This is a genomic window from Pseudohongiella sp. O18, from assembly GCF_021729085.1.
GTDB lineage: Bacteria > Pseudomonadota > Gammaproteobacteria > Pseudomonadales > Pseudohongiellaceae > Pseudohongiella.
This window is the reverse complement of record NZ_JAJSAR010000002.1, coordinates 1,174,787-1,405,472: the sequence shown is the minus strand read 5'-3', so window position 1 is coordinate 1,405,472 and position 230,686 is coordinate 1,174,787. Positions and strand designations below refer to the sequence as shown.

Genomic DNA, 230,686 nt, shown 5'->3' with positions numbered 1-230,686 from the left:
GTATCTGATGATACGTTTCAGGTCAGGGTGCTTGCGGAGGGCTGGATAAGAGGCAGCAGCCATCAAATGCAGTTGCTGGGCAGTCACAGGCCGGGGCATTGGCTCTGGAGCCGGCACGTCGAGTTATGCCTCTATGGTAAAGCCTGGGTTGCCGCGCATTCATTGATTCCCTATAACAGCATGCGCGGTCATCTGCGACAGCTGTCACGTCTTCGGGACAAGCCATTGGGTGGATTTCTTTTCGAACAGCCTGACCTGTCGCGACAGCCACCAGAAATTACGCGATCCAGTGAATGTTGGGGACGTCGATCCCTGTTTTCTCTGCAGCAGCGCCCGTTACTGGTCGCTGAATTCTTTCTGCCAGAAATGCGCTATCATCTTGTCAACATGGAGATTCAGTAAATGGGCACCCTGGATGGCATCAAGATAATCGACCTGACACGTGTTCTGGGTGGGCCTTATTGCACACAGGTATTGGCCGATCACGGCGCCGAGGTTATCAAGATTGAACCTCCGCAGGGCGATGAAGTGCGTGACTGGGGGCCTCCCTTCCATGGTGAGGACGCTGCCTACTTTATAGGTGTCAATCGCAACAAGCGCGCCATGGCGCTGGATCTGTCCAGCGAGCGCGGCCAGCAGCTCTTGCTCGAACTGCTGGCCGACGCAGATGTCCTGATAGAAAACTATAAACCGGGATCGATGGAGCGCTGGGGCCTTGGATACCATGAGACCCTGAGTAAACGCTTTCCCCGTCTTGTTCATTGCCGTATAAGCGGCTTTGGTGCGGATGGTCCATTAGGTGGATATCCGGGGTACGACGCCATAGTGCAGGCGATGGCTGGCTGGTTCAGTGTCAATGGTATCAAAGGCGGTGACCCGACAAGACTGGGCGTAGCCATGGTTGATATGGGAACCGGCTTGTACGCCGCGGTTGCCATACTGATGGCTGTCATAGAGCGTCAGCGATCCGGGCACGGCCAGTATATTGATATGACGCTATATGATTGTGCGGTGTCGCTGATGCACCCTCATGTCGTCAATTACGCCATGTCGGGCAAAGTGCCTGAGCCTACCGGTAATGCACACCCCAACATCAGTCCCTATGAAACCTTCCGCACGCGCACTGTCGATATTTTTATCGGCGCAGGCAACAACCGCGCCTTCGATAAACTTTGCTCCGCCCTGGACGCGCGCGAATTGCTGGATGATGGCAGATTTACCAGTAATGCCAGTCGCTGTGAGCACCGCGAAGCACTCAAGGTCGAGCTGGAGTCGCGACTGATGCGAATCGATGGTGCAGCTTTGGCTGAAAAGCTTCTGAGCCTGGGCTTGCCGGCAGGACCGATATACAACACTGCGCAGGTGGTTGAGCATGCGCACACGCGCCATCGCCAGATGTTTATCGATAATGACTGGTATAAAATGACAGGAATACCGATCAAGTTTTCGCGGACCCCAGGTTCTGTTCGGGAATTGCCTCCTGTCTTCAGTCAGCACAGTCGTCAGCTGCTGGCCGCAATTGGCTATTCGGATTCAGAGATTGATGAGCTTCAGTCAAGCGGTGTTGTGCCGGCGCAACGAAAGCGCTGAAAGCAGAAGACCTCGGCCAGACCCAAGGCCGGGTTCCGTATCTGATCAATCCTGATTCAGGCTGATCAGGGTCAGTCGAACATTTTGCCGTCGCTGAGCTTCGCCATCAATCAGGACTGGTCTGAACTGCAGGCTTCGTAAAGCATCCCTTCCCTGAATACGGGCACCAGTCGTGTCCGGTGTTGCGTCGATAATGTCGATGTTCTCTGCCTGTCCATTGATACCGATACGAAACTCCAACAGGGTTTTGACGCCGTCCGTGGTCATTTCACGCTGGGTCTGTGGCAACTCTTCGTAGGCAAATGCAGGCAATGCGCCCTCTGTCATGACGACGTTGTTAATCGTCATCAATGCATCTTCATCAGTGATCTCACAGTGGCTGCTCCCGGTTGTCAATTCAAGTGACAGCGTTTGCAGGGGCAGCAGAGCGGGGCAGGCAAAGTAGGCATTTAGCTCTGAGTCGCTGTACCCGGCCTCTTTGAACAGTTCCCAGGCGTCTCGATAATAGGTTGCGGCGTTACCTATGTTGTTGCTGCCCCGTGCATCGCTGATCAGTGTGCCGGTGCGTAACTCGTATTGCTGGCGCAGTAACACCGAGTCGCCAAGATACAATTTCAGCATCGCCTGAACTTCGGGTTCCTCTGACTGTCGCTCACCAATTTCTTCGATCAACTGATAGTGACGTGTCATGGCGGATCGATGAGCGCGCTCAATGACGGTTGTCGTCCGCGAGCCGTACATTGTTTCCAGGTCACTGACAGATGTTATGCGTTGAAGTGGCCGCAATGGCGTCGTCGACGGAATGCCGTGTTCTTCATTAATCAGCGCCTGGCTGGTGTCTGTGGTTGTGACCATTGCCAGTCCAATGTACAGCTCGGCAAGCGCCAGGTCGTATTGCAATGCGTCTATCTGTTCTGTGTTGCCTGCATCCAGGGCCAGTTCGAGGGCCTGTTCACGCTGTTCCCGAAGCTGAAGCAGGTAACGGGCTTCGCGCTCGCGCGGGCCGTGCAGTAATGCAAAGCGCAGGCGTTCATCTGTCTGCTGCAGAACAGTGAGCTTTGTTTCCAGCGGCATCTCTGGGGCGCGCGGCAGCATCCAGTGGATATAATCCAGGCGATCAGAAACTTCCTCCCATTGCCGCTGGCCAGCGAGCACATCCACTATCTGCAGCAGGACCGGAATCTGTGCGTCTGAATAGAGTCCGTCGTGTACCTTGATAATCTGCAATTGTTGATCCAGAGCTTCAAGCGCCTCACCTTCTGCCCTCGCCAGCAGCAGGGTCTCTGTCAGAGATTGCAGTAGAGCCAGCATATCATCGCTGTTCTGGCCAAATGTGCCCTGTTCCTGTTGCATGGTCGCAAGTGCGTCTCGCTGCTCATTAAGCTGAGCAATAAGAGCCTCTGTGTCAGCAGGGTCGACTGTTTGGGCGGCAATGGGTATGAGTGTGCTTAACGCGATAGCTGATGCTATCGAGGCGAAAGAGTGCGTGGCCCTTTTGGTTCGGGTCAAGCGCGATTGTCGACGGGCTGGTAATCGTGTCATCACAAAGGCCACCTGGCAGGTTTGCGACACAGGTTGTCAGGTTTAATGTACTATTTTCCTTAACACAGGGCTACAGGCGTATGTACACAGTCCACTGGTTTTAAATAGAATTTATTGACAAGTTCGCTTCAGATCAAATACAGTCCCGCGCCTGGACTTACCTAAATCAGACGTTTAAATGACCTCTTTCAGCTGTTTCATGCCCGTCTCTGCAACTGTTGCCCTGGCAGCAGCGGCACGTCGTGCGCGTGCGGCAGCGCGTGCGCGTATGCCAGTGGCACCGGGGTTGAGGATTGCAGCATAGTCGATTTAAGTAGTTAAAACCAAAGACTGACTAAGCACCAAAAACCTCCGGGGCCATAGGCCCCGGAGGTTTTTTTTTTGCCTGTCCAGAGGTGACTTCGTCAGGACTCAAACCTGTAGACGAGGAGAAAAAGCATGAATGTTCAAGAAGTTGAGGATTATTACGGGCTGTCTGTGTGCCGAAGACAAGCTCTGGTTGTGGAGCGCGGGCTGGGGGTCTGGGTGTGGGATCAGGATGGCCGTCAAATACTGGATTTTACCTCCGGATGGGGTGTCACCTGCCTCGGTCACAGTCATCCTGTGATGGTAAACACCATCGCCGAACAGAGTGCCAAAGTAATGCAGAATCCCAATTCAGGGTTCACCTATTCGCCAGCGCGCGCAGCCCTTATGCAGGAACTGGCCAAAGTCCTGCCGGAGGGACTGTCCAAAATGTGGTTTGCCAACAGTGGTGCGGAAGCCAATGATGCCGCACTAAAACTGGCCCGAAAGGTGACGGGGCGTCAGGCGATTGTGTCAATCGGTGGTGCTTTTCACGGGCGGACTCTGGCCACTTTGTCAGCATCAGGAGGCAGCGACAATGCGGCCCGATATCTGCCAAGACTGCCCGATCATCGATTCGCCGAGCTCAACAACATCGAAGAGCTCGAGCAATTGATAGATGGCTCCGTTGCCGCAGTAATAGTGGAGCTGGTTCAGGGGGAGGGTGGTGTCCGCCCACTTACCTCGGACTATATCAACGCCCTGCAAGAAAAATGCAAACAGCACGGCTGTCTGCTGATAGTTGATGAAGTGCAGACCGGCTTTTGCCGGACTGGCCATTTCTTCGCTTGCGACCGCTTTGCGCTGACCCCGGACATGATGACCCTGGGTAAAGGCATTGCGGGCGGTCTGCCATTTGCTGCACTGGTGATGCGTCCCGAGATTGCTGCCCGTGTGCAACTGGGCGACCACGGCGGCACGTACTGCGGTAACCCACTGGTGTCTGCTGTCGCAGCGGCTGTCGTGAAGTACTTGCGAGAAGAGCAGGTGTCCAGGCGTGTCGCCAGGCTGTCGGAACGGGCTCTGGCAGATCTGAAACGACTCAAGCAGCAATATCCGGATCTGATCCAGGAGGTCCGTGGCGAAGGTCTGCTGTTGGCACTGGAGCTGACTGCTTCGGTGGATGTCTGGACATTCTCAGAGCAATGCCTGGATCAGGGTCTGCTGGTAACGCCGACGCGAAATGGTGTTGTTCGATTGATACCTTCGCTGCTGATCACGAATGACGAGTGGCAGCAGGGTGTCGGGCTGCTGGAGCTCGCGCTGGGAAACTTGTGGGCTCAGGGTCAGTGGGCTAGTATGCGGTCAGCCTGAAAATCACGATTCATTGGGAGCAGTTATGAAAAATCAGAAAATGTTAATGGCCAAGCGCCCCTTGGGCGAGCCAGCAGACGAGTGTTTTCGACTGGTTGAGGAAGACGTTGCGCCGCTCGCCACGGGGCAGATTTTGATCAAGGTTATCTGGCTGTCCCTGGATCCTTACATGCGCGGTCGCATGAATGACGTGAAGTCATACGCAAAACCGCTGGAAGTTGGCGACGTCATGACAGGTGAGTCGGCAGGTATCGTGCTTGAATCAAAGTCTGAGCGATTTAAGGCAGGTGACTATGTTACTGCTCATATGGGATGGCAGTCCCTGATTGTTGCTGATGATGATGAGCCGCGCCTGATGAAGGTCGATCTGAAAAACGGCACCCTTTCCGCGCATCTTGGGGTGGTCGGAATGCCCGGCAGGACGGCGTATTTTGGTTTAATGGAAGTAGGCAAGCCACGGGCAGGAGAAACACTTGTTGTGGCTGCAGCGTCAGGCGCAGTAGGCTCGGTAGTGGGTCAGATTGCCAAACTCAAGGGGCTGCGTGTCATAGGCATCGCAGGCGGTGCTGAAAAGTGTCAGTACGTCAGGGAAGAACTCGGCTTTGACGAATGCATTGATTACAAAAACGAGGATCTGTCTGCGCGGTTAAAGGAATGCTGCCCTGACGGTATCGATATCTACTTTGAGAATGTGGGGGGGGATGTTACCCGGGCGGTCGCGCCATTGTTGAATGAAGGTTCACGTGTGCCGATCTGCGGCTACATTTCCAACTACAACGACCAGGATATCACCAAAGCAGAAACACCGTTCCAGATTCTCAAGTCTGCCAGGCACGTTCCTGAGCATCGGTTTTTTGTGGTTACCGAGTGGCAGGACCAATGGCAGCAGGCGACGGAGCAGCTTGGCGCATGGGTCAACGCTGGCAAAATCAAGTATCGAGAGTCTGTTGGTGAAGGCCTGGAGAATGCTCCCGAGTTGTTCAGGGGGCTGCTCAAAGGGCGCAATTTTGGCAAGCAACTCGTGAAAATCGCAGATGAATGACATGAACAGCCAGGATTTGAGTGTAGCATCGCTGTTTTCGGTAAAAGGCAAAACAGCGCTGGTGACCGGTGGCAGCAGTGGGCTTGGTCTCATTATGGCTGAAGCTCTTTTGCGCGGCGGAGCCAGGGTCATGATTGCCTCGCGCAAACAACAGCGTTGTGATGAGGCGCTGGCCATGCTGGCGCCGCTTGGCGACTGTCAGGCAGTAGTGGCCGATGTGACTGCGGCAGATCATCGGCAGCGCCTGGTGCAGGAACTCGATTCATGGTGCGGTGAGCAGGGCCTGAATATTCTGGTCAACAATGCAGGCGCCAACTGGGGGGCGCGCATCGAGGACTACCCCGATGAGGCCTTTGCCAAGGTCATGAGCACTAATGTCAATGCGGTATTTTCTCTGACGCGTGATCTGCTGCCGACACTGCAGCGCGCGGCGCACGAGAAGGATCCTGCCCGCGTTGTCAATATTGGCTCAATGGATGGGCTGCATGTCCCGATTGTTCAGCGTGTGCCGACATTCGCCTATTCGGCAAGTAAAGCTGCGCTGCATCATTTGACGCGTGCTTTGGCTGTCGACCTTGGGGCGCGTCATATTACGGTGAACGCCGTTGCACCCGGCTTTTTTCAGTCCCGCATGACAGACTACGTTCTGTCTGAATATGGTGATGATATCGCCGCAGACAGCCCGCTTGGCCGGGCAGGGCAGGCTGAAGAAATTGCCGGTGTGCTGCTTTATCTGGTCACACGAGCTGGCGCTTATACGACAGGTGCAGTTGTTCCTGTGGACGGCGGAACGCATATAAGCAAAGGCAGCAGACCATGGATGCATGAAGATGTCTGATCTGTCATGCGGGTTGTCTAGCTTCCTTGTAGAAAAATGTGCCTTTGAATCCGCGTGAGGTCTGACTTATAATCCAGGGTGGTTATATTCACTTTGTTTATAATGTTGTTGGCGCTCAGATACTTGTCACAACGGGCAAGCAATAAAACTAAAATCATGTTGGAGGAGGTGGCAAAATGGAGTTGTTCGATCTGACCGGAAAGGTCGCCTTGATTACTGGCTCAACCAAGGGCATCGGCAAGGCAATCGCGGAGCGAATGGCTGACGCGGGCGCCAAAGTTGTTATTTCCAGTCGAAATCAGGATGCCTGTGACGAAGTGGCAGCCGAGATCAAGGCTAGCGGTGGCGAAGCACTGCCAATAGCCTGCAACATTAATTACAAGGAGCAGCTGCAGGCGCTGGTAGACAAGACTCTGGCGCACTATGGCAGTATCGATATTCTGGTCATCAATGCAGCCCTGAATCCTTTTTATGGAAAATCTCAGGATATTCCCGACGAAGCCTTCGACAAAATCATGAGCTCGAATGTTGGCAGCGCCCATCGCCTTTGCCAGATGGTGCTGCCAGGCATGGCCGCCAATGGCGGCGGGGCGGCGATCATCGTGTCTTCGATCGCCGGACTCAAGGGCAGCGATGTGTTGGGAGCGTATGGCATTTCCAAAGCTGCCGACATGCAGATAGCACGCAACCTTGCCGTCGAGTGGGGTCCGAGCAACATACGGGTGAACTGTATAGCACCCGGCCTGATTCGAACTGATTTTGCGCGCGCCTTGTGGGAAAACCCTGAGACCTACGAAAGAACGGTATCCAAATATCCGCTACGGCGAATTGGTGAGCCTGATGAAATCGCCGGAGCAGCAATCTTCCTGGCCTCATCGGCCGGCAGTTTTACGACTGGCCAGACAATCGTCATAGACGGCGGTGGCACCATTACCGGTTAACCACCCGAACAAACAAATAACACGACTATCCAATCAAGTACTGAGGAATTGACCATGAATCTGGGCCTGTCCGAAGAAATGCAGGAAGTGCGGGAGAAAATCCGCAATTTTGTTGAACAAGATGTAGCCGCTGTAGAAAAAGAATACCAGGCTGAGGTCAGTGTCGGTGACCGCTGGTCGCACACGCCAAGACAGGACGAAATCCTGGAAGGTCTGAAAGAAAAAGCACGCTCTCTGGGCCTGTGGAACTTCTTCCTGCCAAAAAGTCAGGGCGGAGCCGGCATCAGCAATCTCGAATATGCTCACCTGGCAGAGATCATGGGCCGCAGCCGATTGGCATCTGAGGCGTTTAACTGCAGCGCACCGGACACTGGCAATATGGAAGTTCTGGAGCGATATGGTTCCGAGGAACAGAAAGAACAATGGCTCAAGCCACTGCTGGCGGGCAAGATACGCTCTGCCTTCGCAATGACAGAGCCGGCCGTTGCCTCATCAGACGCCACCAATATCTCAACCAGCGCTGTGCTGGATGGCGACGAGTGGGTCATCAACGGTGAGAAATTCTACATCTCCGGTGCTGGCGACGCGCGCTGCAAAATCATGATCGTGATGGTGGTAACGGACCCGGATGCGCCCAAGCACAACCGTCAGTCCCAGATCCTGGTGCCTATGAATACACCCGGAGTAGAAGTGCTGCGGCCAATGTGTGTATTCGGGCATGATGATGCACCGCACGGCCATATGCACATCCGTTTTACTAACGTGCGTGTGCCAAAAGAAAATATCATCCTCGGCCGTGGCCGTGGATTTGAGATCTCTCAGGGACGTCTGGGGCCGGGTCGCATTCACCATTGTATGCGTTCGATTGGTGCAGCTGAAAAGGCGCTGGAGCTGCTTTGTAAACGCGCAGTTGATCGGGAAGCATTTGGCAAGCCGCTGGCCGAGCTGGGCGGTAACTACGATGTTATTGCAGATAGCCGTATCGAAATAGAAATGTGTCGTCTGCTGGTATTCCGCGCTGCCTACCTGATGGACACCATCGGCAACAAAGCTGCACGTGATGCCATTTCCCAGATCAAAGTGGCCGTGCCCAACATGGCGCTGCGCGTCATTGATCGCGCTATCCAGGTACATGGCGCTGCAGGTGTGTCACAGGACTTCCCGCTGGCAGCATTGTGGACATCACAGCGTACGCTGCGACTGGCCGACGGCCCGGACGAAGTGCACCGACGCGTTGTGGCCCGCAAGGAGCTCGCCCAATACCGCGACTAAAGCACCGCGATTGACGCCCTGACCACGCGCGTTGGTGCGTGAATAAAGAAAACCCGGCGGTATTTACCGACCGGGTTTTTTTGTGCCGCTAGTCCAAGCTGAGATTTGTGACGTATCCATCGAGTCGCCAGAATTACAAGGAATGCTGCGTTGAAAATTGCCATTATTGGGACCGGTATCGCCGGCCTGACTGCCGCTTACAAGTTAAACCCAAATCATGACGTGACGGTGTTCGAAGCCTCCGACCGTATCGGTGGTCACACCGCGACCATTGACGTGGAACTTGATGGTCAACACTACCAGGTAGATACCGGGTTTATCGTCTTCAACGACTGGACTTACCCGCACTTTATTGCGCTTATGGACGAGCTTGGGATCGCCTGGCGCGAATCAGACATGAGTTTCGGGGTGCAGTGTCAGCAGACGGGACTTCAGTATGCAGGTGTCACTGGCAGGTTCGCCATGTACAACGGTCTGTTTGCTCAGCGCAGCAATCTGTTCTCACCCGCCTATATCAAGATGCTGCTGGACATACTGGCATTTAACAAGGCGGCAATTGCTGATGTTGAAAACCACACAATTCCGGACATGACACTGCTTGAATACCTGAGGCATATCGGTATCGGTGATCGCTGTCGTGATCAGTATCTGGTGCCAATGACATCGGCCATCTGGTCGACACCGTTTCTGCAGATGTACGAATTTCCAGTGCGCTTCATGTTGCCATTCATGTATCGGCACGGCTTGCTGAATGTGCACAACCGACCGCGCTGGCGGACACTGGTGGGTGGCTCGCAGGCCTACCTGAAGCCAATGTCAGCGCCATTCTCGGATCGTATTCATCTATCCACACCCGTCACACAGGTGCGTCGCTACGAGGGAGGCGTTCTGGTCAGCAGTGCTCGCGGGCAGGAGCATTTTGATCATGTTGTTTTTGCCTGTCACAGCGACCAGTGCCTTGAGATCCTGGGAGATGCCAGCTCTGCTGAGTCAGATGTGCTATCGGCGATCCGCTATCAGGCCAATGATGTTGTACTGCATACCGATGTCCGGGTGATGCCGGACAATCGGCGCGCCTGGGCCAGCTGGAATTATTATCTGCCGGCACAACCAGAAGGGCTGCCAAGAGTCACCTACGATATGAACCGTTTGATGGGCATCGATGCGCCCGTGAATTTTCTGGTGAGTCTGAATGACACGGACCGGATAGACGAGACGCAGATTCTTGGCCGGTATGATTACGCACACCCGGTTTTCACCCGTGCTGCGGCTGATGCACAGGGACGCTGGGAGCAGATCAATACCGCGACCACATCATACTGCGGGGCATGGTGGGGCAAGGGGTTTCATGAGGATGGGGTGGTCAGCGCGCTGCGCGTGGTGACGAGACTGAGTGAGCGCCAATCGGCGGCTCACGACGCGACAAGTCGCCGGGCACCTGAGGCCGTCGTCAGCTAGGCAGGTATCAGGTCAACTTTCCACTCTGTTCAGGTTCATGCAGCTGCACTGGTGTTACCGGTTTTCGGTATAGTTCGTGCAGCGCGAGCGTTCCCATATCGAGCAGCATCAATCGCTTGTATGCCGCGTCACTGGCTTCCAGCATCTTGTTGACGACGGTGAACAGGATGCCGTCACCCAACGGAGACCATTGCATTGATGTAATCTGTTCGTCTGTCGTGAAGGCGACCCAGGTTTCCGTTGATTCCGCAAACGCGGGTTTCAGTTTGAGGCTGGACACACCGCCCTGTTTTTCCACATAGGCCAGAATATGTCCATCCGGTGCCAGCATTGTCAGCTGGTGTAAGGCATCACCCTCGATCGCGAAATCATGTTGATCGCTTTCCCACAGAAGCGGGGATGGAGAAAGATGCAGCGTCGATGCGCCTGATGCAAGCTCACTGCCTGTCATGGTGGCCGTTGCCGCTGAATCGATCATCGACGCAGAGCTTGCCTGGGCTGGCAATGACCGATTGCTGCGAACTTCGTCGAGCATGCCGGGTGATGTTTCACCTGGCACCACTTGCGCAGGCTGTCCGGAGGCCAGCGGAGCAACCGGGTTCTGGTTCGACTGAGAGAACAATTCCAGCGCAATGTTGCCTGTCAGGAGAACTGCCGCTGCCGCAGCCGGCAACCACCGCCAGACCCTGCTGCTCAGCAAACCAACACTAAGGGCGTGGCCAGTGCCTGCCAGATTGTTAACGGTTTCGCTGCTGCCGTTGTCGCTCCAATGCCCGGCAGGGATACCCTGATTGGTATTGTTTGGCACGACGACAGTGCCAGACAGGGAGTACCCGCGCTTGGGGACGGTTTCAATCCGCACTGGCCGGGTATCCGCATCAGCATTGACAGAGGAGTCAGTGACCGATGCGGTCTGCAACGTCAGCGCTCTGCGCAGATCGGAGACTGCCCGGGTCAGAGAATTATCATTGACGATGACGCGGGGCCACAGGTATTCGACCAGTGTCTCGCGACTGACCACACGACCAGGCTGTTCTGCGAGGCGGCACAGCAGTTTCATCAGGCGTGGTTCAAGTGTGCGTTCACACAGCACCTGCAGGTCGCCGAAACCTTGAGCCGATGCTTTGGCACCGCCAGTCACCAGCGTCAATGTACGGTGCTCGGGTGCCACCCACCAGCTGTTCAGCCAGAAGCCTTCAAGGTCGCACAGGCGCGAATTCTGTGAATTCATGCTGTTGTCTACCGAGCTGTTTTCCAGGTGGCTGATATTACTCATAGTACTGCTTAGGCATTGACCATGCGGCAAAGTTCCTGTTGTGAATATTTGTAACATAACGGCGATTATTTTGGCAGTCCTTCACCTGCAATCGCTGCAATTTCACATTTTCTGGATGTTTTTTTCCGCTTTTCCTCAGTTATTTACTGATGGCTGTCCGTATTCTGACAAGCGTCGAAATATCAACGGGAGACGCAATTCATGGTCAAAGTGAAGTCAGTAGCAAATATCAGACATTCAGGCGTCGCAACACTAGTACTGTTCGCACTGCTGGTGGTCGGCCTGGGAGTCACCACGCCATCACGTGCAGAGCTTGATGTACAGGGTCGCGTGGCAGGCCCCATGCCATCGCTTGCACCCATGCTTGAACAGGTCACACCAGCAGTCGTCAATATTGCTGTGGTCAAATCCCAGCGGCTGCCCGAGTCTTTCAATTTCTTCGGTGGTCCTTCCGGTGAGCCTCCCGTGCGTCGATCGCGCGGTGCCGGTTCTGGCGTCGTGGTTGATGCCGAACAGGGACACATCATTACTAACCATCATGTAGTGACCGGCGCGGATACCATCAGTGTTGCACTGCAGGACGGCCGCGTCTTTGAAGCGGAATTGATCGGCAGTGACGAGCGCACCGACATCGCTCTGCTACAGGTTGATGCCGATGATCTGCAGGCACTGTCCTTCGTTTCCGAAGATGACTACCGGGTTGGTGACTACGTAGTGGCTATCGGTAATCCGTTTGGCATCGGCCAGACTGTGACCTCGGGCATCATCAGTGCGCTGGGTCGCGCCGGCATTAACAATGAGAACTACGAGGACTTCATTCAGACCGATGCCGCCATCAATGTCGGTAACTCCGGCGGTGCGCTGGTCGACCTCAATGGACGGCTGGTGGGCATCAACACCGCAATCATATCTGGCTCGGGCACCAACTCAGGTGTTGGCTTTGCTGTGCCAGCCAATATGGTCAGCACGGTCATGGACCACCTGATTCGAGATGGTGAGGTTCGCCGCGGTCAGATTGGTGTGATCATCCGCGACCATACCCCGGTACTGGAAGAAGGTCTGGGGCTGGGTGCCGAACAGGGCGCGCTGATCATGCAGATCGCCCCGGATTCTCCGGCGGCGCGTGCAGGCCTGCAGGTGTCGGATCTGGTGGTGGCCATTGAAGGTCAACCGGTGGCCAGCAGTCGTGATCTGCGCAATGCTGTCGGACTGGCAGGTGTTGGACGTGAGCTGACCCTGTCAGTGATTCGTGATGGTCGTGCCCGTGATGTGGTGGTTGCCATTCCGGGGGGCGGCAGTGCGATCGCCGACAACAGCGGTGGTGATGCCGACCAGGGTCGCGACCTGAATGACAATCGCTTCTTTGGTGCGCTGCTGGATGAGACATCGGACGGCGTTCGTGTGGCTAATATTGATCAGCGAAGCCCGGCATTCGCCGCTGGATTGCGGCCTGGTGACCTGATCACTGCTTTCAACCGTCAACCGGTGGACGCCCTGTCTGACATTAACGAGTTGATCAACGCTGAACCACGGGTCATGGCACTGACAGTAGAGCGTGACGGTCAGCAGATTCTGGTGATCATGCCCTGACAGGCAAGCTGAATCCCGCAAGAGGCACGTTGTGATGGGCATATAGCAGCGTGTTGATAGATGCTCTCTGCCCGTTTCAGGTCAGTCGGTCTGCCGCCGACTGGCCTTTTTTTTGTGACTGTCAGGCACCCCAAAATCGCCCCATTCGCAGCCTCACACTTGCAATATTTGCTTGTCATGGTATTTTCCATGGCAACTCGATTTCGCCCGGCAGGTTGGTATTTTGTTTTTGCCCCGAAAACCGTTCCATCACATTTCTGCGAATAATCCGGGCTCAAGGCGCGGCCGAACGCATGGCTCGGCGCGACTGCTGGCGTCAGTGATGCTGACAGCGGTTGCCGGCCTCTCCATCTCCGGGATGACACACGCTGAGGAACTTCCAGGCACCGGTAACTATCGCCCGGCCACGTTTCAGCAGTTATCGCCAGGGCAATTACCACAACCCGTATCGCCGGCCGAGCAGCTGGACTACAGTGCCTACAAAAACTGGTTACAGGCCCAGGTCAATGAGCTGGAAATCCCGGGTGTCGCTCTGGCAATCGTTTCTTCGCGAGGGCTGATTGATGTCCAGACGCTTGGCGTGCGCAGTGTTGCAGAAAATGAGACAGTAGACGCCCAAACAGTGTTCCGCATCGCCTCGGTGTCAAAAACCTTTGCCGGTACGGTGGCCTCACAGCTGGTGAGCCATAATATTTTCAGCTGGGATGACCCTGTCGCTGGTATTTTGCCGCAATACTCGATTGGCACCGATCCTGCCACGCAGAGTATGACCCTGCGTCACGTCCTAAGTCATTCAACTGGGCTGATGCCGCATGCATTTTCCAACATGCTTGATGCTGGCGTGGCCTATCAGAAGATTCAGGAAAAATTTCACGAGATTCCCACAGTCTGTGCACCCGGGGAATGCTACGGTTATCAGAATGTGGTGTTCTCGCTGGTTGCCGATGTCGTAGAAGCCAGTCTGCAGACCCACTATGACGATTTTGTGCGTGAGAATATTTTTGCGCCGCTGCAGATGCGCTCGGCCTCCATGGGCTACGAGGACTATATCAATAACCCGTATGCCAGTGAGCCGCATCAGCGTGGGCGAGGCGGTTGGCGCGTCAGCACAACCAATCCTGCCTACTACACAGCCGGCCCGGCTGCCGGTGTAAATGCCACGATTGTTGATATGGCGCGCTGGGTCCAGGCCAATCTGGGCGGCGTACCGGATGTTTTATCCCCGGAGCTGCTGGCCATGCAGCATACTCCGGTTGTGGAAACCCCCTACGGCAACTATTTCAACCGCTGGCCAAAGGTACAGAAGGCCTGGTACGGCCTGGGCTGGCGCATCATGGACTACGATGGGGTGAGGATTGTGCACCATGGCGGTGGTGTTCGCGGTTTCCGTTCGGAAATGGTGTTGATCCCCGAATACGACGTCGGCATGGTCGTGCTGTTTAATGCCACGACCTCACTGGCCAATGACGTTGTGCCCCAGTTTCTTGATACCGTTCTGGCAGAAGTGACATCACAATGAATGCAACCATGGAATTGCTGCAGGCGCATCGCAGCATACGAAAATTCAAAGATCAGCCTTTGGCCGATGGCCTGCTTGAGCAGATCATAACGGCCGGGCAGTGCGCGGCAACATCAAGCTTCCTGCAGGGTGCCACCATCATTCGCGTCACCAGCCAGGAAAGCCGTCAGGCGCTGGCCGGTTACGCCGGCAACCAGCCTTATGTCGCTGCGGCGGCAGAGTTTCTGGTGTTCTGTGCCGACCTGCGTCGCGCCGGCAAATGCTGTGAAAAGTACCAGAAGCCATTCTCGGGCGAATATACCGAGCAATTTATCATCGCAACGGTTGATGCTGCCCTGTTCGCACAGAATGTTGTGGTAGCCGCTGAATCGGAAGGGCTGGGCATCTGTTATATCGGTGGTTTACGTAACAACCCACGTCAGGTGTCGGACCTGCTGAAACTGCCACGCGGAGTGTATCCGGTTTTTGGCCTGTGTCTCGGATATCCGGATCAGGACCCTGAAACCAAGCCTCGTCTGCCTCTGCCAGTGATCCTCAAGCAGGATACCTACGACGACAGTGAGGACGCGGCGCTTATTGATGATTATGATGAGGCGGTTCGCGAGTATTATCGTAACCGCACGGGCGGTGGACACGGCATTTGCTGGAGCGAGCAGGTTTCAACACTGCTCAGCGAAAAATCCAGGCCGCATATGCGAGGATTTCTGGCTGAGCAGGGTTTCGACTTCAAGTGACAGCGACAGTTGTCTTGCTGATCAGATAACCCGTTTGCCACGTAGCTCGTCAATCTGGGCAGCATCATAACCCAGAGAAGCCATGATCTGATCAGTATGCTCGCCCAGCGTCGGTGCGCGGCGTTCCACTGATGGTGGCGTCGCGGAGAGACTGAATGGCGTCTTCATGACTGGCGCGGGCTTATCTGCCCCCGGATAGCTCAGTTTTTCAAACATCTGTCTTGCTGCAACATGCGGGTCGTCCAGCACCTGCTGGGGTGACATGACCGGCCCGGCAGGAATACGCGCCTTTTCCATGGTCTCGAGTACTTCGGCCGATGTGCGCTCAGCGCACCAGGCTGCCAGCCGCTCGCTGATCACCTCACCGTTGTTGCCACGGCTGATGTCGTCCTTGAAGCGGGGATCCTCCAGCCAGTGCGGTTCGCCCATCAGTTCGACCCAGCGTTCAAACAATGGCCCGCCTACTGACTGCACCAGCACCCAGCCGTCCCTGGTACGATACGTGTCTGCGGGTCCGGAGGTCTGCGAGCGGTTGAGAGTGGCGACGCGATCGGGTGCAATCATGGCCTGTTCGATCAGCGTGCCATTCATCATGGTCAGGGCCGTATTGAACAGCGAGGCTTCGACAACCTGGCCACGACCGGTCTTCTGTCGCTCTAGCAGGGCTGCCATGGTTCCGACAGCGCTCAGGCTGGCGGTGCCGAAGTCAATAAATGGCGCATAGGACTTAACCGGCTGATCAGGTGTACCTGACATATACATCGCGCCAGACATGGCCTGGCCCAGTCCGTCAAACCCTACCCGATTGCTGTAAGGGCCACCGGTACCGAATGCGGAAATCATGGTCAGAATGATATCGGGCTTTACTGCCTTCAGGCTGTCGTAATCCAGCCCCATGGCCTGCAGAGTATCGGGGGGCAGATTCGCGACTACAACATCGGCACTGGCGACCAGCTTGCGGACAATCTCGCGGCCATCCGGTTTCATCGGATTCAGGGTCATGCCCAGTTTGTTGCGGCCCATCTGCATGAACAGGGCGCCGTCACCCGCATCTGATACTGGCGACAGGAAGCGGTCCTCGCTGCCCTGAACTTTCTCAATGCGGATGACCTCCGCGCCCATATCGCTCAGCAGGCTGGCACAAAAGGGCCCTGCAATATAGCGACCGAAGTCCAGTACACGAATACCTTCCAACACCTTGCTCATGATTTCTTCTTCCTCGGCTGTGGTTGACTCGAATGGTCATAAGACAAGCGCTCGATTTTACAGCTGACTTTCATGGCAAGTCCATGGCTGTCTGTGCGGTATCTCGTCAGAGTCCTGGCTGCGTTAGTCCGGCGATTGCATTACAATCAGGGTCCGGTTCACACAGGAGTATTGCAAATGAAGAGACTAATCGCGCGACAGATGGGCATGTTTGCGCTGATCGCTGCCGGCCTTCTTGCCGCGTCAGCCCAGTCAGCGGAACACCCGGGTTATGAGCACGATCCAGGCCGAAGCCAGGGCGGAATCGGCAAGTTCTACATGGGACGCGAGATTTCCGGTGTGATGGGGCATCAAGGGGCCGGCTGGCTGGAGCGCACCCAGCGCACACACGAAGAAATGCCAGATGAAGTGGTCGCCAATATGAATCTGGAACCCGACGATGTGGTGGCAGACATTGGCGCTGGCACCGGATATTTTTCCTTCCGCATGGCACAGCAGGTACCACAGGGCAAGGTGATCGCTGTGGATATTCAGCCAGAAATGCTGGCCATTATCGAGCAGCGCAAGGCAGAAACGGGGCTGGATAATGTGGAAATGGTACTGGGTGAAGTGGATAACCCGCGCCTGGAACCCAATAGTGTAGATGCTGTGCTACTGGTTGACGCCTACCATGAGTTTTCGCACCCGTTTGAAATGATGCAGGTTATTTATGACGCCATGCGTCCGGGTGGTCGTGTATTTCTGGTTGAATATCGCGCGGAAGACGATACGGTGCCAATTCGACCACTTCACAAGATGAGTGTGGAGCAGGTGGTGCGGGAAATGAGTGTATTTGGTCTGGAATGGGACGACACGCTGGACTTCTTGCCCTGGCAGCATATGTTCGTATTCTCCAAGCCAGAGTCCTGATTCGGTTTGGCGCTGCACCTGAGAGTTCAGCGCCGCAAGGCCCGTCTGCTTGCTCCGGTTCTGAACCACAGGATCAGAACCGGAGCATTCTTCAGAACGTTGTTCTTACCTTCAGCGCCAGTTTCTGGCCAGCACTCCAGCAGGCGTCCTCAAGTTCGCGGATCTGGCCGGACGCTGTCGTACCATCATAGCGAACCCGGTTACGACACCATTCGTCACCCAGTGTGTTGTTAGATTCCAGACGGAACGTTACATCATCAAACATCACGGTGGATACAAACATGGTCAGGCTGGTCGGATCGTGTGACCAGTCAATGCTGCTGATGTCGACATTGCGATTGCCGCCATTCAATGGCATGCCGTAATTAAAGCCGTAATTGAAATTCCAGCGTGTAACATCATGCTGGAATCCCAGCTGAAAACGCCCGCGCCCATTGATGCGCTCTGTCGTGCCAAGCAATGCGTCGGTCACTTCCGAGTCAAACAGATACAGGCTGGTGGAAATCAGCGCATCTGGCAGGCCCAGCATGTTCAGCCGTGTGCTGCCATCGAGATAAACACCCCAACGTTTTGCGTCACCGATATTGCCGGCAGCAGAGATCGGCGAGCTGGGGTTCACGGTCGCGTCAACACGGCCGATCTGGTCTTCCAGGTCTCTCAGGAAAAAGCGTGAACTGACAACGCCTGTTTCATTGGGCAGGCGATACTCAAGCGTCAGTTCATAGCGAACCTCTTGGGTCGGGACCAGATCAGGGTTGCCAGCATTGGCGTCCTGCTCGTTGTCTGAGGTGTTGGCAGTGGCCGAGAAATTCTCAAAACTAAGCTGCTGCACTTCCTTGCCAACAGTCGCACGCAGCTGCAGTGCCTCAGTGATATTGAAACGATAGTCCACAGAAGGCTTGATAAAACTGAACTCGCGCGAGTTGCTGGCGCTGCCGGACAGAGATATCTCAGAAGTCTCATATTCAACACTGCTTTCCAGTGTCATACGGTCATTGAGTGTCCAGTTGTGAACGGCAAAACCCTCGTAGCGCATTTCTTCGACGGTAGACCCCAGGTTGGAGACACCCAGTGCCGGGCGCAGGCCCCCGAATTCTGGTGATGGCGCCGTAGAACCGCTGTCGCGACCGATCAGCAGAGCTGAATCGAGAATGGTCTGAGCCCGTTCAACCCCCACTTGCATGTCCTGCGTATCCGTCAGACCCCAGTTGTAGGTTGTCTGCACAATGCGTTCCTGAGTCTGTCGGTCAGAGTCGATAAACAGCGTCTTGCGTTCTTCGCCATCAATCTGGCCGGGTGCGTCGTTGTCAAATCGATTGCGTGTGTAGTCATTAGTGTCGCTGTTCACGATGAACAGAAGCAGGGCACGCGAACCGTCGTCGAAGGTATATTCGTAGTCGCCACCGACTTCCCAGTTGTTGTTTACGTTGTCGAACTGCTCCCGCTCCAGGCGTGTCAGTTGATTATTGGTGCCTGGGGCAAAATAACTTCGGTCCACATCGACGGGGTGGTCTGCGGTGGCGTACAGCGCATTGAGCTGCATGCGGTGCTGGTTCAGCTGGTAGCCCATGATGGCGCTGGTCTGATAACGCATGCGATCACGGACTTTGTCTTCTTCCATCAGCTGGGTGGGTGTCAGGTCTGGCGCAAAACTGCGCTCTAGACGCTCTTCATGCCAGTACTGCGGGTCAGCTGCAGCGCTCAGCATGACGCTGAGGCCGCCACTTTGACGGCTGTGTGAAATGGATCCGCCGGGCTGCAGAGAGCCGTCAATCTGGCGATCAGTACTAAGCTCCACGGAGGTGGAAGCACGCGCTCCACTGTCCTGTAGAACAACGTTGACCACCTGGCCAGAGCCACGAACCGCGAGTTCGCCAGAGGTGCCACGAATAATTTCAATACGTTCTACTTCACGTGCCGCAATACGGCTAAGCTGATCTCTCGGAGAATTGTCCTTGCCAGCCAGACGCTGACCGTTAATCAGCAGGTCGCCGCCACTGCCAAGACCCCGGCCGCCGGAATTGCCACTGATGCTTACACCGGGTATCCGGTCTATCATGTCGTTGACCGACACTGGATTGTAGGGCTGAAAAAATGAGGCGGGGTAAATAACGGTGGACGATTCGTCCTGTGCTTCGAGATCTGGATTCTGTTCGGTGGCGTAGGCAAGGTTAACCAGCGCGCCCAGACTGAATGCAACCAGACTGAGTGCACTGGCACGAATTAGAGGCGAGATAATGATCTTGCGCGTCATGAATACTCCAAAAAGATGCGGCTATTCGGGTTAGTCGTGGATCGAATCTACGGGGTGTAATTTAGAATAATCCGAATATTATCAAAAAAATGCATCGCACTGTTGTGACAATTTGTGAGATTCTGAGGGCGAATTGCCATAATGTGGGCATAATTCTGGCAAGCTGCCTGAGGCGGCAACGGAGGAATTTGAATGCGGATTCTGATGACAGGCGGCACTGGTTTTATAGGTCAGGTGCTGGTTCGTGAACTGCTTGCTGCGGGCCACTCACTGACCATTCTGGTGCGCGATTATGCGGCAGCCAGAGTCAAACTGGGTGCTGGCCCGGAACTGGTTCGCAACCTCGATGAGCTGGGGCAGGACGAACACTTTGACGCTGTCATCAATCTGGCGGGAGAAGGTATTGCGGCAAAACGCTGGACAGCTGCGCGGAAGAAGGTTTTGATGAATAGCAGGCTGGACACAACGCGAGAGGTCATTCAGCTGCTTCAACGTCTCGACCACAAGCCCGAGTGTCTGATCAACGCCTCCGCCGTGGGGTATTACGGGACCGAGCGTGATCGACCGCTGACCGAAAGAGACAGTGGAGGCAGTGGGTTCTCGCATGAGCTGTGCAAGCGCTGGGAAGATGAAGCCCGCAAAGCGGAGTCGCTGGGAGTGAGAGTCTGCCTGATGCGCTTTGGTGTGGTACTGGGAGCTGGTGGCGGTATGCTGGCGCGTCTGTTGCCGTTTTATCGATTCTGGTTGGGTGGTCGCCTGGGGCACGGTGAACAGATGCTGTCCTGGATTCATCGAACTGACCTGATAAATGCGCTGCAATGGGTTCTGCAGGACCACGAGCAAACAGGTGTATTTAACGTCACAGCGCCGCACCCGGTCAGCAACCGTAAGTTTAATGATACTCTGTCGGATCTGCTGCGCCGTCCAGCTGTGTTCCACCAGCCTCCCGCCATGGTACTGCTGATGTTTGGCGAGATGGGTGACCAGCTGCTGCTGAAAGGGCAGCAGGTTTTGCCGGCACGGCTCGAACATGCCGGTTTTACATTTCAATACCCGGAAATCCATGGGGCGCTACAGGCCTGCCTTTGCGATTTAGGGTTGAATTAAGGATAATACGCTGCCCATGTAAGGGCCATCACGCGTAATGCCGCGAAAGTCAGGGGGAGTGAGTTTATGCAGCGCGAATCTATGGAAGTCGATGTCGTTATCGTAGGAGCGGGTCCTGCGGGTCTGGCGACTGCCTGCCGGTTATTGCAACTGGCACAGGAAGCAGAGAAAGAGATATCGGTTTGCGTTCTGGAAAAGGGCTCTGAAGTCGGTGCTCACATTCTGTCAGGTGCGGTTTTCGAACCTGCAGCACTGACTGAACTGTTTCCAGACTGGAAGGAAAAAGGCGCGCCCTTGCATACCGCCGTCACAGGCGATGACATATATTACCTGCCCGGAGCAGAGAAATCCGTGCGTTTTCCTGACATGATTGTGCCCAAACCCATGCGCAATCACGGCAATTACATCATTTCACTGGGTAATCTGTGCCGTTGGCTGGCTGACCAGGCCATGGAGCTTGGCGCCGAGGTGTTTCCCGGATTTGCCGCTGCCGAAATTCTCTACAATGAAGATGGTTCGGTGAAGGGTGTCGCCACGGGTGACATGGGCGTTGACGCGAATGGCGAAAAGAAAGACGCCTTCGAGCCCGGCTTTGAATTCCACGCCAAGTATACAATTTTCGCAGAAGGCTGCCGGGGACACCTGGGCAAAGAGTTGATCGCCAAATTTGAGCTGGACAAGGACAGCGATCCACAGCATTACGGTATAGGTCTAAAAGAAGTCTGGGAAATTCCGCCGGAAAAACACAAGGAAGGGCTGGTCGTGCACACCGCCGGCTATCCGATGATCGGTGACAGCTATGCTGGTTCCAGTGGCGGCTTCCTGTATCACGCGGAAAATAATCAGGTTTATGTGGGTCTTATTGTCGATCTCGGATATCAGAATCCGCACATCAGCCCCTATGACGAGTTTCAGAAGTACAAGCTTCACCCTGTCATCAAACAGTACCTGGAAGGCGGCAAACGCATCAGCTACGGCGCGCGTGCCCTCAACAAGGGTGGTTTGAATTCGCTGCCAAAGATGAGCTTCCCGGGTGGTCTGATCATTGGCTGTGATGCCGGCACTCTTAACGCTGCCAAAATCAAGGGCAGCCATACAGCCTTGCGTTCTGGCATGCTGGCCGCCGAATCGATCATGGAATCGCTCAAGCAGGATGAAGTTGCAACCGGTCAGGACCTGACTGAATACGGCGAACGCTTCCGCAAGTCCAGTCTGCACGACGAACTGCACAAGGCCCGTAACTTCAGCGCTGGTTTCCACAAGTTCGGTTTCTGGATTGGAAGCAGTCTGACCTTCATCGAGCACAATATTTTTGCTGGTCATTTTCCGATGACCTTCCATGACACGACACCGGACTATGCCCAGCTGAAAAAAGCCGATCAGTGCCGCAAGATTGAGTATCCCAAGCCGGATGGTCAGATCACTTTCGACAAGCTGTCTTCCGTGTTTCTCTCGAATACCAACCATGTAGAGGATCAGCCCTGCCATTTGCAGCTGATCGATCCGGAAGTGCCAATCAAGCACAATCTGCCGCTGTATGACGAACCAGCGCAGCGCTACTGCCCGGCCGGTGTCTACGAAGTTCTGGAGGAAAGCGATGGTACGCGCCGCTTCCAGATCAACGCGCAGAACTGTGTGCACTGCAAGACCTGTGATATCAAGGATCCGGCGCAGAATATTCGCTGGGTAGTCCCTGAGGGCAGCGGCGGTCCAAGCTATCCAAACATGTAGGCCGTCGCATCACTTGCGCCAGGCTTGCTGGAATGAAACTTCAGGATTGACGGTCTGATATCAGAGCGTCGAGAATCGCTTGACTATGGGGATGGCCATGGCGGGACGCCATGGCCGGGGCGGTTTTCATCGACCCGCTCTCTGGGGAGAGAGGCGGGAGGAGAATGAAGTTGCTAGCATCGTTGTCACTACCAGGTCCATCCGCGCTGACCGGGCGCGTCCTGAAATCTGTTGCCATGGCAGGTTTTGCTGTCTCATTGGCTGCCTGTCAGGTATTCAACCTCAATCCTGATTTCGAACCCGATCCACAACTGGAGCGGCGCATTCTGGGTGATCAACCCCTGGATGTGCCCGAAGTGGGGCTGCTTGATATGGACCCGGCGCTGCAGGCCTATCTCGATGAACATGTAGACGAGAGGCTTAGGGGCTGGGATCTGGTCAGTCGCCTGCAGGAGTTGCTGTTCGACCCAGAGTATCTGAATATCCAGTACGATGATGCAGCCAATCTGACGGCTGCGCAGGCCTTTCAGGAGAGACGCGCAAATTGCCTGTCACTGGTTGGGCTTTACATCACCATGGCACGGCACTTTGGTCTGCAGGTGAGCTATCAGACAGTGCAGGTCAGACCGGTCTGGGACCGGCGGGGCGAGATTCTGATACTCAGTGAGCACGTTAATGCACTGGGTCGGCTGGGTGTTTATGACCACTACATTGTCGATTTTACACCGCAGATTCGTTTGCAGCGCGACACCGCCCAGCAGGTCAGCGATGAAGAGGCACTGGCGCTGTACTTCAACAATATGGCAGTGGAGAGTCTGCTGGAGAACGACCTGCAGCAGGCTCTGCAGTATGGCCGTTACGCCATCGTCACTGACCCGGAGCTGGATATCGCCTGGAACACCCTGGGCAGTATTCTGAACCGCCAGGAAGCCTTTGATCTCGCTGAATACAGCTATCAGCGCGCAGCATCACTGAATCGCAGCAGCGCCAGTGTCATCAACAACCTGGCCCGTTTCTATTCCATGCAGGGTAATGAGGATGAAGCCGAGCGGTATCGGCGCGCAGTGCAGGCCTACAATCAGCGCAATCCCTACTTTCACTACGTGCAGGGGAATATTGCATTCGAGCAGGAGAACTTCGAGCAGGCGCTGACCCATTTTCAGCGCGCCATTCGGCGCAATGATCTGGAGCCAGACTTCTATTTCGCACTCGGCAGCACCTACCGGCAACTGGGTGACGAGGAGACGGCCGAAGAGGCGATACAGCTGGCAACCGCCATCCTGGAGCTGGGGGATCAGACCTACCGGTCAACCCAGAGCCGGGTGCGCCGCCTCGATGGTCGCACCATTTTGCGCTCGAGCAGTGCCGGCATCCGCATCGAAGTCGCCAACTGATCAGGTGTTCGCGAAGTCACTCCGAAGGCCATTGTAAGTCTCGAGCAGTGCCTGTGCGGCTGGCTGCTGGGTGCGGTCATCGAGCGTCACGCTGGCCAGCATGCCTTTTTTGCCATCCATTCGCGCGCTGACACTGGCATTGATACCTTCGCGCTCAAGGTGTTCGGTCAGCACGATTGAAGTAATCTTCTCCCGTAACGCGGGCCGAAAAATCTTGCCGACGGCGGTGATGGGCATGGCCTCAATGATTTCCAGGCGTTTGGGGATAGCGGCGCGCTCCTGAATATGAGCTTCGCTGTAGGTCAGCAGCTCTTCAGCTGTTGTCTCGCTGCCAGGTTTCAGTACAACAAATGCCATGGGCAACTCACCGGCATACGGGTCAGGCATACCGATCGCGGTAGCGCTGACAACATCGGGATGACCATTCAGTGGTTCTTCGATGGTCTCAGGGTCGATGTTGTGCCCGCTGCGGATGATCAGGTCTTTCGCGCGTCCAGTCAGGTAAAGGAAGCCGTCTTTGTCCAGATAACCCAGATCTCCAGTGTTGAACCACTCCCCATCAATCCACGCTTCGGCGTTATCCGCCTCGCTTTTGTATCCAGCAAACACCTGTGGGCCTTTGACCAGTACCACACCGCTTTCTCCCAGTGGACAATCCTTCGTGACCTGGACTCCGTCCAGATGTGCAATACGAATTTGCGAATAGGGCAGGCGCAGCCCGACACTGCCGGGCGGCTGCTGATCCGGGGCACGGCTGATCAGGGATGTTGTTTCGGTCATGCCGTAACCATTGGTGACAATCACATTGAAATTCTCTTCAAAGCGCTGTTCGAAGGCGGGTGACAGCGGGGCGGCTCCGGAATTGATGCGGCGCAGCCTGCTGATATCTTCGTCGCCTACGGGAATCTGCGACAGCGCCGCGAGCACAGTTGGCACGGCAGAGAAGCTGTTGGCCTTGAATCGGGCGACATGATGCCAGAGGTTCTTGATTACCTCGGGATTACGAAAGCCAGAGGGTGTCATCAGCACAATGCGATTACCCGCCGAGAACGCTCCGATACCCAGAATAATGACGCCAAAGATATGAAACAACGGCAGACCGCACAGTACCGTCTGTCTTCCCAGATGGGCGTTGAGGACACGGGCTAGCTGGCCCAGATAGGCCATGTTGCCATGTGTAAGCTGAGCTATTTTGGGCTTGCCAGTCGTGCCACCGGTGTGGAAGCAGGCGGCGATGGTGTTTTTGTCAAGCTTGCGGGCGTGGGTCAGTGAGTCACCCTGCTGCGCCGCAACCGCGCTGTTGTAGTCGATGGTCTTGACGTTTCCGGGCAGGGCCGTGCTGGCATGCGGGTCGGTCAGCCCCGGGTGGTGAATCACCAGTACCGTGTGCACCTGAGGCAGAGATGGCAGTATGCTGCTCAGCTTTTGCCACAGATCGCTGTGTGGTGACGGGGCCAGGCATGCCACCATGGTGGCGCCTGCCGACTGTATGATCTCGGCGATATGGGCTGGCTCCAGCAGTGGATTGATCGGGTTGGCGATACCCGCGACCTGGCTTCCCAGTATCAGTGGGTGAGACTGCGGCAGGGTCGGCAGAATGATGGATACCGCCTGATCTCCCTGTAAGCCCAGATGGCCCAGCAGATTGGCCGTTTTCCGGGTCTGGCTTAGAAGGTCATTGTAGCTGAGGGTGACCGACGGATCGTCGCGACGTCCGGTGAGGATGAAATCTATGACAGGATCACTGCCATACTTTTCAGCGCTTTCCTCAATCAGGGCGAGGGCATTGGTCAACGGGAAGCGCTTAGCCAGGGGTTGTTTTTCGAATTCGATTATATCTGCCAGGGTGTCCAGCATGGGCCGGGTCATGTTCTTATCATCTCCTTTTTTCCGGGTCCTGTAGTCCAGGTGTCGGGACGCGGGCGATCAGAAATGATTTAACATACCTGGCCGTGAAAAACTACTGTTCAGTCAGGTAGTGTTCGAATATGGCTCAGTTGACGCGGGCTACGGCCATATCACACATGGTGAGCATGGCGTCACGATAGTCGGACGCTGGCAGCACGGACAGTTGTGCACGTGCCAGATCGGCCTGCTCATTGGCTAGCCGGCGGGTATATTCCAGAGCACCGCTTTGCTGGATGATGCCGATGACCTCTGTCAGATGCTCACTGCCACCGCTCTGCACCGCCTGGCTCAACAAAGCCTTCTGATCCTCGGAGCAGTGTTGCATGGCGTGGATCAGTGGCAGGGTTGGCTTGCCTTCCGCCAGGTCGTCGCCGACATTCTTTCCCAGATCCTCTGCGTTACCATCATAGTCCAGTGCATCGTCGACAAGCTGGAAGGCCAGTCCGAGGTGCAGGCCGGCACTCTTCAGTGCCTGACAGCTTGCTTCCGGCGCATCGGCGATCAGTGCGCCGCAGTGCGCCGCCGCTTCGAACAGCACAGCTGTTTTATCGCGGATCACCCGCATGTAGTCTTCTTCGGAGGTTTCAATGCGGTGCTTGTTCAGAAGCTGCATGACCTCGCCTTCCGCAATGGTGTTGGTCGTATCGGCAATCACCTGCATGATCTGGTGGTGGCCGAGAGCAACCAGGACCTGAAAAGCGCGCGAATAAATGAAATCACCGACCAGCACGCTGGACGGGTTGTTCCATTGTTCATTGGCGGTCGGGCGACCACGACGCATGGCGGACATGTCCACCACATCATCGTGCAGCAGGGTGGCTGTGTGAATGAACTCTATGACGGCGGCCAGCTTCACCGGGCGGTCGTCCTGGGCTCCACAGGCCCGCGCTGCCAGTAAGACCAGCAGCGGGCGCATACGTTTGCCGCCGGCGCCTATAATGTAGTGGCCAATGTTCTCTACCAGGTCTACCCGGGAGTGCAGTTGTTCGACAATGAACGCATTGACGGCGTCAAAATCGTCTGCCACAGTTGCGCGAATCTGATTGTGCATGGGTATGTTGCTTTTGAATTGCCTTGCTGTTGAAGTGCCGGGATGCGCCGCAATGCTAGGGGGGCTGCCATGCGGTGTCAAGCAACTGCAGTGGACAAAAGCGGATTGACGCGCCTCAATCCCATAAAGCTGCAATTAATGCGGCACAAACACTTGCTTGCAATCTCCTATTCTCGTAAAATGCCCGCCCTTAAAGCATCAGGCCTGAAGTTTCTGCCGGGCCCGGCGTGACCAAATTCTGGAGTTAATTATGTACGCGGTTATTGAGAGTGGTGGCAAGCAGCATCGAGTCGTTGAGGGCGAAACGCTGAAGCTGGAAAAAATTGAAGTGGCAACCGGCGAATCAATCGACTTTGATAAAGTGCTGATGGTGGGTGAAGGCGAATCTGTAAAGATCGGCGCTCCCTACGTTGAAGGCAGCAAGGTTACTGCGGAAGTCGTCGCTCAGGGCCGCGCCAAGAAAGTGACCATCATCAAGTTCAATCGTCGTAAGCACTACCGTAAGCGTCAGGGCCACCGTCAGTGGTTTACGGAAGTTCGTATTACAGGTATCAAGGCCTGATTGGGCCGGGAGTAGAAAATGGCACATAAAAAAGCAGGCGGCAGTACCAGTAACGGTCGCGATTCCATTTCCAAACGCCTGGGCGTCAAAAAGTTCGGCGGTGAACACGTTCTGGCTGGAAACATCATCGTGCGTCAGCGCGGTACACGTTTCCATGCTGGCAAAAACGTAGGCATTGGCAAGGACCACACTCTGTTCGCAACAGCGGAAGGCAAAGTGCAGTTCGAAGTCAAAGGCTCGCGCAGCCGGAAGTTTGTCAGCATCGTCACTGCCTGATAGGCAGTCCTCATGCTACGCTGCCAGTCGGGCGGTGTAGCAGAGGTTTAGCAAGACCAGTGGCATGATGCGTCACGGATAAAAGCCCTGTCACTCGACAGGGCTTTTTTATATGGGTAGATTTTTCCCCACAAGCGAATGGGACAGGAAAACACGTGAAGTTTGTTGATGAAGCCGAGATAACCGTTGAAGCCGGCAAGGGTGGCAACGGCTGCATGAGTTTCCGTCGAGAAAAATTCATCCCCAAGGGTGGTCCCGATGGTGGAGATGGCGGGAATGGTGGCAGTGTCTACCTGGTTGGCGACGCCAATCTCAACACACTGGTCGACTTTCGCTACCAGCGGCGCTACAAGGCCGAGTCAGGACAGCAGGGCATGGGCAGTAATTGCACCGGTAAGGCGGGTGAAGACCTGTATGTGCGGGTGCCAGTCGGCACCTCGGTAGTCGACAAGCATACCGAAGAGCTTATTGCTGACATCGCTGAAGCCGGCCAGACCGTTATGGTCGCCAAGGGTGGTTTTCACGGCCTGGGTAATACCCGGTTCAAATCCAGCACCAATCGTTCCCCTACCAAGGCAACCAAAGGCACCGAAGGCGAGCTGAGAACGCTGCAGTTGCAGTTGAAGGTTATCGCCGATGTCGGGCTGCTGGGGATGCCAAATGCCGGTAAATCGACATTGCTGCGCGCGGTATCAGCTGCGCGCCCCAAGGTTGCCAATTATCCGTTCACGACTCTGGTTCCCGGGCTTGGTGTTGTTCGCATCGAGCTGGAGCGCAGCTTCGTTATGGCAGATATCCCTGGCTTGATTGAGGGGGCTTCCGAAGGTGCAGGGCTGGGTATTCGATTCCTCAAACATCTGGCGCGCACCCGCGTTCTGTTGCATATGGTTGACGCTGCGCCGCTCGACGATTCGGATCCGGTTGAGCAGGCGCGTGCGATTGTTGACGAGCTGGCCAGTTTCAGCCCGACACTTGCCAGCAAAGAGCGCTGGCTGGTGCTCAATAAAACTGACCTGGTGGCAGAAGAGGATATTCTGGCGTTACAGCAAAGATTTATCGATGAGCTGGGCTGGGATCTGCCTGTCTACCGTATCGCCGCAATCAGCGGCACTGGCTGTCAGAAGCTGTGTCATGACATCATGCTTTCCGTCGAAAAACACCGCGAACTGATGCAGGGCGACGAAAGTTATCGAGAGCAGCAGGAAGAGCGCGATCGCGCCATGGAGCTGGAAATTCGTCAGAGCGTCGAGCGGGCTCGCGCGCAGCATGCGGCAGCACGTCAAAGTGCTGAAGACGATTTCGACGATTTTGATGATTATGACGACTGACGTGAATGAGTATGCAGCAATCTGAATCGATGGTTTCGCGCCGCTGGGTTGTCAAAATTGGCAGCTCCCTGATTACCAATAATGGCACTGGCCTCGACCGCAAGGCCATAGGTGAGTGGGTTGCCCAGTTGGTGGGGCTGCAGAAGCAGGGAATAGAGGTTGTGCTGGTATCTTCCGGCGCCGTGGCAGAAGGTGTTGCCAGACTGGGGCTGAAATCACGTCCCAAGGAAGTTCATCTGCAGCAGGCAGCCGCTGCTGTCGGCCAGATGGGGCTGATCCAGACCTATGAAACCAGCTTTCAGCAGTATGGAGTCCACACGGCCCAGGTACTGCTCACTCATGATGACCTTGCTCATCGACGTCGTTACCTGAATGCCCGAAGCACATTGACCGGCCTGGTCGAAATGGGTGTGGTGCCTGTCATCAATGAAAATGACACGGTTGCGACCGCTGAACTGTGTTTCGGTGACAATGACTCGCTTGGCGCTCTGGTTTCAAACCTGCTGGGTGCAGATACGCTGGTTATCCTGACCGATCAGAAAGGCCTGTATGAGGCCGATCCGCGCACTCAGCCAGATGCCCCTTTGGTCACCGAGGCCATGGCTGATGACCGTCGCCTGCTGGCCATGGCTGGAGGCAGTGGCAGTCTTGGTCGTGGTGGCATGGCCACAAAAATCACTGCGGCCAGACTGGCCGCGCGCTCCGGAGCACGCACCATTATCGCCTCTGGGCGGGAAGACGACGTTTTATTGCGCCTGGCGGCCGGTGAGTCGATTGGTACGCTATTGTTGCCTAAAAAGCAGCCCATGGCCGCGCGCAAGCAATGGCTAGCAGGACAACTGAAAGTAAAAGGTCAGCTGACCGTTGATGCTGGTGCCGAAAAAGTTTTACGGGAGTCAGGTCGCAGTCTGCTGCCAGTTGGTGTGGTTGCGGTGCTGGGGCACTTTGACCGCGGTGAGGTGGTCGCCTGTGTCAATGAGACTGGTCAAGAGATCGCGCGCGGGCTGGTTAACTACAACAGCCGCGAAGCCGAACAGCTGGCGCGTCAGCCGAGCCGTATGATCGAGACCTTATTGGGGTATGCCGGGGATCCCGAGATGATCCATCGGGATAACATGGTCATCACAGACAACTGACAGACAAGACACGGTCTGAATATAAAACGAAATCGGGACGCTGCCGGATACTCTATATTGAGTGCCGGAGGCGTCCCCGATGCTGTTCTGCAAAGCTGGTTTTTAAGCTTTCAGAGCCAGGATGGCAGAGTTCAGACGGCTCTTGTGACGAGCAGCCTTATTCTTGTGGATGATACCTTTATCGGCCATGCGGTCGATGACAGGCACAGCCTTGTTGTATGCGGCTGTGGCGTTGTCATAGTTGCCTTCCTGGATGGCAGCAACTACTTTTTTGATGTAGGTGCGAACCATGGAACGGAAACTGGCGTTGTGACGGCGTGCGGTTTCATTTTGCCGCGCGCGTTTACGGGCTTGTGCAGTGTTGGCCAACTGATGCTCCTTACGATACTGTCAACGTGTGGCAAAATTCAAGACGCGGTACTATGCCGATTCAGCTTCCGATTGTCAAGGCCGAATTCACGCTTATCAGGCTGGTCTCATATGTTAAGCTACCAGACAAGGTGTGTGATTTCACAGAACCCATGACCCAAGGAGTATGATTCATGAGTAAAATTGATATCGGAATCAAACAGGCTGACAGAGAGAGTATTGCAGACGGTCTCAAACGCCTGCTGGCCGACTCATATACCCTTTATCTGCAGACACACAACTTCCACTGGAACGTGGAAGGACCGTCGTTTCGTGAGCTGCACCTGATGTTCGAAGAACACTATGTGGAGCTGGCGCAGGCGGTAGATGATATTGCCGAGCGTATTCGCACGCTCGATGTACCCGCGCCAGGTACGTATAAAGAGTTTGCCCGTCTGAGTTCTATCAAGGAAGTCGACGGTGTTCCGTCAGCCAAGGAGATGGTTGATCTGCTGACCAAAGGACATGAGCAGGTCGTTAAAACCTGTCGGGAAGTCGTCAAGCTGGCGCAGCAGGGCGATGACGAGTCATCCGCGGCTCTCGCGTCCGACCGTATGCGCATTCACGAAAAAACTGCGTGGATGCTGCGCGCTCTCAATAAGTAAGCAGGCATTTGTTCTGCGGCGTATGGTACCTGTTCAGAAGAACAGGTACCAGGCCAGATAAACCAGCGCAAAGCCCGTCAGATACACCATACCCACCCAGGCCAGTACATTCATACCGCTGGAAATTTGATTCCGTCTCACCAGACTGAAGTTCAACCAGGCAAAGAAAGGCGTAGTCAGAAAGGCCAGTGTCATTGCAAAGGTGAGCATGGGGCTCAGCGCAGTCTGAAAAAACAGAATGATGGCCATGCCTGCGGCGGACTGTCCAACAATCCAGGCGCTCAACGGCCAGCGAGGTCGATCTTTGTCTTTGCGACTGAGCAGGTAAAATGACTCGTTCAGTGTGCGGGCATAACCATCCAGCACCGCCAGCGTGGTACCAAACATGCACATGAACGCGATGAAGGCGATAAACAGCCGTGCCCAGTCCCCGATGGTTGCCGAGTACATAGCCACCAGCTGCTGCGCGAACGCCGCTCCGGCCATCTGAATTTCCTGCTCGGTGCCGTGTTGCAGCAGTGCTCCCAGCGCCAGGAAAACCACAGCCAGCACTATGGCAACCGCATATCCCAGGTTAAAGTCAAAGAGTCCGTCGCTCAGGCTGACTTTAGCCAGCCGTTGCTTGGAACGCAGCCACATCGAATTGATCGCCGAGAGCTCGATGGGTACCGGCATCCAGCCCATGGTGGCAACAATAAATGCCAGTGCCGACAGCTGCCACGGTGATGGGCTGACATAATCTGGCGGCGCCATAGGTCCGTTCTGCCAGGCAATCGCCAGTGCCACGAAGGTACAGACGGTGAGAACCAGCATCAGCACACGTGAGAGCCCATCCAGCACCCGGTAATGACCCGCCAGCAGGATCAACAGGCAGATCGCCAGCAACAGCAGACAGAGCAGCGTCAGCGACAGATTGCCCGGAATGAAATATTGCAGCAGGCTGGCCGTCAACAGCAGGACACCGGCGGTATTGACCACGGCCGCCAGCAGGTTCAGCAAGGTGAAGGCGATCAGCCAGCCACGACCCTTGCGCAGGTATCCTTCCACCAGGCTTTCGTCATTCAGCAGGGTGTATTGGACTCCAAAGCGGAAGAAAGGATATTTGAGAATGTTGACGGCAACAATCAGCCACAATAGCTGCCAGCCAAACAGCGCGCCAGACTGGGTTGAGGCGACCAGATGTGAAGCACCAACCGCGGCCGCCGCCATCACCAGCCCTGGTCCGGTTGCACGCCAGCGTTCCAGTATTCGAGATGTATCCATAGTTATTGTTCTTTAATGTTTCCAAGTCGTCATGTTCAGCGCAGATCGTGGGTGCGCCGGAGTGTCCGGCAGTGCGATAATGCGCCAGACGCAGCATAATGGAATGCCGAGCGCCGGTACAGACCTAACAGGAACCAGTAAGCTTTGACTGAACAACCGCCGTCCCAGTCGCAGGGGACCTCACCGCCGAAGAAGCGCGGACTGCTGCGCTCAAGCGCCGTCACCGGCAGTATGACCTTTGTCTCCAGAATTCTGGGGCTGGTGCGTGACGTGGTGCTGGCCCGTGCATTTGGCCCCGGCGATGGCGCTGATGCCTTCTTTCTGGCCTTCAAGATTCCCAACTTTCTGCGACGGCTTTTTGCCGAGGGTGCTTTCAATCAGGCTTTTGTGCCGGTGTTGTCGGAGTATCGCAATCAGCGATCACGTGAAGAGATTCGGGAACTGATTGATGCCGTCGCGGGTTATCTGGGCACGGTACTGCTGCTGATCACAGTCGCCGTGGTGGCGGCTGCTCCCTTCGTTGCCTGGCCAATAGCCTACGGGTTTACCTCTGATCCCGAAAAATTTGATCTGTTTGTGCACATGCTGCGCATCAACTTTCCCTATCTGCTGCTGATATCTCTGACGGCATTTTGTGGCGCAATACTTAACAGCTACGACCGTTTCGCTGTGCCAGCTCTGACGCCAGCGCTGTTGAATCTTTCCCTGATTGGCTCGGCACTGCTGCTGAGCCCCTATTTTGCCCAGCCGGAAGTTGCGCTGGCATGGGGGGTGCTGCTCGCAGGTATCAGTCAGCTGCTGTTCCAGTTGCCATTCCTGGTAAGAATGCAGTTGATGCCGCGCCCCCGCCTGATCCGTCACCACGAGGGCGTGAGCCGGATCGTCAAACTGATGATACCCGCCATGTTTGGCGTGTCAGTCAGCCAGATCAATCTTCTGTTCGACACATTCATAGCCTCCTTGCTGGTGGCCGGCAGTGTCTCCTGGCTGTATTTTTCCGAGCGCCTGATGGACCTGCCGTTGGGCATATTTGCGGTGGCAGTGGCGACAGTTGTGTTGCCCAGCCTGTCCCGCCGACATGCTGATCGTTCTGTTGAGGATTTTGCGGCTTTGCTGGACTGGGCATTTCGCCTGATTCTGCTGATCGCAGTACCGGCCAGTCTGGCGCTGGTTCTGTTGGCAGAACCGATCATCATCACCCTGTTTGGCAGTGATAACTTTAATACCAATGACGTCATCCAGGTGACCAGTAGTCTGCAGGCCTACTCATTGGGACTGGTCGCCTTCATGGCTATCAAAGTATTTGCGCCGGGATTTTACTCCCGCCAGGATACCCGCACACCAGTGCGAATCGGCATTGTTGCGATGGTCGTTAACATGGTGCTGAATGTCATTTTGGTGTTCGTCTTTGATATGGCCCACACAGGTCTGGCGCTGGCGACATCCCTGGCTGCTTTTCTCAATGCCGGACTGCTTCTGGCAGGCTTGCGCAAAGAGGGGGTGTTCCAGTTCCAGGCAGGGTGGCTGGTCTTTGCGCTGCGCGTAGCGTTTGCCAACACAATGATGTGCCTGTTTCTGGTCTGGCTGGCGGGTGACTGGCAGCAGTGGCTTGTGTGGAGCACCTGGCACCAGGCGGGCGTGATGGCCTTATTGTGTTTTGGCGGCATGGCGTTATACGCACTGATGTTGTTTATGACCGGGATGCGCGTGGCGCATTTTCGTCGTCACGCCTGATTCACGCGCTTGAAACAGGCCCCACCTGCCTTCATTATTGGCAAAAGACAACTATTTGCTTGAGAGTCCAACATGTCCAAATCCGCAATTCAGGTCGAAAATCTGCATATCATTGCCAGCGAGGAGCTGCCGACGCCAGCGCAGTTGAAGAAAGAAATGCCACTGCAGGGCAGGGCGCTCGATACGGTGCTGTACGGGCACAAGAGCGTCAAGGATATTCTGGACGGCAACGACCAGCGATTGCTGGTGATTGTTGGCCCCTGCTCAATTCATGACACTAAGGTGGCGATGGACTATGCGAGACTTCTCAAGCCACTCGCCGAAGAACTGAAAGACACACTGATGATTGTGATGCGCGTCTACTTCGAAAAGCCGCGCACAACCGTGGGCTGGGAAGGTCTGATTTACGATCCCTATCTTGATGGCAGTCATCGCATCGAGCATGGTTTGCGCATCGGTCGACAATTGATGCTGGATATCAATGAACTGGGACTGCCTATTGGTGTTGAAGCGCTTGATCTGATCTCCCCGCAGTATCTGCAGGATCTGGTGAGCTGGACAGCCATTGGCGCCCGTACCACAGAATCGCCCACTCATCGCAAGCTCTCCAGTGGTATCTCCTCAGCCGTGGGTTTCAAAAATAACGTTGATGGTGGTCTGACTGTTGCCGTGAACGCCATTCGCGCAGCGTCTGCCATCAACACGTTTATCAGCGTTACTGATGAAGGCAAGGTGGCGGCGTTTCGGACCTCAGGCAACCCGCATTGTCATGTCATACTTCGTGGTGGCAAGCAGCCCAACTACCAGGCTGAGCATGTGCAGGCCTGTGAGCAGGAGCTACGCAAGGCTGCGATCAGAGAAAACATCATGATTGACTGCAGTCACGGAAATTCCAGCAAACAGCATGAGCGTCAGGTGTCGGTGCTGGAGGATGTAACGAAGCAGATCGTGGATGGTAACCAGTCCATTATCGGTGTGATGCTGGAAAGTCATATTCACGCAGGTAATCAGCCCATTCCCGATGATCTGGAAGAAATACGCTACGGCGTTTCAATCACCGATGCCTGTATCGACTGGCCAGCAACGGAAGCTGCCTTGCGTAATCTGGCGGCAGCGCTGAAACCCGTATTGCCAGGGCGTCGATAACCGGCCCTGGCAAACAGTTCCTGACGCATCCCGGATTCAGCCAATTGCATTTCCCAGCAGCGTGGAAATGGTAATAAGCATCACCGCGACCAGTGCGATAGTACCAATAGCGATGCCCATGTTGCGCAATACAATCTTGTCTTCCATTTTTTAACTCCGGTTAATTGCCTGTCGGTGATGTCATATTGATACCACCGAGGACTGCCGGAATTGATCTGGATCAACGAGTTCAGCAACAGATTTGCAGGAACGCTGCAAAAATTGATCGACCTCAAGCTTTTCACTATGATGAAGTTACACCTCAAAGGGTGGACACTTAAAAAAGGAGAGCAGACATGGCTGGATACAAGAAAGTACTGATTGCCGTCGATGGTTCCGATGAATCAGCCAGGATCGTGGACAAAGGCCTGGCTATTGCTGCCGACAGTAATGCGCAGGTCGATGTTGTAATGGTATTCGAGCCCCTGCTGGGCAGCTACTCATTCGAATTGAACATGGCAGACTTCGAAAAAGTCCAGCAGGACCACCAGGCTCAGGTGGCTGAGAAAATGACTGCCGAGCTGGCTGTTCGCTTTCCATCCGTCAAGGCAGATCACATACACTTTCTGCGAGGGAAACCAGCTACCGAAATCAAGGCGCTGGCTGAAAAGCTGGGCGTTGATCTGGTCGTAATTGGCACCCACGGCCAGAACCCGGTCAGGGCCATGCTGGGCTCAACCGCAAACGCCGTCCTGCACGGCACACCCTGCGATATCCTGACCGTCCGCGTCTAAACAGCCCAGCAGTCCTCGACTAAACAGTAAGTAGCTGCTGGATTGTGCTGGCTCGAACTTATCGAGTCAGCACCTCTGCGATGCCACGAGTCAGGTAGGCAAGATTGCTGTGGTTGATGCCAGCGATATTGATACGGCTGGAGTCCACCAGGTAAATACTGTAATCGTCAATCAGGCTGCGAACCTGCTCAACGCTCAGCCCCAAAAACGAGAACATGCCCTTTTCGCGTTCGATGAAACTGAAATCCCGGTCTACGCCCTCTGCAGTCAAAGCGTTGACCAACTCGGAGCGCAGCGCATTGATTCGCTCACGAACCTCTTTCAGTTCCAGGTCCCAGTCCTGTTTCAGGGCAGAGTCCTGCAGTATTGTTGTGACAACTGCTGCGCCATGGTCCGGTGGCATTGAGTAAATGCCGCGGGCGGTTGCCGCAATCTGGCTGGCAGCGGCGCGGGTGGCGTCGGCATTGTCTGTGATTACCGTCAAGGCACCGGTGCGCTCACGGTACAGGCCAAAGTTCTTTGAACAGGAGTTGACCACGATCAATTCCGGCAGCCGCTCAGCCATCAGCCGGACACCAAAACTATCGGCATCAATGCCGTCGCCAAGGCCCTGATAAGCCAGATCGATAAACGGTGTGAAGCCGTTCTTTTCTGCCAGATCGGTGACACTGCGCCACTGATCCTGATCCAGATCTGCCCCGCAGGGATTGTGGCAACAGCCATGTAACAATACCAGGTCGCCCGGGCCGGCTTTTTGCAGCGCCTGCATCATGTCGTCAAAGCGAATCGCGTGTTGCTGGTAATCGTAGTAGGGGTACTTCTCAATCTGCAGGCCGGCTTCGCCCAGCAGGGGAATGTGGTTGGCCCAGGTTGGATCGCTGACCAGGATATTGGCGCCAGGTTTAACCTTTTGAATGAACTCGGCACCAAGGCGCAGACCACCGCAGCCTCCCGGCGTCTGGAATGTCACGCGTCGAGCGCCCAGAGATTCGCGCAGGCTATCACCAAGCACCAGACCGGCGGTCAGGTGGTTAAATGCTTCCTGTCCAGCCGGGCCAACATAGGATTTGCTGTCCTGGGTTTCCAGCAGTTTCTGCTCCGCAGCCTTCACGGCACGCATCACCGGCGTGTTGCCGTTCTCGTCCTTGTAAACGCCTACACCCAGATCAATCTTGTGTGAATTGCTGTCAACGCGATAGGCGGCCAGCAGGCCAAGAATCGGATCTGCGGGCAGGCTTTTGGTGTTTTGGAACATGATGTGGTCCTTAGAACTGGCCGCGCAACTGTTGCGCCTTCAGGGTATTTTGGAGCAGGGATGCCCGGGTCATCGGGCCGACGCCACCGGGCACGGGAGTGATAAACGAGCATTTTTCACTGACCGAGGCGAAGTCGACATCGCCAGTCAGCCGGAAGCCGCGCGGGCGGGTTTCGTCTGGTACACGGGTTATGCCGACATCTATTACAACGGCGCCATCCTTGACCATGTCGCCAGTTACAAAATCCGGCTTGCCAATGGCGACAATCAGAATGTCAGCGCTACGGCATACCTCAACCATGTTCGGTGTGCGGCTGTGCACCAGTGTCACTGTGGAGTTACCCGGATTGCTGTTGCGCGACATCAGAATGGACATGGGGGTGCCAACGATATTGCTGCGACCGACCACCACGCAGTGCTTGCCACTGGTTTCGACCTTGTAGCGCTTGAGCAGCTCCATGATGCCATTGGGTGTCGCCGAGATAAACGTTGGCAGACTCAGGCACATACGACCCACACTGGCCGGAGAAAAGCCGTCTACGTCTTTGGCAGGGTCGATGGTCAAGGTGACGCGAGTCTCGTCGATATGGGCGGGCAGCGGTACCTGAACAATGAATCCATCGATGTCATCGTTCTCGTTCAATTTGGCGATCTCTGCCAGCAGAGCTGCTTCAGAGACATCTTCGGGCAAGCGAATCAGTGTGGAATCAAAGCCCACCTGTTCACAGTCCAGCACCTTGGCATTGACGTAGGTTTCGCTGGCGCCATCATTGCCGACCAGAATGGCCGCCAGGTGGGGCACTTTTCCACCCGCTGCCTTGATCTCGGCGACCTGCTGCGCGATCTCGGCTTTTATCTGCTCAGCTGTCTGTTTTCCGTCGAGTAATTGCATGATTCTGCCCCTGGCCGTTGACCCATCTTTGAAAGGTCGCAATATTAAACGAGCACTGCTTTCGTCTCAAGCTGGCAAGTGCCTGAATGCACTTACCATTTGCCGGTATTTGGCATGCTTTCCCAGGGCTCCGCCAAAGGCAGAGGCTCGCCTGCCTGCAAAAGCTCAATGGAGATGTTATCCGGTGATCGAATAAAGGCCATGCGGCCATCCCTTGGTGGACGGTTGATGGTGACACCCTGATCCATCAGTGACTGGCACAGCTCGTAGATGTTCTCTACCCGGTAGGCGAGATGGCCGAAGTTGCGACCCTCGCCATACTCCTCCGGATCCCAGTTCCAGGTCAGTTCGATCTGAGCATCTTCATCACCGGGTGCGGCCAGAAACACCAAGGTAAAGCGGCCTTTTTCATTGACCTTGCGTTGTATCTCACGCATGCCCAGTTTGTTGCAGTAAAAGTCCAGCGACTCATCCAGGTCGCTGACGCGGACCATGGTGTGCAGGTATTTCATAGTATCAACCTCAAACGTCTCGGTTTGCTTTGGTATCAGTCTGCTGCTGGTGTCAGGCGAAGCGGGACATATTCGCCAGACTGGCTCCAGTCCCCCTCAATCGCAAGTACTTCGGTGCCAGCATCATTCAGAACCAGGTTGCCATAGAATTCAACCTGAAGAGCTGGGACCCTAAGCGTAATATTGTTTCCGCGGGGCGAGAATGGATTAACCGGCACACCGGCCTGAAACTGCGAGGGGATGTCCAGGGCGCCGGTGTACTGGTCATCTGCCGAGGTGGTGATGGTCAGTATCAGCGGTATCGGCTGATAGCGCGCCGCAACAAGCTCTCCCTGCCAGCGGCCTTCCAGCGATGGCAGGCCTTCGTCAGCGATGCCAAGGCTGCTCAGGGTCAGCAATATCAATGCAGTCACGTGTCGGTGATATTTAAATGTGCGAGTCATGTCTTGCGTCCTGATTGACAACAGACCGCAAGCATAGCGTGCGACAAGGCATAAAAAAAGGCTGCGGTGGATGCCGCAGCCTTTTTGACAGGCCCCGATACACTTACTTTTTCAAGTACTCGTAAGTGATGTTGTAGGACTGGTTAACAGTGACTCCCGATGACGTGGTGGTTGCCTTGAACTGCGCACGGAAGAAGACACGGTTGTCGCCAACGCTGATTTCGCTGATCTGGAAGTCAGTAAACGTTGCAACATCCACGTTCTCGACTTCCTTAAAGGCATCCTTGACATCCTTCTCAAGTTCCTCGACCGTGGTTGAGTCAGGGGCTTCAATAGAGTCGATGGTCAGACCAAAATTTGATGATGTGGTAACACCAAACACGGTGGCACCAACAACACCGGAGATGGTCAGTTTGTAATCACCTGAGGGAATGTCAACTTTGGGTTCTTCAACCGGCGTCACAGGCTCACCAGTCACCGTAGAGATCAGTTGTGCACGTGTGTTAGCGACGGTACCGATTGTGACTGGCTGATTGCCAAATTCGCCGCCGAGCACATAAACAGTGCCGTTGCGTATGCCAATATAAGTGCCTGTTGAGGCATAGCTGCGGGCAATAAATCCGTCGATAATCTCAAAAGTGTTATCCACTTGGGCGTTCGGGAATAGCGATGCATAGGCCTGTTCAGCATATTTGAAGATATCGGCAATCGTGCTCATGTCGGGTGGTGTGCCACCCAGCATGGCGCAGCTGGTTTCGTTGCTGACTTTGGAACCACTCAGCTGACCCAGGAAAGCGTCAGAAGATGACATGACGTTGAGTTCGTTGAAGCTGCCGCTCTGAATGTTGGACAGGCGCAGTTTCAGACCCAGCGCTGCTGAGGTGTAGACAGCTTCTGCAGTGGAGTTGTCTGCCTGCACTGGATTAGAGAACAGGTACTCGGCGATGCAGATGGCGCCGCCCGGAGCGATGACCATGGTGGCCGTGGTGCCGTTGGTCAATGGCGCGCCCGGCTGTGCGGAGCCGAATGTGACATTGTAGGTGCCCTGCATGGACGCGGGGATAGTGGCAGCAGTCTGAGCCAAGGCGGCACTGCCACTAAGCAGCATGGCCGCGGCGACGAGAGATCGGTTGAACAGCTTCATTACGTTAACTCCAGAATTCCTAAGTGTAGTGACGACATAGCGTAAGGAATCGCACTGATTGCCGGCACCCCCTGAAAAGGGGGCGGAAAACGGGGTAAGTTTCATCGTCTGCAAAAAATGCTACTATTCGCGGCTGCCCCGAAAACGAGTAGATTTGAGCAAGATGAGCATAGATGACCGCCACAAATACGTATTGACAGTTTCCTGCCCCGAAGCCAATGGCATAGTGCGTGCCGTCAGTGATTTCCTCTATCAGCGGGGGGCAACAATCAGCGAGGCAGCACAGCATCGAGATCCTGTCATTGATCGCTTCTTCATGCGTGTTGAATTCGAAGAGGTCGAGGTAGATCTGCCGTCATCAGAAAAGCTTGATGAAGACTTTTCCGAGCTTGCCGCCCGGTTCGACATGCAATGGAGTTTTTTCGACCTCAGAAAGCGGCCCAGAGTCCTGCTGGCTGTTTCCCAGCACGGGCACTGCCTGATCGATATGCTGCATCGCTGGAGCAGCGGGGCACTACCGGCAGACGTGGTGGGTGTGGTATCCAATCACGATGACATGCGAGGCATCACCGAGTGGTATGGCCTTGATTATTATCACCTGCCTGTGACCGCTGAAACAAAGCAGCAGCAGGAAGCCGCGATTCTCGACATCATCCGCGACAAGTCGGTTGATCTGCTGGCGCTGGCGCGCTACATGCAGATTCTCTCACCAACCATGTGCGAGGCCATGGCTGGTCGGGCCATCAATATTCATCACTCGTTTTTGCCCGGATTTAAAGGTGCCAATCCATATCGTCAGGCTTATATGCGAGGCGTCAAGATAATCGGCGCGACGGCACACTACGTCACCACCGAACTGGATGAAGGTCCAATCATTGAACAGGCGGTTGAACGCATTGATCACAATTTCGACATTGATGAATTGATGCAGATCGGCAGGGATGCAGAGTGTGCGGCATTTGCCCGCGCAGTAAAGTGGCACTGCGAGCATCGCATTATCGTCAACGGCAACAAGACCGTCGTGTTCAAATAGGCAGCAGGCTTTCCAGGCTGGCAGGTTTAATGTCCGTCGGCCCGCATGGGCGCCGACAGCGGCAGAATAATTTCAAAGCAGCTGCCCGTTTCGCTGGGTATAAGGCAGATAGAGCCGCCCAGCAAATCTACAACTCGCGTGTAAGCGATATGAAGCCCCAGGCCGCTGCCAGCGGCTGCCTGCGTGGTGAAAAACGGCTCGAAAATGCGATTGTGCATTTCTGCAGGAATGCCGACACCATCGTCGGCAAAGCGCAGGCTCACTGACTGGCGTTGCAGCTCTGCGGACAGAGACAGGATGCCTTCAGCCTTGTGTCCGGGGGGATAGGCGTGGACCAATGCATTGCCTATCAAGGCACTGAGCACCTGATAAAGCGCGCCCGGATAGCTGTCCAGTATGATATTGCCCGGTACATCAAGCTGCAATTTAAGCTTATTGGTCTGCAGCCCCGGCCCCAGCGTTTCTGCCAGTTCCTCTATCGCTTCAAGCAGATTGAAACTGCGTCTTTGTTCAGTGCTCTGGTCACTGGCAATGCGCTGAAACCCATTCAGTATCACTATGGCCCGTCGCACATTCTGGTCAAGCGCGGTCAGTGCGCTGCCTGTTTTTGAGTCACCGGCCAGGCGCTGCTCCAGCTCTGTGACTGTTTCCCGTATCTGGTTGATCGGCCTGTCGAGTCCCTGGGTAACACCGCTGACCAGTTGTCCCAGGGCTGCCATTTTTTCTTTCTGCAACAACTGGTGCTGTGTCTGTCTGAGCTCTTCAGTACGCTGCGATATTTGCTGATTGACCACTGCTCTTTGCTGCAAAAGGGTGTAGAAAACCAGGCTTAAGAGCATACTTATCAATATACCGCCAAAGAGCACAAGATAAGCCTGGCTGATATCAATGTCAGGTGCCTGATCGGCGTCAAACAGCCATTCCAGTTGCCAGATATCCAGGCCGACTGGTACACGCACAGTATGTCGATTTTCAGCCTCGGTACTCAGCGGCGGCAGATTGGCGTGATTCACACCTGGCGTCAGTGGGTGGTAGATGTTGACGGTTGTGTGACCGTTCAGTACATCACTCATGACAATAGACAGCAGTCGACTGAAGTCCAGCAAAAGCATCAATACACCGCCAGTGTCGCCGTTGCTGGCAGTCAGCACCATTGGCAGATAGCTGTCGCCATCTTTCCGTATCGGAGCATGAATCACCACAGCGCCAGGCATCATCCTGGCTGCGTCGACAGCTGCCCGCAACTGCGTGTCCAGCGGGCTGCTGGCGCGAGTTGGCAGCAGTGCCAGCTCGCCGTTTGCCTGCTCGGCCAGATAGTCTCCGTTTTGGTTTGTGACGAATGCAACGGAATGGGCGATCTGGTTATCCGTTGTCTCTAGGATAAGTTCATGCGCAGCAACAAGTTCGCTTTGGGTAACGTCGTCGGAACCGGAGTAAAGGCTTGCGATGGCTATCAGTGGTTCGCGATTAGCGAGAATCCGGAATCTGAGTTCGGCACTCAGGCGTTCGGCATTGGTTACAGACTGCAGCTGCCAGAGACGCTGGTCGTTGGTGGATACCTGCCAGGCGGCCAGAGATGAAATCGCCAGCCCGGTGAGCAGGAGCACCGCGCAAAGGAAGAGGTTCCACAGATCGTATCTGGACATAAGTGCCTTGAAGACGTCAGCCCGGCCTTCCAATCTATACCAGTAGGGGCGAGGCTGGCAATTCCCGGATGGCAGCGAGTACACTGGTGACCACAGTTGGCGCCATACTGAGACAGGGATAACGATAGGATGTTGGTGACACTAGGGACATTGCTGGGCGGCCTGGGTATTTTCCTGTTGGCCGTGTCGATGATTACGGATGGTCTTAAGCTGGCGGCAGGACGGGCCTTGCGAGATATCCTGGCGCGTTCGACGCGGACACCAGTCAGAGGTATAGCATCGGGATTTCTGCTTACCAGTGTGGTGTTGTCATCCAGCGCAGTGACAATTGCCACCATAGGCTTTGTCAATGCCGGGCTGCTGGGTCTCAAACAGGCGATGAGCATTATTCTCGGGGCTACCATCGGAACCACCATGATGGGCTGGCTGGTGTCGATTGTTGGTTTTGATCTGAATATTGCCAGCTTTGCGCTGCCGATGGTGGGGCTGGGCATGATGATGCGCCTTTTTGGACCCAGCAGACGGCTGGGCGCAGTAGGGGAGGCGGTGGCAGGCTTCGGCCTGTTTTTTATCGGGGTCGATTTTCTGGGTGATGCTTTCGAAAATGTGTCGGCCAGCATCGACCTCGAGTCCCTGCGTCCCCAGGGACTGATGGGCATAGCAATGTTTGTGCTGATTGGGCTGGTAACCACCGTGCTGACACAATCCTCTGGCGCCGCAATTGCTCTGGCGCTGACAGCAATGGCAGGTGGTCTGATTCAGTTCCCGGAGGCGGCGGCCGCCACCATCGGGGCTACTGTGGGCACGACTTCCACTTCGGCGCTTGCGGTGATCGGCGCCACACCCAATGCGAAACGGGTTGCTGCCAGTCATGTGTTGATCAACAGCTTTAATGCCATGGTGGGACTGGCGTTGTTGCCACTGGCGATCATGGCGTTTAATTCAGGCGGCAGCCTGTCAGGCAACCCGGCCATGGCAGTTGCGCTGTTTCACACCGTATTCAATACCCTGGGCGTCATTCTGCAGCAACCCCTGAGTGGACGATTCAGTAACTGGCTGGCGAGACGTTTTACAAACTTTGTGGAACAACTCGGAAGGCCTCAGTATCTTGACCGAAACGTGATCGCTTCACCCAGCCTGGCCATGGACGCGTTTTTACTGGAACTGCAGCGTATGGCTGCCCTGACCCGACAACACGCGGCGATGGCAGCCAGTCATCAGGCCAAGGACCTGGAGTCGCTGCAGGACCAACATGACGGTCTGCGGCAGTTGGCCCAGGCCGTGGAGATGGCTGTGACACGGCTGGAAACTGACCGCCTGCATTCTGATATTGCGCGTCAGTTGCCGCAGGTGTTGCGCATTGCCGGATATATTGATGAAGCGGTGGCGCAGGCACAGGAAAACGTCGAGCACCATGAGGATGTAAAGGTTTTGCTGAAGGGCGTCATGCGTGACCAGGTGATCGACTATCAAAAGGCGGTCGTCGCCATGATTGAGTACTGTGATCCGCAACTGCCAGGTTTTGATGTCAGCGACATGGAAGCGCGTTATCAGTCGCTGCGCGAGCAGTGGCGGGCGCTCAAGACAGAGTTGCTGGAGGCTGGGGCCAATCGGCAACTTCCGGTTGCAAGTCTGAACCCTGCGATTGATAATCTGCGCATTCTGCTGCGAGTGGCCGAGCGTGTAACGCGCATTGCCAGCCGCATGCGGGAGCTGGCGCAGTCGCTGCCGGAGGTCCGTAAATCCGGCCGGGATGAAACGCAGCTTGCTGGTAGTGATCAGGCTGGAAAGTGATCGCTGCGTAACAATGCTGTCACATAATTGTCATAAGCAGTCGGTATAGTCCGAGACCGAAATTTGTTGGATTCGAATCCACAACGGAACGGAGAATTGACGCATGACCCCTCTGAAATTTGCCCCACTGAAAAAACTGTTTGCTGTTGTCGCATTTGCCGGTACCGCGACATTCTCAGCATCGCTGTTGGCCGACGTAGATCCTGCTCTGTCGGATTACGAACGCGCCTCAGGCGTGTCTGGCAATCTGTCGAGCATCGGTTCAGATACCCTGAACAACCTGATGACGCTGTGGGCAGAGGCTTTCAACACCTACTACCCTAATGTCAACGTGCAGATTCAGGGTGCCGGCTCTTCCACTGCGCCGCCCGCTCTGACACAGGGCACTGCCATGCTGGCGCCAATGAGCCGTGGTATGCGTCAGTCCGAGATTCAGGAGTTCGAAGCACAGCACGGCTATCGGCCGACAGAGTTGCCGGTTGCAGTCGACATGCTGGCGGTTTTTGTTAACCGGGATAACCCCATCGAATCATTGAGCCTGCCGCAGATCGACGCTATTTTCTCTGCGACCCGTCGTTGTGGCTTTGCTGAAGACATCACCCGTTGGGGACAACTGGGTCTGGGCGACGCCTGGGCGAACCGTGATTTTGCACTGTACAGCCGTAACGCGGTATCAGGCACCTACGGTTTCTTCAAGGACAACGCCATGTGCGGAGGTGACTTCAAGTCCAGCATCAATGAGCAGCCCGGTTCCTCATCTGTAGTGCAGGGTATCAGCGAATCTATCAACGGTATCGGTTACTCCGGCATCGGTTATCGTACCTCGGGTGTGCGCGCACTGCCGATAGCTGCAAGTCACGGTGGCCAGGCTTTTGAGCCGACGCCAGACAACGCCGCGACTGGTGATTACCCGCTGGCGCGCTACCTGTTTATCTACATCAACAAACACCCGAATCGCGAGCTGGATCCCCTGACCCGCGAGTTCATCAAGATGGTCTATAGCAAGCAAGGCCAGGAAATTGTTGATCGCGATGGCTTCGTGACACTGCCTGCCGCAGTAGCAGATCGTTACCTGGCTGAGCTGGGAATCGAATAAGACAGTTTTGTCATAAAACGGTCACAATACTGTCGTAGACTGCGCGCCGTTGAATAAATGCCTGGCTGAATCGTTCAGCCGGGCATTGCTTAAATAAGAATCAGAGCCTTTACAGACCACCTGCACAGGACCGCGTTCACTCATGTCTGACCTTGCCCCGGATATCCCAACTCCCGACAAACCCAGGGTCAGTCTGTTGCCCGGCGCGGAACAACGCCAGCGCATGCGTCAACGGCGTGCGCGTCGTGACAAGCTGTCCAAGTGGGGCATTACGGCCGCGGGTTATGGTGTCGTGCTGGCACTGGCTACCATCTTCATATACCTGTTTTACGAGGTGGCACCGATATTTCGCGGTGCCACCGTCGACGCAGGTGCTAGCTATCAACCTGCGGTATCCGAGGCTGAAACACGTCAGCTGTTGTTGGAGCGTTATCAAACCATGGGTGTGCAATACACCGATGATGCTGAAGTTGTCTTTTTCGATTCTGACACGGGTGCAACCCTTCAGCGTTTTGCCGTGCCATTGCCAGATGGCGCGCAGCCAACCAGCTTCTACGCTGCCGAGCCCATTTCCAATATGCATGCGTATGGTCTCAGCAACGGCCAGGCTCAGGTCGTTCAGCATCAGTTCGATATCAGTTTCCCGGTAGACGAGCGTGTTTTGACACCGCGGCTGGCCTACCCACTGGGACAGCAGCCCATTACGGTTGATACCGAAGGGCAGCCACTGGATCTGGTGGCCGTGGAAACCAACACGCGAGGCGTCACGGCCAGTGCGTTGGCTGCTTACACCCGTGACGGGCGCATGCTGCTCACCTCGGTGAGTTCCCGCAACAACCTGTTGACCGGACAGGTGCAGATATCGTCAGTGACCTATGAGTTGCCTGACCTGCCTGCAACGCCACAACAACTGCTGCTGGATAAGTCACTGCGCAATCTCTTTGTCATCGATACCACCGGTAGTGTTCACTACTATGATATTTCCACACCAACAGCGGCACGACTGGTGCAGACAGTTGATGCAGGAAACGGTGAGCGTATTACAGCGGCGGCATTTCTGGTTGGCACGGTGTCGCTGATTCTGGGTACCGAGAGCGGTGAATTGAGTCAATGGTTTCTGGTCCGCAATGAGCAGAACAATTTTCGGCTTGAAGAGATTCGGCGCTTTGACTCCCATGGAGCGGAAATTACCGCCATCGCCCCGGAACACACACGTAAGGGATTCATTGCTGTCGATCGTGCCGGCCAGATAGGCATTCACTACGGAACCTCGTCGCGAACATTGCTGCTCGACGAATTTTCAGATGTACCCCTGACTCATGTTGCTGTTTCCCAGATCAATCAGCGCGTTCTCTACATGGACGAGCAGGGCACGGTCACCGAAGCCGAGCTGTGGAACGAACATCCACAACTGTCCTGGGCAGCCATGTGGAACCGGGTCTGGTATGAGGGACGTGAAGATCCGGAGTTCATCTGGCAGTCGTCTTCTGGTTCTGATGAGTTCGAATCCAAGTTCAGTCTGGTGCCTTTGAGTCTTGGAACACTGAAGGCTGCATTCTACGCGATGCTGTTTGCCATGCCGCTGGGTATCGCAGGGGCCATCTATACCGCCTACTTCATGACGCCCAAGCTACGTGGAGTGGTCAAACCCAGTATTGAAATCATGGAAGCACTGCCCACCGTCATTTTGGGTTTTCTGGCTGGTTTGTGGCTGGCGCCATTTGTGGAAAGCAATCTGCCGGCTGTGTTCAGTATACTTTTCCTGATGCCGGTCATGTTGCTGGTTTTCGCCTACGCCTGGTCCAGATTGCCTGTCAACATCCGCAGTCGGGTTCCTGAAGGCTGGGAAGCAGCGCTGCTGGTGCCGGTTATCCTGATTTTTGGATACCTTTGTCTGGCTGCCAGCCCCTGGGTGGAAGTCTGGATGTTCGGCGGCAGCATGCGTCAGTGGTTTACCAATATTGGTATCAACTATGATCAGCGCAATGCTCTTATTGTGGGGATTGCCATGGGCTTTGCCGTCATCCCCACCATCTTTTCGATTGCTGAAGATGCTGTCTTTACAGTACCCAAGCACCTGACTCAGGGGTCTCTGGCGCTTGGAGCCACGCGTTGGCAGACTGTGGTCGGTGTCGTGCTGCCGACAGCCAGCCCCGGTATCTTTTCCGCCGTCATGATGGGTTTTGGCCGCGCTGTTGGTGAAACCATGATTGTGCTGATGGCAACCGGCAACAGCCCGGTGGTGAACTTCAATATCTTTGAAGGCATGCGCACACTGTCTGCCAATATAGCAGTGGAGCTTCCGGAAACCGCGGTGGGGTCCTCTCACTTCAGGGTGTTGTTCCTGGCAGCACTGGTTCTGCTGGCGCTTACCTTTGTAGTAAATACACTGGCAGAAATAATTCGACAGCGGCTGCGGCATCGTTACAGCAATCTGTAAGCGCGCGCTGGTCTGGCTGAACGACGACTGAGAGACAATTGCATGAAACAGTGGTTTAAAAGTGGCTCACCGTGGATCTGGCTGAACGCCGGTGCCGTGTCCCTGTGTATGATCATGGTGGTTGGCCTGATTGGTCTGATCGCCATCCGGGGCTTTGGACACTTCTGGCCGGCGGATGTTGCGCAAATCACCATGGTCGGCGCCGATGGCCAGCGACGGGAATTGATTGGTGAGCTGGTTCGCAGTCAGACCGTTCCCGCCGCAGTTGCCAGAGACTCTGGTGAAGTGGTACCGGAATCGGAAGAGCTGGTTGTTCGTCACCTTATCAAGGTGGGTAATCGTGACCAGACCGGCCAGGATTTCGTCTGGCATCTCGACCTGTACATGGAACCCTGGCAGTACCCGGACAATATATTTGTAGTCGAACGTCGCGAATGGGGTAATTTTTACGGGACACCTGTTGCCCTGCTGCAGGATGGTAATGTTGTCAGCACGCCATCAGATGATGCATTCTGGTCATCACTGCAGGCAGCCATTGATCGCAGTCTGCAGATCTATGATCGAATCCATGAGCTGGAACGTGGAGAGATCGGTCGCATCAATACTGCGCTGGAGCGGCTTCGCCTGGATGAGCGGACGCTTGAACTGAATCCGCTCTCGCCAGAAATGGAAGCTCTGGAGCGCGCGCGAATCGCCACCGGTCGTTCCCAGCTGGAAGCCGAATATGCATTGCTGCGTCAGGAACTGGACGCGCTTTACGACTCTACCGAGCGTGACACACTGCGCATGCAGACCAGTCAGGGCAATGAGGTCAATATTTCTTTTGCTCACATCATGCGTGTGACTGCACCCAACACCATGTCGGTGTTCCAGAAGTCAGTGCAGTATGTTGAACGCCTGTGGGAGTTCATGACCGACGAGCCGCGTGAAGCCAACACTGAAGGGGGTATATTCCCTGCCATCTTTGGCACCGTCACCATGGTCATGGTGATGTCTATCATCGTGACACCGTTTGGCATTCTGGCAGCGATTTATCTGCGCGAATACGCCAAGCAGGGCACCATGACGCGCATCATCCGTATCTCTGTGTATAACCTCGCCGGTGTGCCGTCCATTGTTTATGGCGTATTCGGTCTGGGCTTTTTTGTCTACTTTCTGGGCGGCAACATTGACCAGTTGTTCTACGAGGCATCATTGCCCGCACCAACCTTTGGCACACCAGGCCTGTTCTGGGCATCGCTGACGCTGGCGCTGCTGACCCTGCCCATCGTGATAGTATCCACTGAAGAAGGGTTGTCGCGTATTCCGAGCACCATTCGCCAGGGTAGCCTTGCACTGGGTGCGACCAAGTCAGAGACGCTCTGGAAGGTGATCGTGCCATTGGCCACGCCTGCGATGATGACTGGTCTGATTCTGGCAATCGCACGTGCTGCGGGTGAAGTGGCACCTTTGATGCTGGTAGGCGTGGTCAAACTGGCACCGACACTGCCGATTGATGGCACGTTCCCGTTCATTCACCTGGAACGTAAGATCATGCACCTGGGTTTCCATATTTATGATGTGGGTTTCCAGAGCCCCAACGTAGAAGCTGCCAGACCACTGGTTTATGCCACTGCGTTGATACTGGTAATGTTGATTGTGATTCTGAACCTCACTGCGATCAGTATCCGCAACCATCTGCGTGAGCGTTACCGCAGTGCTGGTGACTAAGCAGTCCTATGCGTAGCAATGTAAACCACGGCCAACCCGATTCAAAGATGACAGGATCTACAAACATGACAGCAGAAAACCCAGGCACCGCCGATAGCAGCATTAATCGTACGGAACGGCCAACTGTGTCTGCAGCATCCGCGCGTTCAGTGACCGAGCGCGAATCCTATGCGATCGAGGAGGAAACGCCGAAGATCACAGTCGACAACCTCAATCTTTATTACGGCAATGACCAGGCGCTGCACAATATCAATCTGACCATTCCGGAAAAGCGGGTAACCGCTTTTATCGGGCCCTCAGGCTGCGGTAAATCGACGCTGTTGCGCTGTTTCAACCGTATGAACGATCTCGTTGATATCTGCCGTATCGAAGGCGAGATTCGCATGGACGACAAGAATATCTACGACCGCGATGTGGATGTGGCCGATCTGCGCCGCAGCGTCGGTATGGTGTTCCAGAAGCCGAACCCATTCCCGAAATCAATCTATGAGAATGTTGCCTACGGCCTGAGACTGCAGGGTGTGAAGTCACGCCGTGTGCTGGACGAAGTTGTCGAGAAGTCCCTGCGTGCGGCAGCACTCTGGGATGAGGTCAAGGACCGTCTGCAGGATAACGCATTCGGCATGTCAGGTGGTCAGCAACAGCGTCTGGTTATTGCCCGTGCAATTGCCATCGAGCCGGAAGTCATTCTGCTGGACGAACCGGCATCGGCACTGGACCCGATCTCAACGCTGAAGATCGAAGAGCTGATCAACGAGCTGAAGCACCAGTACACCATCATCATTGTTACCCACAACATGCAACAGGCGGCACGTGTCTCTGATTACACTGCGTTTATGTATATGGGTAAGCTGATTGAGTTTGGTGATACGGATACGCTGTTTACGAACCCCAGTAAGAAGCAGACTGAGGACTACATCACCGGTCGCTACGGCTAACCGAAGCGTTCAATGCGTCTGGCACCGGAATCGGGTTCAACGCTTCCGGCACCGGAACTAAGGGGGCAGTCCTCCTCAGGTTTTCGTCGCTCCTTGCCCCCTTATCCCCGGCGCCTCGATTAGACCGTGTTGCCACTTCCGGCACATCGATTAGGCCGTATAGCCGCTTCCGGCGCCGGGTTCTGGTTCAGTGCGTCTAGGGTTGACGCTGGCACAAGGGGAGGGAGGTGGGTATCAGAATTGAGCCCAATCAGGTCGCGTTTATACTTTTGCCTGTCGCCCGATCAGCGGGAGGACTGTCTGAGTCCCGAGCACGCGTAGCGTGCGAGGTCGAGTTCCGCCCCGCCGGGCGACAGGTGAAAGTATGCGATCCGGGCGAGATCTGATACCCACTTCCCGGACCGTCCTGGTAAGAATGTAATCCTGATGCCGGAAGCGACAAGCAGCCAGCGTGTATTCTGCGATTCAAGGGAGTGGGTTACTGACCCATCACGGCGCGGCGGGTGCGGGTTGAGCTGAGGGTGCTGTCAACGACATTGATGTTGTCCTGCACACGCGCTCGCGATTCGCTGAACTCCTCACCGGTTTCAACGGGCTCGGTCGGCAGTGGTATTGCGAACAGCAGGGCGGCGGGGTGTTGTTCGGCGCTGGCGAAATCGTAGTTCGGATCTTCATCACCGCAGTCGATCAGTTCGCTGAAGCGCTGCCGTGTATCGCAGTCGATGTTGTTGTTATGTCGAATGGCTTCGCTGCGCTGCACTGCGCGGCGAATGTCCGGCATGGTGGGTGCCAGCAGTCTGGGTGCATCTGAGGGCTCGGGCTCGCTGATGCTTGGTACGGATTCGACAACTTCAATCGTTGCTGGTGGTTCCGCAGCTGGAGCTAGTGGTGTTGGCTCTGATGCAATTTGTTCTGTCGGCTGCTCCACTGGGGCAGCTTCGGCAGGCGCCGGGATGGTCGCTTGAGGCTCGACCGCTGCCTGTTGTTCAGGCCCAGGCGCGGGTGCTACAAGCGTGATCTGAATGCGGTTGAAAGATTCGGTCTCTGGAATCGATGATGGGTTCAGGCCGAAGCGCAATGACAGACCTATAAGTGTTGCGTGCAGACAGACACTGATCAGTAGCAATCCCAGAAAGCGACGGTCTCTGACGACTGATAATCTGTCGTTGCGCTCATCAAAATCCCAATCCTGATCGCCACTCGACCCGATGTCGGGGAGCTGCAGCGTGGGGAGTTGGCGATCATCCATAAAACTGGCCGAATGCGGGGAAACAGCTGAGTTTGACCTGCCTTTCGAGTTTCAGTTCCCGATGCAGGCTACTACTGTTGGCCTGCCCATCGCAACAGAGCGTCCCCGAGTTCCTGGCCAGTGCCCCGGTCGGCGCCCGGGTGATTTACCAGTGCTGCGACCACATAACGTTTACCCGACGCGCCCAGCACGTAGCCGGTGACTCCGGCGACGCCGTTAAGTGAACCTGTCTTCACGTGAATTCTTCCGGTGGCAGACTCATCGGACAGTCTGTCCCGCATGGTGCCGTCCAGGCCGGCCAATGGGAGCGAGGCGATGAACTCAGGCATGATGGGCTGCTGCCATGCATGCAGCATCAGGTCAGCCAGCAGCCTGGCCGACAGTCTCGTGTCGCGCGAGAGACCGGAACCGTTCGCAATGCTCAGTGTGCTGCGGTCGATTTGCAGCTTATCCAGGTAGTCGTTAATGGCAGCGATGCCTTTGTCGACTGTGCCAGGCGGAGCGCTGTGATGAAGCCCCAATGTCAGCAGTAGTTGCCGGGTCATCATGTTATTACTGTACTTGTTGATGGATGTGACGATATCCCCAAGTGGTGGTGACTGCCAGACCACCAAGGGCTCTGCCGCAGGTGGTGATTCGGTCGATGGCAGTTCCGACAGTCGATAATTGCCGGCCAATGTGCCGCCCAGCTCGGCCCAGAGCTGCCTAAACAGTTCGTAGGTATACGTGGGCGCATCCATCACCGCGCGTGTCATCGCATATTCATCGCATCGCGACGGAAACGAGCCACTGAATATCACCGTCTGGTTACTGCGATCCTCACTGAAACTGATGCCGCGTTGAAACCCGGTACAGGCACCCGCCTGCAAACGCAGGCGATTGTCGATGTTCAGTCCGGGAAGGGGTGGGTCGGCCTCGACACGCACGTCCCGGCCGTTGGCAGCCGGATAAAAATAAAAAGTCACGGCCTGGAAGTTGGTGATGGCGGCATGTGGGAGCACGTTATAGGCGCGATTGGATTGTGCATCCAGGCTCTCTTCCTGTGATACCGAAGGATCATAAAGTGAGGCATCGATCAGCAGGTCACCGGAGATGTGTTGAACGCCGCGACGTTGCAGTGTCTTCAGCATGCTGCGGAAGTGCTCTTCAACCAGGAAGGGATCGCCACCGCCACGCAGCAGCAGGTCGCCATTAAGCGTGCCGTCAGATATGGCACCCAGCGCGTAGAGTTCAGTGCGCCAGGTGTAAGTGGGTCCCAGTATGTCCAGTGCCGCCAGCGTTGTCAGTGTCTTGATGGTTGATGCCGGATTCAGCGGCAGCTCTGCATTGACAGACAATAGCGGCGTGTCGCTGCCGATTTCCTGGACCAGTAGTGCATAGGCATCGCTGGGGAACTGGTGACCATCAACGACGACGCGCACCGGGCCAGGCAGTTCGGTTGGCTGCGCGTGCGATGTAAAGGTAAGTATGGTCAGCAGGCTCAGTAGCGACAGCTTTGCTGTGGCATGTTTTATAGAGCTAATCATTGGGCAAAGTTTCATATCAAAAAATGGTCGCCGTCCAGGAATAGAAGCTCGTCTGTCCGGACAGTGTATGCTGAAAATCGCGTGAGCTCCAACGGTGGCGCAGGGGCGGTACTGCCCAGCTGCGCCAATGACTCAGTCAATGCGATTAAAGCGGCATTTCCGCCAGGTAGCGGCCGGTATGCGATCGCTTGCTGCGAGCCACTTTCTCAGGTCTGCCCTGCGCTACCACCTTGCCGCCTTTGTCGCCGCCTTCCGGTCCCATGTCAATGACCCAGTCGGCCTCGGCAATCATGTCCAGGTTGTGCTCGATGACAATTACCGAATTGCCTGCGTCAACCAGGCGGTGCAGCACGCGCAATAGCTTTTCGACATCGGCCATGTGCAGGCCGACGGTCGGTTCGTCCAGCACATAGAGCTTGTGCGGCGGCTTGCTGCCGCGCAGACTCAGGTGTGGTTTGGCCTTGGCCAGCTCGGCGACCAGTTTGATGCGCTGGGCCTCTCCGCCGCTGAGTGTCGGACTCTGTTGGCCCAGGGTCAGATAGCCCACGCCAACATCCTGTAGCAGCTTCAGAGGGTGATGCACGGACGGTACTGACTCAAAAAAGTCGACGGCCTCGTCAACATTCATGGCCAGTACTTCGCCGATATGTTTGCCCTTGTATTGCACCGACAGTGTTTCATCATTGAATCGCCAGCCACCGCAGGCTTCGCAGTCCACGCGCACATCAGGCAGGAAATTCATCTCGATTTTCTGCATGCCATTGCCGCTGCAGGTCTCGCAGCGCCCGCCGGAAACGTTGAATGAAAAACGGCCTGGCAGGTAGCCGCGCAGTCTGGCATCGACAGTGTCAGCGAACAGTTTGCGGATTGTGTCCCAGATGCCGATATAACTTGCAGGGCAGGAGCGCGGTGTCTTGCCAATCGGCGTCTGATCCACCTGCAGCACGCTGTTGATACCCTGCCAGCCGTCAATGGATTCGCAGCCCTGCCAGCTGCTCTTGCGTTTACTGCCTTTGGCCTTGCCACGTTTATTGTTGGCGATTACCGGATCACGCAGGTTGTCATACAGAACACCACGAATCAGTGTGCTCTTGCCACCACCACTGACGCCACTGACCACCACCAGTTGTCGCAGTGGGATATCGATGTCGACATTCCGCAGGTTGTTCTGACTGGCGCCGCGTATCTGTAGTGTTTCTTTTTCCTGCTGCTGACGCAGCGTGTTATCGCGCAGATCAGGCAAAGGGTGGCGCATGGGATTAGCCAGAAACTGCCCGGTCAGCGACTTTTTATTCTTCTTGAGCTGATCGAGCGTGCCGGTTGCCACAATCTCACCGCCATTGACACCAGCGCCCGGGCCGACATCGATCAGGTGGTCCGCTTCGGCCATGGTGGCATCATCGTGCTCAACAACAATTACGGTATTGCCGTGTTGCTGCAGTTCGCGCAGCGTCGCGATCAGCAGGGCATTGTCGCGGGCATGCAGACCGATAGTGGGTTCATCCAGAATGTAACAGACGCCCTGCAGGTTGGAGCCCAGCTGTGAGGCCAGCCGGATTCGCTGTGCCTCGCCACCACTGAGCGTGGGCGCGGCACGATCAAGGCTTAAATACCCCAGTCCGACTTTCTGCAGAAAGTGCAATCGACCATTGAGCTCGGGCAGTATGTCACGGGCGATGGCCAGCTGCTTGGTATCCAGTTTGATTTTGAAAATGTGGGTGGCAGCCGCATCGACGGACAGCCGTGTCAGTTCAGCAATACTCTGGTTCTGGAATCGTACCGCCAGCGCAGTCGGGTTCAGACGGCTGCCGTTACAGCTGCGGCAGACTTTGGCGGGTTGCGCATTGTCGTCTTTGTCCAGGAAGTTTTCTTCTTCACCAGTCAGCTCTTCATTAAAATCGGCCAGTTGTTCGCCGGTGCCAAAGCAGGATGTGCACCAGCCATGCCGGGAATTAAACGAGAACAGTCGGGGATCCAGGTCATCAAAGCTGCTGCCACAGCCAGGGCAGGCGCGTCGCGTCGAAAACAGGGCATCGGCTTTGACTTTCTTGCGACGCTTTCCGGTCGTCACTTCGGTGACGCTCAACAGACCATTGCCAACGGCCAGCGCTTCACCGATCAGGCGGTTTAATTCGGCTTCGTTTTTCTTGTCGACAGCGCAGTCGCCTATCACGACTTCGATGTCGTGTTCCTTGTAGCGATCCAGGACGGGCCAGTCGTTACTGGGCAGTATCTTGCCGTCGGCGCGCAGATGGGTGTAACCCTTGTTGGCGGCCCAGGCAGCCAGTTCCTTGTATAAACCCTTTCGCCCGACCACAACCGGGGCCAGCAGGGTGACCTGACGCCCCTGCCATTCGGACTGAAGTCGTGACAGAATCATGTCCTGACTCTGAGGTTCTATGGGTACATCACAATCCGGGCAGTATTGTGTGCCCAGCTTGACAAACACCAGGCGCAGGAAGTGATAAATCTCGGTCAGTGTGGCGACAGTACTCTTGCGACCGCCACGGCTGGTGCGTTGTTCAATGGCAACAGTAGGCGGGATGCCATGGATGGCATCCACATCAGGTTTACTTGCTGGCTGTACAAACTGCCTGGCGTAGGCATTCAGAGATTCCAGATATCGGCGCTGGCCTTCAGCAAATACAAGATCAAACGCCAGTGTGCTCTTGCCACTACCGCTGACGCCGGTGATGACCGTGAATTGATTCCATGGCAGGCTGACGTCAATATTCTTCAGGTTGTGTTCGCGGGCATGGTGAATCTGGATCGACTGTACTGGCTTGGTGCGTTTACTGGTGCTTGATGTGCCCGATAGTGTTTTTAAGGCAGTGCCTCGCTTTTTGCCGCTACCCTGATTGCGTTTTAACTCGGCTTCGTAGTCTCTCAGCGCATGAGCTGTATGGCCTTTGCCGCTGGCTATGAACTGTTTCGGTGTGTCCGCAGCAATCAGCTGCCCACCCTCAGCGCCACCTTCCGGGCCAATCTCTATCAGCCAGTCTGCTGCACGGATTACGTCCAGATTGTGCTCAATGATCAGCAGTGAATGGCCTGCGTCCAGCAGTTTGCGAAACGCTTTCAGCAACACATGGATATCGTGGAAATGCAGCCCGGTGGTGGGTTCGTCAAACAGGAACAGAATGCCTTTTTCTGATGTCTTGTTTCCAGAGGGTTTCTTGCCGGCAATCGTTTTGCTCGCAGGCTTTTTGTTACTAAGCTTTTTGTGACTAACTTGGGCCAGATGTCCGGCCAGTTTCAGGCGCTGTGATTCACCACCACTGAGCGTTGGTACCGCCTGGCCCAGTTGCAGGTAGTGCAGTCCGACATCAAGTAGTGGCTGCAGGCAGTTCTGCACCTCGGCATCACCGTCAAAAAACGCCAGTGCTTCTTCAACTGTCAATTCCAGCACATCGGCAATGGACAGGGCACGGCGACTGTCATGCGGGTCCAGCAGTGTCACCTCGAGAATTTCCCGGCGATAGCGTTTGCCATTACATTCGCTGCAGCGCAGGTAGACATCGCTGAGGAACTGCATCTCCACATGTTCAAAACCATTGCCAGCGCAGACCGGACAGCGACCATTGCCTGAGTTAAAACTGAAAATGCCGGGTTTGTATCCGCGCTCGCGTGCCAGAGGCTGATCAACAAAACGTTTGCGAATAACGTCAAACGCACCGACATACGTGGCCGGGATTGAACGTGTGGTTTTACCCAGCGGGCTTTGATCGACAAACACAATGTTACTGATGTGTTCATAACCGCTCAGACTGTCGTGCACACCCGGTGCTTCGGTGGCAATACCAAATTCACGACAAAGACCGCGGTACAGAATGTCGCGCATCAGGGTCGATTTGCCAGAGCCGCTGACACCGGTCAGGCAGACCAGGCCATGCAGGGGAATGTCAACATCAACGTCCTTGAGATTGTTCTCACGTGCGCCGCGAATACAGATTAGAGGAAGTGTTGAACCTTGTTGCCCAGAGCTGACGCGTTTTTTAAAATCGTACACTGCAGCAGGCTCAGCAACCGCGTCGAGGGGCTCATCAGCTGCTTCGGCCACCAGCAACTCGCTGCGCAGGTACTTTGCTGTCAGTGAATCTTTGTGTTTGAGCAACTGTGCCGGTGTACCCATAAACCGTACTTCACCGCCACGCTTGCCCGGGCCGGGTCCGATGTCGATGATCAGGTCGGCGGCCAGCATGACCTGTGGGTCGTGTTCAACAACGATCAGGGAGTTGCCGGCGTCACGCAGGCGATGCAGTATCCCGACCATGCGCTGCATGTCGCGAGTGTGCAGCCCGATGCTGGGTTCATCCAGCACAAACAGTGTATTGACCAGCGATGTGCCCAGCGCCGTTGTCAGGTTGATACGTTGTACCTCGCCGCCACTGAGTGTGCGTGATTGACGATCAAGCGTCAGGTATCCCAGTCCAACATCGAGTAAATATCCCAGGCGAGACCGGATCTCTCCGATCAACAGTTCGGTGGCCGCATCCAGCTTGCCTGGCAGTCGCAGTTTCTCGAAAAAGTCAGCACAGTCCTGTAATGGGAACTGCATAAGCTCATTGATGGTGTAGCTATTGTCAGGAATCCCGGTTTCTCCGGCCGCCTGCGGCTGCTGATGCAGGCGCCACCACAATGACTCAGGTTTCAGACGCGCGCCGTGGCAGGCATGGCACTCGGTATAGGCACGGTAACGTGACAGAAGCACGCGCACGTGCATCTTGTAGGCACGGCTTTCCAGCCAGGCAAAAAAGCGCCGAACGCCGTACCAGACATCTTTTGCCCAGTCTCCTTCGCCTTCCAGTACCCAATTCCGGTCGGCAGCAGTCATCTCCCGCCAGGGGGTATCCAGCGGAATGCCGCGCTTGCGGGCGAGTTTCTCCAGGTCAAACTGACATTCCAGAAAGCTCTTGCTCTGCCAGATTTTGATGGCGCCTTCACGCAGCGTTTTGTTGTGATCGGGGATGACCAGGTCAAAATCCACGTCAATGATGCGACCAAATCCGCGGCAGGTCTCACAGGCACCTATTGGTGAGTTGAACGAGAATGCACCGGCGCCTGCATCGTTGAACTCGCGTTCGCAGTCCGGGCAGTGCAGGTGGCTGGAGAACGCTTTGATCTGTTGCTCAGGCTGATCGGGTTCGGCGTAAACCAGCACATGCCCGCTGCCATGATGCAATGCTGTTTCTACCGCTTCGGCCAGGCGAGCCAGATTGTCACTACGCAGCCGCAGACGATCCTGCACTACATGTACCTGATTCTCGTGACTGGCCTGAATGCGGGTGTAACCCTGCTGGTTCAGCCACTGGCGCACTTCCTGTTCACTGAAATTATGGGGCACCGATGCTGGGAAGCAGACATGCAGCCTGGTCTCGGCGGGCAGGCTGGCCTGCAGTTCGGCAACTATGCTTTGTGTAGAGTCTCGTTTGACCTCGCGCCCGCAACCTGGGCAGTGCAAATGTGACAGCCGTGCAAACACCAGCTTAAGATAATCGTTCAGCTCGGTCATCGTGCCGACAGTAGAGCGTGAGGTGCGCACCGGATTGGTCTGATCGATGGCAATGGCAGGTGGAATGCCTTCTATGCTGTCGACAGCCGGTTTGTCCATGCGATCCAGAAACTGCCGCGCATAGGCAGAAAAAGTCTCCACATAGCGGCGCTGGCCTTCGGCGTAGATAGTATCGAAAGCCAGTGTGGACTTACCCGAACCGCTGACGCCAGTGATCACAATCAGTTTGTTGACCGGCAGCTCCAGGCTTAAGTTCTTCAGGTTATTCTGGCGGGCACCGCGCAGGACAATCGAATCAATCACCGGTGATTTGTGTCTGGCGGACTTGGAGTCAGTTTTGGGCATGGAAATCGGGTCTGGATTAAGTGAGAAACTGTGAATTTATACAGTATTGCTGCGATTGTGTCCATCCAGCGTTTTCAGGCTAAATATGACGACCGCGTTTAGGTCACTATGCCCTCGGACAAGTGCCCGGTTCAAGGTAGAATCACATGATGAGCAAAACAATTCTTTCAAACGGGCGCGCCCTGATACTGTTGTTGCCCCTGTTTTTAATAAAGTCGCTGCCGGTGCAGGCGGCACTTCCGGAACGAATCCTGACGGACAAAGGCGCCGTGACAGGTATGGCGTTGCCGACCCAGGATGGTACCGGTGTCCACGAAGATGTCATGAGCTATCGTGGTATTCCCTATGCGGCACCACCTGTCGGCGAGCTGCGTTGGCGTCCTCCGCAAGCTGCGGCCGCCTGGCAGGGCGATCGCGATGCGACCACTTTCAGTGCGATGTGTGCACAGAATTTTCCCTCTGGTCGTGGCAATGACAGGATTCAGGAGTCCGGCATGAGTGAGGACTGCCTGTACCTGAATGTCACCTCGGCAGCGCAGTCGCCGGAGGCCCGTCAGCCGGTGCTGGTGTGGTTTCATGGGGGCAGTCTGACCTCGGGCTGGGGGAACTCCCATGCGCCCAACAGCTCACCTTTGCCTCGCAAGGGCGTCGTGGTGGTGTCCGTCAACCATCGCCTGGGGCCGCTGGGCTACTTCTCACACCCGGCATTATCAGCGGAATCGCCACTGGGTGTGTCTGGTAACTACGGCAGTCTGGATACCATAGCGGCGTTGCAATGGGTGCAAAACAATATTTCCGCCTTTGGTGGCGATCCTGATCGGGTCACCATTGCCGGCGTATCGGGCGGCGGTGAAAAGGTCCTGTTCCTGATGGCCTCTCCATTGGCAGAAGGCCTGTTCCATCGTGCGCTGGTCATGAGTGGTGGCATAGCCAATGTGCCGCTTGAACGAACCGAGCAGGCCGGGGTGGATCTGCTCAGCAGGATTGGCATTGACAGCAGCGAGCAGACCCTCGAGCGCATGCGGGCAACAAGCTGGCAGGACCTGGTCACCACCGCAGCCAGCCGCGAAGGGCGATACCGCTCGGTGTTTACATTGGACAACTGGTCACTCCAGGGACTTGCTGCGCAACATGATGTGCCAATCATTCTGGGGCTGATGGGCAGCGAAAAAGAACCTGATACCTCGCCTCCGTATATTGCCAGAGCCCTGACCCCAGCCGTTGAGCCGCTAAGCGATGTCTATGCCTATGTTTTTACCCATCTGCCTTATGGCTGGGGCAGCAACGGCGGCCTGGCGTATCATGGCGGTGATGTCAGCTACCTGTTTGGAGTTCTGGAAAACATAGCGGGCCACTACGGCAACCTGTTTCGTCCCGGTCCGCGTCAGGATATACCTGCCGATCCTGGACTGGACTATCGCGACGACTGGGTGTCCGACGCCTTTATGTCAATACTGGTAAAGTTTGCTGAAACCGGCGATCCCAATCTGGATGAAGCGGCTTTCGAGCGACTCGGCAGATCCTGGCGCTGGCCGCGCCTGGATAACAATGATCAGTATCTCGATATTGGCATCAAACCCATCGTCAAAACCGGCTGGGTGAGGGCGGGGAGTAATCAGCGTCGTCCCCGCTACGAAGAATGATCAACGTTGAAAACAGTGTTATAAGTCCATGATACCGCCGCGCGTCGATGCCAAACGGGGAGAGAATTTTGAAGAAGTTGAGTAAAGATCTGTTGACGGGCCTGTCGCTGTTGCTGCCCATTGTGCTGTCGATACAATTATTGATCTGGGTGTTAACAACGGTTGAAGAATGGCTGAAGCAGGTCTGGGATCTGGTGCTGCCGGCCGAGTGGTATATTCCGGGCCTGGCGATTGTGAGCTTTCTGGCGCTGGCTGTGGTCACTGGCATCAGTTTCCGTGTGCGCATCATCAAACCACTCTGGCTATGGGGACATCGACTGATCGATCGCATTCCCGTTCTTAATTACCTCTATAACACCATCAAGGATTTCTTTGACCTGATTGGCGGGCAGAATTTCAGTGACCAGAAAGTCGTCTGGGTAAGAATGCCCGATACGCCTTACAAATTATTGGGGGTCGTGACAAAGCAGGGTGACGACGAACGCTCGCGCCTGGGGCAGATGATCAGCGATCAGGAAATTGCCGTGTATCTGCCGATGAGTTACCAGGTCGGTGGCTATATGGTGGTATTGCCCAGAGACTGTGTCGAACCCGCCGATATAGACGCGGGTGATGCGCTGCGTCTGATCATGAGCGCGGGACTGGGTCAGAAAAAATCGAAAAACTGACAGCCGTTAAGCGCCATGACACCTGATATAAAATACCTCGCTAAAAATCAGATTTGCCCCTGCGACAGCGGTAAACGTTACTCTGTCTGCTGCGGCAGCCTGCATGCTGGCAAAGAATTTGCGCGCACTGCAAAACAGTTGATGCGCTCGCGCTACAGCGCCTTTGCGATTGGCGGACTGGGAGACTATCTGCTGCAGACCTGGCACGTGGATACCCGCCCAGCTGTCAGCGCCGAACAACTGGGCGCAAAGGACACAGACTGGATCAGACTGGAGATACTGGACGCAAATCAGTCAGGCGACTCTGCCATGGTCGAGTTCAAAGCGCACTGGCGCGACGAAACCGGGCAGGTTCAGATTCACCACGAGCGCTCGCGCTTCCTGCGCATCAAGGGCCGCTGGTTCTACCTGGATACTGAGGGCTGACTACAGCCCCCGTTGCCATTCTTCACGCAAGGGTATTTGCCCTGGCTGATGAATAGCAGTGCGCACAATTCGCAGCAAGCTGTCCTTGTCCTTGCCCAGTACACCTTTCAGAACAAGATAGTTCGACGCATGATCGCTGCGGAAGATGGTGCTGTTAAGTTCCAGGTGTTCCAGAAAGACTTCCATTTCGCGAAACAGTTCCAGCTTGCCCAGCTTGCGCCAGCGATCACCAAAGTGTTTTGTAAAGCGCTGTGTGCCATTGGGCAGTTCCACCACCAGCGTTGAGAGATAATCAGGCTGGGCGGCGTTCATCAGTCGGGCGCTGTTGATAGCGTGGCGCTCACTCAGTTCAGGGCCACCCAGGCCGTTGAGTACCATGACCGAGCTCTTGATGTCAGCCGCTTTCATCTTCTGCAGGGCGTCCAGTGAGCTGTCAAAAGTTTCGCCTTTCTCTATCAGTTGCAGCAATTCGTCGTCGCCGGTCTCGCAGCCCACGTAAAGCAGACTAAGGCCTTTTGCGCGCAGCTCTCGCAGATCATCCACCGTCTTGTTGCGCAGATTGCGCGGCAGGCAGTAAGCACTGATTCTTGGTTTGTGTGGCAACCATCGATTGAGCATGTCCAGTATTTCGTTCAGGCGGCGCATTGACAGCGTCATTGCGTCACCATCAGCCAGAAAGACCCGGTAGACAGGCAGGCCGCGCTCAACGATGTCACGCACCTGTGACTCAAGGGCCTCGATTGATTGGGGCTGAAAGCGTTTCTGCGGGGCAGTATACATGTCGCAGAAAGTGCATTTATTCCAGGAGCAGCCGTTGGTCACCTGCAGGATCAGGGACTTCCATTCACTGGGTGGGCGAAAAACCGGTTCGATATAGGACATTGGATACATGGGGCGGGATTATAGCAGAGGCGGCATAACAGGCGTAGAATACGCGGTTTTTCTTATAGTCAGTGGCGCCTGCAGCTGAGCTGAGTCAGATTCTGGAATCCTTATGGACATACTGATAGCAATCGCACTGGTTTTTGTCGGTGCCTACGTACAGACCGCCGTTGGTTTCGGCCTGGCTGTGATTGCTGCGCCAGTGCTGTTCTTCGTGAATCCCGCCTATGTACCGGCGCCCGTGACGGTCTGCGCACTGGTGCTCTCGCTGATCAATGCCTGGTATTTCCGTGAAGGAGTGTCTCTGAGCGGATTGAAGGCGGCGGTGGTCGGGCGTGTCCCCGGTTCTCTGGCTGGCGCCGGGCTGCTGTTGTGGATGGACAAGAACATGCTGGCGCTGTGGATAGGGCTCTCGGTGTTGTTTGCGGTGGCGGTCAGTCTGAGTTCGTTGCGCTGGAGTCCTACCAACGGCAGGATGGTTGCTGCTGGCTTTCTCTCGGGCTTCATGGGCACCAGCACATCCATCGGTGGACCGCCCATGGCGCTGCTTTGGCAGCATCAGAATGTCGCATTGATACGGGCCAATCTGGCTGCGTTTTTTGTCGTCAGCTGCCTGATCTCCCTGCTTGTGCTCGCGCCGGTTGGACATTTCGGCTGGTCCCACTTCATGCTGTCCTTGCCTCTGATCCCCGCAACCGTCGCCGGATTCTGGGTCGCACGACAGACCATGGGCCGTCTGTCGCCTCAGGTCATCCGCGGTGGCTCGCTGATATTGTGTGCGATATCCGGACTCTACGCCGTGATCAGTGCGTTGGTGAACGGCGGCAGCTTGGTGTAAACTGCTGTGCTATCCATTCCAGATGGCCTTACGGGCCGGAAATAACAATAAACCAGGGCAGCGAATCGAAAGCGCGAGTTGACTGGCACTGAACCTCGAACAGAGGGTGCCCAACGACAGCAGCGTTGCCTGCATTGATCAAGGAGTGACTGCGCATGTCAGGCGTGTCAGAAGACAAGCTTAAAGCTGAGTGGCCGCACAATACTTCGCTAAAAGCGTTCAAACAGGCTTGGGTGCTGGAAGGCGAACCATTGTGGGAACGAGTATTCGCTGTTCACCACGAACGCATGCAGATTAAAAATGGCAAGACTGCCTTGCGTAATCTCCAGAAGATTTTTACCTGCACATTCCGTCTGGCCAACAGCCAGGGTTTTCATTCCATGAGCCTCCGTGACCTGAGCCGAGAGACTCAGATCAGCATGGGTGGTTTGTACGCATATATTGGCAGCAAAAGCGACCTGGCATCTGCGATTGAATCGGTGGTGCGGCAGTCTATTGATGACGTCATGTCGGATATTCACAGTCACAATCTGCCACCTTACGAACACCTCCGGGCTGTACTGTTTGCAGACCTGTACATGAACGACATCATGCATCAGTGGTACTACTTCTGTTTTATCGAAGCCAAGGGTCTTGATCGCAGCCAGCGGGAAGCTGCCATGCAGATGGAGCTGAAGTTTGACCAGCGGCTGCAATCTATTTTCCAGGATGGCATTGATGCGGGTGTGTTCCGTTATCAGGGCGACACGGCACTGCTGTCGGCAGCAACCACTGCAATACTGCAACAATGGTATCTCAAGCGCTGGAAGTTCCAGCACCTGAAATCAGACATCAATGTTTTTGCCAATTTTGCGTTTTCACATGTGTTGAGTGCTCTGGATTACCAGGCACCTGCCAGTCAAAACTCAGACCAGGCGGAGGCCTCTGACTCGGTCAGTCAGCATTCTCTGGCCTGATGCCTTTTTTGGTGGCGTAGAACTTTCGAATTTCAGCCATATCGACCGACAGATCTCCGGTCGGATAAAAGAAGTCGGCCAGGCCAGCTTCTTTTTTATCTGCGTCCAGATAACCCATCAGAATCGGAACTCCGGCGTTATTGGCGATATGGTAAAACCCGGTCTTCCAGTCCTTGACCTTGGCCCTTGTGCCTTCGGGTGGAATCAGAACCACCAGCTCCGGGTTATCTCTGTACTGCTGAACAACCTGATCGACCATGCCGTTGTGGCGGGAACGATCTATCGGGATGCCACCCAGCCAACGCATCAGCCCACCAAATGGAAACTTGAACAGTGAGTTCTTGCCCATCCAGTGCAGGCGCAGCTTCAACTTCAGGACAACCAATAGCATGATGGGGAAATCCCAATTGCTGGTGTGTGGCGCGCCGATCAGAACAAAGCGCTGGTCGTTGAGCGGTTTGCCTATAGGCCGCCAGCCAATTATCCACAGAATCATCGTCGCCAGGCCGCGTAACAGAGCTGTCAGTAAGGGCGTGCAGAAGACTGTGGTCTTGCGAATCTGCATCGTGTGAGCTTCGGTGGCTTGAGTCATTTACCACTCCTGGAAAAAGTCGATCAGTGCCTCTTCGCGCACGCTGCGCACGGGGCCATCGATGCTGCCGAGATATAAAAAACCGATAATCGATTCGTGGGCTTGCAAGCCCAGCCCCTCGCGCATCACAGGGTGGGTCGCCATTGGCCCGGTGCGCCAGATTGCGCCAACATCCAGTGCGTACGCCGCATTAAGCATATTCTGCATGGCCGCTCCGGCGGCAAGGTGTTGTTCTGCCTCGGGGACTTTGGGGTGGGCTTTTGGGCTGACAATGCCGACTACAATCATTGGCGCCCGCAGCACTTTTTTCTGCGCGGACAACACATCTGCTTCCGTCATCTCGGGATTATCAGCCTTGCTCGCCTTACCCCACAACTCGCCCAGGCGGTGCCGGGACTCACCTTCAATGATCAGAAATCGCCAGGGTCGCAAGAGGCCATGATCGGCGGCCCGCAGCGCGGCACGAAATATCGCTTCACGCGTGGCCTGATCCGGAGCCGGATCGCTGACCCGCGATACTGAAACCCGCTGGTGTAGTACCTGCAGGGCATCTTTGTAGCTGGAGGTAATCTTGCTCATCGGGTGGACCAGAACTGCCGCACTGCTGCATCAGCAGTATTGGCCGTGCGACTGGTTAGGCTGTCTGCCATCGTCTGTTTAGTCATGCGGAATCCCCTTTTATGTGTTTTTCCGAAGCATAAAACAAAAGCCGCAGTGGGCAAAGGGAGGATATGCCTGCCCGGGCTTCAGCTGGCCGGTTGCATGTGGGCCTGCTCGGCGGCCAGTACACGCTGGAATGTAAGCCAGGAAACGATGGCCATCAGCAGGTTGCCCGTAAATGCGCCTATAAAGAACCCCGGTAAACCGTAGAGTTGACTGCCAACCCAGGCGAGTGGCACATAAAATACAAAAAAGCGGGCAAAGCTCAGATACAGCGCCACCATGGGTTTGTGCAGGGCATTCAGCGCAGAGTTACAGAGGATGATCACGCCCTGCATGCCGTAGCTCAACGGCATGATCCACAGGTATAGACGAATTATCCCGGCGACCTCCGCGTCGCGGGTAAACACCCAGGCGATCAGCGATGCCCCGAGTGCCATGACTATATAGATCAGTAACTGCCAGCCCTGCACAAAGCGCATGGAAAGCCGGCATGCCTCGCGAATGCGTTCGAGCTTGCCGGCGCCCAGATTCTGGCTGACAAACGGAGGGAGGGTGCTGGAAAGCGCCAGGATGACCAGACAGGCAATTGATTCCAGACGCGAACCGACACCAAACGCAGCAACTGCGGTTTCTCCGTATGAGGCTACGATGGCAGTCATGATGCCGGCAGCCAGCGGCGTCATCATATTGGCGCCCGAGGCGGGAATACCAATGCGCAGCATTTCGCGCGCTGAGTTCTTGAACACCGGACCCGTGGGCAGGCCGCGATAGATCAGTTCATGGCGAATGGCCAGGTAATAGAACAGAAAGCAGACACCGGCTATCCATGAGGCCAGCGTTGCATAAGCGGCACCCTGAATGCCCATGGCAGGAATCGGTCCCAGACCGAAAATGAAAAGGGGATCCAGTGCCGCATTGATCAGACCGGCCGCCGCCATCAGGATGCTGGGCGTTCTCGTGTCGCCATTGGCGCGCAGCACGGCGTTGGCACAAATGATGGCGACCAGCAGCACACTGGTGGGTAGCCAGATGTCCATATACTCGCGAATCGCCGGCAGCATGGGTTCTGGTGCACCCATCAGCAGAAAAATGCTGTCCATGAAAATATAACCGACAATCGCCAGCACGCCGGCCAATGCCATGGCGACGTAGTTTGTCACTGTCGACGCCTGCTTGGCCTTTTCTGTTTCACCGCGACCAATGTATTTGGCGACCACGGCAGATGTGCCGATGCTCAGACCGATGGCCAGACTCATGATGGTGAAGGTGACGGGGAAAGTAAAACTGATGGCAGACAGTGGCTCGGTGCCGAGCATACTGATAAAGAAGGTATCAACCAGATTGAAGCTGAACATCATGACCATGCCAACAATCATGGGCATGGTCATATTGATGAGGGTTTGACCGATGGGGCCTTCTGTCAGTTTGTGGCGATTACTGCGTCTGGGTTCTGCCATGTCCGACCATCGGTTCTGATGAGTTATTTTGTTGTTTTAGCTTGTCAGGGTCTGGCGTATTTTCAGGAGTTGTTTGAAGCATTTGGGATTGCTGAAAAGCAGCTCTTTGCTCTGTTGTACCTGCGGATTGCCCTGAGGATCTCCCAGCAGAGCACCAGACTCAAGAAGAATCAGGCGGGCGGCAGCAATGGCGGTTTCCGGCTGCTGTGCGCACCAGGCAGCATCCAGTCGTCCGGATGCGACATGCGCCATGTCCAGAGCTGGACATCCGCTGATCTGAACCCACGCCGGCAGCGCCTGCAGGCTGGCCAGGAGTTTCTGCATGATGACGGTCTCGCCCTGAGGGTCACCATCCAGCGCGATCATGGACTGCTCAAGCTCACTGGCCTTGCCAACCCGGATACGTGTCGCATTCAGCTGGGCACCGTCGCCCTTGCTGGCTGTGAATTCCTGATTGGTAGCCGGATTGACGAGTACGCCCTGAGTAATGCCCTTGCTGGTTTTCAGCGCTACGGAAACGCAGAATGCTCCTACGCCACGATAGAAATTACGGTTGCCCACGATAGGGTCTATCAGCCAGGTGTTGGCACGATCTGCACCCTCGCTATAACCACTGATGCGCGATTCGACACTGAAATCAGGGTAAGCCTTGCGCAGGTGATAGAGGATGGTTCGCTCCGCATCCAGGTCCATGCTGGTCACCAGGTTGCCGCCATGGTCTTCAACAACATTGACGCGATCCAGGCGGTCGCTGACATGGGCGATTTGTTCGGCGGCGCTGCGGGCGGCGCGGAGGGCAATATTGATAACTGGGTGCATAGTCTCGACAATCGGGAGTGAATCAGCCGCCAATGATAGCAAAACGAGAGCAACGCAGATAGTTTGTTATCAGGCTGTTATAATCCGGACCCATTTTATAAACATCAACGGACGCGGAGAGATCTTTGAGCCTGCCCGAATTTTCCAATATCCAGGTCGTGCTGGTTAATACCTCACATCCCGGCAACATCGGCGCCGCCGCGCGCGCCTTGAAAAATATGGGGATTCCCAACCTGCGCCTGGTCGATCCCAGGGACTATCCCAGTGATACCGCAACCTGGCGTGCGGCATCGGCCACTGACGTGCTGGATAGGGCAGAGGTGTTTCCCGATCTGCAGACGGCTGTTGCGGATTGCGGGCTGGTGATTGGCGCCAGTGCCCGGTCACGCCGGATGCCATGGCCAGTGCTCAGCCCCCGACAGTGCGCGAATCATGTGGCAGCAGACGCCGGTCGCAACAAAGTTGCGCTGGTGTTTGGCCGTGAAGACAGCGGTCTGAATAACGAAGAGCTGCAGCTCTGCCATTATCACGTACAGATTCCCGCCAATGAAGAGTACAGCTCGCTCAATCTGGCGGCGGCTGTGGTGGTGATCTGTTATGAGGTGCGGGTTGCCATGCTGGATGCGCTGTCGGCAGGTGAGGCGGCACAACCGGTTCACAGTGGTGATTTTTACGATGCCAGCGTTGAAGATGAGTACTGGGATGTGCCCAAGGCAGATAACCACCAGTTGGAACTGTTCTATGCCCACCTTGAGCAGGTGCTGACTGACATGGACTTTCACGATCCCAAAAACCCGCGCTTGCTGATGCCACGTATGCGCAGGCTGTTTGGCCGGATACGTCCGGACGCCATGGAAATCAACATACTGCGCGGCGTGCTGACCTACATTGATGATCACGTTAAACGTGCCAATCGCAATGATGCCGGGGATGACTCCGCTGCGTAGTGACCTTTTGACTATCGAACCCCCAACACAACAACCCAAAATCAAGTGCAGGAACCCTATTCAGTGTTAACAGCGATGTATGAACAGATTGCCGCGGAGATCGGCGCGAAAGCCCAACAAGTAACTGCCACTGTTGCCATGCTGGATGACGGCGCGACAGTCCCGTTTATTGCCCGCTACCGGAAAGAAGTGACCGGAGGCCTGGATGACACACAGCTGCGCAAATTGCAGGAGCGCCTGGTCTATCTGCGTGAGATGGAAGATCGACGAGAGGTCATTCTCAAGAGCATCTCCGAGCAGGAGAAGCTGACGCCGGAGCTGGAAGCTCAGATCCGCCAGGCGGATACCAAGACTGCTCTGGAAGATCTCTATCTGCCCTACAAGCCCAAGCGCCGCACCAGGGCACAGATTGCCAGAGAGGCGGGCCTGCAGCCGCTGGCCGACAGCCTCTACGACAACCCGACGCTGGACCCGGAACTGGAAGCTGAGAAATACATTGATGCCGACCAGGGGGTCGCCGATGCAAAAGCAGCATTGGACGGCGCCCGTCACATTCTGATCGAACAGTTTGGCGAAGATGCAAATCTGCTGGGCAAGCTGCGGGACTTCTTCTGGGGGCACGCGCATATGATCTCGGAGCTGGTGCCGGGCAAGGAGCAGGAAGGTGCCAAGTACCGGGATTATTTTGAATTTTCGGAAGCGGTTACGACCATTCCCTCGCACCGCGTGATGGCCCTGTTCCGTGCCAGAAACGAGGGCATCCTCAATCTGAAGCTGGATATCCCGGTCGACGAAAACGCACCACCAGCGCGTCACGCCTGCGAGGGCATGATTGCCTCGCACTGGAAGATCAATGATCAGGGCAGGGCAGCTGACAAGTGGCTGGCAGATGTGGTGCGCTGGACCTGGCGCGTCAAGGTACATACACACCTGCAGACGGACTTTCTGACTCAATTGCGTGAGCAGGCGGAAGAGGGCGCCATCGATGTGTTTGCCCGCAATATCAAGGATCTGTTGCTGGCGCCGCCAGCTGGCAAGAAAGTCACGATCGGTCTTGATCCGGGTCTGCGCACCGGCGTTAAACTCTGCGTTGTGGATCAGACTGGCAAAGTGCTGGACCACGGTGCAATTTTTCCGAACGCGCCTCAGCATCGCAAGGCGGAGGCGGCTGCCGTATTAAAAGCGCTCTGTGATAAATACCCGGTTGAACTGATCAGTATCGGCAATGGTACCGCGTCGCGTGAAACCGACCAGTTTGTGGGTGATTTCTGCAAACAGTTCCCGCAGTTCAAGCTCAAGAAAGTCATGGTCAACGAGGCGGGTGCATCCGTGTATTCAGCTTCGGAGTTTGCCTCACAGGAACTGCCGGATCTGGACGTTACCATCCGCGGCGCCGTGTCCATTGCGCGCCGACTGCAGGATCCTCTGGCCGAGCTGGTAAAGATCGAACCCAAGTCGATTGGTGTTGGTCAGTACCAGCACGATGTCAGTCAGGTGAAGCTGGCCAGAAGTCTGGACGCAGTGGTCGAAGACTGTGTGAACGCAGTGGGTGTGGATGTCAATTCAGCGTCGGCTCCATTGCTAAAAAGGGTGTCCGGTCTCAATCAGTCGCTGGTCAGCAATATTCTGGAATTCAGGGACCAGAATGGTCAGTTCCGGTCGCGTGAACAATTGAAGAAGGTGCCCAGGTTCGGGGATAAGACATTTGAACAGGCAGCTGGTTTTCTGCGTGTCCATGAAAGTGAGAACCCGCTGGATGGGTCCGCAGTGCACCCTGAGTCCTATCCGCTGGTTGAGGAAATCGCACGTCGCAACAATCGCGACGTGAAGTCACTGATCGGTGACGCTGCGTTTCTGCGCGGCCTGAAGGCCCAGGATTACGTCAGCGAGAAATTCGGTCTGCCCACTGTTCAGGATATCCTCAAAGAGCTGGAGAAGCCCGGTCGTGATCCGCGTGGCGAATTTAAAACAGCGGAATTGAAAGAAGGTGTTGAGGAAATAAAAGACCTGGTGCCGGGCATGATACTCGAAGGCACTGTCACCAATGTCACCAACTTCGGTGCATTTGTTGATGTAGGGGTGCATCAGGATGGCCTGGTGCATATTTCAGCCCTGTCAGACAAGTTTGTTAAGGATCCGCACGAAGTGGTGAGTGCCGGCCAGATTGTCAAAGTCAAAGTGCTGGAAGTTGATCGTGAAAGAAAACGAATCGCCATGACCATGCGTCTGGATGATCCCTTGCCGCAACCTGGCGAGAAAAGCGATGGCAGTCGTTCCTCGCGTGGTGGCGCCCGGGCTGCAACATCCACCCGTGGCAAGAAGGACTTTGGAAAAGCGGCTGACAACAAGCGTCAGACCGGTACGATGGCGGCGTTGTTTGAGCAGGCTCTCAAGAACAAGAAATAGCTTGTGTTACTTTTTGGACAATGAGTCTGAATAAAAAAAAGGCAGCTCAGTTGAGCTGCCTTTTTTGTTCGGTAAACACCTGGGAGTTGATCAGAACTCGTACAGGAAACCAACTGACGCGGTACGAGCCTTGTTCGGGCGCGCGCCGTCGGGATCGCGTGAAACAATCTTCTGTTTGTCGAACAGGTTTTCTACTTTAAGGAATAACTCAACACCGTTATTGATGGTGTAGCGGCTGATCAGATCGGTAACGAACAGAGTGTCAGTTCTAGCGTATGGGCTGACCGAGTTGTTACACCCGATTGACACACACATTTCATGTACCAGCTTGCCGACGATGTAGTTGTTCCAGCCATTGGCCAGCTCCAGACCACTACGGACACTGAAGATATTACGTGGTACGTCTTTCAGCTCGTCACCCTTGTTCACACCAGCCGTTGCATCAGTACGTGTGATCTCGGCATCAGTCAAGGTGTAACTGAAATCGAAGGGCACAGACGCGTCGCCTACCGCAAACCGGTTGCCAAACTGAACTTCCAGGCCCTGAATCACTGCTTCACCAGTAGTGTAAGAGCCACTGGTTTCGCCGTTGCTGCAGGGGCTGGCCAGTGAGCAGTTCTCACTCTTGTTCGAGAAGTCGCTGTAAAAACCGATCAGTTCAGCGAACAGGGTGCCGCTCTGGTAACGGAAGCCGGCTTCATAATTATCGCTGGTTTCCGGGTCTTCGTTAGGTTGTGCGCCTGCACCCAGTGGAGAAAATCCGCGATGCACGCCAGCCAGGATCTGGAAACTGTCGCTGATCTGATAGGTCAGTGACACGCCTGGCAACCATTCGCTGGCTTCGTTGTTGGTAATACGGTTCAGCGAGCTGCGGTCCAGAGTTGCGTAACGATGTTCGCTGGTGGTGACGTTTTCGTGTCGCAATGCCGCGTTGACGGTCAGCGCGTCCGTGACCTGCCAGGTATCCGTCAGCCAGACGGTCACTGCATCTGCAGAACCTACACGATTGTCGCCGGAACCTGGCTGGATGCGGCGGTCGTAGATCAGTCGTGCGCCGGCCTGGTTGTAAACATCAACGGGCTGGAAGCGGTCTGATTCGTCTTCGTGAGTGCGCGCACCGAACTCGATCAAGTGATCGCCCTGGTTATGCGTCAGATTAACTTCAACACCGCGTGATTCGTAACTACGATTGTTGTTCTTGTAACGCAGTCCATTCACGTTCCCTGATCCGTCCAGAATTGCCTGGGCACGCTCATCGCCGCGGTTGGCAGCATCAATGTACGCACCACCGCCGTCGAGTTTGAACCAGTTACGTTTGAAATTGTTCTGGTAGGCATTCGCGCTCAAGCTTGTGTTGTCGCTTAGCGCCAGAGCATAGCTGAGCTGGATCGACGAGTGACGATTGCTCATATCATCAATGGATGACAGGCCGTATCGACGGTTGGGGTTGGCTTCGAAGTCGGCATCGGTCAGACCCAGATAGGTTTCCAGAGAGGTTTCCTCTGAATACTGCAGTTTTAGCAGCAGGCTTTGCGCCGGTCCTTCAGTGGATTGCCAGCCAAGCTTGGCAACGTAATCCTCAATACGATAGTCGCCGGCATCGTTGCTGCGATCGGTGTCCTTAAAGCTTTCACCATCGCGCTGTACGGTTTCCAGCAACCAGCCCATGGATTCGCCCTGTCCACCTGCCCAGGCATGCAGATCGACGCTGCCGCGCTCATCAATCACGGTTTGCACGCTGCCAGCACTTTCCTGCGGAATGGGCGTGCTGACCAGATTGACTACGCCACCGGTGGTCTGAGGACCATAGCGAAGCAGTGGCGCGCCTTTCAGGACTTCAACGGTGGACTGACGGGTCGCGGTAGGGAAGTAGTAGGCTGACGGGTCGGCGTAGGGCGCCGGTGCCATCATGATGCCGTCTTCCATGATGGTGACTTTGCTGCTGCGCTCGGATGTGGCGCCGCGGATACCGATATTCGGGCGCAGTCCCAGGCCTTCTTCTTCACGGATGTAGACACCCGGCACGGTTTTCAGAAGCTGGTTGATATCTGTGGCAGCTTCAATGCGAATCTGTTCTCCATCAATCACAGCGCCGGAGCCGGCCACGGTGCGGGCGTCTTCACGGCTGCCAATGATCAGGAATTCCTCGACATTCGAGGCGTGGGCGCCGACAGTTGATCCCATGATGATGGCGGACACAGCAAATTGCAGACGCTTGTTGCGAATCTTCATATAACTCCCCTGAGGATAGTATCGTCCTATGGTGTTGGCGCATTGCCTGCGATTTCTTTGAGCGCATGACGAATGCAAAAAATTGCGCCAATCATAGTGTTAATCATTCTCGTTAGCAACGTAAATCGCATTTGAGAATGAGCCTCAGAGGGTTTCCAGGATCAGTGGATACGGCGTTTGACGGACTTTCTGCCCGGCTTGCCACCAGCAGTGTGTCGCCGTCCACCTGCGCTATGTCTCGCCGCAGCGCGCGGTGCGGATTTTCCACCCCTCGCGGGTTTGTCGTCCGGCACCAGGCAGTGTGGCGCGCTGCCGATAAGGTCGTCACGTCCCATTTTGCGCAGGGCCGTGCGCAGCATCGGCCAGTTCTTGGGGTCGTGGTAGCGCAGGAAGGCTTTTTGCAGTCTGCGCTGCTCGATGTCCTTGCTGACCGTGACCGATTCACTTTTGTAGGTCACTTTCTTAAGTGGATTCTTGCCGGAATAGTACATCGCCGTAGCCAGCGCCATCGGTGATGGATAGAAGGTCTGCACCTGGTCGGGCTTGAACTTGTACTTCTTCAGCCAGCGCGCCAGATTCATCATGTCTTCATCATCGGAGCCGGGGTGGGCAGCAATGAAATAGGGAATAAGGTACTGTTCCTTGCCAGCCTTGGCCGAAAAGTGATCAAACATGCGTTTGAATTCATCGTAGGCGCTGATGCTGGGTTTCATCATCTTGGAAAGCGTTTTGTCTTCGCTGTGCTCCGGTGCGATCTTCAGGTAGCCGCCAACATGGTGTGTCACCAGTTCTTCAACGTATTCCGGATCCTTGATGGCCAGGTCATAGCGCAGGCCTGAGGCGATCGCCACACGTTTTACCCCGGGAATGGCGCGCGCCTTGCGGTAAAGTTGTGTCGTAGGGCTATGGTCCGTATTCAGATGCTGACAGATGGTCGGATAGACGCATGACAGGCGTTTGCAGCGCTTCTGGATCTCCTGGGACTTACAGTTGAGTTTGTACATATTGGCAGTCGGGCCGCCAAGGTCGGAGATCGTGCCGGTGAATCCAGGCACCTGGTCGCGAATTTTTTCAATCTCGCGAAGAATGGAACCCTCTGACCGGCTCTGGATAATGCGTCCTTCGTGCTCTGTTATCGAGCAGAAGGTACAGCCGCCAAAGCAGCCCCGCATGATATTCACCGAGGTTTTGATCATATCGTAGGCAGGAATACGGGCATTGCCATATGACGGATGCGGGCGACGCTGATAGGGCAGGTCGAACACCCCGTCCATTTCGTCTGTTTCCAGCGGAATCGGTGGTGGATTGACCCATACGTCCAGCGTACCGTGCTTCTGAACCAGTACCTTGGCATTGTAGGGGTTGGACTCCTGGTGCAATACCCTTGAGGCGTGCGCATACAGTGCAGGGTCTTTTTTCACCTTGTGGTATGGCGGCAGCCGGATATATGTGCGTTCAGGATCGCTGTCGAACTGTCGGTGCAGCGGCAGCGGTATGATGCGGACCGTCGTTACGGTTTCAGCATCAGGCACAGGCGCTTTGACTGCTACAGCGTCGCCCCCGGCCATGCTCACAGTCTGCCCGGCTTTGGCGAGTTCGCGTGTCTTGGTGTCGGTCGCCTGGTCGTGTGGCACTTCGTAAGGGTTCGGAATATTGTCGATGCGGCCTGGCCAGTCGATGCGGGTCGAGTCAATCTCGGTCCATCCAGCCGGTACATCTCTGCGCACAATAGCCGTACCACGCACATCGGTCATCGTCGCCAGATCCCTGCCATTTGCGATCTGATGAGCAACCTCAACCAGCGCCCGCTCAGCGTTGCCATAGAGCAGAATATCGGCGTTAGAGTCGATGAGTATGGACTGGCGAACCTGGTCGCTCCAATAGTCATACTGTGCTATACGGCGCAGGCTTGCCTCTATGCCACCGATGACGATAGGCGTGTCGTAGAATGCCTCACGGCAGCGCTGACTGTAAACGATCACCGACCGATCGGGACGCTTGCCCGGTTCTGCATTCGGTGTATAGGCATCGTCGCTGCGGATACGCAGGTCCGCGGTGTAGCGGTTGATCAGCGAGTCCATGTTACCGCCGGTGACCCCGAAAAACAGATTCGGCTTGCCCAGGGCTTTAAACGGCTCTGCACTTTGCCAGTCGGGTTGCGCAATGATGCCCACCCGGAAGCCCTGAGCCTCCAGCAAACGTCCAACCACAGCCATGCCAAAACTGGGGTGGTCGACATAAGCGTCCGCGGTAACGATGATGATATCGCAGCTGTCCCAGCCCAGCGCATCCATCTCCGCCCGTGACATGGGCAGATAGGGAGCGGTGCCAAAGCACTCGGCCCAGTAACGCGGATATGAAAACAGATGTGGCGGTTTGCTTGAGTCGGACATGACGGCGCGGGATACCTGAGAAATTCAGCGCCATTCTACACGATTGTGGCCCTGACATGAATGATAGCCTGAAGCTGGCGCTATGCTGTATTGCGCACCTGACCGGAGAACTGCGTCGCTTATTGCGCGGTACCTCAAATAGGTCTGTCGGTACGGTCATTATTCGCCATCAGCCGGCCCCACACTGAGTCGCAGTGACTGTCCGTTAACCGTGACGGCGCCATCAATGACAGATATATGGCTTAGCGCACGGCCATTGCTGATGCGAGTCCAGCCCTGTAACTGAATGATCTGCAACAGGTCTTTGCCAGCCCCGGCGCCCAATGCCTCGGCATCGGCATCGAGGTAGAGTTGAAGGTTGCCGGGTATCGGTTCGTCTGCAGCGCTGGTCAGAACCGCAGGGAGCGACCAATGACCACGTGATTCCAGCCAGTGTTCACCGCCGAGGGCGCTGAATCCTGCGATACCCCGGAGCGCGGCAATAGTGGGCGACTCCATGGTCAGCACCGCTGACCCGGATAAATGCGGTGTGTCCGGCCCGGTAACTGGATCGAGGTTGATCAATTGAAATTCCGCAATTGCCAAAGGCGTGTCACGCAAGTGCCGGATAATTGGGCCGTGAGTGACTGACAATTGTGTGCGTTGCGTGGCGGTTTGTGAGCCATCAGCGGACAATACAGGCCCCGCAATCGTCAGGTAGTAATTGCTGGTGAACCAGCCGGGTTCAATCCTGTCCAGATGCACGGACAGCAGGGCGCTGTATGGATTGCTGTTGGTCGCCGCAGTCAACAGCGCTGACATCTGATGACGCACGCCCAGACCAATCACCCCGGGTAATGAAACAGCGATCAAGCCTGCCAGCAATGCGATGGTCAGTATAAAGTTGCGAATTTTTCTCAATAGTTTGCTCAATTTTGTTTCCGGTCCGCTCATTCTGTCGCCTGGGCGCTGCGCTATTTAAGGTCATGATCATCAGACCGGTTCAACACGCAAAGATCACAAAGGATGATAGGCAATATTCTCAGGTTTTATACAGGATAAAGCGACAATTTTCGCCGTTAATTCGTTTGCAATGCATTGGGGGTTTGGCTATCGTTGAAGCGCTTTTCTCAGTGGTACCGTGTGTCTTTTCTCTGCCTGTTGCTGGCCGAAGACCCGGTTTAGTTCTGAACGGCCTAGTGAAATCAGCAACATGTAACCGCTGTTTAGGTTTTTTACATAACAATAATGAGGAGTAGTCTCTCATGTCCAGATGGCTTGTCAAAAAGAGTCTGGCTTGCGCGATCGCTGGCTTGACAACAGGTGCTGTTGTTATGCCCGCTTTTGCCCAGCAGTCAGATGAAGCACAGGAAGTTGAAGAAGTCGTAGTAACCGGTTCTTACTTGCGCGGCAGTCCGCTTGATGCGCCATCCCCCGTGCAGGTCGTCGACAGAACCTCTATAGAATCCCAGGGCGCGGCCCAGATATGGGACGTTGTCAAGAATCTCGAAATCAACTCTGGCTCCATTTCCAATGAAGGCGCAGAAGGCAGTAACGCAGCGCTAGGTACCCTGTCCGGCACCGCCAACATCAACCTTCGCAACCTGGGCGAAAATTCCACACTGACTTTGATCAACGGCAAGCGCCAGGTCGCTGCTGCAACAACCACCCCATCCGGTGGCGAATTTGTTGATATCAACACAATACCTCTGGTAATGGTGGAGCGGCTGGAAGTTCTGACCGACGGTGGTTCAGCACTCTACGGTTCGGATGCCGTGGCCGGCGCAGTGAACATCATCATGCGCACAGATTTCGAAGGACTTGAGGTCTACGGTGATATTCAGGGTATCGAAAAAGCCGGGGACAAGTTTGACAAGACCGGCAGTGTGATCTGGGGCTGGGCGAGCGAGACCGGTGCCACCAATTTTGTTCTGGCAGGTGAGACATTCCGCCGTGATCCGGTCAGCGTCGAAGATGCCCGCTACTTTGATGAACGCTCTGAGTTCTCAGCGACAGTCGGTGGACTTGGCACCATCATCAATCAGTCTTCTTTTGGGGCCAGGCTGAACAGAGACTATATCAATCAGGCGGCGATCGATCAGGCAGTTGCCGAGGGCGGTGACGCCTCGCTTCGCTACACAGATCCATTGTGCAGCGAATTAAGCTCTGCAGACGGCACACCGTTTTTTGTCGGAACCAACACTGCGCCGCGAGGTGAGCCCAGCTCAAGCTGCCGCGAGTATTCCTACGAGTGGAACCTGCTGGCGGTGGGCATGGAGCGAAACAGTATTGCGGGTGCCTTCAGTCACAGCTTCAGTGAGAAGGCCGAATTCTATTCATTCATGCAGTGGTCACACAGCGACATTGAGCGCTCTGACTCTGGTGCCGTAAGCTCCCGTGGTCCCACAGTGATGCTGGCGCAGCCGGGAGCGCATCAGGGCAATCCGCTGATTCCGCTCGGCGCACCTGCCAATTACAGTATCGGCCGTTATGCCGAGCTGGGCTCCATGGCACCTCTGATCGGTCTGGATGCACCTGCTTCCATACCCAATGCGCCGATCGCAGGCTATAACGGCGGGCCCAATGTGCCGATGTATGCCAATGTCAATATTGGCAATGCGCCTCGCCTGGGCGGCAATAAAAACCGCAATGAAACCGAGACTGTCGGAATCCAGGCCGGATTAAAGGGTGAGTTTTATGCTCTTGGCGACCGTCGCTTCAATTACGATGTTGGTTTCTCCTGGAGTGGCACGAGCTTTGAGCTGGAGTACCAGACTTTCCAGCGTGACCGCGCCGAACTGGCAGCAAACGGCCTTGGTGGTCCCAACTGCACTCCCAACGGACGCGCAGATTTTGATTTTATCAGCGCGGGTGCGCAGCACCCCGCCGCGTTTCAGGCCGCCAATGCCCTGGCTACCCGGCTTGGGATAGCGCCTCAAATCCCGACTTTCTGGGGAGCCTACGGAGCCGGTCTGACGCAGACCTTTTTCCCAGGATTCGTATTGACGACTCGCGAGAGTCTGTCGCTGGCGCTAACCAGTAACAACCAGGGGCAGGACGGCTGTCAGTTCTACAACCCGTTCCTGACACAGATGACTGACAGTAATCTGGCCAACTCTCAGGAACTGGTCGACTGGATGATGCCGACCGTCAAACGTGCCGACAAACGTAACCAGCTTGCGGTATTTGATGCAGTAGTCTCCGGCGAAATGTTCGAAATGACAGGTGGTACCGCGCAATTCGCGGTGGGTGCACAGCTGCGCAAGCAGAACAATAAATCCAATGCACCAGCCATCAACCTGCCCGGTATCCCCAATGCGATTCTGGGGTATGACGAAAACGGCGTGCCGGATGAGTTTCACTACGTCAGCAATAACTACGAGTGTTCTCAGTGTATTTTCAATTACGACACCGATCGTGATGTCAGTGCCGTATTCACAGAGCTTTCACTGCCGATTCTGGCCGACGTTGAAACACAACTGGCGCTTCGCTACGAAGACTATGGCGGTTCCATCGGTGGCGAGCTGACGCCGAAAGTGGCAGCAAGCTGGCGCATCACAGATGAGCTGCTGCTGCGTGGTTCTTTCTCGCAGTCGTTCCGTGCGCCCAACCTGGGTGTGGTCGAGGCGGGCCTGGAGGCTGGCGAAATCACCTTCCGTGATCCGATTCGAAATCAGGCGGTGCGCGCCGGACTGCGGCCTGCTACCAATGAATTCGCCGAGCCAAACACGACCTATTCAGTGGGTGCACCAGCGCCTGATGTTGGTAACGAGTCAGCCAATACCTATAATATCGGTTTTCAGTGGACACCTTTTGGTGCCCTGGATGGCCTGTCGGTAGGCGCTGACTTCTGGCGTTTTGAGGTGAAAGACCGGGTATTGCCACAGCCGGGTATTTCGTCAATTGAAGGCGAAATAGCTGCTTTCGAGCAAGCGGCCCAGAATCCTGCCAACTATGTGTTCAACAGCTCACTGGGCAGTGATGCCGCCGTGCGCAACGTGGCCTGCGATCCTGCGGCGCTGGAAGCGGAGTGGGGCAGTAATCCGGACAATTCACGCAATGCCGCGGGCGGCGTCATAGAGGGCTCCCGGCTTGACTGCGTCGTTGACCCGGCTACCTATGTCGTACCCAATGTTGTTCGATCGGTAGGCAGCACTACGGCTGCGCTGATAACCATTCAGAGCTCCACAATCAATGCCGGTGAAATAGAATCGGATGGCGTGGACCTGAAGCTGGCCTACGACTGGCAGACTGATGTCGGTCGTTTCCGTGCCAGTTCTGACTTTACCTACGTCAACAGCTACGAGCTGATTGATGTGCCTGGGCTGGAGCTGGGCCTGATGGAGACCGGCGTATTCGACGCGGCAGGTACTACAGGTGATGGCGTGCTGGTCCGCTCGCTGCCGGACCTGAAGGGCAATGTAACTGTGGGCTGGTCAAGCAACAGCCTGGCGCACAGTGTTTCGGTGATCGGCCGATTTATTGGCTCTTACGATGATCTGGCCTATGCGAGCACATTCGAGGCAGGCAATGACTATGTGCGATCGGTAGTGCAGGAGAAAGTCGACAGCTACAGCAGTGTTGACCTGCAGTACAGCTATCGCCATGAATGGGCCAACCCCGATCTGGGCAGTGCCACGCTCACCGTTGGTATGCTGGACGCATTCAATGCTGAGCTGCCATTCCGCTATCAGGGCGCACTGAACTACGACGCCAGTGTTTTTGATGGCCGGGGTCGTCGATTGTACGCCAGGGCATTGCTGCAGTTCTGATACAGCCGCCTGGCAATCCTTTAAAAAAACGGGCCTGAGACAAGGCCCGTTTTTTTATGTCTCATGACTCTTATATCAGTCTTGTTAATGATGAATATTGTTCTGCTTTATCAGAGCTGGGCAGGAGGAGCTCCAAAATAATGAAGTGATTCAATTTTGTTTGCATTGCCTATTTCAATTGGCTAAAGTCAACGGAGATTCCCTGAAGTACCGGTCCGTTCTCAAGGAAGTGGGTCGGTGTAGTATCGAATTGACTGCGCAGGATGCGTATAGCGCAACATTCCGATCTAACAATAAGAATCACGGGGGAACAGTCCATGTCTGCAAGACCTGGTTTCCGAAAGAATTCTCTACTCCTGGGTATCATATCTGCAATTTCTTGTGTACCTGCCTTTGCCCAGGATTCCGAACCTGAAGTAGAAGAAGTGGTAGTCACCGGCTCCTATCTGCGTGGCAGCCCACTTGATGCTCCATCACCTGTACAGGTAGTAGACCGTGCGTCCATCGAGGCCCAGGGTGCGGCGCAGATCTGGGATGTTGTGAAAAACCTGGAAGTCAACTCCGGCTCGGTGAGCAACGAAGGTGCCGATGGCGGTAATGCCCTGATGGGTAACGTCTCCGGTATGGCCAACATCAACCTGCGTAACCTGGGTGAAAACTCAACACTGACATTGATCAACGGCAAGCGCTTTGCGCCAGCTGCCACAGCTACGCCTACTGGTGGCGAGTTTGTGGATATCAATACCATTCCACTGGTTATGGTTGAACGCCTTGAGGTCCTGACCGATGGTGGTTCGGCTCTGTACGGTTCTGATGCGGTGGCAGGTGTTGCCAACGTCATCATGCGTACCCAGTTTGAAGGCTTTGAGCTTTACGGCGACGTGCAGGCCATCGAAAAAGAGATGGAAAATCAGGACCAGACACTCAGTGCCATCTGGGGCTGGTCAAACGAAACCGGATCGACGCACTTTGTGTTGTCTGGGGAAATATTCCGCCGCGATCCGGTCTCGGTCAGCGCTGCGCGTTACTTTGATGATCGCTCTGAGTTTACCGGTACGGTAGGTGGGCTGGGTACACCCATTGCCAATGCAGCTTTTGGTACGCGTATCAATCCTGCCTATTTGAATCAGGAAGCGGTTGCGCAAGCCATCGCAGAGGGAGGTACTGCCGACCCTCGCTACACTGACCCGCTGTGTTACTCGCTGACTTCGGCCGATGGCACTCCTTATTTCACAGGCACCAGGACGTCTGAGCGCGGTGACCCCAACACCAGTTGCCGTGAAAACAGTTTCGAGTGGGACCTGCTGAATGTAGGTATGGAGCGCGACAGTGTTGCGGGTGCCTTTGAGCATGTATTCAATGATTCCGTGGAGTTCTACTCATTCGCCCAGCACTCCAGCAGCGACATCGAACGTTCTGACTCAGGCACTTATACCAGCCGGGGTCCGACCATGTTTCTGGCCCAGCCCGGCGCACATCAGGGCAATCCGGCCTGGGGCGGCTACTCAATTGGTCAGCCCATGGAACTGGGTTATTTCGCGCCTGCGATAGGCCTCGCGCGGCCCACCGCCGCAGACATTACCAACGCACCTACCGATATTCGCAATGGCGGTATCAATGCGCCGAGTTATGCCAATATGAACATCGGCAGTTCCCCGCGTATGGGTGGTGGCAACCAGATGAGTCACACTGAGGCGACCGGGGTACAGGCGGGCCTGCGCGGTGAGTTTACCGCGTTCAATAACCGCCGCTTTAACTACGATGTCAGCTACTCATGGAGTGGTACCAGCTTTGAACTGGAATACAAAACCTTCCAGCGCGATCGCGCACACCTGGCGGCCAATGGCCTTGGTGGGCCCAACTGTACGCCCAACGGCGTACCAGACTTTGACTTTATCAGCGCTCGCGGACATATCTCTCCGTTCATACCGACTGGATGGGATTTTGTTGGCAGCAGCATGACGCAGTTGTTCTTCCCCGGTTTCGTATTTAATACCTACGAGTCGCTGTCTTATGCGTTGACCAGTAACAACCACGGCAAAGGTGGTTGTGAATTCTACAACCCCTTCCTGACGCGCCAGTCCAACCCGGATCTGGCCAATTCCCAGGAGCTGATCGACTGGATGATGCCGACCATTCGCAGGGCAGACAAGCGCAACAAGCTTGCCGTATTTGATGCCGTCGTTTCAGGCGAGATGTTTGAGATGGCCGGCGGCATGGCCCAGTTTGCTGTGGGTGCGCAGCACCGGGAGCAGAACGCGGCGTCGATTGCGCCGGCGATGAACCAGCCGGGTCTAAATGCAATCGCTGGCTTTGGCCCCAACGGCGAACCGAACGAATACCGCTATGTATCGAACAACTTTGAGTGTTCCGAATGTATCTTTAACTACAATCACACGCGAAGCACCCGTGCGGCATTTATGGAACTGTCGCTGCCCTTCCTGGACAGCATCGAATCCCAGATTGCTCTGCGTTATGAGGACTACGGCGGCCGGATTGGCGGCGAGCTGACACCAAAAGTTGCGCTGAGCTGGCGTCCGACTGACGAGTTGTTGTTCCGCGGATCCTTCTCTCAGTCGTTCAGAGCGCCTAACATCGGCATTCAGCTGGAAGGCCTGGAGTCGAGCTCGGTGACCTTCCGTGATCCGATCAGCAACCAGGCGGTGCGCGCCAACATGGTGCCTGCCAACAACGACAATGCTGAGCCGGAAACTACCTATACGGTGGGTTCTCCAGCACCGGATATCGGCAATGAGTACGCCGATACCTATAGTGCCGGCTTTATCTGGACGCCTGCCGGCGCCCTGCAGGGTCTGAGTATCGGTGCTGATTTCTGGCGCTTTGAGGTGGAAGACCGCGTGATGCCGCAACCGGGTATTTCCGCGATCAGCGGCGAAATTGCCGCGTTCGAGGCGGCGGCAGCGGATCCCAACAATTATGTCTTCAACGGCACTGTCTCAAGCAGTCCGTCTGCGGCCTACGGCGGCATGAACCCCTACACTTCCTGTGACCCAAATGCACTCGAAGCGCAGTGGGGCAGCAATCCGGACAACTCGAAGACGCCTGCCGGCCAGGTGATTCCGATGTCACGTCTGGATTGTGTGGTGGATCCCCGTCTGTACCAGGTATCCGGTGTGGTTCGTGCGGCAGGCAGCACAACAGCCAACCTGATCACCATCAGTTCTGCTGCCATCAACGCCGGTAAAGTGACTGCTGACGGTGTTGACCTGAAGGCCAGCTATCAGTGGGATACCGATCTGGGCCGCTTCCGCATTGCCTCTGACTTCAGCTATGTACGTCAGTACACATTGTCTGATGTACCGGGCCTGGAGCTGGGTCTGCGCGAAACCGGTATCTTCGATGCCGCTGGCACCACTGGTGATGGTCTGCTGGTGCGCTCACTGCCCGATGTCAAAGGCAATATCACGCTGTCCTGGAACAGTGCCGATACACGACACTCGGTTGCGGTAATCAACCGCTTCGTAGGTCAGTATCAGAACCTGTCCTACCAGGACACCTTTGACAACGGTAACGACTATGTGCGCTCCATTGTCAATCGTGACATCGACAGCTATCACAGCGTCGATATTCAGTACAGCTACGTGCATGAGTGGGCCAATCAGAACCTGGGCACTACAACACTGACGGTAGGTGCGCTGGATGCCTTCAACGCAGAGCTGCCGTTCCACTATGCAGGCACACTGAACTACGATGCCTATCAGTTTGACGGTCGTGGCCGTCGACTGTATGCACGGGTTCTGATGCAGTTCTGATCCACGTAACAAAGCCGCCGGACACAAGCTTATGTCCGGCGGCTTTTTTGTGGGTTTTTTCACCAACTTAAGGCTGGCTTGTTGCAGGGGATCAGGCGGAGTTCGGGCGGGGGGTTAATAAAGAGATCTAATCAAAAAGTTCTGCGGGCACCTGCGGCAGCTGTTCAAACCCTGGACGTGCGAAATAGTAACCCTGGAACAGGTCCACGCCGGCTCCTTTCAGCCACTGATACTCTTCACGTCTCTCGACACCCTCAGCCAGTACACCGATGCCAAGCTTGTTGCAGGTATGCAGTACGCCATCAACGATTGCCTGTTTGACGGCGTGCAGATCTATCTGGTCGATCAGTACACGATCGATCTTGATGTAATCCGGCTGAAACTCTGCAAGCAGATTGAGCCCGGAGAAACCGGCGCCAAAGTCATCAATGGCAGTCGTGAATCCGAGCTTTTTATAGTAGGCGAGAATGGTAGTCAGGTGGGCCTTCTCGCGGACCTCCTCGCTTTCAGTGACTTCAAAATGAATGCGCTCGACAGGAAAACCGTATTTCTCAGCTGCTTCCAGCGTCGTGCGTATGCACAATTCCGGACGATATACAGCATTCGGGGAAAAATTAATGTTCAGGTCGACCTGAAGACCAAGTCGTGTCGCCAGTTCGATTGCCCTGACGCGACAACGCTGATCGAAGTGATAAAGATTATCGTCATTCAGTTGCGCAGCCACGTGCGCAAAACCCTGGCCCTTACTTCCTCGCGCTAAAGCCTCGTAAGACACGACCGTTCGTGTGGAGGCTTTTACAATCGGCTGAAAGGCAAAGCTCAGGTCAAATTCTGTAGCACTCTTGCGGCATTGGCCACAACCCGTAGCGCCCTCGTGCTGCTGGGCTCTGACAATTGTTTGCAATGTAATACGTCTCCTATTGCGTAACCCGCAGCCTATCATGCTAAAGAGGGGTGTCAATATAGTCGTCTCTGTCATCGGCTGGCAAAGCAATATGTTTAATAGATTGTATCTATTTGTTAATTCGCCGGGAGTCTCAATTCATAAATTTGTCATGCACGCATGACACTATCTTGTGTCTTTTCTCCAACGCAGGTCTGTAGTCAATCCATGTCAGTTGCCCAGCAGTTTGAAGCTCTGCAGCAGGTGCTTCGCGAAGCCGATATCAGTGTCATGTTCCAACCTATTGTGTCGGGGCTGGAAAAGAAGATCGTTGGGTATGAGGCTCTGAGTCGTGGGCCGTCCAACAGTCCATTACACTCACCATTGACACTTTTCTCGACGGCCAGATACTTTGGGCTGTTGACCGAACTTGAGATGCTGTGCCGTGCCAAAGCGATTTTTGCATTCGCGCAGCATCAGTTTGAGGGATTGTTGTTTATCAATGTCTCACCGGAGAGTCTGCTGGAACAGCAGCACCCGTCCGGTCGAACGCTGGAGCTGGTCAAACAGGCGGGCATGACCGCCAACCGTCTGGTTATCGAATTGACCGAACATGCGCCAATCGATAATGTGGGTTTGCTGCAGAACGCATTGCATCACTATCGCAGCATGGGTTTTGCCATTGCCATTGATGATTTAGGGGCAGGCTATTCGGGACTGAGGCTGTGGACTGAGCTGAAACCAGAGTACGTCAAAATCGACAGACACTTTATCAACGGCATTCATAAGGACACCGTCAAGCGTGAATTCGTTGGTTCAATCCTGAGCATGGCAAAAGCCTCGCGATCCCACATCATTGCCGAGGGTGTGGAGCATTCTGAGGAATTTAATACGCTGTCGGAGATGGGCGTGGAGTGGATGCAGGGCTACTGGTTCGAACGTCCCTCGCACTGCCCTCAATTGACACACGAAGCGCTTGGTCAGCAGCTTGATGCTGTGGAGCGTAGCGACGGGCAGGCTGGCGGGCTTCATAGCCTGGTGATTCCTGTTGCGGGTGTGCATCATCGTGAGAGAGTGGTCGATGTCTTGCAGCGCTTTCAGCGTCAGCCCAGTCTTAACAGTCTGGCGGTGCTGGATGACAATAACGTGCCATTGGGGTCTGTTCACTGTCACGCGCTGAGTCAGGTGATGCTCAAGCCCTACGCGATGGAATTGCATGGTAGAAAACCCATTGCCCAGATGCTTGCGTCAGATTCCCTGATAGTAGATGTCCAGCAGAGTCTGCAGCGCGTCAGTAGGCTTTTGACCAGCCGTGCCCGGCAACGCCTGGAAGAAGATTTTATCATCACCGATGCAGGTCAATATGCCGGACTTGGCCGTGTGATTGATGTTCTTCGACAGATTACCGAACTTCAGGTGAGGCAGGCGCAATCCGCCAATCCCCTGACTTTGCTGCCGGGTAACGTGTCCATTCATGAGTGTCTGGATCGATTGCTAAAAGGAAAGCTGGCGGCGCGACTGTGCTACATCGACATCGACTCATTCAAGCCCTTTAATGATATCTATGGTTACGGCAAAGGAGATGAAATCCTGCTGGGCCTTGCTCAGATACTTAAGTCTATATGTGACCCCGATTGCGACTTTGTGGGTCATATTGGTGGCGACGACTTTATGCTGGTGTTACGAAGCGACGACTGGCAAGAAAGACTGGACACACTGAACATTCAGTTTCAGCAATTGTGTCGACGTCTGTATCGCAGTGAACACCTGACAGCAAACGGGTTTGAGGCGCCTGATCGCGACGGAAACTGGCGCACTCATCCGCTACTCAATCTTTCCATTGGTGTGCTTGATCTGACGAATGAAGAGGTGCCAGGTGTAACAGCAGAGTTGCTGGCGGAGTATGCCTCAAACAATAAACACCTTGCCAAAAAGCGTCAGGGCTTCAGTGTAGAGATCAGCCCCCTGCAGGGGGCTGACTCTCACAGGGGGCATGGCATCAGGGTGTCGCATCCGCACCTGGTTTGACCTGCGCCGACTGTACCGCCGTGGCAAGCAATAGCTTACGTACGGCAAGTATCAACGGCAGCATCACTGCAAAAAAGCTGACTACCAGCATGACGCCGACAGCATTCAGCGCAACAGCGACACCGTGATCCTGCGCCAACAGTCCCATCAACGGTCCGGCCACGATAAATCCAAACCGGAATATCAGGCTGTTCAGTGAATTGACTGTTGCGCGGAATCTGCCCGGGATTCGACGATTCAGGGCATTTACCAGGATAACCTGGCTCAGGCCTCTGGATAAAAACAGGACAAAGCCGAACAGAATTCCGACCCAGCCACTCAGCCAGGCCATGCCAAATATTCCGATGATCGGCAAGACCCCCAGCGTGCAAAGCGCTGCAACCGGTCCGGCTCGCCTTTCCAGCTCGTAACCCAGTTTGCTGGCGATGGCCACCGTCATGCTCTGTGCAAACCAGAGCATCCCGAACACTGCCAGTGACAGGCCCATGCTGTCCCAGAAGGGCTGCACCAGCCAGGCGACCAGTACCGTAGCCAGGTTGTATACGGGCAGGGCGAAGAAGACCATTTTTAATATCGGATCACCTTTGGCCAGGTGTCGCCAGATATCCGCCAGACTGACGACACGTTTTCCGTTGCCATCTTCTTCAGTGACAGGTGGTTCCGTAATGGTGAGTGCCATCCACAGACAAACCCAGGCTGTCAGTGACTGAGCCAGAATCATCACATCGAACGACACCATGGCCAGGGCGCCGCCCAGCAGCGCACCCAGAGCTTCGGCCGTAGACTTCATGAACCCCAGATGGGCAACGCTGTATATGTGATCGTTGTCTTCTGCAGCCAGCGCCTTTTCACTGTCGTACAACAGGGCCAGATCGGCGCCTGATATCATACTGACTGCAACCGCCATCAGTATTTCAAAGTACAACAGGCCCCAGAAGTCAGTGGCAAAATTCAGCCAGATGTATCCCAGTGCATGCGCAGCAGCACCAATGATCAATACCAGTCGGCGACCCAGAAGGTCGGCAAGATACCCCGATGGCGCTTCCAGCACCACAATGAATGCAGCGTAGATTGCCTGAAGGTAAAATACCTCTGCCAGTGTCAATCCACGACTCTGGAACAATGGCACCAGCACCGGCACAATCAGCATGAACATGTGAAAGAATGCCAGTGCATACACGACCTTGATATTTCTTCGTAATTGATTTTCCATCATCAATCTCTTCTTATCCTGAACTACCGTTCATTATTTTTATGGCCAAAAAAAAGGCCCCTGAATCGACTTAACTCAGGGGCCTTTCTGTTGACCGTTGGTCTGAAGTGTTATCAGAACTACGTCGTCGGGCGGACCTCCCGGCTAATCTTCATCGTGCGCACACACGCCAGTGGCATGGACAGCAGATTGCGCTGTGCACGGCGAGCATGTATGCGGTTGGAAATCTGGGATTTACTGAACCAGCACGCAGCAGGCAGCAGCAGGACTTCCTGCAGGCGAGCGCTATAGTGATTGCGTGTGGCGTTCATGAAAGGTATTGCCATTACTGGATCTGTTGATGCTGCGCATTTTATGCCGGTAATTTTTTCTGTCAACAAATGCGTGACGCAAGTTCCTATGGCAATTCATTTGTGTGATTGCAATCACTTTCCAGTACAATGCCAGCCCCGATTAATCTGGAAAGAAAGTAGGACTGGGTTTCATGTGGTTTAAAAATATTCGTCTTTATGCACTGGCTGATGACTTCACACTGGAGGCAGTTGCGCTGGCAGAAGCTGTCTCGCAACATGCCTTTCGCCCGTGCAGTGCCGGTGAGCGCAGCGCTGCTGGCTGGGTAAACCCGGTTGCTCCCAACCGTGATGATGATAGGTCGGCTGTGCTGACTCATGAACTCGGTAACTACGTGCTGGTCTGTCTTCGCAAGCAAGAGAAAATACTGCCTGCCGCTGTCGTCAACGAGGAAGCCGACAACCGCATCCAGGAGATTGAAACTAGAGATGATCGCAAGGTCTATCGTAAGGAAAAGTTGCAGATTAAGGATGATGTGGTGGCGGATCTGTTGCCGCGTGCATTCAGCCGACATCGTGTGCTGCATGCCTATATTGACCTGAAGCAGCGCCTGTTAGTTGTTAACACCAGCAGTGCTGCCCAGGCTGAGGAGCTCATCTCTTCGCTGCGTGATGCTCTGGGATCGTTTCCGGTACGTCTGCTGGATGTTAATGAATCACCGATGGCAGTCATGACCGGCTGGCTGCGGGACGGCCATGGATCAGACGGTTTTCAGATTGATCAGGACTGCGAGCTAATCAACCCACTTGAAGATGGCAATGTCATACGCTGTAAATCTCAGGACCTGACGGCAGAGGAAGTAACTGTGCATCTTGAGGCAGGCAAACAGGTTAAAAAGCTGGGTGTAGTGTGGAACGAGGCGGTGAGTTGTCATGTATCAGCGGATCTGACCCTCAGTCGGGTCCGGTTTGAGGATATGGTGCTCGAAAAAGCCCGAGAGGCTGATGCCGAGGACGCTGCCCAACAGTTTGATCAGGACTTTGCCGTGATGACTCTGGTTGTCAGCGACCTGAGTCAGTCACTTGTTAAGGCCTTTGGCGGTAGTAAACAGCAGTAATCGCGAGAAGTTTACAGTCTGGCGCGCGAAAAAGGTTGTTCATCGACTACAGGACTTTTGGCACTGGTATACGAATAAACAGTGGTTGTAGTGTGTATCATCAATACTTATGGGTAATTGTCACCCCTGCAGAATTCGCGGTATAAGGGTGTGACATCGCGCAATAACAATTCCAATCGCATCGCTACTCGCAAGTTCACCGAATTCAACTCTATAAGCTATTCAGTTTTCAGGACCTTGCTCTATGAATGAACCTGCCGTTTCCAATCAATCGTTGTGGCTGCGACGCCTTTTGCCGCCAGTCATAGTGGTGGGAGCTATTGCGCTGGCAGTAGCGCTGGTGTCCTTGCGTCCTCAGCCAGAGAGTGTTGCTGCTGAAGAGCGGGTTGTGCCGGTGCAGACCATGACGGTCGCGCGCAGTGACCTCCCAATCGTCATCCAGTCGCAGGGTACGGTCATACCCCGCACCGAAACTACCCTTGTCGCAGAAGTTTCCGGCATGGTGCGATCGGTGTCCGAAAAACTTGTATCAGGTGGCTATGTGCGCCAGGGAGAAGTGCTGGTCACACTGGATGATGCTGACTATCAGGTAACCGTTTCTCAGGCAGAGGCGAATCTGCTCTCGGCTGAAGCGCAGCTGACCCAGGAACAGGCCCAGGCTGATCAGGCGGCGCGTGAGTGGGACCTGTCGGGCCGCCCGCGTGAAAACGCGCCATTGCTCGCGCTGCGTACGCCATTTCTAAAAGAAGCTCAGGCACGTGTGCTGCTGGCGGAATCCGAACTGGCACGGGCACAGCGACAACTGGAGCGGACACGGATTCGCGCGCCCTATGATGCGTTGGTGCGGGAAAAGCTGGTGGACGTAGGCCAGTACCTCGGCGCGGGTTCTCAGGTGGCCGAGGTATTTGCCACCGACTACGCAGAAATCCGCCTGCCACTCAGTGCAAATGACCTGGCATGGCTGGATTTGCCGATGCCTGGCCAGTCACTGATTGGGCAGAGCGTTCCCGTCGAACTGCGTGCTGAGGTTGCCGGCGAACAGCAGAAGTGGCGTGCGAGCATCGTGCGGACTGAAGCTGTCGTCGACAGCAGCAGCCGAATGTACTACGCCGTTGCCCGTATGCAGGATCCTTATCGTCTTTCATCGGGTGGCACGGGTACTCCGCTGCTGGCAGGTACCTTTGTCAGTGCAAGCCTGCAGGGACGTGTACTCTCCGGAGTCTACCGGGTGCCGCCTGCTGCGATGACCAATGACAACCAGGTGATGGTCATGGATCAGGAGCAGCGTTTGCGTCTGCGCCCGGTCACGATCATTCATGCCGATACTAACTGGTTGTATGTGGAAGAGGGCATTCAGCAGGGTGACCAGGTCATTGTGTCGCCGGTGCGTGTCCCTGTTGATGGTATGCGTGTCAATCCAGTTCAGGTTGCATCATGAAATCAATCCCTGAAACTGAACACAAGGGGATGATTGCCTGGTTCTGCGCCAACAGCGTAGCTGCCAATCTGCTGATGCTGTTTATTCTGTGTGCCGGTGTCGCATCGGTATTTTTTATCAAGATTCAGGTGTTTCCCGAATTTGAAACCCGCACCATCAATGCATCAATGGCCTATCCGGGCGCAGCGCCAGAGGAAGTGGAGCTGGCGATTGTCATTCCCATTGAAGAGGCAATCCAGGATCTCAGCGGCGTAAATCGACTGCGCTCCACGGCCCGGGAAGGATCGGGTAATGTCTCGATTGAGGTCGCCAGTGGTTACGACGTGACCGAGCTGCTGAACGAAGTCAAAAGCCGCATTGATCGAATCTCGACTTTCCCCAATGGTGTCGAACGCCCATTCGTCCGCGAAATTGAAATGGTGCAGCCAGTGCTGCAGATTTCCGTATCCGGCGACCTGGGCGATCGCGCGTTGAAAACGCTGACACAATCGATTCGCGACGATGTCCTGCTTTTGCCAGAGGTCAGTCAGGCACAGATACAGGGTGATCGCGACTATGAAATAGCAATCGAGGTCTCTGAACATACGCTGCGGGAATATGGTCTGACGCTGGCGCAGGTCGCTTCGGCAGTTCGCGCCGGGTCAATCGATGTGCCGGGCGGCGCCATTCGCACCGAAAACGGACGCATTCAGTTGCGTACCCAGCAGCAGGCATATACCGGACGGGAGTTCGGCGAGATCGTGCTGCGGACCAACCCGGACGGCAGCCGCCTGCTGGTGCGCGATATTGCCACTGTGACGGACGGCTTTGTTGAGACAGAAAACTTTTCGCGCTTCGATGGTGAGCGTGCCCTGAACATTCAGGTCATGGTCACGCCCGAGCAGAGCGTACTCGAAGTAGAGCGCGCGGTGATGGAGTACATTGAACGCAACGAAGGGACCTTCCCACCCGGCGTCAACATCGATACCTGGGGCAGCAATGCCTTTTACCTGAAAGGCCAGCTCAATATGATGCTGGGCAATCTGGTGATGGGTGCCGTACTGGTGTTTCTGGTACTGACTACCTTCCTGCGCCTGAACATAGCCTTGTGGGTAATGGTGGGTATTCCAGTGGCGTTTTTTGGCGCCATCTGGTTGATGCCGCTCGGGCCTTTCCCGGTCGATATCAACATGATCAGTCTGTTCGGGCTGATACTGGTACTGGGTATCGTTGTTGACGATGCCATCATTACCGCCGAGAGTGTGCATTCCGAGGTGTCGGAGAACGGACACTCTCTGGACAATGTAGTGGCAGGGGTCAAGCGGGTGGCTGTTCCTGCCACTTTTGGTGTTCTGACGACCATCGCAGCATTCGCGCCCATGCTGCTGGTTGGGGGGCAGGTCGCTCCATTTTTTGAAGCGATTGGCATGGTAGTGATCCTGTGCCTGCTGTTTTCACTGATTGAATCCAAGCTGATTCTGCCGGCCCACCTTGCGCATTCAAAGATCGGTCGCAAACCGAAGAGTAAACGCAGCTGGCTGGAGCGATATCAGGAGTGGGTGGCAGCCGGCCTGTCCCGGTTCATCAGTAATGTCTACCGTCCGGCTTTGGAGAAAGTGCTTGCAGCTCGCTATGTAGCGGTGGCTGGTTTTCTTGGCCTGCTGATCATCAGCGGCGGAATGATTGCTGGCGGTGTTGTGCGGTTTGAGTTTTTCCCCAATATCCCCAGTGACTTCATTCAGGCTGAGCTGACCATGAATGAGGGTGCCTCGTTCCAGGCGCGTAATGACGCACTGACGCGAATGGAAAGCGGCATACTTGGGCTCAACGACGAGTTTGATGGCGAGCGGCCAGTGGATCACGTCGCTGTGTTTACCAGCGGCGATCTCGGCGGCTCACTGCTGGTTGAACTGACAAAGGCGGAAGAACGCTCTGTGTCGCCGATGGAAATTGAGCAGCGCTGGCGTGAGCGGGTAGGTGAGATACCTGGCGCTCAGGAGATTCGTTTCTTCTCCAGTACCAGTGCTGGTGGTGGTACCCCCATCAATCTGCGGCTGACCGGCACCGACTATGAACAGCTGGAGCTGGCAGCCAATGCACTTCAGCAAAAACTATCTGAATACGCCGGTGTGTTTGACGTCAACAATTCCTATAGCCGCGGCGGCAATGAAATTAAACTGCAGATCAAACCCGGTGCGGAGCAGCTCGGGCTGACCGCCAATACCATGGGTACGCAGGTGCGGCAGGCGTTTTACGGCGAGGAGGCTCAGCGCCTGCTACGTGGCCGTGACGAGCTTAAAGTCATGGTGCGCTATCCGGAAGCGGAGCGTACATCAATCGCGAACCTGGAGAACATGCGGATTCGTACCCAGGACGGCACGGAAGTGCCGTTCAGTGAAGTGGCGGAAGTGGATGTGGGACAGGGTTTTGCCACCATTACGCGAATCGACCGCGAACGCACAGTGACAGTTACCGCTGATGTCGATCCTGAAGTCGCCCAGTCCGGGACCATCATTCGCGATGTCATGAGTAATTACATCCCTGAGTTGTTGCGCACCTATCCGCAGGTCAACTTTGGGCTGGGTGGTGCCAGTGAGGAACAGGCTGAGTTGATTCAGCGTATAGCTTTGTTCTTCATGGCGGCAATGTTCCTGATTTTTGCGCTACTGGCGATTCCATTGCGCTCTTATGTGCAGCCCCTGATCGTTATGTCAGTGATTCCGTTTGGTGTCATCGGTGCGGTGATTGGACACCTGGTGTTTAACGTGACGGTCAGCATGATGTCACTGTTTGGTCTGGTTGCGCTGGCGGGTGTGATTGTCAACGACAGTCTTATCATGGTGGACTTTGTGAACCGGGGACGGCGTGATGGTCAATCAATCATTCAGGCTGTGCTGGATGCTGGAACCAGTCGCTTCCGTGCCATCCTGCTGACGACACTGACGACCTTCTTTGGTCTGTTGCCCATCATGTTTGAAACCAGTATGCAGGCTCAGCTGGTCAAGCCCATGACACTGTCGCTGGCATTCGGTATTGCTTTCGGCACCATGCTGACACTGTTCCTGATCCCGTGTCTTTATCTGATCCTGGATGATCTGACCCGCTGGTACTACGGGCGGCGCGCCTATCGCGAGAAAGTGCTGGGGTACTCGCCCGAGCAGGCCCGGGCGGGTCAATAGGCAGAGTCATCTGTGCGTCAGGTGTTGTTCCAGCGCTGCCATTCAGCGATGAGCACACCGGCACAGTCTGCCGCCACGCGCTCTGCATCGAATCGTCGCGCCGGGCTGTCGGCCAGTCGACTCTGTTGCCAGATCAGCCTGTGGGGGCCCGTTGACTCCAGTTGCCAGTATTCCAGTGAGGTCGAGTAGGTCACTTCGTTGTCCTGCTGGCGGGCCTGCAGGGCGCAGACCAGATAGTCGCGGCTGGCTGCCTGGCGACGAATGCCCGCCTCAGCAAGCTGCTCCTCAAATTCTTTCAGTGTCGACAGGCGGAAAGCTGTTTGATCCTGCTCGATATCAACCCAGTCCAGAATCTGGACATACATGTCAAAGCGGTCAACGTCGGCCAGTGCCAATCCATTACCGCGTGGAAACAATTGTGCGCTGGCAGTTTGCAGCGCTGTTAAAGCGACCAGGCTGGCGGCCAGCGCAGATGAAATGAGACTTCGCTTCATGATCGATGGTTCTCGGGCTCTATTTTCGAAACGCGCATCATAGCCCAAAACCCGGTAAATCGGTATGTGACGCCCATGCACCGGTCTCGCCTGTAAAGCTATCGATCTCAACCACAGCCAGGTCGACTATTTTAATCTTTTAAAACAGTTACTTAGTATCCTAAGGTCGTGACGTGCAAAGACTTTTTATAGAACTCATGAATTTTTAACGTCAATGCTATAAATCTCTTCTATTTCTTGTAGCTGCTAGCTACAATCGACCGCAGTTTGACGTAATTCTCTCTATTTTCCGGCGCCGTTATGGTGCAGTAGTAGTGCCGAATTGCTAGAGCTAAAGCGGCGTTAAGCAGCAGTCACGCCTCCCAAAATAAGAATCACAGGGAGATATTCCATGGCAAAATCGCCTGGTTTCCGTAAGAAGTCCCTGGCTTTAATGATCGGTGTCGTGTCGGGGGCTACCTGCCTGCCTGTCATGGCTCAGACCCAGAACAGCCAGAATAGCGAAGTCGAAGTAGAAGAAGTTATTGTCACCGGCTCCTACCTGCGTGGCAGCCCACTCGATGCGCCTTCCCCCGTCACCACTGTAGATCGTACCTCCATCGAAGCCCAGGGCGCGGCCCAGGTCTGGGATGTCATCAAGAATCTGGAGATTAACTCAGGTTCATTTACCAACGAAGGCGCGGGCGAGGGTCAGGCACTGTCCGGTACCGCCAACGTCAACCTGCGCAACCTGGGTGAAAACTCAACACTGACACTGGTCAACGGCAAGCGCCAGGTATCCGCAGCTACCGTTACCCGCAGCGGTGGCGAGTTCGTCGATATCAATACGATCCCGCTGGTCATGGTTGAGCGGGTAGAGGTTCTGACTGATGGTGGCTCGGCACTCTACGGTTCGGATGCCGTAGCAGGTGTGGTCAACGTCATCATGCGAACCGAGTTCGAAGGCCTGGAGATTTACGGTGATGTGCAAGCTCTGGACAGCGCCACCAATCGTCAGGACCGCACGGGTAGTGCGATCTGGGGTTGGGCCAGTGATAGCGGCGATACCCACTTTGTGATTTCAGGCGAAGTCTTCCGACGTGATCCAGTGCCAGTAAAATATGGACGTTTCTACAATGAGCACGTCGAATACACAGGTGTGGTCGGTTCAATGGCTGGCAACATCAGTGCCACCATGGCCAACCCTGCATTTGGTTCGCGCATCAATACCGCTTACCTGAACCAGGCAATCACCCAGCGCAACATCGCCGAGGGCGGCAGCTCCAATACTGTGCTTACCGACCCCCTGTGCGATGACCTGACTTCTGCTGATGGCACTCCCTTCTTTACCGGTACGCGAACGGATCGTCGCGGCTCAAACAGTGGCACCTGCCGCGAGTTTACTGACGACTGGGAGTTCCTGCAGGTTGGTTCCGAGCGTGACAGCATTGCCGGTGCCTTTAACCATGTGTTCAGTGACAAAGCAGAGTTCTATTCATTCTTCCAGTATTCCGATACCACCATTGAGCGTTCTGACTCAGGTGCTAATGGGTCGCGTGGTCCGACAGTCTTTCTGGCGGCCCCGGGCTCTCATGCCGGCAATCCGGCGTTTGGTGGATATGCCATCGGTATGACGGCAGAGCTTGGCTACTATGCAGGGAAAGCTGGCCTGACACGTCCGACCAGCATCCCGAATGCACCCAACGCCCTGGCCAATGGCGGTCTGAATGTGCCGTTCTACGCCAGCGTGCAACGCGGCAACACGCCACGCATGGGCGGCAATTCCAACATCACTGAGACCCATACGCTGGGTGTGCAGGCTGGTGTGAAAGGCGAGTTTTATGCCATGAACGACCGGCGCTTCAACTACGACGTCAGCTATTCCTGGAGCGGCACCAGCTTCGAACAGGAGTATCAGACTTTCCAGCGTGATCGTGCCGAGTTGGCTGTGAATGGCCTGGGCGGCCCCAACTGTACGCCGAATGGTATATCCACTTTCAACTTCCGTGATGAGCCAGGCCCCTTCGGCGGCGCTATACCGACCATGTGGAATGTCAGTAACCAGGCCTATTATAAAGGCTACACGCAGACATTTTTCCCGGGCTTCGTCTTCACCACGCGTGAAAGTCTCTCGCTGGCTCTGACCAGTAATAACCAGGGCAAAGATGGTTGTATGTTCTACAACCCCTTCCTGACGTCCATGACCAACCCAGCACTGGCCAACAGTGATGAGTTGATGGATTGGATGAACCCGACCATCAAGCGTGCCGACAAACGCAATAAACTGGGTGTGATTGACGCCGTGCTGACCGGTGACCTGGTGCAGATGAGCGGCGGTATGTCCCAGTTCGCGGTGGGTGGTCAGTACCGTATGCAGAACAACAAGTCGAATGCGCCGCTGATGAACCAGCCAGGCTTGGCAAACGCGATTCTTGAGTGGGGCCGAAACGGCCAGCCCAATACCACGCATTATGTAAGTAACAACTTTGAGTGTTCGGAATGTATCTTCAACTACAGTAACGACAGAAACGTTTCTGCTGTGTTTGCCGAACTGTCGCTGCCTGTGATCGAAAATGTCGAAACTCAGATCGCGCTTCGATATGAAGACTACGGCGGCAATATCGGCAGCGAAATCACGCCAAAAATTGCAGCCAGCTGGCGACCACTGGACTCCCTGTTGCTGAGAGGCTCGTTCTCCCAGTCTTTCCGTGCCCCTAACGTGGGAATCGTGGAAGAGGGTCTGGAGTCTTCAAGCAATACCTTCCGTGACCCGCTGCGTAACCAGGCGGTGCGGGCGGGCCTGTTGCCGGTCAGCAATGAACATGCGCTGCCCAACTTTACCTACACCCTGGGTGGCCCTGCTCCGGATGTTGGTAATGAGTACGCGGACACCTTCAGTGCCGGCTTTATCTGGACGCCAGGCGGTGCCCTGGAAGGACTCAGTGTAACCACCGACTTCTGGCGTTTCGAGTTGACCGACAAGGTACTGCCACAACCGGGTATCTCGGCGATTGCTGACGAGCTGGAGTTGTTCAAGCAGGCCGCAGCCGATCCGAAGAACTATGTACTTAACGGAACCATCCCCTCCGGCCGCACTGGTCCCTGGGCTAACCTGGAACAGCTGACACCTTGTGATCCTGTGGCGCTGGCTGCCCAGTGGGGTACAGACCCGAACACCCAGGGCAATCCGGGTGGTCAGACGGGCTTTACCGACGTCAAGGCCGGCTCGCGTCTGGACTGCGTAGTTAACCCGGCCGCGTACCAGATTGAGGGCGTCGTGCGTACATTCGGTGTGTCCACAGGCGCGCTGACAACAACGCAACTGTCGACCATCAATGCCGGCACCATCATCTCTGACGGTGTTGACTTCAAGGCCAGCTACTCCTGGACCAATGACTGGGGTCGTTTCCGCGTGGGTATGGACTACACCTTTGTCAATCAGTACACACTGAAAGATGTGCCCGGTCTGGAACTGGGTCTGTTGGAGACAGGTGTATTTGACGCTGCAGGTACAACTGGCGACGGCAACCTGGTTCGTTCGCTGCCAGACCACAAAGGAAATGTGGCTCTTAGCTGGATGAACAACAGCGCCAATCATGGCGTGTCGATCATCACCCGGTTTATCGGATCTTATGAGGATCTGGCTTACGACAACACCTTTGCTACTGCCAATGATCAGGTTCGTGCTGTCATGAGCCGTACGATCGGCAGCTACAGCAGTGTTGATCTTCAGTACAATTACACCCACGAGTGGGCCAACCAGAACCTGGGAACCACCATCTTCACTGTTGGTATGCTCGATGCCTTCAATGCACCGCTGCCGTACCGAGAGTCAGGTGCCATCAATTATGATGCTGGTGTGTTCGATGGTCGCGGTCGTCGCCTGTATGCACGTGCACTGCTGCAGTTCTAATCGGTGTAAGTGACACAGCCAGGTGTCTGAAGTTAAAAAAAGGCCCGTTGCGACGGGCCTTTTTTATTGCGGGGCAAGAACTATACGGTCGCGCCCGCTGCGCTTTGCTTCATAGAGTGCGTCGTCTGCGCGCTTCAGCAACTGGTCGCTGGATTCGGATGCACGCCAGGTCGCGATCCCAAAGCTGAGACTGATCTGCAAAGCGTGTGGCAGGGAAGCGTCTGCCGTAGCCCTGCGCAGCTTGTCTATGATCGTGTGCGTGGCGTCAGTGCTGGTGTCCGGGCAGATCAAGAGAAATTCTTCGCCACCCCAACGACCACTGTGGTCAGTTTTTCGCATGCTCTCGCGGATCAAGGCGGCTGTTTCGACAAGCACCTGATCACCTGTCAGGTGTCCGTACTTGTCGTTGATGCGCTTGAAATGATCAAGGTCACAAAGGACCACTGACAGCGGCTGACCACTGCGCTGATGCCGATCGATTTCCTGTTGTAGCACGGTGTCCAGCCGGCTGCGGTTCAGAAGGCCGGTCAGCGGGTCGGTTGTAGATAGATGTTCTAGCTCCGCGAAGGCTTCAGCGCGCGACCTCTCATAGAGGCGAAACAGAAACCAGTGCGCGGTCAGTACTTCGATAATGTTCAGGAGGCTGCCAATAGTCACTTCGGCAGGCGGCCAGTAAGGCAATCGCAGATACACAAAGGTGCAGACATACGTAAATATCAATCCGCATATCCACGCACCGGCATGACGACCAAGCAGAAAAAAGGTGACAGGCGGCAGCAGCGTTACCCACATCAGCGAATAGGCACGCCCATCGGCCATATGTACGAAGCTGAGCATCACGGTAATCAATACCCCGACAACCAGCCAGGAAGCGACTGCGAGTTGTGTACTGCGGTGAAAATACACAAGCACAGCTGTCACTGCGACTGCGCCAGTGTAATCCAGAGCGGCGACAAGATAGTCCTGGAAGACCACTACGTTGAGCGTCCCGATCACGCTGAAGTAGAGCGTCATCAATATCAGCACAACATAGATCAGGCGAGCCTGATGACGGCTGGCGCCAGTGAAACGTCCTGTCTGTTTCAACATAATAAATCTACTGCATGTCGAATAAGTCTGTAATGTAACACATTGAGTTGATGAGTCTGCCTCCGTCACGAATTCGTCATGTGGTCTTTGCTAGCATTGCCAGCTATATTTTTGGGGCAGGAGCATTTGTGGTGATTATGATTAAAAGGACAGCTGCGACATTTAAGCCAGTTCGTCGAGCTCACGGAGAAGTCAGAAAACTGCCCCGACAGCTGGCTCATATGGTTCTTGCTCTGGTGTGCGCGATTGGCATAAACAGTTGTCAGTACTCATCTTCCCAATCGACAGTAGGCGAGCCATCTGCTGAGCTGCGTGTTCTGGCCTCCCGTTATCGAATTGATTTTGATACACCTCTCAACAGCGCTACAGGCTGGGCTGCGGCAGAGAATCAACCGGCTGAGCTTTTTTACGATTATCCTTTTCGTCTGCGAGTACAAACAGTCGCAAAAACGGCTCCGGATCATGGTCACGAGTTGAGACTCCAGTATCGAAGAGGCAATGGTCAGTGGTTGCCAGTTGGCATGGCTGAGTTTCCCTACCCGGCGTTTGCCACACCCATGGTCTCTACCCTGTCAGCGACTGCCTATCAGGCTGGTGAGGAGACTGAGCGCTTGTTGGGCGACCCTGAGCTTGAATGGGATGAAGCAATTGCATTGAGTGCAACTGCCGTGACGCCGGTCTGGCGTACAACAGGTGACGCGCTGGAATGGGAGTGGCCACTGGTCATTCGTCGCTTTTCCGACGGACCCAGCTTTGCAGAGGATGAAGAGCGTTTTGAGTTCAGACTTGTGGACGGCATGGGGCAGGTGCTGGGAGGCAGGCAGCCCGCGCCGGTCATACTTCGCTCCAGGGCCGGTCATTTAGGCGGTACCTTTGTAGAGACACCGGCACGTCTTGGACCATACCAGTCTGCAACGGGACACCTATATTTCATTATGGAACCATCCGAAACAGACAATCGCTTCATGATGGTCAAGTCGGTCGATGACGGTCGCAGCTGGTTCGAAGTGGACGGCGACTCACGGCCGTCGTTGGGCGATCTGGAGGGTGTTGGTTCCGTGCAGGTCGGCAACACCATCCACATTATTCATCAGACCAGTGATGAAGTTGTTCATCATGCCTTTGAGATGAGCGATGGCCTGGCTAAGCCTGACACCTGGGTAGTGACCACCGAAACCATTGCTCAGCCGTCTGAGCCACCGACGCAGGTCGCAGATGTTGTCGCCCGCAGTGACGGCAGCCTGGTAGCGGTGTACGGAAGCGCCACTGGGCTCTACTGGCAGGTGCGCTCGTCGACAGGAGAATGGCAGCCAGCAAACCCCGTCAATCCCGACGCTGTCGGTATGCCTGTGTTCTCGGGTGCGGTCTTGCTGACTACTGCCAGCGATTCAGTGGTCCTGGGATACACGTCTGCCGATGGGCGGGCTTTTGTCCGCGTACTGGATAACCAGGGGCAACTATCGGTGCCGCAGCGGCTTTCAGATCAGATCGGCACGCGTGAGCGGGACGTTGGTGCCATCCTGCCGCTGGTCGCGATGCCTGATGGTGACGTTGTTATCGTTTATCGCGAGAGTTCTGGGCTGTTGTACGAACGACGACTGTCAGCATTACAAGATCTGGGCCCTGCCGTTCGCGTGACTGAGCGGGCTGTTGTCAGCGGCGCAGTTGATTCCGACCAGGTCGGTGCTGATGTGATACAACATGAAGGCACCCTGCATCTGATTTTTATCGATGAGACAAGCCGGGACATCTACCACACGCGATCATCACAGCCTGGGGAGTGGAGTGCGCCAGAGCCTATAGTTGAGGGAGTCGACGCTGGCTGGCTGCGTGGTTCGGTGCATCGTCAAGGCAGTCAGCAGGCTGTCTACGGCTTTGTCTATGACGCTGGATCGCAGGGCGGATCAGGCTTCAACCGCTATCTGGCGCTGCCACTCTAGGGCTATAGTCACTTGCACGACACGTGTTAGGATGCTGGACAGATAGTCTGGTATCCGATTACGTGCAGCAGAAGCACGTGCCGGGAAGGCAGGTGTTAGAAATTGATCAAAATACGGCCGTTGCAGATTGCCAGCGTGCTAAGTCTGATTGCGGTATTTGGGCTGGACTCCCAGACACCGTTGGGATTTGCGCACGGTGATCTGTATCTGATTGGCGTGCTACTGGCTGCTTTTACTGGTAGCCTCAGATTCATGTGGACGCTGGCCGGTCTGTCGATCGCACTGACTGCGCTGGGTATCTGGTTGTCGCCAGAAGGCCTGCCGATGCGCTACTGGCTGACCAATCGTCTGATGTCCATCACCGAGCTAGTAGCCCTGACAGCGCTGACATCATACGTCATAATTCGTCTGCGGCGCAGTCGTATGGAAAAACATCAGTGGCGCAGGGAATATCGCAACCTGAAAAAGTTGACGCCATCTCCGGACAACCCACTCTCACCATTTCAGTACAGCTCACAGTTTCAACTGTTTGCCGATGCCATTCCGCAGACCATATGGACTGCTACCGCAGAAGGTGGCATCGATTTTGTGAATCGGGCCTTTGCACGCTACACCGGTCGCCAGCGAGAAGATCTGATCAACCACGCTGGCTGGCTTGGCAGCGTTCATCCCGACGATAAACCCCTTGTCATGGCCAAGTGGCCGGAAGTCATTGCAGAGGGCAAGGAATATGAACTGGAGGTTCGCGTCCAGCGACACGACGGTAAGTGGCGCTGGTTATTGGTGCAGGGTACGCCAGTGAAAGATGCGGACGGACTGATCATCAAGTGGTGTGGTTCGGCCATTGATATAGATGATCTCTACCGGCTTGCCGAACGTTTCGAACATGTTGCCAGTACAACTGTTGATGCCATCTCCGACTGGGATATTGTCAATAACGTCATCTGGTGGAATCAGGGTGTCAATACGCTGTTCGGTTATGAACGTGAAGACATGATGAGCGATCCCACTGTGTGGACCTCGCACGTGCATCCTGAAGACCGTGACAGAGTACTCGACACGCTGTGGGGTGCCGTTCGCGGTGATACGGAAGAATTGATGATGAACTACCGGTTCGTACGTCAGGACGGCAGCATTGCGGAGATTGAGGAGCACATGCGCGTTGTGCGGGATCAGAGTGGTCAGGCATTGCGCCTTGTTGGCGGTATGAGCGATGTGACAGAGCGCAATGAAATGGCCGAACAGTTGGGTCACGCGCAGCGCCTGCAGACAGTGGGTGAACTGACCGGCGGTATGGCGCATGATTTCAACAATCTGCTGACTGTGATTCAGGGTAATAACGAGCTGCTTACTGAAGCGCTCAAAGATAATCCGGAACTGGCCGATATGAGTGACATGATTCGTCAGGCCAGTGAGAAAGCTGAAGCTCTGGTGCAGCGATTGCTGGCATTCGCGCGCCGTCAATCCCTGGAGCCTCAGGCCACGGATGTGGTGGATCTGATCAACAGTATTCAACCACTGGTCCGGCGAGTGATCCCCGCTCGCGTCAAGTTAGAGCTGGTCATTAAGGATAAAATACCAGCGGTAATGATAGATCCCGGCCAGCTTGAACATGCTCTGCTCAACTTATGTCTGAATGCCCGCGACGCGATAGCTGACAATGGGTGTATCAGGATCGTTGCCAGCTCTGCCAGTGCGGAATCAATGACTTTGGTAAAAAAAGAACTTGATGCAGAGAATTGGGTGGCAATAGCGGTTGAGGATGATGGTCAGGGTATGACAGAGGATGTAAGGCGCCATGCGCTCGATCCATTTTTTACAACCAAGCGAAATGGCGAGGGTTCAGGTTTGGGGCTGAGTATGGTCTACGGATTTGTAAAGCAATCCGGGGGATATCTGGACATTCAGTCCAGCCCCGGGGTGGGTACCGTGATTCACTTGCTGTTACCGGTAGCAGATATTGATGCAATTGGTCTTGACCAACAGCAGAAAAGGCTACAAAGTGGTAACTCACCTAAAGTAGCGGAACGTAAACCGGTCGTGCTGGTTGTTGAGGATGACGAGCTGGTCCTGCAGTACGCCGAGCGTCAGTTTCGCGAACTTGGTTATCAGGTTTTGTCGGCCAATCATGGTGAACAGGCGCTGGACGTGTTGAGGCAGCGTTTGGCAGCAGGTACGCCGGTGGATCTGTTGTTCACTGATGTCAGGATGTCTGATGGGATGAACGGCCCCGAGCTGGCACGAGAGGCTATCAGAATTCGACCCGACCTGCCTGTGCTGTTTACCTCTGGCTACACAGAAGATGCGTTCGATCAGGAGTCCGGTGCCCCAGGGCAATTGCCTGCCGGAACATTATTATTGAGCAAGCCCTGGCGACGCGCTGATCTGGCGCAAAAACTGGATGGCTTAGTGAACGCAGAGGGGTCGAAGTGGTGACACGAAGTATCCGACTATTGATTCTCGATGACGATCCGCTGACAGCGAAAACTATTGTATCCATCGCCAGCTCAGTCGGTGTCGAAACTCGAAGCACGGACAGTCCCAGTGAGTTTTTCGAGATAGTGCAGCGGTGGGCGCCTGATTATATTGCTCTGGATCTTGTGATGCCGGATATGGACGGCGTTCAGGTCATGGTTGAGCTCTCGCGCATGGGATGTGAAGCGGATATTGTGATCACCAGTGGTGTTGGTGGGCGAGTGCTCGAGGCCGCAGCAAGGTCTGCCTCTGAGCACGGTCTGCGGATTGCGGGTGTGCTTCCGAAACCGTTCTCGGCCGCCAGTCTGACATCCTTCCTGAAGGCTCCAAAACGCCAAGACTGGCACGAGAATACTGAACCCGGGAGCAATCAGGGGGCTCAGGAAAATAAGATCAGCGTCGACGACCTGCGCAATGCAATTTCCCAGGGCCAGATCTACGTGGTTTATCAGCCCAAGGTTAATTGCCGCAACAGCACACTGGCGGGATTTGAAGCACTGGCACGCTGGCAGCATCCAGATCGTGGAACAGTAGGTCCAGATGAATTTATACCGCTGGCTGAGCAATATGATCTTATTGATGAGCTGACTGAGACCGTCATGCAGCAGGCGCTCAGCTGGCTGGCTGCACTGCCTGGCACGCTTGAAAAAACGGCTGACAATGATTACCTGCGCCGACGCCTGAAGAACGTTACGCTGTCTCTCAATATTTCTGCCAGTTCCCTGGGTAATCTGAAGTTGTTTGAACAAATGGACGATTATTGCCAGAGTCTGGGTATTGCACCCGAGCGAATAATTCTGGAACTGACCGAAACCTGCGCCATGGACGACCCAATCAGTTCTCTGGATATCCTTACCCGTTTGCGGATGAAGGGTTTCCACCTTTCGATCGATGACTTTGGTACGGGCTACTCCTCCATGGTCCAGCTGGCTCGCCTGCCGTTTTCTGAGATCAAGATCGACAAGTCTTTTGTGATGACGGCTGCCAGCTCCAAAGAGTCGCGTACCGTCATCAAGGCAATCATAGAACTGGGTCACGGCCTGGGGCTCTATGCGTCCGCAGAAGGTATTGAAACAGCTGAAACACTTGAGTATCTGCGCAATATGGGGTGCGACCTGGCGCAGGGCTTTCATGTCGCGCGCCCGATGCCCGGTGATGCGGTATTGGATTGGCTGCGTGCGGGGCGTAATGAGGATGAAGCCTATCGTTTGCAGGTTTTGAGGTCACTCAAAATACTGGACAGCGAAGAAGATGAACGAATCGACAGGGTGACGGCATTGGCTGCACGGCTGTTTGATGTGCCGATTGCCCTGTTCAGCCTGGTAGACAGTGAACGCCAGTGGTTCAAATCGTCACACGGTCTGGAAGCGCGCGAAACTCCTCGCAGCGTTTCCTTCTGCTCTCATGCTATCTGTGGGGACGATGTGATGGTGGTTGCCGATGCCACGACCGACGAGCGATTCCAGGGGACCGCACTGGTTACCGGCGAGCCTTACATACGCTTCTACGCGGGCAGCCCAATTCATGCGGGCAGTGGCGCCAGGCTGGGTACACTGTGTCTGATCGATCGTAAACCGAGAACACTCAATGAGGGTGGCAAGTGGAAGCTGGAACGACTGGCACAGATGCTTGAGAATGAGCTGACCTCAGACTATGTGGCGCACCGTGACACTTTGACAGGCCTGTTAAATAGACGCGGCTTTAATGCGCGTGCGCGCGATGTGCTGGCGCTGGCTCAGGATGCCGGTACTCACGCTACTTTGTTTTTATTTGATCTTGTGAACTTCAAGAAATTCAATGAGGATCATGGTCCAGTGGCAGGTGACAGAGCTTTGTTGGAGTTCTGTCGCGTGCTCAAGGACACATTCCGCAAGTCAGACCTGATGGCCCGCTACGGAGATGATGATTTTGTAGTATTGATGGTTGATGTTTCACCGCCCGATCATCATCGACTGTTGGCCCGTGTCGCCATGCATCATAGAGTCAGCGTGCAGGAGCACACCATCGACTACACAGTGGGGTGGTCTGTTCTGGATGGTGCTGATACCGTTCAGGAGTTGGTCCTGCGCGCTTCAGAGGCCGCTCGAGTGATCCGTAGCGAGTAGCGTGATGCTGTTTTACATTCTGGATCTTGTCGGCATTGCAGTCTTCGCCGTCAGCGGTGTCCTGGCTGCTCGGGACCGCGCCCTTGATATCCTGGGTGTGATCGTTGTTGCGACTATGACCGCAGTTGGCGGCGGTACCTTGCGCGACGTCCTGCTTGATCGGCACCCCATCTTCTGGATTGCAGATGTCAGTTATTTGCTGGTGATCATTATTTCCGCATTGCTTACCGTTGCCTATGTAAGATTCCGCCCACCACCGGTAATGAGCCTGCGTGTTGCCGACGCCTTTGGTCTCGCGCTGTTTGCACTTTCAGGCGCCAGGCTTGCCGAGCTGGCAGAGGTGCCTCCACTGATTGTCGTGCTGATGGGCACAATGACGGGAGTCGCCGGCGGTGTTCTGAGAGACGTGGTAACCGCGCGTATTCCATTGATCCTGCAACGTGAGATTTATGCATCAGCCGCCATTGCAGGCGTGAGTCTGTATCTTGTTTTGCAGGCAATTGGTGTGTCACAGCAGATTGCGTTTCTGGTCGGGGGTGCGCTGGTAGTTGTGCTTCGTATAGCAGCTTTGCGCTGGGATCTGCATTTACCTACGTTTCGCTAGACTTTTGACCAGTAATTCATCGTTTTGTTCCAGGAAGAAGCGGGAGGGCAGCTGGGCACATTCGAGTTGTAACAGAATTTTTCGAAGATTTGACAATGAGAATATTTCTTGTAAGGATTTTTATTGACAAACCATTAGTTCCAATAATCGTTTAAAGACGATAGGAGGTTGTCATGAAAAATTTTAAGCTAATGAGTGCTGTTAGTGCCCTTATGTTTTCTGCTGCAGCTGCAGCCCAATCACAATCCCCTTATCTGCAGCCAGACGACACCTGGATCAGCCTGAGTGGCACGGTCGAGTCAGTCACTGCAGACTCATTTCTGCTGGACTATGGGCGCGCTTCTGTCACAGTAGAAATGGATGATGGTGATCGTGATGCAGATGGGTACAAGTTGATGGAAGGCGACAAAGTAGTGGTCAATGGCCTGATTGATGACGATTTCTTTGAGATGACCACAATCGAGGCAAGTAGCGTTTACGTTGAGTCTATAAACTCCTATTTTTACGCCAGCCCAGTTGATGAGGAGTCATTTGCCTTCTTTGACCCCATTGTTACTGTCGTAGACCCGATCATGGATGGTGACGCGACCATTCAGGGCACCATCACTGCGGTTGAGCCTCTGGAGGAGGAAATTGTCCTGAACTCTGACGGTCGTTTGATGATCGTCGAAGTTGACGAGCTGGGTTATGACGCTCTGGATAATGTGGGTTATCTTCAGCTCGATGTTGGCGATGAAGTTGTCATCAGCGGCACGATGACTGAGGAAATGTTCGAAGATCATTTGTTCGTGGCCGAGAACATCGCTACGATCAATAATTCATAAGCTTCAACACTGCTGCCCGGCGCCCCTTGGCGTTGGGCAGCATAGCCCTTAGGTATTGTCAGTAAATGAATCGCAAGCCCAATAGGGGTAGTAGACATGATGACTGGTAATGATAAGGATAGTGATCTTGGCCGCCAGAAGTGCGAGCCCTGTGAACGCCAGACGGAAGAGATGGACCTGACTGAAGAGGATAAACTATTCGGTGACCTGTCCGGCTGGAGCAGGGAGCCTGAGTCAGGCGTGCGAAAGCTCGTCAAAACCTACCGATTCGGGAATTTTGTTGAGGCGATTCAGTTCGCTAACTACGTAAAAGATATCTCAGAGAAAGAAAACCATCATCCTTCGCTGCTGATAGAGTGGGGCAGGGTGACAGTGTCCTGGTGGACGCACACTGCTGGTGGCTTGCGCCGGAATGATTATATTATGGCTGCCAAGACTGATTTGGTTTATTCGGGCGGAGAGGGGACTTAAGCAGGCTGTAAATGAGTTTATTTCCAAGGCAGGATTGACTCGCACCATCCTTGGTGCTCGCCCTTCGGGCGGCTTGCAGCCGTCCAAAATTGTCCCTGACAATTTTGTGATTCGGCCCATCCCTGGGCCTCACCTTCCGGGCGCATACGATTGCGTCCAAAATTGTTCCAGACAATTTTGTGATTCGGCCCATCCCTGGGCCTCACCCTCCGGGCGCATACGATTGCGTCCAAAATTGTTCCAGACAATTTTGTCGAACCGGCAGGTTCTCGTCTGCTACCCAGAGCACAAACAAAAACGGGCCATCCAAATGGATGACCCGTTTTTATTTGGTGCCCCGGGCAGGATTCGAACCTGCGACCTGCCCCTTAGGAGGGGGCCGCGCTATCCAGCTGTGCCACCGGGGCGAGTTCGGTTTGGTCGGCGGATATTCGATAGCGGGCGAAGTATAACATGGAGTTCGGGCGCGTTGGCCTACATGGAGGAGGCGGCGGCTGGCTCAGGTGTTTCCGGTTCGGCCCAGCGCTCTTTTATCTCCAGGAGTTCCGGTAGCTGCTGCAGGAACAGCTCGACCAGCTCGGGGTCGAAGTGCCGTCCAGCTTCTTCGCGAATCAGCGCGACGGCTTTTTCCACTGGCCAGGCTGGTTTGTAGGGGCGGGCGCTGACGAGTGCGTCGAACACATCCGCAATCGCAACGATACGAGCTTCGACGGGTATTTCTTCGCCTTTCAGGCCGTGTGGATATCCTGATCCGTCCCATTTTTCATGATGATAAAGGGCGATCTGACGCGCTGTGTGCAGCAGGCCGGTGGATTGTTCGCCAATAATGTGGGCGCCAATAACGGGGTGCTGTTTCATGACGTCCCACTCGGTTGCGTCCAGTTTGCCTGGTTTGGCCAGAATAGCGTCAGGTATGCCGATTTTGCCGATGTCATGCATGGGGGCAGCGTGCAGCAGCTCTTCCTGTGCCGCCTCAGAGAAGCCAGCCGCTCTGGCCAGCACTCGGGAGAAGTGGCTCATGCGGATGACGTGCAGGCCAGTTTCGTTGTCTTTGTACTCGGCTGCCAGGCCCAGACGCTGCACGATCTGCAGGCGTGTCTCGCGCAGTTCGTTGGTGTGTACCAGTGATAAATGAGTCTTTACACGCGCCCGGACAATAGCCGCGCTGATGGGTTTTGTGATGTAGTCCACAGCGCCACAATCAAAGCCTTGTGTTTCGTCGGCTTCGTCGTTCAACGCGGTGACAAAAATGACGGGAATTCGTTTGGTCTGCGAATTGGCCTTCAATTGCCGACAGGTATCGAAACCGGTCAGTCCGGGCATCATCACATCCAGCAGAATAAGCTCAGGCTGTTCGCTTTCAGCCAGCTCCAGCGCCTTTCTACCGTCGCGGGCAAACAGTAATCGATAATCCTGCTGCAGAACCTGTCTAAGGACCTGTAAATTGACGGGTTCATCGTCAACCAGAAGCAGGGTCGGTCGATCGGCAGAGATAGTCATGATGCAGTACCGTGCTGATTCATTTCGGTATTCAGGATTTCAACGGCTGTGTCGAAATCAAAGTTGTCCAATGCAGTAGTTAACTGACGTTGCAGCGACGCATTTAATCCCTTCGTGACTTGCTGCACGCTGCTTTCATTCAACTCGCCACGACGTAGATCGTCGAGAAGCGTGCTGATTGCCTCAAGATGTGTAGCAGTGTCCAGCCCCGATTTCTGGGAGTCTTCAACCAGAGCGGCTGGTTTGGGTTTCTCAGCGGTCTCAGGTGATGTAGTGGCTTCGCTCTGCGCCGTTGTTGCAACTTTTTCCAGCTCGTCTGCAATCTGGTCCATGATCTTTTGCTGATCGCCTTCAGGAGCCGACTGCGCTGCTGAGAATTCCAGCTTGTGGCACAGAGCGGACAAGGTCTCCAGTCCAAGATTGCCCGCGCTTCCTTTGAGCTTGTGCAGCAGCATCGAGAGCTTTTTTTGATCGCGGTGCTGGAGCAGGTGCCGTAGCATTTTACTCACTGACTGGTGGTTACTGACAAACGATTGCAATGCTTTGCCCAGTGCTTCATTGGAGCCCCAGCGCTGCCACGCAGCTTCTCTGTTGAAGTGACGCGTCTCAGGTTTGTTGCTGGCCTGAATGACATCGTTGTTTAACTTTTCAGCTGATCGACCTTGCAGATTGTTGTTAAGGCCAGCGTCAGTTCCGAGTCCCATTACTTTTTCGATTTCATCGTTCAGTTGCGCACGATCCAGCGGTTTGGAAGCGAACCCGTTCATGCCTGCGTTGCGGGCTGCCTGGCGATCGCGGTCCATGACGCTGGCGGTGAGGGCGATAACAGCAGTGGGCTGTTGACCCGTTTCACTTTCATGTTCCCGAATGGCTTTTGTGGCCTGCAGACCGTCCATCACTGGCATCTGCACGTCCATCAATACCAGGTCGAATTTAATCTGTTTATACGCTTCAACAGCCTCTGCGCCATTACTGGCAGTTACCACTTCGTGCCCGGCATTGCGCAATGTAATTTTCAGCAGTTCCAGATTCTCAGGAACGTCGTCAACGGCCAGCACTCGCAATGATTGACTTTGGCGATCTAAGCTACGCGCTTCAGCCTCGGGCAGGCTGGCCTTCGGCAGGGGTAGTTTGACTGTGAACGTTGAGCCGGTGCCTGCGGTGCTATCGGCCATAATGTCGCCGCCCATCAATCGCGCCAGTTGCAGAGCGATTGTAGTGCCGAGGCCGGTACCACCAAAGCGGCGGCTCATGGTCGCATCGGCTTGCGCAAACGGATCGAATATTGCCTCCAGTCGATCTGAAGCAATGCCTATGCCCGTATCCATGACACAAAGCGACACTTCTTTTTCCGTGCTACTCACAAGCAGGACTACGCCGCCTTGCTCGGTGAATTTGACTGCATTGCTCAGCAGGTTCAGCAGCACCTGTCGGACACGCAGCGGGTCGCCCAGGTAAACGTCGCTGGACGCCTGGTACTGCAGCTCCAGTGTGATGCCCTTATGTTCTGCCTGTAGAGCAAGGACTTCGGCCGTGTCCTCACACAGCTGTCTTAAAGAAAATGCCTGAGCTTCCAGCTCAATGGCGCCGCGTTCAAGTTTAGCGGTGTCCAGGATGTCGTTGAGCAGACGCAATAGCGAGCGTGCTGAGCGATGCACGGTTCTGGCATGGCGATACTGCTGCTCGTCCAGGGGCGTATCCAGCAGCAATTCGCTGAAGCCGATGATGGCATTCATTGGGGTGCGGATCTCGTGACTCATGTTGGCAAGAAAGGTGCTTTTCGCCTCTGCAGCTCGCTCGGCCTGATCGCGTGCGCTGCGCAGATGCTGTTCGAGTATCTTGCGCTCATCAATATCAGCCAGCAGTCGGGCCTCGCTGTCCTGTACCTGATTTAATAGGTCGCGATAACGAAGGGCACCATTCGTGGCGGCTACAACTACGGTCAGTGCCAGCACGGCAAAGCCAATGCCGAGTGCCAGCGGTGTATTGTCTGCAGTCACGCCCAGTGTCAGTTGCTCATGGCCAACAAAACGGGCGGCCAGCATTCCGGTGTAGTGCATACTGGTAATGGCAAAGCCCATGCCAATGCCGCCCAGGATCAGTGATGTGCTGGTCGCGAGATTCAAGAGTCGGCGCAGGCCGTAATGCAGCCACAGTGCCAGCATGGCCATCACCACCGCTACAATGATTGATACACCGAACAGAAGTGGATCGTAGCGAAGGTCTGCCTCCATCCGCATCGCGAACATGCCGACGTAGTGCATTGCGCCAATCCCCGCTCCGACCAGCAGGCCGCCGAGCAGGATGGTGGGCAGCGTCTGTCGTGAAGCGGAAAGGATGGACAGCGCGATGGCTGAGGCAAGCAAAGCGGGTAAGACGGAGGCGAGCGTCAGGAAAGGATCGTAGCTGACGGATATTGGCAGCTGGAATGACAGCATACCGATGAAATGCATTGCCCAGATGCCGAAGGCGAGTGTGACTGCACCTGACAGCAGGGCGATGCGCGCACTGGCTGGACTGGGTGCGTTGCGACTCATGCTGGCGAGTTGCAATGCGAAGCCCGAAGCCAGTATCGCAACTACCAGGGACAGCAGCATCAGGCCAAATTGATGGTGACCCATCAGTAGTTGTGACCGCTGATCGGCTGGGATGGAAAACAGACTGAGCAAAACAGGCTCCGGATAATCCAGAAACAAAACTCACACGATACTATAAAAATTACGTCGGCAGACGTATCGCAAAGTTTAATCTGGAGGAAAAACGCTCAGACTAGTCTGAATTCCGCAGGGTGTAAATCCGGAGCTAGCGGGCGGCTGCGTGGCAGGCCATGTGCTGTATGACGCCAGGCTTCTGACAGGCCAGTTTGCAAATGCGGTACTGGTACTGTCGGGCACTGGGATCGAGCTCGCTGGCTTCATCAATAGCCGCTTCCAGGTCGGCTTGGGCCGCTCTGCGGGTCAGATAGGGGCCGGAGATGTTGACCTGAAGTGCGGGTTCTTCGGGGTCAGTCGCTACGATATAAAAATTTTCCAGATTCATCGCTACTACACGTTGTCTTTCATGAAGAGAACGGCTGCAAAGCCAATTTATTTCGGTGTGGCTGGCTTGTGGCCGGCGACCGATAATGGCGCGGTATTATCCGCCTTTATATTGCCTTCGCATAGCCCTGTTACACACTTTTTTGCTGATTTTCTTTACAACACCGATTATCAGCATCCGGTCCTGAACACAGGCTGAATCACCCAACGGAAATCAGCATTTACAGCCGCTGCGTGGCAGAGTAATCTGCGCGGCGTGTCTGCGATCAGTATCATCATTCCGGTATTCAACGAGTCACTGGCTATACGTCGCCAGCTTCCTGCTTTGTATCGGCTGAAACAGGCGGGTCATGAGTTGATAATTGCCGATGGTGGCAGTCATGACGACTCCTTGCAAGTCGCGGGCGATGTTGCTGATCATATAATTGTCACTACACCGCCAGGTCGTGCCCGACAAATGGCAGCAGGCATCGAATTAGCCAGCCACGACATCCTGTTATTCCTCCATATCGATACAATTTTGCCGGAAGCGGCAGCGCAGCTGATTACCTCAGGGCTGCAGAGCAGTGGCCGGCTTTGGGGCCGGTTTGACGTGCATCTCGATGGTCAGAGCAGGGGCTTGCCGATGGTTGCATGGCTGATGAACTGGCGGTCGCGGCTGACATCAGTGGCAACGGGCGACCAGGCCATCTTTGTCAGGCTCGAGCTGTTAGATCGTGTCGGAGGCATGCCTGATCTGCCCTTGATGGAAGACATTGCCCTGAGCAAGCGGCTGCGCCGATTTGGCAGGCCCTTGAATATCAAGGCCAGAGCCATCAGCTCAGGGCGCCGATGGGACCGGCATGGGTTCTGGAAAACCATCGGATTGATGTGGTGGCTGCGCCTGATGTACGTATTGGGTGTCTCACCCGCAAGACTGCATCAGCGATATTACGGCCAGATGCGCCGTCACGAATGTGATCGCGCCAGGTTATTGGTATTTGCCAAGACGCCACGCCAGGGCCAGGTTAAAACACGCCTGCAGCCATTACTGGGGGAAGAAGGGGCGCTGCGTCTGCATCAGCAGCTGATAGCACGGGCCTGGCGGGAGCTGGGCCATCAAACCCTGCTGCCGGCACAATTGTGGGCGTCTGAACCGGGGCAAGAGGCGTTCTTTGAGGGGCTGGGAGCTGCGGGATTTGTTTTTTATCAATCCGGCGCGAGTCTGGGCGAGAGAATGGCACACGCTGCGCAGCACACGCTGGCGCACATGGAAGCAGTGGTGATCGTGGGTTCGGATTGTCCGTCGGTTGACCTGCCATATATCAGGCGGGCACTGGACTGCCTGAGACAGGGTGTGCCGGTTGTGCTGGGACCCGCCGAGGACGGAGGCTATGTCCTTATCGGCTTGGCGGCACCGCTTGCGAGTGAGACGCTGACTGCACTATTTTCAGAAATCACGTGGGGAAGCGGTCAGGTTATGGAGCAGACCCGGCAGCGATTGAAGTCGGCAGGGATATCATGGGCCGAGCTGGAACCGCGCTGGGATGTCGATCGTCCTGAGGATCTGCCGAGGTTGGAGGCGCTGCTGGCTGAAAGCTAATCGACGATACTGTTGCGTTGCAGCTGGGTGACAAAGCGGTTAATGCTGACCTGATCCTGGCGGCCCAGATTCCCGAACTGGAATCCACAGATAGTCTGATTGGTTTCCTGCGCGAATTGTGAGTAAACCGCCTCGACGGGGCAATCAAGGGTATGTTCAACCAGAGCCAATTCCATTTTCGCCTGCATCGACTCCAGCATTTCAAAGTCTGGCTTGAGCCTTCCTTCCACGACAACCCGGAATCCGGTGGCCGACATGTTCTGTAACCGCCCTTTGACCTTGGGAAGTTCATTTTTACGAGTCAAAACGACGTCTGTTGACATCGTTGTCGGGACCCAGGCACGGAATGCATCACGTCGCTGCAGATAAAGCAATCGTTCCGGAAATGCGACTTCGTAGAATTCACCGTCGCGATCGACGCCAACCCGTTTGACCACCAGGTCCTTGGCGTGAACACGGATGCCATTGATGGAAGCGTAGATTGCAAATGGGTCACCCTCAATTGCCCGCTTGTGTGCAACCGGCAGTGAAAATTCATCGAGGTGAAATACTTTTTCGCGCAGATTGACGTGCAGTACGATAGTGCTGAACGGAGTCGTCAGTGACTGGAACTGGATATTGATGGGAGAGCGGTCAGCCTGCAATGTCCTGAGCACACTAAAAATATCGCCCGCCGAAGTGTAGTATCGTTCACTGCCTGTCATGGTATGTCCGTTGTTATTCAGGCATTGCCAAGATCGCGTTTGATGGTGCTTGAACCGGTGGTGCCATGGCTATTGTAAACATTCTCCAGCGGTTGGGAGCCATGAAGGATCGCCAGTGCACGCTGGGTATTAAGCTTGCTGCGGTGCACGATTATTTTGTTCGTTTCACTCAATTCGCGGCATTGTTGCAGCCGGTGCTCAATTGCATCAAGCAGGTCAACCGCGTGAGAACTGTTCTGTTTGAGCAGTGCTTTAAGCTGGGACAGGCTGGTCTGGCTGGCAGGCAGGCCAGCCTTCTGTAGCAGTTGCCGGCGTCGGAAATCATTGTTTTCGATGGCACCCAGCAGCGTTTGTTTTTTCTGCAGCAGGCTGTTGAGTTGATCAAGGTCCCGCTTTTCCAGACAACTGCGCTCCGCCTGAAGTACTTCGTACAAGGCATCCAGTTTTTCGCGGTCATCTTGCAGCAGGTGCTGCAGTTCGTTGTCGCTCATGCAGCCCGTTTACAGGTTTTTCTCGAATGCCAGAATCTTGTCAGCAAGCCGGAGGCTGTCAACTGAATAGTTACCGGACTGAATCTTGTCACGCAGTTCACTGACACGCGCCGCGTCAGTATCTGGCAGTGCACGAACGCTGCTTTCCAGCGCCTGCAGGTCAGCGGCACGGCTGCTGATCGAAACAGCATCCACTGCCTGGCTTTGAGCTTCGCCCTGAGAGTCGGTACGGCTGTGGCTGGTGTTGGCGCCAGTGGCTGCCTGACCGTCAGTCTGCTTGACAGTTGAGCGACTGTCCGGAGCAGATGAAGAATTGCCGATCGATGAAATAGCCATAATCAAATACCTGTAATTAGCTGTCAGATGCTGTCAGGAGACAGCGTTTAACGAGCTTCTCAAAAAGAGTATTACCTTCCTGACCAATGTAACGGCCGATAAATGTCTAACTTTAGTCTTTTTGATGTGTTTTTGTCGTGTCGCGTCAAAAAACCACCTCTGCCTCGCCCTCAGCGATCACGATGGCCTGTACGACACGTCCCGAGCGGTCATTGCGGACGGGTATCTGCCGCCCCTGCTGTCCATCCTGCATCGCCGTGCCAGTATGACGAATGCTGACGCTACCCCGGCTTGCCGTGAGGACTACGGTCTCGCCGCGCCTGACCAGCGTCGGGGCCTCTAATATGTCCAGCGTCAACGCATCGCCCGGGCGCAATGAACGCCGCAATACCTGTCCAACTACAGGCTCGGTCGATTCGAGTATCTGGCCGCGAATCTGGCTGACATCCCGCTCTTCCAGCACGACGTCCGGCGGGTTGATGCGCACACCGCGTTCCAGAGCTCTCGAGCTTACAGCGATTTCTCTATAAACCTTTACCTGCGCCGCCACATGGCGCGTCCATGGGGCGTTGTCACTACAACTAACCCTGACGGTCACCCGGCCTCCGGTGTTTCCGGAACCCAGCGAGTTGAGACTGCTCTCCAGAGGTACCTGACACACTGGAATCTGCAGCCTGGGATCAATGGACGCCATTTCGATTTCTACACGATCGCCCTGATCCGACCAGTTTGACTGTAATGCCTGATAGGCAGCGTCCAGCAGCTGCTGTGCCCCCGATGATGTCTGCGCCAAAGCTGAAACTGGCACCCAAAGCAGCATCAAGGCGGCAAATAAGTGCCGCGCCACTGCGTTAATAACGGCAGTATGCGAGAAAAAATTAGTGCTAACAAGCTTCATACTGTCAAAACCCTGACGCTTTTTGTCATCGACGGCCTGAAAAGGGCCGTAATTGGTCTGATATTGCTTTCTGGAGTAAAGAAAGCAAAAAACATGCCGCTAAGCATTGCCGGGAAGAGCAGGGCAACCAGCCTGTGTGTGGTTTAACCAGGCCACAGGCATTGTCAGCAGCTTCATGGCGTGTATCAATTTTTGCACTTATGAAACTCGACATCCTGTCGATATAAAGAAAAGACAGGGCTCAGGCCCGCTACATTAGCGAATCTACACCGCAGGAGACTGAGATGGCAGGCGTATTGGACAGTGTTAACCAACGAACCCAGCTGGTTGGCCAGAACCGTCTGGAGCTGTTGATGTTCCGACTCAACGGCAGACAGGTCTACGGCATCAACGTATTCAAAGTCAAAGAGGTGCTGCCTTGCCCACCGCTGAGCGTGCTGCCGCACAGCAGTCATGTGGTGCGCGGCGTTGCTTACGTACGTGGCCGCACCATTTCCATCATGGATCTTAATGCGGCTACCGGTGGACGTCCGCTGCAGGATGTGGACAAGTGCTTCATTATCATCACTGAATACAACAATTCGGTGCAGGGGTTTCTGGTGCAGGGAGTCGACCGTATCGTCAACCTTAACTGGGAGGCCATCTGTTCACCCCCCAAGGGTTCCGGTCGAGCGCACTACCTGACAGCGGTTACCGAGGTGGAAGGCAAGCTGGTCGAGATTCTTGATGTAGAGCGCATCCTGGCCGAAGTATCGCCTGCCACCGTGGGTCTTAGCGATGCCCTGATTGACAGTGGCAAACGCGGAACCGAACTGAATACGGTGCTTATTGTTGATGACTCCAGCGTTGCCCGCGCGCAGATCCGCAAATGCTGCGAAGCGCTGGGTCTGCAGACGGTGGTACTCAATGATGGCAAGCAGGCGCTTAATCATCTGCGTGGTCTGATCAACGAGGGGATCAATCCCATTGATAAGTACATCCTGGTTATTTCCGATATCGAGATGCCGGAGATGGATGGCTACACGCTGACGGCCTCAATCAAGAACCATCCGGACATGGGCAAACTGCATGTCATGTTGCATACATCACTCAGTGGTGTGTTTAACCAGGCCATGGTGGAAAAGGTAGGCGCCGACGATTTTCTGGCTAAATTCCACCCGGATGAGCTTGCCAAGCGAGTTCTGAAGCAACTGGAGCTGCGCCAGCCAGCCGCCTGACACACGATGACGCACGAGTCACCACAGTTCAGTGATGCCGACTACCAGGCTTTCAGGACCTTTCTCAGTCAGGCCTGCGGCATCGTGCTGGGCGAAAACAAACAGTACCTGGTCGCCAACCGCATGCGCCGCATCATGGAGCAGCATGGTTTCGCCAATCTGACTTCGCTGGTGTCACGCATCCATCAGGGTACTGTGCCGCATCTCAAGGAGGCGGTTATCGATGCGATGACCACCAACGAAACCTTCTGGTTTCGCGACATCGCCCCATTTGACACACTTCGGGATGTCATTCTGCCGCGGCTGGTGCTTGAAGAGAAGCGTCCCAGTCTGCGCATCTGGTCGGCCGCGTGCTCGTCCGGGCAGGAGCCGTATTCAATCAGCATGATCATTGATGAATTCAAGGCAAGGAATCCGGGTGCACTGATGCGCGAGCCCGAAATTATCGCTACTGATATCTCCATGACCGTGCTGAACAGTGCCCGCCTGGCCGAATACGACGGTTTGAGTGTCAGTCGTGGATTGAGCGAGGCGCGTCGGCGGCAGTTCTTTGATGAGCTGGCGGGCGGGCGGTACAAATTGAAGGATTCGATTCGACAGCGCGTCTCCTTCAAACAACTCAATCTGCAGGATAACTATGCGGGCCTGGGGCGCTTTGACATCATTTTCTGTCGCAACGTGCTTATCTATTTCGCGGCTGACTTCAAGGCCGACATCCTGCGGCGTATGCATGGGTCGCTGAATCCCAACTCCTATCTTATGCTCGGTGCTTCCGAATCGCTGCCAGGTGCTCTGAACGGTCTCTACACGATGGAACGTGTCAGCACCAATACCAGCGTTTACCGTAGTTGATCGTCACTCAGTGATTTAATTCACCAACTCCTCGATTTCCTCTTCCTGGCCGACATCTTGCCGCCAACCGGCAAAGCTGTTGGGCAATGTTTTGCCGTTACTTCGGCAATAATGATTTAAGTGTCTGTAATAATTAAAAAATAATCTCTGGCACGGGATTTGCTCACACTAGCTCCAGAAAAGCCAAATGCAATCAGTGGAGCGACCCATGGCCATCAATTTTTCAAATGCCCTCGGCATGCACGAACAGGCGCTTACCTTGCGCAGCCAGCGTACGGCGCTGCTTGCCAATAACATAGCCAATGCCAACACGCCCGGATACAAAGCGCGTGACATGGATTTTTCCGCACTTCTGGCCGAAGCCAGTGGCGCCGGACGCAGTGTAGACATTACCCGCACCCACAGCCGCCACATCAGCGGGCTGCCCGCCATGGCTTCTGCTGAGCAGATGTACCGCGTTCCATCACAGCCTTCTCTGGACGGCAACACTGTTGATGAACAGGTCGAAAATGCTGCTTTCGCCCGCAACGCTCTGGAGCACCAGGCTTCATTCCAGTTTTTGAACAGTAAATTCACCGGGCTGCAGAAAGCCCTGAAAGGAGAATAAGCATGAATCTGACGCAGGTGTTTGATATCGCCGGCTCAGGCATGAGCGCGCAGTCACTGCGGCTGAACACAACAGCCAGCAACATGGCCAATGCCAACAGCGCCGCCAGCAGTGCCGACCAGACCTATCGGGCGCGCCATGCCGTGTTTGCACCGATGATGACTGCCGCCATGCAGGACCCGTTTGGTCCGATGAACAGTCAGCAGGCAGCGGTCGGTGTTCGTGTTGCGGGTGTGGTTGAAGACGCCCGTCCGCTGCAGGCCCGCCATGAGCCAGGTCACCCAATGGCCAACGAAGACGGTTATGTCTACTACCCCAATGTAGACATCGTTGAGGAGATGACCAATATGATCTCCTCCTCACGTTCCTTCCAGCTTAACGTTGAAGTGATGTCAGCCGCGCGCACGATGATGCAGCGCGTGATGACGCTGGGTCAGGCATAAGGAGACGATGATGGAAATCAATGGTGCCGGTGGCAATGCGCTAAACAAAATCCTTTCTGACTATGGTCACCAGGAAGAACCTAAAAAGAAAAATGAGATGGGCCGCGATGAGTTTCTCCGATTGCTGATTGCTCAGCTGGAGAATCAGGATCCTACCAACCCCCAGGATAACGGCGAATTTATTTCCCAGCTGGCGCAATTTTCCTCTCTGGAAGAAGCCCAGAAGATGACACAGAGTTTCGAGCAGTTCTCGTCTGCTTTCCAGTCCACCCAGCACCTGCAGGCAACGTCGCTGGTAGGTCGTCCTGTGCACGTGAAAACAAACACCACGCAGTTGGGTGAAAGCGGGGCAATCAGTGTCCTGGCTGATTTTGATGGCGGTGCCCAGTCAGCCACGCTGCGTGTTTACGATACGCGTGGCAACATCGTTGATCAATTCGCTCTCGGGGAACAGTCTGATGGTCGGCAGGAGTTTTTCTGGACGGGTACAGATGCCAACGATGAACGTTTCCCGCCCGGCAAGTACAGTTTTGAATTAAGCGTAAGCCGTAACGGCATAACAGAGCAGGTACCCACCTACCTGAGTGCCAACGTCAACAGCGTCACGATAGAAAAATCCGGTTCACTGACATTGAACCTGGCCGGCGTCGGCCCGCGGTCGATGTCCGAAATTTTGCAAATCAACTAAACGAACAGTAATTAATCAGCGAGGTGTCAGATGAGCTTTAATATCGGTTTGAGTGCGCTTAACGCCGCACAGCAGGAAATTAACGTCACCGGTAACAACATCGCCAACGCCGGAACCAACGGCTTCAAGAGTTCCAAGGCGGTATTTGGTGACGTATACGCAGCATCGGTTCTGGGTGGCGGCGGCACTCAGCAGGGTAGTGGTGTTACCTTGCAGGGTATCCAGCAGAGTTTTAACCAGGGCAACATCAGCTTTACCGAAAATACACTTGACCTGGCCATCAACGGCGAAGGCTTTTTTATTCTGTCAGGTGAGTCAGGTACTGCCTACACGCGAGCCGGCGCATTCGGTACTGACCGTTTTGGTTACGTCGTGACCAATACCGGTGAACGTCTGCAGGGCTTCGCACCCTCTGAATCCGGTCAGGCAACGGGCGGTGGTCCGCTGACCGACCTGCGCGTAACAACTGGCGAACTGCAGCCACGCGCAACAACGCTGGTTGAAAGTGAAATCAACCTTGATGCGGCGGCCATGCCGTCTGCCGTTATCGGATCTACCTACATCTCCAATGGCGGAAACAGCAGCCAGCCGCGATTGAACGGTGCCATGATTTCCCCAGACAGCGATCCCAGTGATCAGCTTAACCCTTACACGGCGACCAGCCTTATTGTCCGCACGCCCAGTGGTGAAACCCAGCAGCTTGATATTGCAGCTGGTGCATCGGCCAACGCTGTGGCACAGCAGTTCGCTGGCGTAGAAGGTGTGGCGGCTGTGGGTACCACAGTGGGTTATATCAGTAACCTGCAGGACGGCGCGGATGCGGATGGTCAGATGCGTTTTGCCATCAATGGCCGGGATATTGTGGTCGATCTGACAGCGACCAACCCGCTTCAGGATCTGGCCAACAAAATCAACGCCCTGTTGAATAACCTGCAGGCCACAGTTGATGGTACACGCGTGCGGGTAACGCATTCTACCGGTGCTGATATTCGCATCAACGCGGGTGGCAACCCCAGCGGTGCGCTGAGTTTTGAAGGTTCCACACGCGATGCAACAACCGGCGCGTTCTCCCCAGTCGGCGTACCTACAGTGGTCAACCTGTCAGCGAACGACATCATGACCATGGGTGGTTTTGTTGAGTTCACACTGGACGAAAACGTATCACTGCGGACCACCGACGAAGACCTCGAAGGCAACCCGGTTGATCCATCAGATGCCTTCACGATTTTTGGTGATATTTCTGCCGAAGATGCGCTGACAGGAACCGCATTCGAATCCAACCAGTTCGATCCACGAAACCCGGAAACCTACTATCGCTCCACCGCGATTTCGATTTACGACTCGGTAGGTACCCAGCACTCGCTGGCCATGTACTTTGTCAAAGAGCGACCGGATGATACGGGCGACACCAACCTGTGGAGTGTCTACTTCCAGATTGATGGCCGCAATATCGGCTACGATCCAAACTCCTCCACGGGTGACCCGGTACTGGCGCGTTTTGATCTGCGCTTCGATGACACTGGTCGTTTCGACCCCAACCAGCAATTTATCGAAATTACCAACTGGTACCCGGTAGATCAGTCCGGTCGTCGGATTGGTGCCGGTCCGGTCCCAGGCAACGCCAACGTGTCTGATCAGACCACTAACTCCAACTTCCGAATTGACCTGTCCTCCATGACAGCTTTCGGTGGTGACTTCTCGGTTCAGTCAAACAACCAGGACGGTTTCTCCAAGGGTCAGTTGACAGGTCTGGAAGTCAACACACGAGGTCTGGTGTCTGCACGATTCTCCAATGGTCAGTCACAGGTACTGGGTGAGGTGGCACTGGCCAATTTTGCCAACGCCAGCGGCCTGGCAAACCTGGGTGGCACGAAGTTTGCTGAGACCAGTGAGTCTGGTGCCGCTTCAGTGTCGGGTGCCGGCACAGCAGGTCTGGGTGCGATTCAGTCAGGCGCGTTGGAAGACTCCAACGTTGACCTGCCGACCGAGCTGGTACAGCTGATTATCTCTCAGCGCAACTACCAGGCGGCAGCGCAGATCATCTCTGCCACCGATGACGCAACCCAGACCATCATCAACCTGTAATTACTGGCAGTAAAGCCTGAAAACCGGAGATTGACATGGACAGAGCACTTTATCTGAGTATGACTGGCGCCTCGCAGGCAATGCAGGCGCAGACCATTCATGCCAACAACCTGGCTAATGCCAGCACCACCGGTTTTCAGGCAGATCTGGCGCAGGCGCGCTCCATGGCAGTCTACGGGCCTGGCATGCCGTCACGGGTTTACAGCATGACTGAAAATCCTGGCACTGACTTTACCCGCGGGCCACTGCAGCAGACAGGCAATTCGCTGGACATGGCAGTGAAAGGAGAAGGCTACATTGCCGTGCTGGCACCAGATGGTAGTGAAGCCTACACACGCGCTGGCGACCTGCAACTGGGTGTGTTCGGTGAGCTGCTGACCGGCAGTGGTTTGCCGGTGCTGGGCAACAATGGTCCCGTGGTATTGCCGCCGCATGAGAATGTTGAGTTTGGTGCCGATGGTACGGTCTCGGTTCGTGAACTGGGACAGGGTGCACAGGTTCTTGCTGCGATCGATCGCATCAAGCTGGTTAACCCTCAGCCGCAGGAGCTGGTCAAGGGGACCGATGGTCTGATGCGCCGCATCGATGGCGGCGATACGCCTGCAGATGCGCAGGTTGAGCTGGTCTCAGGCTATCTGGAGGGCAGCAACGTCAATGTGGTTGATTCCATGGTTGAGATGATCAGCCTGGCGCGCAACTACGAGATGAATGTGAAGTTCATGCAGACAGTTCAGCAGAATTCTGAAAGTTCGGCACGGCTTTTGCAGATACAGTAATAGAAAAGTAACGACGCGCTAAAGACGGCAAAAAAACGGCAGTAACGCCAGCGACAGAATACGAGCACAACGGGCCCACAGGGGCGACAGCTCAGGAGTAAACAACATGCACGCAGCACTTTATGTTTCCAAGACCGGCCTCAGTGCCCAGGACACCCGCCTGGCCACTGTATCGAATAACCTGGCCAACGTTGCGACCAATGGTTTCAAAAAGGATCGTGTGGTTTTTGAAGACCTGCTGTATCAGATCCAGCGTCAGCCAGGTGCCAACTCTACACAGAATACCGAACTGCCATCTGGTCTGCAGATTGGTACCGGTGTCAAGGTTGCCGGCACCCAGAAGCTGTTCAGCCAGGGTTCCCTGCAGACTACCGGTGAGTCGCTGGACGTGGGCATCAATGGGCGTGGTTTTTTTGAAGTCATCATGCCTGATGGCAGCTCGTCCTACACCCGTGATGGCCAGTTCCATATGAATGGCAACGGTGAACTGGTGACCTCACAGGGCTTCCTGGTCGCGCCAGGGATCACCATTCCACAGGATGCGCAAAGCCTGACCATTGGTGACGATGGTGTTATCAGTGTGCGACTCCCGGGGCAGGCAACCACCTCTAACATCGGCAACATGAATCTGGTGGACTTTGTTAATCCGGCCGGCCTGCAGGCGCTGGGCGGCAATCTGTATGCAGAGACTGTTTCCAGTGGTAACCCGCAGCAGGCAGCACCAGGCCAGAACGGCATGGGTACGCTTGAGCAGGGCTCACTGGAAAGCTCCAATGTGGAAGTGGTTGAAGAGCTGGTCGACATGATCACGACGCAGAGAGCTTACGAAATGAACTCAAAGGTTATTTCTACTGCTGATCAGATGCTGCAGTTCGTCACGCAGAATCTGTAAACCGTTAATGTTCAGGGCTTGAGAGAAACGCTATGAAAACACATCGTCTGATAGTTGCACTGTTTGCTTTGATGGCACTGAACGCCTGCGTGGTTCAAATGCCACAACCACCGGCACCGGACGATCCACGCTACGCGCCTGTCTGGGTAGGCGAGCATCGTGAGCAGGCACCTGTCAACGGATCAATTTATCAGGCAGCCACCGCGACAAACCTGTATCAGCGCCGCGCCTACCGACTGGGTGATGTATTGACTATCAACCTGAACGAATCAACCACAGCCAGTAAATCTGCCGGCACCTCCTTCAGCCGTGACAGCAGCAATACAGTGGCAGACATGACCCTGTTTGGCACCAATATAGACACTAACTCATCGCTTGGAGGCAGTGCTGAGTTTGATGGATCTTCAAACAGCGATCAGAGCAACCAGCTGTTTGGCAATATCACAGTCACAGTGACTGATGTGCTGCCAAATGGTTTGCTGGAAGTGCGTGGTGAAAAGTGGCTGCAACTGAACCGCGGCGCTGAATACATCCGCATCAGTGGGCTGGTTCGCAAAGAAGATATCGCTTCAGACAACAGTGTGCCCTCAACCCGTATCGCCGATGTACGCATTGCCTACAGTGGCACAGGCACACTGGCCGATGCGAATGAACCGGGCCTTCTGAGCAAGTTTTTTGTCAGCAAGTGGTGGCCGCTCTAAGCGGTGCCTGAAACAGACTCTACAGGACTAAGCAGACCATGTTGCTCACACAGATTTTTACAGACAGGAAGGCAGCTGTGCAGACAAAACGTACTAAAAATACTCTGGCTCGTATCAGCCATGTTGCGCTGAGCCTGGTGATTGTGCTGCAGACAGTTATGGTAGCACCGGCGCAGGCCGACAGGCTCAAGGATATTGCCGACCTGCAGGGCGTGCAGGCCAACCAGCTGGTAGGCGTGGGTCTGGTGACTGGCCTTGATGGTACGGGTGACCAGACGACACAGGCACCGTTCACTGCTGAATCGTTTCGCGCGTACCTTGATCAGTTCGGTATTCCAATTCCGCAGGGTCAAAACTTTCAGCTGGGCAATGTGGCGGTGGTGTCCGTTCAGGCAGAGCTGCCCCCGTTCGCCAAGCCCGGTCAACAGATTGATGTCACTGTTTCGTCCCTGGCCAATGCCGATAGTCTCCGTGGCGGCACGCTGGAGCGCACCTTCCTGATGGGCATGGATGGCGAAGTGTACGCCACTGCTCAGGGAAATCTGATTGTTGGTGGTCTTGGTGTCGAGGGTGCTGATGGTTCACGCATCTCCATCAATATCCCCAGTGTGGGACGTATTCCTGGTGGCGCCATGACGGTCAAAGAAGTGCAGACCGCGTTCAACAGTGGCGATCACATCACCTTTAACCTCAAGCGCGCTGATTTCACCACGGCGCGACGTGTATCCAAGGCGATCAACGACTTCATGGGGGAGGGCACTGCTTCTGCCATCGACGCCGTATCGATTCAGGTGCGTGCACCCGCTGACAGCCAATCTCGTGTGGCCTACATGTCAGAGCTGGAGAATATTCAGGTGGATCAGGGCGACGCGCCGGCGCGTGTGATTGTTAATTCGCGTACAGGTACTATCGTGATTGGTGAACATGTACGTGTGTCACCTGCTGCTATCACACACGGTAGCCTGAGCGTCACTATTTCTGAAGGTTTCGCCGTCAGTCAGCCCGCTCCCTTTGGTGATGGAGAAACAGTTGTTTTGCCCCAGTCGGACATTACCGTTGAGCAGGAAAACAACCGCATGTTCCTGTTTGATGCCGGCACTACGCTGTCAGACATCGTGCAGGCCATCAACGCCGTGGGTGCGGCGCCAGGAGATCTGGCGGCCATCCTGGAAGCCCTGAAACAATCCGGCTCACTGCGCGCCGAACTGGTCGTGATCTGAGGGCCTGACATGACCGCCATGAACCTGTCAGATGCATCGGTTTTCACCAACCTTAACGGGCTGAATGCCATCAATCGCGTGGGCAAGGAGGATTCTCCCGAGGCCCTGCGTGCGGTCGCGCAGCAGTTTGAAGCGATGTTCCTTGGCATGATGCTCAAGGGCATGCGGGCAGGAGAGGATGCTTTGTTCTCTGACAACTTCATGAACAGTAACGAAATGAAGTTTCACCGCGAAAACATGGACCAGCAGGTGGCACTGCATATGGCAACCAGCGGTGGTGTTGGTCTGGCCGACGCACTGCACCGTCAAATGATGGAACGATATATCCCTGACGCAGCCAGGACCGCTGAGCAACCTATGAATGACGACTGGCGCCGCCGTGCTACTGTTGAGCCTGGAGTGACTGCTGCCGCTAATCGTGAGCTCCAGACGCCGATCGCCATGTCTGTGCGTGAACTCAAACCAGCGGTGAGCGCAGCTACCGTCAAGGTTCCGAGTGCACCGGCCCGGTTTGACAGCCCGGCACACTTCGTTGAGACCCTGATGCCGATGGCCCGCAAAGCGGCTGCCCAGCTGGGTGCCGATCCGCGTGCGCTGATTGCCCAGGCTGCTCTGGAAACAGGCTGGGGTCAGAAGATGATAACCGGCGCTGATGGCAAGCCAAGCTATAACCTGTTTGGCATCAAATCAGGTGGCAGCTGGTCTGGTGACTCAGTGTCGGTCAGCACTCTGGAGTTCCGTGACGGTGTCATGCAGCGGGAGAATGCTGGATTCCGCGCCTACAACTCGTATCAGGATAGTTTTGACGACTACGTACAGTTGCTTCAGGCCCAGCCACGCTATCGTCAGGCGGTTGAACATGCTGCCCAGCCAGAACGCTTTGTACATCACCTGCAGGAAGCCGGGTACGCTACAGATCCTCTGTACGCTGACAAAATTAATCGCGTCATGCAAAGCCCGGTGCTGAATGTGGCTTCCTATCGTGCTTCGTCATCCTTTGAGGTGAACGCAGAATGAGTACGCTGCTGAATACAGCCATTACCGGTATTCGCCTGAACCAGACCGCCATGTCGGTCACCGGTCACAATATTGTTAATGCCAACACGGAAGGCTACAGCCGCCAGTCGGTCAATCAGTCGACGAATCAGCCCATTCGAACAGCCGCCGGTTTTATTGGTACAGGTGTCGCTGTCGATGAGATCGTGCGTAATTCGCAAAAGTATCTGGTGGATCAGGTGCTGCGTGATGTTGGCAGCCTGAGCGACTCGGAAACCTATCTGACCAATGTAACCCAGATAAACAATCTGCTGGCCTCCGAACAGACCAACCTGTCCAGCTATGTGAATCAGTTCTTTGATGCCTTGAATGAGTCAGTCAATGAGCCCGGTTCCATGCTGGGACGTGAGCTGTTGCTGACGCAGGCGCAACAGCTGTCAGCGGGCTTCAAGTCAGTTGACGCGCGACTTCAAGAGCAGAAGATTGCCGTGAACAAACAGCTGCAGGGCGCGGCAGAAAACATTACCGCCCTTGGACGTCAGATCGCGGCCCTGAACCAGTCAATTGGTGATGCCACTTTTGAATCTGGTGCGCCCAATGATTTGTTGGATAAGCTGGATCTGCTGGTGCGCGAGCTGGGCTCCTATGTCAACGTGACAACCTCAGCCAGACAGGGAGGCGGTCTCGATATTTACATAGGTCAAGGGCAGCCACTGGTTGCTGGTACCAACAGTTTTCAGCTACGGGCAGTACCCGGCGAACCTGACCCCACGCAGTTCGACCTGGCTATATCAAATAAGGTTGACTCCCAGAACATTACCTATCTGTTGAGCGGAGGCAGTGTCGGTGGATTGCTGCGTTTTCGTGAGGACGCACTGCAACCAGCGCTGGGCTCGGTTGGTCTTTTGGCTACCGGTCTGGCGGCAAAATTGAATGAGCAGAACCAGCTTGGTATGGATCTGGAGGGAAGTCTCGGTGGCAACATTTTTACCGATATCAATCATCCGACTGTTGCAGCCGGACGCGTCGTGGCTTCACCTGAAAATCGCCCACCCGCGGATCGTGAGCTCAGTGTCACTATTGATGACGTCAGCAAACTCAACAGCAGCGATTATGAACTGAGCTTTCCCGGTTCCGGTCGGCAGTATGTGCTGAAACGTCTGTCTGATGACAAGGTGATGATGTCAGGCATGCTCAGTTCGACGTTTCCGCAGGTTCTTAAAGTGGATGACGGGTTCAGCATCAATGTTGATGGTGGAACCTTCCAGCAGCGCGACAGCTTCCTGATCCGACCTGTCAGCAACGCTGTTAAATCTTTTAACGTACAGATTGCGCGAGCAGAGGAGTTCGCCTTTGCCTCGCCCGTGAAAACCAGTACCTCAGTTGCAAACCGGGGCGGCGCAGAAGTAGTTGCTACTCTGGTAAATTCGATAGACACACCGTCATTCACAAAAGGCGGCTCATTAAGCCCGCCGATGATGGTCAGATTCACTTCAGCAACAACCTATGATGTGCTGGATTACTCTGACCCGGCGAACCCGGTGCCGCTTGACCCGCCATTAACCAACCTGACGTTTACGCCAGGCGCCAACAATGTGATGCTGCCGTCGACACCCGATGGCACTACCGTCGTTTCACAGGGCGCTGCGACGGCACAACTACAGCTTGGCAGCACCAATAATGGCTACCCAGGTGAAACACTTCGGATTCAGACAATAGATCCGGATACTGGATTCATTAAAGAGCAACAATTGTCGCTGGCAGTCAACGAGTCAGCCGCAAGCATCGCAGCACGACTGTCAAGTCTGAATGGTGTCGAGGCTTCGGCACACACCTATATTGAATTGACAGATTTTCAGTCAGGCACGCCGGGCAACCCCCTGCGGATCAACTTGAATGGTGCCGAGCTGACAGATGTCAACTGGACCGCGCCAGGTGCAGCACAGCCGGTAGCTGTTCCTGATCCGTTGACGCCAGATTTTCTGCGAGACCGAATCAACAATGATCCAGCTTTGCAGGCGCAGGGCATTTATGCAAAAAGCGATGGCACTTCATTACGCGTCTATGGCACCAGCGGCGAGGACTTTGATTTTAATGTTGATGGCACCGGCTCGCTGCGAATGGGAGAGAGTGCCGCGTTGGTCGCGCCTGCCGGCACACCTGTTGATGTCACCATTGGCGGTACGATAGAAGTTCGGCTGGATGCCAATACCGAGCTGACCTCAAGCCAGGCCAATGGATTGTTTGGACTGGCACCGGAAGCCAAATCCAACTACTCAGGCATTCAACTGGTTATGACCAGCGGTAACGGTCCCGGAGGGCAGCCTCGGGCCGGCGACCGGTTCATGATCGCCTACAACAGTGACGGTACAGCCGATAATCGAAACGGCTCTCAGATGCTGTCACTGCAGGATAAAACCATACTGGGCAATGGGACACAGAACTATCAGAATGTATACGGTCAGCTCGCCGAGCGTGTCGGTATTCTGACCAGCCAGGCACGCGTTAATGTGGACGCCAGTGAATCCATGCTGCGCCAGTCCATGGATGCTTCTCTATCAGTTTCTGGCGTTAACCTTGAGGAGGAGGCCGCCCGATTGATTCAGCTGGAACAACATTACAACGCGTCAGCACGTTTGATTACTCTGGCCCGTGACCTTTTTGATACATTGTTGGGAATGTAATCATGAGCTATCGATTATCAACCGGTCAGTTGTTTACGCGGGCGCTAAACCCGATGCTGGACGTGCAGAAGGCGGTGAGCAAAACACAGGAGCAAATAGCCACGCAAAAACGCGTGCTGACACCAGCTGATGACCCGATTGCTTCAACCAGGATTCTGCAGTTAAATCAGGAGCTGGCGGGTCTGGAGAAGTACAACAACAGCCTTTCAACGTTAAAAAGCCGACTGGAGCGAGAGGAAGTCGCACTGGGGGGTGTCAGTAACTTGATTCAGCGAGCGCAGGAACTGGTGGCTTCAGCTGGAAATGGCGCTATCAGTGCGAATGAGCGTGGATATATCGCCACTGAGCTTCAGTCAGTGATCGACGCCATGGCGCAGGAAATGAATGCGAGAGATTCCAACGGTGAGTTTCTGTTTGCCGGCTATCAGGGCAAGACACAGCCGTTTGTAAAAGGACCTGACGGTCGCTTTGACTATAAGGGTGATCAGGGGCAAAGATTTATTCAGGCGGGTCCGGTCACTTCGATAGCCGCCAATGACTCCGGCTATCAAGTATTTATGGATGTGCCGGGGGCAACTCCTTCTGCAGTTTCCCGCGCTGGAGAAGGCAACCAGGCGCAACCACCTGCCTCCATCAGCAAGCCATTGATTGTTGATCAGGAGCAGTTCAACAGCTTTTATCCGGAAAGTGTCACCATTGAGTTTCGACCCAATAGTGAAGTGGTGCCACCTGGCATGAATTACACTGTCAAACAGATTTCTGATGGCCGAGTCTTGAGTCAGAATGTGCGGTTTCAACCTGGGCAGGCCATCAATATTAAGGGCGCTCAGGTGATAGTCGAAGGCCGCCCCTCGGTTGGTGATACATTTCTGCTTGAGTCAACCGCCCGCAAAGGTTTGTTAGAAGGGCTTGAAGAGTTTGTTGAGGACTTGGGTAGATTGAGCGATAGTTCGAGTGATCGCGTCATACTGGCGAGCTCCATTGAGAACACAATCGCCAATCTGGGTAACGCGCAGGAAAAGCTCTTGAATACGCGGGCTGCCGTTGGTTCTCGCCTCAATCAGGTAGAGGCAGCAAAGTCGAGCAATGCAGACTTTGAATTAGTGGTACGGACTACCTTGTCCGAGCTGTCAGACCTTGATTACGCGGAGGCTATCAGTCAGTTGACACAGCAGACCTTTGTGCTGGAGGCGGCCCAGGCCACATTTACTAAAATTACACGGCTGTCGTTGTTCAATATGCTCTAAGGCCGCGAGATTCGCCTTCACGACTCCTAATATTATCCCAGACGCCCGGCTGTTCAACTCCTGAATCAGCCGGGTGCTAAAGTTTTCTGTTATCCGCCGATAGATACTCGTTAAGGCGCCGTTTCATCTGGTTCAGATTACGCGCTTCGTCACCCAGTGCATCTCGCTTCGATTCCAGCAATTGCACGATGTGGCGATCCTGTTCCTGAATTTTTTTGATGTCTTGCTGGATAATTTCTACCAGTTCGACGGCAATCGTCTGGCTAAAAAATCGCTCCAGTTTTTTGTCGCGCAACGTGTGTAATGTATCAAGTTGTTGCCAGTTATTCTGCTCCGCGAGAGACAGCAGTCGGCTCGATATGTCGAGTATGTCGTGCCATGCAAGCTTTTGTTTCTTAAGGTCTATTTCGTGCTGGCTGGTCATGTTGAGTAGTGGGCGCTGACTGCGATTATTGGGCTCTGGCGTAGAGGTGGGCACAAGGTTTTGTTAACACCATTCACAATAACAGAAAAAAATTCTAAAGAAAAAAAATTTCTGTCGAACCCGAAAAATTTGTTGAATAGTGCCTAAAGCTTTGTTTTTCCGTGTCGTTAAACCGGGTAACGCATAGCAGTGAGCGGTTTGAACGCGGTGATATGCGGTCCGGTTTTAATGTGTAAACTCAGGAGTAAACAAGCATGGCTCAAGTCATCAATACCAACATTGCTTCACTTAACGCGCAGCGAAACCTGAATAGCTCACAGGCTGGTACCAACCAGGCTCTCGAGCGTCTTTCTTCAGGTCTGCGTATCAACAGCGCAAAAGACGACGCCGCCGGTCTGGCGATCTCTACGCGTTTCACCTCACAGATCAACGGTCTGAACGTTGCAGTACGTAACGCAAACGACGGTATCTCTCTGGCGGAAACTGCAGAAGCCAGCATGGGCTCCATGACCGACTCACTGCAGCGTCTGCGTGAACTGGCAGTACAGTCCGCTAACGGTTCCTACTCTGACGCTGACCGTCAGCTGCTGAACGAAGAAGCCCAGGCACTGATCGCTGAAGTAGGCCGTGTTGCTGACACTGCAAACTTCAACGGTGTAAAGCTGCTGGACGGCTCTTACAACTCCAACTTCCAGGTTGGTGCCAATGCTGGTGAAACAATCAATGTTTCCATCGGCAAGCTGACTACAGACACCTTGGGTGTATCGGACAAGAATGGTGTGACCGCGACAGCAACTGACAATGCATTAGCTGTTGGTGACCTTACTATCAATGGTGTGGCTGTTGGGGCCAGCAAAGCGTCTGACGACTCTCTGTCAACGTCCGGCAACTCTGCCAGTGCCATCTCTAAAGCTGCTGCAATTAACGCAGTGTCTGCACAGTCTGGTGTTACTGCGGTGGTCGATGAAAACCTGGTCGCTGGTACTTCCATGACTGGCGCTAACGCGTCCGGCAGTATCTCAATTAACGGCACCTCCATCAGCATTACCACAACAACAGACACAACTGCGACGCGTGCTTCCGTCGTTGAAGCCATCAACGCTCAGTCCGGTCTGACTGGTGTGCGCGCTGTTGATACTGGCGAAGATGCCGAAGGTGTTCAACTGGTCGCCGACGATGGTCGTAACATTGCATTGACGCTCACTACCGTGACTGCAGCAGCTACCGGCCTGGCGTCGGCTGCTACCTACGAAGGTGGATACACTCTGGTAGCAAATGCTGGCGTGGATGAAATCACCATCGGTGGAAACAACGCAGCAGCAAATGCAGGCCTGAAGACAGGCACTTACGATGCATCTGTGGCTGCAACAAGCACAGAGACACGTCTTCAGACAGGTGCTACCAGTGCTGCCACCACACTGGAAGCTGGTGACCTGGTCATCAACGGTGTCGGTATCGGCGCTGCTGTTGCCACCGATGACACGTCTTCGGTTGCTGCTGCTAGCTCCAGCGCGAAAGAAGGGTCGGCTATTGCAATTGCTGCTGCGATCAACAGGTCTTCTGCCGAGACTGGTGTCACTGCTGAAGCCAACGCAAACGTCATCAAAGGCACCAGCGCATCTTACAGCGCAGGCAATGCCTCCATGGAGCTGAATGGCGTGGCGATTACGCTGACAGACGGCGGTACTGCCGAAGCCAACCGCGCCAATGCCATCAGTGCAATCAATGCGGTTGCTGGATCTACCGGGGTCGTGGCAGAAGATAACGGTTCTGGTCTGACTCTGACAGCTGCTGATGGTCGCAACATCGTCATGGCTTACGATAACGACACTGGCGTAGGTATCGACGTATTCGGTATCGACACTGCCAACGCAGAGGGCGTAAGCGACCTGACCGCGGCTACAACCGATGGTTATACAACTTACAGTACCGTAACTTTGAAATCAGCTGGTGAGTTCACTGTCGCTGGCGGTACCAACGGTAATGCGGCACTGGAATCTCTCGGCTTTGAAGCTGGTTCCTTCGGTGGTGCCGAAGCGGGTCAGTTCCTCAATGAAGTTGACCTGTCTACACAGCAGGGTTCAACTGACGCGCTGGCGGCCATTGACAACGCGCTGGGTTCAATCACCCAGGCACGTTCCGAGCTGGGTGCGGTACAGAACCGCTTCGCAGCCACTATCGAGAACCTGTCAGCAACTTCCGAGAAGTTCTCAGCTGCCAACTCTCGTATCCAGGACGCGGACTTCGCGGCTGAAGCAGCTAACCTGGCCCGTAACCAGGCTCTGCAGCAGGCTGGTGTATCCATGCTGGCCCAGGCTAACGCTTCCAGCCAGCAGGTTCTGCAGCTTCTGGGTTAATTCTCAAAAAGTAAGCTGAGACCCTAAAGTCCGCCCGGTGACTACCGATAATACGGTAGAAGCCGGGCGGACTTTTTTGTGCCCGGGTAACGTAAAGGACGTGGAGCGAGTTTGGGAGATGTGCTGTGAGTGAGATCAGTATTACCCGATTCCAGCCCGCTTTGGTGGCCAGGGATAAGGTCAAGTCCGTGGAAACGGTGGACAACGACCTTGATGCCAACCCTTCCCACAACCCGTTGCAGGACAAATACGACGAAGAATCTTCTGGTCAGCACAAACGTCAACAGGAGAATCCGTCCGGCCAGCAACACAATACTTCAAGAGACAGCGAAAATCGCTCCCAGAGCCGTCCAGCAAGGTCGACAGACCCATCTACAGCTGATGAACCACTTGCCGACGATGAGGCATTGGAACGCGCTGTCACGCGCCTTAATGAGTACGTGCAGACGGTAAAGCGCGATTTGATATTTGATATCGATGCAGAAAGTCTGGAGCCCTCGGTGACTGTGGTTGATCGTGAGTCACGCCAGGTGCTGCGTCAGTTTGATTCGCAGGAAGCCCTGGAGCTGGCGCGCAAGCTGGACTCCGAAGAGTCCATCTCGCTGTTTAAAACCCAGGTTTGATTTTCATTTGATCCCGGTCGGGATACTGATTAGTGCGCCGGGGCGGCGGCAGGGGACCTCAGTCCTCCTGCGCAGCCTCGCGTTCTTCCTGTTCTGCCAGGCGCGCGCCTGCCAGTGTACCGGCCAGGGCATAATTGCCTTCGTGGCAGGCGTACTCGTACAGCGGGTCATCATACGCAGTCAGCGCCAGTTCACCGGTGAAGCTGGACTCGAACACGGTCGGATCATCCACAGTGAAAGAGTAGATGATCTTGCCATCGGCAACCCGTCGGAAGCGTTCCGTCACCTTCAGATTCTCTGAGGCACCACGGAAGCTCTGCCAAGGGTTAAAATGCTGGGTCTCTACTACCAGCGTGTCACCCTCCCAGCGACCGATGGAGTCGCCCATCCACTTGTCCATTACTTCAGCATGCGGATCATGGTCATCCTGGATGGGGATGATACGCGCATCGTGGACCATTTCTACAACGATCACTACATAACCTGGAGACTGAACGATCTGGTAGTGGCTGTTGTACATCACCGGCAGCATGGGTGGCCCGGAGTTGGAGCCAAATGCCAGCAGGCAGCGCTCGCCGACACCGCGTCCTTCGGGACCATCAAAGGGATCCGGCCCGGTAGCCCGTTCGCGGGCGCGCTGCGCCATGAATTCTTCAGTGTATCCGGGCAATTGACCATCGGGTGGATCAATGATGATGGAGGTGCGGTATTCGCCGTCGATGGTCGGCATGAACATGCCCCGATCCGTCCAGAACAGGTCGTAGTTACCGACAGGTGGCAGGTCCTCAGCCGGAGGCGGCGGGCGATTGGGATCCAGGGGTTCGTTATCTTCTTCAACTTCCTGCTGCGCAGCGCGCTCCAGCTGGAAGGCTTCCTCGCGGGTGTAGGCACGTCGTTCGCCCAGCTCGCGGGGACGGGTCAGCGGTGTGACAGTGGCGTTTCGCCAGACACCCTGCAAATCAGGTGCGCCATCCCAGGTGCGCGGTACCACATAATCATCTTCCTGCGCCAGGGCGCCGAAGGGCAGCAGTGCAGCACACAATACCGCAGTGCAGGCGAGGGTGTAGGGTCTATTGAACATAGCTTCTTCTCCTAGGTCGAGGCTGAGATTCTAGCCCTATGTGGATTCAGTCACAATCCCTGACTGTCCTGCCTGACCAGCACATTGACCTGTCAGTTGGCGGCAAGGTTTTGCCGCTACCAAGGTCAAGATTCTCCGCAGCAGGTCGACATAAGAAGTAATTCGCCTGTGTTGGCGGGCCTGAGGCAGCTGGCGTGAAATTTGCTTTGCACGACTCAGGATCAACAAACGCACCGCAATTAAAACGGCTTTGTACATATGGCAACAATTCAGTCTCTGGGTATCGGTTCTGGACTACTCACCAGCGATCTGCTGGATCAGCTGGTCGAGGCAGAGCGCGCGCCTGCCACTGCACGACTGGATCGCGACCAGGACATTGCCGAAGCCAGGCTGTCGGCATTTGGCGAGGTCAGCAGCATGCTGGCCACCTTCAATACCTCTATCAAACAGCTCAACAGCGTGTCTGCCTTCAACGCCAGCCAGGCCGTCAGCAGCAACGAATCGGTGCTCACTGCAACCGCCAGCAGTGTCGCGGCGGATGGTAACTACAACATCAATGTACAGAAGCTCGCCCAGCAGCACACACTGGCAACCCAGAGTTACGCATCCACCACGGAGGCTATCGGGGTAGGTAGCCTGACATTCCGTTTTGGCACAACAGAGTTCGATGGGGCAAGCGCCTACCAGAGCTTCACAGTCAATCCGGCCAAGCAGTCCCGCTCGATCACCATCGACAGCAGCAACAATACACTGGCAGGCATCCGTGACGCGGTAAACAAAGCCAAAATCGGTGTTCAGGCGACCATAGTTGATGATGGCACAGGTTTTCGTTTGCTGTTTACATCGAGCGACGGCGGCGCCAACAACAGCCTTGAAATCACCGCCTCGGGTTCCGCTTCTCTGGATGCCTTCAATTACAACCTGGGCAGCCAGGATATGCAGCAGACACAGCTGGCCCAGGACGCCGAGTTTACGGTAAACGGTCTGGCGATCACCCGCAACAGCAACCTCGTGGGTGGTGTCATTCCTGGTGTAACGTTAAACCTGAAGGGCGTCTCTACTGGCCCGGCCACCCTGTCGATCAGCAAAGACCCGACAGAGTTGATGGACAAGGTGCAGGGCGTTGTCGACAGCTACAATGCACTAAAAACCATGACGGATGTGCTGACCGCTTTTAATCCGGATGCCGGTGAAAATGGCCAGGGCAGCGTATTGACGGGTGATCGTGGAATCCGCACCATCATGAGCCAGGTCAACTCTACACTGCGTTCGTTTACGCTGGGTTCCACCTATGGCTCTCTGGCCGAAGTCGGTGTGACCACGAATCAGTTCAACGAGTACATGATGGAGTTTGACCGCTCCACCTTCCAGGACGCGTTCCAGGCAGACCCCAAGGCAATCACCGCTCTGTTTGCCACAACGGGCATCCCCAGCGACGAAAACGTCTCCTACGTCTCGGCCAGCAGTGCAACCCAGCCGGGAAGTTACAGCCTGGAAATTACGCGCATGGCAGAGGCCGGACGCTATCAGGGCATAGGCGTATCAGCTCTGGCGGCAGGCAATATCGACATTACTGATGCCAATAACAGCTTCAATATTTTTGTAAACAACCGTGAAGTCAGCATCGATCTGGCCGAGGGCACTTACGCCACGGCAGAACTTCTGGCTGAGGAACTGCAACGCCAGATAAACAGCAGCAGCGACCTGATTGACTCTGCGAATTCGGTCACCGTCACTTACAATAGCGATGAATCTCGCTTTGAAATGACCTCCAACCGTTTTGGCAGTGAGTCGGTCATCCGCATTATTGAGGTTGACTCGGCTACAGCTGCAACGCTGGGCCTTGTCAAAGAGGGGCAGGGTCCCTACCAGGGGCTGGAGTTGAGCTCGCTGACCACCAGCGATGGACAGAGCAGCTCTATGTTCAATACGCCACTGTTGGTGGACAGCGAGACCCAATACAGTGTCACGATCAATGGAGCCACTACCGGTGTGCTGACCTTGCCTGGTGACGCTGGTACGCCAGTCACCTACAACACCCCGGATGAATTGACTGCCGCGCTAAAATCCCAGATTGATGCCGCGCTGGCCGGAGATGGCATTACGGTCAATGTCAACTATGTATACAACAGTGATGACGACACTGCTCGACTGGTGTTCTCGACGGCAAGCGCTGGTGATGAAATCAGCTTTAGTGATATCAATCTTGCCAGCGCGACACGTCTGGGTTTATTCGAAGGCCGCGGGGAACCGGTTACCTCTATCCGTGGCACAGATGTCGCGGGTTTGATCAACGGTGTCGAAGCGCGGGGTTCTGGACAGGTGCTGGTTGCCTCAACCAGCAAAACGCCTGAGACAGCCGGCTATTATCTCAATACCGCGCATGGAGACCTCTCTACCAGCACGTCTGCCGACAAGTTCCGGTTGCGAGTGGATGGTGTGCTGTCCGGTGAGATCACGCTGGGGGTACTCGCCAATACCAGCAGCACGTCGGTTGCCAACACGCTGCAGACAGCGATCAACAATGATCCCGCGCTGATAGCTGCGGGCAAGTCAGTGTCAGTGACGTACGATAACGACACGGGCGGCTTTAGAATGACATCGGGAACTCGGGGCACGAACTCTTCAGTGACCATTTCCACGCTGGAGGGCAACGCAGCGGCGGTGTTTGGATTTGCAAGCGGAGCCGGAGCAGCGGGCCAGAGCGGCGCTGCCGCCAGCGGAGACGCCGATCCTGCCTCCGGGCTGCGTATCCGCATAACCGATGGTGATGTCGGCGATCGCGGCACGGTTGACTACTTCAGAGGCGTCGCTAGTCGACTGACAGCACTGATTGATTCCATGCTGGGTAGTGATGGGGTGCTGACAGGTCGAAGTGATTCGTTGAATGCCGAGCTTGAGCGCATCGCCGAAAAACGCGTTGATCTTGCGGAGCGACTGGCGCTTACCGAGCGCCGCCTGCAATCCTCGTTTCTGGCTAACGACATCATTATCTCGAATTTCAACAGCACCGCCAGTTTTCTGGAGTCGCAGTTGCCAATGCTGGAAGCGTTGGTGACCCCAAATCGCAAAAAATAACCTGATCTGACCCGACGAGGATGGAATAATGTATTCACCCAATAGCGCAATCGCCCAATACCAGCGCGTCAACAATGTTGGCTCCGTAGAAGGGGCCAGCCCACATCAGCTGATTCTGATGTTGATGAACGGTGCACTGGAACGACTTGGCAAGGCCCGTGGCGCGATTGAACGGCATGATGCCGCCCTGAAGGGAGGCCAGCTGGGCAAAGCAATCAATATCATCGGCGGCTTGCAGGGCAGTCTGGATCGCAACCAGGCACCGGAGTTCGCAGAAAACATGGACCGTCTCTATGACTACATGCAGCGCCGTCTGCTAGAAGCCAACATCAAGAACGATATTTCCATCATCGACGAAGTCAGTGACCTGATGCGAAATGTCAAAACAACATGGGAAGAGATTGATCCAGTTCGCAAAACTGCTTATTGATCCCCCAATCGACCCCTTATGATGTTTGACGTCGAGTAATCGCTCAGTGTCTAATTGCTCTGGGAGAGCAATTCACACATGAGATGATCTACAAGGCCCTTGCCAAAGTACAAAGAGTACTGATCTTTTTGCTCTTGGTTGTGGCAACCGGGCCGGTGCATGCATGACTCAAATATTGTTAATAGAAGATAGCAAGAAACTCGGCCACGATCTGGGCATCGTACTGGAGTTTCTGGGCGAGCAGCCCGTTCACGTGCAGCGGGCTGGCTGGACCCAACAGGTAGAAGAGTTGCAGGTCAGACCCGAAGCGCTGAAGCTGGTGCTGGTCGGGCATTACAAGCCGAGCTTGATGGAGGTACTGCTTCAGGAGTTGATTGATTGGCATGAAGGCTTGCCAATTGTGCTGCTCGGTGACCAGACCATGCCTGACCTGACCGAATCGGTGTCAAACCGGGTCGTCGCCACCATACCCATGCCCCTTAGCTACCAGCCCATGCTGGATGCCCTCCATAAAGCACAGGTTTATGGCGACCACTATAATCGCCTGCGTGAGATAGGCAACGTTCGCGACTACAACATGTTTCGCAGCCTGGTAGGAAGTAGTCCGGCTGTGCAGCGAATCCGCCAGATCATGTCGCAGGTGGCGAACACCGAAGTGACTGTCCTGATTACCGGCGAATCAGGTACGGGTAAAGAGGTTGTTGCCAGGAACCTGCATGCCAATTCCCGGCGCTCCAGCAAGCCTTTTGTGCCGATCAATTGTGGTGCCATCCCGCCTGATCTTCTGGAAAGTGAACTGTTTGGTCACGAAAAGGGGGCATTTACCGGAGCAATCTCGACACGGGTCGGCCGTTTTGAACTGGCTCAGGGCGGCACGCTGTTCCTGGACGAAATTGGTGATATGCCCCTGCCGATGCAGGTCAAACTGCTGCGCGTTATTCAGGAACAGTGTTTCGAGCGTGTCGGTGGCACCAAGACCATGCAGACTGACGTACGCATTCTGGCGGCCACCCATCGTAATCTGGAGACGATGATCAGTGAGGGGACATTCCGCCAGGACCTGTTCTATCGTCTGAATGTATTCCCGATCGAAATGCCCTCACTGCGTGAACGTTCCGCCGACATCCCATATCTGTTAAATGAACTTATCTCGCGCCTGGAGAACAGCAAGCGAGGCTCGGTCCGTTTCAATTCGGCTGCCATTAAAGTGCTGTCTTCCTATGCCTGGCCAGGCAATGTGCGTGAACTTGCCAACCTGGTAGAGCGCATGGCGATATTGCACCCGCATGGTGTAGTTGGCGTTCATGATCTGCCTCACCAGTTCCGTGACAGTCAACTGATGGACGAGGTGCTGGCTGAGGAAACCGCGCTGTCCGACGAGCAAAAAATCTCAGTTGCAGAGGCGGTGTCAGAAGAAATTGCGGCGATCCCCGGCATCAACGGCGCCGATACGCATCTGTTGCCGCTTAACGGCATGGACCTGAAAGAGTACCTGAACAATCTCGAGCGCAGTCTGATCGAGCAGGCACTTGATGATAGTGGCGGGGTGGTTGCGCGTGCCGCAGACCGACTGAATATCCGGCGCACGACCCTGGTCGAGAAAATGCGCAAGTATGATCTGCAACGCTGACAGCCGATAAGTTTTTCTGACTGACTGAGGCCGCCCTCTCGGACAGCCACAAGGGCTCAGGGGTCCATCGTAATCGATGTCAGGGCCAGCTCCGTGCGTGTCCCATCTTCAACCTGTTCCAGTCTGGCCAGGGCAAACTCATAATCAAGAGCAAGCCACAGGACAGTGCTTCGATCACTGTCTGGTTCACGCACCCGCTCCAGTTTCAGTGTCTGCAGTTCTCCCACTGGTGTTGTCATAGTCTCCAGAGACAACAGGGCATATTCATGCTGGTCGATTTCACGGCTGTCGATCATGGTGAAATGCAGTGATGTGCCCAGTGCGGATTCGATGCCATCGCTTTCAGCCAGACGCTGCAGTTCGGCGCTCATTTGTGCGGTCACGCTCAGATTATCCTGAATGCCTGCAGGCAGACTCAGTTGCTGGCGATTTTCATCGCGGCGCAGTTCGGCAGAGCCTGCCGCCCAATCGAAGCTGATGCTTTCGTCGCGGTCGCGGATACCGCCCTGCTGATAGCCGTAAGCCAACGGCACGGCGCCCCGATCTGACCATTCGAACAATGTGCTTTCTTCAACGCTGATCAGTGTTGCACCCAGCACAGACAGATCCAGTCCGTGGCGCAGGTTGTAATTGCCATTCTCGAGCTGCCGAAGCTCCCGGTACGCATCGGTGCTGAGACCCATCGAGCGGGCTCGGTATTCGGCGGTGTAGGGGGTCGGAGCTGGCAGCGGTGCCTGTGCAAGGGCCAGCGAAGATGTCAGCAACAGACCTGAAAGGATGGTCGATACACGCAAGCACCATGTGGCACCGCCAGCCCTGAGCTGCACAGCCCCCGGGGCTTGAGACAGTTGATGTTCCCGGCCGTCGAATCGCATAGATCTAGCTCCCTCAGACTAGTTGGGTCGAATTACTGACGAACTCCCTGTGGCGGCAGTCTGTTGCCATCCAGTGTGGCGCAGGAATCTGTCATTGTCAGGCGTCCACTTGCATACCAGCCGACGACCTCAGGATAAATGCGATGCTCCTGCTCGGCGATCCGCTGCTGCAGCGTCTCGACAGTATCCTGAGAGTCGACCGTGATGACTGCCTGTCGCACGACAGGTCCGCCATCCAGCTCTTCGGTTACAAAATGGACACTGACGCCATGCTCCCGGTCGCCTGCCTCCAATACACGCTTATGCGTCTGCGTGCCTTTATAGGCTGGCAGCAGCGACGGGTGGATATTCAATAGTCTGCCTTGATAATGCTGAACAAAGGCTGAACTGAGAATTCTCATGAAACCGGCAAGAACAACAAGATCAATGTCCATCGCGTCGATGACCCTGATCATCTCCTGATCAAAGGCTTCGCGGCTGTCGAACTGTTTGTGATCAATTACCTGCGACGTCAGGCCGGCGTCTTTGGCGCGCTGCAGGCCATAGGCATCAGCCCGGTTGCTGATGACGCCAGCAATCCGGTAACCGTGTTTTAGTTGCTGATCAATCAAGGCTTGCAGATTGCTGCCATTGCCTGATATCAGGACAACAACATGACAGACCTGTTCTGAATTGTGCTGCTGGCTCATGCATACTGGCCGCTGGCAATAACTGCTGGTTTCTCAGCCTCGGCTTTTGTGATTTTGCCGATGACGGTTGCACCGCGCGTCATTGAGTTTAGCAGTTCGACAGCAGTATCCGCCTGCTTCGCCGGCACGCAGACAATCATGCCAATACCGCAGTTGAAGGTACGCAACATTTCGCGTGATGCGATATTGCCTTCTTTCTGCAGCCAGTCAAAGATGGCCGGGCGCTGCCAGCTATCAGTGTCGATATGCGCTTCGGTGTAGTCAGGCATGACGCGTGGCAGATTTTCGAGAATGCCGCCGCCAGTGATATGTGCCATGCCGTGCACGGACACTTTCTGCTGCAGTGCCTGCATGGCTTTAACGTAGATCTCCGTGGGTGTCAGCAGAACTTCGCCCAGGGTGCTCTCGGCAAACGGGTCATCCAGTTTAGCGCCGCTGACTTCCAGAACTTTGCGAATCAATGAATAGCCATTGGAATGTGGGCCTGATGAAGCGATACCGATCAGACAGTCACCGACGGCTACCTGCTCATTGGTGATGATTTCATCTTTTTCTACAACGCCGACGGCAAAACCGGCCAGGTCATAATCGCCTTTCTGATACATGCCGGGCATTTCTGCTGTTTCCCCACCGATCAGTGAGCAATTGGACTGGCGGCAGCCCTCGCCAATGCCTGCCACGACCTGCGCCGCGATTTCCACATTCAGGCCGCCCGTCGCATAGTAATCAAGGAAAAACAGAGGCTCGGCACCACAGACAATCAGGTCATTGACGCACATGGCCACCAGGTCAATGCCGATCGTATCGTGTTTGCCCATGTCGATCGCGAGCTTGAGTTTGGTGCCAACACCGTCAGTGGCAGATACCAGCACTGGCTTGCGATAACCCTCGGGCAGCTCGCATAACGCGCCAAAACCGCCCAGACCGGAAAGCACCTCCGGACGTCGGGTAGACTGGGTGACGGATTTGATTTTCTCAACCAGAGCATCGCCGGCATCAATGTCGACACCGGCGTCCTTGTAGCTGAGGCCAGTGTGTTGGGAGTCGGAGCTGGGGGTCTTTGTGTTCATGATAAGCGTCGCAATGTCCTTGCTCTAGAGTAGAGATAGTGACCGAAAATGCCGGCAATCATCGGTTGCCGGCCGGATAACTGCGCATTTTAACAGCTGGTAAACACTTCGTCAGTCGATTATGTCAAACGCCGGGGCGATCGGTTATGATTGCGCCATGAAAAATGCCCTCGGTCCATTATCTAAAAAGCGTAATCTTCAGCGCCCGTCCCGCTACGTCGTGACATGGGCAGGCGTGCTGTTGCTGGTCTTGTTGAGCACACAGGTCTGGAGCCTGCCAGTCAGTGGTCTTTACCAGCGCCAGATAGAGGTTGAAAACCAAAGTGAGGCCGAGCGGCAGCGGGCCTATCGTGAGGCATTGACCGACGTTATTGTCAAAGTCACTGGTGAGCGCCGCTGGCTGCAGCAGCCAGCCATTCAATCCGCCATTGCGCGCGCAGGCGATTACATTTCCGAAGTCAGTTATCGCGCAGCAGCCGGCGCTGCATTCATTCAGGTGGACATCGACCAGTCGATGCTCAATGGTCTGCTCAATCGAGAGAATATTCCGGTTTGGGACAATAATCGGCCATCGATTCTGGTTCTGATTACTGTGCAGGGCCCGGACGGCAGGCGCCGGATGCTTGGGTCGAGCACCGAGCATCCGTTGCTTGACCAGTCGCGCATGTTTGCCGAGCAACGCGCGGTCCCGGTGCTTTATCCGATTCTGGACCTGACCGACCGCCAGCTGATCTCTCCAGCCCAGGCCTGGTCACTGGACAGTTCGGCACTGCAGGCACTTGGGGATCGTTACGGGGCTGACAGTGTTCTGGCCGCCCGAGTGCTTGAAGTCGGTGATGGTCAGCTGGTAGGGCTGTGGAAATTTCTGTTTCGTGATACCGAAGACATTTTTGACCACCTGGCCACGGAGGAGGGCGACTACATGGATCTGCCGCTGGACCGTGTTACTGCCCAGCTGGCCAGCCATTTTGGACTGCTGCCAAGTGCGTTTGCCAGAGAGAGTGACGTGAATATCCGGGTGGATGAAATTACCGACCTCATCAGCCACACGCAACTTGTTCAGTATCTGCGCTCGCTGTCGGTAGTTCAGGACGTACAGGTACGAGTGCTGCGCCCGGATAGTGTCGATCTTTCGCTGCATGTCGTTGGCGGCCAACAGCTGCTCAGTGAGTTCATCAGCCTGGGTCGGGACCTGCAGCCGGTGAATTTCAATCCCGGCGATCAGGTGTCTGGAACCTTGCGCTTTCGTTGGACCAGATAAACCGCATGACTGACCCGCAAAGTTCACAGGCGGCAACGCCACGGCAACTCTCACTGCGCGTCGGTATGGACGACGATGCCAGACTGGATAACTTCTTTGTACCGGACGCCGAGTCCACCGCGGCGCGCGTACGCGACTACCTGCAAGCAAACATCCTGCGTTGGCGTCAGTCCGGGCGTGCGCCTTGCGGCAGCACACGAGTCATAGATTTTTGCTGGTTGTGGGGCAGTGAGGGTGCGGGCTGCAGTCATCTCCTGCAGGCAGTCTGTCACGCAGCCAGCAGTGAAGAAGCCGTTCCTGACCAGCATGCGCTATCGGCGTTTTACCTGGATTTGAGCCTTGGCGATCTGCATCCCGATATTCTCGATGGCCTGGAGTTTCAGGACATTCTGTGTCTGGATCATCTGCAAAAGGTTGTTGGGAAGCCGGAGTGGGATGAAGCGCTGTTTCACCTTTACAATCGCCTTGCACATCACGGCGGTGCTCTGCTGGTCGCAGCAGACAACAGTCCGCAGCACGTGCAGGTTTCCTTGCCGGATCTGCGGTCGCGTCTGCAGTCAGCAGCCGTATTTCAGCTGCCGGTACTGGAAGACGTCGACAAAGTGGCAGCTTTGCAGATGCGTGCAAAATTGCGTGGATTCAATCTGGGTGATGATGTTGCCGAATTTCTGGTGAGGCGCAATCAACGCAGCATGGCTGCGCTGTTTGGTGTGCTGCAGGCGCTGGACAGGCATTCGCTGGAAACCGGCCGCCGGGTGACCATACCGCTATTGAAATCCCTGATGGGCTGGTAAGGCCGCTGCAGCCGGTTACTGCAGTGTCATGCCCAGGTGTTTGCGGGCAGCGCGGATGTACAGCACGAGCGTGCAGAAAATCGACACACACAATAGACAGTACAGCAGGCCATACAGTCGGTCCCCGGGAATAAACGCGACATTCACCGCATGCATGAAATAAAGCATGATCGCAAAGCTCAGCCAGGCGTAAGTGCGCAAATGGTTGCGGCGCAGTCCCGGCAGAAAAATAAACAGCGGCGCGACACGCACCAGCCACAGAATCAGGGCGACATACCAGGGCGCGCCCTGCAACAGGCTGACCAGCGCATCGCCGGTAAAAAGCCCGATCAGGCCAAAATAACTGGCCATGGCTGCCATGCGGGTTCGCTTGACGATTGCCGGCACAGGTTGCCAGGTGTCAGTCATAGTTGTTCTCTCCAGAATTATTCTGACAGGCGAAGTGCCAGTTCGCCCAGTCGCTTGCCCAGCGCCAGACACAGTCTGGTTTCGTCATCGCTAAGCGGCAGATCGCTGTCTGGTCCGGCCAGGTGGCTTGCGCCGTAGGGTGTGCCGCCACTGCTGGTGCGCATCAAAGCCGGCTCACTGTAAGGCAGCCCGCAGATCACCATGCCGTGATGCAACAACGGCAGCATCATGCTCAGCAGAGTACTTTCCTGTCCGCCGTGCAGGCTGGACGTGGACGTGAACAGCGCTGCCGGTTTATTGATCAGCGCACCCGTGGCCCAAAGTGCGCCAGTGCCATCGAGAAAATACTTCATGGCTGCTGCCATATTGCCGAACCGGGTCGGGCTGCCCAGCGCCAGACCAGCGCAGTGGCGCAGATCATCTTCTGTGCAGTATACCGCACCCTGGGGCGGCACAGCCGGCTGCGACGCTTTGTGATCCGGAGAGACTGATGGCACGGTGCGCAGGCGTGCCTCAACATCTCCCGCCTGCTCGACTCCGCGCGCGATCAGGGCAGCCATTTTTTCGGTGGCACCGGAGCGGCTGTAATACAGCACCAGCACATAGGGGGTGGAATTGCTCATCGTCAGTGCAGTCTCTGTTACTTGATCAGGTCAATGACATTCTCGGGCGGTCGTCCAAGCACCGCGCGGATTTTTTTGCCGTCACGTCGGACCACGATGGGGCGTTCGATCAGGCGTGGATGCTGCTGCATGGCATTCAGCACATCAGTATCACCCAGAGCTTCATTGCCCAGCGAAAGTTCGCGGTATTCAGTTTCACCTTTTCGAAGCAGCTGGCGCGGCGCGATACCGAGCGCTTTACACAGATCTGAGAGCGTGTCGACAGTGGGAGGATTTTCCAGATACAGGATCTGTTCCGGTACTATCTGATTTTCCTGAAGCAGTGCCAGAGTCTGGCGCGATTTTGAACATCGCGGGTTGTGATAAATAAAATACTGGCTCATGGTTTCTCTTCTGATTCGGTTTCTGTTGGGCTTGTCTGTGAATGTTGTGACAGCCGCGGACGTTGATGTTGTTCCTGCATCAGCTCGGTAAAAGTCTGACCTCCACAGTGGCGATTCCCGTCATGCTCCACGGACTCAAGAAAGCGTCGTATCTGTATCTGTTCGGCAACAACACTGCGCGTATTCAGGCGGTCGCGTGACCAGCTGCGCAACTGCAGTCGCAGGTCAGCGATTCGTGTCGAATCGACGCTGTGAGAAGGCAGATACCGGGGGGGATTCTGATCGGTGCAGCGAATGAAGTCTATAGCTGACAGAGTTGCCAGGCTCGACTCCAGTACCGGCGCGCCCAGCTGTGTGTAGGACAGCAGTTCATCAAGCGTCCACGGCGGTTCATTCTGTTGAAAGCGTTTTATGATCAGATAGGCAATGGTCAGGTTCAGCTCTTCCTGCGCCTGCAGGCTAAGGTGCAGGGGTTTGCGACCAGTACGTGCTTTGGACGGATGCTGGTGATAAAAGGCGACCGAGGAGCCAATCAGCAGCATCAACCAGCCCAGATAAATAAACAGCATCAACAGAATGACAGCAAAAAATGCCGCGTAGATGATTGCATTGGCTGAGTATTCGGTGATGAAGTTCTGGAACACCCAGCCCATGGTTTTCCAGGCCAGCGTGGTCACAATGCCGCCAGTCAGAGCCGAGCTGAACTGAACTCGCGTGTTGGGAATAAAACTGAAGGCCAGCGCGAAAGCCAGCGACATGAACACCAGCGGCATGACTGCGCCAAGCGCCTGCAGGATCACGGCACCAAACGCCAGCCCGTCGAGCAGGCGCATGAACAGGTTGGTATTTACGTAGGAGGCAATGCCCACCGACAACAGAATAAGCAAAGGTGCGACAATGACCGCAAACAGGTATTCGCTGACGCGACTGGCAAGGCTGCGTGCCTGTGAAACTGCCCAGATGTCATTAAAGGCCAGTTCGATGCGCTGCATCATGGTGAGCACTGTGTACAACAGAACGCCAAGACTGACAAAGCTGAGCACATCGACACGGACGTTGTCGACAAAGCTAACAACATTGCTGGTTATCTGCTGGCCATAGTCACCGAGAAATGGTTGTAAAATGCCGAGCAGCATGGGCTCCATGGCGTTGTGCACGCCCAGACCCTTAAGCACTGCGAAGGTCAGTGCCAGCAACGGAACCATGGCAATAACCGTGTAGTAAACCAGACTCATGGCGCGCAGGGACAAGTGACCTTCGGCTATATCCCGAACCACAGCGTAGCCGATACGCAAGGCGCGCATGGCGTGCCCACGCCACGAGGAGTTGGCGGCCGGATCATCCTGCCACAACACATCATCAAGATACTGCTTCAGGTCGTCCAGTGATCGAACCTGCATGACTTCTCCTGTCTGTGTTGCCTGACTGATCGAGCTCAGCGTGCGATACGGGTGCTCAGGAACTCTATAATTGAGTCACGTGGCACAAGTTCCGGGTCGCTGGCGCGTCGAGACTTGTATTCTATCTGGCCGGCTTCCAGGCCACGATCGGAAACCACCAGGCGATGTGGTATGCCCATCAGCTCCATGTCGGCGAACTTGACGCCCGGGCTGGTCTTTTTGTCGCGATCATCGAGCAGTACCTCGTAGCCGGCGGCTTCGAGTTCGCTCATTAATTGTTCACTGACGTCGACCACCTGCTGCGATTTATGAGCGTTGAGCGGAATAATGGCGATCTGGAACGGCGCAATGGCGTCTGGCCAGATGATGCCATTGTCATCATGATTCTGCTCTATCGCGGAAGCGACGATTCGGCTGACACCAATACCATAACAGCCCATGGTCATCAGTACCGACTTGCCATTCTCGTCCAGCACGGCTGCATTCATGGCCCGGCTGTATTTGGTACCCAGTTGAAAGATGTGACCGACTTCGATGCCGCGTTTGATGGAGAGTGTGCCATTGCCATCAGGGCTGATATCGCCTTCCTTAACCTTGCGGATGTCGGCCACCGCAGTGTACGTGCAGTCTGTCTGCCAGTTGGCATCACGCAGGTGTTTGCCATTCTGGTTGGCGCCACAGATGAAATTGCGCAGGGCCGCCGCACTGCGGTCAGCAATTACCGGGAAGGGCAGTTTGATCGGGCCTAGGCAGCCGGGCTGACACCCCACTGCCTGCTTTACCTCTTCATCCGATGCAAAGGTCAGCGGAAGCTGAATTCCTTCCACTTTTTCAGCCTTGATGTCATTGAGTGACTGGTCGCCGCGCAGTACCAAGGCCATCAGCCCCTGTGGGTTGCTGTCTGATACTTCGGCCTTGACGATCAGGGTCTTGATAAGCTGGCGAGCATCTACCTGCAGCATTGCTGCGACGTCTTCAATCGTGTGCGCCGTGCCCGTATCAACAAGCTCGGACTGCTCGGCTGGTGTCCAGTCACTGGCGTAACTCAGGTCGGGTATGGTGCCGTCTGCCAGCTCGATATTGGCCGCATATTCTCCGCTGGAGCTGAATACAATGTCATCTTCACCGGAATCTGCCAGTACGTGGAACTCGTGTGAGGTGCTGCCGCCGATGTTGCCTGTGTCTGCCAGTACGGCACGAAAGTCCAGGCCCAGCCGAGTGAAAATACTGCTGTAAGTCTGGTACATCACTTCGTAAGTCTCTGCCAGAGATGCCTCATCGATATGGAAGGAATATGCATCCTTCATCAGAAACTCGCGGGCTCGCATGACACCAAAACGCGGGCGTCGCTCGTCGCGGAACTTCATCTGGATCTGGTAGAAATTGGCTGGCAGTTGTTTGTAGCTGTTGAACTCATTGCGAATCAGGTCCGTGATGACTTCTTCATGGGTCGGTCCCAGGCAAAAATCGCGGTTGTGACGGTCAACAAAACGCAGCAGCTCAGGTCCCATCTGGTCCCAGCGGCCAGACTCCTGCCACAGTTCGGCCGACTGCACGACCGGCATGGATACTTCCATGGCACCAGACCGGTCCATTTCCTCGCGCACAATGCGAGTGACTTTCTGCAATACCCGCAATCCCATCGGCAGCCATGTATACATGCCGCTGGCCAGCTTGCGTATCATGCCGGCGCGCAGCATCAACTGGTGGCTGATGACTTCGGCGTCGGCAGGGGTTTCTCTGAGGGTTGCAATCAGGTATTGGCTGGTGCGCATGGAACTTCCAGTAATCAGGCAGTGGTCGGGTATCGATGAAAATGCCCGCGACACCCGATGGCGCCGCGGGCACTGAGTCTGTCTTGGGGCAACTGTCAGGTCAGTACAGTACTTACTGAGCAAACTCTTTGAGTTTTTTCAGCGGCAGCACTTTGACGCGCGTGCTGGCCGGCTTCTTCGGAATGTCCATGAACTCGCCCGGACGGAACGGGTTGGGCACGTTCTTGCGAGCTGGTTGTGCTGGCTTCTTGACGGCCTTGATCTTCAGCAGGCCGGGCAGTGTGAATTCACCGCAGCCGCGCTTCTTGATATGTCGCTCAATCAGATCGCCCAGCTCATTCAGCACTGCATCCACCTGCTTTTTGCTCAGATCTGTATTCTGGGCAATTTCAGCCAGAATGGCTGTTTTGGTGTATTTTTCGCTGATTGCAGTGGTTTTTTTGGCGGGCTTGCTGGCTGCTTTGGCTGCCGCTGGTTTCTTGCTCGTGGATCGGGTCGCTGCCATGCTGTTTCCCTTCTTGTTTATGTCAATGAATTTGAACCGTCTTGCGGTGATTGCCCAGATAATCTGAAACGGCTTACAAGCCGCTATTTATAAAGGATTGGTCGCGCTCTCGCAAGTATTGACATCCTGCGCCGTCAAGGGTTCACGTGGCTGGTTTGATTTACCACAAAAAATCCTGGCTGCAGGTGATGAAATAGTATAAAGCGGTTATAATCAGCGCCCTTTTATTGATCTGCTTTTGTCACGGTCTATTTTTTTCTGGTGTAGTGAGGTTTAACCGTTTATGCCGATTTATGATTATCAGTGTAAAGCCTGCGGCCACCAAATGGAGGCAATTCAGCGAATGAGCGATGCGCCGCTGACCGATTGTCCCGCCTGTCATCAGCCGGCGCTGAGCAAGCAGGTGACTGCTGCCAGCTTTCGTTTGAAGGGCAAAGGCTGGTACGAGACCGACTTCAAAACCGGTAAGCGCAAGCATGGTACCCAGGAATCCTCCAGCAGTGGTGGGGGAGACGCGAAAACACCCGCGGCCTGATCGGCCTGTAGCAGAAGCCCCGGTGGCGCCGGGGCCGAGCAGATTAATGAGTCACAGCCACATTAGAGTAAGACAACAGGATTGAATATGCGCAGTCATTATTGCGGACAATTGAATGAAGCCCGGATTGACGAAACCGTCAGTCTTTGTGGATGGGTCCACCGTCGCCGTGACCACGGGGGCGTTATTTTCGTGGACCTGCGCGACCGCGATGGACTGTGTCAGGTCGTGTTCGATCCCGATCGCGCTGACACCTTTGCGCAGGCTGAAACACTTCGCAATGAGTTTGTTGTTCGCGTCAAAGGTCTGGTTCGGGCCCGCCCGGAAGGCACTGTCAATCCTGATCTGCCCAGCGGCGCGATCGAAGTACTGGCTCATGAGCTGGAAATTCTGAGTGTGGCTCGCACACCTGCCTTCCAGTTGGATGAGCATGCCTCCGTCAGTGAAGACGTGCGCCTGCGGCACCGTTACATCGATCTGCGTCGCCCGGAAATGATCGACCGACTGCGTTTCCGCTCCAAGGTCTGTAATTCTATCCGCAACTATCTGGACGACAATGGTTTCCTGGATATCGAAACCCCGATTCTGACACGTGCCACCCCTGAGGGCGCACGCGACTATCTGGTCCCCAGCCGCACACACCCGGGCGAATTTTTCGCATTGCCGCAATCACCGCAGCTGTTCAAACAGATTCTGATGGTGGCAGGCATGGATCGCTACTACCAGATCGCCAAATGTTTCCGCGACGAAGATCTGCGTGCTGATCGGCAGCCGGAGTTCACCCAGATCGATATCGAGACATCCTTTATGGATGAAGCCGGCATCATGGCCGTGGCAGAAAATATGATTCGCCAGATATTCCAGCGCCATCTGGATGTGGACCTGGGTGAGTTCCCCCGCATGACCTGGGGTGAAGCGATGCGTCGCTTTGGATCCGACAAGCCTGATCTGCGTATCGATCTGGAATTCACTGACATTGCTGATCTGATGCAGGGCGTTGACTTCAAAGTGTTCGCTGGCCCGGCCAATGATCCTGACAGCCGTGTCGTGGCTCTGCGCGTCCCCGGTGGTGCCTCCCTCAGCCGCAAGGAAATCGACGACTACACCAGGTTTGTCGGTATTTATGGCGCGAAGGGTCTGGCCTGGATCAAGGTCAACGACCTGGATGCTGGCATTGAAGGCCTGCAGTCACCTATCATCAAATTCATGCCTGAAGATGTGGTGAAGCAGGTGCTTGACCGCCTGCAGGTAGCCAGTGGCGACATCATTTTCTTCGGCGCAGACAAAGCCGGTATTGTTAATGAGGCAATTGGCGCGTTGCGCCTGAAAGTGGCCGCCGACCTGGGTCAGGTCAAACCGGGCTGGGCACCGCTTTGGGTCGTCGACTTCCCAATGTTCGAACGCGACAAGGAAGGCAATCTCAACTCGCTGCACCATCCGTTTACCGCCCCGTCATGTACACCGGAGGCGCTGCGTGACAGCCCGGACAAGGCGCTGTCGCGCGCCTATGACATGGTGCTGAATGGTACCGAACTGGGTGGTGGCTCCATTCGTATCAACCAGCCGCAGATGCAGCAGGCCGTATTCGATCTGCTGGGTATCGGTGAAGAGGAGGCCCAGGAAAAATTTGGCTTCCTGCTCAACGCGCTGTCCTCGGGCTGTCCTCCGCACGGCGGTCTGGCCTTCGGCCTGGATCGTCTGATCATGTTGATGACGGGTGCCAGCTCGATTCGTGAAGTCATCGCCTTCCCGAAAACACAGTCGGCCGCCTGTCCGCTGACCGATGCGCCTGGGCCGGTCGCAGCAAAACAATTGCGCGAGCTGAATATCCGACTGCGTGAGCAGCCGGGCACTGCAAGCACCGACTGATGACGCTGATCCTGGGGATTGACCCTGGCTCAAGAGTCACCGGTTTCGGTGTTATTGAGTCAGTGGGCAATCGCCTGCGTTACGTGGCATGTGGCTGTGTGCGCCCGACGCCCGGTGACCATCCTGATCGTCTGCGAGAAATTTTTCGTGGCATTACCGAAGTGGTTGAGATGTACTCCCCACAGGAGTGCGCCATCGAAGAAGTGTTCATGGGTAAAAGTGCAGGCTCTGCACTGAAGCTGGGGCAGGCACGCGGTGCCGCCATGGTGGCCTGCCTGCAGTTTGATCTGCCCGTGGCGGAATATCCTGCGCGTACCGTCAAACAGTCGGTAACCGGTTCCGGCGCCGCCGACAAGACCCAGGTTCAACACATGATCAAAGTGCTGCTGGGCCTGCAGGGACGTCTGCAGGCCGATGCGGCCGATGCGCTCGCAATTGCCATCTGTCACGCCAACACGCGCAGTAGTATGATTCGCGTTGGAGCGGCAAAATCTTTCAGCAGGCGCAGGTTCCAGTAGCAGCAATAGCATGGCATAGTGCTGCTGTGACAGGATCGCAGTCTGACTAAGCGTGAAGATTACCCCGCCAAACCGCTGACTTCTTTATCGGCGCAGACATTACCCAAATACCGCAAACAGGACGTAAAACGTGATTGGTCGCATTGCTGGAACACTTATCGAGAAAAAAGCTCCCGATTTATTGATTGATGTTGGTGGCGTTGGTTACGAGGTGCTGGCGCCGATGAGTACGTTCTATCAGTTGCCAGCCCCCGGGCAGGGCGTCATTCTGCACACGCATCTGGTCGTGCGCGAAGATGCCCATCAGCTGTATGGATTCGCTGAAGGGCGTGAGCGTGAGTTGTTTCGTGCGCTGATCAAGGTTAATGGCGTAGGTCCCAAAGTCGCACTGGCCATTCTGTCAGGGGTGTCTGTCAGTGACTTTGTACGACTGATTCACAATAATGACGTCACTGCCTTGACCCGGGTGCCCGGTATCGGTAAAAAAACAGCTGAGCGACTGGTTCTCGATATGCGCGACCGTCTTGGCGGGTGGCAGGATGACGGGGCCGGTGCGACCGAGTCTCTGCAGGCTTCGCTGCAGGATGACAGCGCCTCGGTCAGCGAAGAAGCGGAAACCGCATTGATAGCACTGGGTTACAAACCGGCCGAGGCGGCGAGAATGGTCGTCCGGGCGCTCAAGGACAATCCGGCTGCTGAGCGGAGTGAAGAGATCATCAGATTGGCGCTGCGTGCGATGCTCTAGAAACTGGCCACTGAATTAACAGACGATTGATTACTGACAGGACAAGCGCACGCAATGATGGATAATGACCGTTTGATCTCACCCGACCTGGCGCCACAGGAACAATCGGTTGATCGTGCCATCAGGCCACTGGCTTTGACCGACTATATCGGCCAGACGGACGTCAAGCAGCAAATGGAGATATTCATCAGCGCTGCCCGTAACCGCAACGAACCGCTCGACCACACGCTCATTTTTGGCCCGCCCGGTCTGGGCAAGACGACCCTCGCCAATATCATTGCCAATGAACTGAATGTGTCCATAAAAACGACATCTGGCCCTGTGCTTGAAAAGGCAGGTGACCTGGCAGCGCTGCTGACCAACCTGGAGCAGGGCGATGTGCTGTTCATCGATGAGATTCACCGGCTGAGTCCGGCCATCGAGGAGATACTGTATCCGGCGATGGAAGACTATCAGCTTGATATCATGATTGGAGAGGGGCCGGCGGCCCGCTCCATCAAGCTGGAGCTGCCCCCGTTCACCCTGGTCGGTGCCACAACGCGCGCCGGCCTGCTGACCTCGCCGCTGCGGGATCGCTTTGGCATTATCCAGCGCCTGGAATTCTATAACCACGAACAGCTCAGTGAAATTGTCAGCCGCTCGGCACGAATCCTGGGTTGTGTCATCGACCGGGAGGGCGCCTATGAAATCGCCCGGCGCTCCCGCGGCACGCCGAGAATTGCCAATCGCCTGTTAAGGCGCGTGCGCGACTTCAGTGATGTCAAACATGCTGGCGAGATAAGCCGCGAGATTGCCGGTCAGGCGCTGGATATGCTCAGTATTGACGACAATGGATTTGATCACATGGATCGCCGCCTGCTCCTCACCATGATCGAAAAGTTTGGTGGTGGACCGGTCGGCGTTGACAGTCTGGCAGCAGCCATCAGCGAGGAGCGGGACACCATTGAGGATGTGCTTGAGCCCTATCTTATTCAGCAGGGATACATGATGCGAACGGCCCGCGGACGCATGGTTACACCTCATGCTTACCTGCAGTTTGGAATACCTGTGCCGGAAGAACGTTAGCAAAGAAACGAGGAACGGCTCGCAAGCCACAATTTAGCCATATTTTATCAGCCTTATGACATCGGGGGCTGTATAAGAACTTGAGAACTTACTTTATAATACGCGCGTTTTACATCTGTAAAACCTGCTCGGAGAGCTACTGGTGCACGAAACAATGAATGTCTGGAGCCTGATCCTGGATGCCACCTTGACGGTGAAGCTGGTCATGCTCACATTGCTGCTCGCCTCAATCATTTCCTGGGTGATGATCATACAGCGTTATCTGGTCCTCAATAACGCCGAACAAAGTATGTGGAGTTTTGAAAAGCGCTTCTGGTCCGGCATGGATCTGAGCCAGCTTTATCGTGACGGCAGCAGTCAGCAAAAAGAGAACAATCCCACCGGTGGCATGGAGAATATCTTCCGTGCCGGCTTCAAGGAGTTCATGCGCCTGCGACAGCAGGGTGGCGTCAGCTCGGAAGGCATCATGGCCGGTTCCCAGCGTGCCATGCGCGTAGCCTATTCGCGTGAAGAGGAAAAGCTGGAAAAACATCTGCCGTTTCTGGCCACAGTAGGTTCAGTAACGCCCTATATCGGTCTGTTCGGTACCGTTATTGGTATCATGAATTCGTTTATCGGTCTGGCACAGCAGAGCCAGGCGACACTCCAGGTGGTAGCTCCCGGTATTGCCGAAGCCCTGATCGCGACCGCGATGGGTCTGTTCGCAGCGATCCCGGCAGTGGTGGCCTACAACCGTTACTCTGCGCGGGTGGATGCCATCGCCGGCAACTACATCACATTCACTGAAGAATTCGCCGGTATTCTGCATCGGCAAGTCGTCAGCGTCAGCAAATAATTCGTTCAGCCGGAGCGGCTAATGGAAATCGTACGCAAAAAACGCAAACCCATGTCAGACATCAATGTGGTGCCATACATTGATGTGATGCTGGTATTGCTCATTGTGTTCATGGTGACCGCGCCGCTGCTGACCCAGGGCTTGCGGGTCGACTTGCCGGAGGCGAATTCAGAGCCGCTGGAACTGGATGAAGAAGCGGAAACGCTGGTCATTGAACTGACCGCTGATAACCAGTACTTCATCAGTCTGGGCGTGACCGCGGAGGGCGAGCAGCAGGCAGTTGAGCTGGCCATGATAGGTCGACAGGTGGCACAGATTGTCGAGGTTAATCCGGGCATTCAGATTTTTGTGGAAGGCGATGCGCAGGCTGGATACGGCCCGTTCATCAGTTTGATGGAGGAGTTGCGCGCCGCTGGGGTTAACAGCCCCAATCTGGTAACCAAACCCGTGGAATGATGCTGTGACTGCGTTTAACGGTTATCCAATTTCGGTTCTACTGGCGGTGCTGTTGCATGGCCTGATCCTCGGCTCGCTGTTTATTATGCAGCGCGCCGACTCGGAAGTGCTGGATGTTGTGCGGCCGCCCGCCGTCAAGGCGCTGTTGGTGGAGGAGAATCCACAGACGCGGAATCAGCAGGTGCAACAGCAACAGCTGGCAGAACAGCGCCGCCTGGAGCAGCAGCGGCAAGAGCAGGCGCGTCAGGAAGAGGCCAGACGTCAGGAGCAAGCCAGGCAGGAAGAAGCCCGGCAGGAGGCGGCACGTCAGGAGCAGGAGCGACAGGCGCAATTGCGGCGCGAGCGCGAACAGCAGGAACGCGAGCAGCAGGAACGGGAGCGTCTGGAGCGCGAAAGACAGGAACGCGAAAGGCTGGAACAGGAGCGTCTGGAACAGCAGCGGCGCGAGGAACAGCAGCGACTGGAGCAGCAGCGTCAGCAGGAACAGGCGGCCCAGGCAGCCGCAGCGCAGGAAGTCGCGGAAACAGAAGCAGAGCAGGTCATGGCATATACCGCCATTATTCACGACCTGGTCCAGCGCAACTGGTCTCGACCGCCAAGTGCACGAAACAATATGACGGCCGTACTACGAATTCGGCTGGTACCGACGGGTGAGATAGTGGATGTGGAGATCGTCCGATCCAGTGGAGATGCAGCGTTTGATCGCTCGGCAGAAAACGCGGTGAGGGCTGTACGACGTTTTGAGCAATTGCAGGGGATGCCGCCGCGCATGTTTGAGCGCAGCTTCCGTACGCTGCTACTAACATTCAGACCGGAGGACTTATTAAATTGATGATGCGCAAAGTGATGACTCTGGTGCTTGGCCTGCTGGTGTGGAATGCTGCACAGGCCGCCGAGCTGAATATCGAAATTACCCGTGGTGTGGATAACCCAATCCCCATCGCTGTTGTGCCATTTACATGGGGTGGCGGCCTGCCACCTGATGAAGATGTTGCACAGACTATTGCCAATAACCTCGCCCAGGTGGGTGAGTTCAGGCCTTTGCCAAGAGCTAATATGCTCAGCCTTCCGGATGAAGAGGCTGAAGTGTTTTACCGGGACTGGCGTATTCTTGCGCAACAGTACCTGGTGATTGGCAAGATCAATCCGGTGCCTGGTGGCCAGATGGTGGAAGTGCAGTGGGAATTCTTTGATATTAACCGTGAACGTAAAGTCATGGGTGAAGTGCTGACTGGCAGCATTACCCAGCTGCGTGATATAGCCCATGAGATCAGTGATGTGATTTACGAGCAGATCACTGCGCGCCGGGGCGCTTTCTCGACAAAAATCATGTACGTATCGGCAGAAGGCAATATTGGCGATATGACCTATCGTCTGCACATGGCCGACTACGACGGCCGTCGTTCACAGATTCTGCTGGAATCTCCCGAACCCATCATGTCGCCGGCATGGTCACCTGATGCCAGTCAGATCGCTTATGTGTCATTCGAGACCGACCTGCCGCGCATCTATATACAGACGCTGGCGACCGGGGAGCGGCGGCAGGTTACCAATTTCTCTGGCATCAATAGTTCGCCAGTCTGGTCACCGGATGGCAGCAAGCTGGCCATGGTGTTGTCCAAAGATGGCAGCCCGGACGTCTATGTACTGGACCTGGCGACTGACCAGCTGCGCCGCCTGACCGATCATCCGCGCGCGGAAACCGAGCCGGCCTGGTCACGTGACAGCCAGAGTGTCCTTTTTTCGTCTGACCGTACTGGTCAGCCACAGATATATAAGGTGGATGTTAATGGCGGTGGTTTCCCCGAACGCCTGACATTCGACTGTTTTTATTGCGCCAAGGGCCAGTTCCTCCCAGACGGTGTGAACCTGGTCCATATTCGTCGGGAAACACGGCAGGATAATACCTACAGTGTGGCCATCATGAATGTGGAAACGTCTCGGGTTATAACCCTGACGGATACGGCGCTAGATGAATCTCCCAGCGTGGCTCCAAACGGAAGCATGATCATGTTCGGTACTACCTACAATGGGCGCGGCGTGCTGGATGCCGTCTCCATTGACGGACGTGTGAAGTTCCGTTTACCATCCCCGCAGGGCGATGTACGGGAGCCGTCCTGGTCCCCGTACCTGAATTGAGGCTTTGCACACACTATCTTGCTAGCTTGTCTATTGGAGGACACTACATTGGGTACGCAGATGAACACAATTTTAAGAACAACCGCTCTGGCCCTGACCATTTTCGGTCTGGCAGCCTGTAGCTCTACAAGTGAAACAGAAGACATGACCCCGGTCGCCCAGGAGTCTCAAGGTGAATCAGCTGCAGCACGTGCAGCCCGCCTGGAGCAGGAGCGTCTGGAGCGTGAGCGTCAGGAACAGCAGCGCCGCGAGCAGGCTGCCCTGAACACAACTGTTTTCTACTTTGATTTTGACGTGGCTGAGTTCCAGCCTTCAGATCGTGAAACTCTGGTTGTACACGCACGCAACCTGGCCTCCAACCCGAATAGCCGTATTCGTCTGGAAGGCCATGCTGACGAGCGCGGTACCCGTGAGTACAACCTGGCTCTGGGTGAGCGTCGTGCCAACAGCATCCGTGACTTCCTGATCGTAAATGGTGCATCACGCAACCAGATCGAAACAGTAAGCTACGGTGAAGAACAGCCCGCCGTCCGCGGTCAGACTGAACAGGCTTACAGCCAGAACCGTCGCGTGGAAATCAAACCAGCCGGTTAATAAAAAATGAAACCACTGCTGACCATTATAGCTGGTGCATCCCTTGCCTCCGTGCTTAGCACGGGGGCTTTGGCACAATCCAACGATGCCATGTCGCTGTTACTTGACCAGATTCGCGAACTGCGAGCTGAGGTCCAGACGCTGCGTGGCATGGTGGAAGAGCACGGCTATGATATTCAGCGAATGCAGCAGGACTCTCTGGACAGATATACGGACCTGGATTCCCGCATCAGTACATTGTTCGAAGAACTGGATGGTGTGAGCAGCAGTGCTCCGATGTCCGTCCCAGGCACTGCAACAGCGGCTGGCGGTAATACGGCAGCCGATTCAGGCGTGGCAGGTAATATTTCCAGCATATCACCTATCGCGAATGATCCGACAGTTGTCAGTTCCTCATCAATGCCTGCGACCCAATCACCTGCTGCAGGTGTTTCATCATCGACCTCTGCGAACCCGGCGGCACCCACAATGCAGCCGGGTTTGTTGACTGAGCAACAGCTATATGAACTGGCGCTGGATGCATTGCTGCAGCAACAGGCCTATCAGCAATCGATCACCCAGTTTGACCAGTATCTCCAGCAGTATCCCAGTGGCCGCTTTGTGACCAATGCGCATTACTGGAAAGGGCAGGCCTATGTGAACCTGTCCATGTTTCAAGAAGCGCGTGGCGCATTTGAAACCATCATCAATGACTACCCGGATGGTCGCAAGATCGAAGATGCGATGTATTCACTCGGTACGGTCTACCATCAACTGGGCGATATAACACGCGCCCGTCAGATGCTGCAGGATGTGAGAACGCGCTTCCCGAATACCTCAGCAGCCAATCTGGCAGATATCTATCTGCGCACACTGAACTGATACAGTGAACCTGCGAATTAATGAAATATTTCACTCCTTGCAGGGTGAAAGCAGCACTGTGGGTTTGCCAACCACCTTTGTCCGTCTGACCGGTTGTCCGCTTCGATGCGGGTACTGTGATACCGAATACGCCTTCCATGAGGGGCAGCAGAAGAGCCTGAGCGACATACTTGAGCAGGTGAGTGCCAATCGCGCCAAACATGTTTGTGTAACTGGCGGTGAACCTCTGGCGCAGCCAAATTGTCTGCCTCTGCTGACGCTGCTTTGTGATAATGGCTTCACAGTATCGCTGGAAACCAGCGGCGCCATGGATATATCTGCGGTCGATCAGCGCGTTAATATCGTCATGGACCTCAAAACTCCGGGCTCAGACGAATGTGACCGCAATCTCGAATCCAATATTGCTCATCTTAAATCAAGCGACGAAATCAAATTCGTGATCTGTGACCGGCGCGATTACGAATGGGCCAAAGCCAAGATTGATCAGTATGATCTGCGTCATCGCGTACGCGAAATTCTGCTGTCGCCATCCTATGAGCAGGTGAAATACGCCGAGCTGGCACAGTGGATACTCGAGGACAAACTCGCGGTCCGGATGCAGGTACAATTGCACAAGATTATCTGGGGTGAAGAGCCCGGTCGATAACATCACCCGGTACTTACAGCCTTCAGACAGGCAGCAGCGGAGCAGGCTAGTGGAACAGCATCCGACAACGAAAAAAGCAGTCATTCTGGTCTCTGGTGGGCTGGATTCGGCGACCTGTCTGGCGCTGGCCGCCGAGCAGGGTTACGAGTGTTATGCCATGAGCTTTGATTATGGTCAGCGCGCCAGCAGTGAGCTGGAGGCTGCCAGACGCCTGGCGGAGGCGGCCGGTGTGGCCCGTCATCTGGTGATACCGATCGGTATGGGGCAGATGGGTGGCTCAGCCCTGACAGATCACTCCGTAGCCATGCCTGAAGATGGTGTTAAAGACAATATCATTCCCATCACCTATGTGCCTGCCCGCAACACCATATTTCTGTCCTATGCGCTTGGCTGGGCTGAAGTGCTGGAAGCCAGGGCAATTTTTATCGGCGTCAATGCGCTGGATTACTCTGGATATCCAGACTGTCGGCCCGAATTCATAGCAGCATTTGAAGCATTGGCAAATCTGGCAACTCGCGCTGGCGTTGAAGGTCAGTCGATAAAAATCGAGACACCACTGATCTCCCTGAGTAAGGCGCAGATCATTGAAACAGGGAACCGCCTGGGTGTTGATTACGCCCTGACTGTCTCCTGCTATCAGGCTGATGCGCAGGGTCGCGCCTGTGGCCGCTGTGACAGTTGCCGACTGCGCCGCAAAGGATTTGAGGACGCAGGTGTTGCAGATCCGACACATTATGCGTGATGCTTTATGGGGCAATTTTTTTGCAAAAATACTTGAGTTTTCTGTCACGCGTAGTATGATGCGCACTCTCTTTTGGGGCGTTAGCTCAGTGGTAGAGCAGTTGGCTTTTAACCAATTGGTCGATGGTTCGAATCCATCACGCCCCACCACTTCATCTGTGCGAGCATTATGAGCCAATCGTCACAGCCAGATGACAAGCTGATGTCCGATACTCTGCTGGTGAGGGAGTATCTGGAAAACCTCCCTCATAAAGCAGATCTGAGTGAATCCCAACGTGTCGAGTATCGCGATGCGATCAAGGCATTATTGCGCGAGAAAAACGCCACTCTGGTCGCACATTATTACACCGACCCGGAAATCCAGGCGCTGGCCGAAGAGACTAATGGTATTGTAGCCGACTCTCTCGAGATGGCGCGTTTCGGTCGCGACTGTGACGCCGATGTGCTGGTGGTCGCCGGTGTACGTTTCATGGGCGAGACGGCCAGTATTCTGAGCCCGGAAAAAACCGTCCTGATGCCAACAACCGAAGCAACCTGCTCACTGGACATCGCCTGTCCCATCGAAAAGTTCGCACCGTTCTGCGATCAGCATCCCGACCACACCGTGGTGGTTTACGCCAATACCTCGGCTGCTGTAAAGGCGCGTGCCGATTGGGTGGTTACCTCCAGTATTGCGCTGGATGTTGTTGAGCACCTGAAAGCAAAAGGCGAAAAAATTCTGTGGGCGCCCGACAAACACCTGGGGCACTATATCGAGCAGAAAACCGGCGCCGACATGTTGCTGTGGGACGCTGCCTGTATCGTGCATGAGGAGTTCAAGGCAAAGGGTCTGTTCGACATGAAAACCCTTTACCCGACAGCGAAGATTCTGGCGCATCCGGAGTCGCCGTCATCCGTACTTGCGATGGCTGATGTGGTGGGTTCAACCAGTCAGTTGATCAAGGCCGCCTGCGACCTGCCGGACGACACGTTTATTGTGGCGACCGATCAGGGCATCTTTTACAAGATGCAGCAACTGGCCCCCGAAAAGAATTTTATTATCGCCCCGACTGCCGGCAACGATGCGACCTGTAAGAGTTGTGCCAGTTGTCCCTGGATGGGAATGAATTCATTGCAGGCGATGTACCAGTCGCTGAAAGACGGCAGTAACGAAATCAAAGTCAGTGCTGATCTGGCGCGTAAGGCGATGATTCCATTGCAACGTATGCTGGATTTTTCTGCCCAGCACAAGCTGGCCGTGAAAGGTAAAGCCTGATTCTTGATTGACTGCGCGAGCTAGCGCTCCTGCAGTTCGCGCTGCATCCGTTCCACTTCCCCAAGCCGCTGACGCAGACGACTGATTAGCGGAATATTCTGTTCACGATCGGTTTCAATCCGCAGAGCGTAATTGAGCTGTTCGCGTGCGCTGCGGAAATCCCCGACCAGAATAAAGTATTCAGCTCGTGCCTGATGCACTTTGCTGATATCGCCAACCTGACCCTGGGTCTCCGCAATCTGATACCAGAGGTTGTGATCTTCCGGTCGATTGATGGCATGTCGTTCCATGATTCGCGCCGCCTCGGCGTAGTTGCGCTGTTCGATCAGGGCGTCAACACGTGTCATCGTCAGCGGGTGGTTTTCCGGGTTGATACGGATATGTCGATCCAGAAAGTCCAGCGCCTGTTGTGGCTCGCCGCTCTGAGTCAGAATGTCGGCGCGCGTTACCACGTAGGTGATACGGTTCGGGTCACTGGCCAGGAGCAAATCAATGGATTCCAGCGCCTGACCATATTGTTCAGCTTTCAGCTGCGCCAGCGCCAGGCCGTAGGTGGCAGTTTTGCGCTCCTGTTCTGAGCGTGCACTACGCGAACGCTTGTTGAATTCTTCAAGCGCTGCTTCGGGGGAGTTCGCATAGTGCACCTCGATGCGTGCGCGAATCAGGTGGTATTCCAGGGTGTCGCCGGTCGCAGAAGGACGATAGGGAATACGATTGGCGCGACTGCGTGCGTCGGCGATACGGGCTTCGGTCACCGGGTGGCTCAACAGAAATTCGGGTGGGCGGCTGCTGAAACGGCTCATATCCATCAGTCGCTCAAACAGGCTGGCCATGTCGGCCGGATCGTAGCCTGCCTCCACCATGGTCCGCAGGCCAATGCGGTCAGCCTCTGCCTCGTTCTGGCGGGAGAAGCGCAGCTGGTTCTCGATAGAGCGACCCTGCGCTGCCATGACTGCCGCCGGCCCCGCCGAGCTGCCAGAACCCATCAGCACGATGCTTGCCAGCAGTGTTGCCAGTTCCGGAATGCGTCGGCGCTGCGCGTCTTCCACGCTGCGCGCAAAATGGCGCTGGCTGACGTGGGCGATTTCGTGAGCCATCACCGAGGCAAACTCGCCTTCGGTGTGTGCATTCAGAAACAGGCCGCCGTTGACGCCGATGACGCCACCTGGTGTTGCGAAAGCGTTAAGGGCAGGGCTGTCCACGACAATAAAGGCGAGCCGATAGTCCTGCAGATCACTGTGGACAGCGAGATTATGCGTAAAATTAACGACGTAATCGTTGATCAGCGGATCGCTGATGGTGGGTGTCGTGCGTCGAACCGAGCGCAGAAAGTCACGCCCCAGCTTATATTCCTCATCCAGAGAAAAAATGCCGGAAATGCGATCCCCGAGAGTCGGCAACTGACTTTGAGCCAGCGCTGCCGGGCTTTGACAGCTCAGGGCAATCGCCACCGAGAGGGCGGTACTTTTAAGGATGCTGCGCATAGAATTCCACTGATTGCATTCCCGATAATAGACCGATATTAACACAAATAATTCCGCAAACCGGGGGATGTCTCCGGGAGTAAATGTGCTTTTGCTATGCAGTGCCTGGCAATGCTTGATAAAATGCCCCGCATGGAACCTGTCGCAGATCAAGAGTTGGACGTTAGCGGATTACAGTGCCCCATGCCTTTACTGAAGGCCAAGCTGGCACTGAATGCCCTGACATCACAGCAAGTGCTGAAAGTCGTTGCCACGGACCCTGGCTCGGAGCGTGACTTTTTTGCGTTTGTCCAGCAAAGTCGCCACGAAATACTGGCATTTGAAAAACAGCAGCAATCCTACTGTTACTGGATAAAAAAAGGCTGAGTTCCCATGCGAAGATTTTTCCGGGCTTTCCTGGATCGCTATTTTCACGATGAAGAAGCCATCATTTTCACGCTGATCCTGATATCAGCGCTGCTGGTTCTACTGACGATCGGCTCCTTCATAGCCCCGCTTATTGCTGCCCTGATCATCGCCTATCTGTTACAGGGTATGGTCAACACCCTGCTGCGACTGAACGTATCCTACCTGTTGGCAGTGGTGCTTGTTTATACACTTTTTATCAGTGGTTTCATGGCTTTGCTGCTGTGGATCCTGCCTCAGGCGTGGAGTCAGCTGGCCAGGCTGATCAATGAGCTGCCGCGCCTGATCGGCGAGGGTCAGAACTTATTGATGCTGCTGCCGGAAAACTATCCGGATCTGATGACGCAACAACAGGTTCAGGACATCATCCGCACGCTGCGGGGTGAGCTGGCCATGTTTGGCCAGTATGTGCTGTCTTATTCCATCTCCAGCCTGCCCAATATTTTCTCCTGGATCATGTTCCTGATTCTGGTGCCAGTGCTGGTGTTTTTCATGATGAAGGACAAAACGACCCTGGTGCACTGGGTGGCCAACCTGTTGCCACGACACAGACCGCTGATGCGCAAGATCTGGCAGGAGATGGATGTTCAGGTAGCCAACTATGTGCGCGGCAAGTCGCTTGAGATCCTGATTGTGGGCGGCACCAGTTATCTGGCCTTCACGATACTGGGCATGAACTATACCCTGTTGCTGGCTGTGCTGATGGGTCTCTCTGTCATCGTACCTTTTATAGGTGTGGCGGTGGTGGTGTTTCCGGTGATGGCAGTTGCCTATGTGCAGTGGGGTCTGGGCAGTGAATTTTTTACCGTTCTTGCGGTCTATACCGTGATCCAGCTGCTGGATGCCAATGTGCTTGTGCCGATCATTTTCTCGGAAACCGTCAACCTGCACCCGGTTGCGATCATTGCCGCCGTGTTGGTGTTTGGCGGTCTGTGGGGACTGGCTGGGGTGTTTTTTGCCATCCCACTGGCCACCTTGATCAAGGCCATTGTCAACACCTGGCCCACCCACGCGCCACCGGATGATGAGGCTGTCGGGCCGGATCACGAAGCAGCCAGGATCATACACAACGATTAATACCGGTCACAGGGTATAATGCGGTTTTTGTCAGAAGGTTGCAGTGTGATAGAGTCTGCAGCCTGAGCAAGTCCGAAAACTATAGAGGTTATGCATGATACAGGGCAGTATTGTTGCCATCGTCACTCCCATGTTGCCAAATGGCGACATCGATTTTGAAGCGTTTGATCGCCTGCTGGAGTGGCATATTGAGAGCGGCACAGACGCCGTGGTTGTTGTTGGTACGACTGGTGAGTCGCCAACGCTGACCATGGAAGAGCATTGTGCAGTCATTGCGCGTGCCGTCAAAACGGTTGCCGGGCGCATCCCTGTCATTGCCGGTACTGGCTCAAACTCTACCACTGAGGCAATTTATTACACCCACGCCGCCAAGGAAGAGGGTGCCGATGCCTGTCTGCTGGTGACACCTTATTACAACAAGCCTCCGCAGGAAGGCCTCTATCAGCATTTCAAGAAGATCGCTGAAGAAGTCGATATCCCGCAGATTCTTTATAATGTGCCTTCCAGAACAGGCTGTGACCTGTTGCCGGAAACCGTGTCACGGCTGGCGGATATCAAGAATATTGTGGGTATCAAGGAAGCGACTGGCGATCTGGATCGTGGCCAGCAGGTCATCAGCCTGTGTGGTGATCGCATTGCCATTTACAGTGGTGACGACGCTACTGCACTGGATCTGATCCTCGCCGGCGGTAAAGGCAATATTTCCGTGACAGCCAATGTTGCGCCGGCACAGATGCACGAGATGTGTCGGCTTGCGCTGGCCGGTGAATACGAAAAAGCCAGCCTGCTTAACGCGCGTCTGGCGGGTCTGCACAACTCACTGTTCCTGGAAGCTAATCCGATTCCGGTTAAATGGGCGCTGAGTGAACTCGGACATATCAAAGCGGGCATTCGCCTGCCCCTGGTGCCACTTAACAAGGCATACCACATTCCGTTGCGTGAGGCGATTCGCCACGCGGGACTGGACTAATACAGGCAAGGTCGAAAGAGTATGCTTCCAATACGCAGTCAGTTCTTTAACGCATCCCGGCAGATTTCGCCTGGGTGCGGAACTCCCGGTGCTTTCCAATCAAACACGTTCAAGCGAGGTGTTATCCTGAAACCTGCAGTAGTACTGAGTATGGCAATGCTGGTTCAGGGCTGTTCCTGGTTGGGAATCGGCGGGGATGAAGGCTGGCTCAGAGATCGCGAGGGTGAATATCTGGAAGCCCGGATAACACCGGTCATGGACATACCCGCTGAGCTCGACAGCTACACGATCGACCAGCTTTACTATATTCCGCCGGAAGCGCCAGGCGAACGTGAAGTCTACGTCGTGCCTCCTGCACCAAAACCCATCGACACGCGGGTCCGCGAGGGTGTTGTGATTCAGCGCTTCGGCGACCGTGCCTGGATTGTGGTGGGAGCCACTCCGGGTCAGGTGTGGCCGACGCTGCGGGACTATTTTGCGACCGAGGGCCTGCCTGTCGCCAGCGAAGACGCTGTCGCTGGTGTTGTTGAGACCGAATGGGTGCCGCAGGACGATAGCGATGTCCGCAATCGCTATCGTGTCCGCGTCGAGCCTGGTCTGCACGCCGGCAACTCTGAGGTATATATCCTGCAGGTTGATGATGAGGGTGAGACTGCCGAGGGTCAGGCGGTTACATGGCCTTCTGATTCCGAAAACCTGGAGCGTGAAGCTACCATGCTGGCCTCACTGTCCATGTACCTGGCTGACCGCACCGATATTTATCGTGGCTCATCCGTGTCAATGCTCGCGGGCAGTATCGAGGCGCAGGGCAAGGCGCGACTGGATGACAGTGAATCGGGCAGTACCAGACTGGAGCTGCGCATCGATTTTGATCGTGCCTGGAGCCAGGTCGGTCAGGCGATCGGCAATGCTGAAATCGAGCTGCTGAGCTCTGATCGCGACGAGCGACGCTACATCGTGTCGTTCACTGGCACAGAGAATCAGGAAGAGCCAGGCTTTTTCGGGCGACTGTTTGGCCGCGACGAAGAAGTCGAGGCCCGCCAGTTTGATGTTACGCTCAGCGACACTGCCGATGGGATTCTGGTTGAGGCAAGAGTATCCGACGGAGCCCCGGCGCCTTATCAGCAGGATCTGCTGGTGCGTACGATCAACGACAATCTGATCTGACCCTCGTGATGACGGAGCTGGTGCCGCTTTGGTATGCATTGTCTGCCGGCGGCATTGGTCTGTTTGGCGGTGTGCTGCTGAGCCTGCTCTGGAGTTCGCGCCGCGCGGCCGCCTACCGGGAGCACATCGTCCATTTGCAAACTCGCCTGGACGAAGAGCAGCGTCAAACCCTGGAAAAAATTCAGCTTCTGCAGCAATCCCGCGAAGAGCTTCGTCAACAGTTCCAACTGCTGGCCAATGATGTGCTGGATGACAAGAGCCGGCGTCTTGCCGAAGCAAGTCGTCAAAGTCTGGGTGAAATACTGCGTCCACTGCAGGAAAAAATCAGCGGTTTCGAGAAGCGGGTTGAAGAGACCTACAATCGCGAGGCCAGAGAGCGCTTTGCACTGGAGAAAGAAATTCGCCAGTTGCAGCAGCTCAATACACGCATCAGCGATGATGCCGTCAACCTGACCAAAGCGCTGCGTGGTGAGAACAAAACGCAGGGCGCCTGGGGCGAATACATCCTCAGTTCCATCCTGCAGGCATCCGGCCTGACAGAGGGACGCGAGTATCAGGTTCAGCAGAGTTTTCGCCAGGCCGATGATGATACCGGGCGGCAACGCAGTCAGCCCGATGTCATAGTGCAGCTGCCCGATAACCGGCAGATTGTCATAGACGCCAAAGTCTCAGTGACTGCCTATGAGCGCTACTGCAGCGCTGATGATGATGCCGAGCGAAACAGCGCGCTGAAACTTCATGTGCAGTCACTGCGCAATCATATTCGCCAGTTGAGTGACAAGCGCTATCAGGATCTGCCCGGTATTCAGTCACTGGACTTTGTGTTGCTGTTCATGCCGATTGAGCCCGCGTTCTCCGCCGCCCTTCAGCAGGAACCAGAGATATTTAATCAGGCCTTCGAACGCAACATCGTGCTGGTCAGTCCAAGCACATTGCTGGCCACGTTGCGCACGATTCACAATATCTGGCGCTATGAATATCAAAGCCGCAATGCGCAGGAGATCGCGCGGCAGGCGGGCGCGCTGTATGACAAATTTGTTGGTTTGCTGAGCGATCTGGATGATCTTGGCCGCAAGCTGGAGGCGGGGCAGAAGAGCTACGAATCGGTAGTCGGCAAACTCCAGACTGGCAAGGGCAATCTGATCGGGCGCGTCGAGCGATTAAAAACCCTGGGCGCCAGAGCCAGCAAGCAGATTGACGCGGACCGATTGGCCGAGGCCGACGAGCAGTTGCCCGCCCTGGATGATGATGAGAATTGAAATGAGTGCCACCGAAGAACTGATTGCATTTTTACCGTGCCGAACACCTCAGGCCTGGCTGGACTGGGCGCTGCAGAATCAGGACCTGCTGCTGATTGATCATGCCAATTGTGAGAAAAAGGCAGCCTCCAACGCCATGACCCTGATGTACCGTTATGTCAGCCATACCGAGCTGTTGACTAAAATGTCACAACTGGCACGTGAGGAGTTGCTGCACTTCGAACAGGTGGTCAACATCATGGCGCAGCGTGATATAGCCTATCAACGCATAGGCCCGTCACGCTATGCGGCCGGATTGCGGGAACATATGCGGACAGATCGCGACGGCACACTGATCGACGGACTGATTGTTGGCGCGATTGTCGAGGCACGCTCCTGCGAGCGCTTCGCCAGTCTGGCGCCATTGCTCGATGACACGCTGGCGAAATTTTACCGCAGCCTGTTGCGGTCCGAGGCACGTCACTTCCGGGATTATCTGTCTCTGGCTCAGCAATACAGTGATACACCGATTGATGAACACGTGGAAAGATTTCTGGCGGTTGAAAAACAGCTGATTGAATCAGTCGACGATCAGTTTCGTTTCCACAGTGGCGTGCCGGCTGTCACGACTGGCAATTCTCCGGGCTGATCAGGTTCTGCGCCAGTCTTTCTCTTAATGTTTCAAGCTGGTCGCAGGGAATTGCGGGGTTGCCAGTCAGCACTGCGCTGGTCAGCGTATCAATGACAAGCAGGCCGGAAATATCCTTCAACTGGTTGTCGGGCGCGTTGACAGAGGTCAGCCGTGGCAGCCGCTGCAAAGCATCAAGCGTTTCCAGCTCATTGCCAGAAAGGTCGATAAAGCGCAGACCCTCCAGAGCTTCTATACCTTCCAGGCTGGCAATCTCCAGTAGCGGGCAGGCGATCACACTGATCTGCTCTGGGTCGTTGAACTCATTCTGTCGCATGGTGACATTGATACAGCTTTGCAGGCCCGGGTCCGCGACTCGAACCACGCCACTGTAGGGTCGGGGGTCGTACAGCGTCTGCTGATTCACGCTGACCGAAAACTGCCTGCTGCAGGCGCCGAGCAACAGGACGCCAATAGCCATCGAGGTCAATAGCAAAGGAGATTTGGCCGCCCGCAAACAGCTGGATAACGTTGAGACCATAACGGCCGACTCCTGGGTCAGATGTTGAGCGCTTTCGGTGCGCTGTAAACCGGGATAAGTGCACAAGCTTAACGCATGCCCAGCCCCCGCGAAAGCACACTGGTAATCCATTCATAGTCAGTTTAGACTGCTCGGCGTACTTTAATCACCGCAACAGGAATCGTTTTATGCAAACTTTACGCGCCTCCAGCCTGGGGCTGGCAGTATCGCTGCTGATGTTCAACGCACCAGTGCACGCGCAGGACATTGACCTGACCGACCAGGATACCCAGATCAGTTACAGCGTTGGCGTCAACATTGGCCAAAACCTGATGATGCAGGGTCTGACCGACCAGATTGATATCGACGCTTTTATCGCGGGTCTGCGTGACATGGTCAATGGCGAACCGCAGATGACCGAAGATGAAATGATGAACGCACTGATGACCTTCCAGCAGCAGCTGATGGACGAACAGCAGGCGCAAGTCGAAGCATCGCGTGCAGAATCTGAAGCCTTCCTGGCTGAAAACGCCCAGCGCGAAGGTGTGATGACCACTGAATCGGGTCTGCAGTACGAAGTACTGGAGCGCGGTGATGGCAGTGGCGTATCTCCCACTGCAACTGACACTGTGACCGCCCACTACGAAGGCCGCTTTATCGATGGTGAAGTGTTCGACAGCTCCATCGCGCGTGGCGAGCCCGCTGAGTTTGCCCTGAACCAGGTCATACCTGGCTGGACCGAAGGCTTGCAGCTGATGCAGACAGGCGACACCTATCGTCTTTATATTCCTAGCGATCTTGGCTACGGTCCGGGTGGTTCAGGTCCAATCCCACCGTTTGCCACACTGGTGTTTGATGTTGAACTGTTAGAGGTTAACGGTCAGTAAGTGGATAAACAGCGATTCAATGACGGCTTGCTGCGTTTTCTGCAGCACTCGCCAAGTCCCTTTCATGCCGTCGAGACCATGCTGGCGGCATTGCAGGAAGCCGGGTTCGAACGCCTCAACGAGGAAGACGCCTGGCAGTTGCAGCCAAATCGTGCCTATGTACTGACCCGCAACGATTCGTCGATTATTGCCTTCGTGACGGGCGACGGCGATCCTGCTGAGTCAGGCGTCATGATGGCCGGTGCTCACACCGACAGCCCCTGTCTGAAAGTAAAACCTAACGCAGTGATGCGCAATGCCTCGGTTCTGCAGTTTGCAGTAGAGGTGTACGGTGGTGTGCTTTTGGCGCCATGGTTTGACCGTGACCTGTCTCTGGCTGGCCGGGTTGAATTCAGACGCAGGGACGGCACACTGGACGCGGCAACATTGAACTGGCAACGACCGATAGCAACGGTTCCCAGTCTGGCCATCCATCTGGATCGCGAAGCAAATCAGAACCGCAGCATCAATCCGCAAAAAGAAATGCCACCGGTGCTCGCTCTGTCAGCCGGTGACGGCAAATCCATCAAGGATTTTGACTTTGACGCGTTTCTTGTTGATGCACTGGCTGAGCAGCAGGGCATCAACGACGTAGACGCTGTGCTGGCACATGAGCTGTTCTTTTACGACACGCAGCCGCCTGCCCAGATTGGCCTGCACAATGAGTTTATCGCCTCGGCGCGACTGGACAATTTGCTCAGTTGCTATGTGTGTCTGGATGCAATCATTGAAGCAAAAAAATCGGGCAATGGTTTTGCATTGATGGTCTGCAACGATCACGAAGAAGTTGGCAGTGCGTCAGCCTGCGGCGCGCAGGGTCCCTTCCTGCGATCCGTGCTGGCAAGACTGTCAGCCCGCTTCAGTGACCGTGACGGCGAAACCGCAGGCAGTGCTGAAAGCATCGAACGCATGATTCGTCGCTCACTGTTCCTGTCTATAGACAACGCACACGGTCTGCATCCCAATTTCACAGAGAAACACGACGCCAACCACGGTCCCGTCCTTAACAAGGGGCCAGTGATCAAAATCAACGCCAACCAGCGCTACGCTACCAACAGTCGCACGCAGGCCAGATTCACGCAGTTGTGTGATGAGGTCGATGCGCCGGTGCAGCGCTTTGTTGTCCGCAGCGACATGGGTTGCGGCAGCACGATCGGGCCGATCACGGCGTCTGGTCTTGGGGTGGAGACGGTTGATGTGGGTGTGCCTACGTATGGGATGCACTCGATCCGGGAGCTGGCTGGCAGCGATGACGGCTGGCACCTCGCCCGGGCCCTGCGTCGCTTCTTTGTTCGTTGATCGTCGCTTTCGCCCTCGCCTGAGTTACTGAGATCTTGTATCTGTTGGGAGCGGCCCTTGTACCAAACGTCAGCTTCATCAACTCCGATCATGAAATTTCAGAACCGCATGCGGCAAATCGGCTAAGTCCTGGCCCTAGGTCTGAACTGCTGCCCCCGAAATTGCGATACGATGTCTTACGCTTATTGATTAGGGCATTCTTGCAAATCGAAATACGTTAACTCAGCCGCTGACTGTTCGCCATGGTCAACGTAGGCACAAGGGCAGGGAGGGGGGTATCAGCATCTCGCCCAATCAGGGCGCGTTTTATCCTTTTGCCTGGCGCCCGATCAGCGGGAGGACTGTTCGAGTCCCGAGCCCGCGTAGCGAGCGAGGTCGAGTTCCGCACCGCCGGGCGCCAGGTGAAAGGATGCGATCCGGGCGTGATCTGATACTTCCCTCCCGGACCGAAGCGCAATCACAGCGCTGGGTTCAGTTGCGGCGTTTGCGGAGGCGGCGGATGAAGCGGATGGGGTCTACGCAGTCGGCGGCGTCTTTTGGGAGTGGGCTGGGTTCGTTGCAGATCAGCGCAGCGAGGTGTTCCGCTGCCATGGGACAGCTGACCGTACCATGTGACCCATGACCGATGCTCATATACAGCCCTGGCAAGCGCTTCTCAGGCGCTTCTGTCTGCAGATGCCGCGTACTGCCGTATTGCTCCTCGGGCAGAACCGGATCGGGCACCTGGCCGATCAGCGGCATGAAGTCCAGCGAGCTGCCACGAAATGCCACCCGGCCCGCCAGAGGTGAGTCCTTACCGAGATCCAGCTCGCTGGCGATGACACCCAGTTTCTCCAGGTTCTCCTGATGTTCGGTTTCTGACAGTTCGGACGAGTCACTGTTTTTGACGTAGCTGGCGCCAACGCAATGCACGCCGTCAAACGCGGGAGCAAGGTAGCGCTCTGAACAGACAACACTGTTCAACTGGTTGCTGGTGCTGCTTGCCGGAATATGGCTGACCTGGCCCCTTAGTGGCTGGACCGGATAAAGCCCGGTCTGTTGCAGTGCGGTGGCGGAATAGCTGTTGGCGATGACCACGCAGGCGCTTTCGGCAATGAGATTGTTCTGGTCGTCATACAGTTGCCAGCGCTGCGTGTTCTCTGAAAACTGCAGCGCCGCTACTGAGGTATCTGTTTTTGTGCTGATCAATGGGTGATCCATACAGATCTGGCAGCTGGCTGCCGGGTTGATCCAGCCGCCGCCAGGCAGCCAGGTTCCGCCCTCATCAAGCGCGACACCGCCAAGTTGTTGTGTCTGTGCCGCCGTCACGGTCTGCAGGATCTGGGGCGAATAGTGTTCGTAAGTGTCGCAGCTGCTGTCGGAGCCGCGTGTGTTTCTGTAGGCACTGTCCAGAGTCAGCACGCCGCAGGGATTCCAATGCACCGCATTGTTGCTGGCGTTTGCCAGTGACTGATAGAAGCGCAGGGCATATAGATAGCTGTGTGTATTGAATGACCACAATTGATCCTGCTGCTTGTTGCGTCGCAGTTGCACTACGGCCTGCCGGTTGCCTGATGCGCCGCTGGCGGTTTGTGACTGTCTTTCCAGGACAGTTACTTTGACTCCGCGCGTGGCCAGCGCGTGGGCAACGGTGGCGCCGGCCAGTCCACTACCAATCACGATCGCTGATGCGGGCTTGCTTGATTCCTTCGATTGTCTGGCTTCGACGCTGTCCGCCTGACCTTGATACGCGGCAAACAGCATTTGCCGCTTGCTGCCAAAGCCGGGGCGTTTTTCCACACCAAAGCCCAGTTGCCGCAGATAGCGCACAACCCGACCGGTAACGCTGTAGCTGCTGAGTGTTGATCCGGGCCTGCAAAGGCGGCCTATGGTATCGAGCAAAGAGTCACTCCACAGTTCCGGGTTGCGCGTGGGGGTAAAACCGTCCAGAAACCAGGCGTCGACGCTGGCGTTCTGGTTGCTCTGCATGTTAAGCGCAGTCAGTGCGTCACCGTAGTACAGGTCAAGTGTGATATCAGTCAGCGGAAGCCTGTGATACCCGGCAGTGTGATCGGGGTACAGTGGCAGCAATTTATCGCGCCACTCCGCCAGCTCGGGCCACTGTTGCAGTGCTTTTTTTAATGCGGACAGAGTCAGCGGGTGTTTCTCGCAGCTGATGTAGTGAAGCCGCAGATTCCTGCAGTCCGCCTGCTGCCAGAGTCGCCAGGTACATAAAAAGTTCAGTCCGGTGCCAAAACCCAGTTCTGCGATGACAAAAACGGCTTTTTCTCCGCTGCGCTTCAGCTCCGCATCCTGCCGCTGCCAGCGCCCGAGCAGGTCATTTGCCCGCAGGAATACGTGATGGGTTTCGGCCAGTCCGCCCTCACGGGAAAAATAAACGTCAGCGTACTCAGGAGAGTACGGAGCGCCATCTTCCTGCCACTGAAGCTGTGCGTTGGAAAGCGTGCTGTTATCGGTTGTGGACTGGTCAGACATGGGCGGTCGTGTGAGGATTTTTGTCGGGTGATTGCGGTAAAGGGGGCTATTGTACTGGAAACAGGCACGATTGGCCGACAATTAGGTTGACGCTGAAGTGTGTAAACAGGGGCTCAGTGGTGTAAAATGCGCCTCTTTCCCAAGATACACGACCCGCACTTACGATTCAGCGACAGGATGACCAATGGAAATCAACCCCTTGCTCCAGAAAATCAAAGACTTCACCGAGCGGACCAATACGCTCAGGGGGTATCTTTGACTACGATACCAAGAAAGAACGCCTGACAGAGGTTGAGCTGGAGCTGGGTGAATCGGCTGTCTGGGACAAGCCGGAATACGCACAGGAGCTGGGGCGCGAGCGCGCCAATCTGGAACGTGTTGTAGGTACCATAGATTCGCTGTACACGGGTCTGTCTGACAATAAAGAACTTTTGCAGCTCGCCCAGGAAGAGGGCGACCAGGACCTCTTTACTGAAGTTGGTAATGAACTGGGCCGGCTGGAAACAGAACTCAATGCGCTGGAATTCCGCCGCATGTTCTCTGGCAAAATGGATCCCAACAGTGCCTTCCTGGAAATTCAGGCTGGCTCTGGTGGTACCGAAGCTCAGGACTGGGCCGAGATGCTCATGCGCATGTATATGCGCTGGGGTGAAGACAAGGGCTTTAACGTGGAAGTCATGGAAGTCTCCCCGGGTGAAGTGGCTGGTATCAAGGGCGCGACGCTGTTTTTTGGTGGTGAATACGCCTTTGGCTGGCTGCGCACGGAAACCGGCGTGCATCGCCTGGTTCGCAAGTCGCCGTTTGACTCGGGTAACCGACGCCATACTTCCTTCTCGTCAGTGTTTGTGTCGCCGGAAATCGACGATGACATCGAGATTGATCTGGACATGTCGCAGGTCCGTGTCGATACCTACCGCTCCAGTGGCGCCGGTGGCCAGCACGTTAATACCACTGACTCCGCGATTCGACTGACGCACCTGCCGAGCGGCATCGTGGTGCAGTGTCAGAACCAGCGTTCGCAGCACAAGAACAAGGATCAGGCGATCAAACAACTGAAAGCCAAGCTCTATGAGATGGAAGAGCTGAAACGTCGTGAAGAGGCGCAGGCGGTAGAAGCCGAAAAAGCCGACATTGGCTGGGGCAGTCAGATCCGATCCTATGTTCTTGACCAGTCACGTATCAAGGACCTGCGTACCAACGTGGAGAACACCAACACCGGTGCCGTTCTGGACGGTGACCTGGACCGCTTTATTGAAGCCAGCCTGAAAATGGGACTGTAAACAGATGAGTGATAGCAACGATCAAAACAATGCCGCCAGCCAGGCTCAGGCTGCACAGGAAGAAAACAAACTGATTGCGCAGCGCCGTGACAAACTGCACGCCATTCAGCGCAGCCGCAATGCGTTTCCAAACACCTTCCGTCGCGATGCAATGGCCGCCGACCTGCACCAGCAGTACGCCGAGAATACCCGCGAAGAGCTTGAATCACTGGCCCGCAAGGTCAAGGTTGCAGGCAGGTTGATTCGCCAGCGTGGACCTTTCCTGGTGATTCAGGACGCCAGTGATGCCATTCAGCTTTATGTCAATCACAAGGCCCTGCCGGCAGAAATGATGGCCGAAATCAAGGATCTGGATCTGGGTGATATTGTTGGTGTGAGCGGCGAAATGTTTCGTACCGGTAAAGGTGAGCTGACAGTGAACGTTGAGTCGCTGCAGCTGCTGACCAAGGCGCTGCGCCCCCTGCCTGACAAGTGGAAGGGCCTGACGGATACCGAAGTCCGTTATCGCCAGCGTTACGTTGACCTGATTGCCAACGAAGAGTCGCGTCGCACATTCATGTTGCGCTCAAAGCTGATCAACAGCATGCGCAACTACTTCCAGAAGCACAACTTCATGGAAGTGGAAACTCCAATGATGCAGGTGATCCCCGGTGGCGCCACGGCCAAGCCCTTTGTCACCCATCACAATGCGCTGGATCAGACCATGTACCTGCGAATTGCACCGGAGCTTTATCTGAAGCGACTGGTCGTTGGCGGTTTTGAGCGGGTTTTTGAAATCAACCGGAACTTCCGTAATGAAGGTCTGTCGACACGCCACAACCCAGAGTTCACGATGGTCGAGTTCTATCAGGCCTATGCCGACTATCACGATCTGATGGATTTTACTGAAGACATGCTGCGTACGCTGGCTGTCGAAGTGCTGGGTACAACCGAAATCGAGTACCAGGGCCTCAAGATCAATCTGGGCGAGCCATTTGCGCGGCTGCCAGTAAAAGACTCAATCCTCAAGCATTGCCAGGGCGTTACGGCCGAGCAGCTGGAGTCCCGTCCAGCGGCCGTCGAGCTGGCGAAATCATTTGGCATCAAAGTCGATGATGGCTGGGGGCTGGGTCGCATCATGATGGAAATATTCGACGAGAAAGTTGAGCACCATCTGCTGCAGCCAACCTTTATCACCGAATACCCCACTGAGGTGTCACCACTGGCGCGTCGCAATGATGATAACCCCGACGTCACCGATCGTTTTGAACTGATCATCGGTGGTCGCGAGCTCGCCAATGGTTTCTCCGAGCTTAATGATGCCGAGGACCAGGCCGCACGCTTCCGTGAGCAGGTTGAACAGAAAGATGCCGGTGATGACGAAGCCATGCACTACGATGCGGACTACATTACGGCGCTGGAGTACGGACTGCCACCAACAGCGGGTGAGGGCATCGGTGTCGATCGACTGGTCATGCTGTTTACTGACGCACCATCCATCCGAGATGTGCTGCTGTTCCCTCACATGCGACCTGCCAAGGACTGATGACTGGCATGACTGAACAGACTCGCGACATTCAGCTGGAGCCCAGTTGGAAGGACGAGCTGGCAGGTGAGTTCGACAAACCCTATATGCAATCCCTGCGGCAGTTTCTGCTGCAGGAAAAGCAGCAGGGGCAGCAGATATTTCCACCCGGCAACCAGATTTTTAATGCGTTGAACACCACGCCGTTTGATAAAGTCCGCGTGGTGATTCTTGGTCAGGACCCCTATCATGGACCTGACCAGGCGCATGGTCTGTGTTTCTCGGTCCAGCAGGATGTTGCGGTGCCGCCGTCTCTACAGAACATCTACAAAGAGCTGCATGCGGACCTGGGTTTGCCAGTGCCTTCACACGGTAATCTCATGCAATGGGCAGAGCAGGGTGTGCTACTGCTTAATGCGGTTCTGACAGTGCGCGCCGGTCAGGCGAATTCGCATCAGGGCAAAGGCTGGGAGCACTTCACGGATCGTATTGTTGAGCTATTGAATGAGCGCCGTGAGCACCTGGTATTCATGCTGTGGGGCAGTTACGCGCAGCGCAAAGGTGCGATGATCGACAGGAAAAGACATTTGGTACTTAGCTCGCCACACCCGTCGCCGCTTTCGGCGCATCGCGGCTTTCTGGGGAATCGACACTTCTCAAAAGCCAACCAGTACCTGCAACAACAACAGTTGGCCAGTATCGACTGGCAGATTCGCTAAGCCAGAACGGAGATCCTTATGTCAGAAGCACTCGCCAGCAATCACTGTATCGTCATTGGTGCCAGTCATGCGGGATCACAACTCGCCGTTCATCTGCGTAAAAGTGGCTGGACTGGAAAGATCACATTGATCGGGGATGAGCCCCAGCTGCCGTATCACCGTCCGCCGCTGTCCAAGGCTGTCATGTCCGGAGAAAAAAGTGCAGAGCAGATTCTTTTGCGGCCCGAGCAGATGTATCAGGCGCAGAATATCGACCTGCGATTGAACACTCGTGTGGCGGCCATCCTGCCTCAGGAGAAGCGTGTCCAACTGACAACGGGTGAATCACTGGCTTACGACAAGCTGGCCCTGTGCACCGGCGCAAGACCCATTCATCTTCCCCTGGGGGATGGGCTGGATGGTGTCTGTTACCTGCGCACGCTGGCCGACGTTGAGGCGATTCGCGCCAGGCTGGACCAGGTGGCCGATGTCGTGGTGATCGGAGCTGGCTATATCGGTCTGGAAGCAGCCGCAGTGCTGCGCAAACTGGGTAAGCAGGTAACTGTGCTGGAACGCGAGAGTCGCGTGCTCAAGCGGGTGACAGGCGAGCAGATGTCAGACTTCTTTGCCAGGCTGCATGAACAACACGGCGTGCAGCTGCGCTGCAATGCCGAAGTTGTAGCCATCAACGGTCGTGGGCAGGTGGATTCCGTCAGTTGTGCCGATGGTCGCACCATCAAGGCGCAGATGGTAATCGTCGGTGTGGGTGTGGTGCCCGAGACGTCTCTGGCCGAGTCTGCCGAGCTGCGCATAGAAAATGGTATTTATGTTGATGAACATTCGCGCACCAGCGACCCTGATATTTTTGCTGCGGGCGATTGCACTTCGCATCCCAGTGAGTTGTATCAACGTCGTGTCCGGCTGGAGTCGGTGCAGAATGCCAATGATCAGTCGCGCGTGGCCGCTGCCAATATCTGTGGTGGCACTGAAGTGTATCACGTGACCCCATGGTTCTGGTCAGATCAGTATGATGTGAAGCTGCAGTCAGTGGGTCTGTGCCATGGCTATGATGAGGTGCAAACCGATGGGGCGCCGGATACCGCAGTGGAAGAGGGGATGGTGGTCAAGTATTACAGGGAAGGCAAACTGATCGCTGCGGATTGCATAAATCGCGCGCGCGACTTTATGGCGATCAAAAAGGAAATGGTCTGAACTCAGGGTCGCTCTTTAAAGCGATGAGACAATTCAGCCTTGATGCGCCAGTGTGTCCGCGGGACTTTAATCTCTACTAGTCAGCGCCATTATAGATGCAGCCACTGGTGCAGGTTTCGCGTATTTCCACACGCACCAGTTGCGGTAGCGTCGGGCGAAGTTTTCGCCAGATCCAGCGTGCAATATTTTCACTGGTCGGATTGTCGAGACCAGGAATGTCGTTGAGGTAATGATGATCGAGTTGTTCCCAGACAGGTTTGAATGCCGACTTGATATCACCAAAGTCCATGACCCAGCCACTGCGCTCACCAACTGGCCCGGCGACGACCAGCCTGACCTGAAATGAGTGCCCATGCAGGCGCGCGCATTTGTGTCCCTCGGGGACATTGGGCAGCCGATGGGCAGCTTCGAAGTTGAACTCTTTGTAGATTTCCATGGGTCGGGTATGGCCGATTGACGTAAAATTTTTGAGGGCCAAAATGGTACCGTTAACCGCCCGGAATTGATAGACAGAAAATCTTAAATTTTATTTGACATGCCAGCTCAAGTCGGTAAAATGCGCGTCACTCAACACAGCGGGTGGTTAGCTCAGTTGGTAGAGCGTCGCCCTTACAAGGCGAATGTCGGGGGTTCAAATCCCTCACCACCCACCAGACAAACAGTGACGTTGTCTGATCATTCGCAGTGTTGTGTGTCGCGGACCGGTAGTTCAGCTGGTTAGAATGCCGGCCTGTCACGCCGGAGGTCGCGGGTTCGAGTCCCGTCCGGTCCGCCATTGAATTCCCAAAAAAGCCGTTGCCTGCCAACGGCTTTTTTATTGCCGGTCCATTAAATCTTGCCGGTCAGCCATGATTGACTCCCCCGATTTCAGCCAGGTTCCTGTTACCCAGATAAACGATGCACGATTGCTGCGTCGCGATGTGCAGTTGCGCCTGTTCAGACTGGATCTTGTTGACCGGGTTCTTGGTGGCAACAAATGGTTCAAGCTGTATCAGAATCTGACGCAGGCCCGTCAGGCCGGCGCGACGACGCTGCTGAGTTTTGGTGGCGCCTGGTCCAATCACCTTTGTGCGCTTGCCGAGGCGGGTCAGCGTTACGGGTTCAGGACTATTGGCATTATCAGGGGCGAGTTGCCCGACTCACTCAATCCGGCTCTGCAGTTTGTCATTTCCAGAGGCATGCACCTTGTGCCTGTCAGCCGCACAGACTACCGACAGCGCCATGATCCTGTCTTCATAAAACAACTTCTTGATCAGCATGGCCCCGCCTGGGTGATACCTGAGGGAGGCGCCAATCTGGCGGGTGTCGGAGGCTGCAAGCGCCTCGCGAGTCTGCTGCTTGAACAGGTCGCCGATCTCGCTGGCAGTGAAATCTGTCTGGCCTGCGGCACGGCAACTACGCTGGCGGGTCTGGTAGCCGGTCTGCAGAGCAGCAGTCTGTCGCCGGCCACAAAGATCACCGGGCACGTGGTGCTCAAAGGGGGCGAACCGCTGACCGCCGAGGTTGCTGGCTGGTTGCAGCAACTGGGTGCCGATCCTCATGACGCAAACTGGTGCCTGGATACGCAGGATGCTCATTTTGGTGGATATGCCAAACAGCCTCAGTCGCTGCTGGACTTCATCGCGGACTTTTCGGCACAACATGACGTTCCTCTGGAGCCTGTCTACTCCGGACGGCTGCTGGCAGCCATATTCACCAGGTTGGAGCGGGGTGATTATCCGCCCGGTACGCGCCTGCTGGCACTGCATACGGGTGGTCTGCTGGCTGCCAATGTGCCCCGTTCGACAGATTAGTGGAAAATTTTCCCACGCCGGGTTAAGCTGCCCCAGATATGCGAAATGGCGTGTTAATTATGGCAATCAGCCACCCTCAATCAGTTTCCGGCAGGACGCTCAGCGTTCCGGACCAGTGCAAGGCACGGTTCCGTCGCGCTGTGCTGTGTGTTTGCGGTCTGTCTCTGCTGATCGCGGGCCTGCTGCTGACACCCGTGGCGCCGGCCCTGGCGGATACCACTCCAGAGGATCACAGCCTTACTTTTCCGGTTGCTGATCTGGAACTGCTCAGAGAAGGAAGTACTCTCGAATTTCGACTGCCAACACACGAACAATCACTGGCAGTGCTTATTGAACAGGACCAGCACTACATCAATGGTGACCGCGTCATCAGCGGACACGATGCCGGTAACAATGCCAGCCTGATCATCACGCTGAATCGCGAAGTGGCATTCGCCGAGATCCAGATCAATGACGAACGCTGGCTGTTTGACGGCGCGCGAGATAACGATGTTGTGACGGGGCGCTTTTACCAACCGGACGAGGCGCGACTGGCGGCCACGCATAGTGACTTCGTGGTGCCGGGCAGACACGATCTGGCGCCGGTACATCGGGTTGCCCGCGAGCCGCAGGCAAATCCTAAACCAATGACCAATGCAGGTGACAGCGCCGGACCCACACAGGCCAACAGCACGCAGCAGGTCGAAATCTCCCAGCAGTTCAGCCGTGATGTTGTATTTGTCGGGCAGTCGGCGGAGCTGGAAGTGACATTAACGCTCACCAATCGCAGCAACCGCAGCCTCAATGGCCTGGAAGCCGACGTCTATTTTATTCTGGAAGATGCACAACTTGTGCGGGCGCCGGCCTGTCAGTCCATCTGGACCCGCGCATCGCCCAGCCAGCACATCCTGAATTGCCGCCTGCCAGACGCGCTGGCACCCGGTGCGTCGCGCTCACTCAGTTATGTGGTGCGCGTTGATGCCAAAGCGCAGCCAATGCGCCTGCTAAGCACCGTCTATGTAGGACAGACGCGTCAGGATAGCTGGATTAATGTGGTCAACGATGTCACTGGCGGCGGTAACGGTCAGAGCGCATTTAACGCCGCCCTTGCTGGCCGCGTGCCCGAAGACCCGCTGGGGCACGTCGTGGTTGATGTCATGGCCCTGTTTACCCCGGATGTGGTTGCCCAGTACGGCGCCAATGCCGCTACTCGAATCAATCAGATGATCAGCGTTGCCAATCAGATTTACCAGAACAGCGGCGTTGGCATCACGCTGCGCCCGGTTTACCACGGGCAGGTCAACTACCCGGGACGCGAAGTGGACTTCCATACCCAGCTGGAACAACTGACGAATGGCAGTCATTCTGCATTTGCTGAGATACCACAGTTGCGTCAGCGCTACGGCGCTGACCTGGTGGTTCTGTTTCGGCCAATGACCTCACGCGGCGAGCTCTGTGGTCTGGCGAACCTGGGTGGCTACAGAAGCTATGGCGATATGACAGCCTTCGCGGATCGTGACTACGCTTTTTCCCTGGTGGGCATTGATTGCCCGGTCAGCAGTGTCCTGGTACATGAAATAGGGCATAACATGGGTCTGACACACTCGCATCGGCAGGACGGTGAGGGCGGCACTTTCCCCTATGCCACCGGTCACGCGGTAGAAAACCAGTTTGCGACTGTCATGGCCAGCCCGTCTCTTTTCGGCAGCGCCAGGCGGGTGTCTCTGTTCTCCAGTCCGACTCTTGATTGTGGCGGCGGCCAGCCCTGTGGTGTTGACCATCGTGACCGGCAGCGTGGCGCCGATGCCGTTCGAGCCCTGAATCTGGTCCGCTACCAGATTGCTGACTACATGCCGGTCACCGTGCCGGAGCTGCCATCCAGGCTGGTTGCCAACCTCAGTGGTCGCGAGACCTCAGCCCGGATTGCCCTGGCAGCCACCGTCGACAAAGGTCTGAATTACACCTACCGTGTGACGCCCAGCCAGCGCATGGATGTCACTGCTGATTTTTATATTGATCCGGCTCACGTCGGGCGTGCCGGCCAGTTCCACATGGTGGCTGACCTGAGCTCGGCCGGTTTTGGTATTGTGCAATTAAACCAGAAGGGCGAAATATTCGACTGGGACGGCAGTGCTGCAGATCTGGTTGCCTATCGTGAAGCTGAGACTCTCAAGCCGGTAGAGTACCTGCGTGTTCTGCAGGACTTTCAGCCGCTGCCGGAGCTGGTTGGCCACCCGCTGGTAATCTTTATGGCCTATCAACTGCTGGACACCGGTGAGGTCATCTATACCGAAGAGCCGCTGGTCGTCCATATTGATCCGGTGCCCTGAGCTCACGCCCACCGCCGGTCACGTGTGTGTCCTGTATCCCGTGTTATACTCCGGCGCAGATTACACTTAGCGCGGAATCCAACTTATGCCAACCTTTACCAAGCTGGGTCTGATGGGACGTCCCGGTCACGCCGGCGTGGTGTCTACGCTGCATCGGCTGATCGAGTTTCTTCAGGCTCGCGGCCTGCAGATTGTGCTTGAGCAGCGAACCGCTGAACTGGTGCCGGAACTGTCGCTGCCAGAGTGCCGCCGACATGAACTGGGCGGCGAGTGTGACCTGGTAGTGGTTGTGGGGGGCGATGGCAGCATGCTCAATGCGGCCCGGGCGCTGATCAATCACGATGTGCCGGTGCTCGGCATCAACCGCGGCAGACTCGGTTTTCTCACCGATATTCTGCCAGAGGAGCTGGAGTCCGCGCTGGATGCCGTGCTGGCCGGCAATTATCGGGAAGAAAGCCGGTTCATGCTGGAATTCTCGGTACTTCGGGATGATGAGACGCTTCCCGGTGGAACCGCTCTGAACGATGTTGTGCTGCACCCGGGCACCGCGGCACAGATGATTGAGTTTGAGCTGTTCATCGACGGACAGTTCGTTAACTCACAGCAGTCGGACGGTCTGATTGTGGCAACTCCGACTGGCTCAACTGCTTACTCGCTGTCCGCTGGCGGGCCGATCATGCACCCCAATCTCAATGCACTGGTGCTGGTGCCCATGTATCCCCATACACTCAGCAGTCGCCCGCTGGTGGTAGATGCTGATCTGGAAATCCGGATTGTGGTGGTAAAGCAGCGTGCCATATCACCCCTGGTCAGTTGCGACGGAGCTGTGCGCTTTCACACTGAACCTGGCGATGAAATCATTGTCAGGAAAAAGAGCAGTGCGCTGCGACTGATTCACCCGCTTGATTACAATTATTACGAAATCTGTCGCAGTAAACTCGGCTGGGGCAATCGGCTGGTTCGTGACGATGCATAGAGCGGTTTCGGTCTCTGCAAGCCTGGATCTGCGTCCGCTGGTGGCCATTCTGTCTGCGCACGGTGTGCCACATCACATCACAGAGGAGTCCGGCAAGCTTGTTGTCTGGGCCCGCTCTGAGCCCGAAGCCGAGCTGATCAGCGAGTATTTCGACGCCTGGCAGCAAGGCCGTCTGCAGCCGCCAGAGGGTGCTGCGATTGCGCCATCGGAGCTGCTGCCAGTCAAAGGAATGTTGCAGAATCTGGTCAATGCGGCATGGCTGGCGCCGGTGACAGTGATTCTGATCGCTGCCTGTCTGGTGGTGGCGGTGATCAGTAATCTGGGCGCCGATGCCTACGCAGTCCGCGGCCTGTTTTTTCCCGAACTGAATCAGTCCGGTGGCCTGTCCGGTCCGCTGTCAGTACTACAGCTGTTTACGCCGGCACTGTTGCATTTCGGTGCCGTGCACCTGATTTTTAATACCCTGTGGCTCTGGTATTTCGGTCGAGTCATGGAGCCTGAGCTCCGCTCCTGGCGCTATTTGCTGATAATGGTCTGGATGGCTGTAGCTGGCAATGTAGCCCAGTATATGTGGACAGGTGCCTCGAACTTCGGAGGCATGTCGGGTGTGGTATATGGCCAGCTTGGGTTTATCTGGGTATGGCAGAGTCTGCTGCCCAACTCGCAATTGCGATTGCCACTGGGCATGATAATGTTGTTTCTGGTGGCGTTGGTACTGATGGAAGTGCTGGCGTCCGGATATATCGCATCAGCCGCCCATGCCGGTGGCCTGGTGTCAGGTATGCTGGCTGGTGCTCTGGCTGCCTTAATATACAGATCCACGAGGTAGGGGAATGTCGGACAACTCGATTCAATCGATACAGGACATTCTGGCGATGATGACGCCGGAAGTTCACGAAAACCTGAAAACAGCTGTCGAGCTGGGGAAGTGGCCGGATGGGCGTAAACTTACTGCCGAGCAGCTTGAGTATTGCCTGCAGGCCATCATTGCTTACGAGCAGCATCTGCCGGAAGAGGCTCGCGTTGGTTATATCGATCGCACTGGCCTGAAGAAGTCCCATTGTGATGACGACGACGCTTCCAAACCAGCGCCAGTCACCATTCTGCCGCCTGGTACAACGCGTCACTGATCTCACGACAGTTCCAAACCAAAATTCCTGCGGAGAATCGCGACAGTGCAAATCCTGGCCTGCGGCAATATACAAAAACTACATAGCCGGCTGGAACAGCCGGTACAATACAGCCTGCCGGTGGGAGATACTCGCCTGGCGCTGAATCCACTGATTGGTTCATCACTGCGCCTGCGTTTTACCGGCACCATCAACTGTGTGCATTGTGGTCGCAACAGCAACAAGAGTTTCAACCAGGGCTATTGCTATCCCTGTTTCCAGAGTCTGGCACAGTGTGACAGCTGCATCATTCACCCCGAAAAGTGTCATTACGATCAGGGTACCTGCCGCGAGCCCTGGTGGGGTGAGGCATTCTGCATGCAGGATCATATTGTGTATCTGGCCAATTCCTCTGGCATCAAAGTGGGTATCACACGTGCCACGCAGATTCCGACACGCTGGATAGATCAGGGTGCCGTGCAGGCCCTGCCGATTCTGCGCGTGCGCAGCCGCCTGCAAAGTGGTGTGCTGGAAGTGATGTTCAAACAGCATGTCGCCGACAAGACAAACTGGCGTGACATGTTGCGGGAAGGTGACCAGATCATTGACCTGCCTGCAGAACGCGATCACCTGCTCGAGCTGTGCAAAAAAGACATCGACGAAGCGCAGCAGCGTTTTGGTTTTCACGCCATCAGTACCATTAACGGTGTGGATCCAATAGAAATTAAATATCCGATATCCGGTCATCCTGAGAAGATTGTGTCCTTCAATTTTGACAAGGACCCACTGGTCGAAGGCAAGTTGCTGGGTATTCGCGGTCAATACCTGATGTTCGACAATGGCGTCATCAACATGCGCCGTTTTGGTGGCTACGAAATTGAAGTGGCCCAGTAAACAAAAGAGGTTTGAAACACCATGAGAGATGCACAGTCGCGTACCGTCTATCTGAAGGACTATCAGCTGCCGCCGTTTTTGATTGACAGAACCGAACTGCGATTCGAACTGGGTGATAATGAAACGCTGGTAAAGTCACAGCTGACCATGCGCAGAAACCCGGAATGTGGAGACAGCAGTGAGCAAAACCTGACATTGAACGGGCAGGACATGGAGCTGCTGAAGGTCGCCATCAATGGCCGGCAGCTGACCCAGGATGCCTATCAACTGGAAGACGAGACGCTGACGCTGCTGTCACTGGACAGACTCCTGGCGGGAGACAGTGATGCGTCGTTTGAGCTGGCCATCGAAACCCGCATCCGGCCGCAGGAGAACACCAGTCTGGAAGGACTTTATCGTTCCAGCAGTATGTTCTGCACACAGTGCGAGGCCGAGGGTTTTCGCAAGATCACCTATTACCTGGACCGCCCTGATGTGATGTCCAGCTTTGTCACAACTATCGTTGCGGACAAGACAAAGTATCCGGTTCTGTTGTCGAACGGCAACGATATCGCGCGCGGAGAATTGCCTGATGGTCGGCACTGGGTGACCTGGGAGGATCCGTTCCGTAAACCCTGCTATCTGTTCGCGCTGGTAGCCGGTGACCTCAAGTCAATTGATGATACGTTCACTACCTGCTCTGGCCGCACAATTGACCTGCGTATCTTTGTTGAAGAAAAGGATCTGGACAAGTGTGACCATGCCATGCAGTCACTGAAGAATGCAATGCGCTGGGATGAGGACGTGTATGGCCGAGAATACGATCTGGACATTTTCATGATCGTTGCCGTCGACGACTTCAATATGGGGGCCATGGAGAACAAGGGACTGAACATCTTTAATACCTCCTGTGTGCTGGCCAATGCGTCGACCACTACGGACACGGCATTCCAGCGTGTGGAAGCCGTTGTTGCTCACGAGTATTTCCATAACTGGTCTGGCAATCGCGTCACCTGCCGCGACTGGTTCCAGCTAAGTCTGAAAGAAGGCTTTACTGTTTTCCGGGATGCCGAGTTCTCTGCAGACATGGGATCACGGACCGTCAAACGGGTCGAGGATGTCAGCTTCTTGCGCACTTTGCAGTTTGCTGAAGATGCCAGCCCGATGGCACATCCTGTGAGACCCGACTCCTATATGGAGATCTCCAATTTCTATACGCTGACCATTTACGAAAAAGGCGCAGAAGTGGTGCGTATGATACGTGAGCTGCTGGGGCCGGAGATGTTCCGCAAAGGATCTGATCTTTACTTCGAGCGTCACGACGGTCAGGCAGTTACGACCGAAGATTTTGTAAAAGCCATGGAAGATGCCAGCGGCGTCGACCTTACGCAGTTCCGGCGCTGGTACAGTTACGCCGGCACACCCGTGCTGAGTGTCTCTGGTGCCTATGATGCAGAGAGTGAGGTCTACAGCCTCACCGTGCGGCAGAGCTGCCCGCCAACTCCCGAATGTGCAGACAAGCCGGCATTCCACATTCCACTCCGTATTGCACTGTTGGACGATCAGGGACAGCACCTTCCGCTGCGCCTGAAAGCTACCGATCAGCAGCCAGCAGACGAACTTGTACTCGATGTCACAGAAGAAGAGCAGATTTTTGAATTTGTCGGTCTCTCGCAGCAGCCTTTCCCGTCTTTGCTGCGCGGTTTTTCAGCGCCGGTCAAACTGAAATTTGAATACACGCGTGATCAGCTGCTGTTTCAGATGACACGCGATACCGATGGCTTCAATCGCTGGAATGCAGCGCAGGAACTGGCCACGGGTGTGATTGATGATCTGCTCTCTGCCCGGCAGAAGGAGAAGTCGGCCACGCCGGATCAGCGTCTGATCAAGGCCTATGGTGATATTCTTGCGGCGGCCATCAGCGATGCGGAAAGTGTCATGGAGCTGGATCAGGCCATGGTTGCCAGGATTCTCGCGTTACCCTCTGAGGCCTACCTGGCCGAACAGTATGAAACGATCGATGTGGACGGTATCCATGCTGTCCGTGAGGCGCTTGCCGATACACTGGCCATTGAACATGCCACTTCCTTCGCCCGGCTTTATCATTTGTGTCAGTCTGATGAGCCGTATCAGCCAACAGCAGATGCCATCGCCCGCCGTGCACTGAAGAACCTGTGCCTGGCGTATCTGATGCGCCTGCAGGGTGGCAAGGGTGAAGAAGCCCTGCGGATCTGTCACGCGCAGTTTGAACAGAGCAGCAATATGACGGATATCGATATGGCGCTGCGGCTGCTGGTCAATGGCGAGCAGACTGGCATTGATGAAATCCGCGAAAAGGCACTTGCCGCGTTCTATGACAAGTGGCGCCATGAATCGCTGGTCGTGAATCAGTGGTTCACCATACAGGCTACGGCCACCCGCGCTGGCGCACTGCAGCGGGTTGAAGCGCTGATGAAGCATGCCGCGTTTGATATCCGTAACCCGAACAAGGTGCGAGCAGTCATTGGCGCGTTCTGCAACGGCAATCCGGTCAATTTCCATCAGATTGATGGAGAAGGCTATCGATTCCTTGCTGATCAGGTTATCACTCTGGACAGGCTCAATCCCCAGATTGCTGCGCGACTGTTGACGCCGCTGACGCGCTGGCGCCGATACGACGCTGATCGCCAGCCATTGATGAAGGCCCAGCTGCAACGCATTGCCAGCCAGGCCGACCTGTCCAAGGATGTGTACGAAGTGGTTACCAAAAGCCTTTAACAGGCTTTTGGTAACCGGCAATTTTCGGCACAGTCAGACAATGTCATGATCAGGGCGCGGTTGTGTCGGCCGGGATGACGTTGTCTTGCTGCAAGGTGAACTGCCCGCTGAACTCACCGTTAACCTCGTAGGTGTAGGTGCCGGCTTCAAGGCCGTAAACGGACAGTGGTATAACTTCTGTAAAGGGTCTGACTGCCTGGGTACACAGCACAACGGCCGGATTCTCCAACCACAGGTCGTTCAGGTAAAAGATGCTGACGTTGATCTGATTATCAGAGCGTGTCTCGCGGACGTAACCAATCTGACCGCATCCAGTGGGAAACTGACCATCTATACGCAGCAGCACCTGCGCAGGAGTTTCGTTACTCTGAACGGCCGTCACTTCAGTGATGACGTCCAGCAATTTGCCTTCCTTGAACTCAGTAAGCTCCCACAGGTCTTCGCCAGCAGGCACCAGTTTGATGTCCTGAAAGTGGCCCGGTGTGCCACTGACATCCGCCATGGGGACGGTCAGTTCACCGGTTCCTTCAGCATATAATGGCACGGGTCGATCGGCTGCGCTGGCCGCACAGGCGACTCCCAGGCCAAGAACAGCGGATGCAATGACAGGTGAATGGAATTTCATGGCTAACCTCCTGTTAAATACGCATAGAATGAATTCCACGGTTGATGGATAACAATTCGTGCGACATGAGGTCAATAGACAATTTGTGAAATTTCACTGCGTGTGACGCCAGCCACACGCAGTGGGAAGGTCGGGGATGCGTTTAGTTGGCAGGCGTTATACGCAGAATGCGGTCGGGCTGCTCGCGCTGTTCTGCAGTCATCTGCCGTCCATCGTGATTGCTGGTGCCCACGTAAAGAGCGCCATCAGGGCCAATTGCCAGCGCGCGCAAGCGACCATAGACACTGTTGCCGGCGCCGTCATTGAACCAGCGTTCAATTGCTGTCGGGCGCGAGGGGTCCTGAGGATCCTCAAACTTGATACGCATCAGGTTCTGGCGGTCCTGGGGCTGAAAACCCAGCACCGACACAAACAGGTTGTTTTTCAGTTCTGGCATCAGATCACCGGTATAGAACAGCACGTCGCCCGGTGGAGACGACGGTATAAAAGTCAGAATAGGGTCAACATAATCCGGTGAGTTCATGGCACCTACACCTACAGGCCAACCGTGATGTCGACCGCCTTCCAGAACCACGATGCGATCATGTGCCATCAGCTGGTCTTCGCCGGTTGGACCATGATCGCCGGTGAACAACTTGCCGGTGCCAGGTTGCCAGCTGAGGCCGTGTGGATTGCGCATGCCGTGTGCCCAGATGGGGTTGTCCGGCCAGGGATTATCAGCTGGCACTTCACCCTCTGGTGTAATCCTCAGCACCGCACCGCTCAGATCTTCAAGATCATTTGAGCGCTGTCGTTCGAAAGCATCACCGGTAGCCACATACAGCATGCCATCGGAACCAAACTGCAGGGTGCCGCCGCTGTGACTGCCGCCTCGTGCCTGCGCGGCCAGCTTGTCATACAGGATGGTTTCTTCACCGGCCTTGCCGTCGACTTCTGTAAATTGGCTGATGCGGTTGTACGGGCCCTCATCGCTCATATAGGTGTACATAACGTAAACCCAGGGCACGGCGGGGTAGTCCGGATGCAGGGCCAGTCCGGTCAGGCCACTCTCGCCCTGGAAAAAAATCTGATCTTCCAGAGAAAGCCATGGTTCAGGCTGCATGCTGCCATCGGGTGACAGGATGCGGACACGGCCGGGGCGCTCTGTGACGAATATACGCTCGCCATCCGGTGTAAAACGAATGGTCCAGACTACCTGAAGATCGCTGGCAAATTCTTCGACCTGATAACCCTCTGGTGACTCGATCCAGGTAATCTCTGGCATGGCGGGGATTTCGCCACGGATGATTTCGTTTTGTGCGGTGACATGCAGTGATGCAGTCATCAGAGCGCAAGCCATTACGGACGGCGCTATGGTTTGTTTAAGTAGGCTGGCTAATCGCGTCATAAAAAATTCCTGCTTTAAAGGACGGGTCCTTGAAGTGCCGGTTAAGGCGGCGTTCATCGCAGCAAGTATAGGATCAGTCCGCCAGAGCGTCATGTCCATCTGACGTGTCTATCGCACGCCGTGTCCTGTCTGCTGGCATTGACACTCCAGGCTGGTACCTGAAGCGGTCGCGCAGTCGGCAATGATTTGGTGGCATTTATCACCAACAGATGGTGGCTAAAACGATCAAGTTGTGTAATTGGCCACATGACTTTTTGAGTTTGAAAATAAATGTATATAAAAATCAATTATCTATGTTTCTTTTTTGCGCTGGCATGAAATCTGCTTTATCCACCTTGACCGGGGCAGCAATAAAGCTGTTGGCAACAGTGAAAAAAGAACAGGGATTCTGGAGGGACTATGTGGAAATTATTGGGCGTGGCAGTACTGTGTTCTGGGCTGATGGGATGTCTGTTTGTAGTGGATTCCAAACAGAGCCAGTCACAGACACAGTGGCATTCGGCGGACCGGGAACGATTGGTGACAGGTGAAACAGAAAGCGAGTGGATCAGGCAGACATTTGGCAGCCCGGATCGCGTTTCCCGCTACGACGACGGTTCGGAAGTGTGGCGTTATCGCAATACGCAGTCGTCTGAGTCAGAGATCGGTCTGTTCCTGCTGTTCCACATTGACGTGGAGCGCGAAGAAACCGAAACACTGGCTCTGGAAATTAAAGATGGCGTCGTAGTCGATCACTGGGTCGAGCGCCGCTGACAGGGTTATGCGCGGCACCGCTGTCTGGGTAAGTCTGCAGAGCAACAGGTTTCCAGACACGGTGTCGTGCATTACATCAGAGTTTTCGCTGAACCAGCAGCTCCCGGCCGGCCTTGCGCACATCGGTACAACCGGTCAGTGACATGGCGACCTTGAGTTCGGCGCGCAGCAGGCTGAGCATCTTTGCCACTGCCTGCTCACCGCCAGCAGCCAGCGGATAAGCCCAGGCTCTTCCCAGCAGACAGGCATCGGCACCCAGCGCCAGGGCCCGCAAGACATCCAGCCCGGACCGGACGCCACCGTCCATCAGTACGGGTATTTTGCCATCAACAATTTCGACAATATCGGGGAGGGCAGTGACACTGGCGGGGACGCCGTCCAGTTGACGCCCACCGTGATTTGACACGACCAGCCCGTCGACTCCAGCCGCGATAGCAGATCGCGCATCTTCCGGGTCCAGAATTCCCTTGATCACGATGGGGCCTTTCCAGCGCTCGCGAACCCAGGCGATGTCATCCCAGGTTACGGTCGGATCGAAGTTGCGTTGAACCCAGCCAGCGAACGAGCCGAAGCCGCTATTATCGGGCACCGCATCAACAATATTGCCAAATACGTGGGGGCGACCATTGAGCTGTACATCCCAGAGCCAACGCAGGTGCGTGACGCCTTGCCAGACCCGCCGCAGACTGGTCATCAGACCGGGCGCGGATGACATGCCGGAATGCACATCACGGTAGCGGGCGCCGGCTACCGGCAGATCCACGGTAAACACCAGAACCGGGCACCCACAGGCGGCAACCCGCTGCAGAAGCTGCTCCATGTAACCGCGATCACGGATCATGTAAAGCTGGTACCAGGGCGGGACGGGAGCCTCCCGGGTGACTTCTTCTACACTGCAGATTCCCACTGTCGAGAGACAGAATGGTACGCCGGCGCGGGCGGCCGCTTTTGCAGCCTGCACTTCTCCGCGTCGCGCAAACATACCGGCAAACCCGATAGGCCCGAGTGCCAGTGGCAGGGCCAGTTTCTGGCCAAACAATTCAACTTCAGTGGACAGTTCGGAGACATCACACATGACACGCTGACGCAGCGCCAGTGCCTGCATGTCGGCGACATTGCGCGCCAGGGTCAGCTCGCTGTAGGAGCCGCCGTCCAGATACTCGAAAAAAAGAGGTGGCAATCGCCGCCGGGCAGCCCGGCGGTAGTCGGAAACCGTTACAGCAACCATATTGCCCCCTGATGGTGGATCATTAAGACATCGCCAGAGGCACAGTCATTCTGTGCGCTCTGGCGCATGGTGTTGCTGGCAGTGGCTACGCTCAGGCAACCTCAACCACGTTGGTGACCGGAATCGCCTTCTGACGCTCCGCTGCTTCCATGTACTCTTTGATCTCATTGAAGTTCAGATAGCGATAAATGCTATCCGACATGGTCTTCACCTCACCCATGTAGGACATATATTCCTCCATGGTTGGTATCTTGCCCAGCGCTGCCGCCACAGCCGCCAGTTCGGATGAGGCCAGATACACATTGGCACCATCGCCCAGGCGGTTGGGGAAGTTACGGGTTGAGGTTGAAATCACTGTTGAGTTGGGTGCCACTCGCGCCTGGTTGCCCATGCACAACGAGCAGCCGGGCATCTCGGTCCGTGCGCCGGCGACGCCAAAGACGCTGTAAATGCCCTCTTCGGTGAGCTGGTGCTGGTCCATCTTGGTGGGAGGAGACACCCACAGACGCGTTGGCAATGTGCCCTTGACCTGCTTTAACACTTCACTGGCGGCGCGGAAATGACCGATGTTGGTCATACAGGAGCCGATAAACACCTCATCGATTTTGGCGCCCTGCACATCAGACAGCGTTTTGACGTCGTCCGGATCGTTCGGGCAGGCCAGCAGCGGTTCTTTGATCTCATTGAGATCGATTTCGATAATCTTGTGGTACTCGGCATCGGCGTCCGGCTCCATCAACTGCGGATCTTCCAGCCAGGCTTCCATGGCCTGCGCACGACGCTCCAGGGTGCGAGGATCGCCGTAACCTTCACTGATCATCCAGCGCAGCAGGGCAATATTGGACTTGAAGTATTCAATGATGGGTTCTTTGCCCAGGCGGATGGTACAACCTGCGGCAGAACGCTCCGCCGATGCATCTGACAGTTCGAAGGCCTGCTCGACTTTCAGATCTGGCAGACCTTCGATCTCCAGGATACGGCCGGAGAAAATGTTCTTTTTGCCTTTCTTGGCGACCGTCAGGTCACCACTTTGAATGGCAGCGTAGGGAATGGCATTGACCAGATCCCGCAGAGTAATGCCAGGCTGCATCTCTCCCTTGAAGCGCACCAGCACGGATTCCGGCATATCCAGCGGCATGACGCCGGTGGCGGCAGCAAAGGCCACCAGACCGGAACCGGCCGGGAAGGAAATGCCAATCGGGAAGCGGGTGTGCGAGTCGCCGCCGGTGCCCACGGTGTCAGGCAACAGCATGCGGTTCAGCCAGCTGTGAATGATGCCATCACCCGGGCGCAGCGCTACACCACCGCGGGTCTGGATGAAATCAGGCAGTGTGTGCTGGGTATCGATATCGACGGGCTTGGGGTAAGCCGCCGTGTGACAGAAGGACTGCATCACCAGGTCGGCAGAGAAGCCCAGACAGGCCAGATCTTTCAGCTCGTCGCGAGTCATCGGACCGGTGGTGTCCTGAGAGCCGACCGTGGTCATTTTGGGCTCGCAGTAGCTGCCCGGACGAACGCCCTTGGCACCACAGGCTTTGCCGACCATTTTTTGAGCCAGCGTAAAGCCTTTGTCGGAGTCAGCCACGGTGAAGGGCTTGCGGAATACAGTCGAATGCGGCAGGCCCAGCGCTGTGCGTGCCTTATCCGTCAGTCCGCGGCCAATAATCAGAGGAATCCGGCCGCCGGCACGAACTTCGTCCAGCAGTACATCGGTTTTTAATTCGAATTCGCATACCAGCTCGTCGCTGCCATGCTTCAGTACTTTGCCCTCATAGGGATAGATGTCAATGACATCACCGGTTTCCATCTTGTCCACATCGCACTCGATGGGCAGGGCGCCGGCGTCTTCCATGGTGTTGAAGAAAATTGGAGCAATCTTGCCGCCAATACAGATACCACCATCACGCTTGTTGGGAATGTAGGGGATATCATTGCCGATATTCCACAGCACAGAGTTGGTGGCGGATTTGCGTGACGAGCCGGTACCCATCACATCGCCGACCAGTGCCACCGGGTGACCTTTTTTCTTCAGCTCGGCAATCTGTTCGGCTGCATTGGTGACGCCCTCGCGAGGCATCTTGTACATGGCCAGCGCATGCAACGGGATATCCGGACGGGACCAGGCATCAGGAGCAGGCGACAGGTCATCGGTATTGGTTTCGCCGGGGACCTTGTAAACAGTGGCAGTCAGCTTTTTGGGGACTTCGGGACGGTTCAGGAACCATTCGGCCTCCGCCCAGGACTCGATCAGTGCTTTGGCGTGGGCATTGCCGGCCTGCATTTTTTCTTCAACGTCATGAAAGGCATCAAACATCAGCAGGGTGTGTTTCAACTCTTCAGCGGCTGCTTCGGCCAGATCGGCATCGTCCAGCAGTTGCACCAGCGTGGTGATGTTGTAGCCGCCGAGCATGGTGCCCAGCAGTTTTACCGCGTGCTTCCTGTCGATCAGAGGGGATGTGGCTTCACCCTTGGCGATGGCCGACAGAAATCCGGCTTTAACATAAGCTGCCTCGTCCACACCCGCAGGGACGCGATTGGTAATCAGATCGAGGATAAAGTCTTCTTCGCCAGCTGGCGGTACTTTCAGCAACTCAACCAGCTCGGCAACCTGCGCCGCATCCAGAGGTTTGGGCACGATACCCAGTTCAGCCCGTTCGGCCACGTGTTTACGATAGGCTTCTAACACAGTAATCCCCTTCAGGTAATGGTGAAACAAATAGGGTAAGCGGTGAAAAATGGGCCACGATTTTAGTGTAAAATGCAGAAAATTTCCAGTTCGCAGTCACTTGCAAGATACCGCATAACTCGATGACAGGATCACTTAATGCCTGAACAGCCCGTTAAAACCCCGTGTATTGGCATCTGCTCCACAACATCAGTGGGCGATACCATCTGCCGTGGATGCAAGCGTTTTGCCTTTGAGGTCATTGAATGGAATGCCTTCACTCAGAGTCAGAAGCAGGCTGTTGTTGATCGGCTGGAGCAATTGATCCAGCCCATTGTGGAAACGCGCTTTATTATCCGCTCGCCCAGCACGCTGGCCATGGGCCTTAAACGTCACGGTGTGCCCTACAACGCGACCCTGTCACCGAGCTGCTGGTTGCACAACCTGCTGAAAAAGCGTCATCAGGCAGTAACAGACTTTGCCGAATTTGGCGTGGAAGTGCGCGATGACTTCAAGCAACTGTCGCCTGCGCAGCTGGCTGAGGAGATGGACAGCCAGCTATTGCTGCTTTGCGAGGCGCATCAAATGCGCTACTTCCCAGAGCTGGTGACGTGAGGCAGTGGCTTCAGCTCATAGCCATCCGGCGTAAATTCCAGTACCCAGGCTTTCTGGTCCCAGGCGCCAAGCACAATGCGGTGTGCTTCATCGCGGCCATTTATCGGATCGGGTAAACGGATGGTGTGGATGCCGGGGCGGTGTGTGTGCCCGTGTATCAGCAGGTTGACCTGAAGTTTATCCAGTTGACGGACCACTTCCTCGTGGGTGACATCCATGATGTCGGAGGCCTTGTTGCTGTTGGCCTCCTTGCTTTGCTGGCGCATCTGCTGCGCAACCATCAGGCGCTCCAGCAGTGGTCGCGCCAGAAAATTCTGCTGCCATTTGGGATCACGCAACTGTTCGCGAAACTTTATGTAGGCAGTGTCGCGCGTACATAGACTGTCGCCATGCATCAATGCCACTTTATGGCCATAACAATCTATGATGGTGGGATCCGGCAGGATGCTGGCACCACAGCGACGTGCGTAATCCTCACCAATGAGGAAGTCGCGGTTACCATGCATCAGGAATATCCGGGTACCGTCTCCCGCCAGGGCGCTCAGGGCGCTGGCCACCTTGTCGGCGGCCGGGTTTTCGTCGTCGTCGCCGATCCAGGCCTCAAACAGATCTCCCAGAATATAGACGGCATCGCAACCCTTTGCCCGCGTTTTCAGCAGCTGCAGAAAGGTATTGATGATGGGACCTTCCGGGGTTTCTATGTGCAGATCCGAGATGAACAGCGTTTTTTTGCCGGGCTGGTCACCGTTTGGCTGCTCATGGCTTGCCTGTACGTCAGTCATAGCATTCCCTGGGATAATTATTATTTCCTGGTCGAGCGTATCACGACTCCGGGTAGGTGACCTCGGTGCTGGTGATGATTACTTCGTCCAGCGGCACATCCTGATGACCGGCAACATAACCAGTGCGACAGGCCTTGATGCGATTAACCACATCCATGCCGTCAGTCACCTTGCCGAATACTGCATAACCCCAGCCCTGTGGAGTCTTGTTCTTGTGATTCAGAAACCCATTGTCGGCAACGTTGATAAAAAACTGGGATGTGGCAGAGTGAGGGTCGGAAGTGCGCGCCATGGCGACAGTGCCAACATCGTTGCTGAGGCCATTGTCAGCTTCATTCTGGATGGGGCTGCCGTTGTCCTTTTGGCTCATGCCTGAAGTGAATCCACCACCCTGAATCATGAAGTTGTCGATGACGCGGTGGAAGATGGTACCGTCATAAAAGCCGTCGCGGGCGTACTTCAGGAAATTGGCCGCGGAGGCAGGGGCCTTGTCGAAATCCAGTTCGATCTGAATATCACCGTAGTTGGTCTTAAAAACAATCATAATTCACGCTACTCGTCGGTTCTGCTTAATGGTCAGAGCCGCTATAATAATGACTTTATGTCCTTCGAGAAAGCAGATTCGCCACTATGACCGCAAGCAGCCCGCCAAACGCTAAGCACGGAAACGCTGACAAGAGCCACAATTCCGCAGAAGCCGCCGGAAAGTCGCCGTCGCACTTCATTCGCCACATGATCGAGCAGGATCTGGGATTGGACAAACACAATGGTCGGGTGCAGACGCGTTTTCCACCTGAGCCCAACGGCTTTTTGCATATCGGACATGCCAAGTCCATCTGCCTGAACTTTGGTCTGGCACAGCAGTTTAAGGATCGTGCCCGAGCGGCCTGCAACCTGCGTTTTGACGATACCAACCCGGCCAAGGAAAGCCAGGAGTTCATCGATGCCATCAAGGCTGACATTGAGTGGCTGGGATTTGAGTGGAACGGCGAAGTACGTTACACCTCGTCTTATTTTCAGCACCTGTATGATTTTGCTTTGCAGTTGATCCGCAATGGCAAGGCCTATGTGTGCAGCCTGACACCCGATGAGGCTCGCGAGTATCGCGGCACCCTGACCGAGCCGGGTCGCAACAGCCCCTATCGCGAGCGCAGTGTTGACGAAAACCTGGACCTGTTCCAGCGCATGCAGGCAGGCGAGTTCGCTGATGGCGAGCACAGCCTGCGCGCGAAGATTGATATGGCATCGCCGAATATCAATATGCGTGACCCGGTAATCTACCGAATCCGCAAACTGCGCCACCACCAGACGGCAGACAGCTGGAATGTCTATCCGATGTATGACTACGCGCACTGTATTTCCGATGCGCTGGAGCACATCACACATTCCTTGTGCACGCTTGAATTTGAGGATCATCGTCCGCTTTACGACTGGATTCTGGTTAATCTGGAACCGGAGTCATTGCGAAAGGCCTGCCATGCACTGGGCAATATGGGCGCTGATGAGCACTACGTACTGCCCCAGCAGACCGAATTCGCACGCCTGAACATCAACTACACCGTGATGAGCAAGCGTAAATTGAAGGAAATGGTAGAGCTGGGCCTGGTTTCAGGCTGGGATGATCCGCGTATGCCCACGCTTTCGGGTCTGCGCCGGCGTGGTTATACGCCGGCCGCGATTCGTCATTTCTGCGACATTATCGGCATGAGTCGCAGTGAGAGCATTGTTGATGTTGGCATGCTGGAGCACAGCATTCGCGATGATCTTGATACCAATGCACCCAGAGCCATGTGTGTACTGCGGCCGTTAAAGGTGACTCTGACCAACTATCCAGACGATAAACAGGAAACGCTGTCACTGCCATGCCATCCCAAGAATGACATGGGGCACCGTGAAATTCCGTTTGGTAAAACGCTTTACATTGACCGCAGTGATTTTGAGCAGGTGCCGCCGCCGGGGTTCAAACGTCTGAGCCCCGAGCGCGAGGTCCGTCTGCGCGGTGCCTATGTCATCCGCTGCGACGAAGTTATTACCGATGACAGTGGTGAGGTTGTTGAGCTCCACTGCCATGCGGACCTGGATACGCTTGGCAAGAACCCGGAAGGACGCAAGGTCAAGGGTGTGATTCACTGGGTGCCAGCGGAATCCGCATTAGCTGCCGAAGTCAGGATTTATGACAGACTGTTCAATAATGAGAATCCGGACGATAAATCGCTCGGAGACTTCAAGAACAGCCTGAACCCTGACTCGCTGCAGATCCTGACTGGCTGCCTCGTGGAGCCGTCACTGGCGTCTGCGGCACCGGAAGCCAGTTTTCAGTTTGAAAGGGAAGGGTATTTCTGTGTGGATCGCCACGACAGCCGGCCTGACAGACTGGTATTCAATCGCACAGTGAGTCTGCGGGACTCATGGGGAAAACAGAACGGATGACTTTACCTGAGATTACGCTTTACAACACGCTGACCCGACGCAAGGAAGTGTTCAATCCGGCCGAAGCCGGAAAGGTCCGCATGTACGTCTGTGGTCTGACCACCTACGACTATGCACATATTGGCCATGCGCGAATGCTGGTGGCCTTTGACGTAATCCAGCGTTATTTCCGTTACTGCGGTTATCAGGTTACCTATGTCCGCAATATCACCGATATTGACGACAAGATTCTCAGGCGCGCAAAAGAGAACGGAGAATACTTTGCGGATCTGACTGAGCGCTTTATCGAAGCGACGCATGAGGATGAAGCCGCACTGTTTATACAGCCACCCGATCAGGAGCCCAGGGCGACTGCGCACATCGGTGAAATCATCAGCATGATCGAACGCCTGATTGCCGCTGACTACGCTTATCGGGCGGAGAACGGCGATGTGTATTATGCAATCAGTCAGTTCAAAGCTTACGGCAAACTCTCCAACAAGAATCCGGAAGAGCTGCTGGCCGGCGCGCGAATCGAAGTGGGTGAGCTGAAGCGTGACCCACGTGACTTTGCTCTCTGGAAAGCCGCCAGCGACGAAGAGGTGGGCTGGGACTCGCCATGGGGATATGGTCGTCCGGGCTGGCACATCGAGTGCTCTGCCATGTCCACCTGCTGCCTGGGTGACAGTTTTGACATACATGGCGGCGGCAGCGATCTGATGTTCCCTCATCACGAAAATGAAATTGCTCAGTCAGAGGCGGCGACCGGAAAACACTTTGCCAGCTACTGGATGCACAACGGAGCAGTTCGTGTCGATAATGAAAAAATGTCCAAGTCGCTGGGCAATTTTTTCACTATTCGTGATGTGTTGCAGCGCTACCCGGCCGATGTTGTCCGTTATCTGCTGGTCGCCAGCCACTATCGCAGTCCTATCAATTACTCGGATAAAGGACTTGATCAGGCAGCCTCTGCTTTGGAGCGTCTGTACCTTGCGGTGCGGGGTCTGGACACCGACCATGCCAACGATCTCGTCAACAGCCAGTTCGAGAAATCGTTCCGGGAGGCGATGAATGACGACTTCAACACTGCTGAGGCAATCAGCGTGCTGTTTGATATTGCCAGAGAGATAAACCGAGTCAAGGAGACCGAACCGGCGCAGGCTGCCAGGCTGGGCAAGCTGATGCTGAAACTGGCCGGGGTAATGGGGCTGATGCAAGGCTCTGCCGAGCAGTTCCTGCGTCGTGGCGAGGATCAGGTTGACGCCGAATTGATAGAATCGCTTATCGCTCAACGCAAGCAGGCCCGTGCGGACAAGGACTGGGCGCTGGCCGATCAAATCCGCGATCGGCTCAATGAAATGAAGGTGGTTGTCGAAGACGGGACCGATGGCAGCCGCTGGCGCATAGAAAGGTAGATTCACTGCAATCAATCGTTGACGGAGACGGCCCGCATGAGTATTATGCCGTCCTCGCGGTTGGGGGACGTCTGTAAAACGACGATCTGACAATAGGCGATTGTCGGGGTATAGCGCAGTCTGGTAGCGCGCCTGCTTTGGGTGCAGGATGTCGGGAGTTCAAATCTCTCTACCCCGACCACTTTTTTACCGCGGATTTATGGTGGCTGTAGCTCAGTTGGTAGAGCCCCGGACTGTGACTCCGGTTGTCGTGGGTTCGAGCCCCATCAGCCACCCCATATTCAAAAGCCTGGCGGGTAATACTCCGCCAGTGCTGCCCCAGCAAACCAGTATCTGCCGCGGCAGGACCAGTTCCGCGCCCGTAGCTCAACCGGATAGAGCATCGGCCTTCTAAGCCGAGGGTTGCAGGTTCGAGTCCTGCCGGGCGCGCCAAATCAAAAAGGGTCACCCGCAGGGTGGCCCTTTTTTATTTGCTATGCCCGGCAGGACGAGAACCTGCCGCACCTACCGACAGTGCTTCCGAAGGTGGGAGTGTTCCTCCTCAGGTTTTCGTCGCTCACGCTCCCACCTCCGAAAGCACTGCCTGGAATGGGCCGCAACAGGCACCTTCGTCCATCGAGGCATCAGGAGTAGCGGGACAAGGAGCGAGGGTGTACCCGAGGACTGTCCCGCTGATCGTGATGCTGGAAGCTTCTAGCCGAGATCTGTCCCGCGACGGCTGGTGCCGGAAGCTCCAATTCGGGTTTAAGGGGACGGAGGAATTTAGCCCGCTAAATCCCTCCGTCCCCTCAACCCCCCCAATCTCACGTATACTCCCTATCACCCAATACCCCCACAGGACCCCACCCATGTGCGGACGCTACAACATCGTCGACAGCCTCGAAGTAAGAGCTCTTCTCACGCTACTAGGCGTTGATCTCGGCAAAGGCTTCCGCTTCTCTCCAGACATTGCTCCAGGCGCAACCGTCAGCATCATCCGCGAAGTGGGTGGTGAACGTATCGTCAGCGACGCCACCTGGTGGCTGCTGCTGGATCCCGCGACCTTGAAGCCCAACTACAAGTACGCGTCTTTTAATACCCGCTCTGACAAACTTGATGAGCCCCGCGCGGCCGGCTTTAAACCCTACCGCGAGTCACGCTGCATAATCCCTGCTTCCGCCTTTGTGGAGGGGCTGGGAGACAGCAAGACTTACCACAAGCTGGAACCCGCGGAAGGGGCGCTGGCGTTCGGGGGACTGTGTCGTGAGTGGGTGAACAAAGACACTGGAGAAACGGCGCTGTCAGTCAGCATTATTACCTTGCCGCCATTGCACGACGCCTACTGGAAAACGCATGTGCATCCTAAATCCATGCCTTTGCTGCTGCCAACACAAACTGATGTGATGGACCCCTGGCTGGATAGAGGAGAAAAAGATGTTGAGCAGTTTCGCTGTCTGCTGGAGCCCAAATTGCGCGCGCCGCTGGTTGCGACACCAATCGACAGGCCATCTACCTGGCGCCCGATTGGCAACAGTAAGAAGTTATTGCCAGAGGATTAGAATTGAGGGGCCCATCGGGCCCCTCAATTCTGCATAAAGATCAACGCTTGACGCGTGCCTTGTATTCACAGGCGATGGTGTCGATTTCGATCAGGTCGCCGATGTCGCAGAACTCGGATACTTTCAGTTCGTAGCCGGACTTCAGTCGAGCGGTCTTCATGACTTTGCCTGTTGTGTCACCGCGAGCAGAAGGCTCAGTGTAGGCGATTTCGCGAACAATGGTTTTAGGCAGATCAATGGAGATCACCTTGCCATTGTAAAATACGGCCTGGCAGACATCTTCCATGCCATCTTCAATGAAGTCGATGACGTTTTCCAGATCGTCTTTCTCGATCTCGATCTGCTCGTAGTCGCTGTCCACGAAGACATACATGGGGTCGGCGAAGTAGGAGTAGGTAACTTCCTTTTGTTCCAGGACGATCTGTTCCAGTTTGTCGTCAGATTTGAACGCAGTCTCGGTGGCAACACCGTTGAGCAGGTTCTTCAGTTTCATCTTGTTGACGGCAGAGCCGCGGCCAGCGCGATGAAAGTCGTTCTTCTGAACTTTCCAGGGTGAGCCGTCAATCATGATGACCTGTCCGGCACGGATTTCCTGAGCGGTTTTCATAGTTAAACACTCTGTAAGGCAAAACAATCGGGTTAAGTTGCAAAGCCTGTAGCGCGCACGAGACTTGAGGTCAGATCGGGCAACTCTGCCAGTTTTTGCTGCCAGTTCCGGGCATGGCTGTGTAGCGCCGGAAGGTGGGGGCGCAGATCATGCCACAAATTTTCAATTCCGTCACCACAATTCCATCGAAAATTCAGCGCCTGCCAGCAGGCCAGCGCTGCTGCCTCTGCCCCTGATTTGGCCGGGCCTGCCTCACCAGCGTAGAGGGACTGAAAAGCCTGCAGTTTGTCCAGATGCACGCCATCATCCTGCGGGTAGATGTGCCACAGCAAGGGTTTGCCGGCCCACTGGGCGCGGACGAAGGAGTCTTCGCCGCGAACGATGTTGATGTCGCAGATGCTCAGCAGCCGGTCATAGTCCGCCTGGCTGACAAAGGGGTGAACAATAAACTGAATGTTGCCGTGGGTCAGGTATTTGCCAGGTGCCGGTTCGCTGGATAGGCCAAGCTCGCTGGCCAGCTGATTCGCCAGTTTGCCGGTCGGGATAATACAAACCGCAGGTTCCGCATCCTGAATGAGGGCTTCGACAAGGTTTGCCAGCGAGTTGCCCGAGTAACAGAACAGTGATAGCCACAATGAGGGGTTGCTGTCCAGGCCGTAGGCATTGTTGAGCTTGTCACGCAGAACTTCCTGCTCGTTCTGCCAGGTCTGATGTTGCGTAATCAGTGGGCGCTCGCGAAGCAGGCCGCCGGTGTTGTCAGTAAATCCGGGCAGGAAAAACTGTTTTTGCAGCGTGACTGTCTGATCGGCGCCCTGAATGGTCTGTGGAGAAGGCAGTCCATGCAATTCCGCAACCCAGTCTTCGGCACTGAGATATTCGAGATTGATCCAGCAGGGGTGAGGTTGTTGCGCAGCCATGCTCCGCAGGGTCGTTTCCGGCAGCTCACAACCAAACATTTCGACAATGACCGCCGCCTGGGCTGCTTCGACACATGACTGTTCATCTTCTGGCCAGTGACGAATGCAGACGCCCTGCAATTGCAGTGCCTGGGACGCGATATCGGGTTCACTGCCCAGCAGCGGATCAAGAAAACGCATCGCCGCTCGCCAGTCATCAACCCACAGCGTAACGACAAACCCATATTCAGTTGCCAACTGCTGGCATAACCGCCAGCTCACGCCAATATCACCAAAATTGTCGATGATGCGGCAGAACACGGACCAGCATGTCCTGGAAGAAAGATGTGACACTGTATTAACCAGCCTGTGTTGTCTGACACGAACCTGCAGTACGCAAATATTGGCACTCCTGATTCCTATTGACAATGCCGCCCGACCAGCCAGTAACTGACGGTGGTCGCCACAATTGCCCGTCTGCGTTTATACTTGCCGGCAAATTTACTGAGGAGTACAGGGGCATGCTGGCGGTTATTGGCGGGAGTGGGCTAAATTCCCTGACAGGGTTGCGGGAGCTTCGCCGCGAACAGGTGTCGACACCCTATCAACAGGTACCGGTCTCTGTATCAGTGGCAACACTGGAAAATGGCAGGGAGCTGGTGTTTCTTCCCCGACATGGTGAAGGCCATGTGCTGCCACCGCACAGAATCAACTACAGGGCAAATATATTCGCCCTGCATAAGTTGAATGTGTCAGGCGTCATTGCCGTTAACGCGGTGGGTGGTATCTCGGAAAAAATGGCGCCAGGTGTTATTGTACTTCCTGACCAGATCATTGATTACACATGGGGTCGTGATCATACCTTTTTTGACGGCGATCAGACGGGGCTGCTGTCACCCGACCAGTTTACGTCGACGGTAGCGCATATTGATTTTACCCGACCCTATGACGACGACCTGCAGACACTGATTCTGCATGCTGCGGGCAAGCTGCGCCTGTCAGCAATCGCCGGTGGTGTTTACGGCGCCACCCAGGGGCCACGACTGGAGACCCCGGCAGAAGTCAGGCGCCTTGCACAGGATGGTTGTGATCTGGTGGGAATGACCGGCATGCCGGAAGCGGCTCTGGCCAGAGAAATCGGCCTGCCGTACGCGTGCCTGGCGCTGTCAGTCAACTGGGCAGCAGGGATTACGGATGAAGTCATTACCATGGACGGGATTCGGCAGGTACTTTCCGAGGGGATGGATCGTATCCAGCAAATCGTTCTGGCTGTTGCTGCAGAAAACTGACACTGCCTGTCAAACGAAAAAGGGGGCTGCTCAGAACTGCGGATTCGCCAACGAAACGGCCGGCGGTACTTCGTAAGGAAACACCTGAACCAGAATGCCTACCACCGGATGATCCAGATAGTGAAATTCATTGCTTCGCATGTCGCGTGAACTTTGCACCGGGATACGGCGGGTGATGTTCTCACCGGCAAACTGATTAAACCAGAGAGCCGATTCCAGCACGACACGCGTCTCATTGCGATTGAAGAAAAGCCTCAGGCTGCCCTGCAGTTCATGCGCGGTTTCACCAAACTGCCGACCACCATTGATGATGATGGGCGTTGCACGACTGGCCTGCGTCATCGGCTGACGCCAGGCGGCATGATAAAGCACTCTGTATCCCGACGCGCGTTCCAGTGCCTGATTGGTCTGCCGGAAATCGTGCTGTTCAACTGGTAATTGCAGAAACGCGTCACGGCTAAGGTCAGGCAGGCGAAATGCTTCATCCGCATTGCGCTGCTGTACCGCTGCTTCCGCACCTTCGCTGTTCGCCAGCGCCAATGGCGCATCGGCCAGCCGGTCCCAGTCTGTCAGTGTAAGCACGTCCAGCATGGATGACAGGGCGCGGGCGTTCCCCGGCACAGCAAAGTACGCTTCTTCCTGCAGCCAGTTCTCCTCATCAAAATTGCCAGTTTCGTGCAGGAACAGCGTCACTTCCACTTGATACCAGCGTTCACCACTCTGCGCCATTGAGTCAGAGGGTGATGCCAGCAATGTCAGGGCCAGCAAGCCCATTGTCATAATTGGCAGTCGTAATAAGTTTAATGCGTGAGACATGCGTCGGGATCCAGATGCAGGTGCCGTAACGTAGAATTCGGTATTCTTGCGCAGGGCCCTGGCGGAGTCAATGTAAAGCGCCGGGCCAGGGTCAATCGGGCAGGACAGCGCTGCGGTGAGCTGTTAAGCTCCGTTAGCAGTGCCCGAACATAAAACGGAGAACAACATGGACGCACTTGCACAGAGCCTGCAGGCCCTGTCCGGATTCCTGTGGGGAATGCCGCTGATTTTCCTGGTCGTGGGTGGTGGACTGTTCTTTGCCTTTTACAGTCGGTTTCAGCCCTACCGTTATTTTGGCCACGCGATTGCCATCCTGCGCGGCAAATACGACAAAGACGATGATCCTGGTGACCTGAGCCATGCCCAGGCACTGGCAGCCGCGCTGTCCGGAACGCTGGGTATGGGCAACATCGCCGGTGTGGCCCTGGCCATTGGTATCGGTGGACCTGGCGCCGTGTTCTGGATGTGGGTGACGGCAGTAGTAGGTGTGGCTACCAAGTTTTTCACCTGCACACTGGCTGTCATGTATCGCGGACCCGACAGCAACGGCCACATTCAGGGTGGTCCCATGTATGTCATTCGCGAGGGGCTGGGGCCGCGCTGGCGCTGGCTGGCGGTGATGTTCGCACTGGCCGGGCTGTTCGGAACACTGCCTTCGGTGCAGATCAATCAGTTGACCCAGGTGGTGCGTGAGATGGTCTTTGTGCCCGCAGGGCTGGTCGATCCAGCTGAGCCTTTTGTCTTCAATCTTGTGTTTGGGCTGCTTGCCGCAGCACTGGTCGGCGGTGTGATTTTTGGTGGTATTCAGCGTGTGGGTTACACGGCTGTGCGCCTGGTGCCGGCCATGGTTCTGCTTTACATGAGCATGACCTTGCTGGTGCTGGTCGCCAATATCACTGAGCTGCCGCGTTACCTGCTGCTGATTGTCACCGACGCTTTCAGTGCGGCATCGGTTGGCGGTGGTCTGGTCGGCGTCATCACCATTGGTGTAATGCGTGGCGCGTTCTCCAATGAGGCGGGTATTGGTACTGAATCAATGGCGCACGGCGCAGCCAAGACCACAGAACCTGTGCGGGAGGGGCTGGTCGCCATGATGGGGCCGGTGATCGATACACTGATTGTCTGCACCTGCACTGCGCTGGTGATATTGCTGACCGGTGTCTGGGAAAGTGGTGATGCCGACGGCGTCAGTCTGACTGCGATGGCATTTGCCGAAGTGCTGCCAGGTAGACTGGGTGCCTATGTGGTTTCGTTTGTTGTGTTGATATTCGCATCCAGCACCATGTTCACATTCTGGTATTACGGCGCCAAGTGTCTTGGTTTCCTGATTGGTGCCCAGCATCAGCATCACTACCGCTACTTCTACATACTGCTTGTGGTGCTTGGCGCCATCGCGCCACTGGAGGCAGTCTTCGGGCTGATTGACAGTGCCTATGCCTTGATGGCGATACCGACCATGGTCTCCACCTTCATTCTGGCACCCAGGGTAATGGCGGCCGCACGCACTTACTTTGCGGGTATGAACAAAGACGCTGATCAGCAATCCGACCGCTCGGCATAGGTACTCAGCGGAGCAGGGCTCAGCGTTTATCGGAGCTGAGCCGCAGCTGATCCAGTGTCTTGTTGATAAACTCAATGCGCGCGGCAGCTTTTTCCTGGCCATGCGTGAATCCCAGCTGGGTTGGGCCGGACATTTTGTAGATGCGGCTTTGTTTCTGGATCAGCTGAACGATTGATAAGGGGTCGACTTTGGTGTGCTGGCCAAACACAATGCGGCCGGTCTGGGCGCTGGCGTCGATCTTGCTTATACCATAAGCCTCGGCACGTAATTTCAGCTGTGTCACCGACAACAGAATCTTTACCGGCTCCGGCAGCAGACCAAAGCGGTCGATCATTTCGATCTGCAGATCCCGCAGCTCATCATCATCCTCAGCGCCGGCAATACGCTTGTACATAATCAGCCGGGTATGGATGTCCGGCAGGTAGTCGTCCGGTATCAGTGCCGGGACGCGCAGATTGATTTCACTGCCACTTTGCAACACCAGATCAATATTGGGCGTGCGTCCTTCCCGCATGGCCTTGACGGCTTCGTCCAGCATTTCGGTGTACAGTGTAAAACCAATCTTCTGCATATGGCCGGTCTGTTCTTCGCCCAGTATTTCACCCGCACCACGTATCTCCAGATCGTGACTGGCCAGTGTAAAACCGGCACCCAGCGTGCTGGCCGCGATGATGGCTTCCAGGCGTTTCTGGGCGTCGGTGCTCAGAGCCTTGGGAGGCGGCGTCAACAGATAGGCGTAGGCCTGGTGGTGTGATCGTCCGACGCGGCCACGCAACTGATGCAGCTGTGCAAGGCCCAATTTGTCTGCACGGTCAATAATAATGGTGTTGGCATTGGGTATGTCGATGCCGGTTTCGATGATGGTCGAACAAACCAGAATATTGTGCCGCTTGTGGTAAAAGTCGGCCATGATGCTTTCCAGTTCGCGCTCGGGCAACTGGCCGTGAGCCACAGACACACGCGCTTCTGGCACCAGTTCACGAAGCTGCTCTGCGGTACGCTCGATAGTTTTCACTTCGTTGTGCAGGTAGAAGACCTGGCCGCCTCGCAAAAGCTCACGCAGAATGGCTTCCTTGACCAGACTGTCCTGGTGTTCGCGCACAAAGGTTTTAACTGACAGGCGTTTGGCGGGTGGCGTTACTATCAACGACAGATCCCGTACGCCCGACATGGCCAGGTTCAGTGTGCGCGGGATGGGTGTTGCCGTCATGGTCAGTATGTCGACCTCTGCGCGCAGAGCCTTGATGCGCTCTTTTTGCTGAACACCAAATCGATGTTCTTCGTCGATGATGAGCAGGCCCAGATCTTTATACTTGATCGAGTTCTGTAAGAGCTTGTGGGTGCCAACGATTATGTCGGCCTTGCCATCGGCGATGCGTTTCAGGGTCTCTTCCTGTTGCTTGCCGCTGCGAAATCGTGAGATCAGTTCAATGGTGACAGGCCAGTCGGCAAAGCGGTCGCGGAAACTTTCAAAATGCTGCTGTGCAAGCAGAGTAGTGGGGACAAGCATCACCACCTGTTTGTTGTTCTGTACCGCAATAAAGGCGGCGCGCATGGCAACTTCTGTTTTACCAAAACCCACATCACCGCAAACCAGCCGATCCATGGCGCGTGCCGATTGCATGTCTGCAATCACACCGTTGATGGCATCCAGCTGATCTGGCGTTTCTTCAAACGGGAAGGTGTCGGCAAATTGCTGGTAGTCGATATCATCAACCCGGTAGGGGAAGCCTTTTTTGGACTCGCGTTTGGCGTAGATATCCAACAATTCAGCGGCAGCGTCGCGAATCTTTTCAGCCGCCTTGCGCTTGTTTTTCTGCCAGGTGTCGCTGCCCAGTGTATCCAGTGGTGCCAGCTCCGGATCAGTGCCGCCGTAGCGACTGATCAGGTGCAGGTTGGCGACAGGCACATACAGCTTGGCGGCGTTGGCATATTCCAGTGTCAGGAACTCAGTCTGCTCATTTTCAATGGTCAGGTTCTGCAGGCCCACATAGCGGCCAACACCATGATCGAGATGCACAACCGCCGCGCCAGGACGCAGCTCGGTCAGACTCTTGATAATAAAATCGGTGTTGTCCTGCGCTTTACGCTGACGTCGACGGCGCTGAGCGATCTTGCGGCCCAGCAGCTGCGTCTCGGTGATCATGATGAGCTGCTGATCCGGCAGGATCAGGCCTTTGTCCAGCGAGGCGACGGTAATCGCGGGCGATATCTGACTGTCGGCGAATGCCTGCCAGCCGTCTACCTCCTGAACTGGCAGCGGAACAGTGCGCAGCAGTTCGGTCAAGACCTCGCGTCGGCCAGCTGTTTCGGCACAGAACAGCACTCTGTGTCTGGGATGATCAGCCAGAAAGTGTTGCAGCGCCTGCATCGGGTGGGATGCCTGAGGGTTATTGTCCAACTCAGGAAACATCGACGGGGCGGCCGCTTCCAGCGTTATGGTGGCGAATGGCTTGATGTGCCGGAATACTTCCTCTGGTGTCAGAAACACCTCTGCCGGCGACAGAACCGGGCGCTGCCGGTCGTAACGTCTATCCTCATAGCGCGTTTCGATATCCTGCCAGAAGCGTTGCGCAGGCTGCTCAAGCTGGCGACTGCGGACAATGACAGATTGCTCGGGCAGGTAGTCAAACAGGTCGCTGAGCGTGTCGAAGAACAATGGCAGATAATATTCGGCACCAGTCGCCGCGATGCCGTCACTGATGTCCTGATAAAGACTGCAGTTGCGGGTATCGACGTCGAAGGTTTCGCGAAAGCGCTTGCGGAACTGGGTGCGGCCAGCTTCGTTTAACGGAAACTCTTTGCCCGGCAGCACCCGCACTTCGTCCACTTTGTCCAGAGACAATTGTGTCTCCGGGTCAAAAACCCGAAGTGACTCTATCTCATCGTCGAACAGGTCGATCCGGTAGGGATGTTTGCTGCCCATCGGAAAAATATCCAGGATGGCACCGCGCACCGCAAACTCACCGTGTTCGTAAACCGAGTCCACGTGCTGGTAGCCGGCAGCTATCAGCCGCTCACGCAGCGATTCGGTATCCAGCGTCTCGCCTGTTTTCACCATCAGACTGTTGCCCAGCACGTATTCGGCTGGCGGCAGTCGGTGCATCACACTGTTGATCGGCACGATGACAATGCCGGCGCGCATCGCAGGCAAGTGATAGAGCGCGCTCAATCGTTCGGAGACGATATCCTGATGCGGTGAGAAGCTGTCGTAGGGCAGCGTCTCCCAGTCTGGGAAGGTATAGATTGGCAGTGCGGCATCACTGCCCGCAAAAAATACCAGCTCGCGGCGCAACTGCTCGGCTTCTTCACTGCTGTTGGTCAGCATCACCAGGGGTGCTGAGCGCTGCTTTGCCAGCTCGCGGGCGGCATGCACCAGAGCCAGCGACAACTGGCTGTCTGACAGGTCACGCCACTCCAGGGAATGGGCAATATCTGGGATGGGTGGATTACGAACCGGAGTTGGAGCCATGTGAGTCAGGTTGGATAGCTGTGGGCGACTTTATCGCGCGATTGTTGGGGGCGTATTCTGGCATAGTCCGGATAAAGTTGCACCGACGCGCCAATCACAAGATAATATGCGCCCTCACACTTTACTCAATCCACATGACAGACAGGTAACTTACGTGAACCGACCCAGCCCGGATGACTATTTCAGCGATTGGAAAGCAAGGGAAGCCCTGGCCCAGGAGATGATTCCTGTGGTGGGGCGGCTGTACAGTGAGCGCAATGTTGGTGTGTTCATATACGGTCGTCCGCTGCACAACCGCTCTGTGACCAATATCATGAAGTCACATCGATTTGTGCGTCAGGTAGGCCGCAATGAAATGTCAGAATTTGAAGCCCATCCCGTGCTGATGGCACTGGCCAAGCTGGATCTGTGGCATTGCCAGATCGACCTCGGCAAGCTCACGGTCAAATATATGGAGCTTCAGCAGGCCAACAAGGCGCCATCTGTGGATGAGTACGTCGCTGCCGAACTGGGTTCGCTGGTAGGTGACAAGACCCCACCCAGCAAGAAGTCTCAGGATGTAGTGCTTTACGGTTTTGGCCGTATTGGTCGTCTGATCGCGCGTCTGATGATTGAGCGCACCAGTACCGGTGAAGTCATGCGGCTGCGCGCTGTTGTCGTCAGACCTGGCAAGGAAGGGGATCTGATCAAGCGGGCCAGTCTGTTCACCTCAGACTCAGTGCACGGCACATTCCAGGGCACGGTTCGGATTGATGAAGAGAACAACTGCCTGATCTGCAACGGCAACAAGGTACAGTTCATCTACGCCAGCAATCCGGATGAGATCGACTACACGCAATACGGCATCGATGATGCGCTGATTATCGACAATACAGGCAGCTGGCGCGACGAGGCCGGCCTGTCGCGACACCTGAAATCAAAGGGTGCCAGCAAGGTCATGTTGACGGCGCCGGGCAAGGGCAATCTCAAGAACATCGTTTACGGTATCAACGACCGGCAGATCACGCCTGATGACAAGATCATCACGGCGGCATCGTGCACGACCAACGCCATTGCACCAGTGCTCAAGGTTCTGAATGACGAGTTTGGTGTGGTCAGTGGTCACGTGGAAACAGTCCACGCCTATACCAACGACCAGAACCTGATCGACAATTACCATTCAGGCAACCGTCGTGGCCGCAGTGCGGCGCTGAACATGGTGCTGACTGAAACGGGTGCGGCCAAGGCAGTGGTAAAGGCGGTTCCGGAACTGGCTGGCAAACTGACCGGTAATGCGGTTCGTGTGCCGGTCCCCAACGTCTCGATGGCTATCCTGATGCTGAATCTGGAGAAAAGCACGACCAAGGAAGAGATCAACGAGTTCCTGCGACTGCTGGCACTGCACTCACCACTGCAGAACCAGATCAGCTATACCCAGGATCCCGATGCAGTGTCCAGCGACTTCGTGGGCACCCGGGAAGCGGCCACTGTCGACTCAACTGCCACGATTGTTGAAGGTAATCGCTGTGTACTGTACCTGTGGTACGACAACGAGTTCGGCTACTGCAACCAGGTAGTGCGCATGGTTTACCGCATGGCTGGCGTCAACTATCGGACCTATCCGGTAGAAGGCTGATGGTTCCGGGGGCGGGGTCGCGACTCCGCCCCCCTGGTTCCAGCCTGCGACGGAAGTCCGCCGTTCCCGACCTTTTGGCGCTGTTCGCGCCTGTCTGTTGTGCTTCTGAATGCCTTCATAAAAATTCAAAAACCGGTGGTAAATCAGACCGCTTATCTCTATAATTGTGCGCGTTTTCACGGCGCCAGCCGATACCAGGCTGCCACACCGGGTTGCCAGCGCTGACCAGCCTGGGCGTCATGTCCAGAATCACGATCCAGCCAGCTTGAAGGCGCAAGATCGACAGTGCAGGTAACATCTCTCAAAAGCGGCGCGAGGCCGCAGTGGTGCTGTAAGCGTACGCTGAATCAGAATGGCGTGAAATACGTAACAAACAAACGTTTATCCTGAAATCTAAGACTAGGCCTGATGAATGATCAGAATTAAGCGCGGTTTGGACCTACCCATCAGTGGCGCTCCTGAGCAGACAATCGCAGAAGGCCGGGCCGTAAGCTCGGTGGCGATTCTGGGGAGAGACTACGTGGGCATGAAGCCCACCATGGAAGTCAGCGAGGGCGACAAAGTGCGCCTCGGTCAGCTACTTTTCACAGACAAGAAAACTGAAGGCGTAAAATACACAGCGCCCGGCACAGGCACTGTGCGCGCCATCAATCGTGGCGAGAAGCGCGTTTTCCTGTCTCTGGTCATCGATCTGGATGAAGATCAGTCAGACCAGGAAACCTTCGCCAGCTACAGCGACGCCGATATCGCAAGCCTGGATCGCGAAAAGATTGTCGAAAACCTGGTTGAATCAGGTCTCTGGACCACCCTGCGCACGCGTCCCTTCAGCCGTGTGCCCAGTCCCGAGCAGACACCCGCTGCGATCTTCGTCAATTTGATGGACAGCAATCCGCTGGCCATGGATCCGGAGCTGGTGGCCCGCGAGCACTCTCAGGATCTGGTGCGAGGTGTCAATCTGTTGGCACGGCTGACCCAGCGCAATGTTTATCTTTGCCGCCGGGCAGGCAGCTTCCAGGGCCTGGAAAATGAAGCCTTTGCCAGCAATGTGTCTGTCAATGATTTCGCCGGTCCGCATCCTTCCGGTTTGACTGGAACGCATATCCACTTCCTGGATCCGGTCAGTCTTAACAAATGGGTCTGGACTGCAGGCTTTCAGGACGTCATCGCCTATGGCAAGCTGTTTGCCACCGGCAAAATCTGGAACGAGCGCGTAGTGGCGCTGGGTGGTCCGCAGGTCAAGCAGCCGCGTCTGCTGCGCACCCGTGTTGGCGCCAACCTGAACGAACTGCTGGCCGACGAGCTGCATGACGGTGAGAACCGGGTAGTGTCCGGTTCGGTGCTTGCCGGTCGCAAGGTCGCAGATCCTGAAAACTTTCTGGGCCGCTACCATCAGCAGATTACTGTGTTGAAAGAAGGCCGCGAGCGTCCGCTGTTTGGTTACCTGTCGCCAGGTACCAATCGCCACTCGAACCTGGGCATCTATCTGACCAGTCTGTTCAAGGGCAAAAAGCTGGACATGACCACAACTACCAATGGTAGTGAACGCGCAATGGTGCCAGTCGGGTCCTATGAAACAATAATGCCCCTGGATATTCTGCCGACACAATTACTGCGCTCGCTGATCGTCGGAGACATCGAAACTGCCATGAGTCTCGGCGCACTGGAACTGGACGAAGAGGACCTGGCACTGTGCACCTACGTGTGTCCGGGTAAATACGAATATGGTCCGATTCTGCGTAGCAACCTTACGCGTATCGAAAAAGAGACTTGATGGAAAGCTGAAACATGAGTCTGCGTAAATATTTAGATGATCTGGCGCCTCATTTCGAAAAAGGCGGCAAATACGAAAAGATGTATCCACTGTACGAAGCCGTGGACACCATTTTCTATTCTCCCAGCAAAGTGACCGTCTCCGGTTCGCATGTGCGTGATGGTATTGACCTCAAGCGCATCATGATCACCGTCTGGTTTGCTACGTTCCCTGCCATGTTCTACGGTATGTACAACGTGGGATACCAGGCGAACATGGCGATGGCCAGCATGGGTATCGAGTCAGTCGAAGGCTGGCGTGGCGCGCTGATTGGCCTGCTGGCCGGGCATGACCCGAGCAGCATCTGGGACAACTTCTGGCACGGCGCTGCCTACTTCCTACCCATCTACGCCACAGTGTTTATTGTGGGTGGTTTCTGGGAAGTGCTTTTTGCCGTCAAGCGGGGGCACGAGATCAACGAAGGTTTCTTCGTTACCTCCATCCTGTTCTCATTGATCGTGCCGCCGACACTGCCACTGTGGCAGGCCGCACTGGGTATCAGTTTTGGTATCATTCTTGGTAAGGAAGTGTTTGGTGGTACTGGCAAGAACTTCCTGAACCCGGCGCTCACAGGTCGTGCCTTCCTTTACTTTGCTTACGCACCGCAAATCTCCGGTGACTCCGTATGGACAGCGGTAGATGGTTTCAGTGGCGCGACTGCGCTGAGTCAGGTTGCGTCTAACGGTCTGCCGGCAATGATGGCGGCGACCGGCGAACAGCTGACCTGGCTGGATGCATTCTTCGGTCGCATGCAGGGATCCATGGGCGAAGTGTCGACCCTGGCTATCCTGATCGGTGCAGCCATTCTGCTGATTACCCGCATCGCCTCATGGCGCATCATCTCGGGTGTTTTCCTGGGCATGGTGATTTTCTCGACCTTCCTGAACCTGGTAGGCTCTGAGACCAACCCGGCGTTCGCAACGCCCTGGTACTGGCACCTGGTGCTGGGTGGTTTCGCCTTCGGTATGGTGTTCATGGCGACTGATCCGGTTTCCGCATCGATGACCAATACCGGCAAATGGATATTCGGCATACTGATAGGCATGCTGACGGTCATGATCCGGGTTCTCAACCCGGCCTATCCTGAGGGCATCATGCTGGCTATCCTGTTTGCTAACCTGTGTGCTCCGCTGATCGACTACTTTGTCGTGAAAGCCAATATCAAACGGAGGATCGCTCGCAATGTCGTCTAACATCAACTCCGTTGCCAATACCATCAAGGTGGCTCTGGGCCTCTGTGTGGTCTGCTCCATCGTGATCTCCAGTGCGGCTGTCATGCTGAAACCGATGCAGACGGCAAATGAACTGCTGGATCGCAACAAGAATATTCTGATTGCGGCTGGCATGTTTGACCCCGAGGTGCACAGCAACGCCGACGTGGATGCCATGTTTGAGCAGTTCACACCGCGACTGGTCGATCTGGATGAAGGTCGCTACCTGACCGAGGAAGAGCAGCAGCAGCTCGGCATTGATCCACAAACTTACGATCAGCAGACAGCACGCAATGATCCGAGCATGTCGATAGCACTCAGTGGTGCTGACGATGTTGCTTCCATTCGTCGTCGGGCTGACTACGCAACGGTCTATGTGATACAGAACGAGACAGGCGGTTATGAGAGCGTCGTGATTCCGGTCAGCGGCTACGGTCTGTGGGGCATCATGTACGGATATCTGGCGCTGGAAAGCGACGGCAACACCATTCGCGGTATCGGTTTCTACGACCACCAGGAAACACCCGGTCTGGGCGGCGAGATCAGCAACCCGCGCTGGCAGGCCCAGTGGCCTGGCAAGGAAGTGTATGGCGACGATGGTGATGTAGCTTTCCAGGTAGTTAAAGGCGGTGGTTCTGGCGAAAGCCAGGTCGATGCGCTTTCTGGCGCGACGCTCACCAGCCGTGGTGTAGAAAACATGATGCGATTCTGGCTGGGGGAGAACGGTTTCGGGCCCTATCTGGATAACGAAGTACGGGGCTGACGAGGTTTATTATGGCAACGGCAAGCACTAAAACGATTCTGATCAAACCGATCTTCATGGATAACCCGATTGCGCTGCAGATCCTCGGGGTCTGTTCGGCGCTGGCGGTTACCACGAGTCTGCAGGTAACGCTGGTCATGTGTGTGGCGCTGACCACCGTGACAGCATTCTCCAACCTGTTTATCTCGATGATCCGCAACTACATGCCCAGCAGCATCCGGATCATCATTCAGATGACCATCATTGCCTCGCTGGTAATTCTGGTGGACCAGGTCCTGAAGGCTTACGCCTTTGAGATCAGCAAGCAGCTCAGCGTGTTTGTGGGTCTGATCATCACCAACTGTATCGTCATGGGCCGGGCGGAAGCCTTCGCCATGAAGAACCCGCCCATACCGTCATTCATGGATGGTATCGGTAACGGCCTGGGTTACAGTGTGGTGCTGATTGTGGTGGGTACGCTGCGCGAGCTGTTCGGATCGGGCACCCTGCTGGGTATCACCATCCTGCCAACAGTGGCCAATGGCGGCTGGTATCAGCCCAACGGTCTGATGCTGCTTGCGCCAAGCGCCTTCTTCATCATTGCCTTTTTCATCTGGATACTGCGTAACAAGTACGATGAGCAGGTTGAGAAGAACGAATTCGAAATGAAGCCGCACACCATCGAGAAGGGGGCCCACTAATGGAACATTATCTGAGCCTTTTCATCAGTGCCGTTTTTGTCGAAAACATGGCATTGATGCTGTTCCTGGGGATGTGTACCTTCCTGGCGGTATCCAAAAAGGTGGATACAGCGATCGGTCTCGGTATCGCCGTTATAGTAGTGCAGACCATCACGGTACCGGTCAACAACCTGATCTATAATTACCTGCTCAAAGACGGCGCGCTGGCCTGGGCTGGCATGCCTGATGTGGATCTGAGCTTCCTGGGTTTCCTGTGTTACATCGGTGTGATTGCAGCGATGGTGCAGATTCTGGAGATGTTCCTGGACAAGTTTGTCCCGGCGCTCTACAACGCACTGGGTGTATTCCTGCCTCTGATCACTGTGAACTGTGCGATTCTGGGTGCCTCACTGTTCATGGTAGAGCGTAGCTACACCTTCCCGGAGAGTCTGGCCTACGGTGTAGGTGCGGGCGCAGGCTGGGCACTGGCCATCGTGCTGCTGGCAGCCATCCGCGAAAAAATGAAGTATAGCGACGTGCCAGCCGGTCTACGTGGACTGGGTATCACGTTCATGACCACTGGTCTGATGTCGCTTGGCTTTATGTCCTTCAGCGGTCTGACACTTTAACCGACGTTAATTCACCACTTTGAAGTGAGAAGGTTTCAGAAATAATGGATATCACAACGATTGTTGCCGGCGCATTGATGTTTACCGTCGTGGTCATGCTGCTGGTCGTGTTGATCCTGGCTGCCCGTTCGCGTCTGGTCAGTACTGGTGATGTGAAAATCGAAATCAACGGTGACCCCGAAAAATCCATCACCGTGCCGGCCGGCGGCAAACTGCTCAACACGCTGGCTGATGCCGGCATTTACCTGTCCTCTGCCTGTGGCGGCGGCGGCACCTGTGCGCAGTGCAAGTGTAAAGTCGTTGATGGCGGTGGCTCTATGCTGCCAACAGAAGCGGGCCACTTCACCATGGGTGAGGCTAAAGAGCACTGGCGTCTGTCGTGCCAGGTGGCCGTCAAACAGGATATGAAAATTGAGGTTGATCCGGAGTTCTTCGGCGTCAAGCAATGGGAATGCGAAGTCATCTCCAATCACAACGTTGCGACCTTCATCAAAGAGCTGGTGCTGAAGATCCCTGAGGGCGAGAGTGTAGATTTCCGCGCTGGTGGTTATGTGCAGCTGGAAGTTGGTCCTCACGAAGTCGAGTTCAAGAACTTTGATATCGAAGAGCGATTCCGCGGAGACTGGGAAAGATTCGGGCTGTTCGATCTGAAATCGAAAGTCAGCGAGACAACCGTCCGTGCCTACTCAATGGCAAACTACCCGGATGAGAAGGGCATCATCAAGTTCAACATCCGTATTGCCACGCCTCCGCCGCGGACCAATCATCCGCCGGGTATCATGTCATCCTACGTCTTTAACATGAAGCCGGGTGACAAGATCAAAGTATTTGGTCCCTTTGGTGAGTTCTTCGCCAAGGAAACCGAGAACGAGATGGTGTTTATCGGTGGTGGTGCCGGTATGGCGCCAATGCGCTCGCACATCTTCGATCAGCTGTGTCGTCTGAACAGCAAGCGCAAGATCACTTTCTGGTATGGTGCACGAAGCAAAAAAGAAATGTTCTACGTAGAAGATTTCGACATGCTTGCCAAAGAGCACGACAACTTCGAGTGGCATGTGGCCCTGTCAGAGCCGCAGCCCGAAGACAACTGGGAAGGCTACACAGGTTTCATTCATAACGTCGTGCATGACCATTACCTCAAGGATCATCCGGCGCCTGAAGACTGTGAATACTACATGTGCGGTCCGCCCATCATGAACGCCTCTGTGATCAAGATGCTCAAGGATCTGGGTGTCGAAGACGAGAACATCGCACTGGACGAGTTCTCCTGATTCCAGGATAAAGGTTTCAGCAATAAGCAAAACAAAAGGGGAGCCACGATGCCGACTATCGGCATGGGCTCCCCTGTTAGTTTCTGGATTGGCTTTTCTGGAGTGACATCGGGGTAGTTGATGGCAAAACTCGCTGGATGGTTGTCTCGTTACAGCTTCACGCTAGGGTTCCTGGCATTATTTTTTTTGTGGGTCTGGCTGCGTCCGGAGCCGGCTGCCCAGGTCTATCAGCTTACTGGCGCCACCATGGGTACCAGCTATCAGGTAATGGTGGCCGGATTTCCGGACGGCCTGTCGGATGCCGAGCTGGCTCAGGGTATCGAGCAGCGTCTGTACAGGCTGGACAGGGAGCTGATGTCCACCTATGCGCCGGATTCAGAATTGTCCCGCTTCAATCGCAGCGAGCCGGGCGACTGGTTTGATGTGTCCCCGGAACTGGCATTTGTGGTCAGCAGGGCGATCGACTTCAGCCAGATGACGGATGGCTATTTTGATGTCACCGTGGGACCCTTGGTTGATCGCTGGGGATTCGGGCCGGATCAGGATGGAGCGATGCAATGGTCACGGGTGCCGGATCAGTCAGAGATTGAATCCTTACAGGCGCAAACGGGATATCAGCATCTGCAGGCTTCATTGCAACCACCGCGTCTTTTGAAGACAGCGCCTGTCAGAGTAGACCTGAGTGGCATAGCCAAGGGATATGCCGCCGATGTCATCGCAGCATATTTTGCAGACGTGGGTCAGGTTGACTATTTTATTGAGATTGGCGGTGAGCTGCGGATTCAGGGACAAAAGCCCGATGGTTCGCCCTGGGTACCGGCCATTGAAAAACCCACTGATGGTGCACCCGAAGTCTGGGCCATCATCGACACGCAGGGCGAATCAATAGCCCTGGCCGGCTCGGGTGACTACCGCAACTATTTTGTGGAAGACGGTCTGCGCTATTCGCATGAGATTGATCCGTTTACCGGGCGGCCTATCACTCACAATCTGGCTGCGGCCTATGTGATTGCCGACGATGCGCTGACTGCAGATGCGCTGGCCACGGCGTTTATGGTCATGGGCCAGGTGCGGTCACTGGCATTAGCCGAACAGCTCGGACTGGCGGCCTACTTTATAGTAAAATCGGCAGACGAAGACGGATTTGAACAGGTTCATTCGTCGCAGTTTGCCCAATATCTGGAGGAAACACCATGAGTACAGTGCTGGCAAGTTTCGTAATTTTATTACTGGTGGTCGCCGGCATGGCCATTGGCGTTATTTTCGGTCGCGAGCCGATCAAGGGCTCCTGCGGCGGCCTCAACAAGGCAGGTGTTGATGAAACCTGTGAGCTGTGCGGTGGCAATCCCAACAAGTGTGAAGAGACCGCCCGATGAGCAAGGCTGCCAATCGATACGATATTATAGTGGTTGGCAGTGGTCCGGCGGGCGAGTCGGCCGCAATTAACGCTGCCAAGCATGGAAAGCGGGTGGCATTGATCGCCGATCGCGACAAGGTGGGCGGTAACTGCACACACCTTGGCACCATCCCGTCCAAGGCACTGAGGCATTATGTCAAACAGGTCATGCAGTTTCGCTCCAACCCGCTGCTGCGCGAGTTTGCGTCACTGCACAAACCCGGCTTTCAGGAGATCATGTGTCACGCCAATCGCGTGATCGAAGAACAGGTCTACCTGCGCGCCAATTACTACGAAAAAAATGATGTCGAGGTCATTCACGGGCATGCACGGTTTCTCGATCCGCACACCATCAAGCTGGGCACGAAGGGCCCGACTCTGACTGCCGACTACTTTGTCGTAGCAACCGGCTCACGCCCCTATCGTCCGGAAGAAGTGGACTTCGATCACCCGCGTCTGTTTGACAGCGACAAGATTCTGAGCCTTGACCACACACCCAAAAAAGTCACGGTAATCGGTGCCGGTGTGATCGGTTGTGAGTACGCTTCGATATTTGGTGGCCTGGGCTGCAAGGTCGAGCTGATCAATCCGGCGGAGTCCCTGCTGTCATTCCTGGATTGGGAAATTTCCGATGCCCTGAGCTACCATCTGAAAGATATCGGTGTTCGCAGCCGCCACAAAGAATCATTCGCCAAGATCGAATACCACGATGACTATGTGGTCACGCACCTGGAGTCAGGAAAAAAAATAAAAAGCGACATCATACTGTGGGCTAACGGCCGCACGGGCAACTCAGACGGACTCGGATTGATTGAGCTGGGCGTAAAAGCCAATAGCCGAGGCCAGATTGAAGTCAATGAGCGTTACCAGACTGCCATCGAGAATATCTATGCCGCTGGAGATATCATTGGCTGGCCATCTCTGGCGAGTGCCTCCTATGATCAGGGCCGTGCCGCCTGTAACGCGATAGTCGACCCTGAGGAGTTTGTTGCCATCAACCGTGTCGCTTCCGGTATCTACACGATCCCCGAGATCAGCACACTTGGCAAGACCGAGCAGGAGCTGACGGCAGAGCAGGTGCCCTACGAAGTCGGTAAAGCCTTTTTCCAGAACACCGCCCGCGGTCAGATCACGGGTGAGCAGGTGGGCATGCTCAAGCTGATCTTCCACTTTGATACGCTGGAGATTCTGGGCATTCACTGTTTTGGCGACCAAGCCTCGGAGATTGTTCACATTGGTCAGGCCATCATGGAGCAGCAGGGCTCGGCCAATACCATGAAGTATTTTCTGAATACGACATTCAACTACCCCACCATGGCGGAAGCGTATCGAATCGCTGCCCTGGACGGCCTGAACCGGGTATTTTGACCAGCTGACAGATAGCAAGGAGAGTGTTTGTGCCAACCCAGACAGTATGTGTGCTTGGTGGCGGCAGTTTCGGCACCGTGCTGGCAAATATCGTTGCCGGCAATGGATTCCGGGTGAACTTCTGGATGCGCAATGAGGCCCTGGTCGAGCAGGTTAATATCCAGCGCGAAAACCCCCAGTATCTGCCCGGCTACCGACTGCATGATCAGGTCACCGCGACCCATGATATTGAAGCTGCTGTGGCCGGCAGTCGTCTGGTGTTTGTAGCTGTACCCAGTGCCTACTTCCGCACGGTGGTCCGCAAAATGAAACACGCGGTCACCGATGACACCATGCTGGTCAGCACCACCAAAGGCATTGAAGCAGGTACATTCCTGCTGATGAGTCAGGTGATGAGAGAGGAGCTGCCAGACGCCCGTATAGGCGTGCTCAGCGGCCCCAACCTGGCGGGAGAGATTGCCAAGAAAAGCCTTACCGGAACCGTAATCGCCAGCGCGAGTGAGGCCGTGCGTGAACGTGTGCGCGAAGTGCTGCGGTCAGAATACTTCCGCGTTTACACCAACGATGACATGTTTGGTGTTGAACTGGGCGGCTCCCTGAAAAACATCTATGCCATCATCGCGGGTCTGGCAGCGGCCATGGGTATGGGGCAGAACACCAACAGCATGCTGATCACCCGCAGTCTTACCGAGATGGCGCGGTTTGGCCGTGAGCTGGGTGCCGACCCCATGACATTTCTTGGTCTGGCGGGTGTGGGCGATCTTATCGTGACCTGTTCTTCTTCGCTGAGCCGCAATTTTCGTGTAGGCTTTGCGCTTGGGCAGGGAAAATCGCTGAAAGAAGCGGTGGCAGAACTGGGTCAAGTTGCCGAGGGTGTCAACACGCTGAAACAGGTCAAGGAAAAGGCCGACCAGTTGGGTATCTACATGCCACTGGCCACGGGGCTTTATCGCATCGTGTACGAGGGCATGGCCGTAGAGCAGGTCATTGCAGCACTGATGCACGGCGAAGGTGCCCTGGATGTCGAATATGAAGCCAACCAGAGCAAGAAGCTGACAGGAGCGCGAGCATGTCCGACGACGTCGTAGATAACCTGAAAGAATCATCCACCTGGGTGCGCATACTGCTGATGGCGGGATTCGCAGTCGCCCTTTACGTGACCGGTGTTGTGCTGCTGGTGATCACACTGGCACAGATACTCTTCTCGCTGATAACCGGTGACAGCAATGCCAACCTCCGCCGGGTAGGTGCCAGTCTCTCCGAATACGTGGTACAGATTCTTGCCTTTCTGACCTATAACTCTGAACTGCGGCCGTTTCCCTTTGCCGCGTTTCCCCAAATCAATGATCAAGAGGTCAATGATTCCGAGTCAGACGATGCGGACATGCCAGCTACCGAGTTCACCGGCAGTGAGCAGCCAGTCGCCAGTCCGGCCAGTTCGTCAACACCTTCAGAAAAAACCAGTACTGCAGAAAATTCCACTACTGCGGCAGCAGACAAGAAGAAAGACGATGCAGCTCCAGTGGACGCAGCCCCTGTGAATGGTGACGAATCTGCGTTGACCAAAACGGTAAAAGCGGCCAAGGTAGCCGATGCCGCTAAACCAGCGTCTGCACCTGATTCAGCTGCGCCAGCCAAGGCCAGCAAAGCTGCCAGATCAACAAAAACCAGTAAGGCGGTCAAGGCTGAAAAAACAGCCGCTGCCAGTGGGCAGGCCAAAACCAGCAGCAGATCCAAGGCCACCCAAAAACCGCGCAGCAAAAAGACTGCGGCAGAATCCACCAGCACTGCGGCAGCAGCCCAGTCAAGCTCTGAAACAGGCGCCACGCCGGATACGCCAAACAGTGATAGCTGACGTGCGTGTAGTCCGGCATAGATGTTTATGGCTTGTTGCCTCGCTGCTGATTCTGTGCAGCGGTTCGCTGACTGCCGATGTCGCCGGTTCCTCCGACTATGCAGGTTTTCAGCGCTTTCCAGGTTCGGAAATCGTTGATTACCGAACCGAGAACAGCACAATCTATCCGCTGGCGCTCGGCCGCATGCAGCGAGTGACCGGTTCGGTGTCTGCCAGCGAATCAGAGCGGCTGCAGGGGCATTTGCGCCGGATAACCTATGCCATTCCGGACGGGTTTGGCGCCGAGGAAGTCTACAACCACTTTCGCAGTCAATTGCTGAGCGCTGGTCAGCGCGAGCTGTTTGCATGCCAGGGGCGGGGCTGCGGCAGCAGCAACTACTGGGCCAACGATCACTTCAATAATCGCATACTTTATGGGCCGGAGGCCGGTCAGTACTACATGGCCAGCACCTTTCAAAGCCAGAGCAATGGTGAGGAGGTGCTGGGTTACGCTGCGCTGTACGTGGTGAGGCGCGGTAACCGCCGCCTGTATGCACACCTGGATTTTCTGGAACTGGCGGGAGCTCAGGCCGAACAGCAGCGCGCCGATGTGCTGACCACCGCACAGGCCATGCAGCTGCGCCTGGAAGACAGTGGCGTCATTGTGATTCCGGGCATCAGCTTTGATGACAACGATGTGCTGACCGAAGACCAGGGATTGACCCTGCTGGCCGATGTGCTTCAGCGCGACGCACTGCTGGAACTCCACCTGGTGGGACACATGCAGGAGGAGGGAGACGGGCAGGGACAGCTACAGTTACTGCAGCAGCGCTCATTACAGCGCGCCGAAGCAGTGCGACAGCGACTTGTTGAACTGGGTGTCGACGAGGATCGCCTTGAGGCGCACGGCGTGGGGCCACTGGCACCCTACTGCCGACCGGGGCCCTGTCAGCAGCGTATCGAAGCCGTAGTGCGTTAAATCCGGTCGTACTAGCGGTGCACCAGTGACAGGAATTCATTGCGGGTGCTTTGACTGGTACGGAAGCCACCCAGCATGCACGATGTGGTCATCACCGAATTCTGCTTCTCAACCCCGCGCATCATCATGCACATGTGCTGAGCTTCAATGATGACGGCAGCACCGGCGGCACCGGTTTTCTGGATGATCACCTCAGCAATTTCCTTGGTCAGATTTTCCTGAATCTGCAGTCGTCTGGCGTACATGTCGACGATGCGGGCGATCTTTGACAGACCAATGACTTTGCCCTTGGGCAGATAGGCCACGTGACATTTGCCGATAAACGGCAGCATATGATGCTCACACATGGAATATAATTCGATGTTTTTGACAATCACCATCTCTTCGGATGAAGACGGAAACATGGCATTGTTGATGACTTCGTCAATGTTCTGCTGATAACCCCGCGTCAGGAATTGCATGGCTTTGGCCGCACGCAGCGGAGTATCCCGTAGTCCGTCGCGATTAAGGTCTTCACCGACGGACTGGATGATGTCACGGAAGGCCTGCTCCATGTTTTCCAGGGGGGCTTTGCTCATAACGGGGTACTCTCGTTTGGGTAAGCTAAAAAGGGACGCTCAAAAAAGGACCGCTACGGTACGATATTGGTAGGCGGGCGTAAAGCGAAATTCCAGACAATTATAGGCTTAAAACGAAAGATAAAGGAGTGTTGAGTGACTTTGGGTGATTGTGTGGCTTATGCGGCCGAGCAGTTTGATGGTGCCGGGCTGTTTTATGGGCACGGGACAGATAACGCCTGGGATGAGGCCGTCTACCTGATATTCTCGGTGCTGGGGCTGCCCTTTGATCGAGAAGACATTGACCCTGAACAGGAGCTCAGCGCAGCGCAGCAGCAACAGATCGAGCTGCTTGTGGCACGCCGGATCGAACAGCGTATACCGGTGGCCTACCTGGTTGGCGAGGCCTGGTTCGCCGGTCTGCCGTTTAATGTTGATGAAAGAGTGTTGGTGCCGCGCTCGCCGATTGCCGAGTTAATTCACAACGGGTTTCAGCCCATGCTGGATGCATCGCCGCGTCGCGCGCTTGATCTGTGCACCGGTAGCGGCTGTATCGGTATCGCCACTGCACTGACCTTTCCGGACTGTCAGGTCGACCTGGCTGATATCAGTCAGGATGCACTGGCCGTGGCTGACAGCAATATCAGGCGCCACGGTGTTGAAGATCGCGTGCGTGTCATTCAGTCCGATCTTTTTCAGGGTATGACAGGTAAAGGAGTCCGCTACGATCTGATTGTCAGCAATCCACCCTATGTATCCGCGGAGGAAGTGGCCGAGCTGCCAGCCGAATATCATCAGGAGCCCGCGCTGGGTTTGTTGTCCGATGACGACGGTCTGGCCATTCCCCTGCAGATTCTGAGGCAGGCACCTGACTTTCTCTCTGAGCAGGGCGTGCTGATTCTTGAGTTGGGTTATAGTTGGTCTGTACTGGCCGAACGTTACCCGCAACTGCCCGTGACCTGGCTTGAGTTCGACAATGGCGGGGAAGGGGTACTGGCAATAGATCGAGCCAGCCTGATTCGTGCCATGGATGTGATTCGTGTATAATGCTCGCCTTTTTACTAGGTAATGGAAACCTGAGCAATGGCCGGCAACACCCTGGGAAGTCTGTTTACTGTGACCAGTTTTGGCGAAAGCCATGGCCTGGCCCTGGGTTGCATCGTTGATGGCTGTCCGCCGGGCCTGGAGCTGTCCGCCGAGGATCTGCAGCGCGATCTGGATCGCCGCAAACCGGGTCAATCGCGTTTTACAACGCAGCGCAGAGAGGCCGATGAGGTTAAAATTCTGTCGGGCGTGTTCGAGGGCAGGACCACTGGTACACCTATTGGTCTGCTGATTGAAAATACCGATCAGCGCTCAAAAGATTACAGTAAAATCAAAGATATATTCCGGCCTGCTCATGCTGATTATACCTATCAGCAGAAGTACGGCATGCGCGATTATCGTGGCGGTGGTCGCTCCTCGGCACGGGAAACTGCGATGCGCGTGGCGGCTGGAGCAATTGCCAAAAAGTATTTGCAGCAGCATTGCGGTGTGCAGGTACGTGCCTATCTCAGCCAGCTCGGTCCCATCAAGGCAGAGACCCTGGACTGGGATCAGGTCGAACAGAATGCATTCTTCTGTCCGGATGCCAGCAAGGTGGCGGAGATGGAAGCTTACATGTCGGCGCTGAACAAGGAAGGTAACTCCATTGGTGCCCGCATCTCTGTGGTTGCCAGCGGTGTGCCGGTAGGTCTGGGTGAGCCGGTTTTCGACCGACTTGACGCGGACATCGCTCATGCGCTGATGAGCATCAATGCCGTCAAGGGCATAGAGATCGGTGCCGGCTTTGAATCGGTCACCCAGAAGGGCACCGAACACCGTGATGAGATGACACCCGGTGGGTTCCTCTCCAACAACGCTGGCGGCGTGCTGGGCGGTATCTCCAGCGGGCAGGACATAGTTGCGCATATCGCGCTGAAACCAACGTCCAGCCTGCGATTACCGGGCCGCTCCATTGACGTGGATGGCAATGAAGTCGAGGTGGTGACAACCGGCAGGCATGATCCCTGTGTGGGAATCCGTGCAGTGCCCATCGCCGAGGCCATGCTGGCCATCGTGTTGATGGATCACCTGATGCGGCATCGTGCACAAAACGCCGATGTGCGTTGCACGACTCCAAAAATTTAGTAAATTCATATAATTGTAGGCAGATCTTAACAAGGCTTCCTGATCCGGGAAGCATGCAAGGCGGGAATGATTCATGGCTGGAAAAACTCTGTACGACAAGCTCTGGGATTCGCACCTGGTCAAACAGCGCGATGATGGCACGGCGCTGATCTATATCGATCGGCAACTGATACACGAAGTGACCTCGCCGCAGGCCTTCGAGGGGCTGCGCCTGGCTGGCCGTAAACCCTGGCGTGCCGATGCCAATCTGGCAACGCCGGATCACAATATCCCGACCACCAAGGCGGAGCGCAGCCGGGGTCTGGAAGGCATCATCGATCCGGTATCACGCATCCAGGTAAAAACCCTGGACGCCAACTGCCTGGAGTTTGGTATTACCGAGCTGGACATGAACGATATCCGTCAGGGCATTGTGCACGTCGTGGGCCCGGAGCAGGGTGCAACCCTGCCCGGCATGACCATTGTCTGTGGTGATTCGCACACCTCAACGCACGGTGCGCTGGGTGCACTGGCACACGGTATCGGGACCTCGGAAGTCGAGCACGTCATGGCAACCCAGTGTCTGATACAGCGCAAAATGAAGAACATGCTGATCCGTGTCGACGGTCAGCTCAACCCGGGCGTGACTGCCAAAGACATCGTGCTGGCCATCATTGGCGAAATTGGTACGGCTGGTGGCACGGGCTACACCATTGAATTTGGTGGCGAAGCGATTCAGTCACTGAGCATGGAAGGCCGCATGACAGTCTGCAACATGGCTATCGAAGCGGGTGCGCGTGCCGGTCTGATCGCGGTTGATGAGACCACCGTCAACTACATCAAGGGGCGTCCGTTTGCCCCGCAGGGTGAGATGTTTGATCGTGCCGCCGACTACTGGCGCACGCTGGTCAGTGATGCTGATGCGCACTTTGACCGTGTGGTGGTGCTGGACGCTGCTGACATCATCCCTCAGGTCACCTGGGGAACCTCACCTGAGATGGTTGCCCCGGTTACTGGCGAGGTGCCAGACCCGGATCTGGAAACTGACAGCTCACGTGCCAGCAATATTCGCCAGGCGCTGAAGTACATGGGTCTGAAACCGCGCACACCGATTCGTGATATCAAGCTGGAGTACGTCTTCATTGGCTCCTGCACCAACTCACGCATCGAAGATCTGCGCGCTGCGGCGGCTGTGGTCAAAGGCCGCAAGGTCGCCAGCAATATCGAGCTGGCAATGGTTGTACCGGGCTCTGGTCTGGTCAAGCAGCAGGCGGAAGCGGAAGGCCTGGACAAGATTTTCATCGAAGCAGGCCTTGAATGGCGTGAGCCGGGCTGTTCCATGTGTCTGGCCATGAATGCCGACCAGCTGCCTGCTGGCAAACATTGCGCGTCTACCTCCAACCGTAACTTCGAAGGTCGCCAGGGTTTCGGTGGGCGGACCCACCTGGTCAGCCCGGCGATGGCGGCTGCGGCGGCCATCCACGGCCATTTTGTCGACGTGCGTGATATTCTGCTGGAGCACTGATCATGAGAGCATTTACTGTACACACTGGATTGGCCATGCCACTGGATCGGGCCAACGTAGATACTGACTTCATCATCCCGAAGCAGTTTCTGAAGTCCATCAAGCGCAGCGGTTTTGGTATCAACCTGTTTGATGAACATCGCTACCTGGACAAAGGCGAGCCTGATGCGGACAACAGCAAGCGTCCAATCAACCACGACTTCGTGCTGAACCAGCCTCGTTATAAAGATGCCAGTGTGCTGCTGGCACGCGACAATTTTGGCTGCGGATCAAGCCGCGAGCACGC

190 protein-coding genes and 7 tRNA genes (2 of these 197 cut by a window edge) are annotated in these 230,686 nt (G+C 55.3%); 133 read left to right on the top strand and 64 right to left on the bottom strand.

Annotation, left to right across the window (positions count from 1 at the left end):
- Positions 1-402 carry the 3' portion of a chorismate--pyruvate lyase family protein gene (locus tag LVD14_RS13585; protein WP_237134596.1) on the top strand. 144 nt of this gene lie to the left of the window's left edge, so the window shows 402 of its 546 coding nt (coding positions 145-546); its start codon lies beyond the left edge, outside the window; its stop codon occupies positions 400-402.
- Positions 403-1,590, top strand: coding sequence for a CaiB/BaiF CoA transferase family protein (locus LVD14_RS13580; protein WP_237134595.1), 1,188 nt, complete (start codon positions 403-405; stop codon positions 1,588-1,590).
- A gap of 45 nt (positions 1,591-1,635) precedes the next feature.
- Here LVD14_RS13580 and LVD14_RS13575 read toward each other — a convergent pair whose 3' ends face one another.
- The gene (locus LVD14_RS13575) at positions 1,636-3,132 is read right to left on the bottom strand and encodes a hypothetical protein (RefSeq protein WP_237134594.1); all 1,497 of its coding nucleotides are present in this window, start codon (positions 3,130-3,132) and stop codon (positions 1,636-1,638) included.
- A gap of 438 nt (positions 3,133-3,570) precedes the next feature.
- Here LVD14_RS13575 and LVD14_RS13570 point away from each other — a divergent pair, with 438 nt between their 5' ends.
- From LVD14_RS13570 to LVD14_RS13545, 6 genes are all read left to right on the top strand, one after another.
- Positions 3,571-4,791, top strand: coding sequence for an aspartate aminotransferase family protein (locus LVD14_RS13570; RefSeq protein WP_237134593.1), 1,221 nt, complete (start codon positions 3,571-3,573; stop codon positions 4,789-4,791).
- A gap of 25 nt (positions 4,792-4,816) precedes the next feature.
- A complete protein-coding gene (locus LVD14_RS13565) occupies positions 4,817-5,833 on the top strand; it encodes an NADP-dependent oxidoreductase (RefSeq protein WP_237134592.1) in 1,017 nt (338 codons plus the stop codon).
- Complete coding sequence (locus LVD14_RS13560; RefSeq protein ID WP_317622725.1) at positions 5,826-6,671, top strand: SDR family oxidoreductase; 846 nt, start codon at positions 5,826-5,828, stop codon at positions 6,669-6,671. Before LVD14_RS13565 ends, LVD14_RS13560 begins: the two co-directional genes overlap by 8 nt.
- A 176-nt stretch (positions 6,672-6,847) precedes the next feature.
- Positions 6,848-7,612 (top strand): SDR family NAD(P)-dependent oxidoreductase, encoded by a 765-nt coding sequence (locus LVD14_RS13555; protein ID WP_237134591.1) that lies wholly within the window; start codon positions 6,848-6,850, stop codon positions 7,610-7,612.
- A 54-nt stretch (positions 7,613-7,666) separates the two neighbouring features.
- Complete coding sequence (locus tag LVD14_RS13550; protein WP_237134590.1) at positions 7,667-8,884, top strand: acyl-CoA dehydrogenase family protein; 1,218 nt, start codon at positions 7,667-7,669, stop codon at positions 8,882-8,884.
- Positions 8,885-9,034: 150 nt separating this feature from the next.
- Positions 9,035-10,342, top strand: coding sequence for an NAD(P)/FAD-dependent oxidoreductase (locus tag LVD14_RS13545; RefSeq protein WP_237134589.1), 1,308 nt, complete (start codon positions 9,035-9,037; stop codon positions 10,340-10,342).
- A gap of 7 nt (positions 10,343-10,349) precedes the next feature.
- Here the strand turns inward: LVD14_RS13545 and LVD14_RS13540 are convergent, their stop codons facing one another.
- The gene (locus LVD14_RS13540) at positions 10,350-11,618 is read right to left on the bottom strand and encodes a transcriptional regulator (protein WP_237134588.1); all 1,269 of its coding nucleotides are present in this window, start codon (positions 11,616-11,618) and stop codon (positions 10,350-10,352) included.
- Between the two features lie 201 nt (positions 11,619-11,819).
- Between LVD14_RS13540 and LVD14_RS13535 the strand changes: the two genes are divergently transcribed.
- The 3 genes from LVD14_RS13535 to nfsA all read left to right on the top strand — a co-directional run bounded on the left by LVD14_RS13535 (position 11,820) and on the right by nfsA (position 15,461).
- Positions 11,820-13,208: a Do family serine endopeptidase gene (locus LVD14_RS13535; protein ID WP_237134587.1), complete on the top strand. Its 1,389-nt coding sequence runs from the start codon at positions 11,820-11,822 to the stop codon at positions 13,206-13,208.
- Positions 13,209-13,530: 322 nt separating this feature from the next.
- The gene (locus tag LVD14_RS13530) at positions 13,531-14,727 is read left to right on the top strand and encodes a serine hydrolase domain-containing protein (protein WP_237134586.1); all 1,197 of its coding nucleotides are present in this window, start codon (positions 13,531-13,533) and stop codon (positions 14,725-14,727) included.
- A complete protein-coding gene (gene nfsA, locus LVD14_RS13525; protein ID WP_237134585.1) occupies positions 14,724-15,461 on the top strand; it encodes an oxygen-insensitive NADPH nitroreductase in 738 nt (245 codons plus the stop codon). The genes LVD14_RS13530 and nfsA overlap by 4 nt, the downstream gene beginning before the upstream one ends.
- A gap of 21 nt (positions 15,462-15,482) precedes the next feature.
- On the opposite strand, the gene LVD14_RS13520 is transcribed toward nfsA, so the two are convergent.
- Positions 15,483-16,667 (bottom strand): CaiB/BaiF CoA transferase family protein, encoded by a 1,185-nt coding sequence (locus tag LVD14_RS13520; protein ID WP_237134584.1) that lies wholly within the window; start codon positions 16,665-16,667, stop codon positions 15,483-15,485.
- A gap of 177 nt (positions 16,668-16,844) precedes the next feature.
- Between LVD14_RS13520 and LVD14_RS13515 the strand changes: the two genes are divergently transcribed.
- The gene (locus LVD14_RS13515) at positions 16,845-17,576 is read left to right on the top strand and encodes a class I SAM-dependent methyltransferase (RefSeq protein ID WP_237134583.1); all 732 of its coding nucleotides are present in this window, start codon (positions 16,845-16,847) and stop codon (positions 17,574-17,576) included.
- 91 nt (positions 17,577-17,667) lie between these two features.
- On the opposite strand, the gene LVD14_RS13510 is transcribed toward LVD14_RS13515, so the two are convergent.
- Positions 17,668-19,830, bottom strand: coding sequence for a TonB-dependent receptor plug domain-containing protein (locus LVD14_RS13510; protein WP_237134582.1), 2,163 nt, complete (start codon positions 19,828-19,830; stop codon positions 17,668-17,670).
- A gap of 192 nt (positions 19,831-20,022) precedes the next feature.
- Between LVD14_RS13510 and LVD14_RS13505 the strand changes: the two genes are divergently transcribed.
- The 3 genes from LVD14_RS13505 to LVD14_RS13495 all read left to right on the top strand — a co-directional run bounded on the left by LVD14_RS13505 (position 20,023) and on the right by LVD14_RS13495 (position 24,062).
- Entirely contained in the window at positions 20,023-20,937 is a 915-nt protein-coding gene (locus tag LVD14_RS13505) for a TIGR01777 family oxidoreductase (protein WP_237134581.1), read from the top strand.
- A gap of 66 nt (positions 20,938-21,003) precedes the next feature.
- The gene (locus LVD14_RS13500) at positions 21,004-22,668 is read left to right on the top strand and encodes an electron transfer flavoprotein-ubiquinone oxidoreductase (RefSeq protein ID WP_237134580.1); all 1,665 of its coding nucleotides are present in this window, start codon (positions 21,004-21,006) and stop codon (positions 22,666-22,668) included.
- Between the two features lie 164 nt (positions 22,669-22,832).
- On the top strand, positions 22,833-24,062 hold the full coding sequence (locus LVD14_RS13495; protein WP_237134579.1) for a tetratricopeptide repeat protein: 1,230 nt from the start codon (positions 22,833-22,835) through the stop codon (positions 24,060-24,062).
- Here the strand turns inward: LVD14_RS13495 and LVD14_RS13490 are convergent, their stop codons facing one another.
- Entirely contained in the window at positions 24,063-25,931 is a 1,869-nt protein-coding gene (locus LVD14_RS13490; RefSeq protein WP_237134578.1) for an acyl-CoA synthetase, read from the bottom strand.
- A 124-nt stretch (positions 25,932-26,055) separates the two neighbouring features.
- Complete coding sequence (locus LVD14_RS13485) at positions 26,056-27,021, bottom strand: polyprenyl synthetase family protein (protein ID WP_237134577.1); 966 nt, start codon at positions 27,019-27,021, stop codon at positions 26,056-26,058.
- Positions 27,022-27,271: 250 nt separating this feature from the next.
- On the opposite strand from LVD14_RS13485, the gene rplU reads away from it, so the two are divergent.
- The 4 genes from rplU to proB all read left to right on the top strand — a co-directional run bounded on the left by rplU (position 27,272) and on the right by proB (position 30,323).
- Positions 27,272-27,583 (top strand): 50S ribosomal protein L21, encoded by a 312-nt coding sequence (gene rplU / locus LVD14_RS13480; RefSeq protein WP_237134576.1) that lies wholly within the window; start codon positions 27,272-27,274, stop codon positions 27,581-27,583.
- An 18-nt stretch (positions 27,584-27,601) separates the two neighbouring features.
- Positions 27,602-27,859, top strand: coding sequence for a 50S ribosomal protein L27 (rpmA, locus tag LVD14_RS13475; RefSeq protein WP_237134575.1), 258 nt, complete (start codon positions 27,602-27,604; stop codon positions 27,857-27,859).
- A 155-nt stretch (positions 27,860-28,014) separates the two neighbouring features.
- Complete coding sequence (cgtA, locus tag LVD14_RS13470) at positions 28,015-29,187, top strand: Obg family GTPase CgtA (RefSeq protein WP_237134574.1); 1,173 nt, start codon at positions 28,015-28,017, stop codon at positions 29,185-29,187.
- Between the two features lie 11 nt (positions 29,188-29,198).
- The gene (proB, locus tag LVD14_RS13465; RefSeq protein ID WP_317622195.1) at positions 29,199-30,323 is read left to right on the top strand and encodes a glutamate 5-kinase; all 1,125 of its coding nucleotides are present in this window, start codon (positions 29,199-29,201) and stop codon (positions 30,321-30,323) included.
- Between the two features lie 102 nt (positions 30,324-30,425).
- Here the strand turns inward: proB and rpsT are convergent, their stop codons facing one another.
- The gene (gene rpsT, locus LVD14_RS13460; RefSeq protein WP_237134572.1) at positions 30,426-30,692 is read right to left on the bottom strand and encodes a 30S ribosomal protein S20; all 267 of its coding nucleotides are present in this window, start codon (positions 30,690-30,692) and stop codon (positions 30,426-30,428) included.
- A 173-nt stretch (positions 30,693-30,865) separates the two neighbouring features.
- Between rpsT and LVD14_RS13455 the strand changes: the two genes are divergently transcribed.
- Entirely contained in the window at positions 30,866-31,336 is a 471-nt protein-coding gene (locus LVD14_RS13455; protein ID WP_237134571.1) for a Dps family protein, read from the top strand.
- A 33-nt stretch (positions 31,337-31,369) separates the two neighbouring features.
- Here the strand turns inward: LVD14_RS13455 and LVD14_RS13450 are convergent, their stop codons facing one another.
- Positions 31,370-32,599 (bottom strand): NRAMP family divalent metal transporter, encoded by a 1,230-nt coding sequence (locus LVD14_RS13450; protein WP_237134570.1) that lies wholly within the window; start codon positions 32,597-32,599, stop codon positions 31,370-31,372.
- Positions 32,600-32,743: 144 nt separating this feature from the next.
- Between LVD14_RS13450 and murJ the strand changes: the two genes are divergently transcribed.
- The 3 genes from murJ (at position 32,744) to LVD14_RS13435 (ending at position 36,252) form a co-directional block, all read left to right on the top strand.
- Positions 32,744-34,333 carry a murein biosynthesis integral membrane protein MurJ gene (gene murJ / locus LVD14_RS13445; RefSeq protein WP_272907285.1) on the top strand — a complete coding sequence of 530 codons (1,590 nt, stop codon included), beginning with the start codon at positions 32,744-32,746 and terminating at the stop codon, positions 34,331-34,333.
- Between the two features lie 72 nt (positions 34,334-34,405).
- Entirely contained in the window at positions 34,406-35,479 is a 1,074-nt protein-coding gene (locus LVD14_RS13440) for a 3-deoxy-7-phosphoheptulonate synthase (protein ID WP_237134569.1), read from the top strand.
- A 335-nt stretch (positions 35,480-35,814) separates the two neighbouring features.
- Complete coding sequence (locus LVD14_RS13435) at positions 35,815-36,252, top strand: universal stress protein (RefSeq protein WP_237134568.1); 438 nt, start codon at positions 35,815-35,817, stop codon at positions 36,250-36,252.
- A gap of 58 nt (positions 36,253-36,310) precedes the next feature.
- On the opposite strand, the gene LVD14_RS13430 is transcribed toward LVD14_RS13435, so the two are convergent.
- From LVD14_RS13430 to LVD14_RS13410, 5 genes are all read right to left on the bottom strand, one after another.
- Positions 36,311-37,507 carry an aromatic amino acid transaminase gene (locus LVD14_RS13430; RefSeq protein ID WP_237134567.1) on the bottom strand — a complete coding sequence of 399 codons (1,197 nt, stop codon included), beginning with the start codon at positions 37,505-37,507 and terminating at the stop codon, positions 36,311-36,313.
- Positions 37,508-37,517: 10 nt separating this feature from the next.
- Positions 37,518-38,399 carry a bifunctional 5,10-methylenetetrahydrofolate dehydrogenase/5,10-methenyltetrahydrofolate cyclohydrolase gene (locus LVD14_RS13425; RefSeq protein WP_237134566.1) on the bottom strand — a complete coding sequence of 294 codons (882 nt, stop codon included), beginning with the start codon at positions 38,397-38,399 and terminating at the stop codon, positions 37,518-37,520.
- Between the two features lie 92 nt (positions 38,400-38,491).
- Positions 38,492-38,911, bottom strand: a complete 420-nt coding sequence (locus tag LVD14_RS13420) for a VOC family protein (RefSeq protein ID WP_237134565.1) — start codon at positions 38,909-38,911, stop codon at positions 38,492-38,494.
- A 35-nt stretch (positions 38,912-38,946) separates the two neighbouring features.
- Positions 38,947-39,354: a hypothetical protein gene (locus LVD14_RS13415; RefSeq protein ID WP_237134564.1), complete on the bottom strand. Its 408-nt coding sequence runs from the start codon at positions 39,352-39,354 to the stop codon at positions 38,947-38,949.
- Positions 39,355-39,457: 103 nt separating this feature from the next.
- Positions 39,458-40,498, bottom strand: a complete 1,041-nt coding sequence (locus LVD14_RS13410) for a hypothetical protein (protein WP_237134563.1) — start codon at positions 40,496-40,498, stop codon at positions 39,458-39,460.
- A 163-nt stretch (positions 40,499-40,661) separates the two neighbouring features.
- Here LVD14_RS13410 and purU point away from each other — a divergent pair, with 163 nt between their 5' ends.
- The gene (purU, locus tag LVD14_RS13405) at positions 40,662-41,531 is read left to right on the top strand and encodes a formyltetrahydrofolate deformylase (RefSeq protein WP_237134562.1); all 870 of its coding nucleotides are present in this window, start codon (positions 40,662-40,664) and stop codon (positions 41,529-41,531) included.
- Positions 41,532-41,557: 26 nt separating this feature from the next.
- Here purU and LVD14_RS13400 read toward each other — a convergent pair whose 3' ends face one another.
- Positions 41,558-43,177 (bottom strand): sensor histidine kinase, encoded by a 1,620-nt coding sequence (locus LVD14_RS13400; RefSeq protein WP_237134561.1) that lies wholly within the window; start codon positions 43,175-43,177, stop codon positions 41,558-41,560.
- 129 nt (positions 43,178-43,306) lie between these two features.
- On the opposite strand from LVD14_RS13400, the gene LVD14_RS13395 reads away from it, so the two are divergent.
- The 5 genes from LVD14_RS13395 to pstB all read left to right on the top strand — a co-directional run bounded on the left by LVD14_RS13395 (position 43,307) and on the right by pstB (position 51,155).
- Positions 43,307-44,971, top strand: coding sequence for a Na/Pi cotransporter family protein (locus tag LVD14_RS13395; RefSeq protein ID WP_237134560.1), 1,665 nt, complete (start codon positions 43,307-43,309; stop codon positions 44,969-44,971).
- Positions 44,972-45,074: 103 nt separating this feature from the next.
- On the top strand, positions 45,075-46,067 hold the full coding sequence (locus tag LVD14_RS13390) for a PstS family phosphate ABC transporter substrate-binding protein (RefSeq protein WP_237134559.1): 993 nt from the start codon (positions 45,075-45,077) through the stop codon (positions 46,065-46,067).
- A 142-nt stretch (positions 46,068-46,209) separates the two neighbouring features.
- Positions 46,210-48,507, top strand: a complete 2,298-nt coding sequence (locus LVD14_RS13385) for an ABC transporter permease subunit (RefSeq protein WP_237134558.1) — start codon at positions 46,210-46,212, stop codon at positions 48,505-48,507.
- Between the two features lie 42 nt (positions 48,508-48,549).
- Positions 48,550-50,217 (top strand): phosphate ABC transporter permease PstA, encoded by a 1,668-nt coding sequence (pstA, locus tag LVD14_RS13380; protein ID WP_237134557.1) that lies wholly within the window; start codon positions 48,550-48,552, stop codon positions 50,215-50,217.
- 65 nt (positions 50,218-50,282) lie between these two features.
- Positions 50,283-51,155 carry a phosphate ABC transporter ATP-binding protein PstB gene (gene pstB / locus LVD14_RS13375; RefSeq protein WP_237134556.1) on the top strand — a complete coding sequence of 291 codons (873 nt, stop codon included), beginning with the start codon at positions 50,283-50,285 and terminating at the stop codon, positions 51,153-51,155.
- Between the two features lie 478 nt (positions 51,156-51,633).
- On the opposite strand, the gene LVD14_RS13370 is transcribed toward pstB, so the two are convergent.
- From LVD14_RS13370 to uvrA, 3 genes are all read right to left on the bottom strand, one after another.
- Positions 51,634-52,404, bottom strand: coding sequence for a hypothetical protein (locus LVD14_RS13370; protein ID WP_237134555.1), 771 nt, complete (start codon positions 52,402-52,404; stop codon positions 51,634-51,636).
- A gap of 71 nt (positions 52,405-52,475) precedes the next feature.
- Positions 52,476-53,930, bottom strand: a complete 1,455-nt coding sequence (gene dacB / locus LVD14_RS13365) for a D-alanyl-D-alanine carboxypeptidase/D-alanyl-D-alanine-endopeptidase (RefSeq protein ID WP_237134554.1) — start codon at positions 53,928-53,930, stop codon at positions 52,476-52,478.
- A gap of 145 nt (positions 53,931-54,075) precedes the next feature.
- The gene (gene uvrA, locus LVD14_RS13360) at positions 54,076-59,787 is read right to left on the bottom strand and encodes an excinuclease ABC subunit UvrA (RefSeq protein ID WP_237134553.1); all 5,712 of its coding nucleotides are present in this window, start codon (positions 59,785-59,787) and stop codon (positions 54,076-54,078) included.
- 146 nt (positions 59,788-59,933) lie between these two features.
- On the opposite strand from uvrA, the gene LVD14_RS13355 reads away from it, so the two are divergent.
- The 3 genes from LVD14_RS13355 (at position 59,934) to LVD14_RS13345 (ending at position 62,524) form a co-directional block, all read left to right on the top strand.
- The gene (locus LVD14_RS13355; protein WP_237134552.1) at positions 59,934-61,430 is read left to right on the top strand and encodes a carboxylesterase/lipase family protein; all 1,497 of its coding nucleotides are present in this window, start codon (positions 59,934-59,936) and stop codon (positions 61,428-61,430) included.
- A 68-nt stretch (positions 61,431-61,498) separates the two neighbouring features.
- Positions 61,499-62,098, top strand: a complete 600-nt coding sequence (locus LVD14_RS13350; protein ID WP_237134551.1) for a DUF502 domain-containing protein — start codon at positions 61,499-61,501, stop codon at positions 62,096-62,098.
- Positions 62,099-62,113: 15 nt separating this feature from the next.
- A complete protein-coding gene (locus LVD14_RS13345; protein ID WP_237134550.1) occupies positions 62,114-62,524 on the top strand; it encodes a YchJ family protein in 411 nt (136 codons plus the stop codon).
- Here the strand turns inward: LVD14_RS13345 and LVD14_RS13340 are convergent, their stop codons facing one another.
- Positions 62,525-63,415, bottom strand: a complete 891-nt coding sequence (locus tag LVD14_RS13340; RefSeq protein ID WP_237134549.1) for a radical SAM protein — start codon at positions 63,413-63,415, stop codon at positions 62,525-62,527.
- A 103-nt stretch (positions 63,416-63,518) separates the two neighbouring features.
- On the opposite strand from LVD14_RS13340, the gene LVD14_RS13335 reads away from it, so the two are divergent.
- Positions 63,519-64,244 (top strand): sulfite exporter TauE/SafE family protein, encoded by a 726-nt coding sequence (locus tag LVD14_RS13335; RefSeq protein ID WP_237134548.1) that lies wholly within the window; start codon positions 63,519-63,521, stop codon positions 64,242-64,244.
- A 155-nt stretch (positions 64,245-64,399) separates the two neighbouring features.
- On the top strand, positions 64,400-65,200 hold the full coding sequence (locus LVD14_RS13330; RefSeq protein ID WP_237134547.1) for a TetR/AcrR family transcriptional regulator: 801 nt from the start codon (positions 64,400-64,402) through the stop codon (positions 65,198-65,200).
- Here LVD14_RS13330 and LVD14_RS13325 read toward each other — a convergent pair.
- From LVD14_RS13325 to LVD14_RS13310, 4 genes are all read right to left on the bottom strand, one after another.
- Complete coding sequence (locus LVD14_RS13325; protein WP_237134546.1) at positions 65,178-65,792, bottom strand: lysophospholipid acyltransferase family protein; 615 nt, start codon at positions 65,790-65,792, stop codon at positions 65,178-65,180. The two genes, LVD14_RS13330 and LVD14_RS13325, sit on opposite strands and share 23 nt — an antisense overlap.
- Positions 65,793-66,371 (bottom strand): nitroreductase, encoded by a 579-nt coding sequence (locus tag LVD14_RS13320; RefSeq protein WP_237134545.1) that lies wholly within the window; start codon positions 66,369-66,371, stop codon positions 65,793-65,795.
- 167 nt (positions 66,372-66,538) lie between these two features.
- Positions 66,539-67,912, bottom strand: a complete 1,374-nt coding sequence (locus tag LVD14_RS13315; RefSeq protein ID WP_237134544.1) for an MATE family efflux transporter — start codon at positions 67,910-67,912, stop codon at positions 66,539-66,541.
- Positions 67,913-67,948: 36 nt separating this feature from the next.
- Positions 67,949-68,731, bottom strand: a complete 783-nt coding sequence (locus LVD14_RS13310; RefSeq protein ID WP_237134543.1) for an inositol monophosphatase family protein — start codon at positions 68,729-68,731, stop codon at positions 67,949-67,951.
- Positions 68,732-68,856: 125 nt separating this feature from the next.
- On the opposite strand from LVD14_RS13310, the gene LVD14_RS13305 reads away from it, so the two are divergent.
- A complete protein-coding gene (locus LVD14_RS13305; protein ID WP_237134542.1) occupies positions 68,857-69,678 on the top strand; it encodes an RNA methyltransferase in 822 nt (273 codons plus the stop codon).
- Positions 69,679-69,753: 75 nt separating this feature from the next.
- Positions 69,754-72,084 (top strand): Tex family protein, encoded by a 2,331-nt coding sequence (locus LVD14_RS13300; protein ID WP_237134684.1) that lies wholly within the window; start codon positions 69,754-69,756, stop codon positions 72,082-72,084.
- A gap of 90 nt (positions 72,085-72,174) precedes the next feature.
- Here LVD14_RS13300 and LVD14_RS13295 read toward each other — a convergent pair whose 3' ends face one another.
- From LVD14_RS13295 to LVD14_RS13285, 3 genes are all read right to left on the bottom strand, one after another.
- Positions 72,175-74,316, bottom strand: coding sequence for a TonB-dependent receptor family protein (locus tag LVD14_RS13295; RefSeq protein WP_237134541.1), 2,142 nt, complete (start codon positions 74,314-74,316; stop codon positions 72,175-72,177).
- Positions 74,317-74,477: 161 nt separating this feature from the next.
- On the bottom strand, positions 74,478-76,709 hold the full coding sequence (locus LVD14_RS13290) for a YgiQ family radical SAM protein (RefSeq protein WP_237134540.1): 2,232 nt from the start codon (positions 76,707-76,709) through the stop codon (positions 74,478-74,480).
- Positions 76,710-76,868: 159 nt separating this feature from the next.
- Positions 76,869-77,621, bottom strand: coding sequence for a hypothetical protein (locus tag LVD14_RS13285; RefSeq protein WP_237134539.1), 753 nt, complete (start codon positions 77,619-77,621; stop codon positions 76,869-76,871).
- Positions 77,622-77,953: 332 nt separating this feature from the next.
- On the opposite strand from LVD14_RS13285, the gene LVD14_RS13280 reads away from it, so the two are divergent.
- Together LVD14_RS13280 and LVD14_RS13275 are read left to right on the top strand one after the other, a co-directional pair.
- Positions 77,954-81,460 (top strand): TonB-dependent receptor, encoded by a 3,507-nt coding sequence (locus LVD14_RS13280; RefSeq protein ID WP_237134538.1) that lies wholly within the window; start codon positions 77,954-77,956, stop codon positions 81,458-81,460.
- A 317-nt stretch (positions 81,461-81,777) separates the two neighbouring features.
- Positions 81,778-85,233: a TonB-dependent receptor gene (locus LVD14_RS13275; protein WP_237134537.1), complete on the top strand. Its 3,456-nt coding sequence runs from the start codon at positions 81,778-81,780 to the stop codon at positions 85,231-85,233.
- A 127-nt stretch (positions 85,234-85,360) separates the two neighbouring features.
- Here the strand turns inward: LVD14_RS13275 and LVD14_RS13270 are convergent, their stop codons facing one another.
- The gene (locus tag LVD14_RS13270; RefSeq protein ID WP_237134536.1) at positions 85,361-86,137 is read right to left on the bottom strand and encodes an EAL domain-containing protein; all 777 of its coding nucleotides are present in this window, start codon (positions 86,135-86,137) and stop codon (positions 85,361-85,363) included.
- A 207-nt stretch (positions 86,138-86,344) separates the two neighbouring features.
- Here LVD14_RS13270 and LVD14_RS13265 point away from each other — a divergent pair, with 207 nt between their 5' ends.
- Positions 86,345-88,144 (top strand): bifunctional diguanylate cyclase/phosphodiesterase, encoded by a 1,800-nt coding sequence (locus tag LVD14_RS13265; RefSeq protein WP_237134535.1) that lies wholly within the window; start codon positions 86,345-86,347, stop codon positions 88,142-88,144.
- Here the strand turns inward: LVD14_RS13265 and LVD14_RS13260 are convergent.
- Together LVD14_RS13260 and LVD14_RS13255 are read right to left on the bottom strand one after the other, a co-directional pair.
- Positions 88,116-89,360, bottom strand: coding sequence for an MFS transporter (locus tag LVD14_RS13260; RefSeq protein WP_237134534.1), 1,245 nt, complete (start codon positions 89,358-89,360; stop codon positions 88,116-88,118). The two genes, LVD14_RS13265 and LVD14_RS13260, sit on opposite strands and share 29 nt — an antisense overlap.
- Positions 89,361-89,476: 116 nt before the next feature.
- Positions 89,477-89,683: a hypothetical protein gene (locus LVD14_RS13255; protein ID WP_237134533.1), complete on the bottom strand. Its 207-nt coding sequence runs from the start codon at positions 89,681-89,683 to the stop codon at positions 89,477-89,479.
- Between the two features lie 158 nt (positions 89,684-89,841).
- Here LVD14_RS13255 and LVD14_RS13250 point away from each other — a divergent pair, with 158 nt between their 5' ends.
- The 3 genes from LVD14_RS13250 to LVD14_RS13240 all read left to right on the top strand — a co-directional run bounded on the left by LVD14_RS13250 (position 89,842) and on the right by LVD14_RS13240 (position 95,361).
- Positions 89,842-90,765, top strand: coding sequence for a recombination-associated protein RdgC (locus tag LVD14_RS13250; RefSeq protein WP_237134532.1), 924 nt, complete (start codon positions 89,842-89,844; stop codon positions 90,763-90,765).
- Between the two features lie 244 nt (positions 90,766-91,009).
- Entirely contained in the window at positions 91,010-92,203 is a 1,194-nt protein-coding gene (locus LVD14_RS13245; protein ID WP_237134531.1) for an efflux RND transporter periplasmic adaptor subunit, read from the top strand.
- Positions 92,200-95,361, top strand: a complete 3,162-nt coding sequence (locus LVD14_RS13240; protein WP_237134530.1) for an efflux RND transporter permease subunit — start codon at positions 92,200-92,202, stop codon at positions 95,359-95,361. The genes LVD14_RS13245 and LVD14_RS13240 overlap by 4 nt, the downstream gene beginning before the upstream one ends.
- 17 nt (positions 95,362-95,378) lie before the next feature.
- Here the strand turns inward: LVD14_RS13240 and LVD14_RS13235 are convergent, their stop codons facing one another.
- Positions 95,379-95,855: a hypothetical protein gene (locus tag LVD14_RS13235; protein WP_237134529.1), complete on the bottom strand. Its 477-nt coding sequence runs from the start codon at positions 95,853-95,855 to the stop codon at positions 95,379-95,381.
- Positions 95,856-96,246: 391 nt separating this feature from the next.
- Between LVD14_RS13235 and LVD14_RS13230 the strand changes: the two genes are divergently transcribed.
- Positions 96,247-99,747: a TonB-dependent receptor domain-containing protein gene (locus tag LVD14_RS13230; protein ID WP_237134528.1), complete on the top strand. Its 3,501-nt coding sequence runs from the start codon at positions 96,247-96,249 to the stop codon at positions 99,745-99,747.
- Positions 99,748-99,810: 63 nt separating this feature from the next.
- On the opposite strand, the gene LVD14_RS13225 is transcribed toward LVD14_RS13230, so the two are convergent.
- Positions 99,811-100,836, bottom strand: coding sequence for a GGDEF domain-containing protein (locus tag LVD14_RS13225; RefSeq protein WP_237134527.1), 1,026 nt, complete (start codon positions 100,834-100,836; stop codon positions 99,811-99,813).
- A gap of 137 nt (positions 100,837-100,973) precedes the next feature.
- Between LVD14_RS13225 and LVD14_RS13220 the strand changes: the two genes are divergently transcribed.
- The 6 genes from LVD14_RS13220 to LVD14_RS13195 all read left to right on the top strand — a co-directional run bounded on the left by LVD14_RS13220 (position 100,974) and on the right by LVD14_RS13195 (position 109,255).
- Positions 100,974-102,776 carry an exo-alpha-sialidase gene (locus tag LVD14_RS13220; protein ID WP_237134526.1) on the top strand — a complete coding sequence of 601 codons (1,803 nt, stop codon included), beginning with the start codon at positions 100,974-100,976 and terminating at the stop codon, positions 102,774-102,776.
- 102 nt (positions 102,777-102,878) lie between these two features.
- On the top strand, positions 102,879-105,212 hold the full coding sequence (locus tag LVD14_RS13215; protein ID WP_237134525.1) for a PAS domain-containing sensor histidine kinase: 2,334 nt from the start codon (positions 102,879-102,881) through the stop codon (positions 105,210-105,212).
- Complete coding sequence (locus tag LVD14_RS13210; RefSeq protein WP_237134524.1) at positions 105,209-107,356, top strand: EAL domain-containing protein; 2,148 nt, start codon at positions 105,209-105,211, stop codon at positions 107,354-107,356. The genes LVD14_RS13215 and LVD14_RS13210 overlap by 4 nt, the downstream gene beginning before the upstream one ends.
- 4 nt (positions 107,357-107,360) lie before the next feature.
- Positions 107,361-107,960 carry a trimeric intracellular cation channel family protein gene (locus LVD14_RS13205; RefSeq protein WP_237134683.1) on the top strand — a complete coding sequence of 200 codons (600 nt, stop codon included), beginning with the start codon at positions 107,361-107,363 and terminating at the stop codon, positions 107,958-107,960.
- Between the two features lie 173 nt (positions 107,961-108,133).
- Positions 108,134-108,784 (top strand): hypothetical protein, encoded by a 651-nt coding sequence (locus LVD14_RS13200; protein WP_237134523.1) that lies wholly within the window; start codon positions 108,134-108,136, stop codon positions 108,782-108,784.
- 96 nt (positions 108,785-108,880) lie between these two features.
- Entirely contained in the window at positions 108,881-109,255 is a 375-nt protein-coding gene (locus LVD14_RS13195; RefSeq protein ID WP_237134522.1) for a 4a-hydroxytetrahydrobiopterin dehydratase, read from the top strand.
- Between the two features lie 330 nt (positions 109,256-109,585).
- Here the strand turns inward: LVD14_RS13195 and LVD14_RS13190 are convergent.
- From LVD14_RS13190 to LVD14_RS13175, 4 genes are all read right to left on the bottom strand, one after another.
- Positions 109,586-109,662, bottom strand: a tRNA-Arg gene (locus LVD14_RS13190).
- A gap of 67 nt (positions 109,663-109,729) precedes the next feature.
- Positions 109,730-110,755, bottom strand: coding sequence for an HD domain-containing phosphohydrolase (locus LVD14_RS13185; RefSeq protein WP_237134521.1), 1,026 nt, complete (start codon positions 110,753-110,755; stop codon positions 109,730-109,732).
- A complete protein-coding gene (locus tag LVD14_RS13180) occupies positions 110,752-113,424 on the bottom strand; it encodes an MHYT domain-containing protein (RefSeq protein ID WP_237134520.1) in 2,673 nt (890 codons plus the stop codon). The genes LVD14_RS13185 and LVD14_RS13180 overlap by 4 nt, the downstream gene beginning before the upstream one ends.
- Positions 113,425-113,557: 133 nt before the next feature.
- Positions 113,558-113,794: a hypothetical protein gene (locus LVD14_RS13175; protein ID WP_237134519.1), complete on the bottom strand. Its 237-nt coding sequence runs from the start codon at positions 113,792-113,794 to the stop codon at positions 113,558-113,560.
- Positions 113,795-114,049: 255 nt separating this feature from the next.
- Here LVD14_RS13175 and LVD14_RS15575 point away from each other — a divergent pair, with 255 nt between their 5' ends.
- Complete coding sequence (locus LVD14_RS15575) at positions 114,050-115,375, top strand: TIGR04283 family arsenosugar biosynthesis glycosyltransferase (protein ID WP_317622724.1); 1,326 nt, start codon at positions 114,050-114,052, stop codon at positions 115,373-115,375.
- Here LVD14_RS15575 and LVD14_RS13160 read toward each other — a convergent pair.
- The 4 genes from LVD14_RS13160 to flgA all read right to left on the bottom strand — a co-directional run bounded on the left by LVD14_RS13160 (position 115,372) and on the right by flgA (position 117,804).
- Positions 115,372-116,079, bottom strand: a complete 708-nt coding sequence (locus LVD14_RS13160) for a flagellar brake protein (protein WP_237134518.1) — start codon at positions 116,077-116,079, stop codon at positions 115,372-115,374. The genes LVD14_RS15575 and LVD14_RS13160 overlap by 4 nt on opposite strands.
- A 17-nt stretch (positions 116,080-116,096) precedes the next feature.
- On the bottom strand, positions 116,097-116,570 hold the full coding sequence (locus tag LVD14_RS13155; RefSeq protein ID WP_237134517.1) for a flagella synthesis protein FlgN: 474 nt from the start codon (positions 116,568-116,570) through the stop codon (positions 116,097-116,099).
- Between the two features lie 9 nt (positions 116,571-116,579).
- Positions 116,580-116,906, bottom strand: coding sequence for a flagellar biosynthesis anti-sigma factor FlgM (gene flgM, locus LVD14_RS13150; RefSeq protein ID WP_237134516.1), 327 nt, complete (start codon positions 116,904-116,906; stop codon positions 116,580-116,582).
- Positions 116,907-117,051: 145 nt separating this feature from the next.
- Complete coding sequence (flgA, locus tag LVD14_RS13145; RefSeq protein WP_237134515.1) at positions 117,052-117,804, bottom strand: flagellar basal body P-ring formation chaperone FlgA; 753 nt, start codon at positions 117,802-117,804, stop codon at positions 117,052-117,054.
- Positions 117,805-118,088: 284 nt separating this feature from the next.
- On the opposite strand from flgA, the gene LVD14_RS13140 reads away from it, so the two are divergent.
- The 13 genes from LVD14_RS13140 (at position 118,089) to flgL (ending at position 132,212) form a co-directional block, all read left to right on the top strand.
- Positions 118,089-119,021, top strand: a complete 933-nt coding sequence (locus LVD14_RS13140) for a chemotaxis protein CheV (protein WP_237134514.1) — start codon at positions 118,089-118,091, stop codon at positions 119,019-119,021.
- 6 nt (positions 119,022-119,027) lie between these two features.
- Entirely contained in the window at positions 119,028-119,873 is an 846-nt protein-coding gene (locus tag LVD14_RS13135; protein WP_237134513.1) for a CheR family methyltransferase, read from the top strand.
- Between the two features lie 208 nt (positions 119,874-120,081).
- On the top strand, positions 120,082-120,480 hold the full coding sequence (gene flgB, locus LVD14_RS13130; RefSeq protein ID WP_237134512.1) for a flagellar basal body rod protein FlgB: 399 nt from the start codon (positions 120,082-120,084) through the stop codon (positions 120,478-120,480).
- A 2-nt stretch (positions 120,481-120,482) separates the two neighbouring features.
- Positions 120,483-120,923, top strand: a complete 441-nt coding sequence (flgC, locus tag LVD14_RS13125; protein ID WP_237134511.1) for a flagellar basal body rod protein FlgC — start codon at positions 120,483-120,485, stop codon at positions 120,921-120,923.
- Between the two features lie 7 nt (positions 120,924-120,930).
- Positions 120,931-121,611, top strand: a complete 681-nt coding sequence (locus LVD14_RS13120; RefSeq protein WP_237134510.1) for a flagellar hook assembly protein FlgD — start codon at positions 120,931-120,933, stop codon at positions 121,609-121,611.
- 30 nt (positions 121,612-121,641) lie between these two features.
- Entirely contained in the window at positions 121,642-123,696 is a 2,055-nt protein-coding gene (locus tag LVD14_RS13115) for a flagellar hook-basal body complex protein (RefSeq protein WP_237134509.1), read from the top strand.
- 35 nt (positions 123,697-123,731) lie between these two features.
- Positions 123,732-124,472 (top strand): flagellar basal-body rod protein FlgF, encoded by a 741-nt coding sequence (gene flgF / locus LVD14_RS13110; RefSeq protein WP_237134508.1) that lies wholly within the window; start codon positions 123,732-123,734, stop codon positions 124,470-124,472.
- A 106-nt stretch (positions 124,473-124,578) separates the two neighbouring features.
- A complete protein-coding gene (gene flgG, locus LVD14_RS13105; RefSeq protein ID WP_237134507.1) occupies positions 124,579-125,364 on the top strand; it encodes a flagellar basal-body rod protein FlgG in 786 nt (261 codons plus the stop codon).
- Positions 125,365-125,396: 32 nt separating this feature from the next.
- Positions 125,397-126,065 (top strand): flagellar basal body L-ring protein FlgH, encoded by a 669-nt coding sequence (flgH, locus tag LVD14_RS13100; RefSeq protein WP_237134506.1) that lies wholly within the window; start codon positions 125,397-125,399, stop codon positions 126,063-126,065.
- A 158-nt stretch (positions 126,066-126,223) separates the two neighbouring features.
- Complete coding sequence (locus LVD14_RS13095; RefSeq protein ID WP_237134681.1) at positions 126,224-127,285, top strand: flagellar basal body P-ring protein FlgI; 1,062 nt, start codon at positions 126,224-126,226, stop codon at positions 127,283-127,285.
- A gap of 9 nt (positions 127,286-127,294) precedes the next feature.
- Positions 127,295-128,302, top strand: a complete 1,008-nt coding sequence (gene flgJ, locus LVD14_RS13090) for a flagellar assembly peptidoglycan hydrolase FlgJ (RefSeq protein WP_237134505.1) — start codon at positions 127,295-127,297, stop codon at positions 128,300-128,302.
- Complete coding sequence (gene flgK / locus LVD14_RS13085) at positions 128,299-130,965, top strand: flagellar hook-associated protein FlgK (protein ID WP_237134504.1); 2,667 nt, start codon at positions 128,299-128,301, stop codon at positions 130,963-130,965. Before flgJ ends, flgK begins: the two co-directional genes overlap by 4 nt.
- Positions 130,966-130,967: 2 nt before the next feature.
- On the top strand, positions 130,968-132,212 hold the full coding sequence (flgL, locus tag LVD14_RS13080; RefSeq protein ID WP_237134503.1) for a flagellar hook-associated protein FlgL: 1,245 nt from the start codon (positions 130,968-130,970) through the stop codon (positions 132,210-132,212).
- A gap of 76 nt (positions 132,213-132,288) precedes the next feature.
- Here flgL and LVD14_RS13075 read toward each other — a convergent pair whose 3' ends face one another.
- Positions 132,289-132,690, bottom strand: coding sequence for a flagellar protein FliT (locus tag LVD14_RS13075; protein ID WP_237134502.1), 402 nt, complete (start codon positions 132,688-132,690; stop codon positions 132,289-132,291).
- Between the two features lie 200 nt (positions 132,691-132,890).
- Between LVD14_RS13075 and LVD14_RS13070 the strand changes: the two genes are divergently transcribed.
- Complete coding sequence (locus tag LVD14_RS13070) at positions 132,891-134,993, top strand: flagellin (RefSeq protein ID WP_237134501.1); 2,103 nt, start codon at positions 132,891-132,893, stop codon at positions 134,991-134,993.
- 125 nt (positions 134,994-135,118) lie between these two features.
- Complete coding sequence (locus tag LVD14_RS13065) at positions 135,119-135,616, top strand: flagellar protein FlaG (RefSeq protein WP_237134500.1); 498 nt, start codon at positions 135,119-135,121, stop codon at positions 135,614-135,616.
- A gap of 58 nt (positions 135,617-135,674) precedes the next feature.
- Here LVD14_RS13065 and LVD14_RS13060 read toward each other — a convergent pair whose 3' ends face one another.
- A complete protein-coding gene (locus tag LVD14_RS13060; RefSeq protein ID WP_237134499.1) occupies positions 135,675-136,697 on the bottom strand; it encodes a hypothetical protein in 1,023 nt (340 codons plus the stop codon).
- 258 nt (positions 136,698-136,955) lie between these two features.
- Here LVD14_RS13060 and fliD point away from each other — a divergent pair, with 258 nt between their 5' ends.
- The 3 genes from fliD to LVD14_RS13045 all read left to right on the top strand — a co-directional run bounded on the left by fliD (position 136,956) and on the right by LVD14_RS13045 (position 141,835).
- Positions 136,956-139,775 carry a flagellar filament capping protein FliD gene (fliD, locus tag LVD14_RS13055; RefSeq protein ID WP_237134498.1) on the top strand — a complete coding sequence of 940 codons (2,820 nt, stop codon included), beginning with the start codon at positions 136,956-136,958 and terminating at the stop codon, positions 139,773-139,775.
- Between the two features lie 28 nt (positions 139,776-139,803).
- Positions 139,804-140,205: a flagellar export chaperone FliS gene (gene fliS, locus LVD14_RS13050; protein ID WP_237134497.1), complete on the top strand. Its 402-nt coding sequence runs from the start codon at positions 139,804-139,806 to the stop codon at positions 140,203-140,205.
- 163 nt (positions 140,206-140,368) lie between these two features.
- A complete protein-coding gene (locus LVD14_RS13045; protein ID WP_237134496.1) occupies positions 140,369-141,835 on the top strand; it encodes a sigma-54 dependent transcriptional regulator in 1,467 nt (488 codons plus the stop codon).
- A gap of 56 nt (positions 141,836-141,891) precedes the next feature.
- On the opposite strand, the gene LVD14_RS13040 is transcribed toward LVD14_RS13045, so the two are convergent.
- Genes LVD14_RS13040 through purM form a run of 3 tightly spaced genes read right to left on the bottom strand, consistent with a single transcriptional unit; the run spans position 141,892 to position 144,469 of the window.
- Positions 141,892-142,710, bottom strand: coding sequence for a DUF3108 domain-containing protein (locus LVD14_RS13040; protein ID WP_237134495.1), 819 nt, complete (start codon positions 142,708-142,710; stop codon positions 141,892-141,894).
- A gap of 32 nt (positions 142,711-142,742) precedes the next feature.
- Positions 142,743-143,399 carry a phosphoribosylglycinamide formyltransferase gene (gene purN, locus LVD14_RS13035; RefSeq protein WP_237134494.1) on the bottom strand — a complete coding sequence of 219 codons (657 nt, stop codon included), beginning with the start codon at positions 143,397-143,399 and terminating at the stop codon, positions 142,743-142,745.
- Positions 143,396-144,469, bottom strand: a complete 1,074-nt coding sequence (gene purM / locus LVD14_RS13030; RefSeq protein WP_237134493.1) for a phosphoribosylformylglycinamidine cyclo-ligase — start codon at positions 144,467-144,469, stop codon at positions 143,396-143,398. The genes purN and purM overlap by 4 nt, the downstream gene beginning before the upstream one ends.
- Positions 144,470-144,626: 157 nt before the next feature.
- Between purM and LVD14_RS13025 the strand changes: the two genes are divergently transcribed.
- Both LVD14_RS13025 and hda read left to right on the top strand, forming a co-directional pair.
- The gene (locus LVD14_RS13025; RefSeq protein WP_237134492.1) at positions 144,627-145,730 is read left to right on the top strand and encodes a DUF2066 domain-containing protein; all 1,104 of its coding nucleotides are present in this window, start codon (positions 144,627-144,629) and stop codon (positions 145,728-145,730) included.
- A gap of 5 nt (positions 145,731-145,735) precedes the next feature.
- Positions 145,736-146,524, top strand: coding sequence for a DnaA regulatory inactivator Hda (gene hda / locus LVD14_RS13020; RefSeq protein ID WP_237134491.1), 789 nt, complete (start codon positions 145,736-145,738; stop codon positions 146,522-146,524).
- A gap of 15 nt (positions 146,525-146,539) precedes the next feature.
- Here the strand turns inward: hda and LVD14_RS13015 are convergent, their stop codons facing one another.
- The 6 genes from LVD14_RS13015 to LVD14_RS12990 all read right to left on the bottom strand — a co-directional run bounded on the left by LVD14_RS13015 (position 146,540) and on the right by LVD14_RS12990 (position 151,618).
- A complete protein-coding gene (locus LVD14_RS13015; protein ID WP_237134490.1) occupies positions 146,540-146,932 on the bottom strand; it encodes a DUF2069 domain-containing protein in 393 nt (130 codons plus the stop codon).
- Positions 146,933-146,949: 17 nt separating this feature from the next.
- Positions 146,950-147,555 carry an NAD(P)H:quinone oxidoreductase gene (wrbA, locus tag LVD14_RS13010; protein WP_237134489.1) on the bottom strand — a complete coding sequence of 202 codons (606 nt, stop codon included), beginning with the start codon at positions 147,553-147,555 and terminating at the stop codon, positions 146,950-146,952.
- Positions 147,556-147,572: 17 nt separating this feature from the next.
- The gene (gene arsC, locus LVD14_RS13005; RefSeq protein WP_237134488.1) at positions 147,573-147,938 is read right to left on the bottom strand and encodes an arsenate reductase (glutaredoxin); all 366 of its coding nucleotides are present in this window, start codon (positions 147,936-147,938) and stop codon (positions 147,573-147,575) included.
- Entirely contained in the window at positions 147,935-149,338 is a 1,404-nt protein-coding gene (locus tag LVD14_RS13000; RefSeq protein ID WP_237134487.1) for a YihY/virulence factor BrkB family protein, read from the bottom strand. The genes arsC and LVD14_RS13000 overlap by 4 nt, the downstream gene beginning before the upstream one ends.
- A gap of 35 nt (positions 149,339-149,373) precedes the next feature.
- Positions 149,374-151,113: a proline--tRNA ligase gene (locus LVD14_RS12995; protein ID WP_237134486.1), complete on the bottom strand. Its 1,740-nt coding sequence runs from the start codon at positions 151,111-151,113 to the stop codon at positions 149,374-149,376.
- Positions 151,114-151,225: 112 nt separating this feature from the next.
- Positions 151,226-151,618: an HU family DNA-binding protein gene (locus LVD14_RS12990; protein ID WP_237134485.1), complete on the bottom strand. Its 393-nt coding sequence runs from the start codon at positions 151,616-151,618 to the stop codon at positions 151,226-151,228.
- A gap of 283 nt (positions 151,619-151,901) precedes the next feature.
- On the opposite strand from LVD14_RS12990, the gene LVD14_RS12985 reads away from it, so the two are divergent.
- The 15 genes from LVD14_RS12985 (at position 151,902) to nadA (ending at position 163,877) form a co-directional block, all read left to right on the top strand.
- Positions 151,902-152,153, top strand: a complete 252-nt coding sequence (locus tag LVD14_RS12985; RefSeq protein ID WP_237134484.1) for an FmdB family zinc ribbon protein — start codon at positions 151,902-151,904, stop codon at positions 152,151-152,153.
- An 87-nt stretch (positions 152,154-152,240) separates the two neighbouring features.
- Positions 152,241-154,022: an aspartate--tRNA ligase gene (aspS, locus tag LVD14_RS12980; RefSeq protein ID WP_237134483.1), complete on the top strand. Its 1,782-nt coding sequence runs from the start codon at positions 152,241-152,243 to the stop codon at positions 154,020-154,022.
- Positions 154,022-154,540, top strand: coding sequence for a crossover junction endodeoxyribonuclease RuvC (ruvC, locus tag LVD14_RS12975; RefSeq protein ID WP_237134482.1), 519 nt, complete (start codon positions 154,022-154,024; stop codon positions 154,538-154,540). The genes aspS and ruvC overlap by 1 nt, the downstream gene beginning before the upstream one ends.
- Before the next feature lie 130 nt (positions 154,541-154,670).
- Positions 154,671-155,285 (top strand): Holliday junction branch migration protein RuvA, encoded by a 615-nt coding sequence (ruvA, locus tag LVD14_RS12970; protein ID WP_237134481.1) that lies wholly within the window; start codon positions 154,671-154,673, stop codon positions 155,283-155,285.
- A 54-nt stretch (positions 155,286-155,339) separates the two neighbouring features.
- A complete protein-coding gene (gene ruvB, locus LVD14_RS12965) occupies positions 155,340-156,350 on the top strand; it encodes a Holliday junction branch migration DNA helicase RuvB (RefSeq protein WP_237134480.1) in 1,011 nt (336 codons plus the stop codon).
- Between the two features lie 154 nt (positions 156,351-156,504).
- The gene (tolQ, locus tag LVD14_RS12960) at positions 156,505-157,185 is read left to right on the top strand and encodes a protein TolQ (RefSeq protein WP_317622196.1); all 681 of its coding nucleotides are present in this window, start codon (positions 156,505-156,507) and stop codon (positions 157,183-157,185) included.
- Positions 157,186-157,206: 21 nt separating this feature from the next.
- Positions 157,207-157,641: an ExbD/TolR family protein gene (locus tag LVD14_RS12955; protein WP_237134479.1), complete on the top strand. Its 435-nt coding sequence runs from the start codon at positions 157,207-157,209 to the stop codon at positions 157,639-157,641.
- A gap of 4 nt (positions 157,642-157,645) precedes the next feature.
- Entirely contained in the window at positions 157,646-158,473 is an 828-nt protein-coding gene (locus LVD14_RS12950; protein WP_237134478.1) for an energy transducer TonB, read from the top strand.
- Positions 158,473-159,780, top strand: a complete 1,308-nt coding sequence (gene tolB / locus LVD14_RS12945) for a Tol-Pal system beta propeller repeat protein TolB (RefSeq protein WP_317622194.1) — start codon at positions 158,473-158,475, stop codon at positions 159,778-159,780. The genes LVD14_RS12950 and tolB overlap by 1 nt, the downstream gene beginning before the upstream one ends.
- A gap of 60 nt (positions 159,781-159,840) precedes the next feature.
- A complete protein-coding gene (gene pal, locus LVD14_RS12940) occupies positions 159,841-160,374 on the top strand; it encodes a peptidoglycan-associated lipoprotein Pal (protein ID WP_237134477.1) in 534 nt (177 codons plus the stop codon).
- 6 nt (positions 160,375-160,380) lie between these two features.
- On the top strand, positions 160,381-161,235 hold the full coding sequence (ybgF, locus tag LVD14_RS12935) for a tol-pal system protein YbgF (protein ID WP_237134476.1): 855 nt from the start codon (positions 160,381-160,383) through the stop codon (positions 161,233-161,235).
- A gap of 4 nt (positions 161,236-161,239) precedes the next feature.
- The gene (gene queE, locus LVD14_RS12930) at positions 161,240-161,881 is read left to right on the top strand and encodes a 7-carboxy-7-deazaguanine synthase QueE (RefSeq protein ID WP_237134475.1); all 642 of its coding nucleotides are present in this window, start codon (positions 161,240-161,242) and stop codon (positions 161,879-161,881) included.
- A 49-nt stretch (positions 161,882-161,930) separates the two neighbouring features.
- Positions 161,931-162,623, top strand: a complete 693-nt coding sequence (gene queC / locus LVD14_RS12925) for a 7-cyano-7-deazaguanine synthase QueC (RefSeq protein WP_237134474.1) — start codon at positions 161,931-161,933, stop codon at positions 162,621-162,623.
- A gap of 74 nt (positions 162,624-162,697) precedes the next feature.
- A tRNA-Lys gene (locus LVD14_RS12920) sits at positions 162,698-162,772 on the top strand.
- A 52-nt stretch (positions 162,773-162,824) separates the two neighbouring features.
- Complete coding sequence (gene nadA, locus LVD14_RS12915; RefSeq protein WP_237134473.1) at positions 162,825-163,877, top strand: quinolinate synthase NadA; 1,053 nt, start codon at positions 162,825-162,827, stop codon at positions 163,875-163,877.
- A 20-nt stretch (positions 163,878-163,897) separates the two neighbouring features.
- Here nadA and LVD14_RS12910 read toward each other — a convergent pair whose 3' ends face one another.
- Positions 163,898-165,361, bottom strand: coding sequence for a M48 family metalloprotease (locus tag LVD14_RS12910; RefSeq protein ID WP_237134472.1), 1,464 nt, complete (start codon positions 165,359-165,361; stop codon positions 163,898-163,900).
- Positions 165,362-165,472: 111 nt separating this feature from the next.
- Between LVD14_RS12910 and LVD14_RS12905 the strand changes: the two genes are divergently transcribed.
- The 6 genes from LVD14_RS12905 to LVD14_RS12880 all read left to right on the top strand — a co-directional run bounded on the left by LVD14_RS12905 (position 165,473) and on the right by LVD14_RS12880 (position 170,867).
- Entirely contained in the window at positions 165,473-165,727 is a 255-nt protein-coding gene (locus LVD14_RS12905; protein ID WP_237134471.1) for a sulfurtransferase TusA family protein, read from the top strand.
- Between the two features lie 6 nt (positions 165,728-165,733).
- A complete protein-coding gene (locus LVD14_RS12900) occupies positions 165,734-166,843 on the top strand; it encodes an AI-2E family transporter (protein ID WP_237134470.1) in 1,110 nt (369 codons plus the stop codon).
- Between the two features lie 94 nt (positions 166,844-166,937).
- Entirely contained in the window at positions 166,938-167,813 is an 876-nt protein-coding gene (gene dapA, locus LVD14_RS12895; RefSeq protein WP_237134469.1) for a 4-hydroxy-tetrahydrodipicolinate synthase, read from the top strand.
- Positions 167,814-167,963: 150 nt separating this feature from the next.
- Positions 167,964-168,980, top strand: coding sequence for an outer membrane protein assembly factor BamC (bamC, locus tag LVD14_RS12890; protein WP_237134468.1), 1,017 nt, complete (start codon positions 167,964-167,966; stop codon positions 168,978-168,980).
- An 8-nt stretch (positions 168,981-168,988) separates the two neighbouring features.
- Positions 168,989-170,239 carry a DNA recombination protein RmuC gene (locus LVD14_RS12885; RefSeq protein WP_237134467.1) on the top strand — a complete coding sequence of 417 codons (1,251 nt, stop codon included), beginning with the start codon at positions 168,989-168,991 and terminating at the stop codon, positions 170,237-170,239.
- Between the two features lies 1 nt (position 170,240).
- The gene (locus tag LVD14_RS12880; protein ID WP_237134466.1) at positions 170,241-170,867 is read left to right on the top strand and encodes a tRNA-(ms[2]io[6]A)-hydroxylase; all 627 of its coding nucleotides are present in this window, start codon (positions 170,241-170,243) and stop codon (positions 170,865-170,867) included.
- Here LVD14_RS12880 and LVD14_RS12875 read toward each other — a convergent pair.
- Positions 170,842-171,387, bottom strand: a complete 546-nt coding sequence (locus tag LVD14_RS12875; protein ID WP_237134465.1) for a hypothetical protein — start codon at positions 171,385-171,387, stop codon at positions 170,842-170,844. The two genes, LVD14_RS12880 and LVD14_RS12875, sit on opposite strands and share 26 nt — an antisense overlap.
- Before the next feature lie 167 nt (positions 171,388-171,554).
- Between LVD14_RS12875 and LVD14_RS12870 the strand changes: the two genes are divergently transcribed.
- Together LVD14_RS12870 and LVD14_RS12865 are read left to right on the top strand one after the other, a co-directional pair.
- Positions 171,555-172,253, top strand: coding sequence for an FKBP-type peptidyl-prolyl cis-trans isomerase (locus LVD14_RS12870; RefSeq protein ID WP_237134464.1), 699 nt, complete (start codon positions 171,555-171,557; stop codon positions 172,251-172,253).
- Entirely contained in the window at positions 172,254-173,591 is a 1,338-nt protein-coding gene (locus LVD14_RS12865; RefSeq protein ID WP_237134463.1) for a M18 family aminopeptidase, read from the top strand. It begins immediately after the preceding gene.
- A 471-nt stretch (positions 173,592-174,062) separates the two neighbouring features.
- On the opposite strand, the gene mnmC is transcribed toward LVD14_RS12865, so the two are convergent.
- Positions 174,063-176,066, bottom strand: a complete 2,004-nt coding sequence (mnmC, locus tag LVD14_RS12860) for a bifunctional tRNA (5-methylaminomethyl-2-thiouridine)(34)-methyltransferase MnmD/FAD-dependent 5-carboxymethylaminomethyl-2-thiouridine(34) oxidoreductase MnmC (protein WP_237134462.1) — start codon at positions 176,064-176,066, stop codon at positions 174,063-174,065.
- 184 nt (positions 176,067-176,250) lie between these two features.
- Here mnmC and prfB point away from each other — a divergent pair.
- The 4 genes from prfB to LVD14_RS12840 all read left to right on the top strand — a co-directional run bounded on the left by prfB (position 176,251) and on the right by LVD14_RS12840 (position 180,760).
- A protein-coding gene (prfB, locus tag LVD14_RS12855; protein WP_237134461.1) for a peptide chain release factor 2 occupies positions 176,251-177,346 on the top strand; the annotation gives its coding sequence in 2 pieces (ribosomal slippage) (positions 176,251-176,322 and positions 176,324-177,346; 1,095 coding nt in all).
- 4 nt (positions 177,347-177,350) lie between these two features.
- Positions 177,351-178,871, top strand: a complete 1,521-nt coding sequence (gene lysS / locus LVD14_RS12850; protein ID WP_237134460.1) for a lysine--tRNA ligase — start codon at positions 177,351-177,353, stop codon at positions 178,869-178,871.
- An 8-nt stretch (positions 178,872-178,879) separates the two neighbouring features.
- The gene (ung, locus tag LVD14_RS12845; RefSeq protein ID WP_237134459.1) at positions 178,880-179,569 is read left to right on the top strand and encodes a uracil-DNA glycosylase; all 690 of its coding nucleotides are present in this window, start codon (positions 178,880-178,882) and stop codon (positions 179,567-179,569) included.
- An 18-nt stretch (positions 179,570-179,587) separates the two neighbouring features.
- A complete protein-coding gene (locus tag LVD14_RS12840) occupies positions 179,588-180,760 on the top strand; it encodes an NAD(P)/FAD-dependent oxidoreductase (protein WP_237134458.1) in 1,173 nt (390 codons plus the stop codon).
- A gap of 76 nt (positions 180,761-180,836) precedes the next feature.
- Here the strand turns inward: LVD14_RS12840 and queD are convergent, their stop codons facing one another.
- The gene (gene queD / locus LVD14_RS12835) at positions 180,837-181,196 is read right to left on the bottom strand and encodes a 6-carboxytetrahydropterin synthase QueD (RefSeq protein ID WP_237134457.1); all 360 of its coding nucleotides are present in this window, start codon (positions 181,194-181,196) and stop codon (positions 180,837-180,839) included.
- 141 nt (positions 181,197-181,337) lie between these two features.
- On the opposite strand from queD, the gene LVD14_RS12830 reads away from it, so the two are divergent.
- From LVD14_RS12830 to pepN, 9 genes are all read left to right on the top strand, one after another.
- Positions 181,338-181,413, top strand: a tRNA-Val gene (locus tag LVD14_RS12830).
- Between the two features lie 45 nt (positions 181,414-181,458).
- A tRNA-Asp gene (locus LVD14_RS12825) sits at positions 181,459-181,535 on the top strand.
- A 73-nt stretch (positions 181,536-181,608) separates the two neighbouring features.
- On the top strand, positions 181,609-182,553 hold the full coding sequence (locus LVD14_RS12820; protein WP_237134456.1) for a 1-aminocyclopropane-1-carboxylate deaminase/D-cysteine desulfhydrase: 945 nt from the start codon (positions 181,609-181,611) through the stop codon (positions 182,551-182,553).
- A 59-nt stretch (positions 182,554-182,612) separates the two neighbouring features.
- Positions 182,613-184,862 carry a M12 family metallo-peptidase gene (locus LVD14_RS12815; protein WP_237134455.1) on the top strand — a complete coding sequence of 750 codons (2,250 nt, stop codon included), beginning with the start codon at positions 182,613-182,615 and terminating at the stop codon, positions 184,860-184,862.
- A gap of 85 nt (positions 184,863-184,947) precedes the next feature.
- Positions 184,948-185,838: an NAD(+) kinase gene (locus LVD14_RS12810; protein ID WP_237134454.1), complete on the top strand. Its 891-nt coding sequence runs from the start codon at positions 184,948-184,950 to the stop codon at positions 185,836-185,838.
- Positions 185,831-186,667: a rhomboid family intramembrane serine protease gene (locus LVD14_RS12805; RefSeq protein ID WP_237134453.1), complete on the top strand. Its 837-nt coding sequence runs from the start codon at positions 185,831-185,833 to the stop codon at positions 186,665-186,667. Before LVD14_RS12810 ends, LVD14_RS12805 begins: the two co-directional genes overlap by 8 nt.
- Before the next feature lie 4 nt (positions 186,668-186,671).
- Positions 186,672-186,968 carry a YeaC family protein gene (locus LVD14_RS12800; RefSeq protein ID WP_237134452.1) on the top strand — a complete coding sequence of 99 codons (297 nt, stop codon included), beginning with the start codon at positions 186,672-186,674 and terminating at the stop codon, positions 186,966-186,968.
- A gap of 45 nt (positions 186,969-187,013) precedes the next feature.
- Positions 187,014-187,841 (top strand): DUF2797 domain-containing protein, encoded by an 828-nt coding sequence (locus tag LVD14_RS12795; RefSeq protein WP_237134451.1) that lies wholly within the window; start codon positions 187,014-187,016, stop codon positions 187,839-187,841.
- 21 nt (positions 187,842-187,862) lie between these two features.
- Positions 187,863-190,577, top strand: coding sequence for an aminopeptidase N (gene pepN, locus LVD14_RS12790; RefSeq protein WP_237134450.1), 2,715 nt, complete (start codon positions 187,863-187,865; stop codon positions 190,575-190,577).
- Between the two features lie 49 nt (positions 190,578-190,626).
- Here pepN and LVD14_RS12785 read toward each other — a convergent pair whose 3' ends face one another.
- Together LVD14_RS12785 and LVD14_RS12780 are read right to left on the bottom strand one after the other, a co-directional pair.
- Entirely contained in the window at positions 190,627-191,202 is a 576-nt protein-coding gene (locus LVD14_RS12785) for a hypothetical protein (protein ID WP_237134449.1), read from the bottom strand.
- Positions 191,203-191,344: 142 nt separating this feature from the next.
- Complete coding sequence (locus LVD14_RS12780; RefSeq protein ID WP_237134448.1) at positions 191,345-192,526, bottom strand: PQQ-dependent sugar dehydrogenase; 1,182 nt, start codon at positions 192,524-192,526, stop codon at positions 191,345-191,347.
- Between the two features lie 462 nt (positions 192,527-192,988).
- Here LVD14_RS12780 and LVD14_RS12775 point away from each other — a divergent pair, with 462 nt between their 5' ends.
- Entirely contained in the window at positions 192,989-193,342 is a 354-nt protein-coding gene (locus LVD14_RS12775) for a hypothetical protein (RefSeq protein WP_237134447.1), read from the top strand.
- A 76-nt stretch (positions 193,343-193,418) separates the two neighbouring features.
- On the opposite strand, the gene LVD14_RS12770 is transcribed toward LVD14_RS12775, so the two are convergent.
- Entirely contained in the window at positions 193,419-194,570 is a 1,152-nt protein-coding gene (locus LVD14_RS12770; protein ID WP_237134445.1) for an L-lactate dehydrogenase, read from the bottom strand.
- 91 nt (positions 194,571-194,661) lie between these two features.
- Positions 194,662-197,256, bottom strand: coding sequence for a bifunctional aconitate hydratase 2/2-methylisocitrate dehydratase (gene acnB / locus LVD14_RS12765; protein WP_317622203.1), 2,595 nt, complete (start codon positions 197,254-197,256; stop codon positions 194,662-194,664).
- Positions 197,257-197,394: 138 nt separating this feature from the next.
- Between acnB and LVD14_RS12760 the strand changes: the two genes are divergently transcribed.
- Positions 197,395-197,850: a DUF1289 domain-containing protein gene (locus LVD14_RS12760; protein ID WP_237134444.1), complete on the top strand. Its 456-nt coding sequence runs from the start codon at positions 197,395-197,397 to the stop codon at positions 197,848-197,850.
- Here LVD14_RS12760 and LVD14_RS12755 read toward each other — a convergent pair.
- A complete protein-coding gene (locus LVD14_RS12755) occupies positions 197,826-198,632 on the bottom strand; it encodes a UDP-2,3-diacylglucosamine diphosphatase (protein ID WP_237134443.1) in 807 nt (268 codons plus the stop codon). The two genes, LVD14_RS12760 and LVD14_RS12755, sit on opposite strands and share 25 nt — an antisense overlap.
- Before the next feature lie 40 nt (positions 198,633-198,672).
- Positions 198,673-199,176, bottom strand: coding sequence for a peptidylprolyl isomerase (locus LVD14_RS12750; RefSeq protein WP_237134442.1), 504 nt, complete (start codon positions 199,174-199,176; stop codon positions 198,673-198,675).
- An 86-nt stretch (positions 199,177-199,262) separates the two neighbouring features.
- Here LVD14_RS12750 and LVD14_RS12745 point away from each other — a divergent pair, with 86 nt between their 5' ends.
- The 6 genes from LVD14_RS12745 to LVD14_RS12720 all read left to right on the top strand — a co-directional run bounded on the left by LVD14_RS12745 (position 199,263) and on the right by LVD14_RS12720 (position 203,994).
- Positions 199,263-201,062 carry a glutamine--tRNA ligase/YqeY domain fusion protein gene (locus tag LVD14_RS12745; RefSeq protein WP_272907284.1) on the top strand — a complete coding sequence of 600 codons (1,800 nt, stop codon included), beginning with the start codon at positions 199,263-199,265 and terminating at the stop codon, positions 201,060-201,062.
- Positions 201,059-202,456 carry a cysteine--tRNA ligase gene (gene cysS, locus LVD14_RS12740; protein WP_237134441.1) on the top strand — a complete coding sequence of 466 codons (1,398 nt, stop codon included), beginning with the start codon at positions 201,059-201,061 and terminating at the stop codon, positions 202,454-202,456. Before LVD14_RS12745 ends, cysS begins: the two co-directional genes overlap by 4 nt.
- Positions 202,457-202,560: 104 nt before the next feature.
- Positions 202,561-202,637 (top strand) — tRNA-Pro (locus LVD14_RS12735).
- 21 nt (positions 202,638-202,658) lie between these two features.
- Positions 202,659-202,734, top strand: a tRNA-His gene (locus tag LVD14_RS12730).
- Between the two features lie 77 nt (positions 202,735-202,811).
- A tRNA-Arg gene (locus LVD14_RS12725) sits at positions 202,812-202,888 on the top strand.
- A 416-nt stretch (positions 202,889-203,304) separates the two neighbouring features.
- Positions 203,305-203,994, top strand: coding sequence for an SOS response-associated peptidase family protein (locus tag LVD14_RS12720; RefSeq protein WP_237134440.1), 690 nt, complete (start codon positions 203,305-203,307; stop codon positions 203,992-203,994).
- Between the two features lie 40 nt (positions 203,995-204,034).
- On the opposite strand, the gene efp is transcribed toward LVD14_RS12720, so the two are convergent.
- Entirely contained in the window at positions 204,035-204,601 is a 567-nt protein-coding gene (efp, locus tag LVD14_RS12715) for an elongation factor P (RefSeq protein WP_237134439.1), read from the bottom strand.
- 32 nt (positions 204,602-204,633) lie between these two features.
- Complete coding sequence (gene earP / locus LVD14_RS12710) at positions 204,634-205,818, bottom strand: elongation factor P maturation arginine rhamnosyltransferase EarP (protein WP_237134438.1); 1,185 nt, start codon at positions 205,816-205,818, stop codon at positions 204,634-204,636.
- Between the two features lie 200 nt (positions 205,819-206,018).
- Between earP and LVD14_RS12705 the strand changes: the two genes are divergently transcribed.
- Positions 206,019-206,786 (top strand): S-methyl-5'-thioinosine phosphorylase, encoded by a 768-nt coding sequence (locus LVD14_RS12705; RefSeq protein WP_237134437.1) that lies wholly within the window; start codon positions 206,019-206,021, stop codon positions 206,784-206,786.
- 30 nt (positions 206,787-206,816) lie between these two features.
- Here LVD14_RS12705 and LVD14_RS12700 read toward each other — a convergent pair whose 3' ends face one another.
- Positions 206,817-207,602 carry a CsiV family protein gene (locus tag LVD14_RS12700; protein ID WP_237134436.1) on the bottom strand — a complete coding sequence of 262 codons (786 nt, stop codon included), beginning with the start codon at positions 207,600-207,602 and terminating at the stop codon, positions 206,817-206,819.
- 166 nt (positions 207,603-207,768) lie between these two features.
- Here LVD14_RS12700 and LVD14_RS12695 point away from each other — a divergent pair, with 166 nt between their 5' ends.
- Positions 207,769-209,163: an alanine/glycine:cation symporter family protein gene (locus tag LVD14_RS12695; protein ID WP_237134435.1), complete on the top strand. Its 1,395-nt coding sequence runs from the start codon at positions 207,769-207,771 to the stop codon at positions 209,161-209,163.
- 19 nt (positions 209,164-209,182) lie between these two features.
- Here the strand turns inward: LVD14_RS12695 and mfd are convergent, their stop codons facing one another.
- Positions 209,183-212,635: a transcription-repair coupling factor gene (gene mfd / locus LVD14_RS12690; protein WP_237134434.1), complete on the bottom strand. Its 3,453-nt coding sequence runs from the start codon at positions 212,633-212,635 to the stop codon at positions 209,183-209,185.
- Between the two features lie 154 nt (positions 212,636-212,789).
- Between mfd and LVD14_RS12685 the strand changes: the two genes are divergently transcribed.
- From LVD14_RS12685 to LVD14_RS12625, 13 genes are all read left to right on the top strand, one after another.
- A complete protein-coding gene (locus LVD14_RS12685; RefSeq protein ID WP_317622722.1) occupies positions 212,790-214,250 on the top strand; it encodes a glyceraldehyde-3-phosphate dehydrogenase in 1,461 nt (486 codons plus the stop codon).
- Between the two features lie 412 nt (positions 214,251-214,662).
- Positions 214,663-216,021: a Na(+)-translocating NADH-quinone reductase subunit A gene (locus tag LVD14_RS12680; protein WP_237134432.1), complete on the top strand. Its 1,359-nt coding sequence runs from the start codon at positions 214,663-214,665 to the stop codon at positions 216,019-216,021.
- Positions 216,022-216,035: 14 nt separating this feature from the next.
- Complete coding sequence (locus LVD14_RS12675) at positions 216,036-217,253, top strand: NADH:ubiquinone reductase (Na(+)-transporting) subunit B (protein WP_237134431.1); 1,218 nt, start codon at positions 216,036-216,038, stop codon at positions 217,251-217,253.
- Positions 217,243-218,034 (top strand): Na(+)-translocating NADH-quinone reductase subunit C, encoded by a 792-nt coding sequence (locus tag LVD14_RS12670; RefSeq protein ID WP_237134430.1) that lies wholly within the window; start codon positions 217,243-217,245, stop codon positions 218,032-218,034. The genes LVD14_RS12675 and LVD14_RS12670 overlap by 11 nt, the downstream gene beginning before the upstream one ends.
- Before the next feature lie 11 nt (positions 218,035-218,045).
- Positions 218,046-218,714, top strand: a complete 669-nt coding sequence (locus LVD14_RS12665) for an NADH:ubiquinone reductase (Na(+)-transporting) subunit D (protein ID WP_237134429.1) — start codon at positions 218,046-218,048, stop codon at positions 218,712-218,714.
- Positions 218,714-219,322, top strand: a complete 609-nt coding sequence (gene nqrE / locus LVD14_RS12660; RefSeq protein WP_237134428.1) for an NADH:ubiquinone reductase (Na(+)-transporting) subunit E — start codon at positions 218,714-218,716, stop codon at positions 219,320-219,322. The genes LVD14_RS12665 and nqrE overlap by 1 nt, the downstream gene beginning before the upstream one ends.
- Before the next feature lie 44 nt (positions 219,323-219,366).
- Positions 219,367-220,593 carry an NADH:ubiquinone reductase (Na(+)-transporting) subunit F gene (gene nqrF / locus LVD14_RS12655; protein WP_237134427.1) on the top strand — a complete coding sequence of 409 codons (1,227 nt, stop codon included), beginning with the start codon at positions 219,367-219,369 and terminating at the stop codon, positions 220,591-220,593.
- Positions 220,594-220,713: 120 nt separating this feature from the next.
- Positions 220,714-221,790, top strand: a complete 1,077-nt coding sequence (locus tag LVD14_RS12650) for an FAD:protein FMN transferase (RefSeq protein ID WP_237134426.1) — start codon at positions 220,714-220,716, stop codon at positions 221,788-221,790.
- The gene (gene nqrM, locus LVD14_RS12645) at positions 221,787-221,969 is read left to right on the top strand and encodes a (Na+)-NQR maturation NqrM (protein WP_237134425.1); all 183 of its coding nucleotides are present in this window, start codon (positions 221,787-221,789) and stop codon (positions 221,967-221,969) included. The genes LVD14_RS12650 and nqrM overlap by 4 nt, the downstream gene beginning before the upstream one ends.
- The gene (sthA, locus tag LVD14_RS12640; protein WP_237134424.1) at positions 221,966-223,357 is read left to right on the top strand and encodes a Si-specific NAD(P)(+) transhydrogenase; all 1,392 of its coding nucleotides are present in this window, start codon (positions 221,966-221,968) and stop codon (positions 223,355-223,357) included. Before nqrM ends, sthA begins: the two co-directional genes overlap by 4 nt.
- A gap of 29 nt (positions 223,358-223,386) precedes the next feature.
- Positions 223,387-224,445, top strand: a complete 1,059-nt coding sequence (locus LVD14_RS12635) for an NAD(P)H-dependent glycerol-3-phosphate dehydrogenase (RefSeq protein ID WP_237134423.1) — start codon at positions 223,387-223,389, stop codon at positions 224,443-224,445.
- A complete protein-coding gene (locus tag LVD14_RS12630; protein WP_237134422.1) occupies positions 224,427-225,212 on the top strand; it encodes a DUF4389 domain-containing protein in 786 nt (261 codons plus the stop codon). The genes LVD14_RS12635 and LVD14_RS12630 overlap by 19 nt, the downstream gene beginning before the upstream one ends.
- Positions 225,202-226,170, top strand: a complete 969-nt coding sequence (locus LVD14_RS12625) for a DUF4892 domain-containing protein (protein ID WP_237134421.1) — start codon at positions 225,202-225,204, stop codon at positions 226,168-226,170. Before LVD14_RS12630 ends, LVD14_RS12625 begins: the two co-directional genes overlap by 11 nt.
- A gap of 11 nt (positions 226,171-226,181) precedes the next feature.
- On the opposite strand, the gene folE is transcribed toward LVD14_RS12625, so the two are convergent.
- Positions 226,182-226,748, bottom strand: coding sequence for a GTP cyclohydrolase I FolE (folE, locus tag LVD14_RS12620; protein WP_237134420.1), 567 nt, complete (start codon positions 226,746-226,748; stop codon positions 226,182-226,184).
- Between the two features lie 135 nt (positions 226,749-226,883).
- On the opposite strand from folE, the gene prmB reads away from it, so the two are divergent.
- From prmB to leuD, 4 genes are all read left to right on the top strand, one after another.
- Entirely contained in the window at positions 226,884-227,774 is an 891-nt protein-coding gene (prmB, locus tag LVD14_RS12615; RefSeq protein WP_237134419.1) for a 50S ribosomal protein L3 N(5)-glutamine methyltransferase, read from the top strand.
- A gap of 36 nt (positions 227,775-227,810) precedes the next feature.
- On the top strand, positions 227,811-228,896 hold the full coding sequence (gene aroC, locus LVD14_RS12610; protein WP_237134418.1) for a chorismate synthase: 1,086 nt from the start codon (positions 227,811-227,813) through the stop codon (positions 228,894-228,896).
- A gap of 73 nt (positions 228,897-228,969) precedes the next feature.
- Positions 228,970-230,400, top strand: coding sequence for a 3-isopropylmalate dehydratase large subunit (leuC, locus tag LVD14_RS12605; protein ID WP_237134417.1), 1,431 nt, complete (start codon positions 228,970-228,972; stop codon positions 230,398-230,400).
- Positions 230,401-230,402: 2 nt separating this feature from the next.
- Positions 230,403-230,686, top strand: the 5' portion of a protein-coding gene (gene leuD / locus LVD14_RS12600) for a 3-isopropylmalate dehydratase small subunit (protein WP_237134416.1). It continues 370 nt past the right edge of the window; only the first 284 of its 654 coding nucleotides appear in the window; its start codon is at positions 230,403-230,405; the stop codon falls past the right edge of the window.

Bases quoted from the DNA above. Each gene is read 5' to 3' on its own strand.
- dacB (WP_237134554.1), bottom strand. From the start codon at position 53,930: ATGATTAGCTCTATAAAACATGCCACAGCAAAGCTGTCGCTACTGAGC.
- LVD14_RS13505 (WP_237134581.1), top strand. From the start codon at position 20,023: ATGCGGATTCTGATGACAGGCGGCACTGGTTTTATAGGTCAGGTGCTG.
- nadA (WP_237134473.1), top strand. From the start codon at position 162,825: ATGTCCGATACTCTGCTGGTGAGGGAGTATCTGGAAAACCTCCCTCAT.
- LVD14_RS13140 (WP_237134514.1), top strand. From the start codon at position 118,089: ATGGCAGGCGTATTGGACAGTGTTAACCAACGAACCCAGCTGGTTGGC.
- LVD14_RS13580 (WP_237134595.1), top strand. From the start codon at position 403: ATGGGCACCCTGGATGGCATCAAGATAATCGACCTGACACGTGTTCTG.
- LVD14_RS12840 (WP_237134458.1), top strand. From the start codon at position 179,588: ATGTCAGAAGCACTCGCCAGCAATCACTGTATCGTCATTGGTGCCAGT.
- LVD14_RS12720 (WP_237134440.1), top strand. From the start codon at position 203,305: ATGTGCGGACGCTACAACATCGTCGACAGCCTCGAAGTAAGAGCTCTT.
- LVD14_RS12800 (WP_237134452.1), top strand. From the start codon at position 186,672: ATGTCGGACAACTCGATTCAATCGATACAGGACATTCTGGCGATGATG.
- LVD14_RS13200 (WP_237134523.1), top strand. From the start codon at position 108,134: ATGAAAAATTTTAAGCTAATGAGTGCTGTTAGTGCCCTTATGTTTTCT.
- flgH (WP_237134506.1), top strand. From the start codon at position 125,397: ATGAAAACACATCGTCTGATAGTTGCACTGTTTGCTTTGATGGCACTG.
- rplU (WP_237134576.1), top strand. From the start codon at position 27,272: ATGTACGCGGTTATTGAGAGTGGTGGCAAGCAGCATCGAGTCGTTGAG.
- LVD14_RS12630 (WP_237134422.1), top strand. From the start codon at position 224,427: ATGTCCGACGACGTCGTAGATAACCTGAAAGAATCATCCACCTGGGTG.
- LVD14_RS13230 (WP_237134528.1), top strand. From the start codon at position 96,247: ATGGCAAAATCGCCTGGTTTCCGTAAGAAGTCCCTGGCTTTAATGATC.
- LVD14_RS13245 (WP_237134531.1), top strand. From the start codon at position 91,010: ATGAATGAACCTGCCGTTTCCAATCAATCGTTGTGGCTGCGACGCCTT.
- LVD14_RS13025 (WP_237134492.1), top strand. From the start codon at position 144,627: ATGAAAAATGCCCTCGGTCCATTATCTAAAAAGCGTAATCTTCAGCGC.
- LVD14_RS13400 (WP_237134561.1), bottom strand. From the start codon at position 43,177: ATGTCCAGATACGATCTGTGGAACCTCTTCCTTTGCGCGGTGCTCCTG.
- LVD14_RS13040 (WP_237134495.1), bottom strand. From the start codon at position 142,710: ATGCGATTCGACGGCCGGGAACATCAACTGTCTCAAGCCCCGGGGGCT.
- ruvC (WP_237134482.1), top strand. From the start codon at position 154,022: ATGACGCTGATCCTGGGGATTGACCCTGGCTCAAGAGTCACCGGTTTC.
- LVD14_RS13320 (WP_237134545.1), bottom strand. From the start codon at position 66,371: ATGAGCAAGATTACCTCCAGCTACAAAGATGCCCTGCAGGTACTACAC.
- nqrM (WP_237134425.1), top strand. From the start codon at position 221,787: ATGAGTACAGTGCTGGCAAGTTTCGTAATTTTATTACTGGTGGTCGCC.
- LVD14_RS13515 (WP_237134583.1), top strand. From the start codon at position 16,845: ATGAAGAGACTAATCGCGCGACAGATGGGCATGTTTGCGCTGATCGCT.
- hda (WP_237134491.1), top strand. From the start codon at position 145,736: ATGACTGACCCGCAAAGTTCACAGGCGGCAACGCCACGGCAACTCTCA.
- LVD14_RS13185 (WP_237134521.1), bottom strand. From the start codon at position 110,755: ATGACTATCTCTGCCGATCGACCGACCCTGCTTCTGGTTGACGATGAA.
- LVD14_RS13250 (WP_237134532.1), top strand. From the start codon at position 89,842: ATGTGGTTTAAAAATATTCGTCTTTATGCACTGGCTGATGACTTCACA.
- LVD14_RS12990 (WP_237134485.1), bottom strand. From the start codon at position 151,618: ATGGCAGCGACCCGATCCACGAGCAAGAAACCAGCGGCAGCCAAAGCA.
- pal (WP_237134477.1), top strand. From the start codon at position 159,841: ATGAACACAATTTTAAGAACAACCGCTCTGGCCCTGACCATTTTCGGT.
- LVD14_RS13510 (WP_237134582.1), bottom strand. From the start codon at position 19,830: ATGACGCGCAAGATCATTATCTCGCCTCTAATTCGTGCCAGTGCACTC.
- LVD14_RS13420 (WP_237134565.1), bottom strand. From the start codon at position 38,911: ATGAAATACCTGCACACCATGGTCCGCGTCAGCGACCTGGATGAGTCG.
- LVD14_RS12770 (WP_237134445.1), bottom strand. From the start codon at position 194,570: ATGGTTGCTGTAACGGTTTCCGACTACCGCCGGGCTGCCCGGCGGCGA.
- LVD14_RS13045 (WP_237134496.1), top strand. From the start codon at position 140,369: ATGACTCAAATATTGTTAATAGAAGATAGCAAGAAACTCGGCCACGAT.
- flgK (WP_237134504.1), top strand. From the start codon at position 128,299: ATGAGTACGCTGCTGAATACAGCCATTACCGGTATTCGCCTGAACCAG.
- LVD14_RS12955 (WP_237134479.1), top strand. From the start codon at position 157,207: ATGGAAATCGTACGCAAAAAACGCAAACCCATGTCAGACATCAATGTG.
- LVD14_RS12885 (WP_237134467.1), top strand. From the start codon at position 168,989: ATGACGGAGCTGGTGCCGCTTTGGTATGCATTGTCTGCCGGCGGCATT.
- LVD14_RS13335 (WP_237134548.1), top strand. From the start codon at position 63,519: ATGGACATACTGATAGCAATCGCACTGGTTTTTGTCGGTGCCTACGTA.
- LVD14_RS13015 (WP_237134490.1), bottom strand. From the start codon at position 146,932: ATGACTGACACCTGGCAACCTGTGCCGGCAATCGTCAAGCGAACCCGC.
- LVD14_RS13540 (WP_237134588.1), bottom strand. From the start codon at position 11,618: ATGAGTAATATCAGCCACCTGGAAAACAGCTCGGTAGACAACAGCATG.
- LVD14_RS13175 (WP_237134519.1), bottom strand. From the start codon at position 113,794: ATGAATCTGGAAAATTTTTATATCGTAGCGACTGACCCCGAAGAACCC.
- LVD14_RS13275 (WP_237134537.1), top strand. From the start codon at position 81,778: ATGTCTGCAAGACCTGGTTTCCGAAAGAATTCTCTACTCCTGGGTATC.
- LVD14_RS12815 (WP_237134455.1), top strand. From the start codon at position 182,613: ATGGCAATCAGCCACCCTCAATCAGTTTCCGGCAGGACGCTCAGCGTT.
- LVD14_RS13385 (WP_237134558.1), top strand. From the start codon at position 46,210: ATGTCTGACCTTGCCCCGGATATCCCAACTCCCGACAAACCCAGGGTC.
- LVD14_RS13390 (WP_237134559.1), top strand. From the start codon at position 45,075: ATGACCCCTCTGAAATTTGCCCCACTGAAAAAACTGTTTGCTGTTGTC.
- purU (WP_237134562.1), top strand. From the start codon at position 40,662: ATGAGCATAGATGACCGCCACAAATACGTATTGACAGTTTCCTGCCCC.
- aroC (WP_237134418.1), top strand. From the start codon at position 227,811: ATGGCCGGCAACACCCTGGGAAGTCTGTTTACTGTGACCAGTTTTGGC.
- LVD14_RS12820 (WP_237134456.1), top strand. From the start codon at position 181,609: ATGATTGACTCCCCCGATTTCAGCCAGGTTCCTGTTACCCAGATAAAC.
- uvrA (WP_237134553.1), bottom strand. From the start codon at position 59,787: ATGCCCAAAACTGACTCCAAGTCCGCCAGACACAAATCACCGGTGATT.
- flgM (WP_237134516.1), bottom strand. From the start codon at position 116,906: ATGGCTATTTCATCGATCGGCAATTCTTCATCTGCTCCGGACAGTCGC.
- LVD14_RS13115 (WP_237134509.1), top strand. From the start codon at position 121,642: ATGAGCTTTAATATCGGTTTGAGTGCGCTTAACGCCGCACAGCAGGAA.
- LVD14_RS12760 (WP_237134444.1), top strand. From the start codon at position 197,395: ATGCCTGAACAGCCCGTTAAAACCCCGTGTATTGGCATCTGCTCCACA.
- ybgF (WP_237134476.1), top strand. From the start codon at position 160,381: ATGAAACCACTGCTGACCATTATAGCTGGTGCATCCCTTGCCTCCGTG.
- lysS (WP_237134460.1), top strand. From the start codon at position 177,351: ATGAGTGATAGCAACGATCAAAACAATGCCGCCAGCCAGGCTCAGGCT.
- sthA (WP_237134424.1), top strand. From the start codon at position 221,966: ATGAGCAAGGCTGCCAATCGATACGATATTATAGTGGTTGGCAGTGGT.
- mnmC (WP_237134462.1), bottom strand. From the start codon at position 176,066: ATGTCTGACCAGTCCACAACCGATAACAGCACGCTTTCCAACGCACAG.
- folE (WP_237134420.1), bottom strand. From the start codon at position 226,748: ATGAGCAAAGCCCCCCTGGAAAACATGGAGCAGGCCTTCCGTGACATC.
- LVD14_RS13070 (WP_237134501.1), top strand. From the start codon at position 132,891: ATGGCTCAAGTCATCAATACCAACATTGCTTCACTTAACGCGCAGCGA.
- fliS (WP_237134497.1), top strand. From the start codon at position 139,804: ATGTATTCACCCAATAGCGCAATCGCCCAATACCAGCGCGTCAACAAT.
- flgB (WP_237134512.1), top strand. From the start codon at position 120,082: ATGGCCATCAATTTTTCAAATGCCCTCGGCATGCACGAACAGGCGCTT.
- flgJ (WP_237134505.1), top strand. From the start codon at position 127,295: ATGACCGCCATGAACCTGTCAGATGCATCGGTTTTCACCAACCTTAAC.
- purM (WP_237134493.1), bottom strand. From the start codon at position 144,469: ATGAACACAAAGACCCCCAGCTCCGACTCCCAACACACTGGCCTCAGC.
- LVD14_RS13295 (WP_237134541.1), bottom strand. From the start codon at position 74,316: ATGAAGATTCGCAACAAGCGTCTGCAATTTGCTGTGTCCGCCATCATC.
- LVD14_RS13310 (WP_237134543.1), bottom strand. From the start codon at position 68,731: ATGCACCCAGTTATCAATATTGCCCTCCGCGCCGCCCGCAGCGCCGCC.
- LVD14_RS13555 (WP_237134591.1), top strand. From the start codon at position 6,848: ATGGAGTTGTTCGATCTGACCGGAAAGGTCGCCTTGATTACTGGCTCA.
- LVD14_RS12900 (WP_237134470.1), top strand. From the start codon at position 165,734: ATGCGAAGATTTTTCCGGGCTTTCCTGGATCGCTATTTTCACGATGAA.
- LVD14_RS12665 (WP_237134429.1), top strand. From the start codon at position 218,046: ATGGCAACGGCAAGCACTAAAACGATTCTGATCAAACCGATCTTCATG.
- LVD14_RS13095 (WP_237134681.1), top strand. From the start codon at position 126,224: ATGGTAGCACCGGCGCAGGCCGACAGGCTCAAGGATATTGCCGACCTG.
- LVD14_RS13235 (WP_237134529.1), bottom strand. From the start codon at position 95,855: ATGAAGCGAAGTCTCATTTCATCTGCGCTGGCCGCCAGCCTGGTCGCT.
- LVD14_RS13430 (WP_237134567.1), bottom strand. From the start codon at position 37,507: ATGTTCCAAAACACCAAAAGCCTGCCCGCAGATCCGATTCTTGGCCTG.
- LVD14_RS13340 (WP_237134549.1), bottom strand. From the start codon at position 63,415: ATGTATCCAATGTCCTATATCGAACCGGTTTTTCGCCCACCCAGTGAA.
- LVD14_RS13225 (WP_237134527.1), bottom strand. From the start codon at position 100,836: ATGTTGAAACAGACAGGACGTTTCACTGGCGCCAGCCGTCATCAGGCT.
- flgL (WP_237134503.1), top strand. From the start codon at position 130,968: ATGAGCTATCGATTATCAACCGGTCAGTTGTTTACGCGGGCGCTAAAC.
- tolQ (WP_317622196.1), top strand. From the start codon at position 156,505: ATGAATGTCTGGAGCCTGATCCTGGATGCCACCTTGACGGTGAAGCTG.
- LVD14_RS13330 (WP_237134547.1), top strand. From the start codon at position 64,400: ATGTCAGGCGTGTCAGAAGACAAGCTTAAAGCTGAGTGGCCGCACAAT.
- LVD14_RS12805 (WP_237134453.1), top strand. From the start codon at position 185,831: ATGCATAGAGCGGTTTCGGTCTCTGCAAGCCTGGATCTGCGTCCGCTG.
- LVD14_RS13280 (WP_237134538.1), top strand. From the start codon at position 77,954: ATGTCCAGATGGCTTGTCAAAAAGAGTCTGGCTTGCGCGATCGCTGGC.
- LVD14_RS13435 (WP_237134568.1), top strand. From the start codon at position 35,815: ATGGCTGGATACAAGAAAGTACTGATTGCCGTCGATGGTTCCGATGAA.
- aspS (WP_237134483.1), top strand. From the start codon at position 152,241: ATGCGCAGTCATTATTGCGGACAATTGAATGAAGCCCGGATTGACGAA.
- rpmA (WP_237134575.1), top strand. From the start codon at position 27,602: ATGGCACATAAAAAAGCAGGCGGCAGTACCAGTAACGGTCGCGATTCC.
- LVD14_RS13240 (WP_237134530.1), top strand. From the start codon at position 92,200: ATGAAATCAATCCCTGAAACTGAACACAAGGGGATGATTGCCTGGTTC.
- LVD14_RS13255 (WP_237134533.1), bottom strand. From the start codon at position 89,683: ATGGCAATACCTTTCATGAACGCCACACGCAATCACTATAGCGCTCGC.
- LVD14_RS12905 (WP_237134471.1), top strand. From the start codon at position 165,473: ATGCTTGATAAAATGCCCCGCATGGAACCTGTCGCAGATCAAGAGTTG.
- pstB (WP_237134556.1), top strand. From the start codon at position 50,283: ATGACAGCAGAAAACCCAGGCACCGCCGATAGCAGCATTAATCGTACG.
- LVD14_RS13315 (WP_237134544.1), bottom strand. From the start codon at position 67,912: ATGGCAGAACCCAGACGCAGTAATCGCCACAAACTGACAGAAGGCCCC.
- LVD14_RS12680 (WP_237134432.1), top strand. From the start codon at position 214,663: ATGATCAGAATTAAGCGCGGTTTGGACCTACCCATCAGTGGCGCTCCT.
- flgC (WP_237134511.1), top strand. From the start codon at position 120,483: ATGAATCTGACGCAGGTGTTTGATATCGCCGGCTCAGGCATGAGCGCG.
- LVD14_RS13135 (WP_237134513.1), top strand. From the start codon at position 119,028: ATGACGCACGAGTCACCACAGTTCAGTGATGCCGACTACCAGGCTTTC.
- LVD14_RS13355 (WP_237134552.1), top strand. From the start codon at position 59,934: ATGATGAGCAAAACAATTCTTTCAAACGGGCGCGCCCTGATACTGTTG.
- LVD14_RS12695 (WP_237134435.1), top strand. From the start codon at position 207,769: ATGGACGCACTTGCACAGAGCCTGCAGGCCCTGTCCGGATTCCTGTGG.
- LVD14_RS12875 (WP_237134465.1), bottom strand. From the start codon at position 171,387: ATGGTCTCAACGTTATCCAGCTGTTTGCGGGCGGCCAAATCTCCTTTG.
- tolB (WP_317622194.1), top strand. From the start codon at position 158,473: ATGATGCGCAAAGTGATGACTCTGGTGCTTGGCCTGCTGGTGTGGAAT.
- LVD14_RS12995 (WP_237134486.1), bottom strand. From the start codon at position 151,113: ATGCGCACCAGCCAATACCTGATTGCAACCCTCAGAGAAACCCCTGCC.
- LVD14_RS12755 (WP_237134443.1), bottom strand. From the start codon at position 198,632: ATGACTGACGTACAGGCAAGCCATGAGCAGCCAAACGGTGACCAGCCC.
- fliD (WP_237134498.1), top strand. From the start codon at position 136,956: ATGGCAACAATTCAGTCTCTGGGTATCGGTTCTGGACTACTCACCAGC.
- flgG (WP_237134507.1), top strand. From the start codon at position 124,579: ATGCACGCAGCACTTTATGTTTCCAAGACCGGCCTCAGTGCCCAGGAC.
- ruvB (WP_237134480.1), top strand. From the start codon at position 155,340: ATGATGGATAATGACCGTTTGATCTCACCCGACCTGGCGCCACAGGAA.
- LVD14_RS13195 (WP_237134522.1), top strand. From the start codon at position 108,881: ATGATGACTGGTAATGATAAGGATAGTGATCTTGGCCGCCAGAAGTGC.
- nfsA (WP_237134585.1), top strand. From the start codon at position 14,724: ATGAATGCAACCATGGAATTGCTGCAGGCGCATCGCAGCATACGAAAA.
- LVD14_RS13000 (WP_237134487.1), bottom strand. From the start codon at position 149,338: ATGCAGGTTCGATCACTGGACGACCTGAAGCAGTATCTTGATGATGTG.
- flgF (WP_237134508.1), top strand. From the start codon at position 123,732: ATGGACAGAGCACTTTATCTGAGTATGACTGGCGCCTCGCAGGCAATG.
- LVD14_RS13290 (WP_237134540.1), bottom strand. From the start codon at position 76,709: ATGTCCGACTCAAGCAAACCGCCACATCTGTTTTCATATCCGCGTTAC.
- LVD14_RS13325 (WP_237134546.1), bottom strand. From the start codon at position 65,792: ATGACTCAAGCCACCGAAGCTCACACGATGCAGATTCGCAAGACCACA.
- LVD14_RS12985 (WP_237134484.1), top strand. From the start codon at position 151,902: ATGCCGATTTATGATTATCAGTGTAAAGCCTGCGGCCACCAAATGGAG.
- dapA (WP_237134469.1), top strand. From the start codon at position 166,938: ATGATACAGGGCAGTATTGTTGCCATCGTCACTCCCATGTTGCCAAAT.
- LVD14_RS13410 (WP_237134563.1), bottom strand. From the start codon at position 40,498: ATGAAGCTGTTCAACCGATCTCTCGTCGCCGCGGCCATGCTGCTTAGT.
- LVD14_RS13425 (WP_237134566.1), bottom strand. From the start codon at position 38,399: ATGCAATTACTCGACGGAAAACAGACAGCTGAGCAGATAAAAGCCGAG.
- LVD14_RS13220 (WP_237134526.1), top strand. From the start codon at position 100,974: ATGATTAAAAGGACAGCTGCGACATTTAAGCCAGTTCGTCGAGCTCAC.
- bamC (WP_237134468.1), top strand. From the start codon at position 167,964: ATGGCAATGCTGGTTCAGGGCTGTTCCTGGTTGGGAATCGGCGGGGAT.
- LVD14_RS13560 (WP_317622725.1), top strand. From the start codon at position 5,826: ATGAATGACATGAACAGCCAGGATTTGAGTGTAGCATCGCTGTTTTCG.
- LVD14_RS12650 (WP_237134426.1), top strand. From the start codon at position 220,714: ATGGCAAAACTCGCTGGATGGTTGTCTCGTTACAGCTTCACGCTAGGG.
- LVD14_RS13570 (WP_237134593.1), top strand. From the start codon at position 3,571: ATGAATGTTCAAGAAGTTGAGGATTATTACGGGCTGTCTGTGTGCCGA.
- LVD14_RS13395 (WP_237134560.1), top strand. From the start codon at position 43,307: ATGTTGGTGACACTAGGGACATTGCTGGGCGGCCTGGGTATTTTCCTG.
- LVD14_RS13160 (WP_237134518.1), bottom strand. From the start codon at position 116,079: ATGACAGGCAGTGAACGATACTACACTTCGGCGGGCGATATTTTTAGT.
- LVD14_RS12910 (WP_237134472.1), bottom strand. From the start codon at position 165,361: ATGCGCAGCATCCTTAAAAGTACCGCCCTCTCGGTGGCGATTGCCCTG.
- pepN (WP_237134450.1), top strand. From the start codon at position 187,863: ATGAGAGATGCACAGTCGCGTACCGTCTATCTGAAGGACTATCAGCTG.
- LVD14_RS13575 (WP_237134594.1), bottom strand. From the start codon at position 3,132: ATGACACGATTACCAGCCCGTCGACAATCGCGCTTGACCCGAACCAAA.
- LVD14_RS13500 (WP_237134580.1), top strand. From the start codon at position 21,004: ATGCAGCGCGAATCTATGGAAGTCGATGTCGTTATCGTAGGAGCGGGT.
- LVD14_RS13490 (WP_237134578.1), bottom strand. From the start codon at position 25,931: ATGACCCGGCCCATGCTGGACACCCTGGCAGATATAATCGAATTCGAA.
- LVD14_RS13530 (WP_237134586.1), top strand. From the start codon at position 13,531: ATGCTGACAGCGGTTGCCGGCCTCTCCATCTCCGGGATGACACACGCT.
- LVD14_RS13485 (WP_237134577.1), bottom strand. From the start codon at position 27,021: ATGCACAATCAGATTCGCGCAACTGTGGCAGACGATTTTGACGCCGTC.
- LVD14_RS13260 (WP_237134534.1), bottom strand. From the start codon at position 89,360: ATGATGGAAAATCAATTACGAAGAAATATCAAGGTCGTGTATGCACTG.
- queD (WP_237134457.1), bottom strand. From the start codon at position 181,196: ATGGAAATCTACAAAGAGTTCAACTTCGAAGCTGCCCATCGGCTGCCC.
- nqrF (WP_237134427.1), top strand. From the start codon at position 219,367: ATGGATATCACAACGATTGTTGCCGGCGCATTGATGTTTACCGTCGTG.
- LVD14_RS13565 (WP_237134592.1), top strand. From the start codon at position 4,817: ATGAAAAATCAGAAAATGTTAATGGCCAAGCGCCCCTTGGGCGAGCCA.
- LVD14_RS12880 (WP_237134466.1), top strand. From the start codon at position 170,241: ATGAGTGCCACCGAAGAACTGATTGCATTTTTACCGTGCCGAACACCT.
- purN (WP_237134494.1), bottom strand. From the start codon at position 143,399: ATGAGCCAGCAGCACAATTCAGAACAGGTCTGTCATGTTGTTGTCCTG.
- LVD14_RS12700 (WP_237134436.1), bottom strand. From the start codon at position 207,602: ATGTCTCACGCATTAAACTTATTACGACTGCCAATTATGACAATGGGC.
- LVD14_RS12670 (WP_237134430.1), top strand. From the start codon at position 217,243: ATGTCGTCTAACATCAACTCCGTTGCCAATACCATCAAGGTGGCTCTG.
- proB (WP_317622195.1), top strand. From the start codon at position 29,199: ATGCAGCAATCTGAATCGATGGTTTCGCGCCGCTGGGTTGTCAAAATT.
- LVD14_RS13345 (WP_237134550.1), top strand. From the start codon at position 62,114: ATGACACCTGATATAAAATACCTCGCTAAAAATCAGATTTGCCCCTGC.
- LVD14_RS13370 (WP_237134555.1), bottom strand. From the start codon at position 52,404: ATGGATGATCGCCAACTCCCCACGCTGCAGCTCCCCGACATCGGGTCG.
- nqrE (WP_237134428.1), top strand. From the start codon at position 218,714: ATGGAACATTATCTGAGCCTTTTCATCAGTGCCGTTTTTGTCGAAAAC.
- LVD14_RS12745 (WP_272907284.1), top strand. From the start codon at position 199,263: ATGACCGCAAGCAGCCCGCCAAACGCTAAGCACGGAAACGCTGACAAG.
- LVD14_RS12870 (WP_237134464.1), top strand. From the start codon at position 171,555: ATGCAAACTTTACGCGCCTCCAGCCTGGGGCTGGCAGTATCGCTGCTG.
- LVD14_RS12750 (WP_237134442.1), bottom strand. From the start codon at position 199,176: ATGATTGTTTTTAAGACCAACTACGGTGATATTCAGATCGAACTGGAT.
- wrbA (WP_237134489.1), bottom strand. From the start codon at position 147,555: ATGAGCAATTCCACCCCCTATGTGCTGGTGCTGTATTACAGCCGCTCC.
- cysS (WP_237134441.1), top strand. From the start codon at position 201,059: ATGACTTTACCTGAGATTACGCTTTACAACACGCTGACCCGACGCAAG.
- LVD14_RS13300 (WP_237134684.1), top strand. From the start codon at position 69,754: ATGTATGAACAGATTGCCGCGGAGATCGGCGCGAAAGCCCAACAAGTA.
- LVD14_RS13520 (WP_237134584.1), bottom strand. From the start codon at position 16,667: ATGAGCAAGGTGTTGGAAGGTATTCGTGTACTGGACTTCGGTCGCTAT.
- LVD14_RS12785 (WP_237134449.1), bottom strand. From the start codon at position 191,202: ATGAAATTCCATTCACCTGTCATTGCATCCGCTGTTCTTGGCCTGGGA.
- LVD14_RS12675 (WP_237134431.1), top strand. From the start codon at position 216,036: ATGAGTCTGCGTAAATATTTAGATGATCTGGCGCCTCATTTCGAAAAA.
- LVD14_RS13060 (WP_237134499.1), bottom strand. From the start codon at position 136,697: ATGTTCAATAGACCCTACACCCTCGCCTGCACTGCGGTATTGTGTGCT.
- arsC (WP_237134488.1), bottom strand. From the start codon at position 147,938: ATGAGCCAGTATTTTATTTATCACAACCCGCGATGTTCAAAATCGCGC.
- ung (WP_237134459.1), top strand. From the start codon at position 178,880: ATGACTGAACAGACTCGCGACATTCAGCTGGAGCCCAGTTGGAAGGAC.
- LVD14_RS13455 (WP_237134571.1), top strand. From the start codon at position 30,866: ATGAGTAAAATTGATATCGGAATCAAACAGGCTGACAGAGAGAGTATT.
- LVD14_RS13155 (WP_237134517.1), bottom strand. From the start codon at position 116,570: ATGAGCGACAACGAACTGCAGCACCTGCTGCAAGATGACCGCGAAAAA.
- LVD14_RS13535 (WP_237134587.1), top strand. From the start codon at position 11,820: ATGGTCAAAGTGAAGTCAGTAGCAAATATCAGACATTCAGGCGTCGCA.
- LVD14_RS13440 (WP_237134569.1), top strand. From the start codon at position 34,406: ATGTCCAAATCCGCAATTCAGGTCGAAAATCTGCATATCATTGCCAGC.
- LVD14_RS12775 (WP_237134447.1), top strand. From the start codon at position 192,989: ATGTGGAAATTATTGGGCGTGGCAGTACTGTGTTCTGGGCTGATGGGA.
- flgA (WP_237134515.1), bottom strand. From the start codon at position 117,804: ATGAAGCTTGTTAGCACTAATTTTTTCTCGCATACTGCCGTTATTAAC.
- LVD14_RS12810 (WP_237134454.1), top strand. From the start codon at position 184,948: ATGCCAACCTTTACCAAGCTGGGTCTGATGGGACGTCCCGGTCACGCC.
- LVD14_RS13205 (WP_237134683.1), top strand. From the start codon at position 107,361: ATGCTGTTTTACATTCTGGATCTTGTCGGCATTGCAGTCTTCGCCGTC.
- LVD14_RS12780 (WP_237134448.1), bottom strand. From the start codon at position 192,526: ATGACTGCATCACTGCATGTCACCGCACAAAACGAAATCATCCGTGGC.
- LVD14_RS13450 (WP_237134570.1), bottom strand. From the start codon at position 32,599: ATGGATACATCTCGAATACTGGAACGCTGGCGTGCAACCGGACCAGGG.
- leuC (WP_237134417.1), top strand. From the start codon at position 228,970: ATGGCTGGAAAAACTCTGTACGACAAGCTCTGGGATTCGCACCTGGTC.
- LVD14_RS13415 (WP_237134564.1), bottom strand. From the start codon at position 39,354: ATGACTCGCACATTTAAATATCACCGACACGTGACTGCATTGATATTG.
- mfd (WP_237134434.1), bottom strand. From the start codon at position 212,635: ATGGCTCCAACTCCGGTTCGTAATCCACCCATCCCAGATATTGCCCAT.
- LVD14_RS13495 (WP_237134579.1), top strand. From the start codon at position 22,833: ATGAAGTTGCTAGCATCGTTGTCACTACCAGGTCCATCCGCGCTGACC.
- pstA (WP_237134557.1), top strand. From the start codon at position 48,550: ATGAAACAGTGGTTTAAAAGTGGCTCACCGTGGATCTGGCTGAACGCC.
- LVD14_RS13265 (WP_237134535.1), top strand. From the start codon at position 86,345: ATGTCAGTTGCCCAGCAGTTTGAAGCTCTGCAGCAGGTGCTTCGCGAA.
- LVD14_RS13550 (WP_237134590.1), top strand. From the start codon at position 7,667: ATGAATCTGGGCCTGTCCGAAGAAATGCAGGAAGTGCGGGAGAAAATC.
- LVD14_RS13120 (WP_237134510.1), top strand. From the start codon at position 120,931: ATGATGGAAATCAATGGTGCCGGTGGCAATGCGCTAAACAAAATCCTT.
- efp (WP_237134439.1), bottom strand. From the start codon at position 204,601: ATGAAAACCGCTCAGGAAATCCGTGCCGGACAGGTCATCATGATTGAC.
- LVD14_RS12705 (WP_237134437.1), top strand. From the start codon at position 206,019: ATGCTGGCGGTTATTGGCGGGAGTGGGCTAAATTCCCTGACAGGGTTG.